This window comes from Pectobacterium carotovorum (assembly GCF_033898505.1).
GTDB classification, from domain to species: domain Bacteria; phylum Pseudomonadota; class Gammaproteobacteria; order Enterobacterales; family Enterobacteriaceae; genus Pectobacterium; species Pectobacterium carotovorum_J.
Map to the genome: position 1 here is coordinate 286640 of NZ_JAXAFK010000003.1, position 230686 is coordinate 517325.

The 230686-nt window shown below is 52.9% G+C and carries 192 protein-coding genes, 1 tRNA gene, 1 riboswitch and 1 other annotated feature (2 of these 195 cut by a window edge); of the genes, 68 read left to right on the top strand and 125 right to left on the bottom strand.

The window, feature by feature from the left end:
• Positions 1-1736, bottom strand: the 5' portion of a protein-coding gene (locus tag R9X49_RS16010; protein ID WP_319849330.1) for a TonB-dependent siderophore receptor. It extends 565 nt beyond the left edge of the window; only the first 1736 of its 2301 coding nucleotides appear in the window; it begins with the start codon at positions 1734-1736; its stop codon lies beyond the left edge, outside the window.
• A 424-nt stretch (positions 1737-2160) separates the two neighbouring features.
• Between R9X49_RS16010 and R9X49_RS16015 the strand changes: the two genes are divergently transcribed.
• Both R9X49_RS16015 and R9X49_RS16020 read left to right on the top strand, forming a co-directional pair.
• Positions 2161-3144 carry an AraC family transcriptional regulator gene (locus R9X49_RS16015; protein ID WP_319849331.1) on the top strand — a complete coding sequence of 328 codons (984 nt, stop codon included), beginning with the start codon at positions 2161-2163 and terminating at the stop codon, positions 3142-3144.
• A 109-nt stretch (positions 3145-3253) separates the two neighbouring features.
• Entirely contained in the window at positions 3254-4582 is a 1329-nt protein-coding gene (locus tag R9X49_RS16020; protein WP_319849332.1) for an MmgE/PrpD family protein, read from the top strand.
• A gap of 98 nt (positions 4583-4680) precedes the next feature.
• On the opposite strand, the gene R9X49_RS16025 is transcribed toward R9X49_RS16020, so the two are convergent.
• The 5 genes from R9X49_RS16025 to R9X49_RS16045 all read right to left on the bottom strand — a co-directional run bounded on the left by R9X49_RS16025 (position 4681) and on the right by R9X49_RS16045 (position 12668).
• Positions 4681-6393 (bottom strand): hypothetical protein, encoded by a 1713-nt coding sequence (locus tag R9X49_RS16025; RefSeq protein ID WP_319849333.1) that lies wholly within the window; start codon positions 6391-6393, stop codon positions 4681-4683.
• Between the two features lie 455 nt (positions 6394-6848).
• Positions 6849-8027 (bottom strand): dienelactone hydrolase family protein, encoded by a 1179-nt coding sequence (locus R9X49_RS16030; RefSeq protein WP_319849554.1) that lies wholly within the window; start codon positions 8025-8027, stop codon positions 6849-6851.
• A 161-nt stretch (positions 8028-8188) separates the two neighbouring features.
• Entirely contained in the window at positions 8189-10096 is a 1908-nt protein-coding gene (locus tag R9X49_RS16035; protein ID WP_319849334.1) for a rhamnogalacturonan lyase, read from the bottom strand.
• Positions 10097-10293: 197 nt separating this feature from the next.
• On the bottom strand, positions 10294-11478 hold the full coding sequence (locus R9X49_RS16040) for an MFS transporter (RefSeq protein WP_319849335.1): 1185 nt from the start codon (positions 11476-11478) through the stop codon (positions 10294-10296).
• Positions 11475-12668, bottom strand: a complete 1194-nt coding sequence (locus tag R9X49_RS16045) for a serine hydrolase domain-containing protein (RefSeq protein ID WP_319849336.1) — start codon at positions 12666-12668, stop codon at positions 11475-11477. Before R9X49_RS16045 ends, R9X49_RS16040 begins: the two co-directional genes overlap by 4 nt.
• A 116-nt stretch (positions 12669-12784) precedes the next feature.
• Here R9X49_RS16045 and R9X49_RS16050 point away from each other — a divergent pair, with 116 nt between their 5' ends.
• Positions 12785-13681, top strand: a complete 897-nt coding sequence (locus R9X49_RS16050) for a LysR family transcriptional regulator (RefSeq protein ID WP_319849337.1) — start codon at positions 12785-12787, stop codon at positions 13679-13681.
• 60 nt (positions 13682-13741) lie between these two features.
• Here R9X49_RS16050 and lpdA read toward each other — a convergent pair whose 3' ends face one another.
• From lpdA to pdhR, 4 genes are all read right to left on the bottom strand, one after another.
• Complete coding sequence (lpdA, locus tag R9X49_RS16055) at positions 13742-15166, bottom strand: dihydrolipoyl dehydrogenase (protein ID WP_039278363.1); 1425 nt, start codon at positions 15164-15166, stop codon at positions 13742-13744.
• Between the two features lie 236 nt (positions 15167-15402).
• Positions 15403-17292, bottom strand: coding sequence for a pyruvate dehydrogenase complex dihydrolipoyllysine-residue acetyltransferase (gene aceF / locus R9X49_RS16060; RefSeq protein ID WP_319849338.1), 1890 nt, complete (start codon positions 17290-17292; stop codon positions 15403-15405).
• A 14-nt stretch (positions 17293-17306) separates the two neighbouring features.
• The gene (aceE, locus tag R9X49_RS16065) at positions 17307-19970 is read right to left on the bottom strand and encodes a pyruvate dehydrogenase (acetyl-transferring), homodimeric type (protein WP_319849339.1); all 2664 of its coding nucleotides are present in this window, start codon (positions 19968-19970) and stop codon (positions 17307-17309) included.
• Positions 19971-20112: 142 nt separating this feature from the next.
• Positions 20113-20877: a pyruvate dehydrogenase complex transcriptional repressor PdhR gene (gene pdhR, locus R9X49_RS16070; RefSeq protein WP_015841704.1), complete on the bottom strand. Its 765-nt coding sequence runs from the start codon at positions 20875-20877 to the stop codon at positions 20113-20115.
• A gap of 671 nt (positions 20878-21548) precedes the next feature.
• On the opposite strand from pdhR, the gene R9X49_RS16075 reads away from it, so the two are divergent.
• From R9X49_RS16075 to R9X49_RS16085, 3 genes are all read left to right on the top strand, one after another.
• Positions 21549-22907 carry an amino acid permease gene (locus tag R9X49_RS16075; RefSeq protein WP_319849340.1) on the top strand — a complete coding sequence of 453 codons (1359 nt, stop codon included), beginning with the start codon at positions 21549-21551 and terminating at the stop codon, positions 22905-22907.
• A 186-nt stretch (positions 22908-23093) separates the two neighbouring features.
• Positions 23094-24527 (top strand): MFS transporter, encoded by a 1434-nt coding sequence (locus tag R9X49_RS16080; protein WP_319849341.1) that lies wholly within the window; start codon positions 23094-23096, stop codon positions 24525-24527.
• On the top strand, positions 24505-25461 hold the full coding sequence (locus tag R9X49_RS16085; protein ID WP_319849556.1) for a family 43 glycosylhydrolase: 957 nt from the start codon (positions 24505-24507) through the stop codon (positions 25459-25461). Before R9X49_RS16080 ends, R9X49_RS16085 begins: the two co-directional genes overlap by 23 nt.
• Before the next feature lie 24 nt (positions 25462-25485).
• Here the strand turns inward: R9X49_RS16085 and ampE are convergent, their stop codons facing one another.
• Together ampE and ampD are read right to left on the bottom strand one after the other, a co-directional pair.
• A complete protein-coding gene (ampE, locus tag R9X49_RS16090) occupies positions 25486-26340 on the bottom strand; it encodes a beta-lactamase regulator AmpE (RefSeq protein ID WP_319849342.1) in 855 nt (284 codons plus the stop codon).
• Entirely contained in the window at positions 26340-26912 is a 573-nt protein-coding gene (gene ampD, locus R9X49_RS16095; protein ID WP_319849343.1) for a 1,6-anhydro-N-acetylmuramyl-L-alanine amidase AmpD, read from the bottom strand. Before ampD ends, ampE begins: the two co-directional genes overlap by 1 nt.
• A gap of 456 nt (positions 26913-27368) precedes the next feature.
• Here ampD and R9X49_RS16100 point away from each other — a divergent pair, with 456 nt between their 5' ends.
• The 5 genes from R9X49_RS16100 (at position 27369) to hofC (ending at position 32699) form a co-directional block, all read left to right on the top strand.
• Positions 27369-28229 (top strand): nucleoside-specific channel-forming protein Tsx, encoded by an 861-nt coding sequence (locus R9X49_RS16100; protein WP_319849344.1) that lies wholly within the window; start codon positions 27369-27371, stop codon positions 28227-28229.
• 140 nt (positions 28230-28369) lie between these two features.
• The gene (nadC, locus tag R9X49_RS16105) at positions 28370-29260 is read left to right on the top strand and encodes a carboxylating nicotinate-nucleotide diphosphorylase (RefSeq protein WP_319849345.1); all 891 of its coding nucleotides are present in this window, start codon (positions 28370-28372) and stop codon (positions 29258-29260) included.
• Positions 29261-29572: 312 nt separating this feature from the next.
• On the top strand, positions 29573-30019 hold the full coding sequence (ppdD, locus tag R9X49_RS16110) for a prepilin peptidase-dependent pilin (protein ID WP_319849346.1): 447 nt from the start codon (positions 29573-29575) through the stop codon (positions 30017-30019).
• A gap of 5 nt (positions 30020-30024) precedes the next feature.
• Positions 30025-31497: a type II secretion system protein GspE gene (gene gspE / locus R9X49_RS16115; protein ID WP_319849347.1), complete on the top strand. Its 1473-nt coding sequence runs from the start codon at positions 30025-30027 to the stop codon at positions 31495-31497.
• A complete protein-coding gene (gene hofC / locus R9X49_RS16120) occupies positions 31494-32699 on the top strand; it encodes a protein transport protein HofC (protein ID WP_319849348.1) in 1206 nt (401 codons plus the stop codon). Before gspE ends, hofC begins: the two co-directional genes overlap by 4 nt.
• Before the next feature lie 85 nt (positions 32700-32784).
• On the opposite strand, the gene R9X49_RS16125 is transcribed toward hofC, so the two are convergent.
• Entirely contained in the window at positions 32785-33825 is a 1041-nt protein-coding gene (locus R9X49_RS16125; protein WP_319849349.1) for a GMP reductase, read from the bottom strand.
• 281 nt (positions 33826-34106) lie between these two features.
• Here R9X49_RS16125 and coaE point away from each other — a divergent pair, with 281 nt between their 5' ends.
• From coaE to yacG, 3 genes are all read left to right on the top strand, one after another.
• Positions 34107-34733, top strand: coding sequence for a dephospho-CoA kinase (gene coaE / locus R9X49_RS16130; RefSeq protein ID WP_319849351.1), 627 nt, complete (start codon positions 34107-34109; stop codon positions 34731-34733).
• The gene (gene zapD, locus R9X49_RS16135; RefSeq protein WP_319849352.1) at positions 34726-35478 is read left to right on the top strand and encodes a cell division protein ZapD; all 753 of its coding nucleotides are present in this window, start codon (positions 34726-34728) and stop codon (positions 35476-35478) included. Before coaE ends, zapD begins: the two co-directional genes overlap by 8 nt.
• Before the next feature lie 72 nt (positions 35479-35550).
• Entirely contained in the window at positions 35551-35745 is a 195-nt protein-coding gene (gene yacG / locus R9X49_RS16140; protein ID WP_180741545.1) for a DNA gyrase inhibitor YacG, read from the top strand.
• 64 nt (positions 35746-35809) lie between these two features.
• Here the strand turns inward: yacG and mutT are convergent, their stop codons facing one another.
• From mutT to secM, 3 genes are all read right to left on the bottom strand, one after another.
• Entirely contained in the window at positions 35810-36205 is a 396-nt protein-coding gene (gene mutT, locus R9X49_RS16145; protein WP_319849353.1) for an 8-oxo-dGTP diphosphatase MutT, read from the bottom strand.
• 95 nt (positions 36206-36300) lie between these two features.
• Positions 36301-39003 carry a preprotein translocase subunit SecA gene (gene secA / locus R9X49_RS16150; protein ID WP_319849558.1) on the bottom strand — a complete coding sequence of 901 codons (2703 nt, stop codon included), beginning with the start codon at positions 39001-39003 and terminating at the stop codon, positions 36301-36303.
• Between the two features lie 113 nt (positions 39004-39116).
• Positions 39117-39632, bottom strand: a complete 516-nt coding sequence (gene secM / locus R9X49_RS16155) for a secA translation cis-regulator SecM (RefSeq protein ID WP_319849354.1) — start codon at positions 39630-39632, stop codon at positions 39117-39119.
• A 26-nt stretch (positions 39633-39658) separates the two neighbouring features.
• Here secM and R9X49_RS16160 point away from each other — a divergent pair, with 26 nt between their 5' ends.
• Complete coding sequence (locus R9X49_RS16160; RefSeq protein WP_319849355.1) at positions 39659-40186, top strand: DUF721 domain-containing protein; 528 nt, start codon at positions 39659-39661, stop codon at positions 40184-40186.
• A 12-nt stretch (positions 40187-40198) separates the two neighbouring features.
• Here R9X49_RS16160 and lpxC read toward each other — a convergent pair whose 3' ends face one another.
• From lpxC to mraZ, 16 genes are all read right to left on the bottom strand, one after another.
• A complete protein-coding gene (gene lpxC / locus R9X49_RS16165) occupies positions 40199-41116 on the bottom strand; it encodes a UDP-3-O-acyl-N-acetylglucosamine deacetylase (protein ID WP_039278868.1) in 918 nt (305 codons plus the stop codon).
• A 104-nt stretch (positions 41117-41220) separates the two neighbouring features.
• A complete protein-coding gene (gene ftsZ, locus R9X49_RS16170; protein WP_319849356.1) occupies positions 41221-42372 on the bottom strand; it encodes a cell division protein FtsZ in 1152 nt (383 codons plus the stop codon).
• Positions 42373-42440: 68 nt separating this feature from the next.
• Positions 42441-43697, bottom strand: a complete 1257-nt coding sequence (gene ftsA, locus R9X49_RS16175) for a cell division protein FtsA (protein WP_010298002.1) — start codon at positions 43695-43697, stop codon at positions 42441-42443.
• Between the two features lie 56 nt (positions 43698-43753).
• On the bottom strand, positions 43754-44575 hold the full coding sequence (gene ftsQ / locus R9X49_RS16180) for a cell division protein FtsQ (RefSeq protein WP_319849357.1): 822 nt from the start codon (positions 44573-44575) through the stop codon (positions 43754-43756).
• A 1-nt stretch (position 44576) separates the two neighbouring features.
• Complete coding sequence (locus R9X49_RS16185; RefSeq protein WP_319849358.1) at positions 44577-45497, bottom strand: D-alanine--D-alanine ligase; 921 nt, start codon at positions 45495-45497, stop codon at positions 44577-44579.
• An 8-nt stretch (positions 45498-45505) separates the two neighbouring features.
• Positions 45506-46966, bottom strand: coding sequence for a UDP-N-acetylmuramate--L-alanine ligase (gene murC, locus R9X49_RS16190; RefSeq protein WP_180741537.1), 1461 nt, complete (start codon positions 46964-46966; stop codon positions 45506-45508).
• Positions 46967-47028: 62 nt separating this feature from the next.
• Complete coding sequence (gene murG, locus R9X49_RS16195; RefSeq protein ID WP_319849359.1) at positions 47029-48120, bottom strand: undecaprenyldiphospho-muramoylpentapeptide beta-N-acetylglucosaminyltransferase; 1092 nt, start codon at positions 48118-48120, stop codon at positions 47029-47031.
• Complete coding sequence (ftsW, locus tag R9X49_RS16200; protein ID WP_319849360.1) at positions 48117-49319, bottom strand: cell division protein FtsW; 1203 nt, start codon at positions 49317-49319, stop codon at positions 48117-48119. The genes murG and ftsW overlap by 4 nt, the downstream gene beginning before the upstream one ends.
• A complete protein-coding gene (gene murD, locus R9X49_RS16205; RefSeq protein ID WP_319849361.1) occupies positions 49319-50635 on the bottom strand; it encodes a UDP-N-acetylmuramoyl-L-alanine--D-glutamate ligase in 1317 nt (438 codons plus the stop codon). The genes ftsW and murD overlap by 1 nt, the downstream gene beginning before the upstream one ends.
• A gap of 3 nt (positions 50636-50638) precedes the next feature.
• Positions 50639-51721: a phospho-N-acetylmuramoyl-pentapeptide-transferase gene (mraY, locus tag R9X49_RS16210; RefSeq protein ID WP_010298023.1), complete on the bottom strand. Its 1083-nt coding sequence runs from the start codon at positions 51719-51721 to the stop codon at positions 50639-50641.
• A complete protein-coding gene (murF, locus tag R9X49_RS16215; protein ID WP_319849362.1) occupies positions 51715-53076 on the bottom strand; it encodes a UDP-N-acetylmuramoyl-tripeptide--D-alanyl-D-alanine ligase in 1362 nt (453 codons plus the stop codon). Before murF ends, mraY begins: the two co-directional genes overlap by 7 nt.
• Complete coding sequence (murE, locus tag R9X49_RS16220) at positions 53073-54560, bottom strand: UDP-N-acetylmuramoyl-L-alanyl-D-glutamate--2,6-diaminopimelate ligase (protein ID WP_319849363.1); 1488 nt, start codon at positions 54558-54560, stop codon at positions 53073-53075. Before murE ends, murF begins: the two co-directional genes overlap by 4 nt.
• Complete coding sequence (locus tag R9X49_RS16225; protein WP_319849364.1) at positions 54547-56310, bottom strand: peptidoglycan glycosyltransferase FtsI; 1764 nt, start codon at positions 56308-56310, stop codon at positions 54547-54549. Before R9X49_RS16225 ends, murE begins: the two co-directional genes overlap by 14 nt.
• Positions 56311-56333: 23 nt before the next feature.
• Positions 56334-56654 carry a cell division protein FtsL gene (gene ftsL / locus R9X49_RS16230; RefSeq protein WP_180741529.1) on the bottom strand — a complete coding sequence of 107 codons (321 nt, stop codon included), beginning with the start codon at positions 56652-56654 and terminating at the stop codon, positions 56334-56336.
• Positions 56651-57595, bottom strand: coding sequence for a 16S rRNA (cytosine(1402)-N(4))-methyltransferase RsmH (gene rsmH / locus R9X49_RS16235; RefSeq protein ID WP_319849365.1), 945 nt, complete (start codon positions 57593-57595; stop codon positions 56651-56653). Before rsmH ends, ftsL begins: the two co-directional genes overlap by 4 nt.
• A gap of 2 nt (positions 57596-57597) precedes the next feature.
• On the bottom strand, positions 57598-58056 hold the full coding sequence (gene mraZ / locus R9X49_RS16240) for a division/cell wall cluster transcriptional repressor MraZ (RefSeq protein ID WP_010298042.1): 459 nt from the start codon (positions 58054-58056) through the stop codon (positions 57598-57600).
• Positions 58057-58948: 892 nt separating this feature from the next.
• Between mraZ and R9X49_RS16245 the strand changes: the two genes are divergently transcribed.
• On the top strand, positions 58949-59386 hold the full coding sequence (locus tag R9X49_RS16245; protein ID WP_319849366.1) for an L-alanine exporter AlaE: 438 nt from the start codon (positions 58949-58951) through the stop codon (positions 59384-59386).
• 94 nt (positions 59387-59480) lie between these two features.
• Here R9X49_RS16245 and cra read toward each other — a convergent pair whose 3' ends face one another.
• From cra to R9X49_RS16265, 4 genes are all read right to left on the bottom strand, one after another.
• A complete protein-coding gene (gene cra / locus R9X49_RS16250) occupies positions 59481-60485 on the bottom strand; it encodes a catabolite repressor/activator (protein ID WP_180778507.1) in 1005 nt (334 codons plus the stop codon).
• A 271-nt stretch (positions 60486-60756) separates the two neighbouring features.
• Positions 60757-61248 carry an acetolactate synthase small subunit gene (gene ilvN, locus R9X49_RS16255; RefSeq protein ID WP_005975253.1) on the bottom strand — a complete coding sequence of 164 codons (492 nt, stop codon included), beginning with the start codon at positions 61246-61248 and terminating at the stop codon, positions 60757-60759.
• Positions 61249-61250: 2 nt separating this feature from the next.
• Positions 61251-62969 (bottom strand): acetolactate synthase 3 large subunit, encoded by a 1719-nt coding sequence (gene ilvI, locus R9X49_RS16260; RefSeq protein ID WP_319849367.1) that lies wholly within the window; start codon positions 62967-62969, stop codon positions 61251-61253.
• Between the two features lie 361 nt (positions 62970-63330).
• Positions 63331-65136, bottom strand: coding sequence for a long-chain fatty acid--CoA ligase (locus R9X49_RS16265; RefSeq protein WP_319849368.1), 1806 nt, complete (start codon positions 65134-65136; stop codon positions 63331-63333).
• 228 nt (positions 65137-65364) lie between these two features.
• Between R9X49_RS16265 and leuL the strand changes: the two genes are divergently transcribed.
• The 5 genes from leuL to leuD all read left to right on the top strand — a co-directional run bounded on the left by leuL (position 65365) and on the right by leuD (position 70256).
• Positions 65365-65448 carry a leu operon leader peptide gene (gene leuL / locus R9X49_RS23180; protein WP_225088222.1) on the top strand — a complete coding sequence of 28 codons (84 nt, stop codon included), beginning with the start codon at positions 65365-65367 and terminating at the stop codon, positions 65446-65448.
• Between the two features lie 99 nt (positions 65449-65547).
• Positions 65548-67146: a 2-isopropylmalate synthase gene (leuA, locus tag R9X49_RS16270; RefSeq protein ID WP_319849369.1), complete on the top strand. Its 1599-nt coding sequence runs from the start codon at positions 65548-65550 to the stop codon at positions 67144-67146.
• Positions 67146-68237, top strand: a complete 1092-nt coding sequence (gene leuB / locus R9X49_RS16275) for a 3-isopropylmalate dehydrogenase (protein ID WP_319849370.1) — start codon at positions 67146-67148, stop codon at positions 68235-68237. Before leuA ends, leuB begins: the two co-directional genes overlap by 1 nt.
• 2 nt (positions 68238-68239) lie before the next feature.
• Complete coding sequence (gene leuC / locus R9X49_RS16280; protein ID WP_319849371.1) at positions 68240-69640, top strand: 3-isopropylmalate dehydratase large subunit; 1401 nt, start codon at positions 68240-68242, stop codon at positions 69638-69640.
• A 13-nt stretch (positions 69641-69653) separates the two neighbouring features.
• The gene (leuD, locus tag R9X49_RS16285; protein WP_319849372.1) at positions 69654-70256 is read left to right on the top strand and encodes a 3-isopropylmalate dehydratase small subunit; all 603 of its coding nucleotides are present in this window, start codon (positions 69654-69656) and stop codon (positions 70254-70256) included.
• A 319-nt stretch (positions 70257-70575) separates the two neighbouring features.
• Here leuD and R9X49_RS16290 read toward each other — a convergent pair whose 3' ends face one another.
• The 5 genes from R9X49_RS16290 to R9X49_RS16310 all read right to left on the bottom strand — a co-directional run bounded on the left by R9X49_RS16290 (position 70576) and on the right by R9X49_RS16310 (position 75036).
• Complete coding sequence (locus R9X49_RS16290; protein WP_319849373.1) at positions 70576-70887, bottom strand: AzlD domain-containing protein; 312 nt, start codon at positions 70885-70887, stop codon at positions 70576-70578.
• A complete protein-coding gene (locus R9X49_RS16295; RefSeq protein WP_319849374.1) occupies positions 70884-71618 on the bottom strand; it encodes an AzlC family ABC transporter permease in 735 nt (244 codons plus the stop codon). Before R9X49_RS16295 ends, R9X49_RS16290 begins: the two co-directional genes overlap by 4 nt.
• A gap of 140 nt (positions 71619-71758) precedes the next feature.
• Entirely contained in the window at positions 71759-72595 is an 837-nt protein-coding gene (locus R9X49_RS16300) for an AraC family transcriptional regulator (RefSeq protein ID WP_319849375.1), read from the bottom strand.
• Between the two features lie 204 nt (positions 72596-72799).
• Positions 72800-74419, bottom strand: a complete 1620-nt coding sequence (locus R9X49_RS16305; RefSeq protein WP_319849376.1) for a methyl-accepting chemotaxis protein — start codon at positions 74417-74419, stop codon at positions 72800-72802.
• Between the two features lie 461 nt (positions 74420-74880).
• On the bottom strand, positions 74881-75036 hold the full coding sequence (locus R9X49_RS16310) for a hypothetical protein (protein ID WP_319849377.1): 156 nt from the start codon (positions 75034-75036) through the stop codon (positions 74881-74883).
• A 62-nt stretch (positions 75037-75098) separates the two neighbouring features.
• Between R9X49_RS16310 and R9X49_RS16315 the strand changes: the two genes are divergently transcribed.
• Both R9X49_RS16315 and R9X49_RS16320 read left to right on the top strand, forming a co-directional pair.
• On the top strand, positions 75099-75326 hold the full coding sequence (locus R9X49_RS16315; RefSeq protein WP_319849378.1) for a hypothetical protein: 228 nt from the start codon (positions 75099-75101) through the stop codon (positions 75324-75326).
• Positions 75327-75354: 28 nt separating this feature from the next.
• Positions 75355-75915, top strand: a complete 561-nt coding sequence (locus tag R9X49_RS16320; RefSeq protein WP_319849379.1) for a hypothetical protein — start codon at positions 75355-75357, stop codon at positions 75913-75915.
• A 220-nt stretch (positions 75916-76135) separates the two neighbouring features.
• On the opposite strand, the gene sgrT is transcribed toward R9X49_RS16320, so the two are convergent.
• Positions 76136-76300 carry a glucose uptake inhibitor SgrT gene (gene sgrT, locus R9X49_RS16325; protein WP_319849380.1) on the bottom strand — a complete coding sequence of 55 codons (165 nt, stop codon included), beginning with the start codon at positions 76298-76300 and terminating at the stop codon, positions 76136-76138.
• 90 nt (positions 76301-76390) lie between these two features.
• On the opposite strand from sgrT, the gene sgrR reads away from it, so the two are divergent.
• Positions 76391-78049 (top strand): HTH-type transcriptional regulator SgrR, encoded by a 1659-nt coding sequence (gene sgrR, locus R9X49_RS16330; RefSeq protein ID WP_319849381.1) that lies wholly within the window; start codon positions 76391-76393, stop codon positions 78047-78049.
• Positions 78050-78099: 50 nt separating this feature from the next.
• On the opposite strand, the gene R9X49_RS16335 is transcribed toward sgrR, so the two are convergent.
• A complete protein-coding gene (locus tag R9X49_RS16335; protein ID WP_319849383.1) occupies positions 78100-79029 on the bottom strand; it encodes an aromatic alcohol reductase in 930 nt (309 codons plus the stop codon).
• 269 nt (positions 79030-79298) lie between these two features.
• On the opposite strand from R9X49_RS16335, the gene R9X49_RS16340 reads away from it, so the two are divergent.
• From R9X49_RS16340 to thiQ, 4 genes are all read left to right on the top strand, one after another.
• Entirely contained in the window at positions 79299-80204 is a 906-nt protein-coding gene (locus tag R9X49_RS16340; protein ID WP_319849384.1) for a LysR family transcriptional regulator, read from the top strand.
• Positions 80205-80378: 174 nt separating this feature from the next.
• A riboswitch (TPP riboswitch) is annotated at positions 80379-80476 on the top strand.
• A gap of 80 nt (positions 80477-80556) precedes the next feature.
• On the top strand, positions 80557-81540 hold the full coding sequence (gene thiB, locus R9X49_RS16345) for a thiamine ABC transporter substrate binding subunit (RefSeq protein ID WP_319849561.1): 984 nt from the start codon (positions 80557-80559) through the stop codon (positions 81538-81540).
• Positions 81516-83123 carry a thiamine/thiamine pyrophosphate ABC transporter permease ThiP gene (thiP, locus tag R9X49_RS16350; RefSeq protein ID WP_319849386.1) on the top strand — a complete coding sequence of 536 codons (1608 nt, stop codon included), beginning with the start codon at positions 81516-81518 and terminating at the stop codon, positions 83121-83123. The genes thiB and thiP overlap by 25 nt, the downstream gene beginning before the upstream one ends.
• A complete protein-coding gene (gene thiQ, locus R9X49_RS16355; RefSeq protein WP_319849388.1) occupies positions 83110-83820 on the top strand; it encodes a thiamine ABC transporter ATP-binding protein ThiQ in 711 nt (236 codons plus the stop codon). Before thiP ends, thiQ begins: the two co-directional genes overlap by 14 nt.
• A gap of 4 nt (positions 83821-83824) precedes the next feature.
• Here the strand turns inward: thiQ and R9X49_RS16360 are convergent, their stop codons facing one another.
• Positions 83825-85447 carry a family 43 glycosylhydrolase gene (locus R9X49_RS16360; protein WP_319849390.1) on the bottom strand — a complete coding sequence of 541 codons (1623 nt, stop codon included), beginning with the start codon at positions 85445-85447 and terminating at the stop codon, positions 83825-83827.
• A gap of 867 nt (positions 85448-86314) precedes the next feature.
• Here R9X49_RS16360 and ilvB point away from each other — a divergent pair.
• Positions 86315-87979, top strand: coding sequence for an acetolactate synthase large subunit (gene ilvB / locus R9X49_RS16365; protein WP_319849392.1), 1665 nt, complete (start codon positions 86315-86317; stop codon positions 87977-87979).
• Positions 87980-87984: 5 nt separating this feature from the next.
• Positions 87985-88296, top strand: a complete 312-nt coding sequence (gene ilvN, locus R9X49_RS16370; protein ID WP_039517747.1) for an acetolactate synthase small subunit — start codon at positions 87985-87987, stop codon at positions 88294-88296.
• 35 nt (positions 88297-88331) lie between these two features.
• Here ilvN (R9X49_RS16370) and R9X49_RS16375 read toward each other — a convergent pair whose 3' ends face one another.
• Positions 88332-89102: a DedA family protein gene (locus tag R9X49_RS16375; RefSeq protein WP_319849395.1), complete on the bottom strand. Its 771-nt coding sequence runs from the start codon at positions 89100-89102 to the stop codon at positions 88332-88334.
• A 430-nt stretch (positions 89103-89532) separates the two neighbouring features.
• On the opposite strand from R9X49_RS16375, the gene R9X49_RS16380 reads away from it, so the two are divergent.
• The 4 genes from R9X49_RS16380 (at position 89533) to rluA (ending at position 97509) form a co-directional block, all read left to right on the top strand.
• Entirely contained in the window at positions 89533-91113 is a 1581-nt protein-coding gene (locus R9X49_RS16380; RefSeq protein ID WP_319849397.1) for a sensor domain-containing diguanylate cyclase, read from the top strand.
• A 118-nt stretch (positions 91114-91231) separates the two neighbouring features.
• Positions 91232-93598 (top strand): DNA polymerase II, encoded by a 2367-nt coding sequence (locus R9X49_RS16385; RefSeq protein ID WP_319849398.1) that lies wholly within the window; start codon positions 91232-91234, stop codon positions 93596-93598.
• Between the two features lie 185 nt (positions 93599-93783).
• Entirely contained in the window at positions 93784-96687 is a 2904-nt protein-coding gene (rapA, locus tag R9X49_RS16390) for an RNA polymerase-associated protein RapA (protein ID WP_319849399.1), read from the top strand.
• A gap of 168 nt (positions 96688-96855) precedes the next feature.
• Positions 96856-97509 carry a bifunctional tRNA pseudouridine(32) synthase/23S rRNA pseudouridine(746) synthase RluA gene (rluA, locus tag R9X49_RS16395; RefSeq protein ID WP_225085812.1) on the top strand — a complete coding sequence of 218 codons (654 nt, stop codon included), beginning with the start codon at positions 96856-96858 and terminating at the stop codon, positions 97507-97509.
• 82 nt (positions 97510-97591) lie between these two features.
• Here the strand turns inward: rluA and djlA are convergent, their stop codons facing one another.
• Positions 97592-98467, bottom strand: coding sequence for a co-chaperone DjlA (gene djlA / locus R9X49_RS16400; protein WP_319849402.1), 876 nt, complete (start codon positions 98465-98467; stop codon positions 97592-97594).
• Between the two features lie 149 nt (positions 98468-98616).
• Between djlA and lptD the strand changes: the two genes are divergently transcribed.
• The 6 genes from lptD (at position 98617) to apaH (ending at position 105473) form a co-directional block, all read left to right on the top strand.
• A complete protein-coding gene (gene lptD, locus R9X49_RS16405; RefSeq protein WP_319849404.1) occupies positions 98617-101022 on the top strand; it encodes an LPS assembly protein LptD in 2406 nt (801 codons plus the stop codon).
• An 89-nt stretch (positions 101023-101111) separates the two neighbouring features.
• Complete coding sequence (gene surA / locus R9X49_RS16410; RefSeq protein WP_319849405.1) at positions 101112-102407, top strand: peptidylprolyl isomerase SurA; 1296 nt, start codon at positions 101112-101114, stop codon at positions 102405-102407.
• A 15-nt stretch (positions 102408-102422) separates the two neighbouring features.
• On the top strand, positions 102423-103424 hold the full coding sequence (gene pdxA, locus R9X49_RS16415; protein ID WP_319849406.1) for a 4-hydroxythreonine-4-phosphate dehydrogenase PdxA: 1002 nt from the start codon (positions 102423-102425) through the stop codon (positions 103422-103424).
• On the top strand, positions 103417-104235 hold the full coding sequence (rsmA, locus tag R9X49_RS16420; protein WP_319849407.1) for a 16S rRNA (adenine(1518)-N(6)/adenine(1519)-N(6))-dimethyltransferase RsmA: 819 nt from the start codon (positions 103417-103419) through the stop codon (positions 104233-104235). The genes pdxA and rsmA overlap by 8 nt, the downstream gene beginning before the upstream one ends.
• A 12-nt stretch (positions 104236-104247) precedes the next feature.
• Complete coding sequence (apaG, locus tag R9X49_RS16425; protein ID WP_015841767.1) at positions 104248-104625, top strand: Co2+/Mg2+ efflux protein ApaG; 378 nt, start codon at positions 104248-104250, stop codon at positions 104623-104625.
• A 2-nt stretch (positions 104626-104627) separates the two neighbouring features.
• Positions 104628-105473 (top strand): bis(5'-nucleosyl)-tetraphosphatase (symmetrical) ApaH, encoded by an 846-nt coding sequence (apaH, locus tag R9X49_RS16430; RefSeq protein WP_319849408.1) that lies wholly within the window; start codon positions 104628-104630, stop codon positions 105471-105473.
• 51 nt (positions 105474-105524) lie between these two features.
• Here apaH and R9X49_RS16435 read toward each other — a convergent pair whose 3' ends face one another.
• The gene (locus R9X49_RS16435; RefSeq protein WP_319849410.1) at positions 105525-105719 is read right to left on the bottom strand and encodes a hypothetical protein; all 195 of its coding nucleotides are present in this window, start codon (positions 105717-105719) and stop codon (positions 105525-105527) included.
• Positions 105720-105850: 131 nt separating this feature from the next.
• A complete protein-coding gene (locus tag R9X49_RS16440) occupies positions 105851-106375 on the bottom strand; it encodes a DMT family transporter (RefSeq protein ID WP_319849411.1) in 525 nt (174 codons plus the stop codon).
• A 111-nt stretch (positions 106376-106486) separates the two neighbouring features.
• On the opposite strand from R9X49_RS16440, the gene R9X49_RS16445 reads away from it, so the two are divergent.
• On the top strand, positions 106487-107392 hold the full coding sequence (locus tag R9X49_RS16445) for a LysR family transcriptional regulator (RefSeq protein ID WP_319849412.1): 906 nt from the start codon (positions 106487-106489) through the stop codon (positions 107390-107392).
• 72 nt (positions 107393-107464) lie between these two features.
• On the opposite strand, the gene folA is transcribed toward R9X49_RS16445, so the two are convergent.
• The 3 genes from folA to R9X49_RS16460 all read right to left on the bottom strand — a co-directional run bounded on the left by folA (position 107465) and on the right by R9X49_RS16460 (position 109280).
• Positions 107465-107947 carry a type 3 dihydrofolate reductase gene (gene folA, locus R9X49_RS16450; RefSeq protein ID WP_010299774.1) on the bottom strand — a complete coding sequence of 161 codons (483 nt, stop codon included), beginning with the start codon at positions 107945-107947 and terminating at the stop codon, positions 107465-107467.
• A gap of 98 nt (positions 107948-108045) precedes the next feature.
• Positions 108046-108516, bottom strand: a complete 471-nt coding sequence (locus R9X49_RS16455) for a threonine/serine exporter (RefSeq protein ID WP_010681755.1) — start codon at positions 108514-108516, stop codon at positions 108046-108048.
• Entirely contained in the window at positions 108507-109280 is a 774-nt protein-coding gene (locus R9X49_RS16460; RefSeq protein WP_271878972.1) for a threonine/serine exporter family protein, read from the bottom strand. Before R9X49_RS16460 ends, R9X49_RS16455 begins: the two co-directional genes overlap by 10 nt.
• 272 nt (positions 109281-109552) lie before the next feature.
• On the opposite strand from R9X49_RS16460, the gene R9X49_RS16465 reads away from it, so the two are divergent.
• Entirely contained in the window at positions 109553-110167 is a 615-nt protein-coding gene (locus R9X49_RS16465; RefSeq protein WP_319849413.1) for a LysE family translocator, read from the top strand.
• 100 nt (positions 110168-110267) lie between these two features.
• Here R9X49_RS16465 and R9X49_RS16470 read toward each other — a convergent pair whose 3' ends face one another.
• The 10 genes from R9X49_RS16470 to ribF form a co-directional block, all read right to left on the bottom strand.
• Positions 110268-110636, bottom strand: a complete 369-nt coding sequence (locus R9X49_RS16470; protein WP_319849414.1) for a VOC family protein — start codon at positions 110634-110636, stop codon at positions 110268-110270.
• 97 nt (positions 110637-110733) lie between these two features.
• A complete protein-coding gene (locus R9X49_RS16475) occupies positions 110734-111423 on the bottom strand; it encodes a YafY family protein (RefSeq protein ID WP_319849415.1) in 690 nt (229 codons plus the stop codon).
• Between the two features lie 158 nt (positions 111424-111581).
• A complete protein-coding gene (gene carB, locus R9X49_RS16480; RefSeq protein WP_319849417.1) occupies positions 111582-114806 on the bottom strand; it encodes a carbamoyl-phosphate synthase large subunit in 3225 nt (1074 codons plus the stop codon).
• A 14-nt stretch (positions 114807-114820) separates the two neighbouring features.
• Positions 114821-115969, bottom strand: coding sequence for a glutamine-hydrolyzing carbamoyl-phosphate synthase small subunit (carA, locus tag R9X49_RS16485; RefSeq protein WP_039324200.1), 1149 nt, complete (start codon positions 115967-115969; stop codon positions 114821-114823).
• 445 nt (positions 115970-116414) lie between these two features.
• Entirely contained in the window at positions 116415-117236 is an 822-nt protein-coding gene (dapB, locus tag R9X49_RS16490) for a 4-hydroxy-tetrahydrodipicolinate reductase (protein ID WP_319849418.1), read from the bottom strand.
• Between the two features lie 597 nt (positions 117237-117833).
• Positions 117834-118784: a 4-hydroxy-3-methylbut-2-enyl diphosphate reductase gene (gene ispH, locus R9X49_RS16495; protein WP_225085828.1), complete on the bottom strand. Its 951-nt coding sequence runs from the start codon at positions 118782-118784 to the stop codon at positions 117834-117836.
• Positions 118765-119238, bottom strand: a complete 474-nt coding sequence (gene fkpB / locus R9X49_RS16500; RefSeq protein ID WP_256598989.1) for an FKBP-type peptidyl-prolyl cis-trans isomerase — start codon at positions 119236-119238, stop codon at positions 118765-118767. Before fkpB ends, ispH begins: the two co-directional genes overlap by 20 nt.
• A complete protein-coding gene (gene lspA / locus R9X49_RS16505; RefSeq protein ID WP_319849564.1) occupies positions 119238-119753 on the bottom strand; it encodes a signal peptidase II in 516 nt (171 codons plus the stop codon). Before lspA ends, fkpB begins: the two co-directional genes overlap by 1 nt.
• Positions 119750-122563, bottom strand: a complete 2814-nt coding sequence (ileS, locus tag R9X49_RS16510) for an isoleucine--tRNA ligase (RefSeq protein ID WP_319849420.1) — start codon at positions 122561-122563, stop codon at positions 119750-119752. The genes lspA and ileS overlap by 4 nt, the downstream gene beginning before the upstream one ends.
• 31 nt (positions 122564-122594) lie before the next feature.
• A complete protein-coding gene (gene ribF, locus R9X49_RS16515) occupies positions 122595-123536 on the bottom strand; it encodes a bifunctional riboflavin kinase/FAD synthetase (RefSeq protein WP_319849421.1) in 942 nt (313 codons plus the stop codon).
• Between the two features lie 425 nt (positions 123537-123961).
• On the opposite strand from ribF, the gene rpsT reads away from it, so the two are divergent.
• Positions 123962-124225: a 30S ribosomal protein S20 gene (rpsT, locus tag R9X49_RS16520; protein ID WP_010681770.1), complete on the top strand. Its 264-nt coding sequence runs from the start codon at positions 123962-123964 to the stop codon at positions 124223-124225.
• A 37-nt stretch (positions 124226-124262) separates the two neighbouring features.
• Here rpsT and nhaR read toward each other — a convergent pair whose 3' ends face one another.
• From nhaR to dnaK, 4 genes are all read right to left on the bottom strand, one after another.
• Complete coding sequence (gene nhaR, locus R9X49_RS16525) at positions 124263-125177, bottom strand: transcriptional activator NhaR (RefSeq protein WP_319849422.1); 915 nt, start codon at positions 125175-125177, stop codon at positions 124263-124265.
• Positions 125178-125209: 32 nt separating this feature from the next.
• A complete protein-coding gene (nhaA, locus tag R9X49_RS16530) occupies positions 125210-126406 on the bottom strand; it encodes a Na+/H+ antiporter NhaA (RefSeq protein ID WP_319849423.1) in 1197 nt (398 codons plus the stop codon).
• Positions 126407-126688: 282 nt separating this feature from the next.
• The gene (gene dnaJ / locus R9X49_RS16535; protein WP_319849424.1) at positions 126689-127825 is read right to left on the bottom strand and encodes a molecular chaperone DnaJ; all 1137 of its coding nucleotides are present in this window, start codon (positions 127823-127825) and stop codon (positions 126689-126691) included.
• Between the two features lie 107 nt (positions 127826-127932).
• The gene (gene dnaK / locus R9X49_RS16540; protein WP_319849425.1) at positions 127933-129840 is read right to left on the bottom strand and encodes a molecular chaperone DnaK; all 1908 of its coding nucleotides are present in this window, start codon (positions 129838-129840) and stop codon (positions 127933-127935) included.
• 483 nt (positions 129841-130323) lie between these two features.
• Between dnaK and satP the strand changes: the two genes are divergently transcribed.
• Complete coding sequence (gene satP / locus R9X49_RS16545; RefSeq protein ID WP_319849426.1) at positions 130324-130899, top strand: acetate uptake transporter; 576 nt, start codon at positions 130324-130326, stop codon at positions 130897-130899.
• A 143-nt stretch (positions 130900-131042) separates the two neighbouring features.
• Here the strand turns inward: satP and R9X49_RS16550 are convergent, their stop codons facing one another.
• Complete coding sequence (locus tag R9X49_RS16550) at positions 131043-132380, bottom strand: MFS transporter (protein WP_319849427.1); 1338 nt, start codon at positions 132378-132380, stop codon at positions 131043-131045.
• 120 nt (positions 132381-132500) lie between these two features.
• Positions 132501-133088 carry a molybdopterin adenylyltransferase gene (gene mog / locus R9X49_RS16555; RefSeq protein ID WP_319849428.1) on the bottom strand — a complete coding sequence of 196 codons (588 nt, stop codon included), beginning with the start codon at positions 133086-133088 and terminating at the stop codon, positions 132501-132503.
• 389 nt (positions 133089-133477) lie between these two features.
• Between mog and R9X49_RS16560 the strand changes: the two genes are divergently transcribed.
• Positions 133478-134566, top strand: a complete 1089-nt coding sequence (locus tag R9X49_RS16560) for a GGDEF domain-containing protein (protein WP_319849429.1) — start codon at positions 133478-133480, stop codon at positions 134564-134566.
• A 76-nt stretch (positions 134567-134642) separates the two neighbouring features.
• Here R9X49_RS16560 and tal read toward each other — a convergent pair whose 3' ends face one another.
• Positions 134643-135596 carry a transaldolase gene (tal, locus tag R9X49_RS16565; protein ID WP_319849431.1) on the bottom strand — a complete coding sequence of 318 codons (954 nt, stop codon included), beginning with the start codon at positions 135594-135596 and terminating at the stop codon, positions 134643-134645.
• 302 nt (positions 135597-135898) lie between these two features.
• On the opposite strand from tal, the gene yaaA reads away from it, so the two are divergent.
• Positions 135899-136672: a peroxide stress protein YaaA gene (yaaA, locus tag R9X49_RS16570; protein ID WP_319849432.1), complete on the top strand. Its 774-nt coding sequence runs from the start codon at positions 135899-135901 to the stop codon at positions 136670-136672.
• Between the two features lie 366 nt (positions 136673-137038).
• On the opposite strand, the gene thrC is transcribed toward yaaA, so the two are convergent.
• The 5 genes from thrC to R9X49_RS16590 form a co-directional block, all read right to left on the bottom strand.
• Positions 137039-138328, bottom strand: coding sequence for a threonine synthase (gene thrC, locus R9X49_RS16575; RefSeq protein ID WP_319849434.1), 1290 nt, complete (start codon positions 138326-138328; stop codon positions 137039-137041).
• Between the two features lie 3 nt (positions 138329-138331).
• Positions 138332-139261, bottom strand: a complete 930-nt coding sequence (thrB, locus tag R9X49_RS16580) for a homoserine kinase (protein ID WP_319849436.1) — start codon at positions 139259-139261, stop codon at positions 138332-138334.
• Positions 139262-139263: 2 nt separating this feature from the next.
• Positions 139264-141723 (bottom strand): bifunctional aspartate kinase/homoserine dehydrogenase I, encoded by a 2460-nt coding sequence (thrA, locus tag R9X49_RS16585; RefSeq protein ID WP_319849437.1) that lies wholly within the window; start codon positions 141721-141723, stop codon positions 139264-139266.
• Positions 141724-141813: 90 nt separating this feature from the next.
• Positions 141814-141929 (bottom strand) — a sequence feature (Thr leader region).
• Complete coding sequence (gene thrL, locus R9X49_RS23185; RefSeq protein ID WP_071531141.1) at positions 141868-141954, bottom strand: thr operon leader peptide; 87 nt, start codon at positions 141952-141954, stop codon at positions 141868-141870. It overlaps the preceding feature by 62 nt.
• 193 nt (positions 141955-142147) lie before the next feature.
• Entirely contained in the window at positions 142148-142834 is a 687-nt protein-coding gene (locus R9X49_RS16590) for a tRNA/rRNA methyltransferase (RefSeq protein WP_319849439.1), read from the bottom strand.
• Positions 142835-143598: 764 nt separating this feature from the next.
• On the opposite strand from R9X49_RS16590, the gene arcA reads away from it, so the two are divergent.
• Positions 143599-144315, top strand: a complete 717-nt coding sequence (gene arcA, locus R9X49_RS16595; protein ID WP_010300511.1) for a two-component system response regulator ArcA — start codon at positions 143599-143601, stop codon at positions 144313-144315.
• A 55-nt stretch (positions 144316-144370) separates the two neighbouring features.
• On the opposite strand, the gene creA is transcribed toward arcA, so the two are convergent.
• Positions 144371-144853: a protein CreA gene (creA, locus tag R9X49_RS16600; protein ID WP_225085844.1), complete on the bottom strand. Its 483-nt coding sequence runs from the start codon at positions 144851-144853 to the stop codon at positions 144371-144373.
• Between the two features lie 205 nt (positions 144854-145058).
• Here creA and robA point away from each other — a divergent pair, with 205 nt between their 5' ends.
• Positions 145059-145946, top strand: coding sequence for an MDR efflux pump AcrAB transcriptional activator RobA (gene robA, locus R9X49_RS16605; protein WP_319849442.1), 888 nt, complete (start codon positions 145059-145061; stop codon positions 145944-145946).
• Here robA and gpmB read toward each other — a convergent pair.
• Complete coding sequence (gene gpmB / locus R9X49_RS16610; protein ID WP_319849443.1) at positions 145935-146585, bottom strand: 2,3-diphosphoglycerate-dependent phosphoglycerate mutase GpmB; 651 nt, start codon at positions 146583-146585, stop codon at positions 145935-145937. The genes robA and gpmB overlap by 12 nt on opposite strands.
• A 50-nt stretch (positions 146586-146635) precedes the next feature.
• Here gpmB and yjjX point away from each other — a divergent pair, with 50 nt between their 5' ends.
• Positions 146636-147175 (top strand): inosine/xanthosine triphosphatase, encoded by a 540-nt coding sequence (gene yjjX, locus R9X49_RS16615; RefSeq protein WP_319849444.1) that lies wholly within the window; start codon positions 146636-146638, stop codon positions 147173-147175.
• A gap of 3 nt (positions 147176-147178) precedes the next feature.
• Here the strand turns inward: yjjX and trpR are convergent, their stop codons facing one another.
• Both trpR and sltY read right to left on the bottom strand, forming a co-directional pair.
• Positions 147179-147526 carry a trp operon repressor gene (gene trpR, locus R9X49_RS16620; protein WP_319849445.1) on the bottom strand — a complete coding sequence of 116 codons (348 nt, stop codon included), beginning with the start codon at positions 147524-147526 and terminating at the stop codon, positions 147179-147181.
• A 72-nt stretch (positions 147527-147598) separates the two neighbouring features.
• On the bottom strand, positions 147599-149524 hold the full coding sequence (sltY, locus tag R9X49_RS16625) for a murein transglycosylase (RefSeq protein ID WP_413775895.1): 1926 nt from the start codon (positions 149522-149524) through the stop codon (positions 147599-147601).
• A 367-nt stretch (positions 149525-149891) separates the two neighbouring features.
• Here sltY and ettA point away from each other — a divergent pair, with 367 nt between their 5' ends.
• The gene (gene ettA, locus R9X49_RS16630) at positions 149892-151559 is read left to right on the top strand and encodes an energy-dependent translational throttle protein EttA (RefSeq protein WP_015841807.1); all 1668 of its coding nucleotides are present in this window, start codon (positions 149892-149894) and stop codon (positions 151557-151559) included.
• A gap of 85 nt (positions 151560-151644) precedes the next feature.
• Here the strand turns inward: ettA and R9X49_RS16635 are convergent, their stop codons facing one another.
• Together R9X49_RS16635 and R9X49_RS16640 are read right to left on the bottom strand one after the other, a co-directional pair.
• Complete coding sequence (locus R9X49_RS16635) at positions 151645-153348, bottom strand: methyl-accepting chemotaxis protein (protein ID WP_319849447.1); 1704 nt, start codon at positions 153346-153348, stop codon at positions 151645-151647.
• A 250-nt stretch (positions 153349-153598) separates the two neighbouring features.
• Entirely contained in the window at positions 153599-154510 is a 912-nt protein-coding gene (locus tag R9X49_RS16640) for a LysR family transcriptional regulator (RefSeq protein WP_319849448.1), read from the bottom strand.
• A gap of 155 nt (positions 154511-154665) precedes the next feature.
• Here R9X49_RS16640 and R9X49_RS16645 point away from each other — a divergent pair, with 155 nt between their 5' ends.
• Positions 154666-155667 carry a zinc-binding alcohol dehydrogenase family protein gene (locus R9X49_RS16645; RefSeq protein ID WP_319849449.1) on the top strand — a complete coding sequence of 334 codons (1002 nt, stop codon included), beginning with the start codon at positions 154666-154668 and terminating at the stop codon, positions 155665-155667.
• Positions 155668-155721: 54 nt separating this feature from the next.
• On the opposite strand, the gene serA is transcribed toward R9X49_RS16645, so the two are convergent.
• Both serA and rpiA read right to left on the bottom strand, forming a co-directional pair.
• Positions 155722-156954, bottom strand: coding sequence for a phosphoglycerate dehydrogenase (gene serA, locus R9X49_RS16650; RefSeq protein ID WP_319849450.1), 1233 nt, complete (start codon positions 156952-156954; stop codon positions 155722-155724).
• Positions 156955-157248: 294 nt separating this feature from the next.
• Positions 157249-157908: a ribose-5-phosphate isomerase RpiA gene (gene rpiA, locus R9X49_RS16655; protein WP_263058102.1), complete on the bottom strand. Its 660-nt coding sequence runs from the start codon at positions 157906-157908 to the stop codon at positions 157249-157251.
• A 240-nt stretch (positions 157909-158148) separates the two neighbouring features.
• Here rpiA and R9X49_RS16660 point away from each other — a divergent pair, with 240 nt between their 5' ends.
• A complete protein-coding gene (locus R9X49_RS16660; protein ID WP_319849452.1) occupies positions 158149-159042 on the top strand; it encodes a LysR family transcriptional regulator ArgP in 894 nt (297 codons plus the stop codon).
• A gap of 105 nt (positions 159043-159147) precedes the next feature.
• On the opposite strand, the gene R9X49_RS16665 is transcribed toward R9X49_RS16660, so the two are convergent.
• The 7 genes from R9X49_RS16665 to tkt form a co-directional block, all read right to left on the bottom strand.
• Positions 159148-159873 (bottom strand): oxidative stress defense protein, encoded by a 726-nt coding sequence (locus R9X49_RS16665; protein ID WP_319849566.1) that lies wholly within the window; start codon positions 159871-159873, stop codon positions 159148-159150.
• 205 nt (positions 159874-160078) lie between these two features.
• Positions 160079-160693: an arginine exporter ArgO gene (gene argO / locus R9X49_RS16670; protein ID WP_319849453.1), complete on the bottom strand. Its 615-nt coding sequence runs from the start codon at positions 160691-160693 to the stop codon at positions 160079-160081.
• Between the two features lie 206 nt (positions 160694-160899).
• A complete protein-coding gene (mscS, locus tag R9X49_RS16675) occupies positions 160900-161775 on the bottom strand; it encodes a small-conductance mechanosensitive channel MscS (protein ID WP_319849454.1) in 876 nt (291 codons plus the stop codon).
• A gap of 125 nt (positions 161776-161900) precedes the next feature.
• Positions 161901-162977: a class II fructose-bisphosphate aldolase gene (fbaA, locus tag R9X49_RS16680; protein ID WP_319849455.1), complete on the bottom strand. Its 1077-nt coding sequence runs from the start codon at positions 162975-162977 to the stop codon at positions 161901-161903.
• A 136-nt stretch (positions 162978-163113) separates the two neighbouring features.
• Positions 163114-164277 carry a phosphoglycerate kinase gene (gene pgk / locus R9X49_RS16685; protein WP_319849456.1) on the bottom strand — a complete coding sequence of 388 codons (1164 nt, stop codon included), beginning with the start codon at positions 164275-164277 and terminating at the stop codon, positions 163114-163116.
• A gap of 72 nt (positions 164278-164349) precedes the next feature.
• Complete coding sequence (gene epd / locus R9X49_RS16690; RefSeq protein WP_319849568.1) at positions 164350-165366, bottom strand: erythrose-4-phosphate dehydrogenase; 1017 nt, start codon at positions 165364-165366, stop codon at positions 164350-164352.
• Between the two features lie 314 nt (positions 165367-165680).
• Positions 165681-167675, bottom strand: a complete 1995-nt coding sequence (tkt, locus tag R9X49_RS16695) for a transketolase (protein ID WP_319849458.1) — start codon at positions 167673-167675, stop codon at positions 165681-165683.
• Positions 167676-168084: 409 nt separating this feature from the next.
• On the opposite strand from tkt, the gene R9X49_RS16700 reads away from it, so the two are divergent.
• Entirely contained in the window at positions 168085-168837 is a 753-nt protein-coding gene (locus R9X49_RS16700) for a M48 family metallopeptidase (RefSeq protein WP_319849459.1), read from the top strand.
• 678 nt (positions 168838-169515) lie between these two features.
• Positions 169516-170061 (top strand): helix-turn-helix transcriptional regulator, encoded by a 546-nt coding sequence (locus tag R9X49_RS16705; RefSeq protein WP_319849570.1) that lies wholly within the window; start codon positions 169516-169518, stop codon positions 170059-170061.
• Between the two features lie 59 nt (positions 170062-170120).
• On the opposite strand, the gene speA is transcribed toward R9X49_RS16705, so the two are convergent.
• Complete coding sequence (gene speA, locus R9X49_RS16710) at positions 170121-172103, bottom strand: biosynthetic arginine decarboxylase (protein WP_319849461.1); 1983 nt, start codon at positions 172101-172103, stop codon at positions 170121-170123.
• Between the two features lie 709 nt (positions 172104-172812).
• Between speA and metK the strand changes: the two genes are divergently transcribed.
• From metK to ruvX, 7 genes are all read left to right on the top strand, one after another.
• A complete protein-coding gene (metK, locus tag R9X49_RS16715; protein WP_319849462.1) occupies positions 172813-173964 on the top strand; it encodes a methionine adenosyltransferase in 1152 nt (383 codons plus the stop codon).
• A 137-nt stretch (positions 173965-174101) separates the two neighbouring features.
• Positions 174102-174614, top strand: a complete 513-nt coding sequence (locus R9X49_RS16720; protein ID WP_319849463.1) for a SprT family zinc-dependent metalloprotease — start codon at positions 174102-174104, stop codon at positions 174612-174614.
• Positions 174615-174710: 96 nt separating this feature from the next.
• A complete protein-coding gene (gene endA / locus R9X49_RS16725; RefSeq protein ID WP_271874810.1) occupies positions 174711-175409 on the top strand; it encodes a deoxyribonuclease I in 699 nt (232 codons plus the stop codon).
• Between the two features lie 114 nt (positions 175410-175523).
• Positions 175524-176258 carry a 16S rRNA (uracil(1498)-N(3))-methyltransferase gene (rsmE, locus tag R9X49_RS16730; RefSeq protein WP_319849465.1) on the top strand — a complete coding sequence of 245 codons (735 nt, stop codon included), beginning with the start codon at positions 175524-175526 and terminating at the stop codon, positions 176256-176258.
• Between the two features lie 11 nt (positions 176259-176269).
• On the top strand, positions 176270-177229 hold the full coding sequence (gshB, locus tag R9X49_RS16735; protein WP_319849466.1) for a glutathione synthase: 960 nt from the start codon (positions 176270-176272) through the stop codon (positions 177227-177229).
• An 83-nt stretch (positions 177230-177312) separates the two neighbouring features.
• Positions 177313-177876 (top strand): YqgE/AlgH family protein, encoded by a 564-nt coding sequence (locus R9X49_RS16740; RefSeq protein ID WP_319849467.1) that lies wholly within the window; start codon positions 177313-177315, stop codon positions 177874-177876.
• Positions 177876-178295, top strand: coding sequence for a Holliday junction resolvase RuvX (ruvX, locus tag R9X49_RS16745; protein ID WP_319849468.1), 420 nt, complete (start codon positions 177876-177878; stop codon positions 178293-178295). Before R9X49_RS16740 ends, ruvX begins: the two co-directional genes overlap by 1 nt.
• Before the next feature lie 103 nt (positions 178296-178398).
• Here the strand turns inward: ruvX and fbp are convergent, their stop codons facing one another.
• Positions 178399-179403 carry a class 1 fructose-bisphosphatase gene (fbp, locus tag R9X49_RS16750; RefSeq protein WP_225085867.1) on the bottom strand — a complete coding sequence of 335 codons (1005 nt, stop codon included), beginning with the start codon at positions 179401-179403 and terminating at the stop codon, positions 178399-178401.
• 169 nt (positions 179404-179572) lie between these two features.
• Here fbp and mpl point away from each other — a divergent pair, with 169 nt between their 5' ends.
• The gene (gene mpl, locus R9X49_RS16755; protein ID WP_319849469.1) at positions 179573-180958 is read left to right on the top strand and encodes a UDP-N-acetylmuramate:L-alanyl-gamma-D-glutamyl-meso-diaminopimelate ligase; all 1386 of its coding nucleotides are present in this window, start codon (positions 179573-179575) and stop codon (positions 180956-180958) included.
• 107 nt (positions 180959-181065) lie between these two features.
• Here the strand turns inward: mpl and R9X49_RS16760 are convergent, their stop codons facing one another.
• The 12 genes from R9X49_RS16760 to R9X49_RS16815 all read right to left on the bottom strand — a co-directional run bounded on the left by R9X49_RS16760 (position 181066) and on the right by R9X49_RS16815 (position 194637).
• Positions 181066-182364, bottom strand: a complete 1299-nt coding sequence (locus R9X49_RS16760) for an adenylosuccinate synthase (protein WP_015841843.1) — start codon at positions 182362-182364, stop codon at positions 181066-181068.
• A gap of 99 nt (positions 182365-182463) precedes the next feature.
• Complete coding sequence (locus R9X49_RS16765; RefSeq protein ID WP_010285804.1) at positions 182464-182664, bottom strand: DUF2065 domain-containing protein; 201 nt, start codon at positions 182662-182664, stop codon at positions 182464-182466.
• 126 nt (positions 182665-182790) lie between these two features.
• Positions 182791-183783: a protease modulator HflC gene (gene hflC, locus R9X49_RS16770; RefSeq protein WP_319849470.1), complete on the bottom strand. Its 993-nt coding sequence runs from the start codon at positions 183781-183783 to the stop codon at positions 182791-182793.
• Between the two features lie 3 nt (positions 183784-183786).
• Positions 183787-185049, bottom strand: a complete 1263-nt coding sequence (hflK, locus tag R9X49_RS16775) for an FtsH protease activity modulator HflK (protein ID WP_319849472.1) — start codon at positions 185047-185049, stop codon at positions 183787-183789.
• A gap of 96 nt (positions 185050-185145) precedes the next feature.
• Positions 185146-186426, bottom strand: a complete 1281-nt coding sequence (gene hflX / locus R9X49_RS16780; RefSeq protein WP_319849473.1) for a ribosome rescue GTPase HflX — start codon at positions 186424-186426, stop codon at positions 185146-185148.
• A 94-nt stretch (positions 186427-186520) separates the two neighbouring features.
• Positions 186521-186820 (bottom strand): RNA chaperone Hfq, encoded by a 300-nt coding sequence (gene hfq / locus R9X49_RS16785; RefSeq protein WP_010285823.1) that lies wholly within the window; start codon positions 186818-186820, stop codon positions 186521-186523.
• Positions 186821-186931: 111 nt separating this feature from the next.
• Positions 186932-187873 (bottom strand): tRNA (adenosine(37)-N6)-dimethylallyltransferase MiaA, encoded by a 942-nt coding sequence (gene miaA, locus R9X49_RS16790; RefSeq protein WP_319849474.1) that lies wholly within the window; start codon positions 187871-187873, stop codon positions 186932-186934.
• On the bottom strand, positions 187866-189878 hold the full coding sequence (mutL, locus tag R9X49_RS16795) for a DNA mismatch repair endonuclease MutL (RefSeq protein ID WP_319849475.1): 2013 nt from the start codon (positions 189876-189878) through the stop codon (positions 187866-187868). The genes miaA and mutL overlap by 8 nt, the downstream gene beginning before the upstream one ends.
• A 51-nt stretch (positions 189879-189929) precedes the next feature.
• Entirely contained in the window at positions 189930-191600 is a 1671-nt protein-coding gene (gene amiB / locus R9X49_RS16800) for an N-acetylmuramoyl-L-alanine amidase AmiB (RefSeq protein WP_319849476.1), read from the bottom strand.
• Positions 191597-192079 carry a tRNA (adenosine(37)-N6)-threonylcarbamoyltransferase complex ATPase subunit type 1 TsaE gene (gene tsaE / locus R9X49_RS16805; RefSeq protein WP_319849477.1) on the bottom strand — a complete coding sequence of 161 codons (483 nt, stop codon included), beginning with the start codon at positions 192077-192079 and terminating at the stop codon, positions 191597-191599. Before tsaE ends, amiB begins: the two co-directional genes overlap by 4 nt.
• Positions 192080-192118: 39 nt before the next feature.
• Positions 192119-193660 (bottom strand): bifunctional ADP-dependent NAD(P)H-hydrate dehydratase/NAD(P)H-hydrate epimerase, encoded by a 1542-nt coding sequence (nnr, locus tag R9X49_RS16810; RefSeq protein ID WP_319849478.1) that lies wholly within the window; start codon positions 193658-193660, stop codon positions 192119-192121.
• Positions 193661-193752: 92 nt separating this feature from the next.
• Positions 193753-194637 (bottom strand): hypothetical protein, encoded by an 885-nt coding sequence (locus R9X49_RS16815; protein WP_319849479.1) that lies wholly within the window; start codon positions 194635-194637, stop codon positions 193753-193755.
• Between the two features lie 167 nt (positions 194638-194804).
• Between R9X49_RS16815 and queG the strand changes: the two genes are divergently transcribed.
• Positions 194805-195944 carry a tRNA epoxyqueuosine(34) reductase QueG gene (queG, locus tag R9X49_RS16820; RefSeq protein ID WP_319849480.1) on the top strand — a complete coding sequence of 380 codons (1140 nt, stop codon included), beginning with the start codon at positions 194805-194807 and terminating at the stop codon, positions 195942-195944.
• Between the two features lie 670 nt (positions 195945-196614).
• Here the strand turns inward: queG and ahpF are convergent.
• The 3 genes from ahpF to R9X49_RS16835 all read right to left on the bottom strand — a co-directional run bounded on the left by ahpF (position 196615) and on the right by R9X49_RS16835 (position 200661).
• Positions 196615-198177 (bottom strand): alkyl hydroperoxide reductase subunit F, encoded by a 1563-nt coding sequence (ahpF, locus tag R9X49_RS16825; RefSeq protein WP_319849482.1) that lies wholly within the window; start codon positions 198175-198177, stop codon positions 196615-196617.
• Between the two features lie 160 nt (positions 198178-198337).
• Positions 198338-198901, bottom strand: coding sequence for an alkyl hydroperoxide reductase subunit C (gene ahpC / locus R9X49_RS16830; RefSeq protein WP_010287114.1), 564 nt, complete (start codon positions 198899-198901; stop codon positions 198338-198340).
• Positions 198902-199011: 110 nt separating this feature from the next.
• Complete coding sequence (locus tag R9X49_RS16835; RefSeq protein ID WP_319849483.1) at positions 199012-200661, bottom strand: DUF4153 domain-containing protein; 1650 nt, start codon at positions 200659-200661, stop codon at positions 199012-199014.
• Positions 200662-200864: 203 nt separating this feature from the next.
• Between R9X49_RS16835 and R9X49_RS16840 the strand changes: the two genes are divergently transcribed.
• On the top strand, positions 200865-203897 hold the full coding sequence (locus tag R9X49_RS16840) for an autotransporter domain-containing protein (protein WP_319849484.1): 3033 nt from the start codon (positions 200865-200867) through the stop codon (positions 203895-203897).
• A gap of 191 nt (positions 203898-204088) precedes the next feature.
• On the opposite strand, the gene R9X49_RS16845 is transcribed toward R9X49_RS16840, so the two are convergent.
• From R9X49_RS16845 to R9X49_RS16905, 13 genes are all read right to left on the bottom strand, one after another.
• Positions 204089-205354 carry an efflux RND transporter periplasmic adaptor subunit gene (locus tag R9X49_RS16845; RefSeq protein ID WP_319849485.1) on the bottom strand — a complete coding sequence of 422 codons (1266 nt, stop codon included), beginning with the start codon at positions 205352-205354 and terminating at the stop codon, positions 204089-204091.
• On the bottom strand, positions 205347-206813 hold the full coding sequence (locus R9X49_RS16850) for a TolC family protein (protein WP_319849486.1): 1467 nt from the start codon (positions 206811-206813) through the stop codon (positions 205347-205349). The genes R9X49_RS16845 and R9X49_RS16850 overlap by 8 nt, the downstream gene beginning before the upstream one ends.
• Positions 206806-208044: an ABC transporter permease gene (locus R9X49_RS16855; protein WP_319849487.1), complete on the bottom strand. Its 1239-nt coding sequence runs from the start codon at positions 208042-208044 to the stop codon at positions 206806-206808. The genes R9X49_RS16850 and R9X49_RS16855 overlap by 8 nt, the downstream gene beginning before the upstream one ends.
• Positions 208037-208738, bottom strand: a complete 702-nt coding sequence (locus R9X49_RS16860) for an ABC transporter ATP-binding protein (protein WP_319849488.1) — start codon at positions 208736-208738, stop codon at positions 208037-208039. The genes R9X49_RS16855 and R9X49_RS16860 overlap by 8 nt, the downstream gene beginning before the upstream one ends.
• A 320-nt stretch (positions 208739-209058) precedes the next feature.
• Positions 209059-209511 carry a flagellar protein FlhE gene (locus R9X49_RS16865; protein WP_319849489.1) on the bottom strand — a complete coding sequence of 151 codons (453 nt, stop codon included), beginning with the start codon at positions 209509-209511 and terminating at the stop codon, positions 209059-209061.
• Between the two features lie 499 nt (positions 209512-210010).
• Positions 210011-210086 (bottom strand) — tRNA-Gly (locus R9X49_RS16870).
• Positions 210087-210377: 291 nt separating this feature from the next.
• Positions 210378-211856: a hypothetical protein gene (locus R9X49_RS16875; RefSeq protein WP_319849490.1), complete on the bottom strand. Its 1479-nt coding sequence runs from the start codon at positions 211854-211856 to the stop codon at positions 210378-210380.
• A 220-nt stretch (positions 211857-212076) separates the two neighbouring features.
• On the bottom strand, positions 212077-213003 hold the full coding sequence (locus tag R9X49_RS16880) for a D-2-hydroxyacid dehydrogenase (RefSeq protein ID WP_319849491.1): 927 nt from the start codon (positions 213001-213003) through the stop codon (positions 212077-212079).
• Positions 213004-213072: 69 nt separating this feature from the next.
• Positions 213073-214779 (bottom strand): DUF6138 family protein, encoded by a 1707-nt coding sequence (locus R9X49_RS16885; protein WP_319849492.1) that lies wholly within the window; start codon positions 214777-214779, stop codon positions 213073-213075.
• 65 nt (positions 214780-214844) lie between these two features.
• Positions 214845-216902 carry a DUF2207 domain-containing protein gene (locus tag R9X49_RS16890; RefSeq protein ID WP_319849493.1) on the bottom strand — a complete coding sequence of 686 codons (2058 nt, stop codon included), beginning with the start codon at positions 216900-216902 and terminating at the stop codon, positions 214845-214847.
• A 4-nt stretch (positions 216903-216906) separates the two neighbouring features.
• A complete protein-coding gene (locus R9X49_RS16895; RefSeq protein ID WP_319849494.1) occupies positions 216907-217449 on the bottom strand; it encodes a LemA family protein in 543 nt (180 codons plus the stop codon).
• Between the two features lie 214 nt (positions 217450-217663).
• Positions 217664-218713, bottom strand: a complete 1050-nt coding sequence (locus tag R9X49_RS16900; protein ID WP_039475775.1) for an NAD(P)-dependent alcohol dehydrogenase — start codon at positions 218711-218713, stop codon at positions 217664-217666.
• A 138-nt stretch (positions 218714-218851) separates the two neighbouring features.
• The gene (locus R9X49_RS16905) at positions 218852-219469 is read right to left on the bottom strand and encodes a LysE family translocator (protein WP_319849495.1); all 618 of its coding nucleotides are present in this window, start codon (positions 219467-219469) and stop codon (positions 218852-218854) included.
• A 251-nt stretch (positions 219470-219720) separates the two neighbouring features.
• On the opposite strand from R9X49_RS16905, the gene R9X49_RS16910 reads away from it, so the two are divergent.
• Together R9X49_RS16910 and R9X49_RS16915 are read left to right on the top strand one after the other, a co-directional pair.
• On the top strand, positions 219721-220605 hold the full coding sequence (locus R9X49_RS16910) for a LysR substrate-binding domain-containing protein (protein WP_319849496.1): 885 nt from the start codon (positions 219721-219723) through the stop codon (positions 220603-220605).
• Between the two features lie 19 nt (positions 220606-220624).
• The gene (locus R9X49_RS16915) at positions 220625-221791 is read left to right on the top strand and encodes an MFS transporter (protein WP_319849497.1); all 1167 of its coding nucleotides are present in this window, start codon (positions 220625-220627) and stop codon (positions 221789-221791) included.
• A 70-nt stretch (positions 221792-221861) separates the two neighbouring features.
• On the opposite strand, the gene R9X49_RS16920 is transcribed toward R9X49_RS16915, so the two are convergent.
• Genes R9X49_RS16920 through R9X49_RS16930 form a run of 3 tightly spaced genes read right to left on the bottom strand, consistent with a single transcriptional unit; the run spans position 221862 to position 224476 of the window.
• Positions 221862-222680, bottom strand: coding sequence for an ABC transporter ATP-binding protein (locus tag R9X49_RS16920; RefSeq protein WP_319849498.1), 819 nt, complete (start codon positions 222678-222680; stop codon positions 221862-221864).
• On the bottom strand, positions 222677-223441 hold the full coding sequence (locus R9X49_RS16925; RefSeq protein ID WP_319849499.1) for an ABC transporter permease: 765 nt from the start codon (positions 223439-223441) through the stop codon (positions 222677-222679). Before R9X49_RS16925 ends, R9X49_RS16920 begins: the two co-directional genes overlap by 4 nt.
• Before the next feature lie 15 nt (positions 223442-223456).
• Positions 223457-224476, bottom strand: coding sequence for an ABC transporter substrate-binding protein (locus R9X49_RS16930; RefSeq protein WP_319849500.1), 1020 nt, complete (start codon positions 224474-224476; stop codon positions 223457-223459).
• 336 nt (positions 224477-224812) lie between these two features.
• Between R9X49_RS16930 and R9X49_RS16935 the strand changes: the two genes are divergently transcribed.
• Complete coding sequence (locus tag R9X49_RS16935) at positions 224813-226471, top strand: DUF1963 domain-containing protein (protein WP_319849501.1); 1659 nt, start codon at positions 224813-224815, stop codon at positions 226469-226471.
• Positions 226472-226575: 104 nt separating this feature from the next.
• On the opposite strand, the gene R9X49_RS16940 is transcribed toward R9X49_RS16935, so the two are convergent.
• A complete protein-coding gene (locus R9X49_RS16940; protein ID WP_319849502.1) occupies positions 226576-227271 on the bottom strand; it encodes a YjjG family noncanonical pyrimidine nucleotidase in 696 nt (231 codons plus the stop codon).
• Between the two features lie 14 nt (positions 227272-227285).
• Positions 227286-228500 (bottom strand): MFS transporter, encoded by a 1215-nt coding sequence (locus R9X49_RS16945; protein WP_319849503.1) that lies wholly within the window; start codon positions 228498-228500, stop codon positions 227286-227288.
• 185 nt (positions 228501-228685) lie between these two features.
• Here R9X49_RS16945 and R9X49_RS16950 point away from each other — a divergent pair, with 185 nt between their 5' ends.
• On the top strand, positions 228686-228991 hold the full coding sequence (locus R9X49_RS16950) for a hypothetical protein (RefSeq protein ID WP_319849504.1): 306 nt from the start codon (positions 228686-228688) through the stop codon (positions 228989-228991).
• A gap of 41 nt (positions 228992-229032) precedes the next feature.
• On the opposite strand, the gene R9X49_RS16955 is transcribed toward R9X49_RS16950, so the two are convergent.
• Both R9X49_RS16955 and R9X49_RS16960 read right to left on the bottom strand, forming a co-directional pair.
• Positions 229033-229659, bottom strand: a complete 627-nt coding sequence (locus R9X49_RS16955; protein WP_319849505.1) for a superoxide dismutase — start codon at positions 229657-229659, stop codon at positions 229033-229035.
• A 234-nt stretch (positions 229660-229893) separates the two neighbouring features.
• Positions 229894-230686 carry the 3' portion of an efflux transporter outer membrane subunit gene (locus R9X49_RS16960; RefSeq protein WP_319849506.1) on the bottom strand. Its footprint extends 719 nt past the window's final position, so 793 of the gene's 1512 nt are visible here — the last part of the coding sequence; the start codon falls outside the window, past its right edge; the stop codon is at positions 229894-229896.

Below are 230686 nucleotides of genomic sequence, written 5' to 3' on the forward strand. Positions count from 1 at the left end.
ATAACATTGTTGCCTGCTTCAATTTTGTTACGGTAATCGTTATGGAAGTAGGTGATGCCCGCGATCAACCCATCGCGATGAAACTCCAAACCAATCTCTTTATTCAGGCTGGTTTCCGCTTTCAGGTCTTCATTACCGATCAGGTAGCAGGACGTACCGCCAGCACAGCCCTGTCCACGGCTATAAAGGAGGTAATTCTCGTTGGTCTGGTACAGGTTCGGCGCTTTGTAAGCGCGGGCGATACCCAGCTTCAGCGTATAGTCGTCACCTAATTCCTGCGACAGGTTGAGCGACGGGCTCCAGTTGGTGCCTGCCGTGCTGTGATGATCAACACGCAGCGCTGGCGTCAGCATGGTGCTGTCCGTCAATTGGACGTTATCTTCCACGAAGGCGGAAGCCAGACGAGCGGCGGATTTCTCACTGCGACCACTGCTGCTCAACGAACCCACACTCCCGGCTTCGGTCGTCGTCTGCGTGTTCGACACCGGATCCGTCATCTTCTGCTCGTTCCACTCAACCCCGAACGTTAACACCTGATCGACCCACAGATTCAGCGGAACATTCACTTCGTTATGCGCAGTGAAATTATCCAGCTTTATCGTGCCATATTGGTTCGGGCTCGTCGTATCAAAAATCCCTTCTAAACCGCCGGACAGCCCCTCAAGGATACGGGTGTTGTGCGTACGTTCGTATTGCAGATACGACGTAGAACTGACGCCGCTGTCCCAGTAGCCGCGATGCGTAACCGCAAAATTCTGGCGGTACATGCGGTTGGTTTCCTTGCCGTAATTGCTAACAACGAGCGGGTTGGTGTTGGTATTTTGCGAATCGCCCGCATAGATATTGCCCTGACGGCTGGAACCCGCTTCGAATTCCAGCGACTGCCGCTTGGTCATATCCCAACGCAACAGGCCGTTGATGTCTTTATTACGCACCCCTTCGCGCCCGGAAGGCAGTGAAGCTGACTGATTGCCCGCACGTGCGGACTGATGTCCCTGGTTAATATCGCGCGCATCAGCCTGGGTTTTGTTCAGATTACCAAACAGACGGAAGCTCAGACTGTCGGTCAGGCCGCCCATCAGACTGAAATCGGTACGCTTGGTTGCACCTTCCGAGCTATGCTCCGGAGCGTTCAGGTAGGTGTTCCAGGTACCGTGCCATTCCTGACTCGGCTGTTTAGTGATGATATTGACTACGCCGCCCGCTGCACCGTTACCATAGCGCGCCGCCGCCGGGCCACGCAGCACCTCAATGCGCTCCACCATATCGGCAGGCACCCAGTTGGTATCACCGCGAGTATCACGCTCACCGCGCCAGCCGTAACGCACGGCAGTACGGCTCGATACCGGCTTGCCATCCACCAGAATCAGCGTGTTTTCCGGTCCCATACCGCGGATATCGATCTGGCGATTGTTACCGCGCTGGCCGCTGGTTGAGTTACCGGACAGATTGACGCCCGGCATGGTGCGAATCAGATCCGACAGATCGTTAGCGGGCGGACGTTTGCTGATATCCTCAGCCGTAATCACCGACACGCCCGGCGCCTGGCGGGTTTGCTCTGCAGCCGTCACCACCATCGTATCGCCCGATGCCTTACTTTCAGCCTGATTCTGCACCTGAGGAGCGGGTTCTGTAGAAGGAGTGGTCGAGGTCTGCGCAGCGCTCAGAAACGATGTCATCCCGCAGCTAACGCCAATGAGCGTCGCCAGATAACGACGCGATTGTGGTAGTTTCATCAAAATTATCCTGCCCTGTAAGAAATGAATAAGTAGCCTGAAAAAGGAGCAACATCGCAGCCGGTACAGCGACACCTAACGACAATCAGCAAAAACGCTGAATAATGGCGGAGATAAAACGCGCAGACGTGGCGGTTATCGGGAGAGAGCGTCATGCCAGCGGGCATCACGGCGTGTTGTTATGGAATACTGTGTGTAATCAATCAGCCCTTTTCTCCGCATTGCCGGAAATGGAAAATGCATTTATCGTGCAATGTGACGTCCCCAACGAAAAATGCTATTGAGAAGTATTTGCATTACCATTTTGGCGCGGTCATTGTTACATTTGTCATTCAGGACGGGGTTTGCTCTAGCAGCAAAATGTTTTGCCAAAGCATCAAAATGGAAGGCGCAGGTCGAAGGGTTTAATCAGGTAGGTAATCACGTGCGCAGCTTCACTCAGTCATCAAAGCCGATCTATAAAGATCACATCGTTCAGCAATCGAGTCTGGTTGCGAATAATTACCGTTTTATCGGCCCCCGGCTGATCGATAACACGCCGGTGCTCTTTGGGTCGTTCAGTGTTGTGCAGCTCAATCCGCACCTGATTCTGCATACCGCAGATGTGATTAATCGCCACAACATGAAAACCCAAAACCTGCTGGATGACGCAATCAAGCTCGCCATTGTGGTAAGTGGCAATGCACATATCTCATTTGGCCATCAGGAACTGCATCTGGGAGAGAGCCAGCCCGCCTCGCTGATTTCGCTGACGGAACCGACGATGTTTACCCGCATCGGCAAGCGTGATGAATATGAGCGAACGATTACGCTGACGTTCGACAGAGAATGGCTGTATGGCAACATGATGGATACCGTTGGCGACTGGCAGGCCATCCACGATTTCACACAGACCCATCTGGCGACACACCTGTGGACACCATCCCGACAGGCGCTGGCCATTGCCTTACAAACGCTGGACGCTGAACCTTGCCAAACACCACTCCAGCGTCTTTATCTGGAAACGCAGTGCATGAGCCTGATTATCGAGGCGTTGACGTCATTAACGGCCAGCGTAGCGCAGGAGAAAAGCAGCGGCGTCACCCTACGCGGCTACCATCGCATTCAACAGATCAGAGATATGTTGGAAAGCGGCAGCGCCGACCATCTTTCGATGAGTGAGATCGCCAAAAGCGTCAACATGAGTGAAAGCACGCTACAGCGCCATTTTCGTCAGACGTTCAATATGAGCGTGTTTGAGTACCTGCGTAACTGCCGCTTACAGCGCGCCATGCTGGCCTTGCAAAAAGATGGCATCGGTATTGCGCAAGCAGCCAGCATCGCTGGTTACAACAGCCCCGCCAACTTTGCCACCGCCCTACGCCGCGCATTCGGTATTACACCAGGGCAGCTAAAAGACCGCTTCTGATTCCGCATCACTAATAACCAAATGGAATTTATTATTCCGTTTGGTTATTAATCGCTATTCAGCGATGCACAGTAAATTACTATTTTTCTGCCAGCACACATGACGACCCATGACCAATCAGACTGATATCACCGCAGCGCTTGCCCATCACATCATCCATAGCGAACCCAATCGGGAAGCGATAGAGGCCGCCCGTAACGGGGTGACTGACTTCATCTCCACCGCGCTCCCGATTGCACAGGGGGCCATTGCCGATAGCGGGCTCGCGCCGTTAAAGCAGGTATTCAGCGGCACGGACAGCCTGACGCGTAGTCTGATTCTGGGCTATTCCGGCCACGTACTGGACTTTGACGATTACCATCCGGCGTTTCGTGGACACCCCAGCACCGTCATCCTGCCCGCGCTCTTTGCCCTTGCCGCAGAGGATTCATCCGTAACGGAAGAGGCGTTTTTGACGGCGTATGTGATCGGTGTGGAAGCGGCAGGCAGAATCGGGCTGGCATGCGGCCCGCGTCATTACAGCCTCGGCTACCATAACACGGCCACGCTCGGCGCTATCGCCGCCGCCGCCGCCGCGGCACGTCTGGCTGGCGCATCGGTAGAACAGACGCAGACCATTATCGGTCTGGCTGCCACGCAGGCCGCAGGGCTACGGGCGCAGTTTGGTTCAGCGGTCAAACCCCTACATGCCGGGCTTTCAGCCAGATCGGGGCTAACCGCCGTCAAGCTAGGCTTGGCGGGTTTCGAGGGCAACACACAGCAGGTGATTGACGCCTTTCTTACGGCGCACGGCGATCAAAAACAACAGCCGGAACTGCTGGTTGAAAACTGGGGAGCGCCGTGGCGTATGCTTTCCCCCGGTCTGGAGTTCAAACGCTACCCAACCTGTGGCGGCACCCACAGCGCTGCCGAGGCGGCTTTTGCCCTGCGGGAACAGTGGCGTAAGCAGAATGATGCGGACGCCGATCTGGCCGATGCCATCGAACAGATCACGGTGACGTTCCCGCCAGGCGGCGATGTCGCGCCGTTTATCCGTAACGCGACAAACGGCGTAGAAGCACGATTCAGTCTGGAATATGTGATTGCGGCGGCGCTGATGGAAGGGGAACTGAAGCTGGCACATTTCTCGGAAGCCCCGGTTGAAATCACAATCTCCGCACTGGCGAATCGCGTCATACGCCGTGCCGATGAAACCGCGCCACCCGACGAGCTTGACCCGGAGGCGCGTTTTCATGAAGTTACACTGCACTTGCGTAACGGCGGCACGCTAATTCAGCGCACCACACGTCAGGAAACCTCGGCACGCCCTACTGACCTCCGTGCCAAGCTGCAACAAACGCTCGGTTCGTTGACGCACCTCGACAGCAACCAGATCGCCGACCGCTGCGCATTACGACAGGAAGGCGATTTGCGCTATTTACTCGGGCTACTGTTTTAATTTTCCACGACTAAAATCGCAATAACGGTTTTAGGTTTCTGGCGCTGTCGATAGCCTTTTTATCGGCAGCGCCGTTATCAACACACCGCTACAGCAACTCAATCTGCCTGATGGGAAAGCCATTTCCCTTTTTCATCAAAGACCGTCACACCCGGCTCACTGGAATAGCTCCCTTCCCCCAGAGGTTTATAGTGGGTCGCCAGTATATGGGGAGCACGATATTTAAAATCGAAATAGCCCTCATCAGGATTCTTGATAATCAACTTGCCTGTGCTATCGATAAGACCTTCGTTTACTTTGAAGTAGCGATCATCAAGGTTGTTTTTAAAAGACGTCGCTTCGCCATACATAAACAGGTTCTTTTTCTCTTGCGCGGAAATAGCTGGGAATCGCGTCACATCAAGCTGACGTAACACATGCAGGAACATCAGGCGTTCCAGAGGCGTTCCTGCATCTTTCGGGACTAAAAATTGTAATGTGAGTCCACTTCCCACATTCACATCGTATTCATAGCCGACAAACGCGCTGTCGCCATAAATAAAAATGTCATCAACTTCTTTACCTTCAGGGACGATCTCCTTGGTTTCAGCCATGAGTTCAGGAATCGACTGAGGAGCTACCTTAAAATAAACATCGTACTTAAACACTTCCGACGGGAATTTTATTTCAATGCGCGTTTTTGACATGCTCCGTTTAATAAAGCGTTCCGGCTTTTCCATGCGCTGTTCGAGTGCTTTCCAGATAGCCTGATGCATTTCTGCGATCTTAAATTCATCAGCGATCTTTACGCCATACTTCGCTTCCAATTCCGGCTGAGATAATGCCAGATCGTACATCGACAATGCCTGTTCGCCGCGGTAACGTTCATCCATCGTACGCAGTACGGCAAACGCTTTGGCTAACGCGATGGTGTCCTCAGCATTCGCTAACCCGATAAAGTAGCGCTGCTTAGCCTCATCATATTGAAAATAGACGGCTTCCAATTTTCCCCGTTGATTATCATAGGCCGCGCCGTTTTCCAACTGGAATAACACACCTTTTTGCCCTTCCAGCCACGATGCCAGATTAAAATCCTCTTTTGCCGCGCTAACGGTCAACAGGTCAAAATCGGTATTATTCTGCTTATCTCGATAGGTGTAGATCTGCGTGTCTTTATTTTCCCGATCGATAAGCAGACGCCCCATTCTGCGAACATAAGTCCCGTGTTCCCACAAACTCAGCTTGTCGTACATGCTAAACGGCAGCTTAATCGTAAAATACTCTTTGGGATAAAAGGGGATACCGGGGAAATCATCCATCGGCACGCGATTAAATGCCGCTTTCTCTTTAAGAAGCCATGCCTGATAGGCTTTTTTATGTTCTTCAAAACGCTGCTGGATTTTGAGTAAACCGGGTGACTGTTCTTCCGTCTTTTTCAAGACCATGGTGATTTCACAATAATAAAACGCACAGGCAGCGCTTTTATCGGATACGAACGTAACTGTGTTTCTCCCGGTGATTTTTAGCGTGTGCCACATACCGTTTACCTGTATACGGTTGTCTTTCATCTCCTCGGTATATTCGCCATCCTCGCTGTAGTAACTCACCTGCGTCGGCGTCAGATTAAAATAGAGGTCGTTTTTAATGCCCTTGAGGTTTTGTGCGATATGTTTCTGAAGGTTATCTCTGTTTTCATTGGCTTCAGGATTTTTACTGTTATCAAACACCACACGGATATCCTCAACCAGGTATTTCCCCTCGTTCAGTGTTTGTTCGCCATTACAGCCCGACAGCCATAAGGCCATCATGATAATACTCAGGTATTTCTTCATCACTTCATCCCTGTAAAATTAAAAAGCCTCTGAATGCCGCGGCACGCAGAGGCGAGTCATGCATCAGTAAGCTGATGTTATCAAAAAACTTATTACACTCGTTATACTTCAAGTTGCATGTGCGTTGGCTACGCTACTCGGCCCACTTCGTGGACCTCGCCCCGTTGGGGCCGCTGCAAGCAGCGTTCAAACCTGCCTCTGGCAGATTTGTCACTCACCCGAATCACTTACCTGAGTAAGCTCATCGGGATTAAATGAGAGACATCCTGTCTCTCACCGGAGGCCAGCCGTTGGCTGGTCAAATTCGTTCCCGACGAATTTGTCCTTCCCTTGCCGCGTTACGATGCTCATGACTGAGCATCGCCCTAAAGGGCTAACGCTTCGCGTTGTTCAAAACGTTAACGTTTTGTCATGAAACTCGAATTATTTAGAGTAGATAATTCAGGCACTGTCGGCTAGGGTTTTAGCCATTGGTCCAGAAAGCGAAACACCTCTTCCTGCTGTTCCTGATAGAACACGTGCCCCAGCTCAGGCCAGATCTTGGTTTGCAGCTTGCTGTCTGCCCGCTGGGATTGCCACACTTTGTGCATTTTAGCGTAGGCATCTTCAACGGATTGCGTCGGGAATAGTTTGTCTTTGCCACCATTAAATAACAGCATCGGTTTTGGCGCGGCGACGCTCGCCACATCCGGGAAATCAAAGCGTGTCGGTTGCCCCGGATGCAACATGTAGAATGCCGACTGTCCTCTCAGCACATTGTTACCCGGCGTCATCAGACCGTCGTACGTGCCAATCCAGGACACCGCCGCCGTCGCCGCTACCTTGTCCGACAGCGCTGCGAGCTGCCAGGCGCGATAGGCGCCCATCGAGAACCCCACAACGCCGATACGTTGCTTATCAACCTGCTCAAGCGATGCTAAAAAGTCTGTCGCACGCATGTCTTCGTAGGCCATCAGACCCGCGAGCGAGCGCCCCAGATTAAAGAAGTTGCTCGCCAGCGCCTGCTGCTGCTCATATTTAATTGGCCCGCGCGATCCCCAACCGAGTGCATCCACTGCCAGTACCACATAGCCCCGTTTCGCCAGTTCATCCCCGACAAAACGGCCGGTGAAGAACTTATCGGCCCACGCCTGTGCGGAGTCGAGCTGTGCGTCATTGCCCCACGGCTTGATCATCTTCTCTTTGCCGATATCAAACTTCGCGCCGTGATCGTGCAACAGGATGACTGCGGGATGCGGCCCCGCGCTTTTTGGCGTCAGGAGTAACGCGTCTACACGACTTTCATCGGTCAGATTGAAAGCGATCTTCTCCGCCGTATAGCTGCCGCGATCCTGTTTTTCCATCGCCTGCGGCACAAAGTCTTTGGTGGAATCCGGCGTCAAAAGCAGCGCACGCAGCGTTTTTCTCGACTGGGATTGCCACTGGCTAAAATCCGTAAAATTCCCAGATAGCCAGGAATCCGAGTAGGTCATCTGTTGTTTAAGCTGCGGATAAAATGAAGGCAGCCCTTCATCCGTCACCGCCTGATCCGTCGCGGGTTGAATCGTAGGGTTCATATCGTTCGCCATCAGTGAAGGGCTGGTCAGCAGAGCCGCCAGTAGCCAGACAGAGGAGCGTAAGGTATTAAGATTCATCATAACCTCAAAAATAAAACATCGTTTCTTTTTTGAGGTTTGATTGTAATTGACGCGGCTAAAAATAAACGGACGGAACGCGCATTCTGCGAAGCATCCCTAAAAAATACCGCGAGACATCGAAAAGAAGTCGGCACGATTGCCATCGTGCCGAGAAAACATCATTTAGGTACGGTATAAACGCTTTCCCACTTCACTGGAAACGTCATTCCTTCCCCAAGATAGAAGCTGGTATGCGGCGGCTGATTATAGCCCGCGTTCTGCGCCGCAACCTGTGTCCGATAGGCCGGATCGTGCATCAGCGTTGGCATACGATATGTGGTTTCCGACGTCGTGCTGAAAATCTGTAGCTCGCTACTATCAGACTTGGGAATAATGAACTCTTCACGCCAGTCGCCAAACAGATCGGCACTCAGGACGGGTGTCGCTTTCGTCCCGTTTATCCACGTCCCTGAATTGTAGGTATAAGCACTGAACAGCCGAGTCGAGCCCGGCTTGGCTGGCACCCACTTATCAATCACCGCACGATCCCATGTTTCACGCAGCAGGTCGCCATCCCACCAGATACCAAAATTGATATGTGATGGTTTTTTATCGGAGATCTGCTCGCCTTTAGCGTTAAACAACCCACCTTGTGAAGACCAGCATTCCACTCCCAAGTGGGCAGGATCGATATCCATACAGACACCACGCCCGTTATCACCACCCGAACCGTTACTGTATCCCCAAAGGATCTCGCCCGTGGCGGCATCGTGCATCTCCATCGCGTTATTACCATACTGGCTCGCGGACTCATGTACCATAAACACCTGTTTACCGGCACGCGAAGGATCGAGAACGCCAAAGTGCAGCGCATCGCCATGCCCCAGACCAGTGGAATTCAATAGCTTGCCGTTACTGCCGATCGTTGCCGCGCCAAAGATAATGTCGTCTTTCCCATCACCATCCGCATCACCAGTACGGAGATGATGCGCACCTTGCCCATACGCCGTATTCAGCACATCGCCAGCCGTTCCGCTGTCGTACGTCCAGCGCTTCGTCAGCTTGCCATTACGCCAGTCCCACGCAACAACCACTGCACGTCGGTAATAACCACGAGAAAACACCGCGCTAGGGCGTTCGCCATCAAGATAGGCGACACCTGCCAGAAAACGGTCAACGCGATTGCCATAGCAGTCTCCCCAGCCGCACACATCACCACGTTCGGGGAGATAATCCACTGTCGCCATCGCTTTCCCGGTTTGGCCATTAAATACCGTCAGGTATTCAGGCCCAGTGAGAATATAACCGTTGTTATTACGGTAATCCGCCTGACTATTACCGATGACCTTTCCTGTACCATCCACCGTACCATCGGCGGTTTTCATCATCACTTCCGCTTTGCCATCACCATCCAGGTCATACACGATGAAATCGTTGTAATGCGCTCCAGATCGGATGTTCCTTCCTAAATCAATGCGCCACAGCCGCGTTCCATCCTGTTTATAGGCATCAATATAAACGTTGCCGGTGTAGCCAGAGTGCGCATTATCTTTTGAGTTACTCGGTGCCCACTTGATCACATACTCGTATTCGCGATCGCCATCCAGATCGCCAACCGATCCATCATTCACACCATAAGAATAGGTCTCTCCCTTCGGCGTCACCCCATCGGCGGGTTTCTTTAAAGGAATAGACTGATAACGTTGGCCGTTCAGGACTGATTTAGCGATTTCCTCTTTCCCTTCGACTCCCTTAATGACCGGGCGTATCGCATAAGTAGAATCGGCTTTACCATCCGGATCGATAAAGTTAGTCGTTGTACTCAGAGGGGAAGTATTGATGAGTTGACCATCTCGATAGAGATTAAAAGCAATATTTTCGGGGTCGGTAGCGAAAAGCCGCCAGCTTAAAAACACATGTTTCGATGATTTAAACGCAAACAGTCCGCGATCCAGCAATTCAATCTGCTTACTTTTTCCTGCCGCATAAGCCGACGTCATCAGCCCATCCTGCCCACCGCCCATCAGTGTAGCAAGCAATGTAACAGCAATGACGCCTGCTCGCGGCGTTGATAAATAGCGTTTCATTTTCTCTCCTTGATTACGTGAAGAATGCCCTTACTCCCGTTGTACAAATTGCATACAGGCACATCCACGCCAGACTAGTACAGCAGCGTAATTATCAATCACGAAAACAAGGCAAGAAATCATGGCGTCTATGTATGATAAATAGACAGTTTATTGCGCTAGAAAACATCACAGATACAAATTCGGCCCCTGACACCCTACCGTCGCGTCACAGGGAAGCCGTGTTGTCTGGCAGACCACACCACAACGAACGTAATCAATAACAGCACCAGCAGCACCGGAGAGAAGGCGGTAACACCAAGACGCTCCAGCAGAACACCACCGATGATACCTCCCCCTGCAATAGCCATGTTCCAGGCGGTAACCAACATAGACTGCGCCACATCGGTTCCCCCTTTCGCTGTTCTGACAAGCGCCGTCTGGAATAGCGTCGCCGCACCGCCGAAAGCTAACCCCCAGACCGCCACAGCCGCATAGACCACAGCCAGTACATCACCTGCCACGCCAAGCGCCAGGACGGACAGACAGAACAATGCCGAGCAGGCGAGCGTCAGGGCTCGCAAATAGCGGTCAATCAGCACACCGACGATCCAAATGCCCAGCAGTGATGTAACGCCAAATACCAACAGCACCAAACTGGTCTGTGCAACCATACCCACCGCTGCGAGAAACGACGCAATGTAGGTGTAGAGAATGTTATGCGCCAGCACAAAGGCCAGCACGGCACATAGCACAGGTCGCACGCCAGCCATGGTGAACACCTGCCCCAGAGATAGCCTCCTGCTTGCGGATTGCCCAGCGAAATCCGGCACCTGAATACGCACCCACAACATCAGTATTAAGGCCAAACCGCTCATCATACCGAAACACATTCGCCAGCCGATCGCGTTACCAAGAAAGGTTCCAGCGGGCACACCGAGCGACAAAGCTAATGGTGTGCCGACCATCGCTATCGCAATAGCACGTCCCTTCTGGTGTTCAGGCACCATACGGGCCGCATAGCCCGCCAGTAGCGCCCACAGCAGCCCGGCTGAAACACCCGCCAGAAAACGCGCCGCCATCGTCAGCACATAGCTACCGGAAAATGCCATAACAGCATTGGCGACAGCGAAACCTGCGATGGCTACCAGCAGCAATAGGCGGCGACGCACACCTTGCGTAGCGGCGGTTAGCGGGATCGCGGCCGCCAAAGAACCCACGGCATAGATAGTGACGGTTTGCCCGACCCAGGCTTCGGACACCGCCAGACCTTGCGCCATTTGCGGCAACAGGCCTGCTGGCAGCGCTTCGGTCAGGATAGTGATGAAAGCTGCCGTGGCTAATGCCAGCAATGAGGCAACAGGCAGTCTGTCACGGTGTACATCGGTCAATGAGGCCGTCATCGTGCTGCCTCCAACTCGCCATACACGGCATCGCGCAGTTCAGTGACAAAACGCCCCGACATCCCTTCGTACATCGTGTTGGTGAAAGCCACGACGCTCAAACCTTGTGTTCGATCGACAAACCATGAATGACCGTAGGCACCTCCCCAACGCCAGGTACCTGGTGATTCCGGCGACTCGGCTAGCAGCGGATCGCGCAAGACCGAGAAACCGAGGCCAAAACCGCAGCCCGGTGCATTGGGCAGTTCCAGCCCCTGTGTTTGATCGCGCCCCATCTCCTCGATCAGCGCGTCAGGCAGCGGAACGCCGTCCCCTTTACGCAGGGCTTCCAGCAAGTGCAATAGATCCCAGGCCGTCCCTGCCATGCCTGCTCCGCCTGATGGAAAAGCTCGCGCATCACAAATGCGAGCGGGGCTGTACGCAATGCCAATTGCCCCTTCAAAGGGAGAAACCGTTTCGCCTTCGGCCAGACGATGCGGCTGCGGGGTGTCATTCACATAAGCGGTAGTCAGGCGCGATGGGTCGCGCACAACGAAGCCGGTGTCGTGCATGCCCAGCGGGTCGGTCACCAGTTGACGAACCGCCTCGTCCAATGACGTACCGTGAATGCGTTCAATCAAGGCTCCCAATACGTCTGTTGCCAGCGAATAGCCCCAGGCCTCTCCCGGTGCGTAATGCAGGGGAACGCTGGCGATGCGACGCAGGTTCTCAGTCAAGCTGATGCCGGAGGCATCCATACCGTCGGAGACACCCGCCTGTGCGTAAGGACCGTCCGCATGGGGTTCGAAAAAGCGGTAGCCCAAACCCGCGGTGTGGCTAAGCAACTGCCGCGCGGTAATTCGAGCAGGGCTGCCGTCGGCCAGCCGTAGCTGGAACGTCGGCATCCAGCGAGTGATGTCCTCATCCAGATCGAGCCGACCTTGCGCCACAAGTACCAGTGCCGCAACTGACACGATGGGCTTGCTGACAGAAGCCAGCCGGAAGATGGCGTCCAGCGCCATAGGACGGGCGCTCTCCCGGTCAGCCCATCCTGTCGCCTGCTGGTGAATCAATTCTCCATTGCGCACGACCAGCACGACAGCACCGACCAAACGCCCATCGTCCAACGCCTGTTGAACGACGGCCTGAATTCGGGCAGAGAAAGGGGCTGTTGAAGGATCGGTATCCAGAGCCAATACGGGAGTTATCACGGCGTGTTCCTTTTATCAATGAGCGTTCCCGTTACGATAGAAAATCAGCAATTAAAGAAAAAGTAGGCTACTGTTCCTTAATATAAGGAATAAATTGTCCGTAATAGAGAGGGTATATGGACAGCCTGAATGGCTTAGCGGTATTTGTGCAGGTGGCCGAAACGCGCAGTTTTATTGCCGCTGGCCGACTACTGGGCGTGTCAGCGTCTGCGGTTGGCAAAAGCGTCGCACGACTTGAAGAAAAACTGGGCGTGAGGCTATTTCACCGCAGCACACGCAGCATCACATTGACTGCCGAAGGCTCACTATTTCTGGCACGTAGCCGGCGAATTCTGGCTGAGATCGAGGCGGCAGAACTGGAGATATCGCAGACCAGCGCCGTACCGCGCGGGCGCCTGCGGGTAAGTCTGCCGTTGGTCAGTTCACTGGTGTTACCCGTACTCGGCGAATTCATGCGCGAATACCCAGAAATTGAACTGGATTTGGACTTCACCGACCGAATGGTCGATGTCATTGAGGAAGGTTTCGATGCCGTAGTACGGACAGGGGACCCCGTTGACTCACGCCTCACCGCACGGAGGCTGGGCGCTTTCCGTTCTCTGCTCGTCGCTGCGCCAGACTACCTTGCCCGACGTGGTACTCCTCAGATACCTGCCGATCTGATGCAGCACACCTGTCTGCACTACCGCTTTCCCAACAGCGGCAAACTGGAGCCGTGGGCGCTACGACTTCCCTCCGGCGAATCAGAGTTACTCTTACCCACCTCGATGGTCTGCAACAACATCGAAACGCGCCTCTGTTTCGCACTGCAAGGGCTAGGGATCGCCTACCTGCCAGATTTCTCCATCCGTGAAGCGCTGGCCGACGGCCATCTACAGCCGATCCTGACCGACTATGTGGAACGCAGCGGCGTCTTCTATGTGTTATGGCCTGCCAGCAAACACCCGTCACCAAAAGTACGGGCACTCGTGGATTTCCTCTGCGCGCGAGTATTTCCCACCTCTGATGCGTAAAAAAATCCGGCACCTGTAAAGGTGCCGGATTGAATTCACGCTAGTCGAACCTGAGCGAACTTACTTCTTCTTCGCTTTCGGGTTCGGCAGGTCAGTGATGCTGCCTTCAAAGATTTCAGCCGCCAGACCAACGGACTCATGCAGCGTTGGGTGCGCATGGATGGTCAGTGCGATATCTTCTGCATCACAGCCCATCTCGATTGCCAGACCGATTTCACCTAACAGTTCACCACCGTTAGTACCGACAATCGCACCACCGATAACACGGTGAGTTTCTTTGTCGAAAATCAGTTTGGTCATACCGTCAGCGCAGTCAGACGCGATAGCACGGCCAGACGCGGCCCATGGGAAGGTCGCGGTTTCGTAGCTGATGCCTTTCTCTTTCGCTTCTTTCTCGGTCAGACCTACCCACGCCACTTCCGGTTCGGTATAGGCGATAGAAGGAATCACTTTCGGATCGAAGTAGTGTTTCTTACCGGAGATGACTTCGGCAGCAACGTGGCCTTCATGCACGCCTTTGTGCGCCAGCATCGGTTGACCGACGATGTCGCCGATAGCGTAGATGTGTGGCACGTTGGTACGCATTTGCTTATCAACGTGGATGAAGCCGCGATCGTCCACTTCCACGCCCGCTTTGCCCGCATCCAGGTTTTTGCCGTTCGGCACACGGCCGATAGCCACCAGAACCGCATCGTAACGCTGTGGTTCGGCAGGCGCCTTTTTACCTTCCATCGTCACATAGATGCCGTCTTCTTTGGCTTCTACTGCCGTCACTTTGGTTTCCAGCATCAGGTTGAACTGCTTGCTGATACGCTTGGTGAAGACTTTGATGATGTCTTTGTCAGCAGCCGGGATAACCTGATCGAACATTTCAACAACGTCGATCTGTGAACCCAGAGCGTGGTAAACGGTACCCATTTCCAGACCGATGATACCGCCGCCCATCACCAGCAGACGTCCTGGGACGCTTTTCAGCTCCAGCGCATCGGTAGAATCCCATACGCGCGGGTCATCATGAGGAATGAAAGGCAGTTGGATTGGACGTGAACCCGCCGCGATAATCGCATTATCGAAGTTGATCGTCGTTTTGCCGTTTTCACCGTCGACTTCCAGCGTGTTAGCACCGGTGAATTTACCCAGACCGTTAACGACTTTAACTTTACGGCCTTTCGCCATGCCAGCCAGACCACCGGTCAGTTGGGTGATGACTTTTTCTTTCCACAGACGGATTTTATCAATGTCGGTTTTAGGTTCACCGAACACGATACCGTGTTCCGCCAGTGCTTTGGCTTCTTCAATGACTTTAGCAACGTGCAGCAGGGCTTTGGAAGGGATACAGCCAACATTCAGACACACCCCACCCAACGTGGAGTAGCGCTCTACCAGTACGGTTTCCAGACCCAAATCCGCCGCGCGGAATGCAGCAGAGTAACCCGCGGGGCCGGCACCAAGTACCACTACCTGAGCTTTAATTTCAGTACTCATCATGACCTCTTAATTGTTTTCCGGCGGGTCTGTGACGTCACACCCGTCATCATTCTGATTGAGGGTGCATTTTTAATAACGCCCTCTTCCACCGGGACGTGTCTTTGCCGCAGTAGTTTACAAAATCGTTAACAATTTTGAAACAACAAGCGACTAACGATTTGTCCTTAATCACTGATTGCTGTAACAAATAACAGCTTATCAGAAAAAAGCCGGCCGTCAGGCCGGCTTTTCGATTACATCACCAGACGGCGGATGTCAGACAACGTGTTGTTAATGATGGTAATGAAGCGCGCACCATCAGCACCGTCAATGACACGGTGGTCGAAGGACAGAGACATCGGCATCATCAGACGCGGAGTGAACTCTTTACCATTCCAGACCGGTTCCATCGCGGACTTGGACACACCCAGGATAGCCACTTCCGGCGCGTTGACGATCGGCGCAAAGTGCGTAGTCCCGATGCCACCCAGGCTGGAGATAGTGAAGCATCCGCCCTGCATTTCGCCTGCAGTCAGTTTGCCATCACGGGCTTTCTTGGAGATCGCCATCAGTTCACGAGACAGTTCGATGATGCCTTTCTTGTTCACGTCTTTGAACACTGGAACCACCAGACCATTCGGGGTATCAACCGCAACACCGATGTTGATGTATTTCTTCAGCGTCAGACGTTGAGCGTCTTCAGACAGTGAACTGTTGAAACGTGGCATTTGCTCAAGGGCAGCAGCAACGGCTTTCATGATGAAGACAACCGGGGTGATCTTCACATCCAGTCTGCGCTTCTCAGCTTCCACGTTCTGCTGTTTGCGGAACGCTTCCAGTTCGGTGATGTCAGTTTTGTCGAAGTGCGTAACGTGCGGAATCATCACCCAGTTACGGCTCAGGTTAGCACCAGAGATTTTCTGGATACGGCCCAGTTCCACTTCTTCCACTTCACCAAACTTGCTGAAGTCGACTTTCGGCCATGGCAGCATACCCGGCAGACCGCCGCCAGCGGCAGCAGCTGGCGCAGACTCAGCACGTTTCACCGCATCTTTCACGTAAGCCTGAACGTCTTCGCGCAGGATACGGCCTTTACGACCAGAACCCTTCACTTTCGCCAGATTCACGCCGAACTCACGTGCCAGACGACGGATAACCGGCGTCGCGTGAACGTAAGCGTCGTTCTCAGCAAATTCGCTCTTGCCTTCCGCTTTCGCAGCCGGTGCAGCAGCTGGTTTTGCCGCCGGAGCCGGTGCAGCCGCTTCTTGCTTGGCAGCCGGAGCTGGGGCCGCCGCAGGTGCAGCGCCTTCCACTTCGAAGACCATGATCAGTGAACCGGTTTTCACTTTATCACCGGTGCTGATTTTGATTTCTTTAACCGTACCCGCGAACGGCGCAGGGACTTCCATTGAAGCCTTATCGCCTTCAACAGTGATCAGTGATTGCTCAGCCGCGATTTTATCGCCAACTTTAACCATCACTTCAGTCACTTCGACTTCGTCACCGCCGATATCCGGTACGTTGACTTCTTTCGCCGCAGAGGCCGCTGGCGCAGCTGCTGCTGGAGCAGCGGCTTGTGCCGGAGCGGCAGCAGGTGCAGCACCTGCCACTTCAAATACCATGATCAGAGAACCGGTAGAGACTTTATCGCCGGTGCTGATTTTGATCTCTTTAACCGTACCTGCGAAAGGTGCTGGCACTTCCATAGAGGCTTTGTCGCCTTCTACGGTGATCAGAGACTGTTCAGCCGCAACGGTGTCGCCCACTTTCACCAGCACTTCAGTCACTTCGACTTCGTCGCCGCCGATATCTGGTACGTTGACGTCTTTCGCAGCCGATGCCGCTGGTGCAGCAGCCGGCGCCGCTTCTTTCTTCTCTTCTGCCTTAGCAGGTGCAGCGTCAGCTGCACCGTCGGCGGAATCGAAAATCATGATCAGTTTGCCAGTTTCAACTTTGTCACCAACAGAGACTTTAATCTCTTTAACGACACCAGCCTGCGGAGAAGGGACTTCCATAGAAGCCTTATCACCTTCAACCGTGATCAGCGACTGTTCAGCTTCAACTTTATCGCCAACCTTCACCAGCACTTCGGTGACTTCAACTTCATCTGCACCGATATCCGGTACGTTGATTTCGATAGCCATGTAATCTTTACCTCTTATGCCAGACGCGGGTTAACTTTATCTGCATCGATGTTGAATTTAGTGATGGCATCAGCAACCACTTTCTTATCGATTTCACCGCGTTTAGCCAGTTCACCCAGAGCCGCAACCACGACGTAAGACGCGTCCACTTCGAAGTGGTGACGCAGGTTCTCACGGCTGTCAGAACGACCGAAACCGTCAGTACCCAGTACGCGGTAATCGCTCGCTGGGATGAAGTTACGGATTTGCTCAGCAAACAGCTTCATGTAGTCAGTAGATGCTACCGCTGGCGCATCGCTCAGTACCTGAGCCACGTAAGGTACGCGTGGCGTTTCGGTCGGATGCAGCATGTTCCAACGCTCACAATCCTGGCCTTCGCGAGCCAGTTCAGTGAAGGAGGTTACGCTGAATACGTCAGAACCGATACCGTAGTCTGTCGCCAGAATCTGAGCCGCTTCACGTACGTGACGCAGGATAGAACCGGAGCCCAGAAGCTGTACTTTACCTTTGCTACCTTCAACCGTTTCCAGCTTGTAGATACCCTTGCGGATACCTTCTTCCGCACCCTGCGGCATCGCAGGCATGTGGTAGTTTTCGTTCAGCGTGGTGATGTAGTAGTAAATGTTTTCCTGCGCTTCACCGTACATGCGGTGCAGACCGTCATGCATGATGACCGCGACTTCATAGGCGAATGCTGGATCGTAGGAGATACAGTTCGGGATAGTCAGAGACTGAATGTGGCTGTGACCATCTTCGTGCTGCAGACCTTCGCCGTTCAGCGTTGTACGACCTGAAGTACCACCGATCAGGAAGCCACGCGCCTGTTGGTCACCCGCTGCCCAGCACAGGTCGCCGATACGTTGGAAACCGAACATGGAGTAGTAGATGTAGAACGGGATCATCGGCAGGTTGTTGGTGCTGTAAGACGTTGCCGCTGCCAGCCAGGATGAACCTGCGCCCAGTTCGTTAATACCTTCCTGCAGAATCTGACCTTTCTGGTCTTCTTTGTAGTAAGCAACCTGCTCACGGTCCTGCGGGGTGTACTGCTGGCCTTTCGGGCTATAAATACCGATCTGGCGGAACAGGCCTTCCATACCGAAGGTACGCGCTTCGTCAGCGATGATTGGAACCAGACGATCTTTGATAGATTGGTTCTTCAACATCACGTTCAGGGCACGAACAAATGCGATAGTGGTAGATATTTCTTTGTTCTGCTCTTCCAGCAGGGTGCTGAAATCTTCCAGCGTTGGCAGGTCCAGCTTCTCGTCAAAGTTCGGCTGACGAGACGGCAGGTAGCCACCCAGCGCCTGACGACGCTCGTGCAGGTATTTGTATTCTTCAGACTCTTTATCGAAAGTGATGTATGGCAGTTTTTCGATATCGGCATCAGACACTGGCACGTTGAAGCGGTCACGGAAGTAACGCACGCCATCCATGTTAACTTTCTTAACCTGGTGAGCGATGTTCTTACCTTCAGCCGCGTCGCCCATACCATAACCTTTAATGGTATGCGCCAGAATAACGGTTGGTTTGCCTTTGGTGTCCTGCGCTTTTTTCAGTGCAGCGTAGACTTTCTTAGGATCGTGACCACCACGGTTCAGTGACCAAATCTGATCGTCGCTCCAGTCTTTAACCAGTTCTGCCGTCTCCGGGTATTTACCGAAGAAGTGCTCACGCACATAGGCACCGTTTTTGGATTTGAAGGTCTGGTAGTCACCGTCAACGGTTTCTTCCATCAGTTGGATCAGTTTACCGCTGGTGTCTTTACGCAGCAGTTCGTCCCAACGGTCGCCCCACATGACTTTGATCACATCCCAGCCAGCGCCGCTGAAGATACCTTCCAGCTCGTTGATGATCTTACCATTACCGGTAACTGGGCCATCAAGACGTTGCAGGTTACAGTTGATGACGAACACCAGATTGTCCAGTTTTTCACGGGTCGCGATAGTGATCGCACCCTTGGATTCTGGTTCGTCCATTTCACCGTCGCCCAGGAAGGCATAAACGGTTTGCTTAGAGGTATCTTTCAGGCCACGGTTTTCCAGATACTTCAGGAATTTAGCCTGGTAGATAGCACCAATCGGGCCCAGACCCATAGAGACGGTCGGGAACTGCCAGAAGTCCGGCATCAGTTTCGGGTGCGGGTAAGAAGACAGACCGTTACCGTGAACTTCCTGACGGAAGTTGTTCATCTGGTCTTCGGTCAGACGGCCTTCAAGGAAGGCACGAGCGTAAACGCCCGGAGAAATGTGGCCCTGGAAGTAGACCAGGTCGCCGCCGTCCTGCGCAGTGCGAGCACGGAAGAAGTGGTTAAAACACACTTCATAGAAAGTGGCGGAAGACTGGAAAGAAGCCATGTGGCCACCCAGATCCAGATCTTTTTTCGAAGCACGCAGTACTGTCATGATCGCGTTCCAGCGGATTGCTGAGCGAATACGACGTTCCAGATCCAGATTACCAGGGTACTCCGGCTCGTCTTCCACTGCGATGGTGTTGATGTATTGACGTGCAGCCGTACCAGCAGCAACGCTGACACCGCCTTTACGTGCTTCACTCAGAACCTGATCAATCAGGAACTGGGCGCGTTCAACACCCTCTTCACGGATGACCGATTCGATCGCCTGCAGCCAGTCGCGGGTTTCGATCGGATCCACGTCATTATTTAAACGATCTGACATGGTTATTCCTTATCTTCTCTAATAAGTTGGTTTGTTGGAGCCTGTCTTCCTGCATTCTGGCTTAGATTTGGCCATAAGCAAAACGCATGAAGACAGGCTCATCGTCGTGATTACCGCATTCAGAGCACCAAAATATAGGTGCTCAGTCCTTGCGTTGCTGGAGCCGACGCAGCGATCTCTCGCGCCGACTATGTTCCCGGTTAAGATCCAGCAATACTTCCTCAATAAACGCCAGATGACGGTGTGATGCTTCGCGCGCCTTCTCCGGCTCACGGGCAACAATCGCCTCAAAAATGCTGGCGCGATGAATGCTCACCTGAGCCAACACTTCACGGCTCAAATAAAGCAATTCAAAATTCTGCCTCACGTTCTGTTCGAGCATCGGCCCCATACAGCGCACCAAATGCAGTAAAACCACATTATGCGTGGCTTCTGTTACAGCAACCTGATACTGCATAACGGCTTCTGACTCGGCGTTCAGATCGCCCGCTTCCCTCGCCTTCTCAATCACGGCATGGCAATCCCGGATACGCTGAAGATCCGATTCTGTGCCACGCAGTGCAGCGTAGTAGGCAGCAATGCCTTCCAGCGCATGACGCGTTTCCAGAAGATCGAACTGTGATTCGGGATGTGTGCTCAGTAATTCTGCCAGCGGATCGCTGACGCTTTGCCATAGATTGGCTTGAACGAAGGTACCACCACCCTGACGGCGCAAAAGGAGACCTTTGGCTTCCAGGCGTTGAATGGCTTCTCTCAGAGAAGGGCGGGAAACATCGAACTGTTTTGCCAGTTCGCGCTCCGGTGGGAGCTTCTCGCCGGGGCGCAAGGTTCCCTCAAGTATCAGAAACTCCAACTGCTGCTCAATCACATCTGACAGTTTGGGCTGACGGATCTTGCTGTATGCCATAGTGAATTCTTCTCTGCGAATGGCGCGGAGTCAATTGGTAATACCAATTTCAAAAACGTGACGCTAAAGTAACAAAGTATTCACCTTCTGTCCATAAGGACCTTGAGCTAAATCACCAATCCCACCAGATTTTAACAAATGCACGAGAAACATGCGGCAAAGTGATAGCCCGCCTGTGGTATTACCATTAATCCCCTCTGTCTATATTTTAACTTTTTTGAAACGTGAAGCAGGCATTGCTGAACCGTTTAAATGCGCAAATAGTGAATTTTAATTCATAAAATGAGAATTTTTACTCACCAAGAAAAAGGAGATTCCCCACCCATCCTCATCATGGTCAACACCGTTTTTACAGCAGGGATAAAGAGATAATAAAAGGGAGTAAACCCAAAGAGGTACCCCCCTCTCACATCCCTCTCCGATCTTCTCCTGCTCAGGGGCTTAATCAAGGAAAGGTAAAAATTTTGATGTAGCGATAGTTTTTAATTATCAGACTATAAGAAATCAGTGCAATCTTGAGCACTTACCACTATTCTCTGGCAAACGGTAGGTGTTTTCTTATTTTAAGAAATACCACTCCGTAAAAATAAAATTACATAAACGTACAGTCACTAATACGCGTGTTCGTTCACACCGTGTTTTTTACTTGCACTGGCAGAGGGTTAAATTTGATGGATAATCAACAAACGGACGGCACGCTAAAGCGTGGTTTGAAAAACCGTCATATTCAGTTGATTGCCTTGGGTGGCGCGGTAGGTACTGGCCTCTTTCTTGGTATTGCGCAAACAATCAAAATGGCTGGGCCATCAGTCCTGCTAGGCTATGCGATTGGCGGGCTGATCGCGTTTCTCATTATGCGCCAGTTGGGCGAGATGGTGGTTGAAGAGCCGGTAGCCGGATCGTTCAGCCACTTTGCTTATAAATACTGGGGCGATTTCGCTGGATTTGCATCAGGATGGAACTACTGGGTGCTGTATGTTCTGGTCGCGATGGCCGAGCTCAGCGCCGTGGGAATTTACGTCCAGTACTGGTGGCCAGACATTCCGACCTGGGTGTCCGCTGCCGTGTTCTTCCTGCTGATTAACGCCATCAATCTGGCAAACGTCAAAGTCTACGGTGAGATGGAGTTCTGGTTTGCCATCATCAAAGTCGCCGCGATTATTGGCATGATCGTCTTCGGCGGCTGGCTGCTGCTCAGCGGCACGGGCGGTCCGGAAGCCACCGTGACTAACCTGTGGGCGCAGGGCGGGTTCTTCCCGAACGGCGTGCTCGGCCTGGTGATGGCGATGGCCGTTATCATGTTCTCATTTGGCGGGCTGGAACTGGTGGGGATTACCGCCGCAGAAGCGGATGACCCAGAGAAAAGCATTCCACGCGCGACCAATCAGGTTATCTACCGCATCCTGATTTTCTACATCGGCTCGCTCGCTATCCTGCTGTCACTTTACCCGTGGGGCAAGGTTGTAGAAGGCGGTAGCCCGTTCGTCATGATCTTCCATGAACTGAACAGCAACGTCGTGGCGACGGTGCTGAACATCGTGGTACTGACCGCAGCGCTGTCCGTTTACAACAGCTGTGTATACTGCAACAGCCGCATGCTGTTCGGTCTGGCAAAACAGGGGAATGGGCCGAAAGTGCTGGAAACCGTCGATGGCCGTGGCGTTCCGGTTGTCGCTATCGGTATCTCCGCGCTGGCGACCGCGCTGTGCGTGCTGATCAACTACCTCATTCCAGGTAAAGCCTTCGAGCTGTTGATGGCGCTGGTCGTGTCCGCGCTTGTGATTAACTGGGCGATGATCAGTCTGGCGCACCTGAAGTTCCGTGCGCAAAAAGACAAAGAAGGTGCGGTGACCAAGTTTAAGGCGCTGTTTTACCCGCTGGGTAACTACCTCTGCCTGCTGTTCCTGGCCGGTATACTGGTCATCATGTTCCTGACGCCGGGCATTCAGATTTCCGTTCTGCTGATTCCAGTCTGGCTGGTGATTCTGGGCGTGGGCTACTTTATCAAAAAGAAAAACCAGGCGAATTAAGTCGTTACAGCGTTCACCCCGTCCTTTTCCATGGCCGACTATGTCGGCCATTTTCATATTTGCAATCTCCATCACACTTTGCCCCTCCCGACCCATTTGTCCATTTTTGCAACCGATTTCATACGCTCTTTTATCCCTATCGAGGGGAATAATCGTGTTTACACGTTAAGCACAGGAGTCGTATTCATGAAGAACAACGCACTGTCCGTTAAAGAAAAGATTGGCTACGGAATGGGAGACGCAGGATGCAACATGATCGGCGGGGCCATCATGCTATTTCTGAGCTATTTCTACACTGATATCTATGGGCTTTCGCCTGCTTTAGTCGGCACTCTGCTACTCTCCATTCGCGTCGTCGATGCCGTCACGGATCCGATTATGGGCGCGATCGCCGATCGCACTCAAAGCCGCTGGGGTCGCTTTCGGCCCTATCTGCTTTGGGTCTGCGTGCCCTATGTTTTGTTCAGCGTACTCATGTTTACCACACCGGACTGGAGCTACAACGGCAAGGTCATCTACGCTTTTGTCACCTATTTCCTGATGTCGCTGACGTACACCGCCATTAACATCCCTTACTGCTCGCTTGGCGGTGTGATCACTGCGGACCCACACGAGCGGGTGTCCTGTCAGTCATACCGCTTCATTATGGTCGGTATCGCCACGCTCATTCTCTCCTCGACACTGCTGCCGATGGCCGAATGGTTCGGCGGTGAAGACAAAGCGCGCGGCTACCAAATGTCGATGGGCGTGATGGCGATCATTGCCCTCTTCATGTTTCTGTTTTGCTTTGCCACCGTTCAGGAGCGGATTAAGCCCGCCATCCCCACCAACGATGCACTGAAAGCAGACTTGCGAGACGTTTGGAAAAACGACCAATGGCCGCGCATTCTGCTGTTAACCCTGTGCAACGTCTGTCCTGGATTTATTCGCATGGCGGCTACAATGTATTACGTCACCTGGGTGATGGGAAAGTCCGCCTCATTCGCCAGCCTGTTTATCAGCCTCGGCGTGGTCGGCATGATGTTCGGCAGTGCATTGGCTAAGCCCCTGACTGACCGTTTCTGCAAGCTGAAAGTGTTTTTCTGGGTCAACATCGCACTGGCGATCTTCTCCAGCGCCTTCTATTTCTTCAACCCTCACCTGACCAGCTTTATTCTGGTGATGTACTTCCTGCTGAATGTCATGCACCAGATTCCTTCCCCGCTCCACTGGTCGCTGATGGCCGATGTAGACGACTACGGCGAGTGGAAAACCGGCAAGCGAATCACTGGGATCAGCTTCTCAGGCAATCTGTTCTTCCTGAAAGTCGGGCTGGCAATCGCTGGGGCGATGGTCGGCTTCCTGCTGTCCTACTATGGTTATGATGCCAACGCCACGCAGCAAAATGCAGCGGCAATGAACGGCATCATTATGTTGTTCACCATCATTCCCGGCGTTGGCTATTTGATCACCGCAGGCGTTGTACGTTTGCTGAAGGTTGATCGCCAGCTCATGCAGCAAATACAAATCGATCTGGAAAAACGCCGTAATAACTATCGGGAACTGAGCAATAGCCACGACAGTCAATCACTCAACGTAAAAAGAGGAGGAAAGAATGATGAACCCACATCAATGGCCTAACCCACTGATTGAACAACGGGCAGACCCTTTCATTCTTCGTCACACGGACGGACAGCACTATTTTATTGCCTCGGTGCCCGAATACGATCGGCTCGAAATTCGCCGTGCCAGTTCGCTGGAGGCATTTCCCCACGCCACTCCAGTGACGATCTGGCACAAGCATGAACATGGCCCTTTAAGCGCGTTAATTTGGGCACCGGAACTGCATGTGATTAATGGCAAATGGTATGTCTATTTCGCCGCCGCGCCGACAGAAGCCATCAAAGACGGTTTATTCCAGCACCGCATGTTTGCGTTGGAATGTGCAGACAGCGACCCGCTAAAAGGCAGCTGGATTGAAAGAGGCCGGATTTATACGCAATTCGATACCTTCTCGCTGGATGCCACCCACTTTGAACATCGGGGGAAACGCTACTACCTGTGGGCGCAAAAGGATCCCGCGATTGCGGGCAACTCGAATTTGTATCTGGCAGAAATGGAAAATCCCTGGACGCTGAAAGGCACGCCCGTCATGTTGAGCAAGCCAGAACTGCCGTGGGAAGTGATAGGTTTTAAAGTCAACGAAGGTCCCGCGGTCATTAAGCACGGCGAGCGTCTCTTTATCACCTATTCCGCCAGCGCCACCGATGAGAATTACTGTATCGGTCTACTGTGGGCGAATGCGGACGACAATCTATTGAACCCAACAAGCTGGCATAAATCTCAGCAGCCGGTCTTTACCACCCATCGGGCAAACCGACAGTTCGGGCCGGGCCATAATAGCTTCACCCAGACAGAAACGGGCGAGGACGTTCTGGTTTACCATGCCCGCAATTACACAGAGATTGAAGGCGATCCGCTGTATGACCCTAATCGCCATACGCGGATTAAAACCTTCACTTGGGATCGTGACGGCATGCCCGTGTTCGGCGAACCGCCCGCAGACAGGCAATAAACGAGAAACAGGTGCGTTGGAAAATCACACCAACGCACCGTATATCGTCAGAATTGCGACCACAACCACCAGCACCAGCGTCACCTTTTTAGCCAGCGTCACGGCAGCTTTAGGTGTCTCTACAGGCTCAATGTGGGGTTCACGCGCGAGAGAAAATTGGGCCAACTGCGTTAACACCCAATACTGCGAACTGCGAAAATCCCCCAACGAGGCGAACCAGGCGGGCAGTGCCTTTTCGCCGTGCCCCAGTAAAGCGTAAGCGGCACCGGCCAAACGCGCCGGAATCCAGTCAAGCCAATGCAGCAAGCTATCAACACCAGATTGCGCGCGCTCCAGCGGAGTATGGTGGCGAGCAAGCCAGGTCTGTCTGGCGCGTAAAAACGCATATCCCATCAGTGCAATCGGCCCGTATGGCCCGGCTGCGATGAACCAGAATAACGGGGCTAAATAAAATCGGAAATTGATCCACAGCAGCGCGTTTTGCAGTTCTTTCAACTGCTCGCTTTCGCCTGTGCCAACGGGCAAACCGTGAATCAACGCCAGTTCTGCCGCCATTTCCCGACTGGCATCCGCCTCACCGCGCTGCGCGGCCTGCAAATAACGCCGATAGTGCTGACGAATTTCACCCGCGCCAATGCACATCAGGCTGATAACAATCCACAACAGAAGAGAAATCAGGCCGAACAGAATGCCGCTGGTGAGCCATAGCAGCCCCGCCACGATACCCATGCTGCACAACGTCAGGAACAGCGTTTGAAATAAAGACGGGGATGAAACGTGCCGGAACACGGCTTCAAGCCGATGATCGATCTGCCAGTGCTCCCCCTGTTTGAACAAGCGCTCCCAGGCCAACGTAAGCAACAGTGTAAACAGCGTCATTAATCTAGGCTCCCTTTGTTCTCTGTCCAGTTTTCTTGTAGCTGACGATGATAGCCGTCCCAGTCAAATGCCGGACCGGGATCGGTTTTGCGGCCCGGAGCGATGTCGCTGTGTCCGGTAATACGCGATAGCGTGATGGGGTAGGCCCGCATTAGTAGGTGTGTAATGGCGACCAAAGAGTGATATTGCTCCATGGTAAAAGGCAGCGTATCCGTCCCTTCCAACTCAATGCCAATAGAGAAATCGTTACAGCGTTCGCGACCTTCAAACACCGACACACCGGCATGCCAGGCGCGCTGATCGAACGACACATACTGTATGATTTGTCCGTCACGGCGAATCAGGCAGTGTGCCGCAACGCGTAAATGGGAAATATCGGCAAAATAGGGATGCGCGGTGGGATCCAACGTCGCTGTAAACAGTTGATCAATATAGGGGCCGCCAAACTCGCCGGGCGGCAAACTGATATTGTGGATCACCAGCAAGGAAGGCACCTCATTATTCGGGCGGCCATCATAATGCGGTGAAGGCGTGTGTGTAATGTCGGATAACCAGCCATTTTCCAAAAGCATCGGCGATAACCTCGCATCGTGTCGTTTGCCGGCTGAATCAGGCGTAAAAATAATTTCAGGAGTAAAAACAATGTCTGATGTAAAAATAATGTCTGATGTAAAAACAATTGTAGCCAAAAGGTCCTTGTATCCAAGATACCATGTTTCGCGCCATCCTATCTATCCAACCGGATATCAATAGGTTTTACCGTTCGTTTTGTGATATTCCCGCCGCTTTCCTGTCCGCCCCCCGCTCCCAACATCCCTTTCGTCAGGTGAAATCTCTAACACTACAATGTGATTAAAATCACATTACAAATGTAATAGCACAATAAAAGGCAATCGTTTTCGTGCATTGTGTCTATTTTTACTTAAAATGCATGACAAAATTATCTTCTGATTTTTTTAGATATTACCAAAACTTATTCCGCGGTCTTACGCACGACGTAAATGACGTCTAACACTATGGTACTTAAGATGAAAAAAACTTTCGCCGCAGGCACCCTGCTCGCACTGTCATGCTCAATGCCTGCCCTTGCCGACAGCAATAAAGCCGAATACCTCTCCGACTGGTGGCATCAGAGCATTAACGTCGTCGGCAGCGCCCACACGCGTTTTGGACCACAGCTGAACAGCACGACCTATCTGGAATACGAAGCGTTTGCACGTAAAGACTGGTTCGATTTCTACGGCTACGCCGATGCGCCGAAGTTTTTTGGTGGCGATCCCGATAGCCGCGGTATTTGGGACAAAGGCTCTCCGCTGTTTGTCGAGATCGAACCACGCTTCTCCATTGATAAACTGACGGGAGCTGACCTGAGCTTTGGTCCGTTTAAAGAGTGGTACATCGCCAATAACGTGATTTACGATATGGGTCGCAACAGCGGTTCGCGCCAGAGCACCTGGTACATGGGCTTAGGTACCGATATTGATACCGGCACCGACCTGGCTCTGTCACTGAACGGCTATGCCAAATACCAATGGCAAAACTACGGTGCCGCTAACGAAAACGAGTGGGATGGTTACCGCGTAAAAGTGAAATACTCTTACCCACTGGGTTCTCTGCTCGGCGGCAACGTCTCGTATATCAGCTTCACCAATTTCGATTTTGGTTCAGAGCTGCGTGATAAATCGAATACAAGCCGTTCCAACAACTCCATCGCCTCCAGCCATATTCTGGCGTTGGGCTACGACCACTGGCACTACTCTTTCGTCGCACGTTATTTCCACAACGGCGGCCAATGGGCTGATGGCGCAGAACTCAATTTCGGCAAAGGTCCGTTTGAAGTGAAATCTACTGGCTGGGGATACTACCTGGTCGTCGGTTACAACTTCTAAAATCACCGTCCCTTTCCGGCGACCAGCAATGTCCGCCGGAAAATAACAGTAACAGTTTGAATTGTAATAATTATTCATTCTGGATGTCCTGATATAAACAAGGTAGCATAGACCTCCGAATCCCCCTTCGGAGTTTTGTCATGTCAACGCGTCGCTACAGTCAGGAACAACGCCAACAAGCCTTGCTTGCTCGTATTGCACAAGATATCCCCGCCAGCGTGCAACTGGCATTGCGTGAAGATTTAGGTGGCATCGTCGATGCTAATCAAGACATTACCGCGCTTTTGTTACCCGACAACGAGATCGTCAGCGCACGCATTATCACGCGTGAAGCGGGTATTTTCTGCGGTGCGCGCTGGCTTGAGGAAGTCTTTTCTCAATTGGGCGATACGACAACCATTACCTGGCACGTCGCCGATGGCGACACCATCGTCCCCAACCAAACGCTGTGTGACATTACGGGGCCGGCCAAACAGCTTCTGACTGGCGAACGCACGGCGCTGAATTTCCTGCAAACGCTGTCTGGCGTCGCAACGGAAGTCAGCCGCTATGTCGCGGTATTGCAGGGAACGCGCACTCGGCTGCTGGATACACGTAAGACGCTGCCGGGACTGCGCACCGCACTGAAATACGCCGTATCATGCGGTGGCGGAGACAACCACCGGCTCGGCCTATCCGATGCTTTCCTGATCAAGGAAAACCATATCATCGCCGCTGGCTCAATCAAAAATGCGGTAGAAAAAGCGCAGTCTCTGCGCAGTGATGTTCCGGTAGAGGTTGAAGTCGAATCACTGGACGAATTACAGCAAGCGCTGGAAGCGGGCGCCGATATCATCATGCTGGATAATTTCAGTCTGGATAACATCCGGGAAGCCGTTAACACCACACAAGGCCGCGCACTGCTGGAGATATCCGGTAATGTCACCCTCGACACGCTGCGTGGCTATGCGGAAACCGGCGTGGATTATATCTCGGTAGGGGCGCTAACCAAGCACGTACAGGCGCTGGATTTATCCATGCGCTTTATCTAAGCGTTTCTCTTTTCTTCCGACGAGGTGCCCTCTCGCACCTCGTCGCCCTTCTTCATCTCATCTTTCTCCATAACACCGTCACGATCCAACCTTCCTGCCCTGCGCAAATGTTCTGTCCTGATAGAACGAAAATTGCGTCTCTGCTCGCAAAAATTTTTCAACGCTCTGCAAATCACTAAAAACACATCGGAGCGCTTTCCTATTTTGATTTTCTCCGCTCGTCAGCCTTCACGCCCTTTTCTATGCTGCCGCCATTCGTATGGATTTATGCACCGCAGTCTTTAATTTATGTGCCACAACAGGGAAATCAACATGACAACACAACAAGGATTTACGCTGATTGAGCTGATGATCGTCATTGCGATCGTCGCCATCCTCAGCGCTATTGGCGTACCGGCTTATCAAGGTTATCTGCAAAAAGCGGCGCTAACGGACATGCTTCAAACGATGGTGTCTTATAAAACACCGGTCGATCTCTGCGGTCTGGAAAATGCCGCGTTTACCGCCTGTAGCGCAGGTAATCAGGGGATTCCAGGTAGTAAATCGTCGCGCTATGTCAGCGCCGTTAGCGTCGCCCAAGGGGTGATTACGCTGACCGGCCAATCCACTCTGCAAGGGCTGCGCGTAATTCTGACGCCAACGTGGGATACCGAAACTGGCGCTTCACGCTGGACAAAAAACTGCGCCACGGATGGCAGCGCAGAGAGCCTGCAATCGGCCTGTCAGGACGTTTTCCGTTTCGATAACACGGCGGGTTAATAATCATGACAGACTCATCCTTTTCCTCCGAGCATACGCTCAGCGAGCTACAGACGCTGTGCCGGCGTTATCAGGCATTGTTGCTTAGTCTTGATGAACAAACGCTGTCGGTCGCCGTCACAGCTTCCCCTTCTGCGGAGATGATTGCCGCGCTGCGTTTCGCCAGCAATCGCCGCATTATGGTGGAGCAATGGCCACAGGCCAGAATGGAACAGCAGCTTAACCCCGTGAACGCCGTTGCCGAACCCGCAGAAACCTACCATACCGGCACTTATCACAACAGCACCGGGCAACAGGATCATGAGGACGACTCCCCCGTTGCACAGTTTATCCATCAAACGCTGCGTCTCGCCGTTCAGCGGCGCGCCTCTGATATCCACTTTGAGCCGTTACCAGACAGCTATCGCGTGCGGCTGCGCATTGATGGCGTGCTACAGGCCATATCCGCCCCGCCTCCCGAGCTGACAAACCGTATTACCGCGCGGCTGAAAATCATGGGCAAGTTGAACATCGCCGAGCGACGGTTGCCGCAAGACGGCCAGTTCAGCCTGATGCTGGATCAACAAGCCTACTCGTTGCGCATCGCTACGCTCCCTGTGCAGCAGGGAGAAAAAGTCGTGTTGCGTATTTTGCAAACGCACCAGCAGGAGTTGGTGCTAGATAAACTCGGGCTTACCGCAAAAGCATTACAGCAGATGATTAACGTGCTGAGCGCCTCACAGGGGATGCTATTAGTCACAGGCCCGACAGGAAGTGGAAAAACCGTCACGCTTTACAGCGCGATACGCTGGCTGAACGAGTGCAGCCGAAATATCTGTAGCGTAGAAGATCCCGTCGAGATCCCCCTGCCGGGCATCAACCAAACGGCAATCAATCCCAAAGCTGAACTGGGATTTGGCCGAGTCTTACGTGCCCTGCTGCGACAGGATCCAGACGTCATTATGATCGGCGAAATACGCGATGCCGAAACCGCAGAAATTGCGGTCAAAGCCGCACAAACCGGCCATCTGGTCATGTCCACATTGCACACCAACTCTGCCGTAGAAACGCTGACTCGCCTCAACCATCTGGGTATCCCCGGTTATCTGTTAGCCGCAGCACTAAAACTCATCATCGCACAACGCCTTGTGCGTCGGTTATGCCCGCACTGTAAGACGCCGGGAGAGACACTGCTTTCGCTGCCAAACGACGTATGGCAAGGGCCACTACACCATTGGCAAGCCCGCGGCTGTAGCCACTGCTTCTCTGGCTACTATGGCCGCGTCGCGCTCTATGAATTACTGCCCATCACGCCAGATTTTCAGGCAGCGCTAGCGGGCAACGCCAGCGCAGGGGAATTATCTGCGCTGTCTCGCCATTCAGGTTTCCCAACGTTGTTGGCTGCGAGTCTTGAGCTGGTCAACGACGGTCTGACCTCACTCGCTGAAGTCTATCGTGTTGTGGGCGATGAACACGCCATGAATCAGGAGGCGCAATGAGGCTAGCGCGTTTATATCACTGGCAGGCGATTACGCCCGAGGGCGAGTTTATCGACGGAGAGCTCATTAGCACACAACGCCAGCACGCCTACGCCAGCCTGATTGCTCAGGGCTACCAGCCGCTCATCGTAAAGGCAGGCCATTATCTATCACTCCGCTATTGGAAACGCGAACAGCTAGGCGAATTAATCAAACAGCTTGCTGCCCTGCTACAAGCCGGATTACCGCTGCTGGAAGCATTAAAACTGGTATCGGAACAACATGAGCGCCCCGGCTGGCGCTGCGTATTACGGGATGTCCGAACCCGCGTTGCTCAGGGAAATGCGTTCTCTGAGGCGTTACAGGAATACCCGCATATATTCCCCGTTCTGTATCGTTCCCTCATTGCCATCGGCGAGTTGACCGGGAAGTTAGACGCGTGCTGTCTACAGTTGGCACAACAGCAAGAAAAGCAGTCCAGACTGCAACAGAAAGTCATCAAAGCGCTACGCTACCCCTGCTTTGTTTTGGCAATCGCTGTGCTGGTCAGCATGATGATGTTGACGCTGGTTCTACCCGAATTTGCGACACTCTACTCCTCATTTGATACACCGTTACCGTGGTTTACTCGGCAGTTACTTTATCTGGCAGAGGTCATCACGGGCTACGGATTGATTGGGTTACTGTCTCTCAGTGGTCTAATAGCGGGATACATCCGTTTAAGGCAGAAAAGACCCTTATGGAAAACCAGAGAGCAAGAATGGCTGCTGAAGCTTCCCATCGTATCCAGCCTGTTACGCGGTAAGTCGCTGAACCAGATATTCACTATTCTGTCCATGACACAACAGGCCGGTTTGACGCTCCCAGAAGGGCTGGATGCCGCTGCGACGATCCGTCACTCGCTTTATCAGAAGGCGATTCAACAGATACAGGCACAGCTGCATCAGGGCACGTCGCTATACCATGCCACACAGCATCACGCCACGCTGTTCCCTGCGCCCTGTCCTCAGTTGATTCGGGTTGGGGAAGAAACCGGATCGCTGGATGCAATCTTTACACAGCTGGCAGAATGGCATGAAAGACGGGTACAACAGCAGGCCGACATGCTGACCCAAACGCTGGAACCGCTGCTGATGATGGTTGTTGGAGGAATGGTTGGGGCGCTGGTGGTTGGCATGTATTTGCCTATCTTCCAACTGGGGAATGTATTGGCCGGAGCCTGAGCCGACCAATACAGCACCAAAAAGCGACAAGCTACACCGTCCCCACCACCGTTAGCGGCAGAAAGACGGCGCGAAACAGCAGCAGCTACCCGTTGAAAATACGGTTTTCCTGCTCGGCCACGCGGATAAACGTTGTACGCTTCGTCAGTTCTTTCAAACGGGATGCACCAACATAGGTACAGGCCGAACGCAGGCCACCAAGAATATCGCGCACGGTATTGTCTACCGGACCGCGCAGAGGCAATTTCACGGTTTTTCCTTCTGCAGCTCGGTATTCCGCTACGCCGCCGACATGGCGTTCCATCGCGGACGCAGAGCTCATGCCGTAGAACAGCATCATTTTCTCGCCGTTTTCTTCGACGATGGTTCCTTCACATTCATCATGTCCTGCCAGCATGCCGCCCAACATAACAAAATCGGCTCCGCCACCAAATGCTTTCGCTACATCACCCGGCATGGCGCAGCCGCCGTCGCTCACGATTTGCCCACCGAGACCATGTGCCGCATCGGCGCATTCAATCACTGCGGAAAGCTGAGGGTAGCCAACGCCCGTTTTAACGCGCGTCGTGCAGACAGAACCGGGGCCAATGCCAACCTTCACGATATCCGCACCGGAGAGAATCAGTTCCTCAACCATTTCGCCGGTCACGACGTTTCCTGCACAGATCACCTTGTCTGGGCAAGCCTCACGTGCTTTTTGCAGGAAGGTCACAAAGTGTTCAGAGTAGCCGTTTGCCACATCGATACAGATAAATTTCAGCTCGGATGATAGCGCCAGAATCTGCTTTAACTTGATGAAATCAGCGTCAGACGTCCCAGTCGAGACCATGACATGGCGCAGTACCGACGCCGGTACGCGTCGCACGAACTGGGACCATTGCTCGACAGAATAGTGTTTATGGACGGCAGTCAGAACATCAAAAGAGGCCAGGACTTCCGCCATACTAAACGTACCCACGGTATCCATATTGGCTGCGATAATCGGTACGCCGGACCAGTTGCCCCCGGCATGCAGGAAGGTAAATTGACGTTCCAGTTCAACGTCGGAGCGGCTTTTCAGCGTCGAACGCTTTGGCCGGATGAGAACGTCTTTAAAGCCTAACTTTAAATCTTCTTCAATACGCATGAGGTTCGAGTTCCTGGTTAGTGACGGCGGAATACTCAGTATTGCTGCTGAGTGAAAAAATAATGCCCTTTACCAGTGACGTTATCATACGCAGTAATAATCCTGCGGCAAGACTGCGATTTTCACTTTATTTGGGATAAAATCAGAGAAATTTACCTATCACCAAGCAAAGTGATAACGTGAAGCACACTGCGGTTTATGCCTGATTGGCTTCAGGGGAACGGGAAGGTATTTGTCCCCCTTGAAAATAGTAGCAATGTTAACTTTTCAACACGGGTGCAATGACATACATCGTAGCCTTAACGGGCGGTATCGGCAGCGGCAAAAGCACCGTGGCCGATGAATTTGCCAAATTAGGGGCCACTATCGTTGACGCGGATATCATCGCACGTCAGGTAGTCGAGCCTGGAAAGCCCGCGCTGGATGCCATCAGGCTCCGGTTTGGCGACGCTATACTCAATGCCGATGGTTCATTGAACCGTACCGCACTACGCCAACGGATTTTTTCCTCGCCAGAGGAAAAACAGTGGCTGAATAATTTACTCCATCCGTTGATCCATCAGGAAACACAGGCCCAGTTTCAGGCTGCATCCGCACCGTACATTCTATGGGTCGTCCCCCTACTGGTGGAGAACGGTTTACAACAGCGAGCACAGCGTATTCTGGTCGTTGATGTAGACAGAGACACACAGCTTGAACGCACGCTGGCCCGCGATGGCATCAGTCGGCGGCAAGCAGAAAACATACTGGCAGCACAGGCTACCCGAGAACAGCGCCTGGCTTATGCCGATGATATTATTGATAACAGTCGATGCCCAAGCGAGCTGGCGTCACAGGTTGCGGGATTACACCGCCATTACCTTGAGCTAGCCGCCTCCGCAGCCGACAGGATGACTAAGAATGAGTGACGCTTCCTCAACCATTTTATTCGAATACCCGCTGAACGAAAAAACACGTACCTGGTTGCGTATCGAATCATTATTGCAGCAGCTGCATCAAAACCACTCCCTGACCGATATGGGAAGCGCGCTGACATTTTTTCGTGCTATCGCCGAGCTGCTTGATGTGCTGGAACGTGGAGATGTGCGTACCGAACTGCTGAAAGAACTGGAGCGACAACAGCAAAAACTGCTGCAATGGAGTGATGTGCCGGGCGTAGACATGGAACGCATCCATACGTTGAGACGCCAGTTGAAAGATCTGGCCAGCACGCTGATGGCGGCACCGCGGATGGGGCAGTTCTTACGGGAAGATCGCCTGATTGGCATGGTACGCCAGCGGCTCGGTATTCCCGGCGGGTGTTGCAGTTTCGACTTACCGACGCTGCATAGCTGGTTGCATCAGCCCCAGGAACTCCGTGAGAAGCTGGTTTCTGGCTGGCTTGGTTCGCTGTCTCCGCTCAAACAAGCGTTGGACATGATCCTGGAATTGATCCGCCACTCCGGTACGTTTCGCCCGCAGATCAGCCTGAATGGTTTCTTTCAGGACAATGCTTCCGATGCCGATCTGCTGCGCTTGCGTCTTGAACAGGCACACCAGCTCTACCCGCAGATATCTGGTCATAAAACACGCTATGCTATTCGTTTTCTGCCATTAGATAGCGAAAACGGCCACATTCCTCCTCGTTTAACGTTTGAACTGGCCTGTTGCTAGACCCAGTCCTGACAGAAAAATGTGTTAAGCACCAAGCACGTATTCAGTATCAAATAGAGTGAAAAGAGCCTTATGACGACAGACATTACGACGGTGAAGTGCCCAACCTGCAAGCAGGCAGTCATCTGGGATGAAACCAGCCTCTATCGCCCATTTTGCAGCAAGCGTTGTCAGCTCATCGATTTAGGTGAATGGGCTGATGAAGAAAAGCGCATTCCAAGTGATGATATGGTTTCTGATAGTGAAGACTGGAGCGAAACGCGGTAACGACCACGTTTCGCCGCTATAATTTTCAGGCAGAGTTTTTCAGACAGGCAAAAGCAAGGCTAGATTAAAGCGATTTCAGCCAGCGAATCATCTCCGCATTCGCTGGCGGAAATTCTTCCTCACGTAATTCTTCTACGCTCACCCAGCGAGATTCCTGTCCTTCCCGACCATAGGGTTCCCCCAGCCACGTTTCAACCAGAAAGAAATGAAGCGTGATGATTCTCTCCGACGTAGAAAACGTTTTGTCGTTTAGCGGCTGCGGTGTGGTAGCGTCGATGCCCGTCTCTTCATGCAGTTCACGAATCAGCGCCTGCTCTGGCGTTTCACCTTCTTCAACTTTACCGCCGGGAAACTCCCACATCCCTGCCATATGAACGCCATCAGGGCGGCGAGCAATGAAATATTGCTGTTCCGCATTGCGGATGATACCTACCGCGACGGATAACTGTTTTTGCGTCATGACACTTCCTATCAGGTTCTTATCAAGTAAAAGGCGGTCAATGACCGCCTTTCCTTTGCACTTATCACATTTTATTCGCTGATTTCAGCGGTCGATTATTTCTGTAAACGGCCGTGGCACTGCTTATATTTCTTGCCTGAACCACATGGGCAAGGGTCGTTACGCCCAATTTTACGATCCGCCTGCGCCGGTGAACCAGTGTTCAGGCTATCTTCTTCCTGATGGCTCAGCTGCTGCTGCCGTGCCAAACGTTCGGCTTCTTCACGGCGCTGCTGCTCCAGCGCTTCGATCTCTTCCGGCATTCTCACCTGGACTTTGCTCAGCGTGCTGATCACTTCATATTTCAGTGATTCCAACATCGCAGCAAACATAGAGAACGACTCACGCTTATATTCTTGCTTCGGATCTTTCTGTGCATAGCCACGCAGATGGATGCCCTGACGCAGATAATCCATTGCTGCCAGATGCTCTTTCCACAGTGAATCCAGCGTCTGCAACATCACGCCTTTTTCAAAGTTGCGCATGACTTCGCTACCGACCACTTCTTCTTTGCGCTGATAAATCTCAATAGCCTGCTCGAAAATACGCTCACGCAGCGTTTCTTCGTGCAGCTCTGGTTCTTTATCCAGCCACGCTTTGACTGGCATATCCAGATCGAAATCGTTCTTCAAACGCTGTTCCAGACCTTCTACATCCCACATTTCTTCCAGAGACTGTGGCGGAATGTAGCTGTCGATCGTCGCTTTGAACACATCTTCACGAATGCTGGTGATGGTTTCGCTGATATCAGACACGTCCAACAGCTCGTTACGCTGCGTATAGATCGCACGACGTTGGTCGTTCGCCACATCATCGTATTCCAGCAGTTGCTTACGAATATCAAAGTTACGGCTTTCCACTTTACGCTGGGCGTTAGCAATCGCCTTCGTGACCCACGGGTGCTCAATGGCTTCACCTGGCTTCATGCCCAGCTTACGCATCATATTGGAAACACGATCGGAGGCAAAAATACGCATCAGCGCATCTTCCATCGACAGATAGAAACGTGATGAACCCGCATCCCCCTGACGACCGGAACGACCACGCAGCTGGTTATCGATACGACGAGACTCATGGCGCTCCGTACCGATGATGTGCAAACCACCCGCAGCTAATACAGCATCGTGACGTATTTTCCAGGCCGCTTTGATTTCTGCAACTTGCTCGTCACTCGGGTTCTCCAGAAGTGCCACTTCCGACTGCCAGCTTCCCCCCAAGACGATATCCGTACCACGACCGGCCATGTTGGTCGCGATGGTCACCGCGCCAGCCTGACCCGCCTGAGCAACAATATCAGCTTCCATAGCGTGGAATTTCGCATTCAACACATTATGTTTGATGCCCGCTTTTTCCAGCGCATGAGAAACCACTTCTGATTTTTCGATGGAGATCGTACCGACCAGAATCGGCTGGCCTTTTGCTGAACGCTCTTTGATATCTTCAATGATGGCATCGATTTTTTCCTGCTCGGTCATGTAGACCAGATCAGGCAAGTCTTTACGAATCATCGGACGGTTGGTCGGCACAACAATCGTATCCAGCTTGTAAATAGAGCTGAACTCGAACGCTTCAGTATCTGCCGTACCGGTCATACCCGCCAGTTTTTCATACAGGCGGAAGTAGTTCTGGAAGGTAATGGAAGCCAGCGTCTGGTTTTCATTCTGAATCGTTACCTTCTCTTTTGCTTCCACCGCCTGATGCAGGCCGTCGGACCAGCGACGACCCTGCATGGTACGGCCCGTGTGTTCGTCAACGATGATCACTTCACCGTCTTTCACAATGTAATCGACATCGCGGGTAAACAGCACGTGTGCACGCAACGCGGCGGTCACATGGTGCATCAGCATAATGTTAGTCGGGGAGTAAAGTGATTCCCCCTCTTCCATAATGCCTTCTTTCACCAACAGTTCTTCGACCAGAACCAGACCACGCTCGGTGAGGTTAACCTGACGCGCTTTCTCGTCAACAGAGAAGTGGCCTTCGCCGTGGAAGGTATCCGAATCCTCTTTCTCCTGACGGATCAGGTGAGGGATAATTTTATTGACGCTGATATACAGTTCGGAGCTATCTTCAGCTGGGCCGGAAATGATCAGCGGCGTACGCGCTTCATCGATCAGGATGGAGTCAACCTCATCCACCAGCGCGTAGTACAATTTACGCTGTACGCGCTCTTCCGGACTGAACGCCATGTTGTCACGCAGGTAGTCAAAACCGTATTCGTTATTGGTACCGTAGGTGATATCTGCAGCATAGGCTTCACGCTTCGCAGGAGCAGGCATTCCCGGCAGGTTGATGCCAACGCTCAGGCCAAGGAATTCAAACAGTGGACGGTTATTTTCGGCATCACGCTGTGCCAGATAGTCGTTCACGGTCACCACGTGTACGCCACGGCCAGTCAGCGCATTCAGGTAGGCAGGCAACGTTGCCGTCAGCGTTTTACCTTCACCAGTACGCATCTCTGCGATGCAACGCTCGTTCAGCACCATACCGCCGATAAGCTGTACGTCGAAGTGACGCATGCCAAATACACGCTTACTGGATTCACGGACTACCGCGAAGGCTTCCGGCAGCAGGCTCTCCAGCGTCTCACCTTTTTCCAGACGAACACGAAACTCCAGCGTTTTCGCTTGCAGTTCCTCATTCGACAGCTTTTCCATTTCAGGTTCTAAGCGATTGATGACATCAACGTTTTTACGCATACGACGCAGCGTACGATCGTTACGGCTACCAAAAATTTTGGTTAGGATATTCATGACCATAATAGTTTTTAATCTCACAAGTGCCACGTATCCAGTGGCAACACAACATCGAAAAACTGAGAAACTCAGTGAAAAACGAGAGAAATCTCTTCAGCTAATTATCCATTACACTTTCAGCTGAGAAGGTATGGCCCTGCACGGATGCCGCGAATTTGGGCAAGCCAGATGCCGATTTGATGATGTGCCTGAGGATAAAAAGTGACTCGCCCGGCATGGGGGGGAATCACAAAGGGATACTGAGAATCCTGGGTCAGCAGCGCGTTGAGCGTATCCAGCAAAACCAGAGAATGGGGTTGCAGATCGTCAACCTGCTGAGTACTGACCGCCTGTGGCGTCGTCAACGCAAAAGAAAGGTGGCGGATTACCGTACGAATCGCATGTTGATGCCAATAATCAACGCTGTAGGACGAGCGCCGATGCGCTTCCTTCAGAGACACCAGATCGGTGAGGCTCAGCGATACGTTATTCTGGCGGCTAACGCTGGAGGTCGAATTAGGGAGTGAGGCGATATCCTGTGATTCATTCAGGCTTGTCGGCAGACCAAGACTCGCCGCGACCATCCCCAATAAGAGATGCGGCCAGAAATAACGTCTGCCAAATTGTCGCCAACGATTTAGAATACCAATCACGAGTAACATCCACCGGAGCCAGGTCTATGCGTGATAGCCGCCCACAATCACTGGAATTTCTGTTTGATAGCGCATCCACGTCGGGTAAAGGCCCGCTACGAGATGTGCAACAACGCGCTATCGCCTTATTAAAACTCAACCGTGCCGTACGCGGATTACTGCCTGCACCGTTGCACCCATGGTGCCGCGTCGCTAACTACCGGCAAGGTTTACTGATACTGGAAACCGCCAACGCCAGTTGGCTGATGCGGTTACGTTACGAACAACCTGCGCTGCTCTCTGCCTTACGCACACAAATACTACCATCATTGGCCTCAATCGACATCAGGATTAATCCAACGCTTGCCGCAAAAGGGCATGAAATCGTGAAAAATAGTGACATTTCAGCGACGGAAAATGCCGATGACAAACCGTTGCGTCAGTTGAGCGAACAAAGTGCGGAAACATTGAGGACGTTAGCAGGAAACAGCCCGGAAAAACTCAGAAAGATATTAGAACGACTGGCTTCACTGGCCGGAGAGAGTACCAGTAAAACCAGTCGTAATAAGAAGTAACGGCTTTAAGCGTTACGCCAGCACGATAGACGGTGCTTTAAACGCCAGCGGCATTTCAGCTTCGTCTTCAAAGGTCACGTATTCCCACGCTTCCTGATTGGCCAACACAGCCTGCAACAGTTTGTTGTTCAGAGCATGGCCGGATTTAAACGCAGAGAACGCACCGATGATGTTGTGACCACACATAAACAGGTCACCGATGGCATCCAGCATTTTATGGCGGACAAACTCATCTTCAAAACGCAGACCGTCTTCGTTCAATACGCGGTAATCGTCAACGACGATGGCACAATCCATACTGCCGCCCAGGCACAACCCACGAGACTGCAAGTATTCGATATCGCGCATGAAGCCGAATGTACGCGCACGGCTGATCTGGCGAACAAACGCATCAGCAGAGAAATCCAAACGATAGCGCTGGTTGCCCGCATCAATCGCCGGGTGGTTGAAGTCGATAGTGAAATCCAGACTGAAGCCGTTGAACGGTTTCATTTCGGCCCACTTGTCGCCATCTTCAACGCGAACTGGCTGTTTGATACGCACGAATTTCTTGGCGCAGTTCAGCTCCTCAATACCCGCATCTAACAGCAGGTAAACGAACGGGCTGGCGCTGCCATCCATGATTGGAATTTCCGGTGCGTCAACATCAATGACAATATTGTCAATGCCCAACCCTGCAAGCGCAGCGTTAAGATGCTCCACCGTAGAAATACGCACGTCATGCTCATTAACCAGGCAAGTACAGAGCATGGTATCACGCACGGATTTTGCATCAGCCGGAAAATCAACCGGGGGATTCAAGTCTGTGCGGCGATAGATGACCCCGGTATTTGCCGGTGCAGGACGCATGGTCAGCGTGACTTTCTTGCCGGTATGTAACCCGACACCAGTCGCCTGAACAATACGTTTTAGTGTACGTTGTTTGATCATCATTTTATCTCGCATGTTACTGAACCTACCGACCTAGTATACACCAGGCTCGGTGGCACAGTTTAGCACAAAGAGCGGAGATTCCAACGTTATCTGGCAGCAAATTAGTCTGCTTGCTTACGCAGAAACGCCGGGATATCCAGATAGTCTGGCTCTTTATTCGTCTGCGGATTCTGGTCGTTAACCACTTTGGCAGTTGGTTTTTCTTGCGCCAGTGGCGTCATACCGTGCTGCTGATAGCGATGATCCATCACAGGCTGGCTGGCCTGCTTGTTCGTCACCAACGTAATCTCAGGACGTTTGTCCATACCGATACCCGTTGCAACGACCGTTACACGCAGTTCGTCATTCATTTCTGGGTCAAGCGACGTACCGATTACCACTGTCGCATTGTCGGACGCGAATGCACGGATGGTATTACCGACCGTCTCGAACTCATCCAGACGCAGGTCAAAGCCCGCCGTGATGTTGACCAACACGCCGCGCGCGCCGGACAGATCGATATCTTCCAGCAGTGGGCTGGAGATCGCCATTTCAGCAGCTTCTTCTGCACGGTCTTCACCACGCGCAACGCCAGAACCCATCATGGCATAACCCATTTCGGACATCACGGTACGCACGTCAGCAAAGTCGACGTTCATCAGACCCGGACGTGTGATCAGCTCGGCGATACCTTGCACCGCGCCTTTCAGCACATCGTTTGCCGCGCCAAATGCGTCCAGCAGGGAAATACCGCGTCCCAGCACTTTCAGCAGTTTGTCGTTTGGAATGGTGATCAGCGAGTCGACGTGCTTAGACAGCTCGGCGATACCCTGCTCCGCAAACGCCATACGCTTTTTGCCTTCAAAGTTGAAAGGCTTGGTCACCACAGCGACAGTCAGAATGCCCAGGTCTTTTGCGACTTCAGCCACAACCGGCGCAGCACCTGTACCCGTACCACCGCCCATACCTGCGGCGATAAACACCATGTCCGCACCTTCCAGTGCTGAACGCAGCGCTTCGCGATCTTCTTCAGCCGAGTTACGGCCGACTTCCGGGTTAGCGCCTGCGCCCAGACCTTTTGTGATGCCACTACCGATCTGAATCGTCTGGCCGACAGCCGTTTTACGCAATGCCTGCGCATCCGTGTTAACCGCGAAGAATTCGACGCCTTCGATGCGCTCACGCACCATGTGTTCAACGGCATTACCGCCGCCGCCACCGACGCCGATGACTTTAATCACCGCGTCGTTGGTTAATTCCATTGGTTCAAACATAATTTCTCTCCGTTTGTGCCTGTAACTGCGAGATCATAAAACTGTGCCAGGTGATCTCTTTGATAAAATTAAAATTCTTTCCTCAACCAGCTGTTGATTCGTTTGAACCAGTTGCTCACTGAGGCTCGTTTTTCGACTTCATGCTCACCACCCAGATGAGATTCTTTTCCGTAATGCAGCAACCCAACCGCCGTTGAGTAATAAGGCTCTTGGGCATAATCCGTCAGCCCTGTTATATTCATTGGTTGTCCAATACGCACCTGTGTATGGAACACTCGCTGCGCACAGGCCGCCAGACCGTCTATTTGCGCGGCACCGCCCGTCAGCACAATCCCTGCTGCCAGATGGTGTTTCACGCCTTGTTGACGTAACTGCTCCTGCAACTGTAAAAGTTCATCGTTCACCAAGTTCAACAGCTCGGTGTAACGTGGTTCAATCACTTCCGCCAGAGTCTGTCTTTGCAGACTGCGGGGTGGACGTCCTCCAACACTCGGGACTTCCACATTCTCATCCTTGCCGACGATCGCGCCTAATGCACAACCGTGACGTACCTTGATCGCTTCGGCATCCGTCGGCGGCGTACCAAATGCGTAGGCAATATCGCTGGTAACCACATTGCCCGCATACGGAATCACTTTAGTGTGTCGCAATGCGCCGCCAGTGTAGACCGCGATATCCATTGTACCGCCACCGATATCCACTACGCACACGCCCAGCTCACGTTCGTCTTCTGTCAGAACCGCATAACTGGAAGCCAGTCCCGCAAAAATCAGCTGGTCGACTTTTAAACCGCAACGCTCAACGGCTTTAACAATATTCTTCGCCATATCGTTATGGCAGGTTATCAGGTGGACTTTCGCCTGCATGCGCACGCCGGATAAGCCAACCGGGTTTTTAATCCCTTCCTGATAATCGATCGCGTACTCCTGTGGGATCACATGGAGAACGCGGTGTTCATCGCGCACGCGAACGGATTTAGCGGTATGCACCACGCTTTCCACGTCATCCTGCGTGACCTCTTCTTCTGAAATAGGCACCATCCCTATTTCATTCTGGCAGCTGATGTGTTTTCCCGAGAGCGCCAGATACACGGAAGAGATCTGGCAGTCTGCCATCAACTCGGCCTGATCAATAGCGCGCTGAACACATTTAACGACCGATTCCAGATCGTTTACGCCGCCTTTATCCATACCGCGTGACGGGCAACTGCCTACGCCAATAATATTGACCATGCCATCGGGCAGAACTTCCCCTACCAGCGCAGCCACTTTTGCTGTACCGATTTCCAGCCCAACTACCAGTTTTCTGTCCGTCGACTTGATCATTGTTGTTTAGCCTGTGCCTGTTTCTGGTTACTGTTTTGTTGCTGATCAATGTCTTGTTACTGACCAACTCGTTGCCGATCGCCGTTTTGTTGATCAAGCAAGGCTGGAGCCCAACCTATCGCGGCCCCGCTGTCGTACCGCAAGTCCACATGGCTGATACGTTTGTTTTCGCTCTGAGCCTGCCGCTGTAACAGCGGATACAACTCGATGAAGCGTTGCAGACGTTTGGCCCTATCATCCCGCCCCAATTCAAGGCGAGTATCATCGTCTAATCCCAGTTGCCACGAATGCCGCGCACTCATCGCAACCGTCTTTAACGTAAACTTCCCGGCGGCTAGCGTCTGACTCATTGTGCGATAGCCTTCCAGCACTTCTGTCTCGCTACCTTCCGGGCCATACAGCAACGGCATCTTGCGATTGCCAATACGTTCGGCAGGTACACTGAACGAATTTCCTTCCGCATCAACCATTAGCTGATCATTCCAACGTGCTACCGGAACATATTCAACCAGATGAATCTTTAATTCGTCCGGCCACTGCTTACGCACGCTGGCCTGTTTTATCCACGACAAACGTTCAATCTGCTGCTGGAGCACATTCACATCCTGTGTCATGAACGTGCCCGGCGACCCCAACGACAAAATGGCCTGACGGATATCGTCGTTGGTGGTGTACTGTCTTTCCCCTGTTACAGCCATGCGGGAAAGCGGTAAACGGCTGGCATCTTTCATCCACCCCACTACCATCCAGCTTCCCCAGACGATAGTCCCTACCACCATCAGCAGGAAAATCATCCCTGCCAGTTGGCCACCATTACTGCGACGTGTTCCTTTCGTTTCAGGCTCTCGTCCGCGTGTATTCAGCGCTGCCTGCGACATATCAGCCAGCGAGCGCCAAAATTTTCACGACCAGTTGCGAGAACGTCAGGCCACGCTGACGCGCCGCCATAGGAACCAGACTGTGGCTCGTCATCCCCGGAGACGTATTCACTTCAAGCAGATAGAAGGCGCCGTCGCTATCCAGCATAAAATCGACGCGTCCCCACCCACGACAACCCACCGCGCGATAGGCCGCCATCGCCAATCCAGCTAACGCCTGTTCTTGCTCGTCCGGCAGACCACTCGGGCAGAAATACTGCGTATCATCCGATAAATACTTCGCTTCATAATCGTAAAACGTACCCGCAGGCTGAATACGAATAGAAGGCAATACCTCATCACCCAGGATAGCAACCGTATACTCTGGACCACTCAGCCATTTCTCGACCAGAACATCGTCATCGTGACGGAATGCTTCTTCCAGTGCCGCGGGTAGTTCGCTCAGCGTATTCACTTTGCTCATACCGACGCTGGAGCCTTCGCGGCTTGGCTTGACGATCAGCGGCAACCCGAGATGTGTGAACTTCGCCAACAATGCGTTTGCCGCCATCTCTGAATACTGGCGGCGATCCAGCGCCACGTAAGGCGACACCGGCAATCCCACCGCTTGCCACACCTGTTTGGTGCGGAGTTTATCCATCGTCAGCGCAGATGCCATGACGCCGCTACCGGTATACGGCAATCCCAGAAATTCCAGAACGCCTTGCAATGTACCGTCTTCGCCACCGCGACCATGTAAGGCGATGAAAATTTTGGTGAAACCTTCTTCTTTTAACGTCGTCACAGAGACGTCACGGGTATCAACCGCATGTGCGTTGATGCCCGCTTCTTTCAGACCAGCCAAAACCGCCTGACCGGAAAGTAACGACACTTCACGTTCGGCAGAGGTTCCACCAAGCAATACAGCAACTTTCTCAGTCATGATGTTCCTCATTCACTCATCTGTGGCTGTAATCTGGAATCAGCCAGTTTACGCGCCAGTTTACCGATGTTGCCGGCGCCCTGAACCAAAATCAGGTCTTCACCTCGCAGCGCCTGTGACAACAGTTCCGGTAAAGTATCCACATCCGTCACCAGAATCGGATCAATCTTACCTCTTCCGCGAATTGTGCGGCACAGCGAACGGCTGTCCGCGCCCGGAATCGGCGACTCTCCAGCGGAATACACATCCAGCATCAGCAGCACGTCAACCTGTGATAACACATGTGCAAAATCGTCATACAAATCGCGGGTTCGCGTATAGCGATGCGGCTGAAAAATCATGACCAACCGCTTATCCGGCCACCCTGCGCGGGCAGCTTTAATCGTGGCATCGACTTCCGTCGGATGGTGGCCGTAATCATCCACCAACATCGCCGTACCGCTTTGCCCATTCACCAGCTCAAGCGGATATTCACCGAGAAAATCAAAGCGGCGCCCCGTTCCCTGGAAACGCTCAAGCGCGCGCAGAATCGCCTCATCATCAATGCCTTCATCGGTCGCCACGGCAACCGCCGCCGCCGCGTTAAGTGCATTGTGACGTCCCGGTGCATTCAGCGTGACGGTTAGCAGCGGTTTATCTTTCCGCTCCAGCGTAAAGTGCCCTTGCGCGCCAACCTGGCGATATCCTGAAACTCGCACATCGGCATCGTCACTAAAACCATACGTGGTAATATGACGACCCACGCGCGGCAGCAGCTCACGGATTACCGCATCATCAATACACATCACCGCTTGCCCATAAAATGGCAGGTTGTGCAGGAAATTGATGAACGTCTGCTTCAGGTTTTCAAAATCCCCCTGATAGGTGTCCATATGGTCGGCTTCAATGTTGGTCACAATCGCCACCATCGGCTGCAAATGCAGGAAAGACGCATCGCTTTCATCTGCTTCTGCAATCAGATAACGGCTTGAGCCCAAACGCGCATGCGTTCCCGCCGCCTTCACCAATCCACCGTTCACAAACGTTGGATCCAGTCCCGCTTCCGCGTAAATACTGGTGACCATCGCCGTCGTCGTCGTCTTGCCGTGCGTCCCCGCAATCGCAATGCCGTGACGAAAACGCATCAGTTCCGCCAACATCTCGGCACGACGGATCACCGGAATACGTGCATCATGTGCAGCGACGATCTCAGGGTTATCCGCAGTAATCGCACTCGATACCACCACCACGCTGGCGTTCAGAACGTTCTCCGCACGGTGGTGGAAATAAATTTGCGCGCCAAGTTCGGTCAACTGTTGCGTCACCGCATTCGGTGCCAGATCGGAGCCGCTAATTTCATAGCCTTCGTTGGCCAACACTTCGGCGATACCCCCCATGCCAGCACCGCCGATGCCGACAAAGTGTATGTGCCGGACGCGATGCATCTCGGGCACGATTGAACGTAGTTTCGCCAGTTGTTGAGTATTCACGTTATTCTATCGCTACCTTGTTGCGTCGTCGCACAGCCTTCTGCCCGACCACGCTGTATTAATTAACCGTGAGCCACGTGTGTGGCCCGACTGCCTGCCGCTGCACTGACTTCCGCAGCAACCCGATCGGTTGCATCTGGAATCGCCACTGCACGGGCTTTCTGCGCCATTGTCAGCAAGGTTGCACGATCCCAACCGGACAGCACCTCGCTGACAGCCGCCACATTAAACTGTGGCTGCTCAATAATTTTTGCTGCACCCGCTTTTTCCAACGGCAGCGCATTCCAATACTGCTGCCGATCTTTATGCTGGAACGGCACAAACAGCGCTGGTAACCCAGCCGCCGCAATTTCACTGACGGTCAATGCGCCGGAACGGCACACTACAACATCCGCCCAAGCGTAAGCTTCCGCCATATCATCAATGAACTCGGTAACCTTGTGCTGCGTCTGTCCAACATCCTGATAAGCCTGTTGAACGGTTGATAACGCGCCTTTACCGACCTGATGCCAAATCGTCACCCGTTCGCCCAACTGTGCTGCCACGCCAGGTAGCGTTTGGTTCAGCACTCTTGCGCCCTGACTACCGCCAACAACCAGCACCCTCACAGGGCCTGAGCGATCGGCTAATCGTGTTTCCGGTGCGGGCAACGCCAGCACATCGGTTCTGACGGGGTTACCCACCACATCCGCTTTGGGAAACGCGCCCGGAAACGCCTGCAATACTTTTTTTGCGATGTGGGATAACCAGCGGTTGGTCAACCCTGCGATCCCGTTCTGTTCATGCAGTACGACCGGAATTCCGCACAGCCAGGCGGCCAAACCACCGGGGCCGGAAACGTAACCGCCCATCCCCAGCACCACATCAGGCTGGTAGCGGCACATAATCGCCCGCGCCTGACGTACCGCCTGAAAAATACGAATCGGTGCGCTTAACTGCGCCCAAATGCCTTTACCACGCAAGCCAGAAATGCGGATAAAATCAATTTCGATACCATGCTTAGGCACCAAATCAGCTTCCATGCGATCCGCCGTACCTAACCAGCGAACCTGCCAGCCCTGCGCCATCAGGTGGTGCGCAACCGCTAGCCCGGGGAAAACATGCCCGCCCGTACCGCCAGCCATCACCATCAAACGCTTGCCTTCGCCACTCATCGGGCACCTCTCGTAAACGCCTGCGCTTTCGTCAGACGCGTTTCAAAATCAATGCGTAACAGCAAAACAATCGCCGTCGACATAATCAGCAAACTGGAACCGCCGTAACTGATCAGCGGCAACGTCAGCCCTTTCGTCGGTAGCATCCCCGCCGCCGCGCCTACGTTTACCAGCGTCTGAAAACTGAACCAGATACCGATAGAGCACGCCAGAAAGCCCGAAAAACGCTGATCGATCTCCAGCGCCCGCTTCCCGATAGACATCGCGCGAAAAGCGACGAAGAATATCATTAACAACGCCAAAACCACACCGATATAGCCGAGTTCCTCACCTAAAATAGAGAAAATGAAATCGGTATGCGCTTCCGGCAAATATTCCAGCTTCTGTACTGAATTCCCCAGCCCTTGCCCCCAGAATTCGCCGCGCCCAAATGCCATCAGGGATTGCGTCAACTGGTAACCGCTGCCGAACGGATCGTCCCACGGATTCCAGAAAGACGTCACACGTCGCATACGGTAAGGCTCAGCGACAATCAACAGGCCAACGGCAAACACGCCACAGCCGATAATCGCCAAAAACTGCCACATCTTGGCACCGGCCAGAAACAGCATCGCCAGCGTCGTAATAAAGAGCACAACCACGGTACCGAGGTCAGGCTGCGCCAGCAGCAGCACCGCCAACACCACCATCACCCCCATAGGTTTGCAAAAACCCCAGAAGTTATTTCTCACTTCTTCAACTTTGCGCACCATGTAGCTGGACAGGTAGCAAAACAGCGCCAGCTTGGATAATTCCGCAGGCTGAATACGCAGCGGCCCCAGCGAAATCCAGCGGGATGCACCGTTGACCGAACTCCCCACCGCCAGCACCACCAACAGCATCACCATCGCGAGCAATAGCAGCACCGGGCTGTAGCGCTGCCATATCTCCATCGGGACACGCAGCGTGACTAACGACAAACCAAATGCTAACCCAAGATAAATCGCATCGCGTTTCGCAAACAGGAACGGGTCGCTGGCAAGGCGTTGTCCGACAGGCATGGAAGCTGACGTCACCATCACAAAACCAATCACAGCCAGACCAAGCGTCAACCACACCAGCGTCCTGTCGTAGAGAACCACGCTCAGCGTATCGCTTTCACGCGTTCCCATAACCCAGTTCTTGATGCGTTCGATAAACGCCATCCCGGAGAACCGCATCAGCCTAACTCCTCCGCCAGACGAGCGAATTCATCGCCTCGCTGTTCAAAACTGCGGAACTGATCCAGACTTGCACAGGCTGGCGACAGCAACACCATATCGCCCGGCTTAACGCGTTCGGCGATGGCACGCATCGCCTGTTCCATCGTTTCTGTTTGTTCAGCAATTTCTGGACGTAACGCAGCCAGTTGCTGTCCATCACGACCAAAACAATACAAACGAATGTGTTCACCTTGTAAATACGGCACCAGTGGTGAGAAGTCGGCAGATTTTCCATCACCACCTAACAGCAGGTGCAACGTGCCTTCGACGGTCAAACCACTCAATGCAGCTTCAGTGCTCCCCACATTCGTGGCTTTAGAATCATTGATCCACCGTACGCCGTTGCGTTCGAAGGCCATTTGAAAACGGTGCGGCAGCCCGGTAAACGTCGTCAGCGCCGTCAGCGCAGAAGCACGCGGAATCTTCACGGCATCAGCCAGCGCCAGTGCTGCCAATGCATTCGTATAGTTGTGCTGGCCAACAAGCTTGATTTCACGGGTGTTAAGCACGCGCTCACCGTCTACCCGCAGCCAGGTTTCTCCCTGCTGACGATTAAGATGATAATCACCAACATCGACGCCAAAACTGCGGCAGCGCGCATCCGCACCGCGAACCGGCATGGTCAGCGCATCGTCAGCGTTCACAACACACAAGTCTGCGTGTTCATAAATACGCAATTTCGCGGCCCGATACTGCTGTAGACCAAACGGATAACGGTTGGTGTGATCTTCCGTCACGTTCAGAATGGTTGCCGCAGCGGCGTGCAGGCTGCTCGTCGTTTCGAGTTGGAAACTCGACAGCTCCAACACATAAAGCTGAGCGGGCTGCTCAAGCAGTTGCAGCGCGGGGAGTCCGATATTACCGCCAACGCCCACCTGCCAGCCTGCAGCACGCGCCATTTCACCGACCAGCGTCGTCACCGTACTTTTACCGTTAGAACCGGTAATCGCCACAATCGGAGCCTGTGCTTCACGGCAGAACAGTTCAATATCGCCAACGATTTCAATGCCAGCGTCGGCAGCATCGCACAGAATCGGTGTCGCCAACGCAACGCCGGGGCTGGCGACGATCAAATCCGCGTTCATCAGCCAGTCTTCATTCAGACTGCCGAGGTGTCGCTCTACCTGCTCAGGCAGCTTATCCAAACCCGGCGGACTGATACGGGTATCCACCACGCGCGGCACCACACCACGTGCGAGAAAGAAATCAACACAGGAGAGCCCAGTCAGGCCCAACCCGATAATGACGACTTTTTTACCCTGATAGTCCACCATATCTTATCGTACCTTCAGCGTTGCCAGGCCAATCAGCACCAGCATCAACGAAATAATCCAGAAACGCACAATCACGCGCGGTTCCGGCCAGCCCTTAAGTTCATAATGATGATGAATCGGCGCCATGCGGAAAATCCGCTGCCCGCGCAACTTAAAGGACCCGACCTGCAGAATCACCGACAGCGTTTCGACTACGAAGACGCCGCCCATAATCACCAACAAAAACTCCTGACGCAGGAGAACCGCGATAGTGCCCAACGCGCCGCCCAGCGCCAGAGACCCGACATCCCCCATGAAGACCTGCGCCGGATAGGTGTTAAACCACAGGAACCCAAGCCCTGCGCCCACAATCGCGGTGCAGACGATCACCAGTTCACTGGCATGACGGATATACGGGATATGCAGGTAACCGGCAAAATTCATGTTCCCTGTTGCCCATGCAACCAGCGCAAAGCCAGCAGCGACAAACACGGTCGGCATGATTGCCAGTCCGTCCAGACCATCAGTCAGGTTTACCGCATTGCTGGTACCGACAATCACAAAATAGGCCAGCGCAACATAGAGCAGGCCCAGTTGCGGCATCACATCTTTGAAGAACGGCACAACAAGCTGTGTAGCTGGCGTATCTTTGCCGATGGAATACATGGTGAAAGCCACCACGAGCGCAATCACGGACTGCCAGAAATATTTCCAGCGAGCAATCAACCCTTTGGTATCCTTACGGACCACTTTGCGATAATCATCGACAAAACCGACCGCGCCGTAGCCCGCTAACACCAGCAGTACGCACCAGACATACGGGTTAGACAGATTCGCCCACATCAAAACGGAAACGATAATCGCCACCAGGATCATCACGCCCCCCATCGTCGGGGTTCCGCGCTTACTGAAATGTGATTCTGGCCCTTCGTTACGCACCACCTGACCAATCTGCAAACGCTGCAGCCAGGCGATCATGTGCGGCCCCATCCATAAGGAAATAACCAATGCGGTCAGCAGGCTGACAATGGCGCGGAACGTCAAATAAGAAAAGACGTTAAAGCCGGTATAAAGTTTGGCCAAATGTTCGGCCAGCCATACTAACATTGAGCATTCTCCTGTAATGCATGTACAACCTGCTCCATCGCAGCACTGCGTGAGCCTTTGACCAATACGCTGATGACGTTATGTTCTGACATCAGCACCTTCAAACGTGAAACCAGCGCGGCTTTATCCTGAAAATGCTCACCATTGCCGCTGGCAGTGCCGATCAATTCACTCAATGTTCCCACACTCAATACGCGATCGATGCCCGCAACCCGCGCCGCTTCGCCCACCTGACGATGGCACTCAGGGGCTTCATCACCCAGTTCGCCCATATCACCAACGACCATCACGCGGTAACCCGGCATCTCCGCCAATACCTGTGCCGCCGCCGTCATGGAACCCACGTTGGCATTATAACTGTCATCCAGCAGCAGCTTGCCTTCAGACAAGGCAATCGGGAACAGCCGCCCCGGTACTGCCTGCAGCTGAGATAACCCGGTTTTAACGGCTTCCAGCGTCGCTCCGACGGACATCGCTAATGAAGCCGCAGCCAGTGCGTTCGAAATGTTATGTCGACCCGGTAAAGGCAGCAGAACCTGCGTTTCACCAAATGGCGTGTGCAGAGTGAAGCGCGTACCCTGCGCCAAAACGTCTACATCGCTAGCAAAAAAATCGATATCGCAAGCGGCCTGCGGCGAGAAACGCCAAACAGTTTTATGATTCAGCATGACCTGCCAGTGCGGGAAATCATTGCTGTCCGCATTCACAATCGCCACGCCGTCTGCTGGTAAACCGGCAAAAATCTCACCTTTCGCCTGCGCTACACCAGCCAGTGAACCAAAACCTTCCAGATGCGCAGCGGCCAGATTATTGACCAGCGCGCTTTCCGGCCGCACCAGATCGGTGGTATAGGCAATCTCACCAATGTGATTTGCCCCCAGTTCAATCACCGCAAACTGATGCTCAGCCGTCAGACGTAGCAGCGTGAGCGGCACACCGATATCGTTGTTGAAGTTACCGGCGGTATACAGCACGGAACCGCACTGGCGCAGAATCGCCGCTGTCATCTCTTTAACGGAGGTTTTGCCGGAAGAGCCAGTCAGCGCGACAACACGCGCCGTTGACTGCTGACGAACCCAGGCGCCCAATTGCCCCAAAGACAAACGCGTATCGCTTACTAACAGCTGCGGCACATCGAGAGGTAAGTGCTTACTGACTAAAAGAGCCGCCGCGCCGCCTTTTACCGCATCAGCAGCGTAATCATGCGCGTCGAATTTCTCGCCTTTCAGCGCGACAAACAGGCAGCCAGACGCCAGCTTACGCGTATCGGTTGAAACATCTTCAATATCAATGCTTTCACCAATCAGCTGCGCATTCAACACCGTGGCAAGCTGTTGCAAGGAGACGCGAATCATGCAATCACCCCCAGCAGACGAGCAACGGTGATACGATCGGAATAATCAAGACGCTGATTGCCGACCAGTTGGTAATCTTCGTGCCCTTTACCCGCAACCAGCACGACGTCATTTTCCTGCGCCTGCATGATCGCACTGGTAACCGCTTCGGCACGCCCGTGAATCACCTGAACCCGTCCGGCATCCAGCAGCCCGGAGAGAATATCGGCAACAATGGCCTGAGGTTCTTCACTGCGCGGGTTATCGTCAGTAACCACAACGCGATCGGCCAGTTGTTCTGCGATACCGCCCATAAGTGGGCGCTTACCTTTATCACGATCGCCGCCGCAGCCAAACACACACCAAAGTTTCCCCTGGCAGTGCAAACGCGCCGCTTCGAGCGCTTTTTCCAGCGCGTCCGGCGTGTGGGCGTAATCCACAACGACCGTTGGTTTTCCTTCAGCATGGAAGACTTCCATGCGGCCACATACGGGTTGCAGTTGAGAGCCCGTAATGACCAACTTGTCGAGCGGATAGCCAAGAGACAGCAGCGTTGCTAGCGCCAGCAGCATATTGCTGACGTTAAACGCGCCCATCAGGCGACTTTCGATTTCGCCGTGCCCCCAGCTTGAATCAAACGCAATCGTGGCTCCGTTGTCGTGATAATCAATCTGTGTCGCCTTCAGCCAGCGCCCACGGCAGCCGGGGACCAGATTGTTCTCCATCGTGACAGCAACCGCATCCGGCAGCTTCGCCAACCAGCGCAGCCCAACCTCATCATCAGCATTGATAATCATCTGGCCAACGCGATGCTCACCGAACAGCGCCCATTTGGCCGCTTCGTAGCTTTCCATATCGCCATGGTAATCAAGATGATCGCGGCTCAGGTTAGTGAACACCGCTGCCGCGAACGGCAACGCAGCCACACGATGCTGCACCAGACCGTGGGAGGACACTTCCATTGCGGCGAACGTCGCACCTTGCTCGACCAGTTGGCTCAGCACCTGCTGAACATCGACAGCCGACCCAGTCGTATTTTCTGCCGGAATCGCCCGACCTAATAGGCCGTTGCCTACGGTGCCCATTACGGCACTCGTTTCGCCGAGCGCCTGGCTCCACTGTGCCAGAAGCTGAGTCGTCGTCGTTTTTCCGTTGGTTCCCGTTACGCCGATCAGCTGTAACTTTTCCGCAGGTTGCTGATAAAAACGGCCTGCCAGCGCGGAAAGCCGCTGGTTCAGATTACTGAGATAGACCACTGGCACGCCGTGCATTTCGCGAACGGTGCCATCGGCAGCTTCACCTTCTGCTTCAGCAACGATCGCTGCTACGCCTTGCGCAATTGCCTGCGGAATATAGCGCCGTCCATCTGTTTTGTGCCCGACAATCGCGACAAACAGATCCCCGGCAGCCGCAACGCGGCTGTCTAATGTCATTTCCCGCAGCGCGCGCGCCGGGGTGTCTTGCACCCACGGCGCAAGTAAATCGCGCAAATTACGATCTGCCACCTGATCCCTCTTCTCTATTAATTACAAACTCGTTTTTGTCGCCTGCTGGCAACGCATCCGGTTCGATATTCATCGTACGCAGAACGCCACCCATGATGGCGCCAAAGATTGGCGCAGAAACTGCACCGCCGTAGTACTTCCCTGCCTGCGGATCGTTGATCACGACAACCAGAGCAAAACGTGGGTTACTGGCTGGCGCCACACCCGCCGTGTAGGCAATATATTTGTTGATGTATTTGCCATCCGGGCCGACTTTTTTGGCCGTACCAGTTTTAATCGCGATACGGTAGCCTTTGATGGCCGCTTTGGTACCGCCGCCGCCTGGCAGCGCAACGCTTTCCATCATGTGCACCACGGAACGCACCAACGCTTCAGGGAAGACGCGTTCGCCGGGGACAGGTGGATCAACTTTAGTAATCGACAGCGGACGATAAATGCCGAAACTGCCGATCGTGGCATAGACTCGCGCTAACTGTAACGGTGTTACCATCAGCCCGTAGCCGAAAGAAAAGGTGGCCCTCTCTATGTCAGACCACCGTTGTTTTTGAGGGTATAAGCCACTGCTTTCTCCGACCAACCCCAAATTGGTCGCTTTTCCTAATCCAAAGCGCGAGTAAGTATCTACCAGCGCAGAGGAAGGCATCGCTAACGCCAGTCTGGAAACACCGACGTTACTCGATTTCTGCAACACGCCCGTCAGCGTCAACTCGCTGTAGCGCGCCACGTCTTTGATTTCATGACCATTGACGTAGTAAGGCAGCGTGTTGAGCACGCTATTTTCTTTGACGACACCGCGCTGCAACGCCGTCATCACCACCATCGGTTTCACCGTAGAACCCGGTTCGAAGATATCGGTGATGGCGCGGTTACGCATAATCTCTTTCGGCGTATCCGCCAAATTGTTCGGGTTATAAGACGGGCTATTCGCCATCGCCAGCACTTCGCCAGTATTCACATCAACCAGCACGGCCGTGCCTGACTCGGCTTTGTTAAAGGCAACCGCGTTGTTGAGCTCGCGGTAAACCAGCGCCTGCAAACGCTCATCAATACTCAGCGCCAGATTATGTGCAGCCTGACTATCGACAGAAGAGATATCTTCAATTACGCGGCCAAACCGGTCTTTACGCACGGTTCGTTCACCGGGTTGTCCGGTCAGCCAACGATCAAAGCTTTTCTCTACCCCTTCAATGCCCTGTCCATCGATATTAGTGAAGCCGATAAGGTGAGAGGTCACTTGCCCGGAAGGATAATACCGACGAGATTCCTGCCGCAGATTAATGCCCGGCAGTTTTAGTTTATGGACGTATTCGCCAATGGCAGGATTCACCTGACGCGCGAGGTAAACAAAGCGCCCTTTCGGGTTAGCATTGATCTTCGTGGCCAACTGATCCAACGGGATATCGAGCGCGTCAGACAGCGCTTTCCAGCGCGTATCCAACGTAATACCGCCACGATCGTTCACTTCTTTCGGATCTGCCCAAACGGCATTCACCGGTACGCTGACGGCCAAAGGACGACCTGCGCGATCGCTAATCATACCGCGTGCCGTTGGCACTTCCTGTACGCGCAGGGAACGCATATCCCCTTCACGCACCAGTTTGTCTGGGTTGATCACCTGAAGGTAAGCCGCACGAGCCATCAAGCCAAACATCGCAAGCAGGATACAGCCGCAAAGCAACGCAAAACGCCAGCTAACAAAGCTGGCTTGATCTTCCTGGCGCTTTAACTTTCCTGTACGGGCTGCTTTCATGCTTAACTGGTTGCCTATTTAGTTCATTGCTTAACCACAATATTTTCCTGTGACGGATCGACATGCCCCATTTGCAGCTTTTCCGTCGCGATCCGCTCAACGCGGCTATGATCTCCGAGAGAGTTCTCCTCCAGGATCAGATTTCGCCATTCGATATCCAACGCATCACGCTCCAGCAGAAGCTGCTCGCGTTCTGCTGTCAGCAAGCGCGTCTTGTGCGCCGTTGTCACCACAAAAACGGCAGAAACCAGTACGGCAATCATCAGCAGCATGGGGAGCTTGGCATTACGCAGCAGATCCTCACCGATGACGCCAACCAGAGTGTGCCGTTCGTTACCGATCATGCCGGCAGTCTCTCAGCGAACCGCAGCACGGAGCTACGCGCGCGCGGGTTTTCTGCAATTTCTGCTTCCGAAGGCATCAGTTTCTTTCCGACGGCTTTTAACGTCTGGCCGCCCTGACTGCGCAACTGTTCTTCCGTTAACGGCAGGCCAGCAGGCACCTGTGGCCCACGGCTCTGATGGCGAATAAACCGTTTCACGATTCGATCTTCTAACGAGTGGAAGCTGATAACCGACAGACGTCCCTGCGGAGCCAGTACGCTTAACGCACCTTCTAACGCCCGCTCAATCTCTTCCAGCTCACTGTTGATGTAAATGCGGATCGCCTGAAAACTGCGCGTCGCCGGGTGCTTATGTTTTTCTCTAATCGGGCTGGCGGCAGCGATCAATTCAGCGAGTTCTTTTGTCCGTGTCATCGGGTCGAGACGATTACGCTCGACAATCGCGCGGGCAATGCGTTTGGCAAAACGCTCTTCGCCGAACGTTTTCAAGACCCAGACAATGTCGTCAGCTTCCGCTTTCATCAGCCATTCGGCAGCAGACAAGCCGCGCGTCGGATCCATACGCATATCCAGCGGGCCATCGCGCATAAATGAGAACCCACGTTCAGGGTCATCAAGCTGTGGGGAAGAAACACCAAGATCGAGCAGAACACCGTCGATCTGCCCGGTCAGACCGAGTTCCGCCACATACTCCGCCATGGAGGAAAACGGCCCGTGAATAATAGAGAAACGAGGATCGTCAATCGCCTTGGCCGCTTCAATAGCCTGAGGATCGCGATCGATAGCTAACAGACGTCCTTCCGGCCCCAGTTGGGAAAGAATCAGACGAGAGTGACCACCACGGCCAAATGTGCCGTCGATGTATATGCCGCCGCTGCGAATGTTCAGGCCATTTACTGCCTCATCCAACAGGACGGTGGTATGTTTATAATTTTCCAGCATGACTATAGCGATAGGTCCTGCAACCGCTCAGACAAGGGTTCCTGAGTCGATTGTTCAGCGTCAATATCATCCCTGACCTGTTGATACCAAGTCTGTTCATCCCACAGCTCAAACTTGTTGAACTGCCCGACTAGCATCACTTCTTTTTTAAGGTCCGCATGCTGCCTTAACGTATTCGCAATCAACAAACGCCCTGCACTATCCATTTGGCACTCGCTGGCATGCCCCAATAACAACCGCTGAACGCGGCGTTCAGCTGGGTTCATGCTCGATAAGCGAGACAGCTTTTGTTCAATGATTTCCCATTCAGGTAAGGGATAAAGCAGCAGGCATGGCTGATGCAGGTCAATGGTGCAAACCATTTGACCTTGCGATTCCCCGTTCAGCATTTCCCGGTATCGGGTAGGCACAGCAAGGCGCCCTTTACTGTCGAGGTTAACCAGCGTAGCCCCACGAAACATACCTGAGTTACCCCTTCATAACCTTTTTCACCACTTTATCCCACAAAATCCCACCTTTAAGAGTGTACGGAGGGTATGAAAACCTTGTCAAGCCAGAGCTGGCGCGCTTTGGGATTATTCCTGAATGAATTGGGGCCGGCATAGAGGTAAAAGGAATAAGGAGTCAAAATTAACGAAGATTAACGTCATGATAATTTGAGAAAAATTCATAACAGAACGGGAACATTACAAACATATCGCTATCCACGCCAACATCTCGATTATTTTTCTTGTCACAAGCTGATACCAAAGACAACGGTTTTCAGAATTGTCTTACTAACCCCGAACACCTTGAATACCAAGGCCTGCGTGAGTCTGCAGAATCATACCGCGACGGGTAACAGTTGCTCAATGTCACATTTTTAACATCAACGTCATCGATTCTTGATTAATCAGCCGATTTCCCTTACTTAAGACTCCCCTCACCAACGAATACGGTTTCCTGAACAGGAATACAGGCTCAGAAAACGGGTCGAATTACGTGTGCAACGTATCCCCCCAAGAGAAGCATGAAAAGCGGCGTCACAAACAGCCCTTTTTTATCGGTCATTTACTCACTTCCTTTAACGCTTTAATGCAATTACCTCCCCGCGGAAACGCCTTGCTCTGAAAAAACCATAACGATTTGTTTTTAAATAATTTTAAATCTCTTGTCGCGATAAAAAAACGGGAAATTTATCGGATAGACATAAAGTAGCGGGAAAGTATAAAAAACGCTCACAAATAAATATTTTTACCTAGTACAAAGCCAATCATTCAGTGATGTAAACTACACAAACGAAATAAGGCATGACAAAAAACCACACAAAACCATTACACCAGTTTATCCGCCCTAAGAATGGAGCAGCCCGGTATGTTTTCCCCGACGTCACGATTGCGAAGTGCCACTGCAGATACCTTTGCGCTCGTTGTCTATTGTTTCATCACCGGCATGGCAATAGAAATCATGCTTTCCGGGATGAGCTTCGAGCAATCGCTGTCTTCACGTTTACTGTCTATCCCCGTTAATATTGCCATTGCCTGGCCGTACGGTCAGTATCGCGATCGCGTGTTGAATATAGCCAGACGTCACGGTGGTGAGCATTTTCTGGTGCGCAGCGTTGCCGATCTGTTTGCCTATGTCAGTTTCCAATCCCCGGTTTACGCCATCATTCTCTGGTCTATCGGAGCGAGTCCCGCACAAATCCTGACGGCCGTTACCAGTAATCTAGTGATATCGATGGTGACAGGCGTGATATACGGTTATTTCCTGGAATATTGCCGTCGGCTATTCCGCGTGGCATTGCCATAAAAGCAAAGTAGGCGTGGGTCGTGAGTTGAGATTGAGCAGTAGCGAGTAGTCAAGGAAAAGCGCCATAGTTATCTATGGCGCAGAAAGAGAGAGATTACACGCGGCTCAGTGAGCCGCGACGGTACAAGTTACGCCGGATACGATTCAAACCAGGCTTCGGCCTTTTCGGTTCATCCAGACTGGCCAACACCAGCTCCAGTACGCGTTCCGCGACTTCACGATGGCGCTGAGCGACAGACAATACCGGGCATTCCAGATAATCCAACAGTTCATTATCCCCAAAGGTCGCGATAGCCAGATTATTCGGCAAGCGCCCGTTAATCTTCAGGTTAACGTCCATCACCCCCTGCAATAGCGGAAATGACGTCGTGAACAGCGCTTCAGGCATAGGATTATTTTTCAGATAATCCATAAATGCGGCGGCGGCGGCTACGCGTTCATAACTATTGGAGTAAAGATAATTCACCTCACGCGGATCGCCCGCCCACGCCTGACGGAACCCTTGCTCACGCAGGAAGCTGACGGAAAGCTCAGGCAAGGCGCCAAGATACAGTACCGATTTCGCAGGCACTTTCCGTAATTCCTGCGCCAGCATTTCAGCATCTTCAAGATCGGCCCCGACCACGCTGGTAAAGTGCTCACGATCTAACGCCCTGTCCAACGCAATAATCGGCAGGTTGCCGTTTATCCAGCGCTGATAAAATGGGTGCTCGGGAGGTAATGCGGTAGAAACGATAATAGCGTCAACCTGGCGCTGTAACAGATGCTCAATACAGCGCATCTCGTTGTCCGGCTGATCTTCTGAACACGCAATTAATAACTGATATCCGCGCTGTCTGGCCTGACGCTCCAGATAATTGGCGATGCGTGTATAGCTGGTATTTTCCAAATCGGGAATAACCAAACCAATTGAACGTGTGCGTCCGGCACGTAATCCAGCCGCGACGGCGTTGGGATGATAATTGTGCTCCCTGACGACAGCCATGACTTTCTCAACGGTCTTATCGCTCACGCGATATTGTTTTGCTTTCCCGTTAATAACATAGCTGGCTGTCGTGCGTGAAACACCCGCAAGACGCGCGATTTCATCCAGTTTCACGGTAACCCCTTAGTAGGCCGGAAAATAAATAGGCCGGATAAATAATAAATAGTGTGATGACCATAAAATCATCATGGATATGGCGTAGATCTAACAGCAGAAGCTTTTGTACGGCAACTGCTTTTATCACGTTACCCACATATTTCAAGCTGTCATATCAATAATGGACGTCTTTTAACCTGAAATATATTGCGCTTATATAAGATAAGGAAAATAAAAAGGCCCGATACTATTATCAGGCCTCTTAAAGGAAAAAGCAGCGAAAAGTCGATTAACGCATGATCTTATCGCCGCGTGATACGCCGACAATCCCGGAGCGTGCCACTTCAACAATTTCGGCCACTTCACGCACGGCGCTGAGGAAGGCGTCCAGTTTATCGCTGGTGCCAGCAAGCTGTACGGTGTAAAGCGAGGCGGTAACATCCACAATCTGCCCGCGGAAAATATCGGCGCAGCGCTTCACTTCTTCGCGGCCATATCCTGTGGCTTGCAGCTTCACCAGCATGATTTCACGCTCAACGTGCGCGCCCTGCCCCAGTTCACTAACGCGCAGAACATCCACCAGCTTGTGCAACTGCTTTTCGATCTGCTCCAGCACTTTCTCATCGCCTACCGTCTGAATCGTCATACGGGATAGCGTAGGGTCTTCGGTTGGGGCTACCGTCAGGCTTTCGATGTTGTAGCCGCGCTGTGAAAACAGGCCGACGACACGTGACAAGGCGCCCGATTCATTCTCAAGTAATACTGATAAAATCCGCCGCATGATCAGGTCCTCTCCGTTTTGCTCAACCACATTTCATCCATCGCCCCGCCGCGAATCTGCATGGGGTAAACATGCTCGCTGCTGTCGATGTTGATATCAACAAACACCAGACGATCTTTCTGCGCCAGCGCTTGTGACAGCTTACTTTCCAGTTCGTCCGGCGTATCGATAGAAATCCCGACGTGACCGTACGCTTCAGCCAGCTTGACGAAATCCGGTAACGATTCCATGTAAGAACTGGAATGGCGGCCAGAATAAATCATGTCCTGCCACTGCTTCACCATACCGAGGAAGCGGTTGTTCAGGTTGATTACCACAACGGGCAAATCATATTGCAGCGCCGTAGAAAGCTCCTGAATATTCATCTGAATACTGCCGTCGCCCGTTACGCAAATCACGGTCTCTTCCGGCAGCGCGAGCTTAATACCCAGTGCAGCAGGCAGGCCAAAGCCCATGGTGCCTAATCCGCCGGAGTTCACCCAGCGACGCGGTAAATCGAACGGATAATACAGCGCGGCGAACATCTGGTGCTGACCGACGTCCGATGCCACATAGGCTTTACCTTCGGTCAGACGATGCAGCGTTTCAATCACCGCCTGCGGTTTAATCTTGTCGCTGTCGGTGCTGTATTTCAGACAGTGACGCCCACGCCACTGTTCGATAACCTGCCACCAGTCGCGCAGCGCATCAAACTGCTGCTGTGCGCCATCTTGCGCCAGCAACTCCAGCATCAGGCTTAATACCTGTTTGGCATCGCCAACGATAGGAACATCGGCATTGACCGTTTTGGAAATTGACGCGGGATCGATATCAATATGCAATACCGTCGCATTCGGACAGTACTTCGCCAGATTGTTCGTCGTACGGTCGTCGAAGCGCACCCCTACGGCGAAAATTACATCGGCGTTATGCATAGCCATGTTGGCTTCATACGTCCCGTGCATCCCCAGCATACCGAGGCATTGACGGTGCGTGCCAGGAAAACCGCCCAACCCCATCAACGATGTGGTCACTGGCAGGTTAAGCTTTTCTGCCAGCGTCAGCAGTTCTTCGTGACACTCCGCGTTAATCACGCCGCCACCGCCGTAGATAATCGGCTTTTCTGCCGCCAGTAGCGTTTGCAGCGCCCGACGAATCTGCCCTTTGTGCCCTTGAACCGTTGGGTTATAGGAACGCATGCTGATGCTTTCGGGATAAACGTACGGCAGCTTATTCGCCGGATTCATGACGTCTTTCGGCAGATCGACCACCACGGGCCCCGGACGTCCGGTTGATGCCAGATAAAACGCTTTTTTCAGGATCGTCGGGACATCTTCCGCTTTCTTGACCAGAAAACTGTGCTTCACAATCGGGCGAGAGATCCCCACCATGTCGCATTCCTGGAAGGAATCGTAGCCAATCAACGAAGTCGCAACCTGACCGGACAACACCACCATAGGAATGGAGTCCATATAGGCAGTAGCGATACCGGTAATGGCATTGGTCGCACCGGGACCGGACGTGACCAGCACAACACCGACCTCACCCGTCGCGCGCGTATAGCCATCCGCCATATGTACCGCACCTTGCTCATGCCGCACCAAAATATGATCGATACCGCCAACCGTATGCAGGGCGTCGTAAATATCCAACACCGCACCGCCCGGATAACCGAACACATGTTTTACGCCCTGATCGATCAACGATCGGACCACCATTTCGGCGCCTGACAACATCTCCATGGATCTGCCTCTTTTGTTCAGAAAGCGGAATTCGCTTCTGTATTGATCGGGAGAAATCCCCGAGCTCACATTGTATTAATACTGTTAACTTTTAGTACAAGAATACGAAATATTATAGGGATTACTGATAACCCATTAACATAACGCCAGATTATGACGCAGACAAACGGCAAAAAACCACCGCCCTTAATCGTGCCTAGGGGAAATCGAACGTGAGGGAAAAAGGAACTGAGATAAAATACTAACTGGGAACCTTCCGACCTGAGGGATCGTCCATGAAGGCCATAAATTACAGAGTGAAATATTGAGGCCGAAAACCACATTTCTTTTCAGGAAACGCGCTTCTCGGCCTACGACACCATCAAGATTCTGCGTACATCGCATCAATTTCCAGCTGGTAACGCTGGTTGATGATTTTCCTGCGTAGCTTGAGCGTTGGCGTCAGTTCCCCTTCTGCCATCGAAAACGGCACAGGCAGCAACGTGAATTTCTTCACCTGCTCCACGCGGGAAAGCTCCTTCTGCATCTCCCGCAAGCGCTGTTCGAACAGCTCAATAATATGGCTGTGACGCAGCAATTCCAGCCGATCGTGGTACTTCAGATTGATGGAGTGAGCGTATTCTTCCAGCGCCTCGAAACAGGGAACAATCAACGCAGACACGTATTTACGCGTATCCGCGATAATCGCCACCTGTTCGATGAAGCGATCCTGTCCCAGCGTCCCTTCCAGATGCTGCGGAGCAATATATTTACCGCCCGACGTTTTCATCAGATCTTTCAAGCGCTCGGTAATAAACAGGTTACCGTTGGCATCCAGCTCTCCCGCATCGCCGGTTCTCAGCCAGCCGTCTTCGGTAAAGGTTTCTGCGGTTTCCTGCGGACGATGGAAATAACCCCGCATGATGGTTGCGCCGCGCACCTGAATCTCTTTTTCCTCACCAATACGAACTTCAATACCTGGCAGCGGCGTACCAATAGAGCCTAAGCGGAAATGATTCTCTTCCCAGCAGGAAACCGTCGCGCAGGTTTCGGTCATGCCATAGCCATAGATGATGCGAATCCCGATCGCGCGGAAAAACAGAATGATGTTGTCATCCAGCCGCGCACCTGCGGCTGGCATGAAGCGAATCTCGCCCCCCAGCAGCTGGCGCAGTTTCCCTAACACCAGCCGGTCGGCATAGCGATGCATAACGCGGCGGAAGAGCCCTGCTTTTTTCGCTGTCTGGCTCGCCAGAAACATGTGTTTCCCCTGCGTAACAGCCCAGTTGAAAAGTCGCTGGCGGTACCACGGTGCCTGCGCCACTTTTTCATGGATTGCGCTGTAAACTTTCTCATAAAAACGCGGTACGGCGCACATCACGGTAGGTTTGACCGCCTGCATCGCATCACGAACCAGATTCGTGTTGTTGAGATACACGTTCTGGGCGCCACGATGCATAATGACAAAGCTCCACGCGCGTTCAAATACGTGAGAAAGCGGTAAGAAACAGAGCGATACGTCATTTTCCGACATATCCAGACGATCGTCATGCAGCTTAAGCTGCATCGCCATGTTGGTGTAATCCAGCATGACGCCTTTTGGCTCGCCGGTGGTGCCAGAGGTATAAATCAACGTAAACAGATCGTTGAGATCGCGACTGTCGATGCGCGTTTGCCATTCATCACGCCAGAAATCGTCTACGGCCTGCGCTTCAAATTCATGCAGGGATTGCGCGATGTCGCTATCGCGCAGGTTAACGCCCTCATCCATCACGATAATATTTCGCAGTTGCGGGCAGGTCTCCCGTAACGACAGCAGCGCATCCAACTGCTCCTGACCACCAACGAATATCGTACGGATATCGGCATCATTGATGATGAACGCCGCCTGTGCCGCCGTATTCGTGGCATAGATTGGCACGCTGATCGCACGCAGGTGCAGTAGCGCCAGATCAGCCAGCGACCAATTCATCGAGTTATGAGAGAAAATCGCTACCCGTTCTTGAACGTCGACTCTCAGCGCCAGTAGCGCGCTGGCAATCCGCCGAATGCGCTGTCCGGCCTGTGTCCAGGTGAGCTGTTGTTCGCCCGCAGGCGTCCACTCGCGCAGCGCAATACGACCCGCGCAGTGATTGATCCGATCTTGAACCCGGTGCACCACATGATATGGCTGTAAATGATTATTCATCTGTAAAAGAATTTATAAGGGAAGTGAATTCGACAGCATTTCAGCGTACAGCTGTACATTATTTGGCGTGCAGTCTACCGTCATTGTTCAAAACCGCAACGATCTTTCGTTCATTCCCCGCAGGCTATCGCTGGTTTACTTGACGCACATCACACCAATCAAAAGTTGACATATCCCTGATAATCGCGTACCAATAAAGCAACACCGAATTTTAGATGACGAGACACCATGTTCAACTTTACTGTCCTACTAAGCCTACTACTAAACGCATCCTTCTTGCGCGGTAGGTTTGTGGGCAGAATTCAGAACTAAGTTTCTCGCCACACGATACAAAAAACCCGCGCTGATGCGCGGGTTTTTTTTTACTCGCCGAGCGCCAAGTACAAGTAGACACGACAAGGAACTAAACCGATGAGCGAGCAAGTCATTATTTTTGATACCACATTACGCGATGGTGAGCAGGCTTTACAGGCGAGTCTGAGTGTAAAAGAAAAGCTGCAAATTGCTTTCGCCCTGGAACGTATGGGCGTTGATGTCATGGAGGTGGGCTTTCCAGTTTCCTCTCCCGGCGACTTTGAATCCGTTCAGACCATCGCCCGCAACATCAAAAACAGTCGTGTGTGCGGCCTGACCCGCTGTGTCGAAAAGGACATCGATGTCGCCGCAGAAGCGCTGCGTGTCGCAGAAGCCTTCCGTATTCACACTTTTATTGCAACCTCACCGATGCACATCGCCACTAAGCTGCGCAGCACGCTGGACGAAGTCATCGAACGCGCTATCTACATGATTAAGCGCGCACGCAACTACACAGACGATGTCGAGTTCTCCTGTGAAGATGCGGGTCGTACGCCAATCCCAGACCTGTGTCGCGTGGTTGAGGCCGCCATCAACGCTGGCGCCCGCACCATCAATATCCCAGATACCGTCGGCTACACCATGCCGCATGAGTTCGGCAACATCATCTCCTCTTTGTACCAACGCGTTCCTAATATCGATAAAGCCATTATTTCTGTTCACACCCACGACGATCTGGGTTTGGCCGTTGGCAACGCCATGGCGGCAGTGCACGCAGGCGCTCGTCAGGTAGAAGGCACATTGAACGGTATCGGCGAACGTGCGGGTAACTGTTCACTGGAAGAAGTCATCATGGCGATCAAAACCCGCCATAACATCCTGAATGTACACACCAACATCAATCATCAGGAAATCTACCGCACCAGCCAGTTGGTCAGCCAGATTTGCAATATGCCTATCCCCGCTAACAAAGCGGTTGTGGGTGCCAACGCCTTCGCTCACTCTTCCGGTATTCACCAGGATGGCGTGCTGAAGAACCGTGAAAACTACGAAATCATGACGCCGGAATCTATCGGCCTGAAAGAAGTGCAGTTGAACCTGACTTCCCGTTCCGGTCGTGCCGCGGTGAAACACCGCATGGAAGAGATGGGCTATCAGGACAGCGATTACAATCTGGACGATCTGTACTCCGCCTTCCTGAAACTGGCGGATAAGAAAGGTCAGGTCTTTGATTACGATCTGGAGGCGCTGGCCTTTATCAACCGTCAGCAGGAAGAACCTGAGTTCTACCATCTGGATTATTTCAGCGTTCAGTCCGGTTCCAGCGTGATGGCAACCGCTTCTGTCAAACTGATCTGCGGCGAAGAAACCCAGTCAGAAGCCGCGACGGGAAATGGCCCGGTCGATGCCGTTTATCAGGCAATCAACCGCATTACCGGTTATCAGGTTTCACTGGTTAAATACCAACTGACCGCCAAAGGTCAGGGTCGTGATGCGCTGGGTCAGGTTGATATCGTTGCAGATTATCAGGGCCGCCGTTTCCACGGTGTCGGTCTGGCGACGGATATCGTTGAATCTTCCGCACAGGCAATGGTAAATGTATTAAACAACATCAAACGTGCTCAACAGGTAGAAAAAGAAATTCAACGCCTGCAACAGCACAATAACCAACAACAAAACGATAGCAAACAACAAAACAGTCAGGAAACAGTGTGATGACAAAGAGCTACCATATCGCCGTTTTACCCGGAGACGGCATTGGCCCAGAAGTAATGGCGCAGGCCCATAAAGTACTGGATGCGGTACGTCAGCGTTTTGGCATCCGCATTACCACCAGCGAATATGACGTCGGCGGTATCGCCATTGACCGTCAGGGCACGCCACTGCCGCAGGCGACCGTCGCGGGTTGTGAGCAGGCAGATGCGATTCTGTTCGGTTCCGTTGGTGGCCCGAAATGGGAACATCTGCCACCGGCAGAGCAGCCGGAGCGCGGTGCGTTGTTGCCTCTGCGTAAGCACTTCAAACTGTTCAGCAACCTGCGCCCTGCTCGCCTGTATCAGGGGCTGGAAGCGTTTTGCCCACTGCGTAGCGACATCGCTGCGAAGGGCTTTGATATTCTGTGCGTCCGCGAACTGACGGGGGGCATCTACTTCGGCCAGCCAAAAGGACGTGAAGGTAGCGGCCAGTATGAGCGTGCTTTCGATACCGAGGTGTACCACCGTTTCGAGATTGAGCGTATCGCGCACATCGCGTTTGAATCCGCGCGTAAACGTCGCAGCATCGTGACCTCTATCGATAAGGCCAACGTGCTGCAAAGCTCGATTATGTGGCGCGAGATCGTTAATGAAGTCGCCAAAGCCTATCCAGATGTGAAGCTGTCCCACCTGTATATCGATAACGCGACGATGCAGTTAATTAAAGATCCGTCTCAGTTTGACGTGATGCTGTGTTCTAACCTGTTCGGTGACATTCTGTCCGACGAGTGCGCCATGATTACCGGTTCAATGGGCATGCTGCCTTCTGCAAGCCTGAACGAGCAAGGCTTTGGCCTGTACGAGCCTGCTGGCGGTTCCGCGCCGGATATCGCCGGTAAAGACATTGCCAACCCGATTGCGCAGATTCTGTCGCTGTCGCTGCTGCTGCGCTACAGCCTGGGTGCAGATGATGCCGCAGACGCAATCGAAAAAGCGGTCAATACCGCACTGGCTGAAGGCTACCGCACCGCAGACCTGGCAAGCACCAGCAACGCGATTGGTACCAATGAAATGGGCGACGTGATTGCGCGTTTTGTGGCGCAAGGGGCATAACCATGGGTAAGACGTTATATCAAAAATTGTTCGAAGCGCACGTGGTTCATGAAGCGCCAAACGAAACGCCGCTGCTGTATATCGACAGACATCTGGTACACGAAGTGACTTCCCCGCAAGCTTTCGACGGCCTGCGCGCGATGGGCCGTAAGGTTCGTCAGCCGGGGAAAACCTTCGCGACCATGGACCACAACGTGTCCACGCAAACCAAAGACATCAACGCCAGTGGCGAGATGGCCCGCATTCAGATGCAGGAGTTAATCAAAAACTGTGCGGAATTCGGCGTTCAGCTGTATGACCTGAACCACCCGTATCAGGGTATCGTTCACGTTATCGGGCCTGAGCAAGGAATGACGCTGCCGGGCATGACCATCGTGTGTGGTGACTCGCACACGGCAACGCACGGCGCATTTGGTTCACTGGCTTTCGGTATCGGTACGTCGGAAGTGGAACATGTACTGGCGACGCAAACCCTGAAGCAGGGTCGCGCCAAAACCATGAAGATTGAAGTCACTGGCGATGCACCACACGGCATTACCGCAAAAGACATCGTGCTGGCGATCATCGGTAAAACCGGTAGCGCAGGCGGCACCGGCCATGTAGTTGAATTCTGTGGCACAGCCATTCGTGCACTTAGCATGGAAGGCCGTATGACGCTGTGCAACATGGCGATTGAAATGGGTGCGAAAGCTGGGCTGGTTGCGCCGGACGAGACCACCTTCAACTACCTGAAAGGCCGTCAGTTTGCGCCGAAAGACGCCAACTGGGATGCCGCCGTTGCGTACTGGAACACGCTGAAATCGGATGATGATGCGCAGTTCGATACGGTTGTCACGCTGGACGCCGCTCAAATCGCACCGCAGGTCACCTGGGGTACCAACCCCGGCCAGGTTATCGCCGTCAATCAGGAAATCCCTAACCCGGACTCTTTCAGCGATCCGGTAGAACGCGCCTCTGCCGCCAAAGCGCTGGCGTATATGGATCTGCAACCCGGTATCAAACTGACCGACGTGAAGATCGATAAAGTTTTCATTGGCTCCTGCACCAACTCGCGCATTGAAGATTTGCGCGCTGCGGCAGAAATCGCCAAAGGGCGCAAAGTCGCCGCTGGCGTTCAGGCTATCGTTGTACCCGGCTCCGGCCCGGTAAAAACCATGGCAGAGCTGGAAGGGCTGGATAAAGTGTTCATCGAAGCGGGCTTTGAGTGGCGCTTACCGGGCTGCTCTATGTGTCTGGCGATGAACAATGACCGTCTGAACCCCGGCGAACGCTGCGCCTCAACCAGCAACCGTAACTTTGAAGGACGTCAGGGGCGCGCAGGTCGTACCCATCTGGTCAGCCCGGCAATGGCTGCCGCTGCCGCGGTAACGGGTCGCTTTGCCGACGTCCGCGAGTTGAATTAAGAGAGAAACCGACATGGCTAAATTTACTCAACACACTGGTCTGGTGGTTCCTCTGGATGCCGCTAACGTCGATACTGACGCCATCATTCCCAAGCAGTTTCTGCAAAAGGTGACGCGTACCGGTTTCGGCCAACATTTGTTCCACGACTGGCGTTTTCTGGACGATGCGGGTCAACAGCCTAACCCTGAGTTCGTGCTGAACCAGCCGCATTACAAAGGGGCCAGCATCCTGCTGGCGCGGGAAAACTTCGGCTGCGGTTCTTCCCGTGAGCACGCACCGTGGGCGCTGACCGATTACGGCTTCAAAGTCGTTATCGCCCCAAGCTTCGCCGATATCTTCTACGGCAACTCGTTTAACAACCAACTGTTGCCGGTGAAACTGAGCGACGCGGAAATAGACGAGCTGTTCAAGCTGGTTGATGGGCAGGAAGGCATTAACTTCACGGTCGATCTGGAAAATCAGGTCGTTCAGGCGGGCAGCAAAAGCTATCCGTTTGAAATCGACAGCTTCCGTCGTCACTGCATGATCAACGGATTAGACAGCATCGGCCTGACGCTGCAACACGAAGCGTCTATCACCGAGTATGAAAAGAATCAGCCGGCCTTTTTGAACTGATTCAAGATTACAAATAGCCCTGAAGCCCTCTTCAGGGCTGACAAAGTCCATAGAGCGGTAGTAACGGATAGATCGTAAAGACGCTGTAAACACATCCCTGTGCGCTCGGATTGCGCAGATATGAATCTCATCCCTGAGATTCACCCTTGCAGGGTCGTCGCAAGCGACGTTCAAAAACGTTCCTGACGTTTTTGTCCATGGCGCAAACGCTTTACTCTTCTATTCCGTTACTACCGTTTTCGTTCGGCAAATAGGTTTATCAACAGCCTGAGCCTGCATGACTTCCTGCGGGCTTTTTCTTTTGGAAAAATGACGGGTATTACAGTAAAGCGGCAATCAGATAAAAAGCCAGCATACTCAAGAGCACCGCGACCACAATATTCCTGATAAAAAAGGAAATCACGACACTCACAATAGCACCGAGAAAATACGGATTATCAGGAAATGCGCGAATCACGCCGTGTTCCATCAAGATAATTGGCCCACAAATCGCAGTGAGTAAGCATGGCGCGGAATACTTTAATGCACGATGGAGTAAAACGGGAATTTTTACCGGCACCGCAGGTTCAAGAAAAATATAGCGATTAAAAAACACGATCCCTGCCAGAACGAATATCAATAACCAGCTCATTTTTCTTCCTTAAGTACAGATGCGATGAACACAGAGAAAAACATGCCGCCGACACCGGCAATAGCAATAGCACCGTCTACCTTGAAATAGCTCAATAGCATCGACAACAGCAGAGAAAACAGGACGCCAGAGAAGGTACTGATCTTCTTTATCATCGGTACAACGATGGTGATAAACGTGGCAACGATAGAATAATCAAGGTGATACTTATCCAAATCGGGTACAGATGAGGCCATGACCACGCCAAGAATACTGAAGATATTCCAGAAAATATAAAAGGTGAAACCCGCACCGATTAAATAGCTGGTGCTAACGTTGTTCTTCCTGTCTTTCTTTTCACTGAGAGCAAAAAGCTCATCCGATAATAAAAACCCGATCGGAAGCCGTTTTCTTAATGTCAACGTTGAAACGTATTCACGCAGCGTCAAGCCATATATCAGGTGCTGTGCGGTAATAAAAAAAACGGAGATTAATAGCGTCGCGACATTCGCCCCGGACATCAGTAAACCTAACGAGACGAGCTGCGCAGCTCCCGCGAAAATAATCGCGGACATCCCGATACTTTGCCCGACGGATAATCCCGATTGAATTGCCATGGAACCAGCCAGAATGCCCCAGGGTACTACAGATAAACAAAGCGGAAGCATTTCAACCACGCCAGTCATAAAATGCTTCCACGGACTAACGGTGTCTTTTGATTCAGACGATGAACGGGCTACGGTGTTTTCCATATAACATTGCACTACCATAAAAAATATCGATAGCGGAAAACTAACAAAACGTTTTTTAAGAGTATTGGATGAATTTGCTGCGCCCCAGAATAGAGGACGAGTCACGCAGCCAACGCACAGGCAACTTGAAGTATGACGGGTTATTGGTTGCCTTTAGCAAACTCGCCCGGCGTCAGCCCCAAAGAATTTTTGAAATGACGATGGAAGTGGCTTTGATCGGTAAAACCGCACCGTACGGAAACATCGAGGATCGCATCACCTTTACGCAACAATGCCTTCGCTTTGCGCAGACGAGCCTGGATCAAATAGGCATGAGGCGTAATCCCCACCACCGCTTTAAACTGTCGCAAGAAGTGCCACACACTGAGTTCGGCCAACGCTGCCAATTCAACGAGAGCCAGCTCTCTCTCGGGATAGCTGTCTATGAAGGCTTTAACATTCAGTATATTTTGGGTCGCAACAGGCAGCATCTGTGGCGTCAGACGCGTCTTGCTATAGCGCATCGTCAGCCAGGTTAATGACGACAACAGCAGCGTTTCTTTCAATAACATATTGCCCGGCTGAGCAAGCATATTGAACGTCATGAGCAACTGATCCGACAGTCCTGGGTCGTGAACAACGGCGTCGGGGAACCACGGAATGGAATCCTTTGAGCGTTGCAGTTCCTGATTAATCGAGCGAAAAAGATCGGGATGCGGATAAATGGCGCGATAGGCCCAGCCGGTTTCGACCTCCGAACTCCCCGTGTGCACATCGTCCGCATTCACCAGAATGATGTCGCCTTTGGGTGCAACGTGCTCTGCACCAGAGCGATAAAAACGCTGAGCGCCCTGCTCAATCACGCTGATGCAATACGTATCATGCACATGACGAGGAAAGCGCTGCTGATAGTACTGTGCCTGCAACATATCCAGCCCGCCGAGCGCCTCCAGATGTCTGAAGTGTGTCTGCTCTTGCACTATCGGCTTTTTATGCACGCGTTAACCCTCTTATCGTTTGTACAAAATTGCTCTGGCAGAGAAGCGACATAGGCATACTTCTTTATAGCCATAAACAGCGTACCTGTTCACTGATTCTATCAGAAGCGGATTCATATCCCATGCTGGAAAAAACAGCGAAAAAAAGCCAGCGACAAAGCCGCTGGCCACGAGATGGTGATGCTTATCTTTTTATCAATCGGGTTACATCAGATGAAACCGGGACACCCCAAGATTCAACCGCTCGGCCTGCTGCTCCAACGAAGCGGCAGACGAAGAAGCCTCCAGCACCAGCGTTGCGTTCTGTTGCGTGACACGATCCATTTCTGATATCGCTAATGACACCTGATTAATACCGCTGCTTTGTTCATCAGACGCCAGCGCGATCTCATTAATAATGCGGGTAACGTTATTAATTTCAGAGACAATCTCGGCCATCGCTTTACCCGCTTCGGATGCCAGCGTCGTTCCTTCCGTCACTCTGGTTTCGGATTCTTTAATCAGCGCGGCAATTTCCGTTGCGGCGTTAGCCGAGCGCTGTGCCAGATTACGCACTTCTCCTGCGACTACTGCGAAGCCTTTGCCCTGCTCGCCCGCTCTGGCTGCTTCAACCGCCGCATTCAGCGCCAGAATATTGGTCTGGAATGCAATCCCGTTAATGAGCGCGATAATCTCAGAAATTTTGTCTGAACTTCTGGCAATGTCCGCCATCGATCCCACAACCTGTTCCACAATGTTGCCACCGTTCACCGCTTTGGCTGAGGTATCCGTCGCCACCTCGCTGGCATGGTGTGCATTATCGGTATTCTGCTTCACCGCAGCCGTAAGCTGCTCCATACTGGCCGCCGTTTCCGCCAGCGCGGCAGCCTGCTGTTCCGTCCGTGCAGACAAATCCGTATTGCCGACGGCGATTTTCGTCGAACTGCTGTGAATCGACTCTGCACTGTCGCGTACCGAACCAACCGTTTCCGAGAGTGAATCCTGCATTTGCTGGATATTGTTCCCCAGAATGCCGATTTCATTTCTTCCCACATCCACACTCGCGCGCGTTAAGTCCCCGTGCGCAATCGCCTGTATGCGTGACACCCAATACTGCACTGGGTTAATAATAACCCGACGAATTAATAAGAACGTCATGCCCGTCAATATGATGGCTAAAATAAAAGCACCCGTCATGAGCGTATATCCCAGGGTGGAATTCCTTTCTGCCGTCACATTAATATTTTTTGCCATCTCAACCCGATAAAGATAAGACGCTTTCAACGGCACATCATAGTCATCATCCAATTTAGACATTACCGTCGACTCAAACGCATTGAGCTCTTCGACATTCCCTTTTTTCGCTATGTCAAACATGGGTTTGATCCCGCGCTCAACATAATCTCTATAACGCGCTTTTAATTCATTATCGCGAGCGAGTTCGACATCGGAACGAACCGATCTATTTTGATACCCATTAAACATTTGCTGAGACAGCGACAGGCGTTCTTCTGCGGCTTTCATACTGGCGTTATAGTTATCAGTAAGGCCATTGCGTAAATGATTCACAGCATGGAGCAAATTCATACGCGCTGCACGCATGTGATTCGCACTATCCACTAACTCCATTCGCACATTCAATTCCAGCGTAGAGTCATTTAACGACAGTTCAGCCTGCTTAAGAAAATACGATGATGTGGAGATCGCCAAGGCAAAAAGCAGTAAAACACCAGAAAAAACAACGATAAAAAGTGGAGTCAGTTTGATGTTATGCAATCCGGAAGCGGAATGCCGTGATTCTGGTTTTTCGTAAATCGCTATTGACTGGTAAGGGGCATCGCTCATTTTTACATCCATCGGGTTATTCAAAAAATTGCTGTGAAGTAAATTGCAGGCAAGCAGGGGAAAATAACACTCCGCCGCATGTTACATAATATTTAAAGATTGTGACAATCTGCGTTAAATACAAGAGGAAAAATAGTGGCCTCTAAAAAATAATTTTATCTATAAGATCGTCATCACGAAAAAACGTCATTTCAACGATAATCATTTCAACTAAAAACCATTCAAAAAATAAACTATCACACAATGTTAGTGAATTATCCTAGTCACTATTATTACAGTAATATTAATTATAGAAGTAAAAAGCGATAAGTGAATTCATTCTATTTTCCTGAAACCAAACACCCTCTGACATTCAACGTTACTGACTAGTTTATTATTCATACACTCTGAATATAAAAACACCACGCTCGGGGCTAACGTTCACCTATGAGCCCCCCGTACTACGTCACTTTGTTGCCCGCCTAAAACCGATGGAATAACCCGCTATCAGCATGCCCGACGCCTTTCTCTGCGGGCATGCTCCCTCTCCTGTCTTGCTCTGCCATTTTCTTTTGCGAAGCCGCACGCAGGCCCGTCACGCCATTCAATGCCCAGCGAAATAAGCGGGTATATTTCATTCTCGATCAACGCCATTGTTGACATCTGTCAACATTAAAACATACCATGATCCTATATCGCGATGAAAAAACACCCAAACAAGCATATTCAGGCAGCCATTGAATACGCATTAGCGCAGGGCTGGCATTTTTATCCCAGCAACGGGCATGCATTTGGCAGGCTTATCTGCGGCACGCCGGACCACAGTACCCATATGATGAGTATTTGGTCCACGCCATCAGTCCCGGAAAATCACGCAAAGCAAATCCGCCGCAACGTCGATAACTGCCTGACAATATTGAAACAATAGAAGATATATACGGCTTACCGAGGAATTTATGACAACATATCACTTTTCTCTCACGCTAGCGGGCGTTTCCGCAGATACGGCTGGGCTGGAAGATGCGCTTTTTGCCAGCGGCTGCGGCGACGCTCTGATCTGCTTCTATGGCAGCGCCGTCTATCTCGAATTTGATCGAGAAAGTCCCCGTTTTTCTACCGCGGTCATCAGCGCTATTCATGATATCGAGTCCGCAGGCATTCAGGCCAGAGTCCACTCCGTCGATGCAGCCTGGGTTGGGATCAGTGATATCGCGGCCTTGTCCGCGCTGTCGCGTCAGGCGATTGCGCTTCTCAAAGATGGAAAACGCGGTACGGGTGATTTCCCCTCTCCAGTCCAACGCTTGCGCGGTACATCGCCGCTGTGGGAATGGAGCGATGTCGCCGACTGGCTGGCCAAACAAAAAAAAATCCCACAAGAGTTAGCCGACAACGCCCGGGAGCTTGCCACGATTAATCTGGCCTTACAGATACGCAATGCACGCCAGCAGGACGAATTGGCACGTTATTGTGCACTGCTCAGCGAAGGCAAGCCGTTACGTGAACAAATCATTACTTGACCAACGCTGCTGATATCCTCTTGCCATACAAACTCTTCATAAGAAACCCAAAATGCCGCAATCACCCAAAATATGGCGGCAGGTAAGCACCATAAAAAAAGCCAGCGAAAAATTCGCTGGCTGGTGAAACATCACCATTACTCAGAATACATTGTTTTACTAAGAATAAATTGTTTACCCAGAATAAATTGTTTACTCAGAATAAATTGTTTCGCACCACCTAGAGCCAATGACGGTACTCGTCCTCAGGCATGTCTTTCAGGTGCCACTGCGTCGCCTGCTGCAATAATGCAATGCGCTGTTGGGTAGACATCCACCGAAACCACTTCGCTTTACAGGTCGATAAGTAGGTTTGATAGAACTGGTACAAACGGGAAATCGCCATAAGCCACCTCCTCTCTTTCCTTGTTGGAAAGTATCGACGTAATATAGGGAAAGATAAATTGATGACTTTAGCGCAGGGAGTTCCTCTTTTATGTCTTCCCCTCGATTGCAACAACAGTTCATCCGCCTGTGGCAACACTTTCAGGGGCAAACCACCGACACTACGCTGCAAGAGCTAACTGGGGTGTTGAATTGTTCCCGCCGCCATATCCGTTCACTGCTGAACGCGATGCAGCAGGAAGGCTGGCTCGTCTGGCAGGCCGAAGCCGGAAGGGGAAAACGCTCTCAGCTATCGTTTGTGTATACCGGATTAGCGCTACAGCAGCAGCGCGCCGAGGATCTGCTGGAACAGGATCGCATTGAGCAACTGGTGCAGTTGGTCGGTGATAAAGAAGCGGTACGCCAGATGTTACTTGCCCATCTTGGACGGAGTTTCCGGCAGGGAAAACATATTCTGCGTATTCTCTATTACCGCCCATTACGCAACCTGCAACCCGGTTCGGCGCTGCGCCGTTCAGAAATGCATATCGCGCGGCAAATTTTTAGCGGGCTGACCAATATAAATGAGGAAAATGGGGAACTGAAACCCGATCTTGCTCATCATTGGCAAATGCTGGCACCGCTGCACTGGCGCTTTTATCTGCGTCCGGCTATCCGCTTTCATCACGGTCGTGAACTGACGATGGACGACGTCATTGCCTCCCTCACGCGTCTCACCGCATGGCCGCAGTTTTCGCATCTTGAATCTGTCACGTCACCAATGCCGTTTGTGATTGATATCAGGCTGAGCAGCCCGGATAAGTGGCTGCCGTGGCTATTGGGCAGCGTGCACGCCATGATTTTGCCGCAGGAATGGCAAACGCTGCCGGATTTTTCCCAACACCCGATTGGTACTGGCCCTTACGCCGTGGTGCGTAATAACAGCAATCAACTGAAGATTCGCGCCTTCGATGATTATTTTGGCTACCGGGCGCTGATTGATGAGGTCAACATCTGGGTCCTCCCGGACGAACCGGAAGAAATGCCGGTCTCCGTCCAGTTTCAGTCCGACGATTCTCGCCATGAACAGCTGGAAAGCCGGATGGAAGAAGGCTGCTATTTCCTGCTGTTCGATAAGCGTTCACCGCTGGCCAAACGCCCGGAGATCCGCCGTTGGCTCTGGCAGGTCTTTAACCCGATTTCGCTACTCAGCCACGCTGATGACAGCCACCAGCGTGACTGGTCCCCCGCTTACAGTCTGCTGCCACGCTGGCATCATCACCATCCAGACGAACGCCAGCCTATTCCCGCAGGGCTGGCGCAGGTTACGCTGACTTTTTATCATGAACACCCTGAATACCGGATATTAAGCGAGATCATGCGCACGCTGCTGGCACAGCACGGCGTCACACTGCGTGTCCAGACGGTCAGCTACGAAGACTGGTATCAGGGTAACGCCGAGAGCGATATCTGGTTTAGCAGCGTGAACTGCTATTTGCCGCTCGAATTCTCTCTGTTCGCGATGCTCTACGAACTCCCACTGGTGCAGCACTGTCTGGATGACGATCTGCACGCGGATGCACAGCAGTGGCGTAATCATTCGCTGCCGATGGCGGAATGGTGTGAAAAGTTGATTGCCAGCGGTCAACTGCACCCTCTGCTGCACCACTGGCTGCAACTTCAGGGGCAGCGCAGTATGCGCGGCGTCAGGATGAATATGCTGGGCTGGTTTGATTTTAAATCCGCCTGGTTTGCACCGCCGGAACGCTGACTGTCTCTGAAAAAGTGCGGGGCCAAGTGAATCGCGCCGCACTCTTCTGTCTATTTTTGCACATGCATCCGTAAAAAATGCTCGACATCAACCGTCTCGTAACCGGTACGTTCATTGAACGTACCGGATTTGTCCCACCACATTCCCTCTCCCAAAGCAAACGCTGCCCGATAGCGCGCCATTACGTCATCTGGAGCAACCTTCAAATCCGTACGCAGTTTGTCCAGAGTCCACACGTCCTTCTTAAACACTTTCCCCGTCACACGTTCAACGACATCGGCAAGTTGCCCGTATGAGATCGTGTCACCTGCCACGTAGACAACCTCATTAGCCAATCGGGGTTCAGCCAGCAAAATTTCCGTAGTGAGCCAGCCAATGTCCTCGGGGATCGTCACTGTCACTTTGGTATCCCAACTTCCCAAGGCGTGAAGGGTTTCACGTTCCAGATCCACCACGTCAAAAGCAGGCTCAAACAGGAAGCTCGTGAACATGCCGGTCGAAACGATCACCCATTCGGTACTCAGTTGGCTGCGTAGCAGCTGCCTTACGTCGTACTGTTCATCGAAAACCGGATGGCCACTGTTCCGACCAACGACATCGTAGTCAACACCGAACTGCCAAGGGAAATAGCGCGCAACGTTAGCAGCCAACACCGCTCTGGTTATTTTCAACTGAGTGCCCGGCCCTGCCACAAATCCCGAACAATTCAATACCGTCTTATAATTCCTGAAAAGCTCTGTCAGGGCGTGTTCATCAGAAACCAGGTCGAATCCCACAACGTCAATCCCTAGCGCACGGAGTTCGGTCAGTCTTGCCCTATCATGCACCGATGGATCGTTAATTGTGTCTGGCGAGACGAGTGCCGTAACCGACAACTGCGAGGCTCGGGCACGCGGTGCGAGAGCACGCAATACCGCCATACCAAGCTGTCCTGCGCCAAGCACAAGAATATCTTTCAACTCTGTTCCGCTGTCATTCATCTCTTAATTCCTTAAAAATTTCAAATTATCTCTATCAAAGGGAGTGGTAAGCATCCCCGCGCATGTCGTGTTTCAACCTGTCTCTGTTTTTTCCACACAGTTTGAAACGTGGGAAAATCCGAATAACGGGTGTTATGTTATACAAAAATGCGCGCATGATAAGATTCAGCCACATCACTTAATAATTTGATTTTTTCAAACAATTAAGTGATATGGTCGCCTTATCAACGAGCACAACGTTTCATCGCAAAATAGGAAGACATCATCGAATGGATCGATTTCAAGCTATGGAAATATTCATCCGTGTAGTCGATGCGGGTAGTTTCAAAAAAGCGGCAGAAACAATGCATGTTCTGCCATCCACCGTCACGCGCAGTATCAAGGAACTTGAATCACACCTTGGGGCGCGGCTGCTCAACCGCACGACGCGAGCACTCAGTATTACGGATGTTGGCCTGCGCTATTACGACAGTTGCAAAGCGATCTTGCGTGACGTGTACGAAGTGGAAAACATGACGGCACAGCAAAAGGAAGAAGTGCATGGGACGATCAGAATCGGGGCGACGCCTTCTCTGGTCAAAAACTTCCTTATTCCAGCACTGTCCGGCTTCTGTGAGCGCTATCCGGGAATAAAGTTGGACTTCCAGTTGGGTGATGCCACGGTGGATATCGTTCAGAATGGTATCGATTGCGTCATTAGAACCGGAGAACCACCGTTATCGCGCTTGGTCGCACGCCACCTCGGTACGTTCCATTGGTATATTTGCGCGTCTCCACGCTATCTTGAACAGCATGGACACCCAACAACGTTAGCGTCGCTCAACAAGCACGCCGCAGTAGGATATATCCACAGCCGGACAGGTCGTTCAACTCGCTGGGATTTTCACGATGGAACGCGCACCGTAGCGATTCCAATAGCAGCACAGATCAGCGTAAATGACACCGATGCCTATGTTACCGCGGGTGTAGCCGGTCTGGGGCTAATACGCATTGCCAGCTATATGGTGCGCCAGCAACTTGCTGATGGACATCTTGTCAGGCTACTTCCTGATATCGATGCCCCGCTTGAACCTATTTTCATTCTCTACCCACAAAGCCGCCACCTCTCGCCCGCGATCCGCGCCTTTATCGACTGGTGTACAGCGCTAATCGAACAAGAGTCAGCAAAATGGTGAATGACCACAAATAGGACACAAAAGCCGTCACGTTAAGCGAAATTGTGAGCGTATTGCTGTCACACCGCAGTATCTGAACGAGCATATAGGGCTAGTTTGATTTTAAATCCGCCTGGTTTGCACCGCCGGAACGCCGAGAGCCTTTCGCTGCGCGGCTTAACCCTTTACAATGTGCCGTTCTCAACGGGGTGCGGAAGATTTTTTCGCTGAGAAGATACCCGTCGAACCTGATCCGGTTAATACCGGCGAAGGGATTTGAGAGTGCTGCTCATTGCTGCCTCAAAGTCCTTTGCCACCCTATGATTCTCAGGAGTGCAAAGTGTTAAATCAATTACTACCGCGTTCAGCCACCGTGCTGAAAACCAGCCTGTCTTGCCTGCTACTGCTCTCAGCTTCGGCTTTCGCCAAACCTGCGTTGACCGTTTATACCTATGACTCATTCGCTTCCGAGTGGGGTCCGGGCCCTGTCATCAAGACCGCGTTTGAAAAAGAGTGCGAGTGCGAGCTGAACTTCGTCGCGCTGGAAGATGGTGCCTCGCTGCTGAACCGTCTGCGTATGGAAGGCAAGAACAGCAAAGCGGATATCATTCTGGGGCTGGACAACAACCTGTTGCAGGCGGCGGAACAAACCGGCCTGTTTGCACCGCACAATCAGGACACTCGTGCCGTCACAGTGCCGGGCGGCTGGAGCAATAAGACGTTCGTTCCTTATGACTACGGCTATTTCGCTTTTGTGTATAACAAAAACACGCTGAAGAACCCGCCGAAAAGCCTGCATGAGCTGGTGGACAGCAACGAACCGTGGAAAGTGATCTATCAGGATCCGCGCACCAGCACCCCGGGACTGGGTCTGCTGCTGTGGATGCAGAAAGTGTACGGCGATGATGCGCCGCAAGCCTGGCAGAAGCTGGCGAAGAAAACCGTTACCGTCACCAAAGGCTGGAGCGAAGCCTACGGTCTGTTCCTGAAAGGGGAAGCGGATCTGGTGCTGAGCTACACCACGTCGCCGGCCTACCACATCATTGAAGAGAAGAAAGACAACTACGCGGCAGCGACCTTCAGCGAAGGGCACTACCTGCAAATTGAAGTCGCCGGGCAGTTAGCTTCCAGCAAAAATCCCGAGCTGGCAAAACGTTTTATGCAGTTCATCCTGAGCCCAACCTTCCAGCAGGCGATCCCTACCACGAACTGGATGTACCCGGCGGTTAAAACTGACCTGCCTGCGGGCTTCGCAACGCTCGCGGTGCCGGAAAAAGCCATGCAGTTCAGCGCGCAGGAAGTCGCTGACCAAAGGACGCAGTGGATTCAGGCATGGCAACGCGCCGTCAGCCACTGATCGGCGGACGTCTGTGGCCGGGGCTACTGGCCACAACGCTGTTAATCTCCGTTGCCGCACTGGCTTTCGGTGCCTTGTGGCTACAGGCCCCCGAAAGCCAGTGGCGCACGCTATGGCATGACAGCTACCTCTGGCATGTCATTCGGTTTACCTTCTGGCAGGCCTTTCTCTCTGCGCTGTTTTCTACCATTCCGGCCATTTTTCTCGCCAGAGCGCTGTATCGACGACGCTTTCCCGGCTACCGCTGGCTGCTGCGCCTCTGCGCGATGACGCTGGTGCTGCCTGTACTGGTAGCCGTTTTTGGCCTGCTCAGCGTTTACGGTCGCCAGGGCTGGCTAGCCTCCGCGCTGGGCTGGTTTGGCCTGAAATACACGTTTTCACCCTATGGATTGCAGGGCATCCTGCTGGCGCATGTCTTCTTCAATCTGCCGCTGGCAACCCGATTGCTGTTGCAGTCGCTGGAGGGGATTGCTACCGAGCAACGCCAACTGGCTGCAAATCTGGGCATGAACAGCTGGCAACATTTCCGCCTGCTGGAATGGCCCGCCCTGCGCCGACAAATTTTACCCACTGGCGCGCTGATTTTTATGCTCTGCTTTGCCAGCTTCGCCACAGTGCTTTCGCTGGGCGGCGGCCCGCAGGCGACGACGATTGAGTTGGCTATCTATCAGGCATTAAGCTTTGATTACGATCCGGCGCGCGCAGCGCTGCTGGCGTTAATTCAGATGGTTTGCTGCCTTGGTTTGGTGCTGCTGAGCCAGCGGCTGGGGCGCATTCTGCCCGTCGGCAGCACACAGCAACTGGCCTGGCGCAACCCGCAGGATAGCGTATTAAGCCGCCTCACCGATGGTCTGTTGATTAGCGCGCTGTTGCTACTGGTCGTCCCTCCTTTACTGGCCGTGGTGGTGGATGGCGTGAACCGCTCTCTGGTTACCGTGCTACAACAGCCTGTGCTCTGGCAAACGCTGTTTACCTCGCTGCGCATTGCCTTAGGTGCTGGGCTTCTGTGTCTGGTGCTGACCATGATGCTGCTCTGGAGCAGCCGCGAGCTCAAGCTACGTCAGAAGCCGCTCTATGGGCAGTTGATGAACCTGAGCGGTATGCTCATCCTTGCCATGCCCGGCATTGTGCTGGCAACCGGCTTTTTCCTGCTGCTGAATAACAGCATCGGGCTACCGCAATCCCCCTATGCGCTGGTGGTGTTCACCAATGCACTGATGGCGATTCCATACGCGATCAAAGTGCTGGAAAACCCAATGCTGGACGTTGCCGAGCGTTACAACCGACTCTGCACCTCGCTGGACATTCGCGGCTGGCAGCGGCTGAGGCTGATCGAGCTTGCCGCGCTGAAGCAGCCGTTAGCGCAGGCGCTGGCCTTTGCCTGCGTGCTGTCGATCGGTGATTTTGGCGTTATCGCGCTGTTCGGCAATGAGCAGTTCCGCACGCTGCCGTTCTACCTGTACCAGCAAATTGGTTCCTATCGCAGCGCCGACGGTGCGGTCACAGCACTGCTGTTGATGCTGCTGTGTTTTATGTTATTTACCCTGATTGAGAAACTGGCAGGCCGTCATGATCGCGCTTGAGAAATTGACCTACTTTTATCAGCACTTGCCCATGCGTTTTGATTTTCACGTCAAACCGGGCGAACGCATCGCCATCCTCGGCCCCAGCGGCGCAGGGAAAAGTACGCTGCTGAATCTGATTGCCGGTTTCCTGATGGCTGACAGCGGCGAATTACGGCTTAACGGTGAGCCTCACCGCGAGACGCCTCCCGCCAAGCGGCCGGTCTCGATTCTGTTTCAGGAAAATAACCTGTTTCCTCACCTGACCATTGGGCAGAACATCGCACTGGGGCTCCATCCCGGCCTGCGTCTCAGTGCTACACAGCGTGAAACGCTACGGCAGATCGCCGATCAGGTCGGTCTGGCGGATCTTCTGGATCGTCTGCCGTCGCAGGTTTCCGGCGGGCAGCGCCAGCGCGCAGCATTGGCACGCTGTCTGGTACGTCACCAGCCCATACTGCTGCTGGATGAACCCTTCTCAGCCCTTGATCCGGCGCTGCGTCAGGAAATGCTCGATCTGGTTGAAAGCGTGTGTCAGGAGCGTGAGTTCACGCTGCTGATGGTGTCCCACAATCTGGATGATGCCATGCGGATCGCAAAACGTACGGTGCTGATCGTGGACGGACAGATTTATTATGACGGGCCGACTCAGGCGCTACAGGATGGCAGCGCAGAGGCAGCCGCCATCCTGGGAATTTCACGCCCGTCCTCGGATTGAAGCGTTAAGGCAAAGCCTGATAGCGCAGGTTGCTGAACGTCACGTCTCCCTCGCCCGACGCATACAAGGCAGGCCGCAAACTGAGGAAGTCATACGCAACGTTGTGATGGTAACCGGAGACTTCCATCTGCACCGGGTATTTCTTCCACGGTTCTTGATCCGACGTTCGGGTGTAAAACGTCACGATATGACGATCGTTTTTCATCCGAATCTGCACCTCATTGCCAGTGATGTGCGGCAGTTTCTTCTCCGCTCTTTCCAGCCCATAGCGGTGCATGACTGTGCCATCCTGATTAAACGACAGCCCGACGTACAGCTTCGCGTTATAGAACAGCAGCAAACCAGCCTGTGCGCCGGGGGCGAAATTCGCCGTGACCTCAATTTGGTAAGCCTGATCGCCGGGGATCATCGTCAGCGGCGCGCTGTCCTTCGGCGACGTTCCTTTGGCCTTCAGGTGCAGCTTGCCGTCGCTGAGCGTAACCCGTTTTAGCTCTTCCGCATTGGCGCGGTAAAAATGCCAGCGAGCCGGAAATTTCTCGTCGGTAAAGCTATCAGACCAGCCGATACCGTGCGGCACCGCTTCGCCCCCTGCCGGTTTGCGAATCGGTTTACCGGTATCAAATCCAGCAGATGTGAACCAACCATCATTACCCCAGACAATCGGCTCCAGCATCGCCTGCCGCCCCAACGTCATAAAGCCGTTTTCATAACCGTGATACACCATATACCAGTTTTTATCCGGCCCTTCGATCAGCGTCGCATGGCCGCGTGACCACCACTTTTCTGAACGATCCTGCGTACGGATAATCGGGTTATGCGGGGAGTTTTCCCACGGCCCATTGATTGATTTGGAGCGCGCGGCAATCACCATGTGCCCGGTCGGCGGCCCGGCCGTTCCGCCTTCCGCCAGCACCATGTAGAAGTAATCGCCGTGGCGCAGCATCTTCGGCCCTTCCTGCGAGAAGCTTTCCACATCCCATTCTTCCGGATACTGCCATCCCTGATAGACCACCTCCATGTCACCGACCGTCGACAGCCCATCGTCCGTTAATTGCACGCGATTGCCACCAGACATAAAGATGTAACGTTTGCCATCCTCTCCCACAACGTGGCCGGGATCGCTGGCCGGATTTTTCAATCCGGTATCCTTCGGCGGCGTCCACGGGCCGTGGATATCATCGGCGGTAATCACATACAGCGTTTTCTTTTTCGTTCCTTTGGCGTCGATAATCCGGTTTGTGGTGAAGTAGATATAATATTTGCCGTCGTGTTTCACCAAATCCGGCGCCCAGATCGCGTCAACGGGTGTCGTGATCGCCGGACCAAGCGGCTGCCAGTTCACTAAATCGCGCGAGTGCCAAATCAGCAGTCCGGGGATATCGTCAAATGACGAGAACGTCATGTAGTAGTCATCACCATCCTTGATAATCGTAGGATCAGGATGATCGCCCGCAATAATCGGGTTGAGATAACAGCCATTGCCCAAATCCGCCTGGCGCTGCTGTTCAATACCCCGTTTCCATTCGTTGGCAGGGCCAGCCTGACAGGCCATCGTCGTGCCGATACCCATTGCCATCAGTAAGATACCGCTCAATACCCCTTTCCCTACCGCCCGGGACACACCCATTTATCACCACCCACTATCCCAATGATTATTTTATAATTTATAACATTGAAACCCTGTTCCAATTGTGAAAACAGTCACGCTTCTCTGGTTCTGCGGCGAAAAATCAAGCGGTAATCGTGCGGTAAAATACCAATATATACCCTAAATAATTCGAGTTTCAGGACAAAACGTAGCGTTTTGAACAGCGCTTGCGCTGACCCCGAAGGGGTGAGGCCATAGGCCGAATAACGCGGCAAGTGAGGGACAAATTCGTCGGGAACGAATTTGACCAGCCAACGGCTGGCCTTCGGTGAGAGACGGGATGTCTCTCATTTCATCCCGATGAGCTTACTCAAGTAAGTGATTCGGGTGACAAATCTGCTGGGAGCAGATTTGAACGCTGCTTGCAGCGGCCCTTCAGGGCGAGGCCCACGACGGGCCGAGTATTTGAGCGCAGCCAACGCACATGCAACTCGAAGTATGACGGGTATACTGTGACCAATTCGACATATTCAGTTTTTATACCTTGTAGGTATTGTGTCTTTTTGTGCTGCTGTGCTTATATGAATTGGCGATAGGCTGATGACACATTCAAATACAACGCCCAGCCATCACTAACGCAAATAAACTCAACATAAATAACTCAACATAAATAAATAGGATTCCCGTGACGCACTACTCTTCTTCCACTTCAGCACTACTAAGCACCGCGCATGTTGACGCGGTCGTCGTCGTGCGCGTGGCAGTCGTGGTCGTGGTCGTCGGCAGCGCGCCGTAACGGGTTCCGAATCGAAGATTCTCAAACCCCGCCGGCGCCAGCCGAGCGGGGTTTCTTGTTTTTACCCTCCCCGCTCCGACACCGCACCGGCCCTGATGAAGGATGTAAGCATGCGTTATACAGGCGCTCAGTTAATTGTTCGGCTGCTCGAACAGCAGGGCATCACCACCGTAGCGGGCATTCCCGGCGGCGCGGCTCTGCCGTTATATGATGCACTGGGTCAAAGTAAGACTATCCGTCACGTTCTGGCTCGTCACGAGCAAGGTGCCGGGTTTATGGCGCAAGGCATGGCGCGCGCCAGCGGTCGCGCCGCCGTTTGTATGGCTTCCAGCGGCCCGGGGGCGACCAACCTGCTCACCGCCATTGCCGATGCCAAACTGGATTCGATCCCATTGGTGTGTATCACCGGCCAGGTGCCTTCTGGCATGATCGGCACCGATGCGTTTCAGGAAGTCGATACCTACGGCATCTCTATTCCCGTCACCAAACATAACTATCTGGTTCGCGATATCAACGAACTGCCGCGCGTGATCCCGGAAGCGTTTCGCATCGCGCAGTCGGGTCGTCCCGGCCCGGTGTGGATCGATATTCCAAAAGACATCCAGAACGCGACCATTGAGCTGAGCGAACTGCCGGGCGTCTTTCCTCTCGATACGCCACCCGCCATCCCTCAACAGGAGATCGAGCGAGCAGCAGCCATGATTAACGCAGCTCAGCGTCCGGTTCTCTATCTGGGTGGTGGGATCATTAGCAGCGCCGCGCACGAACAGGCGGTTCAACTGGCGGAACGCTCCAGCCTGCCAACCACCATGACGCTGATGGCGCTGGGTGCCATGCCCGTCGATCATCCCCTGTCGCTCGGCATGCTGGGTATGCACGCCGCACGATCAACCAATCTGATCTTGCAGCAGGCAGATTTGTTAATTGTGCTGGGTGCGCGTTTTGACGATCGTGCGATTGGTAAAGCAGAACAGTTTTGCCCGCAGGCCAGCATCATTCACATCGATATCGATCCCGCCGAGTTGGGCAAGATCCGTCAACCACATGTGGCGATCAACGCGGATGTCGCGCAGGCGCTGGACCAGCTGCTGCCGCATATTACGCCGCAGCAGCGTGACGTCTGGCGTACCACCGTCCGTGGGCTGCAACAGGAATTCCCGTTCAACATGCCGAATGCTGACGATCCCTTAAGCCATTATGGTCTGGTGCAGGCCACGGCGCGGGCGCTGACGGATGATGCGATCATCACCACCGATGTCGGCCAGCATCAGATGTGGGTGGCCCAATCTTATCCGCTGCGTCGTCCGCGCCAGTGGCTGACATCCGGCGGATTTGGCACGATGGGCTTTGGCCTGCCTGCGGCGATTGGCGCTGCGCTGGCCGAGCCGGAACGCACCGTGGTGTGCTTCTCGGGTGATGGCAGCCTGATGATGAACATTCAGGAAATGGCAACTGCGGCAGAAGAAGGGCTCAACGTAAAAATCGTCCTGATGAACAACCAGTCACTCGGTCTGGTTCACCAGCAGCAGGATATGTTTTTCCAGCAGCGCATCTTCGCTGCCGATTACCGTTACAGTACCAATTTCCTCGCGATTGCCGCAGGTTTCGGCTTTGCAACCTGCGATCTGAATGCAGCAGCCGATCCGCAAGCCGCCCTGCAAGAAGCGCTCAATCAGCCGGGTCCTGCGCTGATCCACGTACTGATTGACGCCAATGAAAAAGTGTTACCCATCGTGCCACCGGGCGCAGCGAACATCGATATGATCGGAGATTAATGACTATGTCAACTCAACTAACTTCGTCAACACAACCAACTTCAAATCAGGTCACGCTAGAACTCTCTGTGCGCAACCACCCCGGCGTCATGTCACACGTTTGCGGCCTGTTTGCCCGCCGGGCATTTAACGTGGAAGGCATTCTGTGTATGCCGCTGGCCAATGGTGAAGAAAGCCGCATCTGGCTACTTGTCAAAGATGACCAGCGGCTACCGCAGATGATCAGTCAGGTGGAAAAGCTGGAAGACGTCCTTCAGGTACGTCGTCACGGTGAAGAAATGCGTATTTTCGAGCAGGTCGCCGAGTTTTACTGCTAGCTGGCTTGGCCGGGTTTTTCCCGGCCTGCCCACCCTTACCCGTTTAACACCTGCCACAGCAGATGACGGTAAACCGGCATCAGCGGGTGCTGAATCAGCATGAACAGCGCTGCAACCGCCGCTACGGACACCGCGGGTGCGACCCAGCGCAGACGTCTGAGCGGCATCTTTTTGCTAAACCAGTCACGATGTTTACGCTTATCGTTGCGCCACCAGCGCCAGTTTAGCCAGCCAGCACCCCATACCACAACGGCGGTTATCAGCAGTAGCCACTTGAATCCAGCACTGTTCGTCCCCGCGGGAATATCAATCGCAACGCCGGCCAGAATGCCGGGTAAGAAATAGGCCGGCGGCCACAGCAGGCAGCCAATGATATTCGGCACGGCAAATTTATAAGGCGGTAACCCCAGCATCCCCGCCACCATCGGAATAAGCGGGCGCGTTGGACCAACAAAACGCCCGATCAATATCGTCGGCATCGGGTGTTGATACAGGGCATATTCGGTTTTACTCAACAACGCCTGGTACTTTTTCAGGAAGGACCAGTTATGCAGCGGTGCCTTAAAACGCATGCCAATAAAATAGGAAATCCAGTCTCCTAGCAGGCAACCGATAATCCCGGCCGCCCATGCCGGGTAAAGCCCCATTTGTCCGCTGCCAATCAGCGCTCCCAGCGTTGCCATCATCACCGTTCCCGGCAACAACAACCCCACCAGAGCCAGAGATTCCAGAAAGGCAACCAGCATGACGGCGATCAGTGAATACGCTAGCGATTGGGTAACCAGATGATCCAGCCACGCTTCCATAAAACCTACCCGTATTTTATAAAAACAAGGATTGTCTGGATCATAGCAGAAGCCGTCAACTCCTGATTTTACTCCACCACCCGATTCGGGTTCATGTAAAAATCCAGTACACCGAGTTGCCGTCTGATTCCGTCTCTCAGGCGGCAGTGAGCCCGGCCTGTTAGTACAAAACCTGGCAATATCCTGCTGAAAATATGTAGTGCTATTTATCTATCAGGCATTGAAGCGATCGCCGCCTGCGGGTGCACAAGGCGTGTACGTTTTGATAAATATCAACTATTCCCCTTATCAGAGTACACGCAATATCATTTTCCAATTCAAGCCGTTAGCACCACTTCAGTAACACAGTTTTCTGGTCAATTCTTTTGCACCGACGGGCCTCAACACTTATGATAGCGGTCATTTTTTGCCACGGTGCCACACTGCCACTATGTTTTTTAAACTACTCAACCATTTCGGATTACGACGTCTTATCCTACTCTTGGCAGTGGCGAGCGCATTGGTAACACTGGCAAACAGTTTTTATGCCAGCTATCGCGTTCAGCGAGAGCTCCTGATTGATAATACGCTTGAAGCCAACCGCGTTTACGCCACCAAACTCGCGGCGATGACCCATTCCTTCTTTAAAGAAGCCCAGCAGCAGTTAGCCTACAGCGCCAATATCGTCGCCACCCAGATGGATGATAAGGTCAGCCTGCTTAAAGAAGCCGACCGCCTGCGGCTACAGACCAGCAATTTCAACTCTGTTGTGATTGCAGATGAAAAAGGCATCGTCAGAGCCACGTCACCCGATACGTTCCAATTAATCGGGAGAAGCCTGACCACAGACGGCGCACTCGAAGCCTTAAGAGAAAAACAGCCGCTTATCAGCCAACCCTATGTGTCTGCCGCCAATAACTTCATTGTGCTGATATCTGCGCCGATCTTCACGCGAGATGGCCGTTACAAAGGGTTTATCGGTGGATCGATCTATCTTAAGCAGCCCAGCGTTCTCAATACATTATTGGACAAACATTATTACCGCGACGGTTCTTATATTTATGTCACCGATAAGAACAAAAGAATGCTGTATCACCGCGATATCGAGCGGATTGGCAAAACAGAGACCAACAATCTGGATATCGACGCGCAGCATGAGAATAACGGTAGCCAGCACATGCTGAACTATCTGGGTGAGAAGATGTTAGCGGGCTACGCCGTTGAATCTACTTCACAGTGGCAGATTGTGGCGCTCCGTCCAACCGACATTACGCTGAAACCGCTGGATGGTCTGATGCTAAATGTGCTGCGCCACACGCTCCCTCTGGCGCTTTTGACTATCTTCTGCGTTTGGCTGCTTGCGCGGCTCATCGCTCAGCCGCTGTGGCTGCTGGCACGCAGCGCCAATAAGATGGATGCGACGGATGTCTCCGACGACATCAGAAATATTCACTCCTGGTATTTCGAGGCCTCGCAGCTTAAACAGGCCATGCTGCTGGGTATCGATTTACTTCAGCGCAAAATTGGTAAGTTACGTTCTGAGGCACACTCAGACCCGATGACCGACCTGCTCAATCGCCGTGGGTTGGATAGCGTTCTCCGCTACTGGCAGATGGGACAGAAAAGTTTTGCGGTCATCGCGCTGGATATCGATCGCTTCAAACGCATCAATGACACCTACGGTCACGATGTCGGCGATAACGTTATTCGCTATCTCTCACAGCTGATTCGCACCAGTTCACGCGATTCCGACATCCTGTGCCGCAGCGGCGGTGAAGAGTTTTTGATCTTGCTGCCGGAAACGCATCTCGACGTCGCGATCAGCATTGCTGAACGGCTACGGCAGCGCATGGAAGAATCAACCATTCCTGTCGTGGGCAATATCACCATCTCACTAGGCGTTGCTCTGTGGGAACCGGGCGTCAGCGATATGTCGATCGAACGCACCTTCAAGCTGGCGGATGAGGCCCTGTATCAGGCCAAGCAGGAAGGCCGCAACCGCGTGGTTTCTGCCTCCGGCAACGAGCAGTAATCCAAATCCCTCTTCTCTATCATAGGTGATGTCGCTAGATACTAGACATCACCTGTATAAATAACCATACTTACTCTTACTATCCTTTCTTATCCCGCTCGCTATAAAAGGCCGCTTAGTGACTCAGGTTCGTCAGGGGTTTCTACTGACCCGCCACTGGAATGACACGCCAGCTGGCACGCAGGTTGAATTCTGGCTGGCCACCGATGAAGGCCCGCTGCTGGTACGTCTGCCGCTACAGCAGGCCGTAGCCTTTATTCCCGCTCAGCAGGAAGCCCGCGCAAGAACGCTCTTACAGCAGGAAAAACGCTGGCAGTTAAAACCGCTCGCCATGCAGGATTTCCATCATCAACCGCTGCTGGGGCTGTATTGCCCACAATACCGGCAGTTGATGCGACTGGAGAAACTGCTGCGTGAAGGCGGCGTTCAGGTTTACGAAGCGGATATTCGCCCGACGGAACGCTTTCTGATGGAGCGTTTTATCACGGCACCGGTGTGGTTTAGCGGTACTCCCACGTCGGATAGCCTGCTGACAGATGCCCGCATGAAGCCCAATCCCGACTACCGCCCGACGCTCAGGCTGGTGTCGCTGGATATCGAAACCAACCGCCACGGCGAGCTTTACTGCATCGGGCTGGAAGGCTGCGGGCAGCGTCAGGTTTACATGCTCGGCCCGCCGAACGGCACGCCTGCCGAACACGAGGATTTTACGCTGGAGTACGTCGCCAGCCGCCCACTGCTGCTGGAAAAGCTGAACATCTGGATGCAGCAGCACGATCCCGATGCCATCATTGGCTGGAATCTGGTGCAGTTTGACCTGCGCGTCTTACAGAAGCATGCCGAGCGCTACAACATTCCGCTCAAGCTGGGGCGCAACGGGCAGGCGTTGGAGTGGCGGGAACACGGTTTTAAGCAGGGGCACTTCTTTGCCAGCGCCACTGGCCGTTTGATTATCGATGGCATTGAAGCGCTCAAGTCAGCAACATGGAATTTTGCCTCGTTTAGTCTGGAGTTTGTCGCGCAGTCGCTGCTGGGGGAAGGCAAAGCTATCGACACGCCTTATCAGCGCATGGACGAAATCGACCGCCGCTTTGCCGAAGATAAACCCGCACTCGCGCGCTATAACTTGCAGGACTGCGAGCTGGTCACGCGTATTTTCGACAAAACCGAACTGCTGCCGTTCTTGCTGGAGCGCGCCAGCGTCACTGGTCTGGCGGCTGACCGAAGCGGCGGTTCCGTCGCAGCATTTTCCCACCTTTATTTACCGCGCATGCATCGCATGGGCTACGTCGCTCCGAATCTGGGCGACGTCGCGCTTGAAGCCAGCCCCGGTGGATTTGTGATGGATTCGCGGCCCGGCCTGTATGATTCGGTGCTCGTGCTGGATTACAAGAGCCTCTACCCTTCCATCATCCGCACGTTTCTGATCGACCCGGTCGGGCTGGCGGTGGGAACACAAAATCCAGACGCGCAGCACGCCGTCCCCGGCTTTCGCGGCGCATGGTTCTCCCGCGAACAGCACTGCCTTCCCGCGATTGTTGAGCAAATCTGGCAAGGGCGTGAAGCGGCGAAGCGCACCAGCAACAAACCGCTGTCGCAGGCGTTGAAGATCATCATGAATGCCTTTTACGGCGTGCTGGGTGCCACAGGCTGCCGCTTCTTCGATCCGCGTCTCGCCTCCTCCATCACCCTACGCGGCCATGAGATCATGCGCAAAACGCGCGAGCTGATCGAGGAACAAGGCTATCAGGTCATTTATGGCGATACCGACTCCACGTTCGTCTGGCTGAAACACGCGCATAGTGAAGAAGAAGCGACAACGATTGGCAACGCGCTGGTGCAGCACGTTAATCAATGGTGGACACAGCACCTGCAAGACACTTTGCAGTTGACCAGCGCGCTGGAATTGGAGTTTGAAACGCACTTCCGCCGCTTTCTGATGCCCACCATTCGCGGTGCCGAGCAAGGCAGCAAAAAGCGCTACGCCGGGCTAATCGACACGCCACAAGGCGAAAAGATGGTATTCAAAGGGCTGGAAACCGTGCGGACCGACTGGACACCGCTGGCGCAACAGTTTCAACAGCAGCTCTATCTGCTGATTTTTCAGCAACAGCCGTATCAGGAGTGGCTACGGGATTATGTCGATCGCACCCTAAACGGGGAATTCGACGATCTGCTGATCTATCGCAAACGGCTACGCCGCCGACTTGATGACTACCAGCGCAACGTGCCCCCCCACGCCAGAGCCGCAAAAATTGCCGATGACTATAACCGCCAGCAAGGGCGACCGCTGCAATATCAAAACGGCGGCTGGATCAGTTATGTAATGACCGTCAACGGCCCCGAACCGCTGGAAACCCGGCATTCACCGCTGGATTATCAGCATTATGTCGAACGCCAGCTCCAGCCGGTCGCCGACGCCATTCTTCCTTTCCTGCATGATGATTTTTCTACACTGGTTACAGGCCAGATGGGTCTGTTTTAAATGACGCGTATTCATGTTTTTTAACGAAAGCGGTTAATTCGCGGTACAGCAAGTTTGAGGGGTGACGAACGCACCGTCATCCATTACCATAACGCCCTTTCTGAATTTGCATCAGCAGCATTATCGGCGCCCGATAATGTAATCAGACATTCCCCCGACACAGACGAAAATCGAGCTAAGAATTTATGCCTTTTACACTTGGTCAGCGCTGGATCAGCGATACGGAAAGCGAACTTGGACTGGGAACGGTTGTTGCCGTCGATACGCGTATGATAACGCTGCTTTTCCCTGCCAGCGGTGAAAACCGACTTTATTCCCGCAGCGACGCCCCCATCACCCGCGTGATGTTCAACCCCGGCGACACCGTCACCAGCCATGAAGGCTGGCAGCTCAAAGTCGATGACGTGCGAGAAGAAAAAGGGTTACTGGTGTATTGCGGCCAACGTCTGGATGATGAAACGCCGGCGGAACTGCGTGAAGTCTTTCTGGACAGCAAACTGACGTTCAATAAACCGCAAGATCGTCTGTTCGCCGGACAGATCGATCGTATGGATCGCTTTGCCCTGCGCTACCGCGCCCGCAAGCACCAGAACGAGCAGGCGCTACAGCAACAGGTCGGTTTACGCGGCATGCGTGCCAGCCTCATCCCGCATCAGCTTCATATCGCTTACGAAGTCGGTCAACGTCATGCGCCACGCGTTTTGCTGGCGGACGAAGTCGGTCTGGGGAAAACCATTGAAGCCGGTATGATCATCCACCAGCAGTTGCTGGCGGGCCGCGCCAGTCGCGTGCTGATTATCGTACCGGAAACCCTGCAACATCAGTGGCTGGTCGAAATGCTGCGCCGCTTTAACCTGCTGTTCTCGCTGTTTGACGACGAGCGCTATGCCGAAGCCAAGCTGGACAGCAGCAACCCGTTTGAAACTGAACAGCTCGTTATCTGCTCACTGGGATTTGTGCAGCGCAGCGCCCAGCGCTTTGCGCAGCTCGTCAACGCCGATTGGGATCTGCTGGTGGTGGATGAAGCCCACCATCTGGTCTGGAACGAAGAAAGTCCGAGCCCGGAATATCAGGCCATTGAAACACTGGCACGCGCCACGCCGGCCGTTCTGTTGTTAACCGCGACGCCGGAACAGCTTGGTCAGCAGAGCCACTTTGCACGTTTACGCCTGCTCGATCCCAACCGCTTCCACGACTATCAGGAGTTCGTCGCCGAACAGCAGCAATACCGCCCGGTCGCCGATGCCGTCACGTTGCTGTTAGCGGGCGAAAAAGCCCAGACGGCTGAACTGAATGCACTGAGCGATCTGCTGGGCGAACAGGACATCGAGCCGCTGCTGAAAGCCATCAACAGCGACAGCGATGACAATCAAAAGGCGCGTCAGGAACTGATCGCCATGCTGATGGATCGTCACGGCACCAGCCGCGTGTTGTTCCGTAACACGCGTCAGGGAGTTAAAGGTTTCCCACAGCGTATCCTGCATCAAATCCGCCTGCCGCTGCCGTCGCAGTATCAAACGGCGATTAAAGTGTCCGGGATTATGAACGCGAATAAGACGCTGGAAGTACGCGCCCGCGACATGCTGTACCCGGAACAAATTTATCAACAGCTCGAAGGGGACGATGCCACCTGGTGGAACTTCGACCCGCGCGTGGAATGGTTACTGAACTACCTGACCGCGCACCGCGATGAGAAAGTGCTGGTGATCTGTGCGCAGGCCGCCACGGCGCTACAGCTGGAGCAAGTGCTGCGCACGCGTGAAGCGATCCGCGCCGCCGTCTTCCATGAAGGGCTGTCAATTCTGGAACGTGACCGCGCCGCCGCCTATTTTGCTTCCGAAGAAGAAGGCGCACAGGTGCTGATCTGTTCAGAGATCGGCTCCGAAGGCCGTAACTTCCAGTTCGCCAGCCACTTAGTGATGTTCGATCTGCCGTTCAACCCCGATCTGCTGGAACAGCGCATCGGCCGTCTGGACCGTATCGGGCAGGCAAAAGAAATTCAGATTCTGGTGCCGTATCTGGAAAATACTGCCCAAGCTATGCTGGTACGTTGGTATCACGAAGGGTTGGATGCGTTTGAGCACACCTGCCCGACAGGCCGCACCATCTATGATGCGCACCATGCGCAGCTGATCGAGCGACTGACAACCGTCGGTGAACAACAGGGATTGGATGAGTTTATTCATACCTGCCGCCAACAGCACGACAGCCTGAAACAGCAGCTTGAACAAGGCCGCGATCGTCTTCTGGAAATGCATTCTAACGGTGGCGAGCAGGCGCAGCAGTTGGCGCAGGCCATTGCCGAACAGGATAATGACGTCAATCTGGTGACATTCGCGCTGAACCTGTTTGATATTGTTGGCATCAATCAGGAAGATCGCAGTGATAATCTGATCATCCTGACGCCATCCGATCATATGCTGGTGCCGGATTTCCCAGGCCTGCCGCAGGACGGCTGCACGATCACTTTCGATCGCGATCAGGCACTTTCCCGCGAGGATGCGCAGTTTATCAGTTGGGAGCACCCGCTCATCCGTAACGGGCTCGATCTGGTGCTGTCCGGCGATACCGGAAGCTGTGCGGTGTCGCTGCTGAAAAATAAAGCCCTGCCGGTCGGCACGCTGCTGGCGGAGCTGGTTTACGTTGTCGAAGCACAAGCGCCTAAGCACCTGCAACTGACTCGTTTCCTGCCACCAACACCGGTTCGCCTGCTCATGGATCGTAAAGGGACCAATCTGGCGGCACAGGTTGAGTTTGAGAGCTTCAACCGCCAGCTCAACGCGGTAAACCGTCATACGTCCAGCAAGCTGGTGAATGCGGTACAGGCCGATGTTCACGCCATGCTGCAACAGGCGGAAGCATTAGTCGAAACGCAGGCACGCCAGCTCATTACCGAAGCTCAGGAGCAGGCTGACCTGCAATTGCGCCGCGAGCTGGAACGTCTGGAAGCGCTGAAAGCCGTCAACCCTAACATTCGTGAAGATGAGCTGACTGCACTGGAAAACCAGCGTGAGCAGGTGCTGAGCAATCTCCATGAGGCCAACTGGCGTCTGGATGCTATTCGTCTGGTTGTGGTGACACACCAGTAAACGTTTCTGACAGCGGTATAGGCATAAACCTCATACCGCTGTTATAAAGACACGCTGTTTGCAAAATCGAGATACACGGGCATACCACAGGGCGAGGTCTCCCTACGGGAACCTCATCCCCGTGTTCTCCCTAATATCACACATTATATGTTGTCTGAAGGTGCTCCGATGGAACCCTATAATCCGCCTACCGATCCCTGGTTGCATATTCTTTATCAGGATCAGCACATCATGGTGGTGAATAAACCCAGCGGTCTGCTGTCGGTTCCCGGCCGTGCGCCAGAACACAAAGACAGCGTCATGAGCCGCATTCAGGCTGACTACCCAACGGCAGAATCCGTTCATCGTCTGGATATGGCGACCAGCGGCGTCATTGCCGTCGCACTCACAAAAGCCGCCGAGCGTGAATTAAAGCGCCAGTTTCGCGAGCGCGAACCGAAGAAATCCTACCTTGCCCGCGTCTGGGGGCATATGGCGCAGGATGAAGGCGTCATCGATCTTCCGCTTATCTGCGATTGGCCGAACCGCCCAAAACAGAAAGTCTGTTTTGAAACAGGTAAAGCAGCACAGACGGAATATCAGGTACTCTCACGTGACGATGACGGTACGACGCGCGTCAAGCTGATGCCGATTACCGGCCGATCCCACCAACTGCGCGTCCATCTGCTCGCGCTGGGCCACCCTATCCTCGGCGATGGCTTTTATGCACATCCTGATGCTAAAGCGATGGCGCCCCGCCTGTTACTGCACGCACAAGAACTGGCTATCACGCACCCGGCTTTTAATACCCCGATGCACTTTCGTTGCGAAGCGGATTTCTGAGGCAAACGCGCCGACGGTATTTGCAAATCGAATTTGGTAGAGCGGTAAAACGGGGAAGTAAAAAGAAGGGGGAAGGTGCGGATTATTTTGTCTGATTCGCGCTTTTCAACAGTTCATAGGCTGCCTGAATATCCTGCGCTTTACGCTTGGCCATCTCCATCATCCTCGGCGAAAGTTTCTTGGCGACCAACTTATCAGGATGATGCTCGCTCATAAGTTTACGGTAGGCGCGCTTAATCGTTGCGGCATCATCGCTGCTACGCACACCCAGCGTACGACAGGCGCTTTCGACCGTTGGCCCACGCGGCGGTGATGCCGGACGCTGACCGCCATAAGAGTGGCCGTTGGAATAGCCATTATTACGACGCTGATGCGATTTACCGTTCTGTCGTGACTGATTCTGCCGGGACTGTTGCCCCGAGGTACCTTCCATATTTCGCAGGAAGAACTCAAACTGCTCGCGCGTCACGCCCAGTTCATCAGCAATCACGTACAACACGCGTCGCTCATTCGGGTGCAAAACACCATCAACAAACGCGACCTGAAGCTGGATTTCCAGAAACATCTTAATTAAATCAAAGCGTCCCAGACAGGCATCACGCAGCTTGCGTAATTTTATGCGCAGAGGGAAATGACCGGCCTTTCCTTCGCGGAAAGCCCGCTGAGCCGCGGTTCTGGCTTCGCCAAATAGCTCAAGGCGATCCATCATTTTGGTCGCAATCTTGATATCGGCTTCCGTCACCCGACCTTTGGATTTGGTCAGGTGTCCCATGGCTTGAAAGGTCGTGAGAAAGAACAATGACTGGCGGGTAGACTGAGCCGAAAAATAATCACGGCGACGCGATGCCCGGGCTTTGTCAATCCAATGCCCCATCAGTAAGCCCATGATCATTCCCCAGATGCCAGCGCTTGAGACGATTCCCAACGCTAACCCCAGCAACTTTCCCCAATACCGCATATACTCCTCAAATCCTCATGCCGTCAGCCAAAAATTGCTTTATCATACCTGTCATTTATCTTTGCACCTAACGGCGGTGCGTATAGGCGGTGGGGATTTAACACTGGCGCAACGCTAACGAGTGATATAGTCTCTGACCGTTTGCCGGCATGATGCCCCTGATGACGGAACACCTGATACTGCGTATGAAAAAAAGTTTCCCAACTCTGCTGGCCACTCTGGTTTGGTCGGCGCTTTACAGCCAGCACGCGCTGGCCGATCTCGCTGAACAGTGCATGCTGGGTGTACCTACGTACAACAGACCACTGGTAACTGGCGATCCCAATCAGCTGCCGGTCAATATTCAGGCCGATAAAACCGAAGCCAACTACCCAGACAGCGCCAAATTCACCGGTAATGTTAACATCCAGCAGGGCAACAGCGTCATGACTGCCGAGCAGGTGGAGCTGAACCAGTTGGATCCGGCAACGCAGGGCAGTACGCCCACGCGAACCATTACCGCGACGGGAAATGTCCACTACGATGACAATCAGGTTATCCTGAAAGGCCCTAAAGCCTGGGCCAACCTGAACACCAAAGATACCGACGTCTATGAAGGCGACTATCAGATGGTGGGCCGTCAAGGGCGTGGTTCCGCCGACAAAATGAAAATGCGTGACAGCAATCGCTACACCATTCTGGAAAACGGCTCCTTCACTTCCTGTCTGCCGGGAGATAATAGCTGGAGTGTCGTCGGTTCGGAAGTGATTCAAGACAGAGAAGAGCAGGTTGCTGAAATCTGGAACGCGCGTTTCAAGATTGCTGGCGTACCTGTGTTCTATAGCCCGTATTTGCAGCTTCCTATCGGTGATAAACGACGCTCTGGCTTCCTGATCCCTAATGCGAAATATGGCAGCAGCAATGGTTTTGAACTGCTGACGCCCTATTACTGGAACATCGCGCCTAATTTTGACGCCACGATCACCCCGCACCTGCAAACTAAACGTGGTATGCAGTGGCAGAACGAATTCCGCTACCTGACCACGCCGGGCCTTGGTGTCATTCAGTTCGACTGGCTGCCCAGCGACAATGAATATGCTAAAGTCGCCCCGCTGGATAATAACGACACCCGCTGGTTGTTCCACTGGGGTCACAGCGGCGTGATGGATCAGGTATGGCGTTTTAACGCAGACTACACAAAAGTCAGCGATGACCGCTACTTCACCGATCTGGACTCGAATTACGGGTCAACTACCGATGGCTACGTCACCCAAAAATTCAGTGCGGGTTACGCGAACCAAAACTGGAACGCCACGGTGTCCACGAAACAGTTCCAGGTCTTTTCCAATGCGACCAGCCGCGATGTCTATCGTGCTGAGCCGCAGTTCGATATCAATTACTACCAAAATGATATCGGCCCGGTTGATATGCACCTTTATGGTCAGGCGGTAAAATTTACCAACGTCAACGACAACCGGCCAGAAGCGACTCGCCTGCACGTTGAGCCAACGTTGAATCTGCCGTTGGCAAACCGTTGGGCCAGCCTGAATACCGAAGCCAAGCTATTGGCGACGCACTATCAACAGGACAATCTGGATCGCTATCGTACAGCCTCGACGCCAAACATTTCTCAGGGTACAAAAGATGCACTGAAAGACTCGGTGAATCGGGTGATGCCGCAATATAAAGTCGATGGCAAGATGGTCTTTGAGCGCGAAATGGACTGGTCGCAGGCTTATACCCAGACGCTGGAACCTCGCGCGCAGTACCTGTATGTCCCTTATCGCGATCAGAGCAGCATTCATACCTATGACTCCACGCTGATGCAGACCGACTATTCAGGCCTGTTCCGCGATCGCAGTTACAGCGGTCTGGACCGCATCGCGTCCGCGAATCAGCTTGTGACCGGTGTCACCACGCGTATTTATGATGATGCGTTGGTTGAACGTTTTAACGCTTCTATTGGTCAAATCTATTACTTTGATCGCCCACGCACGGGTGACCGCAACACGTCGCTCGATAAAAGCGATAACAACGGTAGCCAGGTATGGGCCGGTGACTCCTTCCTGAAAATCGATGACAGATGGGGTGTTCGTGGCGGTCTGCAGTATGACAATCGCCTGAACGAAGTCGCGCTGGGTGATGCCGTGTTAGAATACCGCCGTGATGCGGAACGTCTGGTGCAGCTGAATTATCGTTACGCGAGCCCAGAATATATTCGAGACATGATCCCTAATGTCACGAACCCTGGCTTCCAGCAAGGTATTTCGCAGGTCGGTATCACCGCGAGCTGGCCGATTGTCGAGCGCTGGGCCGTGGTTGGCGCTTATTATTACGACACTAAGGCCAATCAGCCGGCGAACCAGCTTATTGGCTTACAGTACAATACCTGCTGTTGGGCCGTGAGCGTCGGTTATGAACGTAAAATTACCGACTGGAACAGCGTCAGCCGCAGCAGCGAATACGACAACAGAGTGTCGTTTAATATCGAATTACGTGGTTTAAGCAGTAATTACAGTCTGGGTTCTGAAAAAATGCTGCGCTCAGGTATTCTGCCTTACCAGCGCGCATTCTGATGTCACCCAGAGTGTTAGTAGCAAGCAGGCTGTCTCACTGAAACGTTGGAACTTTTAACCCGCCTTGCGGATGAAATAATGGGAAAGGTATGAAGAACTGGAGAACGCTTATTCTCGGATTGGCACTGAGTGCCTCTACCGCGTTCGCAGCACCACAGGTGGTTGATAAAGTCGCAGCAGTGGTCGACAACAGCGTCGTGTTGGAAAGTGATGTAAACAGTCTTTTGCAGTCGGTAAAACTGAACGCCCAGCAGGCCGGACAGCAGTTGCCTGATGATGCCACGTTGCGCCATCAGATTACCGACCGTTTAATTATGGATAACATCATCCTGCAAATGGCGCAGAAGATGGGTATCCAGGTGACGGATGAGCAACTGAATCAGGCGATTACCAATATTGCCGCTCAGAACCGGATGTCTCTGGACCAGCTAAAAAGCCAGTTGGCTTATGAAGGTCTGAACTACAACACCTACCGTAACCAGATTCGCAAAGAGATGCTGATCTCGGAAGTGCGTAACAACGAAGTCCGTCGTCGCGTTACCGTACTGCCGCAGGAAGTCGATACGCTGGCTAAGCAGATCGCCAACCAGACCGGTGAAAACGATGAGCTGAACCTGAGCCACATTCTGATTCCCTTGCCGGAAAACCCCACTCAGCAGCAGGTTGATGAAGCGGAAAATCTGGCAACGTCGCTGGTGAAACAAATCAGTGAAGGCGCAGATTTTGGTAAGTTGGCCATCACCTATTCGGCTGACTCTCAGGCGCTGAAAGGCGGCCAGATGGGCTGGGGTAAACTGCAAGAGATCCCAACGCTGTTTGCCGAGCGCTTAACTCAGGCGCAGAAAGGTCAGGTCGTTGGCCCGATCCGTTCCGGCGTAGGTTTCCACATTCTGAAAGTGAACGATATTCGCGGCGGTAACAAAAGCGTATCGGTAACCGAAACCCATGCTCGCCATATTCTGATCAAGCCTTCCGTCGTCATGACGGACAGTCAGGCGCAAGCCAAACTGGCCGAAGTGGCACAGCAGATCAAAAACGGCAGCACCGATTTCGCCTCGCAAGCCAAACTGCTCTCTCAGGATCCGGGTTCAGCGAATCAGGGCGGCGACCTTGGCTGGGCTTCTCCAGATATGTACGATCCGGCCTTCCGCGATGCGTTATTGAAACTGAAGAAAGGCGAAATCAGTCAGCCTGTTCATTCCTCTTTTGGCTGGCACCTGATTCAGTTGCTGGATACCCGTCAGGTGGATAAAACCGACGCGGCGCAAAAAGAGCAGGCTTACCGTATGATCTTTAACCGTAAATTCGCCGAAGAAGCACAAACCTGGATGCAGGAACAGCGTGCATCGGCGTATGTCAAAGTGATTAATGGCGCCACTAACTAATGCTGATTGAAACTCATGCAGACTGAGAGCAATACGCCACGCGTTGTGATCACCCCCGGCGAACCCGCCGGGATTGGCCCCGATCTGGTGATTGCTCTGGCTCAGCAGGCCTGGCCTGTGGAGCTGGTCATCTGTGCGGATCCCGAGCTGCTACTCAGTCGCGCGCTGCAGCTCTCTATGCCGCTGACGCTGCGTGACTATCAACCCGGTCACCCCGCACAGCCACAGCAGGCAGGTAGCCTCACCATCCTGCCGATCGCCGCACCGGCAACCATCATTCCAGGCCAGTTGAATGTCGCTAACAGCGCTTATGTCGTTGAGACGTTGGCGCGTGCTTGCGATGGCTGCCTGAACGGTGAATTTGCCGCGCTGATTACCGGCCCAGTGCATAAGGGCATTATCAACGATGCAGGCGTCCCATTCAGCGGACACACTGAATTTTTCGCCGATCGCAGCGGCTGTGACCGTGTTGTTATGATGCTGGCGACGGAAGAACTGCGTGTTGCCTTAGCGACCACGCATCTGCCGCTTGCCGCCGTCTCTGCGGCTATTACCCGTCAGAGCCTGCATGAAGTCATCACGATTTTGCACCATGATTTGCAGACAAAATTCGGCCTTGCTCAACCGCAGATCTACGTCTGTGGACTGAATCCTCATGCCGGAGAAGGCGGCCATATGGGCCGTGAAGAGCTGGATGTGATTAACCCGGCGCTGGACGAACTACGTCAGCAGGGCATCACGCTGGTTGGGCCGCTGCCTGCCGACACCCTTTTCCAGCCCAAATATCTGCAACACGCTGACGCCGTTTTGGCGATGTACCACGATCAAGGGCTCCCGGTTCTGAAATATCAGGGCTTCGGGCGCGCCGTTAATATCACGCTGGGGTTACCTTTTATTCGCACATCCGTTGACCACGGTACAGCACTTGAGCTGGCCGCAACGGGCAGTGCCGACCCCGGCAGCTTCATCACGGCATTAAATCTTGCCATTAAAATGATAAAACACAGTAATGAATAATCGCGTACACCAAGGTCACTTCGCCCGTAAACGTTTTGGGCAAAACTTTTTAAACGATCACTTCGTGATCGATAGCATCGTTTCGGCTATTCACCCTCAGCCAGGACAGGCAGTCGTAGAGATCGGCCCCGGCCTCGGCGCACTGACCGCCCCCGTAGGCGAACGAATGGATCGTTTCACCGTTATTGAGCTGGACAGGGATCTGGCCGCGCGGTTGGAAACACATCCGACGCTGAAAGATAAGCTGACAATTATTCAGCAAGATGCCATGACGATCGATTTCGCCGCGCTCGCCGAGCAAGCCGGCCAACCGCTGCGCGTTTTTGGCAACCTGCCGTATAATATTTCCACACCGCTGATGTTCCACCTGTTCAGCTATACTCAATCTATCCGCGACATGCACTTTATGTTGCAGAAAGAAGTGGTTAACCGTTTGGTTGCAGGGCCGAACAGCAAAGCGTTCGGACGCCTGAGCGTCATGGCACAGTATTATTGTCAGGTGATTCCGGTGCTTGAAGTGCCGCCGGAGGCCTTCAAGCCCGCGCCTAAAGTTGATTCCGCCGTAGTGCGACTCGTCCCTCATGCCGAGATCCCCTACCCGGTCAGCGACATTCGCGTACTGAGCCGCATCACCACTGAAGCGTTTAACCAGCGTCGTAAGACACTGCGTAACAGTCTGGGCAATCTGTTCACCCCAGATGTGCTCAGCGAGCTGGGGATTGATGCCACCAGCCGCGCAGAGAATGTGACCGTTGAGCAGTATTGCCGATTGGCAAACTGGTTAAGCGAGCATCCTGCAAAACAGGAATAACTGGAGTTCATCATGATTAATGCGCCCCGTGTTTGTGTACAGGTTCAGAGCTTCTACGTGGAATCACAATCGGAGCCTGATGAAGAACGTTTCGTGTTTGCTTACACGATTACGGTTCGCAATCTGGGGCGTCATGAAGTCCAGCTTTTGGGGCGTTATTGGCTGATCACCAACGGTAACGGTCGCCAGACTGAAGTTCAGGGTGAAGGTGTGGTCGGCGAACAGCCGATTATCCACCCTGGCAGCGAATTCCAATATACCAGCGGTGCCGTCATCGAAACGCCTCTCGGCACGATGGAAGGCCACTACCATATGACTGACCATCAGGGTAAAGCGTTTCAGGTTTCCATCCCCGTTTTCCGTCTGGCTATCCCTTCACTGATACATTAATTATGTCTACCTATTTAGTTGGCGATGTTCACGGCTGTTTAGTTGAACTCAAAGCGCTATTGGCGCAAGTTTCCTTTAATCCTGAGCAAGATACGCTGTGGTTAACCGGCGATTTAGTCGCACGCGGGCCGGATTCGCTTCAGGTTCTGCGCTTCGTTCGCTCTCTCGGTTCTTCTGTCCGCATGGTGCTCGGCAACCACGACCTGCACCTGTTGGCCGTTTATGCTGGCATCAGCCGTAACAAACCGAAAGATCGTATCAGCGATCTCCTCACAGCACCGGACGCAGACGAACTCATCAACTGGCTACGTCGCCAGCCGATCCTACAGGTTGATGACGATCTGAAGCTGATTATGGCGCACGCAGGCATCACGCCACAGTGGGATCTGCCGACAGCACTCATGTGCGCACGCGAAGTCGAAGCGATCCTGAGCAGCGACAGCTACCCGCTTTTCCTTGATGCCATGTATGGCGATATGCCGAACCACTGGAGCCCGGAGCTGAGCGGTCTGGCTCGCCTACGCTTTAGCACCAACGTCTTTACCCGTATGCGCTACTGCTTCTCCGGTGGGCAACTGGATATGCTCTGTAAAGAGCCGCCGAGTCAGGCACCTTCTCTGCTAAAACCGTGGTTTGATCTGCCAAGTCAGGTTACCGGAGAATATGCTATTGCCTTCGGTCACTGGGCATCGCTGGAAGGGAAAGGCACACCGGAAAATATTTACGCGCTGGATACCGGGTGCTGTTGGGGGGGAGAACTGACTATGCTGCGTTGGGACGATAAGCGCTATTTCACGCAACCGTCGCTTTCATCAAATACCGAACTCTCTGGCGATAACGCGTCCTGATCGGATGAGTCAATGCGCAAACGCATTCACCCTATCGCAACCGCGCCACTGTCACAGAAAGGGGAAAGCCGTCCCAGACTGAACCTTTTTGGATGAAGGAACGACTAGCTCCTCGGCGGGAATCGACCAGATACCGCCGCCAAGAAATCCGGCCAGACCAACGGCTTCTACGTTGCCTGACGGTAATTCACGGCGGCTTGGATCGCTCAGTCGGTCAGTATTCAGATTGCTGTTTCTATTCGTCATGCTTACTGTCTCCTATCTACCAAACACAGCGGCTTAACGACATCTCAATTTAACGACGAAAGCCGCTACTCGTTTTCATACTAGCGATGATAGATGACGGAAATGTGATCAATTCCCGCTAAGTCTCTCTCTCATTGTGGTTGCTTATGGGTTGCAACAGCAGGTTTTATCAGCGGTTGAGAAGCCGCAGAGTATTGCACCACCAGCATCCCCATCACGATTAATGCGACTCCCGCTATCCGCCCTAGCGTTGCAGGCTTCACCGCCAGCCCCATCAAGCCAAAATGATCGATAATCAGCGATGCCACAACCTGACCAGCAATCACACAGACAATAAAGCCTGAAGCGCCGAGCTTTGGCGTCAGCAATAACGCGGCGGTGATATAAGCAACGCCCGCCACGCCACCCAGCCAAATCCACCACGGCCCCTGTAAAGCAGGGCCAACCGCAGGCGTCGGTATTCGGGCAGCAAACAGGATCGGCAACAGCACACAAATACTGACCAGCAGTGAGACCAGCGTTGCCCAAAGTGGATGGCCTAACGCGCGCCCCAGCGCTGCATTGCTGGCAGCCTGAAAAGGCACAATGCTCCCGGCAAGCACAGCGATACCCAGCGGCAGCAGCAATGAGAGAGAAAAAGAAGAGAATAACGACATGGAACCCCCTGGCTCACACTATAAAGTTCACAACGTAATTGGGATGTTCCAATACTCAACCATCCACTAAACTGATGGAAATTCGTAATTCATACAGAAGGCATTCGTATAATGGATGATTTGCGTCGTATCGATATGAATCTGCTGCTAACGCTGCACGCGCTGTTGACGGAAAAACACGTCACGCGGGCAGCGCTGCGCCTGCACCGCAGTCAGCCTGCCGTTAGCCATTCACTATCACAGCTTCGCCAGATTTTTAACGATCCGCTGTTAGTCCGGCGTGAAGTTGGCCTGACGCTGACGACCCGCGCTCAGGCGCTACTCGCCCCGCTGGAACAGGCGCTGGATCAGTTGAACGGGCTTATCCAGACACCGCAGTTCGATCCGCGCCATACCACGCGGCATTTCCGTTTAGCACTCTCCGATTACGGTACGAATGCCGTCTTGCCAACGCTCATGCAGCATCTGCGCACACAGGCACCCGGCATTTCACTGGCTATCAGTCATGCCGGTCGTGAAATGATGCTGGCACAGTTGATCGATGGAGAAATCGACTTAGGCCTCGGCGTTTTTCCCGAACGCCCACCCGAGGTGCACGCCGAGCTTCTTTTTGAAGAGCAGTTTGCCTGTCTGGCCGACCGTGCCACGCTGCCGGAAAACGGTACGCTATCGTTTGAAGCGTGGCTGGAGCGGCCACATGTTCTGGTCACCATGCACCCTGACTCTGCCAATGAAGTGGACAACACGCTGGCTGCAAGCAATCTGTCGCGTAATGTCGTGTTAACGCTGCCCCACTGGCATGCAGCCATCAATCTTATTGCCGGTACTGACCTGATTTTGACCGCCGCGCGGCGTAGCATGGCACGGGTTAATACGCCCGATTTACACATTTTCCCGCCTCCGTTCACGATACCCGACTTTGCCTTCCAGCAAGTATGGCACACGCGACGCGAGAGCGATCCTGCGCATCGCTGGCTGAGACAAGTCATTTGGGAAAGCTGTCAGACGGCAAATTAAAACATCGGGTGAGAAAACGAAAAAACCCGCAACAAGGCGGGTTTAACGATTTATCGACAGCATGTTAGGCGCTTAGCGGCGTTCCAGAATTTCGAAGCAGTAACTGTGTGAGTTGCGCTCGTCAGCATCATGGAATTCGCTGAAAACAGACTGCCATTCATCCGGCTCGTAGTCAGGGAAATGCGTGTCGCCTTCCACTTCAGCATCAATGTGCGTCAGGTAGAGACGATTGGCCTGCGCCAGCATTTGCTGATAAATACTGCCGCCGCCAATCACCATCACTTCCTCAACGTCGCCCGCCGCCGCCAGCGCAGCGTCCAGCGAAGAGACCCAGGTCACACGATCGTCATCACCGGGATGATTGCTGACGACAATGTTCAGTCGGCCGGGCAGCGGCTGACCGATAGAACGGAAAGTATTACGCCCCATAATAATCGGCTTATTCAGCGTATTACGCTTAAACCACGCCAGATCGGCTGGCAAATGCCACGGCATCGCGTTTTCCATGCCAATCACGCGATCCACTGCCAGTGCAGCAATCAAACTAATAACCATGGTGAAAAAACCCTGTAGGTCAGAAAATTGCTGACACTATACGGAAAGCCCCTCCGCTCGTCGATATACAGATCTGGCGGAAATGTAATATAAGAGTTTTATACTCCCGGCCGTTTGCGGTAGAGCCAGATTCCCGGTAAAGACAGGCCGATAGAGAGCGCACCAACGATAAAACTCGCTTTCAGGAAATTGGTAATCATGACGCTCATCAGCGCTTCACTGTAGCCAAGATGCGAAATCTCCACCACCGAAATCATCGCCGTGTAGGCAGAAATACCGGGAAACATCGGGATTACGGCCGCGACGGTGAAGACTTTCGGATGCGCCAGCAGCCAGCGTGACCAGCGAATACCGATGATGCCAATCAGGATTGCTGCCAGAAACGACGCCCACTCAATATTCATACCGAAATGTATCGCCAGAAACCGTACGCCGTGCCCGACGCCACCCAGCAGCGCACAGTAGGGCAGCACTTTCAGCGGTACGTTGAAGACCATCGCAAAGCCCAGCGCAGGGACCGCCGCCAGCACCATATCCTGCAAGAGCGCCCACAGTAAACTTAAGCCCATCCGCGTAACCCCCACAGCGACATCGCCATCACAACGCCAATACAGGTTGCCAGCGTCAGTAAACTCGCGACCGTCCAGCGTGCCAGGCCGGTATTCACATGGCCTTTAAACATATCCGCTACGGCGTTAATCAGCGGGAAACCGGGAACTAACAGCAGCACGCTCGCCGCCATCGCCACCGTCGAGGTTTGAGAAAAAGTGGGTAAGCGCATCAACAGTCCAGATGCCGACGTCGCGACAAATGCCGTAATGCAGAAGTTGATCAGCGGATTCAGGTGTCGCGCCGTAAAAACCTGCCGAACGTACATTGCCAGGCCGCTGGCAATCAGCGTGACGATAAATGCGTCCCACCCGCCGCCGTTCAAACGGCTGAAGCAGCCGCAGGAGAGCGCCACAACGGAAACCATCAGCCAGCGCGGGTAGCGCAAGGGTTTGATATTCCCCAGACGCTTTTCCACACCCGCCACATCCAGCAGTTTATGCTCGGCCATGATGACCGCATGCTGAACTTCAATGACGACGTGCATATTAATGCCGCGGTCCACATTCTTCCGCGTCGACGTCAGGCAATGCCCTTGCATGATAGTGGTCAGGACAATCGAGTTTGCCGAGATTGAGCTCTCAACGCTATCAGCGCCCAGAGCCATCCCCAGCCGCGACGATAGCTGTTCCACGACCATACTCTCTGCGCCATGCTGTAACAGCAGCAGCGCACACTGGATGCACAATCGGGTTATTTCCCGCTGCTGTGGCGCTTCACCCATCCGTTTTGCGTCCCCTGTTTTTTCATTACTGACCTGTTTTTCATTACCGGCTTGTTTCCCATCACTGACCTGTTTTGCACCACGTAATGGTGCACGGCTCTCACATTCACTGACCATGTTGTTATCTCAACCCGCCCCTGAAATTAACCACAAAAAATGAAAGGACAATTGTTAACATATCGCCGCCGAATAACCAATAAGTGTGATGCGAATTCATTATTCTGGCGCTATCATTTCAAACGCTCTTACTCTTTTCACTCGCTGGAATGACCATGCTAGAAACATCGCTGTTTGTCGCCACCATCGCCACGCTGGGAATGCTCTCTCCCGGCCCTGACTTTTTCCTCGTCATCAAGAACGCCACGCGCTACCCACGCGTCGCCGCGCTGATGACCGCGTTTGGCGTAATCTGCGGCGTCGCAACCCATATGGCGTACTGTGTCGCCGGGCTGGCCGTCGTCATCACGACGACACCGTGGCTGTTTAATGTACTGAAATATGCTGGCGCCGCCTATCTGATCTGGATCGGTATTCAGGCGTTATTCGCGCGCGGTGGCAGCAAGATGGATGTTTCAACTCAGGGGCCGCAAAACGTCAGCCTGAAAAAAGCATTTCTGCAAGGTTACCTCTGTAACTTGCTTAACCCGAAAGCGACACTGTTCTTTCTGGCGATGTTCACACAGGTCCTGAATATCCACTCTGGTATCGGTGAAAAGCTGTGGTACGCCATGATTATCTGGCTGTTATCTGTCGTCTGGTGGCCGGTACTGGTGCTGCTTTTCCAAAGCGAACCCGTGCGGCGTGGGCTGGCTAAGGCGCAGAAACTGGTGGATAAACTGCTGGGCACGGTGCTTATCGCCTTGGGTATCAAAGTCGCGCTGGGTTAGGCTTGCGGAGTGTTTTTTAGCCTGAAGCGATTGGGTTCGTGATATGAATACCTTCCCAGTTTCCACTGGGAAGGTATGTTTGCGTTATTTCGAAGCGAGCTTAGTAGCTGGCATAATAAACCCGTATCCGATGTTGATCGGGATCTATCGCCACATATGTCAAACCGAAATCCATCTGGGTGACGTCCTGAATCAGGGTAATACCCCGTTCCTTCCAGCTTTCATACATCGCGTTCAGTGCAGCTTCACTCTCGACACGAATGGCCAATTCGCTACCACCGCCTGCCAGTTGGGCCACCGGTTTAACCTCATGTTTAGACCACACTCCCAATAACAACCCGGAGTCAAAGGCAAACATGGCAAAGTTTTCCGACTTCTCAACAGGTTTCAAATCAAACAGTTCACGATAGAAACGCTCACTGGTAACGGCATCTTCCACATATAAAATAATAAGATTTGGTGCGTTCATCAGGGATTCTCTGTAATCAGGTGAGTAATAAGCAGAAGGCTTCTGCTTGCCTGAATGCATCGTAGTACGCACCGCTGTCAATTTTTGTCAGTAGCCATTACTGCCGAGGAATGTCTTCTTTTTCATGCCACTCTTTTAATAACTGCTGGCGACGACGGGGATAACGCTGATCCAAAACCGTCATGCTACGGATACGTTCAGCCCTGAAATGACGAAACTGCTGACGAAGCTCGCACCAGGCGGCAATCACGTGCGTTTGATCGAAAAATCCTAATGCGAACGGCCAGATAATGCGCAGGGACTCATCGCCCTGAAGGTCGCAATAAGCAATCTCCGTACGGCGCTCCGCTCTGATAGCGTGACGCAAAGCGGATAAATCGATAACCACTGCGGGAGTAAATTCTGCCTTCCCCACTAATAACCCAGAAGAATCAAGCTCGTGGCGCAACTCTGGTGGTAATACCGCCGCAATTTTCATCAACGCATTACGGGCAGCGCCCCCTAAACGTTCATCAGTTCTTCTTGCTACCCAGCGCGAGCCCAATACTAATGCTTCAATTTCTTCTTCTGAAAACATCAGAGGAGGTAACATAAATCCTGGACGCAAGACGTATCCTAACCCTGCCTCCCCCTCAATATGCGCCCCCTGCGATTGTAATGTGGCAATATCACGATAGAGGGTTCTTTGGCTCACCCCTAATTTTTCCGCAAGATACGCTCCCGTTACAGGAAAACGGTGATGGCGTAAGATCTGTAAAAGATCGAGCAAACGTTGCGTTCTGGACATGATCTTACCTTGCTTAAAACGTGGGAAGTCTCTTCAATATTGGTCTGAAAGCATATTGATCGAAAAGAGGATTTCAGGCGAAGTAAAAATACAAAAAGCCAGCGCTGTTGCCAACGCTGGCTTTCATTATCTGCTTACTACCTACCGAAGTCGGTCAATCAGCCTTTAATCATCGCATGCATTTCCTGCACGGAAGTCACCTTCTCCGTCGGGTCTGCCGTCAACGACATTGCCGTGGCGAAACCACCGTTCAGCGTGGTGTCGTAATGCACCTTGTATTGCAGCGCGCTGCGGCGAATCAGCTTGGAGTCTTCAATCGCCTGACGTCCTGCGGTGGTGTTGACGATGTAGGTGTACTCACCGTTCTTGATGCGGTCCTGAATGTGCGGACGACCTTCATGAACCTTGTTCACCAGACGCGGATTAATGCCAGCTTCACCCAGTTCAATCGCCGTGCCGTGCGTCGCATCCAGTTCAAAACCGTGCTTCAGCAGCTTGGCCGCCAGATCTACCACGCGAGCCTTATCGCCTTCACGTACCGACAGCAGCGCGCGTCCGGTTTTCTTCATGTGCGAGCTACTGCCCAGCATCGCTTTGGCAAACGCTTCAGCAAACGTGCGGCCAACACCCATCACTTCACCGGTCGAACGCATTTCCGGCCCCAGAATCGGGTCGACGCCAGGGAATTTGTTGAACGGCAGCACCACTTCTTTCACCGAGTAGTACGGCGGGATAATTTCTTTCGTGACGCCCTGTTCAGCCAGCGTTTTGCCTGCCATCACACGAGCTGCGACTTTCGCCAACGGAACGCCAGTGGCTTTCGAGACAAACGGTACGGTACGTGCCGCACGCGGGTTCACTTCAATCAGATAAACTTCGTTATCCTTCACCGCGAACTGCACGTTCATCAGGCCGCGAACGCAGAGTTCAAACGCCAGTTTTTCAACCTGCTGACGCATCACGTCCTGAATCTCTTTGCTCAGCGTGTAGGCTGGCAGTGAACACGCTGAGTCACCGGAGTGAACCCCTGCCTGCTCGATGTGCTCCATGATGCCGCCAATCAGTACACGCTCACCGTCACAGATCGCATCGACATCGACTTCGATAGCATCGTCAAGGAAACGGTCTAACAGAACAGGCGCATCGTTAGACACGCTAACGGCGGTCTGGAAGTAGCGACGCAGGTCAATTTCGTCATACACGATTTCCATCGCGCGGCCGCCCAGAACATAAGAAGGACGGACAACCAGCGGGTAGCCGATGCCACGCGCTTTTTCTACCGCCTGTTCAATCGTCGCTACCGTAGCGTTAGCAGGCTGCTTCAGCCCCAGACGATTAACCGCCTGTTGGAACCGTTCACGGTCTTCTGCACGGTCAATCGCATCCGGACTGGTACCGATAACCGGCACACCTGCCGCTTCCAGCGCACGCGCCAGTTTCAGCGGCGTCTGGCCGCCGTACTGCACGATAACGCCTTTTGGCTTCTCGATACGGACAATTTCCAGCACGTCTTCAAACGTTACTGGCTCGAAATACAGACGGTCTGACGTGTCATAGTCTGTTGAAACGGTTTCCGGGTTGCAGTTGACCATGATGGTTTCATAGCCATCTTCACGCAGCGCCAGTGAAGCGTGGACGCAGCAGTAGTCAAATTCGATCCCTTGACCGATACGGTTCGGCCCGCCGCCCAGTACGATGATTTTGTCACGGTCCTGACTCGGATTAGCTTCACACTCTTCTTCATACGTGGAGTACATGTAAGCCGTGTCGGTCGCGAATTCTGCCGCACAGGTATCAACACGCTTGTACACCGGGTGCAGGTCGAACTTATCGCGCAGCTTGCGAATTTCGCTTTCCGCCACGCCAGCCAGTTTCGCCAGACGCGCATCGGCAAAGCCTTTACGCTTCAGCATACGCAGGAACTCGGCATCCAGCGCAGTTGCGCCTTTTTCTGCGACCTGCTCTTCCAGACGCACCAGCTCTTCAATCTGCACCAAGAACCAGCGGTCAACGTTAGTCAGGTTAAACACGCCATCAACAGACATCCCCGCACGGAAGGCATCGGCGATGTACCAGATACGCTCGGCACCCGCATCTTTCAGCTCGCGGCGGATTTTGGTCAGTGCTTCAGGGTCGTCTAAATCCACTTTCGGATCGAAGCCGGTTGCGCCCACTTCCAGGCCACGCAGTGCTTTCTGCAGGGATTCCTGCTGCGTGCGGCCAATCGCCATCACTTCACCCACAGATTTCATCTGCGTGGTCAGACGGTCGTTGGCACCAGCAAATTTCTCGAAGTTGAAACGTGGAATCTTAGTCACAACGTAGTCGATAGCAGGTTCGAAAGACGCTGGCGTACGGCCACCGGTGATGTCGTTCATCAGCTCATCGAGCGTGTAACCCACCGCCAGTTTGGCCGCGACTTTTGCAATCGGGAAGCCCGTCGCTTTAGACGCCAGCGCGGAAGAACGTGACACGCGCGGGTTCATTTCAATTACAATCAGACGACCTGTCTTCGGGTTCACCGAGAACTGGACGTTAGAACCGCCGGTTTCTACGCCGATTTCACGCAGTACCGCCATCGAGGCGTTACGCATGATTTGATATTCTTTATCGGTCAGCGTTTGCGCAGGTGCAACGGTGATGGAGTCTCCGGTGTGGATCCCCATCGCATCGAAGTTCTCGATGGAGCAGACGATGATGCAGTTGTCGTTCTTATCACGCACCACTTCCATCTCGTACTCTTTCCAACCGATCAGCGATTCATCGATCAACAGCTCTTTGGTTGGTGACAGATCCAGACCGCGTTCGCAGATCTCTTCAAACTCTTCACGGTTGTAAGCGATACCCCCACCGGTGCCGCCCATCGTAAAGGAAGGACGGATGATGCACGGGAAGCCGACGTCGGCCGCGACAGCCAGCGCTTCTTCCATATTGTGTGCAATGCCGGAACGCGCGGTATCCAGACCGATCTTCTTCATCGCGACGTCAAAGCGGCGGCGATCTTCTGCTTTATCAATCGCATCCGCCGTTGCACCAATCATGGTGACGCCGAATTCGGCCAGCACGCCCTGACGTTCCAGCTCCAGCGCACAGTTCAGCGCGGTCTGGCCGCCCATCGTTGGCAGCACCGCGTCTGGACGCTCTTTTTCAATGATTTTGCGCACCACTTCCCAGTGAATCGGCTCGATGTAGGTCGCATCGGCCATTTCCGGGTCGGTCATGATGGTTGCTGGATTGGAGTTCACCAGAATAACGCGGTAACCCTCTTCACGCAGCGCTTTACAGGCTTGTGCACCCGAGTAGTCAAACTCACACGCCTGGCCGATAACAATCGGGCCTGCGCCCAGAATCAGGATGCTTTTAATATCTGTACGTTTTGGCATTTTCTCGCTCCTGATTATTTAGCTGAAGAACGGTAAGTCTGAATCAAGTCAATAAAGTGGTCGAACAGTGGCGCAGCATCATGCGGGCCAGGGCTCGCTTCAGGGTGTCCCTGGAAGCTGAACGCTGGCTTATCCGTGCGGTGAATCCCCTGAACCGTGTGGTCAAACAGGGATTTATGCGTGACGCGCAGCGTGTCAGGCAGATTATCTTCATCAACCGCAAAGCCGTGGTTCTGTGCGGTGATCATCACGCAGTTGTTATCCAGATCTTTTACCGGATGGTTGCCGCCGTGGTGACCCAGCTTCATTTTGATGGTCTTCGCACCGCTCGCCAACGCCAGCAGTTGGTGACCCAAGCAGATACCGAATACCGGAATATCCGTTTCCAGGAAGGTTTTGATCGCGCGAATCGCGTAGTCACACGGCTCTGGGTCGCCCGGGCCGTTAGAAAGGAAAATACCGTCTGGATTCAACTTCAGCACATCTTCGGCAGGTGTCTGCGCCGGAACAACCGTCAGGCGGCAGCCGCGATCCACCAGCATACGCAAAATGTTGCGTTTCACACCGTAGTCATAAGCCACTACGTGGTAAGGCAGTTCGCTTTCGTTTTTCGCCGCAGGCAATTCACCTTCCAGCGTCCAGCTTCCCTGTAACCAGCTGTAGCTTTCTGCCGTCGTCACTTCTTTTGCCAGATCCATTCCCTTCAACCCAGGGAAGGCTTTCGCTTTCTCCAGCGCGACAGCGGCATCCGGCGCATCGCCCGCGATGATGCAGCCATTCTGCGCGCCTTTTTCACGCAGCAGACGGGTCAGTTTACGGGTATCGATATCAGCAATGGCGACGATGTTGTTGCGTTTGAGGTATTCAGACAGGCTTTCTTCACTACGGTAGTTGCTGGCAATCAGAGGTAAATCGCGAATAACCAGACCTTGAGCCTGTACAGAGGGGGATTCTTCATCGTTGGCATTGGCGCCGACATTACCGATATGGGGATAAGTGAGAGTGACAATCTGGCGGGAATAGGAAGGATCAGTAAGGATTTCTTGATAACCGGTCATCGACGTATTGAAGACCACTTCCCCCACTGCCGACCCTTCTGCCCCAATGGCCCGACCGTGGAATTGGGTTCCGTCTTCCAGAACCAATAGCGCTGACTTAATCAAAACACCCTCCAAGGAATAAACAATCACGTTATTTGCATATTAATTCAGATTCGAGCCACTAAATCAATGCAAAAACTACCTGTAAGGCCAATTTTTGGCAAATTGGGCGCATTTTAATGATGGTCTTCCTGATTGTCTACCCAAACCGCTTTTTTTCTCTTATTTTTATGCTTTCCGAAATAAATAGCCGCCCACTGACGTAAAAAACCACATCAACTTAGGTAAGTAAACGGTTGCGAGGCAACATCGTTAAAATAAGGATAACAAATCGCCAGCAAAGGGCATTTCAGGAGTAAAGGGGAAGTATTGCCGCTAAAAACACGAATAAAAAACAGATAAAAACAAATAATAGTAAAAAATTTAAACCAAAAGCTTAAAAATAAAGGTGATATTAAAAATAATCACCTTTATCAGTAAGATATAATTTTTTATAAAAAATTAAAAACTATAAATCATCCAGATAAAGCACATCTCTCATATCGAAAAGACCGCTTTCTTTCGAACCAATCCAGATAGCGGCTCTTACCGCACCATTGGCAAACGTCATACGGCTGGATGCCTTGTGGGTAATCTCAACGCGCTCGCCAATATCCGCAAACATCGCCGTATGTTCACCGACAATGTCACCCGCCCGCACGGTCGCAAAACCAATGCTTTTCGGATCGCGTTCACCGGTATGACCTTCACGCGCATACACGGCACAAGACTTCAGATCGCGTCCCAGCGCATCGGCAATCGCTTCGCCCATCGCCAGCGCGGTGCCAGACGGCGCATCCACTTTGTGGCGATGGTGTGCTTCGATGATTTCGATATCAGTATAGTCGCCCATGACCTTCGCCGCTTTTTCCAGCAGCTTCAGCATAACATTGACGCCAACGCTGAAGTTCGCGGCAAACACAATTCCGATATCTTGTGCAGCCTGCTTAATCGCCGCCTTCCCTGCGTCATCAAAGCCGGTTGTCCCAATAATCATGCCCTTACGGTGCTGACGACAAAATGCCAAATGCGCTAAGGTGCCTTCCGGACGGGTGAAGTCGATCAAGATATCGAAATCATTCTGTACGGCATCCAGGCTTTCATTCACGGTAATACCATTTTTACCCAGCCCGGCGAGTTCACCTGCATCGCTGCCTATCAGAGACGAACCAGAACGTTCCAGCGCCGCGCCCAATACCACGCCGTCCATTTGCTCGATGGCCTGAATCAGCTGGCGTCCCATACGGCCGCCCGCACCTACAACCGCAATACGGATGGATGAATCCTTCATAATGTCTCTCTCTTTTTGATCCTGACGACATAAAAATAACATCAGGTTAACGGGCACTGCGCACTATCGCCAGCGGATTTACCGCCAGATTAGAAAATACTGTTTGAAGCCGCAGAAAATCAGCAAAACTGTCTCATCACAGGCAGCAGAATCGCGTCTGGAAGCGATGAAAAACCGTGATGCGTTTGAAGACATGCAGGGAAGGTTAAAAATAAACCACATGACATAACGCATAAAAATTCATTTTTATGCATTAACATTTTCATGAGTGAATACAGGGGAGAGATATGCCCTAAATAATTCGAGTTTCAGGAAGGCGGCAAGAGAAGGACAAATTCGTCGGGAACGAATTTGACCAGCCAACGGCTGGCCTCCGGTGAGAGACAGGATGTCTCTCATTTCATCCCGATGAGCTTACTCAGGTAAGTGATTCGGGTGACTGACAAATCTGCCAGAGGCAGATTTGAACGCTGCTTGCAGCGGCCCCAGCGGGCGAGGTCCACGTAAGTGGACCGAGTAGCGCGGCCAACGCACATGCAACTTGAAGTATGACGGGCATAACAGCGGTAGGGCCGAAGCCCTACCACAGAAACAGCGTTAATCTACCTGTTTGACTTCAACACGCAGCTCTTTCGGCACTTCAAAGACGATGTTTTCTTCACGCCCCTGCATTTCAACGGCAACCTTGCCGCCTAATGCTTTCAGGCGCTGAATCACCTGTTGTACCAGGATATCCGGTGCGGATGCGCCTGCGGTTACCCCAACATGCGAAGCGCCCTCTACCCATGACTCCTGGATATCTTCGGCTGAATCAATCAGATAAGCCGCTTTCCCCGCTCTCTGTGCCAATTCAGCAAGACGGTTAGAGTTTGAGGAATTTTTAGAGCCCACAACAAACACGACATCCGCCTTATCCGACAAATGGCGAACCGCTTCCTGACGATTGGTCGTGGCATAGCAGATATCATCTTTACGCGGCCCGACAATCTGCGGAAAACGTTCGCGCAACGCATCAATCACCGCATAGGTATCATCAACAGAAAGCGTGGTTTGCGTCATAAAGCACAGGTTGCTTTCGTCTTTTACCTGTAGCTGCCAGACATCCTCGGGGGATTCCACCAGATACATGCCACCATCCGCATTGCTGTACTGACCCATCGTCCCTTCAACTTCAGGGTGTCCGGCATGCCCAATAAGAATCGCTTCTACACCTTTCTTACTGGCTCTGGCCACTTCCATATGCACTTTGGTTACCAGCGGGCAGGTGGCATCGAATACCGTCAGGTCACGGCTTTTTGCTTCATTGCGTACCGCTTGCGAAACGCCATGTGCCGAGAAAATCAGAATCGCACCGTCCGGCACGTCTTCAATCTGCTCAATAAAAATGGCACCACGTTCGCGCAACCCGTTAACCACATAACGGTTATGTACCACTTCATGACGGACGTAGATCGGCGTACCAAAAAGCTCCAGCGCGCGCTCCACAATGCTGATAGCACGATCGACACCGGCACAAAAGCCGCGTGGATTAGCCAGCAGGATCTGCATGGGACACCTCCTGTTGTACGGGATCGATATCCAGCACTTCGAGATCGAAGGTAATCGCCTGACCGGACAGAGGATGATTGAAATCCACGGTGACCGATTCCTCGGTCACATCGCGGATAATCCCCGGCATATCATTCCCGGCAACGCCGCTGAACAGCATAATGGTGCCAACATCCGGCACGCCGGTCTGGGCGAAATCACGACGCAAGAAGAACTGGATCAGGTTTGGATTGGTCGGCCCAAAGGCCGACTCCGGCGGCAGCGTAAACTTGCGCTTATCGCCACGTTTCAATCCCAACAGATTTTGTTCCAGCGCGTCAGACAGGCTGCTATCGCCAAGGCGGAACAGCGCTGGCTTGCCGCGCTCACGCGTAGACTCGGCCGTGGAGCCATCCTCCAGCGTGAGAATAAAATGCACCAGCAGCGCGCTGTTGTGCTGCACAGTCTCGGACATCAGTGACCCTTTTGCTTAACGGTATCAGTATCATCATGCGTACTGAAAAACCCTTCCAGTACGATGAGCGCCGCACCAATACAGATGGCGGTATCGGCCAGGTTAAACGTGGCAAAGTGCCAGTCACCGACATAGAAATCGATGAAATCGACGACAAACCCATGCCATGTCCGATCAAACAGATTGCCCAACGCACCGCCGATAATCAGCGAATACGCAATGTTATTCAGCCTGTGTTTGACGCTGCCACGGTACATCATCACCAGCAGCGCAACCACGATAGCAATCGCGATACCGGCAAAGAACCAGCGTTGCCAGCCGCCTTTATCCGCCAGGAAGCTGAATGCTGCGCCGTAGTTACGGGCGTAATGCAGATTCAGAGAAGGCATAACTGGTACCGTATCCCCCAGCGCAAAGTGGGCAAGAATCCACTGCTTGCTGCCAAGATCGATAACTAAAACCAGCACCGCCAGCCAGAGCCAGCGCAGTCCACTCGAACAGATCTTATTCATCAGACAAATTTACGCTCTTCGCCGTTACCGCCCACGTTAGTCGCACAGCGACCACACACTTCAGGATGATCGGCATTACTACCGATATCCGTCTCGTAATGCCAGCAGCGTGGACACTTGTGCCCTTCTGCCTCACTTAAGGCAATTTTCAGTCCGGTGAGTTCCGTTGCCTGCGCGCTATCCGGCGCATTTTCATAACGTTCTACCAGCGCTTTTGACGTCAACAGCGCGAAGTGCAGTTCCTGACGCAGCTGGTTCAGTTTGCCCGCCAGATTGGCATCGGCGTACAGCGTGACAGAGGCTTCCAGCGATCCGCCGATGCGCTTGTCATTACGTGCCTGCTCGATGACTTTGTTCACTTCGCTACGCACTTTCAGGACATCCGCCCAGAACGCATCGTTCATGGTTTCTGCGCTATCCAACGAGAACAGACCGTCATACCACTCTTCGGTAAAGACGTACTGTGCACGCTCGCCCGGCAGGTAGTTCCAGATCTCATCCGCGGTGAAGGACATAATCGGCGCCATCCAGCGAACCAATGCTTCAGAGATATGGTACAGCGCGGTCTGGCAGCTACGGCGCGCAACGCTATCGCCTTTGGCCGTGTACTGACGATCTTTAATGATATCCAGATAGAACGAACCCATTTCGATCGAGCAGAACTGCATCAGGCGTTGTACAACGCGGTGGAAATCATAGCTTTCATACGCTTCGAGGATCTCTTCCTGCGCCGCTTTCGCACAGCCGACCGCCCAGCGATCCAGCACGACCATATCTTCTGGTTTCACCATATGTTGCTGTGGATCGAACCCATTCAGGTTCGCCAGCAGGAAACGCGCGGTGTTACGGATACGACGATAGGCATCGGCAGAACGCTTCAGGATCTCATCAGATACGGCGATTTCACCGGAGTAATCTGTTGAACCGATCCACAGACGCAGAATGTCAGCACCCAGCTTATTCATCACGTCCTGCGGACTCACGGTATTCCCGATCGACTTGGACATTTTGCGGCCCTGACCATCAACGGTGAAACCGTGAGTCAGTACCTGACGATAAGGCGCTTTGCCTTTGATCGCCGTTGAGATCATCAGGGAAGACATGAACCAGCCACGATGCTGGTCAGACCCTTCCAGATACATATCCGCCGCGTGACCGCCGAATTCAGGGCGAACGTCCACGACAGACGCGTGCGTCGATCCAGAATCGAACCATACGTCCAGCGTGTCCGGCACTTTGACGTAGTTGTCAGCGTCTGCGCCCAAGATATCGGCCGGATCGAGATCCCACCATGCCTGAATGCCGTCGGCTTCAACACGTTTCGCCACCGCTTCAATCAGTTCAGCGGTACGCGGATGCAGCTCTTCTGTCTCTTTGTGGACGAACAGCGACATTGGCACGCCCCAGGTACGCTGACGGGAGATACACCAGTCAGGACGGTTCGCAACCATCGCTTCGATACGCGCCTGACCCCAATCCGGGATCCACTGCACGCCTTTTATTTCAGACAGCGACTGCTTACGCAGGCCTTTCTGATCCATGCTGACAAACCATTGTGGCGTGGCACGGAAAATGATCGGCGACTTATGACGCCAGCAGCACGGGTAGCTGTGCTGTAATTTCTCTACGTGCAGCAACATGCCTTTTTCACGCAGGATTTCAACGATCAGATCGTTGGCTTTGAAAACGAATTTGCCGTCCAGTTCAGGATAGGTGCCGCTCAGGTAGCAGCCATTCGGCCCAACCGGGTTAGCGATTTCCAGATTGTATTTCTGGCTGATCACATAGTCGTCAGGACCGTGACCACCGGCGGTATGCACCGCACCTGTACCCGCATCCAGCGTCACGTGCTCGCCCAGAATGGCCGGTACGTCGAAGTTCAGGAACGGGTGTTTGAAACGCAGCAACTCAAGATCCGCGCCTTTGCAATCGCACAGAACCTGCCACTGGCTGATGCCAGCGCGCTTCATCACGCTTTCAACCAGATCGGCCGCCAGAATCAGCGCCTGACCGTCAATTTGCACCAGCTGATAGGCAAATTCCGCATTCAGCGAGATCGCACGGTTTGCTGGCAGCGTCCACGGCGTCGTCGTCCAGATCACCAGTGAAACGGGGCCGTCTACGCTCTTCACGCCAAATTTGGCTAATACCGCCGCCACGTCGCTGGCGTTAAATGCCACATCAATGGATGGAGAGGTTTTGTCGTAATATTCGACTTCTGCTTCCGCCAGCGCGGAACCGCAGTCCGCACACCAGTGAACCGGCTTCGCCCCCTTATGCAGGTGACCGTTTTCAATGATGCGGCCCAGCGCACGAATGATGTTCGCTTCAGTTTTGAAATCCATCGTCAGGTAAGGACGATCCCAATCACCCAGCACGCCGAGACGAATAAAATCGGCTTTCTGTCCGGCAACCTGCTCTGCCGCATATTTACGGCACTCCGCGCGGAATTCCGCAGCGCTGACTTTCTCGCCCGGCTTACCGACCAACTGCTCTACTTTCAGCTCAATCGGCAGACCGTGGCAGTCCCAGCCCGGCACGTAGGGAGAATCGTAGCCAGACAGGCCTTTCGATTTAACGATAATATCTTTCAGAATCTTGTTAACTGAGTGACCAATGTGAATGCTGCCGTTCGCGTACGGAGGGCCATCGTGCAAAATGAAGGTTTTCTTTCCCTTCTTCGCATTGCGAATAATCCCGTACAGATCCTGTTCATACCAACGTTTCAGCATGTCAGGTTCGCGCTTGGCCAGATCGCCACGCATCGGGAACCCTGTTTCCGGCAAGTTCAGGGTAGTCTTATAGTCACTCATTAGATTCTCGATTTCGTTTCGGCTAGAAAAATTAAACCGGTGTCTTTAACCCGAAGAACGTCCGGGCTGTCACCACATCATCGGCGATTTGCTGTTTTAACGCATCGAGCGAAGCAAAACGCTGTTCATTACGGATCTTTTTACGCAGTACAACTTCAATATGGCGACCATAGAGGTTCATCGCCACGTCCAGCAAATGCACTTCAAGCTGCTGGCGTTTGTCACCGTTTACGGTCGGACGCGTGCCAATATTGGCAACGCCCGGCAGTGGTTCTTGCCCCAGCCCATAAACGCTGACGGCATACACGCCGCTAACAGGGGAAACCTGACGTTTCAGCGGCAGATTGGCAGTAGGGAACCCGATGGTTCGCCCCAATTCTTTGCCATGTTCCACGCGCCCGGAAATGCTGTAAGGATGGCCCAGCAGGCTTTCCGCCAGCTCGAGTTCATCGCGACTGAGCGCTTCCCGCACGGCAGTGCTGCTAACCCGTTTACCGCCATTACAGAACGAATCGGTGCTGATGACATCAAATCCCGACTCACGTCCAGCCTTCTGTAATAACAGGAAATCTCCCTGACGACCAGCCCCGAAGCGGAAGTCATCCCCCACAACCAGAAACTTCACGCCCAATTTTTTCACCAGCAGAGAAGAAACGAACGTCTCGGCATCATTGGCGGCAAAACGCGCATCGAATCTGACGCACAGCAGATAGTCCACGCCGGCCTGCGCCAGATATTTCACCTTGTCACGCAGACGCGTCAAACGGGCTGGCGCTTTTTCCGCAGCGAAGAGTTCCAGCGGCTGTGGTTCAAAAATCATCACCATCACCGGCAGCCCACGAGCGCGTCCTTCCTGCTTCAGTCGTTCAAGCAGCATTTGGTGTCCGAGGTGCACGCCGTCAAAATTACCAATAGTGAGCACACAGCCGTAATGGTGTGCCCGAAGATTGTGTATACCGCGAATTAGCTGCATGGCTGGCCCAGAACAAAGGGTTAATATTATGGAAATCGGCGGATTATACCTTGTACAGCGAGTAAGGTTAACCCGCGATTCGCGCCTTTTGCAGCCACCCTGTAAATCGTGCCGGTATTTGCACGTTTTTTAGCGGAATCCTCGATGGATGACGCCCAGACGCAGAATATCCAGATAGTGGATGCCCTGCACAATCCGACTTTACCGATGGCAGACAGGGTTTTATCAAATTCAGGATGAATTTATGATGCGAAAGGCTGTATTCCACCGCGTGAAGCTGCTAAAATCCTGCGCCATCACAACGTAACAAGTGTCGACGTACAAACGACGCTTATTTGCACAAATCCATTGACAAACGAAGGCTAAACGAGCATATTCCACGGCCTTTGAATTGTCCTCGATTGAATATATTTGGGAGTTGGACCTTGGCTAATATCAAATCAGCTAAGAAACGCGCCGTACAATCTGAGAAGCGCCGTAAGCATAACGCAAGCCGTCGCTCTATGATGCGTACTTTCATCAAGAAAGTATACGCGGCGATCGCGACTGGCGATAAAGAAGCGGCACAGAAAGCGTTTAATGACATGCAACCGATCGTGGATCGCCAGGCTGGTAAAGGCCTGATCCACAAGAACAAAGCTGCACGTCATAAATCCAATCTGGTTGCGCGCATCAACGCCATGCAATAATCACGCACCTGCGTGTTGTTGCTAAGAAAAAACCGGCTCAGGCCGGTTTTTTTGCATCTGAAGTATCACTGAAGAGCGCCGAAAAATCCGCGTTACACACACGCTGCACCGCCGGATGCTGGATCATTCTGGCCGCAAAGATCGCGTAATACTCGTCCTGAATGTTCTCGATCCTGCCGATCTCAACGATGTCACCCTGCTGGTAGATTTCATTGGCATACAGTGATGGCGCAACGAAAACGGCGTCATTGTTAATGCCGAACGCGGTCATCAGCGCCGCATCATCAAATTCACCCAAAATGTTTACCTGAATATTCTGCGCAGTAAACCAATTCAGCAACTTGCGTCCCAACATGGTTCGCCGTCCTGGAATCAGTAACTTACGTTGTTCAAGGCAGGCAGGAAAAGCGTATTCGGGCTGAGGACGTTTACAGTAAAAGCTTACGCCACACTCGCCCAGCTTGATTGAAAATAGCCCTTCCTGCTGCGTCGAATCCACCGGACAGTCCGACAAAATCATATCCAGCTTATGCTGGCTCAACTGCTCCAGCAGCATTTCGTGCGTCGACTCAAAACAGCGCAAATGGATATGCTCCTGTTCCGTCACGACCGTTTCCAGCACCCTGCTAACCAGCCGTTTGGATAATGCATCTGCCACGCCGACATCGAATAACAGGTTCGATTCTTTGCGGTAGTTCACAATATCCAACATTTCCTGGCTAAGCTGAAACATGCTATCCGCATAGCGAAAAACAAGCTGCCCCAGTTCCGTCGGTTCCAGCCCCCGTCCCTTGCGCTTGAAAAGCTTGCCCTGCAGACGCTCTTCCAGGCATTTGATCTGCCCGGTAATGGTCTGCGGCGTTAAGAACAGCGTCTCTGCCGCACCGGCAACGGAGCCCGACTTATAAACCTGCCAGAAATAATAGAGATGATTAAAATTCAAATGAGACACACCTTCCCCCTCTTCGCGCCTCCGGCATGGCCTCAACCCTTACACGGCTGCACCGCCTTGTCCAGCGTAGGCAACACCCCACGCAGTGCCAGATAGCCGAGCAGCGCCGCCAATCCCGATGCCAGCAAGATTCCCAGCTTGGCATAGGTAATCAATTCCGCATCACCGCCAGAAAAGGCCAGCAGCGTAATGAATATCGACATGGTAAAACCGATGCCACACAGCACGGACACCGCCACAATCTGGCTAAAGCCAACGCCAGCCGGCAAACGCGCGTAGCCCAGCCGAATGGTTAGCCAACTGAACAAGGTAATACCCAGCGGTTTACCGATCAGTAGCCCGGCGGCGATACCCAGACTCAGAGGGGAAAACAGTTTTTCCAGCACAATTCCCTGTAACACAATGCCAGCGTTAGCGAAGGCAAACAGCGGAATAATCAGAAACGCGACCCACGTTTGTAAACCGTGTTCCAGCGTGGTTGCCGGAGACGTTTCCCCGTCGGACGTGCGCAAAGGGATAAAGAATCCGACGATCACCCCAGCCAACGTCGCATGAACGCCACATTTCAGGATGCAGACCCACAGGACCATCCCCACCAGCAAATAGGCGGATGTTTTCCTGACCTGTTGCCTGTTCAAATAGGCCAGCGCTGCAACCGCCAATACCGCGCCGCCCAGCGCAGGCCAGAAGATCTGCTGCGTATAAAACAGGGCAATGATCAGGATCGCTCCCAGATCGTCAATGATCGCCAGCGCCAGCAGGAAGACTTTTAATCCTGCGGGCACGCGCTTGCCCAATAGCGTCAGCACACCAATGGCGAACGCAATATCCGTCGCAGCGGGAATAGCCCAGCCAGCGCGCGTTACCTCATCCTTTGCGTTGAAAAGCAGAAAGAGCAAGGCGGGAAAAACCATTCCGCCTACCGCCGCCGCCAGTGGCAACATCGCCTGCTGACGACTGGCTAAGGTGCCTTCAACCAGCTCGCGTTTCACTTCCAGACCAATCAGCAGGAAGAAAATCGCCATCAGGCCATCGTTAATCCACAGCAGCAGATTCTTATTAATTTCCAGTGCGCCAAAGCGCATTTCCACTGGCATCATAAGGAACTGTTGATAGCCAGCGGCGGTAACAGACCAATTGGCAAACACGAGCGCGAAAACCGTTGCCATCATCAACATCATGCCAGCCGCCGCATCCAATCCGATAAAACGGCGAATCATTGTTATCATTGACTTACTCTCCCATCAGGCACGAACACCAATACCGTACGTCCGCTTTCTTGCCAGCAAGATTACGCAATCTAACTACTCGTTAAAAGCAGATTAAAACTGGCATAAAACTCGTAAAAACCGATCTGTTAAGTGGGGAGTTTTAGAGCGAGGTATAAAAACGTCGGAAACATTTTTCAACGCTGTGCAGCAACGGTGCGGAGTACGGACAAGGATGTCTGTCATAAAAAAACCGGCGGGTTTACCCCACCGGTCTTTTGATTACGCGTTAACGATAAGCCACTAACGGGTCAAATCGTCGAAGAATTTCTTCACGCCATCGAAAAAGCTTTTCGAACGCGGGCTGTTTCTTTCACCAGACGGGCCACCGAAACTCTCATCAAGCTCTTGCAGCAGCTGTCTCTGACGCTCGTTCAGGTTAACTGGCGTTTCCACAACCACACGACACAGCAGATCGCCCTGTGCACCGCCACGTACCGATTTCACGCCTTTGCCACGCATACGGAACAGTTTGCCGGTTTGCGTTTCCGCAGGCACTTTCAGCTTCACACGGCCATCCAGCGTCGGGACTTCAATCTCGCCACCTAATGCTGCCATCGCAAAATTGATCGGCACTTCGCAGTACAGGTTATTTTCTTCACGCTGGAAGATCGGGTGCGCTTTAACCTGCACCTGAACGTACAAATCCCCTGACGGCGCGCCGTGCTCGCCCGCTTCGCCTTCACCGGACAAACGAATACGGTCGCCCGTATCCACACCCGCCGGAATTTTCACCGACAGCGTTTTGCTCTTCTCTACGCGGCCATGACCGTGGCATTTGACGCACGGATCTTTAATGATCTTACCGCGACCATGGCAGTGTGGACACGCCTGCTGTACGGTAAAGAAGCCCTGACGCATCTGAACCTGACCATTACCATGACAGGTTGGACAGGTGATCGGAGAGCTACCCGGCTTCGCACCGCTGCCGTGGCACACGTCACACTCTTCCAGTGCGGGAATACGGATCTCTTTGGTGACGCCACGTACCGCTTCTTCCAGCGTCAACTCCATGTTGTAGCGTAAATCGGATCCACGGCTCGCGCGCTGACGGCGGCCACCGCCAAAAATATCCCCGAACACGTCGCCAAAAATATCACCAAAATCGGCACCGCCGCCGCCAAAGCCACCGCCGCCTCCACCCATACCACCTTGCTCAAACGCCGCGTGACCGTACTGATCGTAGGCAGCGCGTTTTTGCGAGTCGGTAAGGATCTCGTAGGCTTCTTTGATCTCTTTGAACTTGGCTTCTGCCTCGCTATCACCCGGATTACGATCGGGGTGGTACTTCATCGCCAGACGCTTGTAGGCTTTCTTTATTTCGCGCTCATCCGCGCTTTTAGCAACGCCCAGGCTTTCGTAATAATCTTGCTTCGCCATTTCTTTTCCTGCCCTCAACATGCGTGCACGGGCGCAGAGTTTCCTCGACGCCCGTGCTGATTGCCAGCAATAGCCTTGTGGCTGCTACTGCGCCCGCTCAAGGGCGATTACTTTTTATCTTTTACTTCTTCAAACTCAGCATCAACGACATCGTCGTCGCGACGAGCAGAGGCATCATCAGCGGCACCTTCAGGGCCTTGCTGTGGTTGAGACGCTTCCAGCAGCTTGCCGGAAACCTGAACCAGCGCCTGCATTTTCGCTTCGATTTCTGCTTTGTCTTCGCCTTTCAGCGCGCTTTCCAGCGCTTTCAGTGCGTCGTCAATGGCAGCTTTATCGTCAGCGGCCAGCTTGTCGCCTGCTTCTTCCAGCTGCTTACGCGTGCTGTGCAGCAGGTGATCGCCCTGGTTGCGTACCTGAACCAGCTCTTCAAACTTACGGTCAGCTTCAGCGTTTGCTTCCGCGTCACGTACCATTTTCTGGATTTCTTCTTCGTTCAGACCAGAAGAGGCCTTGATGGTAATTTTCTGCTCGCGACCGCTGTTTTTGTCTTTCGCAGAAACATGCAGGATACCGTCGGCGTCGATGTCGAAAGTGACTTCGATCTGCGGCATACCGCGCGGTGCAGCCTGAATACCATCCAGGTTAAACTGACCCAGAGATTTGTTATCGTGCGCACGCTTACGCTCACCCTGCAGAACATGAATCGTTACCGCAGACTGGTTGTCTTCCGCCGTTGAGAACACCTGACTGTGTTTAGTCGGGATCGTGGTGTTCTTGGCAATCAGCGCCGTCATCACGCCGCCCATGGTTTCGATACCCAGAGACAGCGGGGTAACGTCCAGCAGCAGAACGTCTTTCACGTCACCAGACAGAACGCCGCCCTGAACCGCAGCACCGATAGCAACCGCTTCATCCGGGTTCACGTCCTTACGCGGCTCTTTACCGAAGAAGTCAGCGACTTTCTTCTGTACCAGAGGCATACGCGTCTGACCACCAACCAGAATCACGTCCTGAATTTCAGAAACGGACAGGCCAGCATCCTGCAATGCCACTTTCAGCGGCTCCAGAGAACGGTTCACCAGCTCTTCTACCAGTGATTCCAGTTTCGCACGGGTCACTTTAATGTTCAGGTGCTTAGGACCGGTCGCATCCGCCGTGATGTACGGCAGGTTAACGTCAGTCTGCTGAGCAGAAGACAGCTCGATCTTGGCTTTTTCTGCGGCTTCTTTCAGACGCTGCATGGCCAGCGGGTCATTGCGCAGGTCGAAACCTTGCTCTTTCTTAAATTCGTCAACCAGATAGTTGATCATGCGGCTATCGAAGTCTTCACCACCCAGGTGAGTGTCACCGTTGGTTGCCAGCACTTCGAAGGTTTTCTCGCCATCAACTTCGTCGATTTCGATAATGGAAATATCGAACGTACCGCCGCCCAGGTCGTAAACCGCGATAGTACGGTTGCCGACTTCTTTATCCAGACCGTAAGCCAGCGCTGCCGCTGTCGGTTCGTTGATGATACGTTTTACTTCCAGACCCGCGATACGGCCGGCATCTTTAGTCGCCTGACGCTGCGCATCGTTGAAGTAAGCAGGTACGGTAATAACCGCTTCGGTGATCGTCTCACCCAGGTAGTCTTCCGCCGTTTTCTTCATTTTTTTCAGCACTTCAGCTGAAATCTGCGGCGGAGCCATTTTCTGATCTTTCACTTCCAGCCATGCATCGCCATTATCTGCCGCGATAATTTTGTACGGCATGATGTTGGCATCGCGCTGAACTTCTTCGTCTTTGAAACGACGGCCAATCAGGCGCTTGATAGCAAACAGTGTATTTTTCGGGTTGGTCACTGCCTGACGTTTAGCCGGTTGGCCAACCAGAGTTTCACCATCTTGCGTATAAGCAATGATTGAAGGCGTGGTGCGATCGCCTTCGCTATTTTCCAGTACTTTTACCTGAGTACCGTCAATAATCGCGACACAAGAGTTGGTTGTACCCAGGTCGATACCAATAATCTTACCCATCTAAACATCTCCACTAAAAAGTCATATTCGGTGTGGTGGTTAAACCTACTGTGCGGGCGAAATGTCGTTTTTCAACAAGATTTCTCGTTTTCCAACGACACACCCTCGTTTTTCATCAGCAGCACACGTTTCATTTTCATGCTAACCACCGATGTAACGGCCCGACACACGCCTTCGCGGCAGGTCAAACTGTTTCGGTTGGAAATAAGATGGGGCCAACATTTCTATCATCAAGGGGGGAAGATGAAAAAAAATGACCTTTATCCCTCGTACGATCAAACTATTCTGCCTTCCCCATGTTGTGTCCGTTCCCAACGCCCGATATGATGCCGCGCTCGCTGCAAAAATGGGGACATTTCCCTACATAATGGCGGGCAATAACACCTAAACGACACCTATCCCAACGTGATTGGCGCATTCGCTAACCTTAATGCCGCGCCCGACGCGAAGGGACTATTAATAATCTGTTATTGCAGAGGATTTATGAGCACGAACACGTTGGCAAATCCTGGTCCATTAGGACTGATGGGCTTCGGGATGACCACTATTCTGTTGAACCTGCACAACGCAGGCTTTTTCCCACTTTCTTCCATCATTCTCAGCATGGGTATTTTCTACGGCGGCATCGCCCAGATTCTGGCCGGTCTGCTGGAATATAAAAAAGGCAATACATTTGGCGTGACCGCATTCACGTCTTATGGCGCATTCTGGCTGACGCTGGTTGCCATTCTCGTGCTGCCGAAAATGGGTCTGGCGGAAGCCAGCGATGCTCAATTCCTTGGCGTGTTCCTTGGCCTGTGGGGCATCTTCACACTGTTTATGTTCTTCGGTACATTTGGCACCAACCGCGCACTGCAATTTGTCTTCGGTAGCCTGACCGTACTGTTTGCTCTGCTGGCCGTAGGTAACTTTACCGGCAACCACGCCCTGCTGACCTTCGCGGGTTACGAAGGTATCATCTGTGGCGCGAGTGCAATTTATCTGGCAATGGCTGAAGTGCTGAACGAGAAGTTTGGCCGCACCGTCCTGCCAATCGGTTCATGTGGCGCGTCCCACTAAGTTCTGATGCAATATAATTTCTGACGCGGTAAGCTCTCGCCGCGTTAAATGCCAACGGGCCCTGTCTATCTGACAAGGGCCCGTTTGTTTTTGATGATGACGCGTTTTTAATGACGGTACGTTTTAAGAACGAGACAACACGCTTAAACCTCAACAGGAGAACGATCGCGCGCGTCGCTATCAGCCACAGCATGCGAATCGGCATCCAGATCGCGCTGCAAATATATCCCCAGCAGCAGACCTACCGCGGCTAGCGTCAGCACATAAAATGCCGGTGCCAGCGGCGTTGCCTTCATAATCAGCGTGACAAAGACAGGCGTAAGGCCACCGAAAATGGCATAGGAAACGTTGTAGGAAAAAGAAATCCCCGAGAACCGCACCGCAGCCGGAAACGCCCGCACCATAACATACGGCACACCGCCCACCACACCCACGCTGAGCCCTACAATCGCATAGCTGACAAAGAGCAGCGTCGTACTGCTTGCTGCCGAACTGTAAAAGAACCAGCTACAGGCGGCCAACGACAGGCTACCCACCATAAACAGCTTGCTGGCACCAAAGCGGTCGACCAGCAACCCCGAACCGACGCAGCCCACCATCAATGCAATCGTTGCCAAACAGTTCGCCTGCAACGCCAGCGCGGCAGGAATCCCGTGGACTTTTTGCAGGTAGGTCGGAGCCATCAGAATAACGACGACGATGCACGCAGACAGCAGCCAGGTCAGCAGCATGGAAACCACAACCGCACGTTTATGGTTTAAGACGACAGATTTCAGCGGCAACTCTTCCGCCAGCTTTTTCTGCGCCTGCATTTCCATAAAAATAGGCGTTTCCTGCAACCAGCGGCGCAGATACATGGCAACAAGGCCGAAGACCCCACCGATGAAGAACGGCAAGCGCCAGCCGCCGTCCGACATCTGCTCCGGTGTAAGCACCGTATTCAGCAACGTCGCGATCAGTGAACCCAGCAGAATACCCATCGTCAGCCCGGCAGTCAGCGTACCGCAGGCAAAACCGATGCGGGCACGAGGCACATGTTCCGCAACGAAGACCCACGCACCGGGGACTTCCCCGCCGATTGCAGCCCCTTGCAGCACGCGCATCAACAGCAGCAGAAGCGGCGCAGCAATACCAATAGCTTCATAAGTCGGCAGCAGGCCCATTGCCAGCGTCGGTAGCGCCATCAGCAATATACTGAGGCTGAACATTCTCTTACGTCCGCTCTTGTCACCGAAGTGGGCCATGATGATGCCCCCAAGCGGACGGGCCAGATAGCCTGCGGCGAAAATACCGAACGTCTGTACCTGCCGCAGCCATTCAGGAATATCCGGCGGGAAGAAGAGATCGCCAATCACGGCAGCAAAGAAGACGAAAATAATAAAATCATAAAACTCTAACGCGCCACCCAGCGCAGCCAGAGACAGCGTTTTATAGTCCTGCCGGTTCAACCGGCGAGGATCGGCGTGTTGATCCTGAGTCATAAGATACCGTGCATTGCCAGAGTGAAAAAATCCACCGCAGTGTGTAAAGTAGAAATTACTATATCGGCAAAATTTTTATACACCAGCAAAGCTGAATCTTATGTTTCAAATCGCCTAACTTCAGTCTTTTATTTCGCGCACGGCATTTTTAGGGCGAAAAGCTGCTACTACATCTGGATTGGTTTCGATGTAAGGGCCTTCCAGCAGTTGGATACAATACGGTACGCTGGCAAAAATACCGGCCACAACCACCTTGCCATCAGCGCCTTTTAAACCTTCCAGCGTTTCCTTAATCGACTTAGGCTGCCCTGGCAGGTTGAGAATCAGCGCCTGTTTACGCAGCACGCCCACCTGGCGAGAGAGAATCGCGGTCGGAACGAAGCGCAGGCTGATCTGCCGCATTTGCTCGCCAAACCCCGGCATTTCTCGATCGGCAACGGCCAGCGTGGCATCCGGCGTGACATCACGACGTGCAGGCCCCGTTCCTCCGGTCGTCAACACCAGATGACAGCCGCGTTCATCAACCAGTTCACACAGCGTTTGTTCAATCATCGGCTGTTCATCAGGCACCAGCCGGGTTTCCACGACAAAAGGCGTGGTCAGGGCGCTACGGAGCCAGGATTCCAGTTCTGGGATGCCTTTATCCTGATAAACCCCGTTGGAAGCGCGGTCAGATACGGAGACCAAACCAATACGCAATACGTTCATAAGCACCTCTGTCTAAATAAAACACCAATTTTATCAGGATATTGAACGCTTTTAGCAAACAATTAGCTCTTATGAGGAAATTCACACTGCGTCCGTTATTTCACTCCGAGTGCAATACAGCATTTGATAATAGTTATTAAATAGCGTCTCAAAAAAGAGAAAGAAATGACTTAAATTAATAATACCGTTTCGCAATTAAAATTTAAGAATAGCAGGCGCATAAAAAAGATCGCTTACCCATTAAGAGCGGATGAAATAAGCCGATAGATTAAAGAGAAGAGGATGATATCTACCACGACAGAACATCACGTTAAATCAAATAATATGATAAAATTAAAGCACTTCTTTCGTATCACAATAAGTAAAAAAGCCCTATCAAGGAAGTCGCCATGAACGATCTTAAGTATAAGATACTTAAACTTTTTGCCCATCCGACGTATGCCTTTTTCCTGTTTGGGGCGATTTCCTTTATCCTCACCATCATTATTATGCATGAAGCCAACAAATCGACCTGGAAAACAGAACGGATCAATCTCGATACCGCGATCAAAACCTACGGCTCCTACACCAATAGCGGCGAAGTAGCCGAAAGCGATATGGTTCGGCAATCCGGCACTTATTTGTCTTCACGAACCAGAACCTTTGCCTTTAACACGCGGGATTCACGTAGCGAGTGCATAAACAAGCTCTCTTCTTCCGACCTCAACTTCAACGATATGGCGGTTATTCGCACCTGCCAAAATAAACTGCCTTCTATCGGAGATTATGCGGGTAAAGACACCCTGACGATTATTTTCCCTATTCTGTCGCCAACCGATGAATTACTGGGTATTTGGATAAGAACAACCTCAGAAAACCCACAACCATCCTTTATCCAGACGCTGTCTTCTTTATCTTCGCTTCTCATTGTTGCAGGTAGTGTGCTGCTCTTTGCTATTTTAGGCAGCCTGATGTCACTGCTGACGAAAAAATATTTGGTGGAATTGCCGATCATCGCACGCTATGACGACCTCACCGGTTATTTACGGCGAGATGCGTTCTTTCTGGCCGCCAATAAAGCCTTTAGTGTCGCCAATCTGACCAAGCGTCCTGTCAGCGTCATTCTGATCGACATCGACTACTTTAAGCACGTAAATGATAGCTTTGGTCACGGCGTCGGTGACGAGGCGCTGAAGTTTGTTGCCGACACGTTCAAAAAATCATTTCGCCGCGAAGATATTTTTGGCCGTATTGGCGGCGATAAATTTGCAATCGTGTTTCCGAATACCGGATTAGACGATGCATACACCATCGTGGATAAAGCGAGAGAGCGTGTTAGCGATACGCCTTGTGAAACCGCCGCAGGAAAAATCAGGCTGACGGTCAGTATTGGGCTGGTTGAATACCATATCGCTGGAGAAGACCTCAGCGAGGTGATGAAGCGTGCCGATGATAATCTTTATATCGCGAAGAAAACCCGTAACGCGACGGCGAAATAAGCTTCTCCCTTCAAAAATGCCAGCACGCAGACAAAAAAATAGCCGGGAATCCCGGCTATTTTTATCAGCAAAATGCTTACAGTAAATCTGCAATCATCTTTTCCAGTTTTTCCTGGTCGATAGCAAATTTACGGATCCCATCAGCCAGTTTATCAATCGCCATTGGGTCTTGATTGTGCTGCCAGTAGAATTCCGCTTCTGTCATTTTCGCCGGACGAACTTTCACTTCACCAGCATAAGACAGTTTGCGAACCACTTCGCCTTCGCTTTCTGACAGCTCTTTCAACAGCGCTGGTGCGATCGTCAGGCGGTCACACCCAGCCAGTTCCAGAATCTCACCAACGTTACGGAAGCTCGCGCCCATCACGACGGTTTCATAGCCGTGCTCTTTGTAGTAGTCATAGATTTCGCTAACGGACACCACGCCTGGATCTTCGTGCGGCGCGAATTCTTTCTTATCGCCATTGGCTTTGTACCAGTCAAGAATACGGCCAACGAACGGTGAAATCAGGAATACGCCAGCTTCAGCACAGGCGCGCGCCTGTGCAAAGGAGAACAGCAGCGTCAGGTTACAGTTGATGCCTTCTTTTTCCAGCTGCTCCGCCGCGCGGATGCCCTGCCAGGTTGAAGCCAGTTTAATCAGGATACGCTCGTTGCTGATGCCTGCGTCGTTGTACAGTTTGATCAGGTGTTTTGCCTTCGCCACGCTGGCTTCGGTGTCATAAGACAAACGTGCATCCACTTCTGTGGAGATGCGGCCTGGGATCAATTTTAAAATTTCGAGACCAATGTTGACCGCCAGTTTGTCCGTAGCATCGACGACCTGCTGTTTGCGATCGCTGCTCTGCTCGCGCGCCCAGACAATCGCGTCGTCGATCAGCTTGCGGTATTCAGGAATTTGCGCCGCGTTCAGAATCAGTGAAGGGTTGGTGGTCGCATCTTGCGGTTGGTACAGTTTCATTGCCGCAATATCGCCGGTATCAGCTACAACCGTGGTCAATTGGCGTAGGGAAGTCAGTTTATCCGTCATGTTGGCATGTCTCGTTGTTTATACGTGGTGCTCGTGAATGAAAATAGCTCGTATATGAATCGACTTATTATCTAATCGGGTGGCCGTCTATTTTGCGCCGAAATCTGATAATAACACGCGCACTTTCCCGCGCAAGCCAGCCTTTTCCCACGCCCCCTTGCAACGGCGATTACACGCTGGTGATTCCCCTTTCCAAACGCGCTCGGACGTAAAAGACAAGGCGTATTGTAGCTATCGCCGTTTTCTTACGGCGTTCTTGCTATAGTAGGCTCATCTCAAATCAGACCGACAGGACATGGCGCATGCTTATTACTATTTCACCCGCAAAAACGCTCGACTACACCAGTCCTTTGGCAACAACGCGTTATACCCAGCCGGAGCTTCTGGACTATTCCAGCCAACTGATTGATGTATGTAAAAAACTGACGCCGGCACAGCTCGCCTCTCTGATGAGCATCAGCGATAAACTGGCCGATCTGAACGCAGGCCGCTTTAGCGAGTGGCATCCGGATTTCACGCCGGAGAACGCGCGTCAGGCGCTGCTGGCGTTTAAGGGTGACGTCTATACTGGATTAGCCGTTGAAGATTTCAGCGAGGATGATTTCGATTTCGCCCAGCAGCATCTGCGTATGCTATCTGGTCTGTACGGTGTGTTGCGTCCGCTGGATTTGATGCGGCCGTATCGGCTGGAAATGGGTACCAAGCTGGAAAATAAAGCCGGTAAAGATCTCTACAGTTTCTGGGGCGACACCATTACAGAAAAACTGAATCAGGCGCTGCGCGATCAAGGCGACGATGTGCTGGTTAATCTGGCATCGGATGAATATTTCAAAGCCGTTAAACCGAAAAAGCTCAATGCCCACCTGATCAAACCCGTCTTTTTGGATGAGAAAAACGGTAAATTCAAGGTGATCAGTTTCTACGCCAAGAAAGCGCGCGGCCTGATGAGTCGTTTCATTATTCAAAACCGCTTAACGCAGCCGGAACAGTTAGCAGACTTTGACTCGGAAGGTTATTTCTTCGAGGAAGCGGAATCCTCCGCCAACGAGTTAGTGTTCAAGCGTCACGAGCAGTAATTTACTTTACCCACAACCTCCGCTTATCTACGAGAACAGGAAGGTATCGCGGATTTTTCCGTTATCCGGCGTAAAAAATTATGCTGAGGAGATAGCGGGCTTAGGATGAGCCGCAAGGATGCGGCGAGAGCTTGCGCCACGTCGGGAACGTGTCGCAAGCGTTCCGTTCAGCCAGATATCGACGAAGGCACCGCGCTAGCGGCATAATTAACGCCGACAGCCTGGGTTCGCAGGGCGGCGGCGATTGAGCGCCCTGCGTCGGGCGCGTGCTACTGAGTAGCATGAAAATGACAATATCATCGCGCACGAAACCATCTCTTAGCCCACAAAAATAGCGTAACTAAGAGACAGTCCTTGCAAAAAGCCTTATTCCGGCAGCGCCATCAGAAACTCACGCAGCTTCGCGAAATCATCCGGGAAGTTGTGCGACAGCAGATCCAGATCGGCACGCTCAGCCAGCGCTTCAGGCAGATCCAGTTCTTTGCCCAAAATGGCTTCTACGCTTTCCTTGAATTTCGCTGGGTGCGCCGTACCCAGGAACAGGCCAAACTCACCGGCTTGCAGCTGATCGCGCAGCAGACGGTAAGCAATCGCAGCGTGCGGCTCAGAGAGATAGCCTAACGCATCCAGCTCATGCATGGTTTCTTCCGTGGTCTCATCGCTCACCGCGCCAAAACCCAGCGTTTTCAACTGCCAGTTTTTACGACGGAACAGCTCTTCCACGCGCGGCCAGTTGTTCGGCTGACTCACGTCCATCGCGTTGGATAACGTTGCCACCGTTTTATTCGGTTCCCAACTCCCGCTGCTCAGGAAGCGCGGCACGGTGTCATTGGCGTTAGTCGCCGCGATGAAGCGCTTAATCGGCAGACCCAGCGATTTTGCCAGCAGTCCGGCGGTCAGATCGCCGAAGTTACCGCTCGGCACAGAAACCACCAGCTGATTACGCGCTTCCTGTGGCAGTTGTGCAACGGCTTCAAAGTAGTAGCAAATTTGCGCCAGCAGACGGCTGATATTGATGGAGTTTGCCGAGTTCAGGCCAATCGCCTTTTTCAGTTCCTCATCATCAAACGCCTTTTTCACCAACGCCTGACAGGCATCGAAATCGCTATCGATAGCGATGGTGTGAATGTTGCCGCCCAGCGTGCAGAACAGTTTTTCCTGCAACGGACTGATCTTGCCCTGCGGATATAAAATCACCACACGAACATTTTCCAGACCATAGAAAGCATGCGCCACGGCAGCACCGGTGTCGCCAGAGGTCGCCGTCAGAATGGTAATTTTCTCGTCGCCAGACACTTCCGTCAGCATTTGCGCCATAAAGCGGCCGCCGAAGTCTTTAAAGGCCAGCGTCGGACCGTGGAACAGTTCCAGCGCGGCGATATCTTCCGCTACCGGTGCAACCGGCGCCGGGAACGCAAAGGCCGCTTTTACGCGCTCGAACACGGTTTCAGCCGCAATTTCATCGCCGATATACGCAGACAGAATGCGGCTGCTGCGGGTAACGAAATCCAGATCCAGCAGGGCATCGATTTCGGTGCGCTCAAATTCCGGCAGTTCCAGCGGGAAGAACAGCCCTTGCTGGCTACCCAGTCCTTGCTTGATAGCCTGAGCAAAACTGACCTGCTCGTTATGATCTTTAAGGTTGTACAGTTTCATGCGTTATCCCAGTTGTCGTGCGCCAGTCGTATCAAGACGGCAAATATGAACAAAACCTTCATCGTTCTGCAAATAGTTATCCCGCAGCCAGTCGGCCAGGCGCTGTGCGCTCGCCATGTCGTTGCAAACGGAGAATAACGTCGGGCCAGAGCCGGAAATACCACAGGCCAGCGCCCCGATATCTTCAGCAGCCTGGCGAGCGGCCGCAAAGCCGGGCAGCAGTTTCGTACGATAAGGTTCCGCGATGACATCCTTCATCAGTTTCGCCGCCAGCGCAGCCTGTCCGGTATGGCAAGCGTGGATAAAACCAGCCAGATAACGGCCGTGACTGATGCAATCCTGACGACGATATTGTGCAGGCAGAATCGCGCGCGCTTCAGCAGTAGAGACCTTAATCCCCGGATACGCCATGACCCACAGCCAGTCATCAAACGACGGTACAGGCTGGCTGATGATGCCGTTTTCTTCCAGCATCAGTTGGACGCCGCCAAGGAAACACGGAGCCACGTTATCGTAGTGAACGCTGCCGGAAATGCGCCCTTCCAGCTCACCCATCAGTTTCAGCAGACGGGTATCATCCAGCGGCTTGCCGCAAAATTCGTTCATCGCCATCAGCCCGGCGACGACAGAACAGGCGCTGGAACCTAGCCCTGAACCAATCGGCATATTCTTTTCGAGCGTCATCGCCACCGGCACGGTTTTGCCAATTTCCTGACAGAAAAGCTCCCAACATTGGTACACAATGTTTTCTTTCGGGTTGTCCGGCAGCTTGCTAACAAAACGCCCTTCATTACGCAGGCTGAACAGATCGGCCGCCTCGACAGAGACGCAATCGCCCAGCAATGAACCGTCTACCGGCGAAACGGCCGCACCCAGTACATCAAACCCAACGCTGACGTTACCGATTGATGCAGGTGCATACACCTTAACCATAATTATGCTCCCAACTTCCATGACAAGGTGCGCAGCAGATCTGCGAACACACCAGCAGCGGTAACATCGTTACCCGCGCCATAACCGCGCAACACGAGCGGCAGTGGCTGATAATAACGGCTGTAGAATGCCAGCGCATTCTCACCATCTTTGACTTTAAACAGCGGATCGTTGCCGCCAACGGCGCTGATCTTGACCTTGCAGCGACCTTCTTCAATGACGCCGACATAGCGCAACACTTTACCTTCATCGCGCGCTTGTGCAACACGGCTGGCGAACTCATCGTCTACCGACGGCAGGCGCTGCATGAAGCTGGCGACATCGCCAGAGGCATCGAAGCTGGCAGGCAGAACGGATTCCACTTCAATATCGCCCAGCTCCAGCTGATAACCCGCTTCACGCGCCAGAATCAGCAGCTTACGCGCCACATCCATACCGGATAGATCGTCACGTGGATCGGGTTCGGTATAACCTTTCTCTTTCGCCTGCGTGGTCGCTGCAGACAGCGACATGCCTTCGTCGAGTTTACCGAAAATAAAGGACAGCGAGCCAGAGAGAATACCGGTAAAGCGAATCAGCTCATCACCCGCATTCAGCAGGTTTTGCAGGTTCTCAATCACCGGCAGGCCTGCACCGACGTTAGTGTCATACAGGAAACGACGGCGGGATTTCGCCGCAGCGCTGCGCAGTTGGTGATAATAGTTCATCGACCCCGTGTTGGCTTTCTTGTTTGGCGTCACCACGTGGAAGCCGTCGGCCAGGAAATCCACATACTGATCGGCCACGGCCTGATTCGACGTACAGTCAACGATAACCGGGTTAAGCAGGTGGTACTCTTTAACCAGACGAATCAGACGGCCCAGATTGAACGGCTCGCGGGCTTTCGCCAGCTCTTCGCGCCAGTTGTCCATCGAAATGCCGTTAATATTGGTCAGCATGGCTTTGGAATTCGCGATCCCACACACACGCAGGTCGATATGTTTGTCTTTCAGCCACGGCTGCTGACGGTGAATCTGCTCCAACAGTGCGCCGCCCACGCCGCCCACGCCGATAACAAATACGTCGATCACCTGATCGGTGTTAAACAGCATCTGGTGAGCCACGCGCACGCCGGTGGTCGCCACATCGTTGTTTACCACGACGGAGATAGAGCGTTCGGAGGAACCCTGCGCGATAGCCACAATATTGATATTGGCCGTCGCCAACGCGGAGAACAGACGCGCAGACAGGCCGCGCAGCGTGCGCATACCGTCACCCACGACAGAGAGGATCGCCAGACGTTCCATCACATCCAGCGGCTCCAGCACGCCTTCTTTCAGTTCCAGATAGAATTCGTCTTCCAGCGTTTTTCTGGCACGCGCCAGCTCGTTTTGTGATACGCAGAAGCTGATGCTGTACTCAGAAGACGACTGCGTGATCAGCACGACCGAAATACCCGCACGCGACATCGCAGCAAACACGCGTGCCGCCATGCCAACCATGCCTTTCATGCCAGGGCCGGATACGTTGATCATCGCCATGTTGTTCAGGTTGGTAATCCCTTTCACCGGATACTGAGTATCCGTGCTGTCCATGCCGATGAGCGTACCGGGAGCCTGAGGGTTTTCGGTGTTTTTGATGAGGCAAGGAATTTGGAACTGGGCGATAGGAGCGATGGTGCGAGGGTGAAGGACTTTGGCGCCGAAATAGGACAGCTCCATCGCCTCCTGATAAGACATCGATTTCAATAATCGAGCGTCCGGCACCTGACGCGGATCGCAGGTATAAACACCGTCTACATCGGTCCAGATCTCACAGCAGTCCGCACGTAAACACGCGGCCAGTACCGCAGCGGAATAGTCTGAACCGTTGCGGCCCAGCACCACCAGTTCGCCTTTGTCGTTACCGGCCGTAAAGCCCGCCATCAGGATGACATGATCTTTCGGGATGGCGCTTTCAGCGATGCGGCGAGTCGATTCCGTGATATCCACGGTGGATTCAAGATAGTGTCCCTGCGCCAGCAGCTTCTCGACCGGATTGATAACGGAAACTCCATAGCCGCGCGCCTGAAAGACCGCTTCCATGATGGCGATAGACAGTTTTTCCCCTCGGCAGATAATTGCGGCGTTCACACTGTCAGGACACTGGCCCAGCAACGCGATGCCATGCAGAACGTGTTTCAGCTGTGCAAATTCCTGATCCACGAATGCCTTCAGACGGGCATGTTCAAAACCGGGTTGAGACTCAGCAAGGCCTTGCAGCAGCGAAGAAAAGATTGTTTCGGCGTCATTCAAATGAGGCAGGATATCTTGTCCGGCGACGGTTTTCTCAATCATGGCAACCAGATGGTTGGTAATTTTCGCCGGAGCGGACAATACGGTAGCCACCTGTCCCTGGCGCGCGTTGTTTTCGATAATGTCGGCAACGCGCGCAAAACGCTCCGCATTTGCTACTGAAGTCCCGCCAAATTTCAACACTCGCATTTTTATCTTTTCTCCTGAATTTCTGCCAACCAAACGCCGGAAGCGTTTTTGTATGCCGCTTGCAGGCGGCGCTGAGGGATAACCTGCCGTAAAAAAAAAGCCCGCACTGTTCGGTGCGGGCTTTTTCTGGAATCTTTATATGCGTCAGCCCGCACCGTTACTGGTTGTATCGGTGATGGTAATAATCGTGGTGATCAGGCTGATAGTGCGCATGCTAAAATCGAATCTCATTAGAAGTAGAGTTATCTGCCCTATTAGTTAGGCCAATCGCCCTTTGAAGTCAACGGATTTCTTTTTTTTCTTCTCGCTGAACGAAAAATGCCTACCGCTAAACCCACTGCCGAAACGGGAATACGCCGGACGAACCATTGTCAAAATACACGTTTCAAGATGTTCGACTGCCAAAAAAGCCATCTTTGCTATCTTATTTCGGCAAATTTTTTTCAATGTCGTGTAGCAGCCGATGGAGCATAGCCGTATCGCGCTGCTCTAAACGTCCCAGCCGCTGATGCAGCCAGTCTCGCAGTTTTTCATCATCCTCAACCGCCAAATTCACCAGTAGCCGATCCAAACGATCGTGTAGCGCCGACAATTGTCCCACTGCCGCAGGCTGTGCCACTTCCGGTTTAACGTCCATCAGTTCAGCCAGTTGGTAACAGTACACCATCACCGCCTGACCAAGATTCAACGAAGGGTAATCCGCTTTCATCGGTACGCCGGTCAATACATCCGCCAGTTCGAGTTCTTCATTCGTCAGGCCAACATCCTCCCGACCAAACACCAGCGCCGCAGAAGCCATCCATTGCACCTTCTCCTGCAATACGCCAGTCAGTTCAGCTGGCGTGCAGTAATAACGATACTTAGCCCGGCTGCGCGCGGTGGTCGCAACCGTAAAGTCGACATCCGCCAGTGCTTCAGCCAGCGTGGCAAACACCTGTACGTTATCCAGAATGTCCCCCGAGCCGTGCGCTACCCAACGAGCTGCCGGTTCTTGATGTGCAGTGCTACCGACAATACGCAAGCTGCTGAATCCCATCGTTTTCATCGCACGGGCTGCCGCCCCTACATTCTCTGCCCGGGCGGGCTCAACCAAAATAATATGAAACTGCATAAACTCCTCAGTATGGATTACGTGCGTTCTGTCACTATCTCCACCAGCCGTCAAATAAAACAGCAGCGTCATCGATAGCGATTACTGATAACGATTGATTAATAAGTGCTATTCGTTGATAACCGCAGCGTGTTGATCGTTACGGTGAAAAGTTAACAATAAACCAACAAAATTTCCGGTATCAATTCAGCCTTCGGCAGGAAACATCAGAGAGTCCAAAAAACGGGCAGGAAGAGAAAACCCTAAGAAAAATAAGGTAAATTATTTTATTTCAATAAGTTATAAAACGACTGCCGACTGTGTAGCACCAATTATGATTATTGGCATTTGCTATGCTAAATCGTTCATAAAAAGTGCTAAATTGTGACGTAAACTGGCAATCCTATAAGTGTTTATCACAAAATAGTTAACGTGCTAAAATGAAATTTGATATATGTCAACAGAACCGTAGATTTATCAGCAGGCAAAATCCGTGCTTACTGTTATGTTGCTGTTAATAAGGTTAAACTGTGCGCCACTTTGAGCGCAGTTAAATTAGCGCCACGCTCATCCGCTAGCAGTACCTCTAAGCGGGTAGAGAATGAACACCAGTAACGCATTTACGTACTTGAGTCTGATGTTGAGCGAGAGCGTAGTTTACCTCGATAAGCTCCAGGGAAATACCCGGAATAACTGGCGTTGTAGCCAGCGGGACAGCAGGGTATGACAGCGACTTCTGTACTTCCGATTTCTATAATTTAAGTTGGCAATTTTAGGTAGCAAACATGCAGACGCCGCACATTCTTATTGTTGAAGACGAGCTAGTAACTCGTAATACCCTCAAAAGCATTTTTGAGGCGGAAGGATACGTTGTTCACGAAGCCACTGATGGCGCAGAAATGCACCACATTTTGTCCGAGAATGACATCAATCTGGTGATCATGGACATCAACCTGCCAGGAAAGAACGGCCTGTTGTTGGCACGTGAACTGCGCGAGCAAGCCACCGTTGCCTTGATGTTCCTCACCGGCCGCGACAATGAAGTCGATAAGATCCTCGGTCTGGAAATCGGTGCGGATGACTACATCACCAAACCGTTCAACCCACGTGAATTGACGATCCGCGCGCGTAACCTGCTGTCACGTACCATGAATCTGGGCAGCGGCACTGAAGAGCGTCGTCTGGTGGAAAGCTACCGCTTCAACGGCTGGGAATTGGACATCAATAGCCGTTCTCTGATTAGCCCGGCTGGCGAACAATACAAGCTGCCGCGCAGTGAATTCCGCGCCATGCTGCACTTCTGCGAAAACCCGGGCAAGATTCAGTCTCGCGCGGAACTGCTGAAGAAAATGACGGGCCGTGAGCTTAAGCCACACGACCGTACCGTTGACGTCACCATCCGCCGTATCCGCAAGCACTTTGAATCTACAGCCGATACGCCGGAAATCATCGCGACGATCCACGGTGAAGGCTACCGCTTCTGCGGCGACCTGGAAAATTAATCCCCCTCAGCCGGAACAGGCATCTGTTCCGGCTGTTTTCCCTTCTTACCGCACGTTATTCACTCTTTGCCCACGGCATAACCGGCACCGCGCTTAACGCATTTTTCGGCGAACCATCGACTAAGCGATCGGAGTAAGCAAGATAGATCAGCGCATTGCGCTTTTGATCGTAAAATCGAACAACCTGCAATTTCTTGAAAACCAGCGATGTTCTTTTCTGGAACACCACAGATCCGCGATCGCCGCCGTTTTTGATTTTATCGGACAGCGTAATCGGCCCAACCTGCTGGCAGGAAATAGCGGCGTCCGATGTGTCTTCCGCCAACCCTAATCCGCCCTTGATTCCGCCTGTTTTGGCTCGGCTAATGTAGCAGGTCACGTTTGAAACATCTGGGTCGTCAAACGCTTCCACCACGATCTTATGATCCGGCCCCAGCAGTTTAAAGGCGGTATCGACAGACCCGACCTCTTCCGCACTGACGACGCCAGCGGTGGACAGCAATAGCAGACCCGCTCCCATGATGCGCTTTATGTTCATATTTCAGGCCCTGTGACAATTCATGACAAACAATTAATAACCACAATTAAAAAGAGGATGTACAAAATAAACCACTATCGCAATCCTCCTTATCCAAATTACCTGCGGAATATTTTCAAAAATCTTCGGCAGTACCAAAGTGAAAATATTGCTATGATGCGGGATCTCAATACGCTCGCGCCCAATGTGTTTGATGAGGAAGATTATGGATCAAGCCGGTATCATACGTGACTTGCTTAACTGGCTGGAAAGCCATCTCGACCAACCGCTATCACTGGATAATGTGGCGGCGAAAGCGGGTTATTCCAAGTGGCATCTGCAAAGAATGTTCAAAGACGTGACAGGCCATGCCATTGGTTCATATATCCGAGCGCGGAGATTGACCAAAGCGGCGGTTGCACTTTGTCTGACCAGTCGCCCTATCCTTGATATTGCCCTGCAATACCGTTTTGATTCACAACAGACCTTTACCCGCGCGTTCAAAAAGCAGTTTTCCCAAACGCCTGCGTCTTATCGTCGTTCCGATAATTGGAATACTTTCGGCATTCGTCCGCCGATCCGGCTCGGCGCGTTTACCCTGCCACAGCCGCAGTTTATCACTCTGCCAGAAACGCAGCTGCTTGGGCTAACGCAAACCTATAACTGCCGTCTGGAGCAGATTTGTAACTTCCGTACGGAAATTCGCGTCCACTATTGGCGTCAGTTTTTGGGAGAAACGCGCTGCGTTCCCCCCGTGCTTTACGGGCTGCATCATTCACGGCCGAGCAAAGAGAAAGACGACGAGCACGAAGTCCTCTACACCACCGCGCTGGAGCCACAGTACCTGCCGGATGATGTCCACACTGGCGAACCCATTACGCTACCGGGCGGCGACTACGCGATGTTTGTTTTTGAAGGGCCAAACGACGAGCTACAAGACTTCATCATCACGCTGTATGACACCTGTCTGCCGACTTTCCAGCTCACGCGCCGCAAAGGGTTCGACGCCGAGCGTTTTCACCCCAGCCGTGATACAGACGGGGAAATACCCGCGATCATCCGCTGCGAGTATTTGATCCCCATCCAGCACCCAGAGCAGCTCTCAGCGCTGTAGCTCATCCAGTGCCGGGATATCCAGATGCGAGATATCTCCGGCCGTTTCCACCACCCATCCCGGTGCCAGCCACGGGCTTTGCTGATAATCGATGCGCGACAGAGAGCAGTTGCGCAGGCGCAGGCGCCGCTCAGCCGATGCGGGTAACCCCAGAACCGTACTCAGCAGGCAGCCCAGCGCCATCCCGTGGCTCACCAGCAGAGGACGACTTCCCGCAGGCAATGCCAGACAACGTTCCAGAACGCCGTGCATGCGCAATGCGACATCACTCATCGATTCACCTTCCGGGATGCGGCCATCGGGCGTGCCATCCACCAGCCCTTTACGCCACCCTTCTTCCTCGGCGGTCAGCGAGTCCAGATCGCGCGCTTCCAATACGCCCATGTTCAATTCACGTAACCCGGGCTCCAGGATTATCTGGCAATTACCACAAGATTTAGCGATGATTTCTGTCGTCTGACGCGTTCTTCCGAGATCGCTGGTAAAAATATGCGTAATCCCTAACGTCCTGATTCGTTCAGCAACTTGCTGTGCCTGTTGCTCACCTCTTGGCGTCAGCGCACTGTCCGATTGACCTTGAATACGTCGAGCCACATTCCATTCTGTTTCGCCGTGGCGAACAAGATATACCTGTAACATGGTTATTTTCCGTTATACTGCGTCAAATTAACTAAAGGTACGAAACTGTTATGTATCACGTTGTTGCTGCAACTACCAACCCGGCAAAGATTAAGGCTATTACACTGGCATTCACCGATGTCTTTGGTGCAGAAAGCTGCCGCATCGAAGGCGTTGACGTCGATAGCGGCGTCCCGCGTCAACCTCTTGGTTCTATCGAAACCCGTACTGGCGCCAGAAACCGCGTCATGATGGCACGCCAGGTGCGGCCGGAAGCCGATTTTTGGGTCGGTGTCGAAGCGGGCATTGAAGAAAGCATGACTTTCGCCTGGATGGTGATCGAAAACACCCACCTGCGTGGTGAATCACGCTCTGCAAGCCTGGTTCTTCCAGAAAGTATATTACATGGTATCCGTGAAGGGCGGGAATTAGGCGATGAAATGGAACGTTTGACGGGCGTTCAGAATATTAAACATAAAGGTGGTGCCATCGGCGTCTTCACCGACGGCAAACTGTCACGTACCAGCGTGTATCATCAGGCGCTGCTGCTGGCACTGGTGCCGTTTCATAATCCGATCTATCAGATTCCCGTTCAGGCCGCAAAACCGTAACGATTACACGTCGTCACCCAACGGTTTATCTGCCGACAGCAACTGCGCTTCCAGCCAGCTTTTTAACGCGGGGGGCGCGGCTTTCAGGCTATTTGAACCGCGCGTGATGGTCGCAATCCCTGCACCTAACTCGCTTTTCAGCTCACGCTGACTCATTTCACCCCGCATCAGTTCCTGCACAATTCTCACTCGCGTTCCCAACGCGGTACGCTCGTCCGGCGTCAGTAGCAGTTGGAGCAACGGCAATTGCAGATCTTCCGCAATAGACTGCTGCAATAGCGCGACAAAGCGCAACCAGTGCTCATTGTCTTGTTCAGAAAGTGCCGGGTCGATAAGCGATAACGGAGTCATAACGGGCTGCCATACTATTTAACTAGTACGGCAGCATAACACAATTTCAGGCAACGATCGCAACGCGGCGTCTCAATAACGCCGCTGCCATTCCGCATCCGTCAGCACATTGGCTGGCTGGTGAAGGAAATAACGATAGAAGACGTCATAGGCCAGCACATTTTTCACATATCCCCGTGTTTCCGAGAATGGAATACTTTCGATAAACGCAACGGGATCAATGCGCCCGGCGCTGTTTCTCAGCCAGGTATTCACCCGCGACGGCCCGGCATTATAAGCCGCGGAGGACAGAATCCGGTTACGGCCAAATGTCTGGTACACGTACTCCAGATAGCTCGTTCCCAGCAGAATATTGGTCTCAGGATCGAACAGCTGGCTGCTATTCGTATAGAACGTGATATTGCTCATTTTGGCAGTATGCTGCGCCGTCGCGGGCATCAACTGCATCAAGCCTGATGCGCCGACCGGAGAACGCGCTTTCGGGTTCCAGGCGCTTTCCTGACGAGCGATCGCCATCGCATAGCTTTGGCTAATGCCTTTCCCCTGCGTTTCACGGCGGAATTCGTCATTCCAGGCCAGCGGGAAACGCTCTTCCAGATGATCCCACAGCTTCGCGACAATTGTTGCCTGCACGCTCAAGTCAGCCCAGCGCTGTTCAAACGCATAGCGAGCCAGCGCTTCCTGCTGCGGTTTGCTGCGGTTCGCTACCAGCCCGACCCACTCGCTGCGCGCCAGATTATCCATCTGCCAGAACATCAATTCCCGCACGCGGGCGACTTCCGGTAGCTGGGACAGGGAAGGATCCGGTTTCACCGCCGTCATGATCGTAATGGGATAGCGCTCGTTGAGCTTCTGCGCTGCCGCCATAGGGTAGAACCCGCGCTCCTGCATCAGGCTGCGTAATAGCGTCTCGCCTTCCTGACGTTTGCCCTGTTCTAACAGCACCACCGCGCGCCAGTAGCGCCATTCGTCTTTCTGTAACGCCTCTGCCGGTAAGCGCGCCATCCAACTCGTTAGCCCCTGACGATCGCCTGCGCCCAGCGCCATGCGTACGCGACGTTCCAGCAAGGTCGTCGAGGTGCTCTGCCGCACTACGCCATCCCGCCACTGCGCCTGTTCTGACGTAGCATCGTTGCCCATCAATCGCCAGGCAATGGTTTCTTCCATCTCCTGACGCTCTGCGGCGCTCATTTTCTGCAAACGGACAATGACCGGCAGCATCGAACGGGCATTATCAGCATCCTGACGCGCCGTGCGCGTGAAGGCCGACAGCGTGACTTTTCGGGTGAAATCCGTTGGCCCGACGGTACGGGCGAAGCTCTCCAGCGAGTTTGGATCGTTCTGGAGTTTGAGCAGCGCATCGCCCATCGTTTTATAATCGTCAGGTAACTGCTTGATGAGGTAGCTCACCAGACTGCTGCTGCCTTCATCCATCGCCAGACGCGCGCGTTCCAGCGTCGTCAGCGGCGTCTGTTCGCCCGCTTGCTGCCAGACGGAGAAGAGTTTATCGCACACCGCAGGGAGCGAACGCCCAGTCAGCCAGATATCACGTGTAGCTTCCCACACGCCCTGACGCTGCCCGGTGGCCCACTGGGCATAATAAAAGTTACAGCGGGCGCTGACCGGTTTCGGCGGCTGCGGGCTAAATGCCAGCAGCCCGATCCAGTCCTGACGACGCGCCAGTTCATTCACAAAGCTGGTATTGAGATTACGAGCGGGCGGCAGCGTCGGATGCGTTGCCATAAACTGCCTCACCTGCGTCGCGCTGACCTGGCTCAGATCCTGCGTGAGAGAACGGTATTCAAGATAAGGATAAAGCGGGTAACTGCGCAGCGTCGGCATCAGCTGCGCTACCGTGTCCATCTGGTTGCTGTCCCATGCCTGCTTAACCTGCTGATAGCGCTGACGCTGTTCGTCCAGAGAATCCGCCAGCACGTGGCCGGAGGCCCCAGCCAAACATATCGCCGCAACGGCGTACCACCAATGACCCGCTTTCATCACCTGCATTAACCTCATCCGTTATCGAACTTGCTATCGGCATCCTTCATCGTATCGATACCCCTATCCTATCGGGCAGATCCAGTGTGGCACATCATGCCAGACAACGATACGTCGATCCGCAAACCGATTCTGAAATTCATCAGGCGGGCTGACCTCTCAGATCGGCCATGGCAAATCGCCGGATAGCTGGGATCGCGGACTGAAACCCGCTACACTTCATACTCAAAGTAATGCACTTAGAATAATCGATCCGCTGCCAGGGTATTGCCTTAGCAGCGATGTAGTATTAAGTAGCATCGTGCTACACATGGTCACCCGCTTATGGTGACAAATCATAGAGATAAGAGAGAGGCGAAGTCGCAACGTGGCTCAATATGTTTATACCATGCATCGCGTCGGTAAGGTCGTACCGCCGAAGCGTCACATTCTGAAAAACATCTCCCTCAGTTTTTTCCCCGGTGCCAAGATCGGCGTGCTGGGTCTGAACGGAGCCGGTAAATCAACGCTGTTGCGTATTATGGCTGGCATTGATACGGACATCGAGGGCGAAGCTCGCCCACAACCTGGAATCAAAATCGGCTATTTGCCGCAGGAACCACAGTTAAACACGGAGCACACCGTACGTGAATCCGTAGAAGAAGCGGTGTCTGAAGTCGTGACCGCACTGAAGCGTCTTGATGAAGTTTATGCGCTGTATGCCGACCCGGATGCAGATTTCGATAAACTGGCTGCCGAGCAAGGCAAGCTGGAAGAAATCATTCAGGCGCATGACGGTCATAACCTGAATAACCAGTTGGAGCGCGCCGCCGATGCGCTGCGCCTGCCGGAGTGGGATGCGAAAATCGCCAACCTGTCCGGGGGTGAACGTCGCCGCGTGGCCCTGTGCCGTCTGCTGCTGGAAAAGCCGGACATGCTGCTGCTCGACGAACCAACCAACCACCTGGACGCCGAATCCGTCGCCTGGCTGGAACGCTTCCTGCATGACTTCGAGGGTACCGTGGTAGCAATTACCCACGACCGTTACTTCCTCGATAACGTAGCGGGCTGGATTCTGGAGCTGGACCGCGGCGAAGGCATTCCGTGGGAAGGCAACTACTCTTCCTGGCTGGAGCAGAAAGATCAGCGTCTGGCACAGGAAGCTTCTCAGGAAGCGGCACGCCGTAAATCCATTGAGAAAGAGCTGGAGTGGGTGCGTCAAGGCGCTAAAGGCCGTCAGTCCAAAGGTAAGGCTCGCCTGGCACGCTTTGAAGAGCTGAACAACACGGAATACCAGAAACGTAACGAAACCAACGAACTGTTTATTCCGCCTGGTGCTCGCCTTGGCGATAAAGTGGTGGAAGTCACCAACCTCAGCAAATCTTACGGCGAACGCCAGCTCATCGACGGGCTTTCTTTCTCCGTACCGAAAGGTGCCATTGTCGGTATCATCGGCCCGAACGGCGCCGGTAAATCGACGCTGTTCCGTATGATGTCCGGTCAGGAGCAGCCAGATAGCGGCACGATTGAGCTGGGTGAAACAGTGAAACTGGCGTCAGTCGACCAATTCCGTGACGCGATGGACAACAGCAAAACCGTCTGGGAAGAAGTGTCCGGCGGGCAGGACATCATGCGTATCGGCAACACCGAAATGCCAAGCCGCGCTTACGTTGGCCGTTTCAACTTCAAAGGGGTTGATCAGGGCAAACGCGTTGGCGAGCTGTCCGGTGGTGAACGCGGCCGTCTACATCTGGCGAAGCTGTTGCAGGTAGGCGGCAACGTGCTGCTGCTCGATGAACCGACCAACGACCTGGATATCGAAACCCTGCGCGCGCTGGAAAACGCCCTGCTGGAATTCCCTGGCTGTGCCATGGTGATCTCGCATGACCGTTGGTTCCTCGACCGTATCGCCACACACATTCTGGATTATCAGGATGAAGGTAAAGTGGAATTCTTCGAAGGTAACTTTACCGAATACGAAGAATACAAGAAGCGTACGCTGGGCGCTGATGCGCTGGAACCACACCGCATCAAATACAAGAAGATCGCTAAATAAGCCGTCATCAAACGTGATAAACAAATGGCCCGCATTGCGGGCCATTTTTTTCCATACTCGTCATACTTACTTCATTTACCGGGAATCAGAACGTTTCCCAGTTTTGATTATCGCTGCCTTTGCTACTGGTCCCGGCAATCGCCATTGCTGGCGCTAGACGCGGTTGCGGCGTAGCCTTCGGCAAGGACGCTTTCAGTCTCTGAGCCACCCCAGCCAGCTTGAATACCGCGACAGCCTGCGTCAGACGCGCGGCCTGCTCTTCAAGTGACACGGCGGCGGCCGAAGCTTCCTGCACCAATGCCGCATTCTGCTGCGTCGCACTGTCCATTTCAGACACGGCCTGACTCACCTGCCCAATGCCACGGCTTTGTTCGTCGGAAGCGGAAGCAATTTCCCCCATGATGTCGGTCACGCTGACAACCGCGCGGACAATCTCACCCATGGTTGTGCCCGCCTGAGACACAAGCCCAGACCCCGTTTCCACCAGTCGGCTCGATTCGCCAATCAGCCCTTCAATCTCTTTCGCGGCCTGTGCGCTGCGCTGCGCCAAATTACGGACCTCACCCGCCACCACAGCAAAACCACGCCCTTGCTCACCCGCTCGCGCGGCCTCCACCGCCGCGTTCAGCGCCAGAATGTTGGTCTGGAAGGCGATGCTATTAATGACGGAAGTGATTTCAGAAATACGTCGTGAACTGGTGGAAATATCCTGCATGGTATCTACCACGTTCTTCACGATCTGCCCGCCCTTCTCCGCTTTTTCAGAAGCATTCTTCGCCAGTTGGCTGGCGTGATGGGCGTTGTCAGAGTTCTGTTTCACCGTTGCGGTCAGCTGTTCCATGCTCGCTGCGGTTTCCTCCAGCGCGGCCGCCTGCTGCTCGGTACGCGACGAGAGATCGACGTTACCCGCCGTAATTTCTGACGATCCCTGATAGATCGAATCCGCACCTTCGCGCACGATCGTCACCGTATCCGTCAGTTCCGCCTGCATGTTCTGGATATTCGTCCCCAGAATGCCGATTTCATTACGCCCCATCACCATCGGCGGCTGCGTCAGATCGCCTGCGGCAATCTTCTGGATACGCTCAACCAGTCTGTTGATTGGCGCGAGGATCACATTGCGCACCATGATGTAGGCCATGATCGCCATAATGATAGACAGGACAAATGAGCCCGCCATCATCCAGTAACCCAGCTTGGCATTCTCCGCCGCACGCAGGTTGATATCCTGCGCGGCTTTCGTGAGTTCACTCACCTTCTTGCGAACCGGAACACTGAACGCTTCATCTAGCTGACGGGCTAGCGTACTTTCCAGCGTAATCGTATCTTCAAACTCTCCGTCATTTGTCGCCTTCTGCATAGCCAGAATCGCTTTATCACGGTAGTCGGCATACGCCTTAAGAATTTCGCTATCCAGCGCGCTTTCACTCTCCAGTTTGTCTGGACGCGCGAGGTATTCATCCAGACGCTTCTGCGAGGCTCTGACTCTGCCAGCAGCCTGATCTGAAGCGGATTTAAAGACCTCGTGATCGCTAATACGGTTTGCTGCACCCGCCTGAATAAGCAGCAGTCTGGCAACGCGTAACTGATCGAGGCTGCTGCTGATACCGGCGCGGATATCAGACAACTCATTAGCCTTATCGAGTGAATCATTACTCTGCTTTAAAAAATAACTCGCTGTGCCAATAGAAAGCGCAAATAAAATCAGGATAATTGAAAAAAGAGTAATAAATAACGAAACGAGACGTATATTGTTGATGTAACTCAACTTCTCTTTTTGAATAGACATCGGTTGCATTCTCATTTTCACCATCACTGGTATACATTATCTCTGCCATTACAGGTGCGACAGAGCCCAGATATCACTGTGACAATAACGCCACGCAGGACAAACCTTTCATAAAAAAGTCAAAAGGAACCAGAAGTGTTATCGGCATTTCCAATTTAAAACGTACCTAAAATAAGTTGATAGAAATCACGTTTCAATAAAAATTAAAATATACCCATAAAAATGAAACAAAGATATTGTACGCACGGCATCACGGCTGATTTTTCAAAAACGTTGAGTAATCGTCCAACGCCCGATGTTGTAAAACAAAGTCGATAAAACACGCCAGCGCGGGCGAATTCAGTTTGCGGCTGGGATACACCAGATAAAGTTCATTAGCTTCCACCTGCCAATCCGGCAAGACCCTGACCAGCTTCCCGGAAACCGCTTCATCCAGACAGAGAAAATCCGGCAATAACGTAATGCCAGCCCCCGCCATGGCGCACTCGCGGGCGTAAAGCAGGTTATCCGTGATATGCGCCTCGGGCAGTAACCAGCGATAAAGCTCAGAACCGCGATGAAGAAGCCACTCCGTCCAGGCATGATGTGCGATACAGCGGTGCTGTTGGAGCTGCTGTGGATGGAGCAATGCCGGATGCCGCGCCAGATAGTCAGGCGACGCCAGCAAATAGCGGGGAGTCTGCCCAAGCGAACGCCCGATCAGTGAAGAGTCATGCGGTTTACCAGTACGAAAAGCGACATCAAAACCTTCTTGAACCAGATCGATCACCTCATCTGAAATCAGCACATCCAGCGATACCGCCGGAAAGCGCTGCTGAAACTCGGCCGTAAGCCGCGCCAGCAGCGTGGAACCGAATCCCGCCGGGCTGGTGATACGCAGCCGCCCGCTGGGATTATCACGCAAGCGCTGTATGGCAAGATCGGCACGCTCGCTGGCTTGCAGCATTTCCTGACAGTGAATCAGGTAGCGCTCGCCTGCAAACGTCAGATTGAGCTGGCGCGTCGTGCGATTCAACAACCGCAGGCCAATCTGCTGTTCAAGCTGGCTAATGCGCAGGCTCAGGCTGGATTTTGCCAGCCCTGCCTTTCGCGCCGCCTGCGTGAAACTGCCACACTCGGCCACCAGCGCAAACAGCGCCATATCCTGCAATTGTTTAAACATGATTGTTCACCTTAGACGAACACTGCATTATTTATTGTCCATCTTATCAGCCCTATCACCGTGTTCTACACTTGGTTTTATGCAAAAAAACATGCCTTACTCAAAAACATGTCTTATTCACAAGACTGCATTCTGAAAATACTGAGGAACAGACCATGACCGCTCATGCGATAGCCGTTGATCCACAACAGCCAGAAAACTTCATTGCCATCACTCAGGACATTCCTGAACCCGGCGAATACGATCTGTTGGTCGGCGTAAAAGCCATTTCCGTCAATCCCGTAGATACCAAAGTCCATGCTGGGTTACGTCAGAATGGATTACAGCAGCCCCGAATTCTCGGCTGGGATGCCAGCGGCATCGTGCTGAAAACCGGCAGCGCCGTGAGCGACCTTCAGGTAGGCGATGAAGTCTGGTACGCCGGCGACATCACCCGTCCCGGCAGCAACACCACTCATCAGCTGATTGATTCACGTATCGTTGCGCGTAAGCCTGTGTCTCTGGACTGGGCAGCCGCAGCCGCACTGCCGCTCACGGCACTGACCGCATGGGAAGGATTGTTCGAACACCTGAAAATACAGCAGGCCGACAGCGAGAAAACGCTGTTGATTATCGGTGGCGCGGGCGGCGTAGGATCCCTTGCGATTTCTCTGGCAGCACTGCGCAGTTCAGTGAACATCATCACTACCGCGTCGCAGCCTGACTCGGCAGAGTGGTGCCGCCAACGCGGTGCACATAAGGTCGTAGATTACCGCAATCTGGTCGAGTCTCTGGCAAAAGAAGGGATCAAACAGGTCGATTACATTTTCTGCCTGAACGATACGGACGGGCACTGGGATGCCATCAGCAAACTGATCGCACCAATGGGCCACATTTGCACCATCGTAGAAAACAAAAACCCGCTCGACCAAACGGCGTTGAAACTCAAGAGCGCAGCGCTGCACTGGGAATTAATGTTTACCCGCAGCATGTTCACCACGCCGGATATCGCCGAACAGGGGAATATTTTGCACGAAGTCGCACAGCTGGTGGATGCAGGAAAACTTCAGGGAACCGCCAGCGAAACGCTGCAAGGATTAACGGTAGACACGCTGAAGCAGGCTCACGATAAAGTGCTGGAAGGGCATATGCGCGGCAAGATCGTTATCGCGCTGTAATAACGCAATCAGCCCCTTACGGGGCTGATTAATAACTCACGGCTCAATCACACATCAGAACAGCAGACGGGCACGAATAGTACCTGGAATCGCCTTCATCAGTTGCAGCGCCGTTTGCGCGCCGTCGGTTTCGACATCAATGACCACATAACCAATTTCAGGTGTCGTTTGCAGATACTGCGCGGCAATGTTAATGCCCTGCTCAGCAAAGATCTGGTTAATTTTGGTAATAATGCCAGGACGATTTTCATGGATGTGCAGCAGGCGGCTGGCGCGTGCGCCATGAACAGGCAGCGACACTTCCGGGAAATTCACCGCAGACAGCGTAGACCCGTTGTCTGAATATTTCGCCAGTTTTCCGGCCACTTCATCACCGATGTTTTCCTGCGCTTCCTGCGTAGAACCACCGATATGCGGCGTTAGCAGCACGTTGTCAAACTCGCACAGCGGCGACAGGAATGGATCGCTGTTGGTCGCAGGTTCCTGTGGGAACACGTCAATGGCCGCACCAGACAGATGCTTGCTGCTCAGCACTTCGCACAGAGCAGGAATATCAACTACCGTACCACGAGCAGCGTTAATCAGGATGGAACCCGGCTTCATCAGCGCCAGCTCTTCTGCACCCATCATATTCTGCGTGCTGTCATTTTCCGGCACGTGCAGGCTCACGACGTCGCTCATATTCAGCAGGTCGGACAGGTGGCGCACCTGCTGAGCATTACCCAGCGGTAATTTACTTTCGATATCATAGAAGTAAACGTGCATGCCCAAGCTTTCAGCCAGAATACCCAACTGAGTACCGATATGACCGTAGCCGATGATCCCCAGCTTTTTGCCGCGCGCTTCAAACGAGCCGACAGCCAGTTTGTGCCAGATACCACGGTGCGCTTTCGCGTTCGCCGCCGGGATACCGCGCAGCATCAGCAGCATTTCGCCGATCACCATTTCTGCCACGGATCGGGTATTGGAAAACGGTGCGTTAAATACTGGGATACCGCGTTTGGTCGCGGCCGACAGATCAACCTGATTAGTCCCGATACAGAAACACCCTACTGCGATCAGTTTTTCCGCAGCAGCAAAAATCTCTTCTGTCAGATGGGTACGCGAGCGAATACCCACAAAGTGCGCATCGCGGATGGAAGCTTTCAACTCCTCAGGATCCAGCGCGCCCTTATGGAACTCAATGTTGGTGTAACCGGCTGCACGCAGGTTATCCAGCGCGCTCTGGTGCACGCCTTCCACTAACAGAAACTTAATCTTGTCTTTTTCCAGTGATACCTTTGCCATTTCCCGACCTTATTTTCAGACTTCAAATGTGACAGAGTGCTAAATAGCCTCTGCCAACATAACAAAAATTACGCAGTCAGCAATACAAACGATTGCTTCGCCCGAATCACGCCACAGAGAGGCGCGCCTGATTTATGGCAAAAAATATTGCCAAAGATGTGCATCGCCATATCGACGATAAATAAAATAAGAAAATGTGATATTAAGTACCAAAAATGAGCCGTTAACTAAATAGATTTTTTTAGCTAAAAAATTTCTGACGTGGACGTTCACCACGTCAGAACGATCTCGTACTCATTTGACGACGGTTTTTACCCCATCAGCCGTGCCGACTAATGCGACATCCGCGCCGCGGTTAGCGAACAGCCCAACGGTCACCACGCCGGGGATACCGTTGATGTGGTTTTCTACTGCGACCGCATCCATGATATTCAGGTTGTGCACATCCAGAATGACGTTGCCGTTATCCGTCACGACGCCCTGACGGTAGACCGGCTGCCCGCCCAGCTTCGCCAGTTCGCGAGCCACGTAAGACCGCGCCATCGGAATCACTTCAACTGGCAGCGGGAATTTACCCAGTACATCAACCTGCTTGGATGCATCAACAATGCAAATGAACTGGCGCGACAGTGCCGAAATGATTTTCTCGCGGGTCAGCGCCGCACCACCGCCTTTAATCATCTGCATGTGGCCGTTGATCTCATCCGCACCATCGACATAAACATCCAGCGAATCTACCTCATTGGCGTCAAAAACGGGGATACCCAGACTTTTCAGCTTTTCCGTTGAGGCATCCGAGCTGGAAACCGCGCCTTTGATTTGATGTTTTATCGAACCCAGCGCATCAATAAAGTGCGCTGCCGTCGATCCGGTTCCTACTCCCACAATGGTGTCCGGGCGGACGTAGTCGAGCGCTGCCCATCCCACTGCTTTTTTCAGTTCATCTTGCGTCATAATCTGCTTCTGGCCTGTAGAATCGATATACGAAAACGTGTGCGTATTATAGAACATGCTCGTTGTAGAAAGCGTGCAAATTCACTTCACCGCCGATGCATTATTTCATGCGCCCCATTTCACACCTACCCTGCTGAATCGTGATTGCGCACAACAGCCAAAATAAGATTTCTGCATGGCAAATCAGCAAAATGTGGCATAGTGAAAAAAAACAGACTCATTCAGAGGATTTTGACTTTCATGAAACGCCCGGACTATCGAACGCTTCAGGCTCTGGATGCCGTCATCCGCGAGCGTGGTTTTGAGCGCGCCGCCCAAAAATTGTGTATTACCCAATCTGCCGTTTCGCAGCGAATCAAACAGCTGGAAAACCTGTTCGGCCAGCCGCTATTAGTCAGAACCATTCCCCCCCGCCCGACGGAACAAGGGCAGAAGCTACTGGCGCTGCTGCATCAGGTTGAGCTGCTGGAAGAAGAGTGGCTGGGAAATGAAACCAATAGCGATATCCCGCTGCTGCTGTCGCTGGCGGTGAACGCCGACAGTCTGGCAACCTGGCTGCTGCCCGCATTACAGCCAGTGCTGGTCGATTCACCGATTCGCCTTAACTTGCAGGTAGAAGATGAAACGCGCACGCAGGAAAGGCTGCGCCGGGGTGAAGTGGTGGGTGCAGTGAGTATTCAGTCACAGCCGCTGCCGAGCTGTCTGGTGGATAAACTGGGCGCACTGGATTATCTGTTTGTGGCCTCTCCGACCTTTGCCGCCCGCTATTTTCCCAATGGCGTGACGCGTTCGGCGCTGCTGCGCGCACCTGCGGTCGCCTTCGACCATCTGGATGATATGCATCAGGCTTTTTTACAGCAAAACTTTGATTTATCGCCGGGCAGCGTTCCCTGCCACATCGTGAATTCGTCGGAAGCCTTTGTACAACTGGCTCGACAAGGCACGACCTGCTGCATGATCCCACATCTGCAAATCGAGAAAGAATTGGCCAATAACGAGTTAGTCGATCTGACGCCGGGGCTGTTTCAGCGTCGGATGCTCTACTGGCACCGCTTCGCGCCGGAAAGCCGGATGATGAGAAAAGTGACGGACGCCCTGCTCTCGCACGGTCATCAGGTACTGCGGCAGTCATAACGTACTGAGAAGATGAGACTGAAGTCATGATAAAAAACAACAGGCCTGACTAAGCAGGCCTGTTGTTCTCATCACGGTTTACACCACAATGGCTTAAGGTTTTCGCTACGGCGTACGCTGTAGCTCAAACACGACATCCACCTGATCGTCAAAGTGAATGGTTTGTTGTTCATAAGTTTGCGCCGCTTCGCTTTGCACCGCCGCGTCTGCCGTTTTAAACATCCGCGCCATTGGCATCGGCTGATAATTGGCAACGTGGTAGCGAACGCTATAAATCGGCCCCAGCTTGGCGTTAAAGCCCTGCGCCAGCGCGGCAGCCTGACTTGTCGCCTGCTCAATAGCTTTCTTGCGCGCTTCATCACGATAGGCTTCTGGATTGGCAACGCCTAATTCTACCGTGCGAATCTCATTCAGCCCCGATTTCAACGCCCCATCCAGCAGTTCATTCAGTTTGTCTAACTGGCGCAGCGTCACTTCCACCTGACGCACGGCACGATAGCCTTTCAGCACTGAACCGCCCGTTTTCAGATAGTCATATTCTGGCTGTGTGCGTAAATTGGCGGCATTAATATCTTTTTTCTCAATGCCATTTTTACCCAGAAAATCAAAATATTGTGCAACACGGGCATCAACCTGCTTTTTCGCTTCCGCCGCATCCTTCGATGACACGCTGACTTCGATCGCCAGACGTGCGATATCCGGCGTCGCATCTACGCTGGATGTCCCTGACGTCACGATATGCGGACCATCCGGCAGTTCCGCAGCCTGAGCGGCCATCGACATACCGCCCAATCCTACCGCAGCGGCCAGCGCCAGTGCATTTAGCTTCATCATACCTCGCTTCACACTCTCTCCTTACTTATGTTTCGTCACGCATGTGGTCCAGCAGATTTTTCCTGCTTCGGCACAGTACGTTCCAGAATGAAAGATACAAGAAGGGTATCTTTTACCAGATAACATAACGTATTACCGACTCCACACAATATAGGTGAATTTCTGAAACGTAGCGTAAGGTGATGTCATTTATTTCCAACCATTATTGCCAGCCGTGCCGCGCCAGCTGTAAGGCAATGCCCCACATCACCACGCCGACAAAAAAGTTGATGACCCGCTGTACCCGAGGCGTATTCAGCCACGGTGCCAGCCAGGCAGCCAAGAGCGCCAGCGCAAAGAACCAGGTGAAAGACGCGGTCATCGTCCCCAGCGCAAACCAGCTCCGGGCATCATCCGCAAACTGGCTCCCTAGACTCCCCAGCACCACAAAGGTGTCCAGATAGACGTGCGGATTCAACCAGGTCACGGCCAGCATGGTAGCAATAATGCGCCAACGGCTTTGTTTCATCACCTCGGCGCTGGCGAGCATAATATTTTTGCTGAAGGCCGTTTTCATCGCTCCCCAGCCGAACCAGAGCAGGAACGCAACACCGCCCCAGGTTACTGCTGCCAGCAATAGCGAAGACTGACTAAGCAGTGCGCTGCCGCCAAAAATACCGGCGGTAATCAACACCATATCGCTCAAAGCACATAACAGCGCCACCATCAGGTGGTACTGCCGGCGAATTCCCTGATTCATCACAAACGCATTCTGCGGCCCCAAAGGCAAAATCATCGCCGCCCCCAACAGAACGCCCTGCAAATACACCGCCCACATACTTCTCTCCTACCCCGTTTGTTGTTATCGCGGAGGAGTTTATGGAAGCCGATTAAATAAGTGAAATTGAATATTCTAACGCTACATTAGCTAAGCTAATGTGCTGAAGGCGGGTAAAAGCGAGGTTGAATGAGAAGGCGATTTCTGATGATGCACCATGCCAATGTCAGGACATGGTGCCTATTTGGGTGCTTATATCAGCGAGTTTATTCTGGCTGTTTCGCTACGGGTTGTACGTCTACAGATGGTACGTTATGCAGGTGCACGTCCATTTGCGGATAAGGAATGCCAATACGGTGCTCATCCAGCACGCGTTTAAAGCTTTCCAGCAGATCCCAATACACCGCCTGCGCGTTGCCGTTGGTTGTCCACACCCACACCACAAAATTCAGTGATGACGCTGCCATTTCATTCAGGCGGATCGTGACGCCCTTGTCGTGCTGGATACGTTCATCCGCCGCGACAATATCGCCCAGCAGCTTTTTCACCACGTCGATATCGGCATCATAAGCCACACCGACAATAATTTCGGTACGGCGATCTGGCTCACGTGAACTGTTGATGATGTTACCAGCAATGATTTTGCCATTCGGCACCACGATAATTTTGCCGTCAGAGGTACGCAGCGTCGTCGAGAAGATCTGCACCTGTGTGACCGAGCCAGACACGCCGCCTAAGTCCACCCATTCGCCGGTACGGAAAGGTCGGAAAATCACCAGCAAGACACCCGCAGCAAAGTTGGCTAACGACCCCTGCAATGCCAGACCAACAGCCAAGCCTGCCGCACCCAGCACGGCAATGACCGATGCCGTCTGCACGCCAACCCGACTCAATACTGCAATCAGCGTGAACGCGATAATGCCATAGCGCACCAGCGCAGAGAGGAAATCAGCCACGGTAGAATCGATAGACCGGCTAATCATCAATTTATTGATAGTGCCGGAAACGATCCGAGCGATCACCAGACCAACGATGAGGATCACTAATGCGGCGACAATATTCACGGCATACTGCAAAAACAAGTTCTGATGCGTCACCAACCAGTTCCCCGCCTGATCCAGACTCGTATTAAGTTCTTCCATTTGAAAGCTCCTGTTTTTTAATCACTGGGAAAGCATAACGCCCATCACTTAAAGCGCAACATTACCACCAAAAATTAAGGCTCCCGTAGGAGCCTTAGCATCAAATCATGTTTACGTCGTCTGTCTTACAGCACATCAACAGCGTTAAGCTCTTTGAAGGCTTGTTCCAGACGCGTCACCATGCTTGCCTGAGCGGCACGCAGCCACACACGCGGGTCATAGTATTTCTTGTTTGGCTGGTCTTCGCCTTTCGGGTTACCCAATTGGCCTTGCAGATAAGCTTCGTTATCTTTGTAGTACTTCAGGATACCTTCCCACGTTGCCCACTGGGTGTCGGTATCGATGTTCATTTTCACCACGCCGTAGCTAACGGAATCTTTGATTTCCTGCGCGCTTGAACCAGAACCACCGTGGAACACGAAGTCCAGGCTGTTGTGCGGCAGGTTATGTTTCTTGGAAACATATTCCTGAGAATCACGCAGGATGGTTGGAGTCAGCTTCACGTTACCTGGCTTGTAGACGCCGTGTACGTTACCGAAAGAGGCAGCGATGGTGAAACGTGGGCTGATCGCGTTCAGTTTGGTGTACGCGTAGTCAACGTCTTCTGGCTGAGTGTACAGAGCAGAAGCGTCCATGTGGCTGTTATCCACGCCGTCTTCTTCACCACCGGTACAACCCAGTTCGATTTCCAGGGTCATATCGATTTTGGCCATACGCGCCAGATACTTAGAACAGATTTCGATGTTCTCTTCCAGAGACTCTTCAGACAGATCGATCATGTGAGAAGAGAACAGAGGTTTGCCAGTAGCCGCGAAGTGTTTTTCACCCGCGTCCAGCAGGCCATCGATCCACGGCAGCAGTTTCTTGGCACAGTGGTCAGTGTGCAGAATGACCGGAACACCATAATGCTCAGCCATTTGGTGAACATGATGAGCGCCAGAAATCGCCCCCAAAATTGCCGCCTGCTGGCCTTCTGCTTTCAGACCTTTACCCGCGATGAATGCTGCACCGCCGTTAGAGAACTGAACGATGACCGGCGCGCGTACTTTGGCTGCGGCTTCCAGAACAGCATTGATTGAGTCGGTACCGACACAGTTCACTGCTGGCAAAGCGAATTGGTTTTCTTTTGCTACTGCGAAAACTTTCTGAACGTCATCACCAGTGATGACACCGGGTTTTACGAAATCAAAAATTTTAGACATGTTACGTGTCCCGTTTCGTTGGCCGTGGAGGGGTTAGAGAGATCGATGTTAAATCGACAGGCTGTCTCGACACGCTATGGCATAACGGCATGCCGAGACAACCACAGGAAAGGGAAAAAGCAGCCCTTACCTTAAATTACTGCTTGGCGCGTTCTTCCAGCATAACCACTGCTGGCAGTTTTTTCCCTTCAACGAACTCCAGGAATGCACCACCACCGGTAGAAATGTAGGAGATTTTGTCAGCAATACCAAACAGATCGATCGCAGCCAGCGTATCGCCGCCGCCTGCGATAGAGAATGCTTCGCTATCTGCGATCGCACGGGCAATGGTCTCGGTTCCTTTACGGAAGTTCGGGAATTCGAAGACGCCAACCGGGCCATTCCACAGGATGGTCTTGGCATTCTTCAGAATTTCAGCCAAACGCTCAGCGGAAACATCACCCAGATCCAGAATCTGCTCTTCGTCTTTGATTGCTGTAACAGACTTCAGCGTTGCGGCTGCAGTTTCAGAAAATTCTGACGCAACACGCACATCGCTCGGTACAGGAATATCACAGGTTTCCAACAGCTTTTTCGCTTCAGGAATCAGGTCAGCTTCGTACAGGGATTTACCCACGTTGTGGCCTTGTGCAGCAACGAAGGTGTTAGCGATACCGCCACCGACGATCAGCTGATCGGCGATTTTAGACAGGGAATCCAGCACGGTCAGCTTGGTGGAGACTTTAGAACCACCGACAATAGCGACCATCGGACGTGCTGGTTCGCTCAATGCTTTACCCAGCGCTTCCAACTCACCAGACAGCAGCGGGCCCGCACAGGCGATAGGCGCAAATTTACCCACGCCGTGAGTGGAAGCCTGCGCACGGTGTGCAGTACCGAATGCGTCCATCACGAACACATCGCACAGCGCCGCGTATTTCTTGGACAGGACTTCGTCGTCTTTCTTCTCGCCTTTGTTAAAGCGAACGTTTTCCAGTACAACCAGCTCGCCTTCGGCGACATCAACACCATCAAGATAGTCTTTCGCCAGACGTACAGGAGAAGACAGTTTCTCTTTCAGGTAGTCAACAACAGGCAGCAGAGAAAATTCTTCGTTGTATTCGCCTTCGGTCGGACGTCCCAGGTGGGAAGTGACCATAACGCGAGCGCCTTGTTTCAGAGCGATTTCGATGGTCGGCAGAGAGGCACGGATGCGCGCATCAGACGTCACTTTCCCTTCTTTTACTGGTACGTTCAGATCCGCACGAATAAGAACACGTTTACCAGCCAGATCCAGATCGGTCATCTTAATTACAGACATGGTGAATCCTCTTGTTGATTCTCTTTTAAAGTTGCTTGAGCGAGATAGCGACCCCTGATCGCCACCGTCGTACTAGAAACCGCAGGCTGCCATCGCCCGTGTTGTGTCCAACATCCGGTTGGCAAAGCCCCATTCGTTATCGCACCAGACCAATGTTTTAATCAGATGCTGACCACTGACCCGTGTCTGCGTGCCGTCAACAATGGCACTGTGCGGATCGTGGTTAAAATCAGCTGACACTAATGGCAATTCAGTATAATCAACTATACCACGAAACGACTCATGCGCTGATTTTTGCAATAGTGCATTAATTTCATTCACGTTTACGGCTTTCCTGACGCTAACACTCAGGTCAATTGCCGTGACGTTAATCGTCGGCACCCGCACCGAGATCGCCTCAAAACGATCGACAAACTGTGGAAAAATACGGGTGATCCCCGCCGACAGTTTGGTATCTACCGGAATGATCGACTGGCTGGCGGCTCGTGTACGCCGCAGATCGTGATGATAAGCATCGATCACCGGCTGATCGTTCATTGATGAGTGAATCGTCGTCACCGTACCATTTTCGATGCCGAAGGCATCATCCAGCAGTTTGATCACCGGGATAATGCAGTTGGTCGTACAGGACGCATTGGAAACAATACGATGCCCATGCTCCAACTGATGGTGATTGACGCCAAACACTACCGTGGCATCCAGATCCGTCGTTCCCGGATGAGAAAACAGCACTTTCTTTGCGCCTGCCGCCAGATGGGCTTCCCCATCTTCCCGGCTGCCGTAGACACCGCTGCAATCCAGCACGATATCGACACCGAGTTCTCGCCAGGGCAACTGCTGAATTTCTACCTGATGCAACAGGCGAATACAGTCATCGCCAATATAAAGCTGATCGCACTCCTGACGCACATCCCACGAAAAACGGCCGTGGCTGGAATCATACTTGAGCAAATGCGCCATGCCTTCCGCGCTCGCCAGCTCGTTAATCGCCACAACGGCAATCTCAGCTCGGCGGCCTGATTCATACAACGCACGTAAAACACTGCGGCCGATGCGGCCAAAACCGTTTATCGCAATACGGATCGTCATGGCGTTCTTTGTGGTTCCTTGTGTCATGGCAGGGTTACCCAGCGCATAGGATATACCCTTCTTAGACACCAGAGAACCCCTGGCTAAACGCCGTCAGCACCACAACTGAAACGCTTCAGCTAGAATAAACGAATTAACGCATAAAAGAAATATTCTCGTCTGGCACACGCCAGAAGAGTGACCTGCGTCATAAAAATGAAAAAACGGTGTCTGGGGAGCAGACAACGCGCATCAAGAGGGAAGTTAAATTCAAGATGAAAAAAAGCCGCCAGCGTTAGCTGACGGCTTCTCATATCGGGGTTAACGCGGCGTGATTACTTCAGCAATGCCTGCGCTTTTTCGACCACGTTATCGACCGTAAAGCCGAATTCTTCGAACAGCAGTTCAGCCGGAGCCGATTCGCCGAAGCTCGTCATGCCGACAATTGCGCCGTTCAGGCCAACATACTTGAACCAGTAGTCCGCGATACCCGCTTCAATCGCCACGCGCGCCGATACTGCTTTCGGCAGCACCGCTTCACGGTAGGCCGCATCCTGCTTGTCAAACGCATCCGTAGACGGCATCGACACCACGCGTACCTTGCGGCCTGCGGCAGTCAGCTTGTCATACGCCCCGACAGCCAGTTCGACTTCAGAACCGGTGGCAATCAGGATCAGCTCAGGCTGGCCGTCGCTGTCTTTCAGCACGTAGCCGCCTTTCGCCACGTTCGCCAGCTGCTCGGCGGTACGTGACTGCTGTGCCAGATTCTGACGGGACAGGATCAGCGACGTCGGGCCATCCTGACGCTCAATGGCGTATTTCCACGCCACCGCCGTTTCCACCTGGTCTGCCGGACGCCAGTTGCTCATGTTCGGCGTCACGCGCAGGCTGGCCAGCTGTTCAACCGGCTGGTGCGTCGGGCCGTCTTCGCCCAGACCGATGGAGTCGTGGGTGTAAACGTAGATGCTGCGGATTTTCATCAGCGCGGCCATACGCACGGCGTTACGCGCGTATTCCACGAACATCAGGAAGGTCGCGGTGTACGGCACAAAGCCACCGTGCAGCGCAATCCCGTTGGCAATCGCCGTCATGCCGAATTCGCGCACGCCGTAGTGGATGTAGTTGCCCGCGTGGTCTTTATCCAGCGATACCGAGCCGGACCAGATGGTCAGGTTACTCGGTGCCAGGTCGGCAGAGCCGCCCAGGAATTCTGGCAGCAGCTTGCCGTAGGCTTCCAGCGCGTTCTGTGAGGCTTTGCGGCTGGCGATTTTCGCCGGATTGGCCTGCAAATCGTCGATAAATTTCTGTGCGTCCGCCTGCCAGTTGGCCGGCAGTTCACCGCCGGTGCGGCGTTTGAACTCGGCAGCCAGTTCCGGGTACGCGCTGGCGTAGGCGGCAAACGCCTCGTCCCAGGCCGCTTCCTTACGCTGACCGGCCGGTTTGGCATCCCAGGCCGCATAAATGTCAGCCGGGATCTCAAACGGTGCATACGCCCAGCCCAGCTGTTCGCGGGAGGCCGCTACTTCTGCATCGCCCAGCGGCGCGCCGTGGGAGTCGTGCGTACCGGCCTTGTTCGGTGAACCGAAGCCAATCACGGTTTTGCACATCAGCAGCGATGGCTTGTCGGTCACCAGCTGAGCTTCGCCGATGGCGCGTTTGATGGCGTCTGCATCGTGGCCGTCCACGCCGCGCACGACGTGCCAGCCGTAGGCTTCAAAGCGGGCCGCGGTATCGTCGGTAAACCAGCCTTCAACGTGGCCGTCGATGGAGATGCCGTTGTCATCATAAAACGCGGTCAGTTTGCCGAGCTTCATGGTGCCGGCCAGCGAGCAGACTTCGTGGGAAATCCCTTCCATCATGCAGCCGTCGCCCAGGAAGGCGTAGGTGTGATGGTCGACAATCTCGTGGCCCGGACGGTTGAACTGGGCCGCCAGCGTGCGCTCGGCAATCGCCATACCGACCGCGTTGGCAATCCCCTGACCCAGCGGGCCGGTGGTGGTTTCGACGCCGGCAGTGTAGCCGTATTCCGGGTGACCCGGAGTTTTGGAGTGCAGCTGGCGGAAGTTCTTCAGTTCTTCAATCGGCAGGTCGTAGCCGGAGAGATGCAGCAGGCTGTAAATCAGCATGGACGCGTGGCCATTGGACAGCACGAAGCGGTCGCGGTTGGCCCAGTTGGGGTTGGCCGGATTATGGTTGAGGTAATCGCGCCACAGCACTTCGGCGATATCGGCCATGCCCATCGGTGCGCCCGGGTGACCGGATTTGGCTTTCTGCACCCCATCCATGCTCAGCGCGCGGATAGCATTGGCAAGTTCTTTACGAGAGGACATGCTTGACTCCAGATCGGATTGAACGACTGCCCTTCCTGTAAAACAAATAAAAATCAATAAGTTAAACAAGAATGACAAAATAAATATGATTACAAATGTACATGAAAAATGTAGCGAATGCACATGGAACCGTGAGCAAAAAACAGGGATTTATCGGCTGACGAATCAATGGCAGTTCTTTTACCAATTGTGCAGTTGATTACAGCGCTATACGCGATGTTTTCTAGTGGGTTTACCTTTATTCGACGCACCTTTTCGGAACGCCCCAGAAACAAAATACATCGCCTACGGGCTACCGTAAAAATACAAATCAGATTTTCCGATCTATTTCTCAATGTCGTTTTCGGGTAGTTTATAGCCGATTTTCTTTCGTACTAAAAACAAACACAATCGTAGGGAGATGATTTTTATGGTAATTCGTTCTTCTGTGCTGGCGCTGTGTGTCGCAACGTTGCTGACCGGTTGCCAGAACTTAAACACTAATACCTTAATGCAATCCGGTGCTCAGGCGTTTCAGGCGGCAACGCTCAGCGATGCTGATGTTAAATCACTCAGCAATCAGTCCTGTGAGCAAATGGATAAAGAGGCAAAAATTGCCCCTGCCGACAGCAAGTACACACAGCGCCTGAATAAAATTGCAGATGCACTGGGTCATGACATCAACGGTACACCAGCCAACTACAAGGTTTATCTGACAAAAGACGTTAACGCCTGGGCAATGGCTAACGGCTGTATCCGGGTGTACAGCGGCCTGATGGACATGATGAACGACAATGAAGTGGAAGGCGTTCTCGGCCACGAAATGGGCCACGTTGCGCTGGGGCACACGCGTAAAGCGATGCAGGTGGCCTATGCTGCGACTGCTGCTCGTACTGCTATCGCCTCCGCGGGTGGTGTCGCGCAGTCCTTGTCAGAATCTCAGTTAGCCGATCTGGGCGAAAAACTGGTTAATTCCCAGTTCTCTCAAACGCAGGAAACGCAGGCCGATGATTACTCCTTTGATTTGCTGAAGAAACGCGGCATCAATCGGGAAGGTCTGGCAAGCAGCTTTGAGAAACTCGCCAAACTTGATGCGGGCCATGAGAGCAGCATGTTTGATTCCCACCCTTCATCTGAAGGGCGCGCCAAACACATCCGTGAGCGCATTGCTGCCGAGAAGTAACCTCGCGTTCTGATAACTCACAAAGCAGACACACCGCGGGCAATTGAAAAAATCTCAATTGCCCGCTAGTCATCCGACCACTATCATCCCCGTCGTATTCGCTGTAAGCTGTCATGCAATTGCCATCTTTAATCTCACCATCGTCATGATGATAGGATTTAAGAATTAATCGATAATAAATAGATAGCTATTTTCAATCGCACTAATTTTTCGTTCTCTTTTTAAGAAACGATACTCAGTGGATTTCCAGACGCGGAAAAGCAGTAATCCACGAATGCGGCGACATACCGACAAACAGGCAACCACGATTAGTCCAGAGACCAACGTCTCAATCAGCAAGAATCTTGGGGTAACCCCCTGTATTTAAAGATAGAAATAAAACAGTAAATCAAGCATACTATGTTAAACCAATAAAATTTTTTCCAGTTCGATCATATAGATATATGATAAACCCTGTTGTCTCTTCCGCAGGTTTCTCTAGAGGCTCCACCTTTTAGCGATTTAACAGCATTTCAGGATCGCGATTTCTTAATAACTGGATAACATCAGCGGCAATTATTGGTTTGTGGCCACCTTCAGACAATAAACTCATATGTGTTAAAAATCATGGATGTGAGAATTTTCAGTAAATGCAATTTTACCACGGTAGGATTACGGGAAATCCTATCCAGTATCCCTATGCTCTCGATAAAGCCCGTCAACAGGTTTACGCTGCAGCAAGGCAAGAAAAAATGTATTTTCATCATTGACGGTAGCAGTGAAGGCTTTGAGGAATACTATGAGTCGATAAGAACTCACTTTTATAATATGGCGTCGTCATTCGTTATCATCAATAATTCCCCCAATCACCCTCCCGTGTGTATTGACGAAAAAACGATTCTTATTTCAAAGTCAGCTGCCATCGATTCTTTTTATAAATTACTCGATTTCGTCCACCTTCACGATCGCCGTTTATTCAGTCCCGTCAGGTTGTCAAAGTCTGAATATGCCGTATTCCAACACTGGTGTGCAGGCTACACGGCGGAAGCGATTGCCGATATCATCGGATTAAATAAGAAATCAGTACTGAACAGCAAATCACGATTACTGAATAAATATGGCGTTCAGGATAAAAACTCTTTACTGCTAATTGCTAAGATTATCTTCAAAGACAGCGTCATTGAAGAATTTGATTCCCTTCCCAAACCAGCAACCGATATCAATATAAGTAATTCGCTTATCTGATCGATAGCCGAAAAAAAGGGGATCCGCGCTCGCATCCCCTTTTACTTCGTCAGTCACACTTATTCTTCGTCTTCCAAATAAGTATAGCCGTACAGCCCAGACTCAAACTCTTCCATGAACTGCGCCTGAAGTTCAGCATCCAGATCGGTTTCTTTAACCTGATCGCGGAAACGGGTCATCAGCACTTCAGGGTCAAGCTGCACATATTCCAGCATGTCGGCAACCGTATTACCTTCGTCGGATTCTTCAATCTCAACGGTGCCGTCTTGGAAGACAAACACGTCAACGGTCGATGTATCGCCGAACAGGTTATGCATGTTCCCCAGAATTTCCTGATAGGCACCAACCATAAAGAAGCCCAGCAGCGGCGGATTTTCTGGATCGTAAGGCGGCATTGGCATCGTGGTCGCAATGCCGTCGCCATCGACATAATGATCGATCGTACCGTCGGAATCACAGGTGATGTCCAGCAGCACTGCACGGCGTTCAGGCTGCTTATCCAGCCCTTCCAGCGGCAGTACCGGGAACAGTTGATCGATACCCCATGCGTCCGGCATGGATTGGAACAGCGAGAAGTTGACATACAGCTTATCCGCCATCCGCTCCTGTAACTCATCAATCACCGGCCGGTGCGCACGGTTACTCGGATCCAACTGCTCCTGAATCAGCTTACAGATGCTCAGATAAAGCTGCTCTGCTTTCGCACGCTGTGTCAGATCCAACATGCCGTGCGTGTACTGGGTATGCACATCGTGCAAATCCATCTGGCTGTCATGCAGCCACTCACGTAGCGAACGGCGCTTTCCTGGCTGCTTGATTTCCTTCCAGGTCGACCACAGGCTCTCCAGCGCGCGCGGCGCATCTTCTTCCGGCTCGGTAGGTTCGCTGAATTCGTTGCGTTCCACCCCGATAATATTGGAAACCAGTACGGTATGGTGCGCGGTTACCGCACGACCGGATTCGGTGATCACCGTCGGATGCGGCAGCCCGTGTTCGTTACAGGCATCGCCGATGCCCCAAATCACGTTGTTGGCGTATTCATTCAGGCCATAGTTCACTGAACAATCGGACTGAGAGCGCGTGCCTTCATAGTCCACGCCCAAACCGCCACCGACGTCAAAACACTGGATATTCACGCCCAGCTTATGCAGCTCGACATAGAAACGCGCGGATTCACGTACGCCCGTCGCGATATCACGGATATTCGCCAGCTGCGATCCCAGATGGAAATGCAGCAGTTGCAGGCTATCCAACCGCCCCGCTTCACGCAGCATCTCAACCAGTTGCAGGACCTGAATCGCCGCCAGACCAAATTTGGATTTTTCGCCGCCGCTGGATTGCCACTTGCCCGAGCCCTGGGAAGCCAGACGAGCGCGGACGCCAAGACGCGGCACCACGTTCAAACGCTCGGCCTCTTCCAGCACCAGACGAATCTCGGACATCTTCTCGATGACCAGATACACCTTATGGCCCAGCTTTTCGCCGATGAGAGCCAGACGGATGTATTCACGGTCTTTATAGCCGTTACATACAATCACCGTGCGCGTCATGCCGGCGTGGCCCAGTACCGCCATCAGCTCAGCTTTTGAGCCAGCTTCCAGACCTAGCGGTTCACCGGAATTCGCCAGTGACTCAATGACGCGGCGGTGCTGGTTGACCTTAATGGGGTAAACCAGGAAATAGCCGCCTTCATAGCCAAAGGATTCGCGAGCCTGTTTAAACGCAGCGTTAATTGAACGCAGGCGATGCTGCAGGATTTGCGGAAAGCAGAACAGCGCAGGCAGGCGCTGATGGTGGTCTTTCTGCATATCTTTGACCAATCTGGCCAGATCGACGCGAGCTTCTGGTACGTCAGGATCCGGACACACGCTAATGTGGCCGAGCTCATTGACGTCATAGTAATTATTGCCCCACCAGGCAATATTGTAGGTACGAAGCATTTCGCTGGCATTACGGTCATTCATGGCAACCTCCTGCATAGAGCGCAAATTTTCATGTTTACCCGTCGCTGACGAGCCGTGATGAATCATGTCGTCAGACATAACGAACCTCTTCTTTTTCTAAACTGCTGATCACATCAGTACCTGAATAAACCGCCCACATGAGCATACCTGCAACATGCGGCGTCGACAGTGAAAAAACCGGCGTAGTGAAGTATGCCGTCACTTTATTACTCTTATTAGTGTAAAACACGTTGTCAGGCTCCGTGTTACGGGTCGATAAAACTCGTTGTGAAAATCACCGGGCGAACGTGACCAGAAAGGCGTTAAACGCTTCTGGCAGAAAGAATAACAGGCGGATTAACCAGCCCTGGAGTCCTGTGTCGAATTTAAAGACAGGCTACATCGGGAAACGGAAAAGAAGGGTTGAGTCGCGGACGCGGTAGCGTCAAAAGGGACATATTGCGAAAGCAATATACTCAGTAAACAACGGATCATTAATCCTACCACCTCCACGTGCGCCGCAGGTTATGCGGTCAGCTCTCAATAAGAAATTCAAGATATCGCGGATTGCATCACCGCTCGCCGTTTATACCTACATGCTACTGGAAAAGCAAAATGAAAATTGTCGCTAGCCATCTCTTGTAAAAGAAAAAACGGCCGATGATAAAAGGACGATGGCATGCTAATGCGAAAAACTACTGGCACTGAGACTAAAAGGTGACCTAGAATAGCCATCCAGATGTTAATCCGTCTATACCGATTAACTGATACACTGCTTAACGGCTTTGATTTGAAGGTAAAGAAACTCATGGCTAAACACCTTTTTACGTCCGAGTCAGTCTCTGAAGGACATCCTGATAAAATTGCTGACCAGATTTCTGATGCGGTTCTCGACGCCATTCTGGAGCAAGACCCAAAAGCGCGTGTCGCTTGTGAGACTTATGTAAAGACCGGAATGGTGTTAGTTGGTGGCGAAATCACCACCAGCGCCTGGGTCGATATTGAAGAAATTACCCGTCGTACCGTGCGTGATATCGGTTATGTCAATTCCGAAATGGGCTTTGATGCTAACTCTTGCGCCGTACTGAGTGCGATTGGTAAGCAGTCTCCTGACATCAATCAGGGCGTTGACCGCAGCGATCCGCTGGAGCAAGGCGCAGGCGATCAGGGGTTGATGTTCGGCTACGCGACCAATGAAACCGACGTGCTGATGCCAGCCCCCGTGACTTACGCGCACCGTCTGGTTCAACGTCAGTCAGAAGTGCGTAAGAGTGGCATTCTGCCGTGGCTGCGCCCGGATGCTAAAAGCCAGGTTACGTTCCTGTACGACGATGGCAAGATTGCCGGCATCGATGCCGTGGTACTGTCTACCCAGCATTCAGAAGACATCAGCCAGAAAGATCTGCATGAAGCGGTGATGGAAGAGATCATCAAACCGGTTCTGCCTGCCGAATGGCTGTCTGCCAATACCAAATATTTCATCAACCCAACCGGACGCTTTGTTATCGGCGGCCCAATGGGTGACTGCGGCCTGACCGGTCGTAAAATCATCGTTGATACCTACGGTGGCGCGGCGCGTCACGGCGGCGGTGCATTCTCCGGTAAGGATCCATCTAAAGTAGACCGTTCTGCAGCCTATGCCGCGCGCTATGTTGCCAAGAATATCGTCGCGGCAGGCCTGGCCGATCGCTGCGAAATTCAGGTGTCCTACGCTATCGGCGTAGCAGAACCGACCTCTATCATGATCGAAACCTTCGGCACAGAGAAAGTGTCTACCGAGCAACTGACGCTGCTGGTACGCGAATTCTTCGATCTGCGTCCTTACGGCTTAATTCAGATGCTGGACCTGCTGCACCCGATTTATCAGGAAACGGCAGCCTATGGTCACTTTGGCCGCGAACATTTCCCGTGGGAAAAAACGGACAAAGCCGCACAGCTGCGCGAGGCCGCTGGTCTGTAATCTGCACATGTAAGCCTGAGGTATGACGGGTATAAAACGGCGAATGAGAGTTCGCCGTTTTTCATTTTGATGTCCCCTGCATTTCCCTCCGCGTCACCTATTGCGTCTCCCTGCTACTCACTTTATCCTCACCGAATATGAACACACCCCGAATCCCCATTGCCAGCCATCAGGCTGTGATGCGCTGTCTGCGTGATAAATTGCAGCAGGCCAACCTCACTTTGCAAACTGACTACACTGAGCCAACGGTAAACTACCAGCAGCGTGGTGCTACGGCAGGAACGGCCTGGCTGCAACACTGGGAGATTCGGCTGAATCCCGTCTTGTTGCAGGAAAATCAGCAGGCCTTTATCGATGAGGTGGTGCCTCATGAACTGGCCCATCTGCTGGTCTACGCGCGTTTTGGCCGTGTCGCACCACATGGCAAAGAGTGGCGCTGGATGATGGAAAACGTCCTGCGTGTTCCGGCAAAACGCACGCATCGGTTTGCAGTGCAGTCCGTGCAGGGGAAAACCTTCACGTACCTGTGCGATTGCCAACGGCATGAACTGACGATCCGCCGACACAATCGGGTGCTGCGCGGCGAAACAGAATATCGCTGCCGTCGTTGCGGGAAAACCTTACGTCATGATGTAAAAAGTTCTATTTAAAAGGGAATTTCCAGTTTTAAAAACTGCTTTTGCATTTGCCTGCCGACGAGACATCCGGTAGTCTGCCAACTTTACAGCCTGTGGATTATTTGGAATATGCTACGCAAAATTCTCGCTATCTCCGCCGTTGGCGCGGCGCTGTTTTCGGCCACCGCGTTAGGTCAGAACATCAATAATTTTTCGCAGGCAAAAGCCGCCGCAGTCGAAATCAACCGGGATGCGCCGGGTTCGTTTTACTGCGGCTGCAAAATTACATGGCAAGGCAAGAAAGGCACCCCCGACCTTGAATCCTGCGGCTATCAGGTCAGAAAAAATGAACAGCGTGCCAGCCGTATCGAATGGGAACACGTTGTACCGGCCTGGCAGTTCGGCCACCAGCGCCAGTGCTGGCAGGATGGCGGAAGAAAGAACTGTAGCAGCGACCCCGTCTACCGTGAGATGGAAACCGATTTGCATAACCTGCAACCGGCTATCGGCGAGGTCAACGGCGATCGCGGCAATGCGATGTATGGGCAGTGGAACGGTGGTACATCCCAGTACGGCCAATGCGAGATGAAGATCGATTTTAAAAACAATCTGGCAGAGCCACCTGCTCGCGCTCGCGGCCAGATCGCCCGTACCTATTTCTACATGCGCGATCGCTATCAGTTACGCTTGTCCAGTCAGCAAACTCAGCTGTTCGAAGCCTGGGATAAGCAGTACCCGGTCACACAGTGGGAATGTACCCGCAATCAGCGCATCGCCGCAAAACAGGGAAACCCGAATCCCTACGTTCAACAGGCTTGCCAGCGCTAGTTCGTCTACCTACTATAGCGAATCTGTTTCCAGCAAAACCGCCGTCAGATGACGGTGGTTTTGCCTATTTCTGGCGTTCATTCGCTTCTCTTTTATTCAAAGGTCTGAATCCGCATGCGAGTACCACGCATTTTTCATCCCGAGACGCTCCCCCTACACGGCGGTGAAGCCGAACTGAGCGACGATGCCGCCAATCACGTTGGTCGCGTGTTACGCATGAATACGGGACAGGCATTGCAGTTGTTTGATGGCAGCAATCATGTCTTTGATGCGGAAATCATCGCGGCCAGCAAAAAGAGTGTGCGCGTTCGCTTCACAGCAGGTAAGTTGGAAAATAAAGAATCGCCCCTACATTTACATCTGGGACAGGTGATGTCGCGCGGCGAAAAGATGGAGTTTACTATCCAGAAATCCATCGAACTGGGCGTCAATGTGATTACCCCGCTGCTTTCTGAACGCTGTGGCGTAAAACTGGATGCCGAGCGTATGGAGAAAAAAATTAGCCAGTGGCAGAAGATTGCGGTTGCCGCCTGCGAACAGTCCGGCCGCAACTGTGTGCCGCTGGTGCGGCCAGCAATGACGCTGGGAGTCTGGTGTGCGGAACAAGACGATGCGTTGAAATTGAATCTGCACCCGCGCGCCACACAAAGCATCAATACGCTGCCGCTGCCCGTAGAACGGGTCAGGCTGCTGATCGGCCCGGAAGGCGGCCTCACCGCCGATGAAATTACCATGACCTCAGAACACGGATTCACTGATATCCTGTTGGGGCCACGCGTCTTGCGCACAGAAACCACTGCACTCACCGCCATGACCGCCTTACAGGTACGTTTCGGCGATTTGGGGTAAAGGAGAAAAGAATGATCAAACTCGGTATCGTGATGGACCCGATTGACACCATCAATATCAAGAAAGACACCAGCTTTGCCATGCTGCTGGAAGCACAGCGCCGTGGTTGGGAACTGCATTACATGGAGATGAACGATCTCTATATGCACGCGGGCGTTGCCCGTGCAACAACGCGTCGCCTGAGCGTCCAGTACGATTACGACGGCTGGTACGATTTCTCCGGCGAGCAGGACATTGCGCTGGAAGAGCTGGATGTGGTGCTGATGCGTAAAGATCCGCCGTTCGATACGGAATTCATCTACGCCACCTATATTCTGGAACGTGCGGAAGAGAAAGGCACGCTGATCGTCAACAAGCCGCAGAGCCTGCGTGATTGCAATGAGAAGCTGTTCACCGCCTGGTTCCCGCATCTGACCCCTGATACGCTCGTTACGCGTCGTGCAGACAAACTGCGCCAGTTCCATGAAAAACATGGCGACGTCATTCTCAAACCGCTCGACGGCATGGGCGGTGCGTCTATTTTCCGTTTGAAGCAGGATGACGCCAACGTCTCCGTGATCATCGAAACGCTGACCGAACACGCCACCCGCTACTGCATGGCGCAAAACTACCTGCCTGCGATTAAAGATGGCGACAAACGCGTGCTGGTCGTCGATGGCGAGCCGGTTCCCTACTGCCTGGCGCGTATCCCGAAAAGCGGTGAGACACGCGGTAACCTGGCCGCCGGTGGCCGTGGCGAAGCGCGTCCGTTAACCGAAAGCGACTGGAAAATCGCCCGTGACGTCGCTCCAACGTTAAAAGCCAAAGGCCTGATTTTCGTCGGTCTGGACATCATCGGTGACCGCCTGACAGAAATTAACGTCACCAGCCCGACCTGCGTGCGTGAAATCGAAGCGGCCTACCCGGATGTTTCCATCACCGGCATGCTGATAGACGCCATTGAAAAACGTCTGGCTGCACGTACTCGCTAATACCAGAAACACCTGACACACCATTCGGCCCGCGCAATACGGGCCGTTTCTCCAACGCTGACGGATATCGATAAAAATACACAATGAATTTACAGCATCACTTCCTCATTGCTATGCCAGCACTACAGGACTCTGTATTTAAACGTTCGGTGGTCTATATCTGCGAACATAATGAAGACGGAGCCATGGGGCTGATCATCAACAAACCGATGGATCAGTTTTCCGTGGAAAATGTGCTGAAAAAGCTAAAAATAGATCCGACACCGCGCGATCCTGCGATCCGATTAGATAAACCCGTCTTCATAGGCGGCCCGCTGGCGGACGACCGTGGTTTTATCCTGCATACGCCCTGCCCCGGCTTTGGTTCCAGCATCAGTATTTCTGAGGACACGATGATCACCACGTCAAAAGACGTGCTGGAAACGTTGGGTACGCCTAATCAGCCGAAAAATACGCTGGTCGCCTTAGGCTATTCCGCCTGGGAGAACGGTCAGTTGGAAGAAGAGCTGCTGGAGAACGCCTGGCTGACCACGCCAGCCGATAAAGACATTCTGTTCCATACGCCGATTGCCGAACGCTGGCGGGCCGCGGCCAGAAAGCTGGGCATCGATATTCATAATATCTCCACTGAAGCGGGACATGCCTGATGAGCAGCAGAACCATTCTTGCCTTTGATTTTGGGACAAAAAGCATCGGTGTCGCCATCGGTCAGGAGATTACCGGTACGGCGCGGCCGCTGACCTCATTCAAAGCGCAGGAAGGGATTCCAGACTGGCAAAAAGTGGAGAAGCTGCTGTCAGAATGGCAACCCGATCTGGTCGTCGTTGGTTTACCGCTCAATATGGATGGTACCGAACAGCCGCTGACGGCACGGGCGCGAAAGTTCGCTAACCGACTGCATGGCCGTTTTGGCGTCGCGATTGCGCTACACGATGAACGCTTGAGTACGGTGGAAGCGCGTGCCGATCTCTTCGAACGCGGTGGCTTTAGAGCGCTGGATAAAGGTAGCGTAGATGCTGCCTCTGCGGTGATTATTCTGGAAAGCTGGTTCGAGGCACAACACTAAAAAACGCGGGTTGTGGCGAGCCACAAAAATGGCGTACTGGGCAGCACGCCATAAGCCGTTATCCCGCGTTGGCAGAGAATCCACCAACACGGGACAGCGTTAATTAGGCATCGGGGAATTCACGGATGAAACGTTCAACGTCATTCACCATCGATTCCGTCCCTACGAAGAACGGTGAGCGCTGGTGCAGTTTCTCCGGCGTGATATCCAGAATACGGTTTTTACCGTCGCTGGCCTTGCCGCCCGCCTGCTCCGCCAGAAACGCCATCGGGTTGCATTCGTACAGCAAACGCAGTTTGCCTTTTGGATAGCTCGCCGTGCTTGGGTACAGGTAAATTCCGCCTTTCAGCAGATTGCGGTGGAAATCCGCCACCAGTGAGCCGATATAACGCGACGTATAAGGACGCTGCGTCTCTTCATCCTGCTCCTGACAGTATTTGATGTATTTCTTCACGCCGACAGGAAACTTGATGTAGTTCCCTTCGTTGATGGAATACATATTCCCTTTTTCCGGGAAGCAAACTTTTTCATGCGAGAGACAGAATACACCGAGCGACGGATCGTAGGTAAAGGCGTGAACGCCGTGACCCGTGGTGTACACCAGCATGGTTGAAGAACCGTAAACAATGTAGCCCGCCGCAACTTGCTGGCTACCAGGCTGTAAGAAGTCAGCTTCCGTGACTGAGGTTCCCAGCGGCGTAATACGGCGATAAATAGAGAAAATGGTACCGACAGAGACGTTCACATCGATATTCGACGAACCATCCAGCGGGTCCATCAGAACGACATACTTGGCATTTTCCGCCTTATCACCTTCAAAGATAACAATTTCATCTTCTTCTTCGGAGGCAATACCTGCCACTTCACCACGTGCTTTTAATGCCGCTTTCAGTTTCTCATTGGCATACAGATCGAGCTTCATCTGCACTTCGCCCTGAACATTAGAAATGCCGCTGGCACCCAGGATATCAACCAAACCCGCTTTATTGATATCACGGTGAATAATCTTGGCACCCAGTTTAATAGCAGACAGCAGCGCGGTAAGCTCACCTGTGGCGTGAGAGAAATCGTGCTGTTTTTCGACGATAAATTCGCCTAACGTTTTCATAACACTATTCCAGAATCTACGGATGAAAAGCGGTTTCATTTCTGCACCGCCAACGTTTGCGCATGCAGTGTAGCCCAAAGAGAAAGTGAGTACCTAGTCAAATCCATTTCTTATGGCGGATTCATAGCGTTAGAATGTGACGCAGACTCACTGTGAAGATGGAAAATGTATGCGTATTCATATTTTAGGTATCTGCGGCACCTTTATGGGTGGCCTTGCCCTGCTTGCTCGTTCACTGGGGCATGACGTCACGGGCTCAGATGCAAATGTTTATCCCCCCATGAGTACCTTACTTGAAGAGCAGGGAATCACGCTGATTCAGGGCTACGATCCGGTACAGCTTACCCCCGCCCCTGATTTGGTCATCATCGGCAATGCAATGACGCGTGGGAACCCGTGCGTCGAAGCCGTACTGGAACAGGGATTACCTTATGTTTCCGGTCCACAGTGGCTGCACGATCATGTATTACGCGATCGCTGGGTGATTGCCGTTGCGGGTACACATGGCAAAACCACCACGGCAGGGATGGTCACCTGGATTCTGGAAGATTGCGGCTATCAGCCGGGCTTTGTGATCGGTGGCGTTCCCGGCAACTTCACCGTTTCCGCCCGCTTGGGCGACAGCCCGTTTATGGTGCTCGAAGCCGATGAATATGACTGTGCATTCTTCGACAAACGTTCCAAATTCGTACATTACTGCCCCAGAACGCTGGTGCTTAACAACCTCGAATTCGATCACGCCGATATCTTTGACGATCTGAAAGCCATTCAAAAACAGTTCCACCATCTTGTGCGGCTGGTGCCGGGAAGCGGGAAAATCATCCTGCCAACCAATGACCTTAACCTCAAACAGGTGATGGGGATGGGATGCTGGAGCGAGCAGGAACTGGTTGGTGAAGAAGGCACGTGGCGGGCACAGAAAGTGTCGATTGATGCCAGCCAATATCAGGTTTACCTGAACAATGAACTCGTCGGTGAAGTCCACTGGAAGCTGGTGGGCGAACACAACATGCACAACGGGCTGATGGCCATCGCCGCCGCACACCACGTTGGCGTGCTACCCGCAGATGCCTGTCGCGCACTGGGCGGATTTATCAACGCGCGCCGCCGTCTGGAATTACGCGGTACGGAGCATGGCGTCACGGTTTATGATGATTTTGCGCATCACCCGACTGCAATTCTGGCTACACTGTCGGCGCTACGCAGCAAGGTTGGCGGCACAGCGCGTATTTTGGCCGTGCTTGAACCCCGTTCCAACACCATGAAATTGGGGATGTGCAAGAACGAGCTGGCGCCGTCATTAGGCCGCGCTGATGAAGTTTTCCTATTCCAGCCGGCACATATTCCATGGCAGGTGGTAGAAGTCGCGGAAGCCTGCGTACAGCCTGCTCACTGGAGTGCAGATATTGACACGTTGGTAGAAAACATCGTCAAGACCGCACAACCTGGCGACCACATTCTGGTGATGAGCAACGGCGGATTCAGCAACATCCACAATAAACTATTAGATGGGCTGAAGAAGAAAGAGCAGAAAGCGGAAGAAGCTAAGGAATAACAGGTAGAAACCGTCGTCGTTCACACAACGACGGTTAACTGACAGATAGCAAAAAGGACGGGAATCCCGTCCTTTTTCATATTCGTATCACCCGTTAAGGGACGAAATTAAGCGTCGAACGGATCGCGCAACACCATCGTTTCGCTACGATCTGGGCCGGTGGAAATAATATCAATCGGCACACCGGTGACTTCTTCGATACGTTTGATGTAGTTCAGCGCAGCCTGCGGCAGCTTACTGTGATCTTTCACGCCAAACGTGCTTTCAGACCAACCTGGCATCGTTTCGTAAATCGGCTCAAGACCTTCCCAGCCCTCAGCAGCCAGCGGAGTGGTATCCACTTCGGTGCCATTCGGCAAACGATAGCCTACGCAGATTTTAATCTCTTTCAGGCCGTCCAGAACATCCAGCTTGGTCAGGCAGAAGCCAGACAGCGAGTTGATCTGTACTGCACGACGCACGGCAACCGCATCCAGCCAGCCGGTACGACGGCGGCGACCTGTTGTCGCGCCAAACTCGTTACCTTTCTGAGACAAGTGCTCACCGACTTCTTCAAACAGCTCAGTCGGGAATGGACCTGCGCCCACACGGGTAGAATAAGCTTTAACAATACCCAGTACGTAATCTACATAGCGTGGACCCAGACCAGAACCGGTAGCAACGCCGCCCGCAGTGGTGTTCGAGGAGGTCACGTACGGATAAGTACCGTGGTCGATATCCAGCAGCGTACCCTGTGCGCCTTCAAACATAACGAAATCGCCACGCAGGTGCGCTTTGTACAGCAGATCGGAAACATCAACCACCATCGCGGTCAGGATGTCAGCAATCGCCAGCACATCGTCCAGCACTTTCTGGTAGTCGACAGCATCGGCTTTGTAGTAGTTAACCAACTGGAAGTTATGGTATTCGACGATCTCTTTCAGTTTGACGGCAAACGTTTCTTTATCAAACAGATCGCCAACGCGCAGGCCACGGCGAGCAACTTTATCTTCATACGCAGGGCCGATACCGCGGCCAGTCGTACCAATTGCTTTCGCACCACGCGCTTTCTCACGGGCGTTATCCAGCGCGACGTGATAAGGCAGGATTAACGGACAAGCTTCAGAAAGCAGCAGACGTTCGCGTACCGGGACGCCACGCGCTTCAAGCTCCGTCATTTCTTTCATCAGTGCGTCAGGCGCCAGCACAACACCGTTACCGATGATGCTGACAACATTTTCACGCAGAATGCCAGAAGGAATTAAATGAAGGACGGTTTTTTCACCGTTGATAACCAGCGTGTGGCCAGCGTTGTGTCCACCCTGATAGCGCACAACATATTTAGCCCGTTCAGTCAGCAGGTCAACGACCTTGCCTTTACCTTCGTCACCCCATTGGGTGCCCAGTACGACGACGTTCTTACCCATTTCAAGAATCACCAGGTTGCTTAAAAAAGGATTCTAACATCTCATTTGGATGCTTTCAGTACTTTTAGCACACGATTGCGCACATTTTTCCGCGTAATTCTAGCCACCCATCCGGCTACGCAACATGTAGTAGATCACGCACCCTGCAACAACTATTCCGCCGCCAAAACGGCGCAAAATAGTATCCGGCAGCTGCGCTATACCCAAAATCATACGCCGCCAGAGACGGGGAAACAGCAGTGGCCCCAGCCCTTCAAGCACCAAAACCAGCCCAAGCGCCAGCCAAATCGTTGAATTCATAACAACCCCTTTTCTCCGCATCAGGCTCGTGCAGGAGCAAACCTTTGAATATCTCTCTGCCAGAAAATGGCAAAAAAAAGCCCGAGAAAGAACCCGGGCTTGATGAAAGACGTCAGTTAATGACTATCAGCGGCGTGGTACCACGCTGTCCGGTGACTTCATGTAGCGGAAGAAGTCGCTATCCGGGCTGAGAACCATCACGTCCTGATTATTACTGAAGCTGTTTTCATACGCACGCAGGCTACGAACGAAAGCATAGAAGTCTGGATCTTCACTGAATGCGTTAGCAAACAGTTTCGCCGCTTCGGCATCCCCTTCACCACGGGTGATACGTCCCTGACGTTCAGCTTCAGCCAGCGTACGGGTGACTTCATAGTCTGCCGTCGCTTTCAGCTTTTCAGCTTCTTCCTGACCCTGTGAACGGTGGCGACGCGCTACTGCTTCACGCTCTGCACGCATACGTTGGTAAATCGCGTCAGAGACTTCCGTTGGCAGGTTGATTTGCTTAATTCGCACATCAATAACCTCAATCCCCAGTGCAGCCATACTGTTAGGGTTAATATGAGGCTCGTTGCCCGTCGTTTCTTTCTCAACGCGCGCAGCAGCAGAAGCAATCGCATTATCGGCTTCGGTGGTTTCTCCCGTACCGGTATTCAGCGCTTCACGCACGTCAGACATCAGTTGACCACGCGAATCGGTAACAATGCCTTTCACATCCAGACGACCAATCTCAGAACGCAGACGGTCACTGAACTTACGTTTCAGCAGCACTTCAGCCTGAGAGATGTCGCCACCGCCCGTTGCCAGGTAGTAACGGCTGAAATCACTGATACGCCATTTCAAGTAGGAATCGACAATCAGGTCTTTCTGCTCTTTAGTGATAAAGCGGTCAGCCTGGTTTTCCATCGTCTGGATACGCGCGTCCAGCATTTTCACTGAGTCGATAAACGGAATCTTGAACTGCAATCCCGGTGCATAAATCAGCGGCTTGTTCTCGTCATCACGCAATACTTTGCCAAAACGCATCACAATGCCGCGCTGGCCTTCCTGCACCACAAACAGTGACGCATAGACCACCATCAGTACCAGGATCAGGATAAATAGTAAGGGCTTACGCATCGATTATTCTCTCCCTACTCGAGTGAAGTCATCACGCTGCGCATTTGCTCTGCGCTGATCCATGATATTTCCATTATTACTGCTGCGCGTCTGGTTGCTATTCGCTGCACCGCTGCTGCCAGTAGGCAGACGCAGTGGGTTAGCGCTGCTGTTATTGCTGTTGCTTTGCGTATTTTCACCGCCTTGTCCACGCAGCATCTGATCCAACGGCAGCACCATCAGGTTGCCCCCTTTGTCATTGACCAGCACTTTACGGGTATGGCTCAGCACGCGTTCCATCGTTTCGATATACAGACGCTCGCGGGTGATTTCCGGCGCGGCTTTATATTCCGGTAAAACTCTGGCGAAACGGGCAACCTCACCCTGAGCTTCCAGAACGGTACGGGTTTTATAAGCGCGAGACTCTTCCAGAATACGCTGAGCCTGACCGTTAGCACGCGGCTGCACTTCATTCGCGTAGGCTTCCGCTTCACGAATATATTGTTGTTCGTTTTCACGAGCGGCAATCGCATCATCAAACGCGGCCTTCACTTCTTCTGGCGGACGTGCAGTCTGGAAGTTGACGTCCAGCAGCGTGATACCCATGTTGTACGGACGAACGGTTTCTTCCAGTACACGCTGAGTATCCGTACGCACAATGGTACGGCCTTCGGTCAAAATTTTGTCCATCGTGTACTTACCAATAACGCCACGCAGCGCGCTGTCAGTTGCCTGACGCAGGCTGTCATCCGCATTGGTTACGCTGAACAGATATTGTTCTGGCTGCGTGACACGATACTGCACGTTCATTTCAACGCGCACGACGTTCTCGTCTGACGTCAGCATCACGCCCGACGTCGCCAGTTCACGCACCGACTCGACGTTCACTGCGCGAACAGAGTCGATGAAGGTCGGTTTCCAGTTAAGACCTGGCCCAACCAAATGGCTAAACTTACCAAAGCGCGTTACGACACCGCGTTCCGCTTCTTTAATGGTATAAAAACCCGTAGCAGCCCAGATGACAACCGCAGCGACGGCAGCGATACCGACGATCCGGCCACCCAGTGCTGGGCCGCCAGAATTTCCGCTGTTGCTTGAGCCTGAACCTTTTCCGCCACCCAGATCGCTGAGTTTTTTGCTCAGCTTACGGAAGATGTCGTCCAGATCCGGCGGCCCCTGATCTCGGCCACCTTTATTGTTATTTCCGCCAGAGTTGCCGCCATTATTGCTGCTGCTCCCCCACGGGTCGCGGTCTTGTCCGTTATTACCGGGCTGATTCCACGCCATGTTTTAGCTCCATTCTTTATGATAGGTGTTCTTCAGGTTCAATATCCCAGAGTCCGTCAGACTATTTCACCGTTCAGACTGTTTCTGCCAGTCAAATCAGACAATATAGTCCATCAGTTCCTGCTCTTTTTTGCAGAGGCGGCGCCAGTCAGCAATCGGCATACGAATAACCAAACCAATTTGCCCATCCTCTTCAATCCATTCTTTTTCTATTGCCTGAAGCTGGTAAAAACGACTACGCAAGCGTCCTGCCTGCGGGGGAAGATGCAAGGTATATTGTGCGATTTCCCCGGAAAGCCGCTCAGTCAATGCCTGAAATAGCAACGGAATACCGTCGCCGGTCTGTGCTGAAAGCCAGACCCGTACCGGTAGATTCTCTTCGTTGCGATCGATACGCGGAACGAAATCATCCAGCATATCAATCTTGTTCATTACCAACAGCGCAGGTATTTCATCCGCCTCGATTTCCGCCAGTACGTCATTAACCGCCTCGATGTTCTCGTCGAGACGAGGATCGGCGGCATCAACAACGTGCAACAGCAGCGAGGCCTGACGTGTTTCCTGTAGTGTAGCCTTAAACGCAGCCACCAAATCATGGGGCAACTGCCGGATAAAACCTACGGTATCCGCCAGCACTGTATCACCAACATCATCCACTTGAATGCGGCGCAATGTTGGATCCAGTGTGGCAAATAACTGATCGGCGGCATAGACGCCCGCCGATGTAATCTTGTTAAACAGCGTGGATTTACCCGCGTTGGTATAGCCCACCAGCGAAACGGTAGGAACATCGGCGCGAACCCGCGACCGCCGCCCCTGTTCACGCTGTTTTTCTACCCGTTCAAGACGCGACAGTATCTGAGTGATACGGTTACGCAATAAACGACGGTCGGTTTCAAGCTGGGTTTCACCCGGGCCACGCAAACCGATACCGCCTTTCTGGCGTTCAAGGTGCGTCCAACCGCGAACCAATCGGGTCGCAAGGTGGCGCAGCTGTGCCAGTTCTACCTGTAATTTCCCCTCGTGAGTACGCGCACGCTGGGCAAAAATATCTAAAATCAGTCCGGTACGATCGATCACCCGGCACTCGCACAAACGCTCCAGATTACGTTCCTGAGCAGGCGTCAGCGCATGATCAAACAGCACGACAAACGCGCCAGTTTCTTTTACTGCCTGAGCAATTTCTTCTGCTTTGCCTTCCCCGACAAAATACTTGGGGTGAGGCGCCTTACGGCTACCAGTAACAACCTGCAAGGATTCAATACCGGCAGAAGAAACCAGAGATTCGAACTCCAGCAGATCTTCCGTATCTTTATCTTGCGAGAAGTAAATATGAACTAATATGGCCCGTTCACCTGATTCATAACGGTCAAACAAGCGAGTAACCTCTCAAACGAGCAAAAAACACCACAGCGAAGGAGCCGAGCGATGCGTCCAGCTCTCCCACGCCGTGGTGAATTGACAATACGCCTTATTCGGCGTCATCAGCTTCCTGCGACTGCTGTTGAGCAGTCGTGTTACTACCGTGATAGTTGTTGCTGCCGCCTGGATTGTTGCTATGGTGAGACACTGGGCGAGAGGGAACAACTGTAGAGATGGCGTGCTTATAAACCATCTGACTTACCGTGTTTTTCAACAAAATCACGAACTGATCGAAAGATTCGATCTGACCTTGCAGCTTAATACCGTTCACCAAATAAATCGAAACCGGAACACGTTCACGACGCAAAGCGTTCAAGAACGGATCTTGCAAAGATTGCCCCTTAGCCATTCTATATTTTCCTTATTTGTATGTTGTTTGTAACAAAGAGCCCTACGACTCTAAAATAACGGTGTAAAAACTTGCACGCTGAGACTCACCGATTGTACACAATCACCCAACCTATGCACTAACAACCTCTATTACCTTGTCCAGTGCTTCAGTCGGTTTTTCGCTATCCAGCCAGCAGACATCATCCCAACCGCGTAGCCAGGTCATTTGCCGCTTCGCTAACTGACGCGTCGCACAAATTCCCCGATAAACCATCTCATCGTAATCAATTTCACCGGATAAATATGACCACATCTGGCGATAACCAACGCAACGAATAGAGGGCATATCCGTATGAAGGTCATGCCGGGCAAACAATGTCCGGGCTTCTGTCTCAAAACCCGCCGCCAACATCTGGTGAAAACGCTGTTCAATTCGCTGATGCAACAATTCACGCGTCGCCGGGGCGATAGCAAACTGATGAACCTGATAGGGCAGCGCGTCGCCAGACGTTTTTGTCAGTTCAGTTAAAGTGTTACCTGAAACGAAAAAAACTTCCAGTGCTCGCGAGAGTCTCTGCGGATCATTTGGATGAATCCGAATTGCTGCTACCGGATCGATCTCACTGAGCTGCCGATGCATCGCTTCCCAGCCGATTTCTTTTGCCTGCTCTTCAATGCGCTGGCGCACTGCGGCATCGGCTGACGGCAGAGGAGAAAGCCCCTCCAATAGCGCCTTGAAATACAGCATCGTCCCCCCGACAAGGAGGGGAATGCGCCCGGCAGCGGTAATGTCTGCCATCTCGCGTAACGCATCGCGGCGAAAATCGGCCGCAGAATAGGATTCCGCCGGATCGAGAATGTCGATTAGCCGATGCGGCGCCTGTGCCAGCTCTTCCGCACTTGGTTTCGCTGTCCCGATATCCATGCCTTTATAGATGAGGGCGGAATCTACGCTAATCAACTCTACCGGCAAATATTCTCGTAACGTCATTGCCAATGCCGTTTTTCCTGACGCCGTTGGCCCCATGATAAAAATGGCGGGCGGCAACGGCGCTTTTTCTACATCACTCATGCTTTAAAGCCTTGATGGCATCATGGATGTCCATCATATATAAAAGTTCAGACGGCGGCGCTTTCGCCAACTGCGGACAAAGCCGCTCGACATCCGCCAGTAATTGTATGGCCTGAGAATGACTCCAGCTTTCCTGCTCGCTCTGCAATCGCGTTGCCATCCACGATGCCAACGCGCCAGGTTCCACCTGCTGTGCCTCAACCGTCTGATAGTCGGCCAGATAGCCTATCAGTTCAGAGATCAAGTTTTGTAAATTTTGTTGGCGCAATGGTAAAGGTACGGCACGCAATGTGGCACGCTGTGACTCAACGAGTACATCAATACCAAAACGCGTCAGCAAAGCGTGATGCGCAGACAACACGCTCAGCTCAGATTTACTCAACGTCAGGCGCTGCGGAATCAGCAACGGCTGCGCCCGCAGCCCTTCTTCCGATGGCGTCAACTGCACCGCTTTTAGATAGCGTTCAGCAACGGCAAGCGACAGCATCGCCAATCCCTTATGGTACTCCAACAGCGCGTAGCACGGCGGATAAACCGTCAATACTCGCCCAAAACCACTCGATTGGCTTTCCAGCGGCGACTCAGTCGGTGGGCGTTGCTGATGGCTCTTCGTCGTTGCCGTGTCCACAGCCGTTCGATTCGTCGTCGTGCCATGCAATACCGTGGATGGCACAACTACATCCGACGACATAACGATATTCGATGGTACAGAAACGCGCTCGCCAGACGGGATTGGCGCACTTGCCGCGTTATCCGCCGGTTGCAGCAGCGTCTTATACAGATCGCCCTGCTTTTTTTGGTACGGATTTTCCGGTTGATAGCCGGAATAGGCGGTTTCTCTCGCCTGACCGGCATGGCCCGCGCGCGGCGTTTTCCCGCCATACGATGGAGAGTTATCGGTACGCGACGGCTGAGCAAAATGGTTTTCGCCGGCGGCAGTGCGGTTTTCCTGCTGCCATTGCACGGGTTTCCCGGTCTCCGGCTCAGTCATGCCAAGCCCCGGTGCAGATGCCTGTTGCAGAACGGACATCACCGCCTGGTAGATGAAGTCATGCACCAGCCGGGCCTGATGGAACCGAACCTCATGCTTGGCGGGATGCACATTCACATCAACCTGATGCGGGTCGATCTCCAGATACAGCACATAGGCGGGTTGCTGATCGTCGCTGAGCTGATCCTGATAAGCCTGTCGGATGGCATGGTTGATGAGCCGATCGCGCATCATGCGCTGATTCACGTAGCAATACTGCATATCCGGCAGCTGTTTCGCGCCAACCGGATCGGCCACCCAACCATGAATGGTGAGATCGCCGTGTTGCCAGGACACCGCCAGCGCATGCTGCAGGAAGGTCGCCCCGCAGATGTTGCCCAACCGGCGTTCATACTGACTTTTATCCGGTGCCGCACGGTACTGCCGCATCAGCTTGCCGTTATGATGCAGCGTAATGGCGACATCGAAACGCGCCAGCGCAATGCGGCGCACCACTTCATCAATATGCGTGAATTCGGTTTTCTCGGTACGCATGAATTTGCGGCGGGCGGGCGTGTTATAAAACAGATCCAGCACTTCCAGCGTGGTGCCCACAGGATGGGCGGCGGGCTTGACCGTCACCGCCATGTCACGCCCTTCGGCGTAGGCCTGCCAGGCTTCGGATTGTTCAGCGGTGCGTGATGTCAGGGTTAAGCGGGAGACAGAACTGATACTCGCCAGTGCTTCGCCACGAAAGCCCATGCTGACGATCGCTTCCAGATCGTCAAGCGTCGCAATTTTGCTGGTCGCATGACGCGCCAGCGCCAGCGTTAATTCATCCTTTCCGATGCCCGAGCCGTTGTCACGAATACGGATCAGCTTCGCCCCACCACGCTCGATGTCGATATCAATCCGGGTCGCCCCTGCATCCAGACTATTTTCCACCAGCTCCTTCACGACCGAAGCCGGACGTTCAACCACTTCTCCGGCGGCGATCTGGTTAGCCAACTGCGGTGGCAACACCTGAATCGGCATGGCGTATCCCTCTTAACATCCTCAATCTATCGACATCGTCAGCATGAAGAATCAAGCGGACGGAATAATCAGCGTTTGCCCCAGTTGTACCGTGCCGGAACGCATATTATTCGCCTGTTGGATATCTTTCATGCTGACACCGTAACGGGCAGCAATCGCACTCAGGCTATCACCCTTTACGACCTTATGCTTCACCGGCGCTGCCTTTTTGGGGGCAGGCGTTGATGCCGTCTGTTTCGCCCCTGTGGTCGGAATATTCAAGCGCTGTCCAACCCAGACAATGTCCTTGTTCAGCTTATTCACATCACGCATGGCCGCGAGGCTGACGCCATAACGCCGGGCAATCGAAGAAAGTGTTTCACCGCGTGCAACGGTATGACGCGTGCTGCCCGCAGTCGCCTTTACCGCGCTGACGTTATCGCTCGACGTTGCTGTATCACTTGCCGCCGACTGTAGTGGGCGGCTTTCCTGCTTTGGGAGAGATTGCATCGGGTGAGTTTGGAAGTAACTTCTCAGCCCCTGATAAATCGCATTGGCGATTTTTTCCTGATAATCGTTACTCCCCAACAGCCGTTCTTCCGAGACATTGGTGATAAATCCGGTTTCCACCAGTAGAGAGGGAATATCCGGCGAGCGCAACACCCCTAAACTGGCGTGCTCAGGACGTCGTTTATGCAGCCCCCCGACCCGCTGGAGTTCACGCAATACCTTGGTTGCCACGTCATACCCGACCCGCTGAGAGTGACCAAATTGCAGATCCAGTACCGCCTGACTGAGGTAAGGATCGGCACTGCTGTTCGCTAACAAATCGCCTGCCCCACCCAGCAGTTCAGACTGCTTCTCATGCTGCTCCAGCCAGTTTGCCATTTCGCTGTTCGCACGACGGTTGGACAGCACCCAAACGGACGCACCTTTGGCATTGCGGTTCGGTGCCGCATCCGCATGAATCGACACTAACAGGTTCGCGCCCTGCTTACGCGCCACGTCCGAACGCCCCATGACGGAAATAAAGTAGTCGCCGTCGCGCGTCAGCACACCTTTAAAGGCTGGATCGTTATTCAGTAAGACTTGTAGCTTACGGGCGATAGAAATAGTGACATTTTTCTCCCGCAGCCCGTTCGTGCCAATCGCACCAGGATCCTGTCCGCCGTGACCGGCATCAATCGCCACAACAACGCGTTCATTCCCCTGCCGGGCCGGCACGCGGGCTGATGACGAACTGCTATTGACGACCACAGTCGGCTTGTTGGTAAACGGATTTTTGGCGGGTTCTACCGGTGCGCTATTCTGCTGCCGTGAAGCCGGAGGCGCTGAGGCTTGCACCGTTTTTGCTTTATCACCGGTAATGGTGAAAACGACAACGTAACCCGAACCTTCTTTTTGCGTCACCGCTCGCGTTTTAGCTGCCTGAGTCAAATCCAGCACCAAACGCAGGCTTTGTGCGTCCTGTGCATTGCTGGTGCGCACACGTTTAATCAGATTTTGCCCGCTGAAGTCCAGCGGCAGCCCCTGAATAATGCCAGTCTGACGAATATCGATGACGACTCTGGCAGGATTACTCAGCGGGAAAAAAGCATAAATAGGCTGACCGCTAAAGCTCAGACGCACCGTCGCCTGGCCTGAAGCGTTGTCCACCTTAATGTCCGACAGATTAGCTGCCCACGCCGACCCCGCCAGCAACAGCCATACGCCGATGAACAGCTTAACCATACGACTCATCATGATTCTGTTGTTCCTGGCTGAAGAGAAAAACGTTGCAACATCGCGTCTCCCGCCGCAGAGACAGCGGACAGTTCAGCCTGTCGGCCCTGATCCTGATAGCGCAAATGCAGTTCGATATCCGCATCGGGCAACACGCCAGCACCCTGCTGCGGCCATTCAATCAAACAAATGGCATCCTGTGTTAAATAATCACGGATCCCCATAAACTCCAACTCTTCCGGGTCGGCCAGTCGATAGAGATCAAAGTGGTAGACAGCCAGCGGCGATAACGCATAAGGCTCTACCAGCGTATAAGTGGGGCTTTTGACATTGCCCTGATGACCGCGCGCCTGTAGGAACCCACGACTAAACGTCGTTTTCCCCGCGCCAAGATCGCCATAAAGGTGGATAACACAAGCGCCGTCACAGGCTTGCGCCAGCGCCGTGCCTAACGAGATAGTGGCTGCCTCATCCGGCAGAAGTAAGACTATTTTTTTCATTCTATTGTTCTAAAAACATAAGTCCTAAAAACATCGATTCTAAAAACATCGGCTCGGATTAACATACCGGAACAGCACAGGCAGTAAGTCGGTTGCCAGCATACCCCGGGTGCCGCGTCGCGCTGCCAACCAATCGGCCGCCGCACCGTGAACGACACACCCGGCACAAGCCGCATCATACAGCGAGAGCTTTTGTGCCAGCAAACCGCCGACAATACCTGACAGCACATCACCCATGCCACCTGTCGCCATGCCGGGGTTACCCACATCAGCAATGGCAATCTCGTCTCGCTCGCTGACAATGACCGTTCCCGCCCCTTTTAACACGACAACGCCACCATAGCGTTTTGCCAACCTTGTCGCTGCAAGTAAGCGATCACTTTCAATATCAGAGACGCGACAATTCAGTAAACGCGCCGCCTCGCCGGGGTGAGGTGTCAGCACGCGATTCTGCCGCTTATGCGGATTGATTGCCAGCAGGTTAAGCGCATCCGCATCCCATAACATGGGTTTGTTACAATTTTCTGCCAGACGCAGCGCATTTTTACCCCATTCATCCTGCCCTAAACCGGGTCCAATCACGACGACATCCGCCCATTCCAGCCCCTGCCGCAGGGTATCTGTCGTCAGTTCCTGTACCATCAACTCAGGTCGGGCCGCCAGAAACGCCGATTGATACTGTTTGTGAGTAAGTACTCGCACCAAGCCTGCACCGCAGTGTAACGCCGCATCGGCAGCCATCAATACCGCGCCACCCAGACCAGCATTGCCGCCAACCACCAGCAGCCTGCCGTTATCGCCTTTATGCTGTCCGGCTGGTCGAGGAGACAGCCATTCGGCAAGCTGCGCCGCAGTCAGTCGCCGTATCGGTGCGATTTGGTCGTCCAGCCACGTCTGTAAGCCTAGCGAGTGGTAATGTAATGTCCCAACCTGCTCACGCGCACGGCCCGTCAGTAACCCCGGTTTCAGCGCGATAAACGCCACCGTCTGCGCTGCACAGATCGCGACGCCAGCACAGGCGCCGGTTTCGGCATGTAATCCAGAGGGAATATCCAGTGAAACGATGGGGGCGGAATAGGCATTCGCCTGCGTCATTAATGCAGCATAGGGTGCGCGCGGTGCGGCGGAAAGCCCAGTGCCGAGTAGACCATCAACGATGAGATCGATCCCTTCCGGCCACAGCGTATCGACATCCTGCGCATTCACCTCTTCAACATGACCGCCCTGTTCCAGCCAGCGCTGGCGGGCAAGATGAGCCTCGTCGGGCAGCGGCTTGTCGCTGGCACAGGCAACAACATCCACATCAATGCCCGCTGCCAGCGCCAAGCTGGCGACCACGTACCCATCGCCGCCGTTATTACCGTGTCCAGCCAGAACCCGCCAGCGGCGGGCCGAGGGATAGCATTGACGAGCGACCTGAAATGCGGCTTCTCCCGCACGCTGCATGAGTTCCCACAGCGAAAGCCCTGACTCGCGCGCCGCTCTGGCTTCTTCACGGCGAACCCACTCGGCGTAAAACACTGAATCAGGCAATGTGATTTCTGCCGTATCGAGCCGATAAGGCTCAGTGGCGTGGTGCATGTTGTTCTCCATCAATGGCATGGAACATGCATTTCAAGTTAGCAAGGTCTGCCCCGGTTCGCCAGAGAGAACGGGCAGACGATCAGGGCATATTAGCGAGAAATGTCAGGCAGCGAGGCAAAGAACTGTTCGATTCTCTTTACCGAGTCTTGCAGCGTTTGTTCATTAAAAGCGCTTTTCAATACATCAAGCGCGCCCGACATAAAGCCAGATGGGGTGGACAAATCAATATCGGCAAATGGGTTGCTTATTGCTGCATGCTTCAGCTCGTTAACCTGCCTGGCAGCATTGCTCTGGTACTCACGCCCCCAATCAGGATGTTTAATGGCAGCAGTTCTGACGAAGCTGATAAATTCCTCTAGCCCTTTTACAGCATCACCGGATTCGAGTGCCTCCCGATACTTCTCATATCTCTCCGGCTCTTTCTCTTTCATAATCACACTCCAGTCCACCTTATATTCGGTCGTTCCGGGGATATATGAAGGAGGATTGTCATAAGAGACATGGCCTTTTTCGTCCGTTGTCCGTGTCTGCGAAATTGCGGCGATTTGCTGCATCGTATCCAAAAAGGATTGTTTCTGGTCGTCATTGATATAGTGTTCAGCCAGATAAGCAGCCTGAGAAAGCCCCAGCGCTAACGAAGCTTGACGCAGCTCTCCGCTTACCGCGGAGCTATTCATGAAATTTTCATCGATGATACGATAAACCGCCTGAGACACCTGTTCAGGCTGTTCGGCTAACGCCTGTGACAATGCATTATCGATATCAGAGGAGAAAAAACGGCGAGCAGGCTGCGATATAATATCGTCTTGTAACTGCTTTCGTCCTTCCTGACTGATTTGTACCTGTTCAACATCAAGGGTAATCGCCGATTTATCAACGTTAACCAACTGCACAGCCTGCCGCTGATTAACATCAATGCTGAGATCCAAGCCATGAATCGTGGTGCGATAAAAGGACAATGGTGCCATTTCCATGTAGTGCCCCCAGAGTTTTATCATTGGCGCTATGGTATTGTTTAAATATCGACGGCAGTCTCAAAAACTTTATCTGTACTTTTTATCGACAGTTTTCTTCTGTTCCACGGTGATATCGGGACTTTGTGATAAAATCGGGACAATACAGTACATTTTTACGGTTCCCCATGTCATACCCCTACGATCTCAATGAATTAGCGCAACACATCAAACAATGGGGGCAGGAATTGGGGTTCCAGCAGGTCGGCATCTGCGACACCGATTTGTCCGCAGAAGAGCCTCGGCTTCAGGACTGGCTGGATAAGCAATACCACGGAGAAATGGATTGGATGGCGCGCCATGGCATGCTGCGGGCGCGTCCACATGAACTGCTGCCCGGTACACTGCGCGTCATTAGTGTTCGTATGAATTACCTGCCCGCCAAAGCCGCATTCGCCAGCACCTTAAAGAACCCGGAGCTCGGCTACGTTAGCCGCTATGCGCTGGGCCGCGATTACCACAAGCTGTTACGCCAGCGGTTGAAAAAACTCGGCGATCGGATTCAGGAATACTGCGGTGAACTGAATTTTCGCCCCTTTGTCGATTCCGCTCCTATCATGGAACGCCCGTTGGCCGCGAAAGCCGGGCTTGGTTGTGTTGGTAAACACTCACTAATTCTGAACAGAGAGGCCGGTTCCTGGTTCTTTCTCGGCGAACTGCTGATAGATTTACCCCTGCCCGTCGATCGGCCGCAGGAAGAACAGTGCGGCCGCTGTGTCGCCTGTATGACCACCTGCCCAACCGGCGCGATTGTCGCACCGTATACCGTCGATGCCCGCCGCTGTATTTCCTATCTGACTATCGAATTGGAAGGCCCGATTCCTGAAGAATTTCGTCCGCTAATGGGCAATCGCATCTACGGCTGCGATGACTGTCAGCTCATTTGCCCGTGGAATCGGTTTTCGCAGCTCACCGACGAGGCTGATTTCAGCCCGCGTGCTGCACTGCATACGCCGGAGCTGCTGGCGCTATTCGGCTGGAATGAAGAGAAATTTCTGCGGATTACGGAAGGGTCACCGATCCGGCGCATCGGCCATCTCCGCTGGCTACGCAATATTGCCGTCGCGCTGGGGAATGCCCCCTATCAGGATAGTATCGTGCTGGCCCTGCAAGCTCGTCTGGGTGAAAGCGAACTGTTGGATGAACATATCCACTGGGCGATGCGTCAGCAGTTGGAACGCCGCGCTTCACTGGAAATTGACGTCCAGTCAACACAGAAAAAACGACTTATTCGTGCAGTAGAGAAAGGATTACCGCGCGATGCGTGAGTCGCGCAAACCGTTGTCATCAGTTTGTCGTACGCGCTGTGAATAAATAAAAAAAACCGTTGCCAATCAACTGTCACAAAAAGTACAAGCGATCGTTATAACGTTTTATAAGTAAAATTTATGAATAGATATCAATAAGATACTCTACAGTATTTTATCAATAACATAGCGTGATTAATAAATAACCAACAAACAGCCTGTGGATAAGTCTGTTAAGAAGAATATGATTTTTTGTATTAACTGATAAAAAATGATGTGGACTGAGGCAACACTAACGCTCGAAATACGATGCTGTGTAGACAGCAAAAACGTGCAATAGCACAGAGCGGCCAGCATTATGAATTTCTTATCGTCCCTTGGCAAGGGCTGAGATCTACTTTTTACGATCGAAAGGGGCGTTTTATGATCAAAAGGAAAATTTTACGATCGAAAGCAAAAAGCGCGGCGACGCCTTTTTATGAGGCATCGCCGCGCAGAGCATTCAGATCGTCTTCAAAGAATTGGGACGGTGACAGCGGCATCGCCCTAATGTCGATCGTTTAAGCATCGAGATACACGGGGCTACCACAGGGGTGAGGCCTCCCAGCGGGAACCTCCCCCTGTGCTTCCCCTAATAACGGGCTTAAGTGACCAGTATTAGGCATCGCCCACCCTATCCCACGAATCGATGTTATGCGCGGGTTCTAATCAGGTAGTCAAAAGCGCTCAAGGATGCTTTTGCGCCTTCACCCGTCGCGATGATGATCTGCTTGTACGGCACCGTCGTACAGTCGCCAGCAGCAAAGACACCTTTCACACTGGTTTCGCACTTGGCATCGATCTCAATTTCACCGATGCGGTTTCTGGCTATCGTACCTTCCAGCCAGTGGGTGTTAGGCAGCAAGCCAATCTGTACAAAGATCCCTTCCAACGCTAAATCGTGCACCGTATCGGTAAGACGATCTTTGTAGCTCAGCCCCGTCACCTTCTGTCCATCGCCTTTCACTTCTGTGGTTTGCGCATTCAGAATGATGTCAACGTTCGGCAGGCTGCGCACTTTATCCTGCAATACAGAATCCGCTTTCAGTTCTGGAGCAAACTCAAGCAGCGTAACGTGTTTCACTACGCCAGCCAGATCGATAGCGGCTTCCACGCCGGAGTTCCCGCCGCCGATTACCGCAACGTGCTTGCCTTTAAACAGCGGGCCATCACAGTGCGGACAGTACGTTACGCCCCGCGTACGGTACTGATCTTCGCCGGGTACATTCATGTTTCTCCAGCGTGCGCCGGTCGCGATGATCACGCTACGCGCTTTCAGCGTTGCACCGGATACGGTAATCACCTGATGCGGTTTACCCGGTTCGCCGCCAGGAATTAAGGCTTCTGCGCTCTGCGCGTCGATCACATCGACATCATAGTCATCAACATGGCTCTTCAGCGCGGTCGCTAGTTTGGCACCTTCCGTTTTCGGAACAGAAATATAGTTTTCGATATCGACTGTATCCAGTACCTGGCCGCCAAAGCGTTCGCCGACCAAACCGGTACGGATGCCTTTACGCGCCGAATAGACAGCCGCTGCTGCGCCCGCCGGGCCGCTACCGATGATTAACACATCATAGACGTCACGTTGGTTCAGCTTCTCAACCTGTTTAGCGCCCGCGCCAGTATCGATTTTAGTCACAATCTCAGCCAGGCTCGTCCGCCCTTGGCTGAAGTGTTCGCCGTTCAGGAAAACGGTGGGAACGCCCATAACATTACGGCTTTGGATCTCATCCTGAAACACACCGCCGTCAATCGCGGTATGGGTAATATTCGGATTTAACACCGCCATTAAATTCAGTGCCTGCACCACGTCCGGGCAGTTGTGGCAGGAGAGTGAGTAATACGTTTCAAAGTGGAACGAACCGTCAAGATGGCGGATTTGATCGAGTAATTCTTTCGCTTCTTTCGACGGATGACCGCCCACCTGCAATAACGCCAGAATCAGGGAGGTAAACTCATGTCCCATTGGCGCACCGGCAAAACGCGGGCCGCTTTGGGAATCTGGATTGGTAATCAGGAATGAAGGCTTACGCACTGCCAGATCATTCTTTTCAACGAAACTTACCCGTTCGGACAGCTCAGCAATGTCAGTCAGCAAGGTTCTGACTTCAGCAGATTTAGCGGAGTCATCCAGAGTCGCAATCAACTCAACAGGTTTGGTTAATTTTTCCAGATAGGCTTTCAACTGGACTTTCATCGTATTGTCGAGCATTGGTCGTCCTTAATTAGGCAAATGGGTACAAAGACAAAGTCGTGCAGGGTGCTGGCCCCAAAAAAACCGGGCCAGAAAAATCGGGTGCAATGCACCCGATAAAAACAGCCATGTTTTCCACAGCTATGTTTTTCATAGCTATGTTTTCCGAGGTGTTAGCTTAGATTTTGCCAACCAGATCCAGAGACGGAGCCAGCGTAGCCTCGCCTTCTTTCCACTTGGCTGGGCAGACTTCGCCTGGGTGAGAAGCAACGTACTGGGCTGCTTTCACTTTACGCAGCAGGTCAGATGCATCGCGGCCAATACCTTCAGCCGTGATTTCTACCGCCTGGATGATGCCCTGTGGGTCAACGATGAACGTACCGCGATCGGCCAGACCTTCTGCTTCGCGCATGTTTTCAAAGTTACGCGTCAGTTGGCCAGTTGGGTCACCGATCATGGTGTACTTGATTTTGCCAATCGTTTCAGAGCTGCTGTGCCACGCTTTGTGCGTGAAGTGGGTGTCGGTGGAAACAGAGTAGATTTCCACGCCACGCTGTTGGAATTCGTCGTAGTAGTCAGCGACATCACCCAGTTCGGTCGGGCAGACAAACGTAAAGTCGGCCGGATAGAAGAAGAACACGCTCCATTTGCCTTCGATGTTCTTCTCAGTCACTTCGATGAATTGACCGTCTTTGAAAGCCATGTTTTTGAATGGTTTAACTTGGGTATTGATTACTGACATCACTTTATCCTCATGTGTTTTCGCATGTGGCTAAAGTACAGAAACGTGATCGCTATCACCAATCCGTTGTCTTTATCGAATCAATAAGCAATACCTAACGTAGCCTAAAATCAGGGATAGGTAATCTCCATATTCTGGTCACCGATCCTGATCGTCTTGAAACGTGGGGCAACGGCTTCAACCTTGCCGTCCTTCACCAGCGCGACCAGTTTTTCCGTCCCTATTGCGCCAAACATACTGGCCGCAATCTGCCACTGTCCATTTTCATCACGAGCGAGGATCTTCCCACCATTTCCCCAGCCCACTCGGGGAAAAACGAGCACTTCGTTATGACCATCGCCTGTCAAATCAATAGCAAAGAGCAGGCAAGCCATTTCCCTGCACTGATTACCCAGATTATCGCCCTGCAGCATGCTTTCGACTCCGTCTTCCAACGGCCCCACCCACTCAACCTGAACGGAGCGGACTTGTGCAGGACGCCCCTGCAGCCTATCGCGCAGTGCCTGTCGCCCAGTCGCGTCAAGTATCCGATCGTGCTTCAACTCTTCAGCCAGCCAGTTAAACTGCCGTTGGCCCGACGCCCCTAGCTCATCGCGCAGCGCCCACAGATCAAAATCATCGATCGGCGTTTTTCCATTAAGCAAACGCTGAACCTGATTCCTCGCGCTAAAGGCTTCTGGGCTTAACAGCGGCGTATGCAGCAATATCACCAGAACGCAGATGATAGCCGCGAGCAGCGGATTGCTTGTACGTAAATGCCCTAACCAGACGCCAGAACGGCGAACAACAGCCCACACCATCGCCAGACTGTAGAGCATTGCAATCGTCACCACGAAGATCGACTGAAAACGGAAAGGCGTCAGGCCATACTGCTCGATGCGCAGCCAGCTGGAATAGCCCGCCAATGCAACCAACACTGGCAGGCACAGCGCGCTGGCGCTAACGAACCCGCGTAACACGGCAGGATAAGCGCGGCCCTCGTTATCATCCTGAGAGGCGCAGTTAATCAAAAAGAGGTTTACGCCCATCAGGCATAGAAGAATGACGGTAGAACGGCCGGTATTCCATATCGGTTCCAGACCGCTAAAAGGCAGGGTCAAGGTGAAAACCACGGTAATCAGTGCACTAAGGGGCAGCAGGAAGCGGCAAGCCGATAGCAGAATCCCACGCAGCAGTCCGACGACCGTTTCTTTGGTCATTCCGATATACATGCCGATAGAAAACACCACCGGCAAGAGCAGCATATAAAACCGATAATGCCAAAGTACTTTACTCACCAGCCTGAACCCCAGCATGCTGAACAACATGCTGCACAGCACGAGCAAGAGTACGACCACCAGAACCACTAGCCAGGCCAGCAACACAGTAAAAATATTGTTCCAGGCGTGTTTACAGATCGCTTCATAAGATGGCCACCGCCCTTCACGGGTGGACCAACTGCAAATGAACGTACAGCAGATATAACCGAACAGGATGCCACACAGTATCCAGGAATCAGGCAGTTGGTATCGCCCACTGTCATAGAAAACCCAGCCACTAATCGCCGTCATCAGCACGGTCAATGCGCCGCCCCAAAGCCATGTCTTTTTCACAAAAAGCGTGCGTTCCAGCAATTGCAGACTCACTCCGCCCACTGCAGCCATCGTTATCAGCATTATCTGAAGCACGCTCTCTTCCATTTCAAGCGCGGCAACAAATAAAAGCCCCTGGAGCAGGCCAATGATCAGATAGAACCTTAACGATGGAGAACTGGCAGGCATGGCAAATCCTTTTAGCGATACAGATAAATGAGCCACCTACTTTAGCATCGAATTACCACGGCTCGAGTGAATATGTGTCTCTCTGACACATAGCCCCATCCCCATTCTTAATGTTCATAGCAGCGTCACCGTTTAGTCATTTGCCATCGTTAAACTGCCGCCCGAAATTTCATAACACATAGAAAATTAAAGGAATAATTCACATGACATCCCCCACGAAAGCGCTTTTGGCTACGGCGATAGCCTCATTGATACCGTTAAGCACCTCTGCGGCAGGAACAGAACCCGCCTCATCGATTGATGTCCTGTCCGGCTTTAACCAATTCTGGACAGCGGGTACGGCCTGGAACACGGGCACCCCGACTCCACTTGGAGAAATCGTACTTCGGCAGAATATTCAAACGGTGATCGACATCGCCCGTTCACGGACTCAGGCGCAAGAAATCTCGGCTTTTGAATTCGATGCACAGGACGCAAACTACGCGGTCATCGCCGGTCTGGGTCCGCTTGCCAGTCTACTGAAAGCGGAAACTGGCGCGTTCACCACGGTGAACGGTATCCCTGACAGCGCGTACAGCAGTCGGGTGAGCGACGGCGGCAACGGTTTGGGGTCAACCACCAGCGGTCTGGGTAAGGTCGTCGAACTCGTCAACGCCGTGCGCTACCCAGCCTCAACCACACCGGCCAAAAATAACTACAACTATCCGCGTCCTTTCCGCCAAACGCTGGACGGCGAGGATCTAAGCTGGGTTCTGCAAAAATCACTCGTTGCCCGCGTGCCAGCAACGGGAAACGGTGACGGCGGCTTCCCCAGCGGACACACTAACGCAGGCTACCTCGCCGCTTTCGGTCTCGCCTACGCGATTCCGCAGCAATATTCAGACCTGATCCTTCGCGCTGGCGAGATTGGCTATAGCCGCGTTGTGACGGGTATTCACTCACCGCTGGATGTCATCGGCGGCAGAATGCATGCGACCTACTACGCTATTCAGGATCTTGTCGCCAATCCGACCCTGCGCGCAGAAGCCTATGCTCAGGCGCAGGCATTCTTTGCCACGCAATGTGGAGGCACCATCACCGCGTGCTATACCAACGGCAAGAATGCCGAGGCGGCCTACGCTCAATATCAGATCGATAAAGCCCTGTACGCCAAATACACGTTTGAAGACACCTTCACGCCTATCGGTGACACCAGCGCCGCCGCCGTTGTTCCGCAAAACGCGGAAGTACTGATCGAAACACGCTACCCCTATTTGACCGCCTCTCAGCAGCGCGACATTCTGGCGACAACGTCGAATGCATCAGGCGGCGTGATGGATAACGGTATGGGTTACGATCGCCTGAACCTGTTCAAGGCGGCAAACGGTTACGGCGCGTTCAACAGCAACGTTTCTGTAACGATGAACGCAGCAGACGGCGGTCTGTCTGCCGCCGATCTGTGGCTCAACGACATTACCGGCACAGGCGCTTTTACCAAGTCAGGCAGCGGGCAACTCACGCTAGCAGGGCGTAATAGCTGGAGCGGCGGCACAACCGTATCCGGCGGAACGCTGGTTGGCACCAATGGCCGGGCGTTCGGCAGCGGAGCGATCGTCAACAACGCCACGCTGGCTTTTGACATCAGCACCGACGATACGCTCGCAAATGACATTTCAGGCAGCGGGACACTGCGTAAAGACGGAGCGGCCAAGCTGACCTATACGGGTAATGCGTCTGCCTTTACCGGTACCACGCAGGTGACAAACGGCACGCTGGCAGTTAACGGTTCACTGGGCGGTTCCATCACGGTGGCCGATGGCGCTACCGTCTCCGGTAGCGGTGCGATAGGCAGCTTGACCGTAGCCAGCGGCAGTACGCTTGCACCGGGTAATTCCATTGGCACACTCACGGTGAACGGCGATCTGACCCTGACCAATGGGGCAATTTATGAAGTTGAAGTGAATCCAGATACGACCGAGAGCGATCTGATCGCCGTGACAGGAACCGCCACGCTGGGCGATGCTTCAGTGCTGCATGTCGGCCAGAGTGGGGATTATCGTATCGCGTCAACCTATACCATTCTGACGGCGGGCAATGGCATCTCCGGCACCTTTGGTACAGTGACGAGCCAGTATGCCTTCCTTGATGCCAATCTGGGCTATACCGCGAATGCAGTGACAATGCAGCTCGCGCGCAATGACATAACCTTCGCGTCAGCGGCGACCACCGCTAACCAGTCAGCCGTTGCCAATGCGGTGGAATCATTAGGAACAGGCAATGCCGTTTATAACGCGGTAGCCATGCTCGATCGGGGCGCACCACCGTATGCCTTTGACGCTTTATCGGGAGAAGGTTATGCCTCGCTGGCCGGAGCCATGACGCGCAGCGCATTGACGGTCAGCGATACCGTCACAGACCATGCCCGTACCGCGCACGATGAGAACGTGTGGATCAACGTTTCTGGTGGCCGCCAGGATGCCAAGGGCACCAATGGCACTGCCGATACCGACTATCGCCGCCATGGTTTTCTGCTCGGTATTGATGGCGCGCTATCCGACAATATGACGCTCGGTATTTTTGCAGGAGCGGATAAAGGCAAATTCGACGTCAATAATCGCCGTTTCTCTACAGATGTCGACAATTACCAGTTAGGTGCTTATGCAAATTATACGTATAACCGACTGGGGTTCACCTTCGGTACTACGGGAAGTTGGGGCGATATAGCAGCGAAACGCGCCGTCACCGTCGGTTCTCTGAACGAGAAACTGTCGGCGGATCTGGATGCGCGTACCCTTCAGGTATTTGGTGAAGCACGGATGAAATTCGATACTAACGTGGTTTCCGTGGAGCCTTTCGCTAGATTAGCGCACGTCGCCAGTAAAATGGATAGCTTCAGCGAAACCGGCGGCGCTGCCGCCTTGGGCGGAGAGGCAATCAAAATGGATACGACCTTTTCTACCTTCGGCGTACGTCTGGAACGCAGCTTCGGCACGCAAGAGCGGGCGTGGACCGTGAATAGTAGCGTCGGCTGGCGACATGCTTTTGGTGACATCGATCCCACCGCACGTCTGCACTTTATCGGAGCGGATAGCCATAGCGTGACGGGAACGCCACTGGCGGAAAACAGCGTACGAATTGAAGCTGGTATCGGCAAGAAACTGACCGACAATGCGAACCTGTCATTATCCTACGGTGGCCAATTCGGTGGCGGTGTTACCGACAATACCGCAAACCTGAAACTGAACGTCAGCTTCTAACACACAACCACAGCGTAAGGCGGTGGCACTTCTTCTACCGCCTTTCAGTTCCGTATCGTGGCTCACCATTGGGCCACTCACGCGCTTTATGCCACTTGCAGGGCTATTCTCAATCAGGAACAGCAAGGTGCCCTGACAAAATGAAGCGTTTGAAGGTGTTATAGTGACTGACGCCATACTCAAATAAATCACTAAGGAATCTGTACCTCACCCGCCTCCAACCCGGCGATTTCTACGCCCTGCGCCACGGTTTTCCCCAGCGTCACGTTGATTTTCTTTGGCGAAGCGTCAGCGGTCGGACGATAAATCACATAGGCACGGCCATTCTCGTCAGTACGCACCGCCTGTGCGGGCACCGCGATGCCCTGCTCGTTACGATAGACAATAATAGCCAGCCGCGCGCTCATCCCCAGGCGAATATTTTGCCTTAAGTCCGCCAACGGCGTATCGAGTGATACCACCACATTATAGTACGCGCCGCTGCCTGACATATCGGCCGCATCAGCCTGCATATCAATCGACGCGACCTTGCCTGTCAGCGTTTGTCCGGCAAAGCCATCCCCGGTCACGTTAACCGCCATCCCTTCTTGCAGCTGATGCAGATCGGTCTCTTCTACCCGAGTCGCCACCTGAAAACGATCCTGAGCAATGACCCCAAACAGCGACGTCCCCTGGTTGACTGGCAAACCGGGTTGGATGACCACAGGCTTGCCGTTATCAGGCGTAGCAGGTCGCACGACAACACCGCTAAACGGCGCCTTGACGATTTGCCGTTCAACCTGCGCAGCCAGCGCCTGATAGCGCACCTGTGCATTCGTCAGTTCCATCTCTGCAATCTTGCGATCCTCGCCGTTCCCCCGCGCCAGCACCGTTCGCAGCTCTTCTTGCGCCGCAATCACGTCCTGTTCCTGTGAACGAATTTGCTGCTTTAGCGTGTCAACTTCCATACGCGCGACGATACCGCGTTCGAACAGCGCTTGTGTATCCCGAAGATTGGCTTGCGTATTGCTAAACGTTGACCGGGCTGAGCTTAATGCGCGCCGCGCGCGCGACACCTCTGTGCTTTGCTCCCACTGCCTGAGCGATTGTACCTCACGCTGTGTCTTGAGCACGTCGGCCTGCGCCTGACGCAACTGAATCTCAATTTGCCCGGGATCCAGTATCAGTAACGTTTGCCCTTCTTCGACGCGTTGTCCCTCGCGTGCCAGCACCTCACGGATAACACCTTCAAAAGGCGCTGCCAGCGTGGTCTGCGTCGCGGCCTGGATGCGTCCAACCAGCCCTAATTGATTTTCCAACAACTGGGGCTGAACAGGGAGCCATTGTCCCTGAGACGCGCTTTCCTGCTCGTTCGTACGCCCTGCCAGCAGCCAGATGAACATGCCAAATGCCACGATCGACAGCAGTGCCATAAGGTGACGCCGACGCAGGCGAGACAGAAAATGATGCCTAATCATTGAGTGCGATATCCCAGCTTTGTAATGTGGTACCCAGCGTCTCATCCAGTTCAGCCTGCGCATTGAGATAGCCGATCAGTGCATTGAGGCGGGCATTTTCAGCGTTGCGTAAATCGTTCTCGAAGCTCAGCACCTGAAAGTTACTGGAACGCCCTACCGTGAGCTTTTCTCGTTCAATATCTAGCTTGCGGCGCGACAAATCCCGCGCGCGTTGGGAAATCTCAAACTGCCGCCAGCGCGTACCAATATCACGTACCGCATTAGTGACATCGCGTTCAAGCTGCTGCCTGACTTCATCCAGCTGAATGTGCTGATTACGCACATTCACTCGCGCCTGAACCTCCGCCTGACGGGTACTCAGATCGCCGATAGGGATCTCCACCTGAACGCCAACATAATTCTCCCAGGTACGTGAGGTACTGCTCTGTGCTGCACGATCGCGCACCTGGCTGGCGCCCCCAATCAGCGAGACATCCCACAGGCGATCGTTACGTGCAACCGCCAGACCGAGCGCCGCCTGCTCGTTGGCGATGATCTGCGCCAGATAGGCCGGTCGGGAAGCTTCGGCCTGCTTCAACGCCTGTGCGGCGTTAACATCAACGCGCTGTGCCTGCATGGCATCCGTGGCCACAATCAGCGTATTTAAATCCAGTGCCAGAAGTTGCAGCAGCGCAAGGCGGGCGGTATCCAACTGGTTTCTGGCTTCTTCATGCGCCAGTTCCTGCGTGGCCACTTCAGCTTCGGTTTGCACAATTTCAAATTCAGCCATGCGCCCTGCGGCAATCATTGCACGGTTGACGTCAACCAGCTGGCGCGCTCGCGCCAGCGCATCACGCGCGATTTGCAGTTGCTCCTGCGAGCGCAACAGCTCTCGATAGGCAGCAATAATCTGCGTAATCGTCTGTGAAACCGTAGATTTCAGCGCCAGACGATTTAACTGCTCAGACAGCCGTGCAATGTGGACTGGCGCGGTCGTGACGTCTTTACCTGCGCCGCGCAGCAAAGGTTGAATCACAGTAATGTTGGCACCATCGTTACGCGACAACCCGGCGTTATCAGCCTGCGTGTGACGGTAGGTCCAGCCGAGGCTGAAGCGGGTGCCATAAGGTGTGAGCAGGGTTGATGTCGGCGTCAGATTGCCCTGCCGGTAACGATCGCTTTGGTTACGGTTGGAAAGGTAACTGCCCGTCAGCGACAGCTTGGGGGTAAAACGATCCTCTGCAACCCGAAGATCAAATTTCTGCGCGATACGATCCAGATAGGCGCTACGGATCGCGCGATTGTCGCGCAAACCAAGATAAATGGCATCGCTCAGCGTGAGATCGATCGTTTGTGCATTCAGCGACGTACTGACTGTCGCCTGCCCCTGCCGCGTCGCCTGAGAAGGATTCAACGCTGTTTCCGCATATCCTTCATGAGCAGAAAACAAAATCAGTAAACACAGGATAGATTTACGCATCGCGTAGCGCCTGTACGGGTTCAAGCCGTGCGGCGGTCATCGCCGGGTTAAGCCCAAAAAACAGGCCAATCGCCAATGAACTGCCAATGCCGAGGGGAAGTGACAATGCCGAAAGTGAAAAGACTGACCAGTCTGAAAAAAAGACAAACAGCCACGCCGCCGCGATACCACACACCGCCCCGATCAGAGCCCCGCAGGCGGATAGCACAACGGCCTCCAGTAAAAACAAACCCGCAATATCGCGCGGCCGCGCCCCCAGCGCCATACGAACACCAATTTCACGGCGTCGTTCGGACACATTCATCACCATGACATTCATCACCCCAACCCCACCTACCAGCAGGGAAATCCCCCCCAGCCCCGCCAGCAGCCATGAAAACATCCGCGACTGCTGTGCCATTCCCTCCAGTAGCTGCTGTGGGATTTGCACATCGATATCAAGTTTCGGCATCAGAGCGGCCAAATAATCCTTTAACTGTGAGCCCGTTTGCATCAGCGTATCGCTGTTGCTGTTACGTGCAATCACGCTGATGATTTGTGGGGCAGGCATGACACGGCGCATACCGGAGATCGGCATCAGGATAGAGTCATCAACCGAGACGGGAACTAGCGGATTGTGTCCCTGCGGCTGAAGGATTCCTACGATCTCAAACAGGTACCCGCCCACTTGCACGCGCTCACCCACAGCGGCGCCGCCCCCCTGCGATGCCCATTGTGTTGCCACATTCGCACCCAACACGATGTAAGTACTTTGCTCATCGAAATCACTCAGGTAGCGGCCCTGCGCGAGCGTCAGTCCTAAAACGTTCGACAATTCAGCCCGGCAGCCCACCACCATGGTACTCAGTGAACGCCCGCGCAGCCGCGCTTCGGTGGAGGTAATAATTAACGCGGTTGCCGCCTTAATATCAGGCAGATGCTGTCGCAAAACCGGGATATCCAAATCGGCAGGAACCGAACCGGTAGCATGGCTGCCCGCCCGATTCTGCACGGTGGCCACCAACAGGTCGCTGCCCATCCCTTTAAAGACGCCCATGGCTTCAGCTTCCGCGTTGTGCCCGATATTCAGCAAAGCGACAACAGATCCGCAACCCACGGCAATCCCAAGGAGGGCCAGAACGGCACGTCGCCCCAGAAGAATAAGGCTGTTCAATGGCTCAAGCAGACGCTGTTGCAACGAAGGACCATAGTGCTCTTGCCGCGCTTCCATCCGTGAACGAGGATCAGACATGGTTTACCTCATGGATTCGGCCATCCTGCACATGAATGCGCCGCGCCATACGGCAGGCCATGCCTTCGTCATGCGTCACCATCACGAGCGTCGTCCCCTGTTCGCGGTTCAATGCCAGCAATAGCGTGATGATGTCATCAGCCGTTTGGCTGTCGAGATTACCGGTCGGTTCATCCGCCAGCAGAAGCGCAGGTTCACCGACCAGCGCACGCGCAATAGCCACCCGCTGACGTTGACCGCCGGACAGGTCGGCAGGCCGATGGTGGGTTCGCTCTGCAAGCCCGACGCGCGCCAGCTGTATCTGGGCGGCTTGGCGAGCGACCTGACGCGAGACGCCGCGGTAGGTCAGGGGAAGCGCCACGTTATCCAACGCATCCAGACGCGGCAGTAAATTAAAACTCTGGAAGACAAAGCCAATGACCCGATTACGCACGATCGCACGTTCATCAGCACTTGCCTGAGACATATCCTGCCCTGCGAGCAATAAACGCCCCGAGACAGGCTGATCGAGCAAGCCGATGATGTTGAGCAAGGTGCTTTTACCAGAACCCGACGCGCCCACGATCGCGCAGCTTTGCCCGGCAGGAATAGACAGTGAAATATTGTGCAGCACCGATTGAGAGGAAGCACCGATACTATAGGTGTGTGAAATACCTTGTAAACAGATCAGATCCGTTATTCTTTCATCAGACATCCTTGCCTCTTTGCCGATCCCCGAAAGCATCACATTAATCGAATTATCCTACTGTTTGTGCTTTAGGAAAACCATTGAAAGCACGTTCTTCATTGATTCAACGCATCACCGTGTAACGTCCGTGTTAAACCATCGTGAGCCATTTACTTTTTCGACACTCGGTAAATAATAAAACCAACCAATGAATTAATTTGCAGTTAAATAATATTCATACTTAACTATTAATATGTGCAGGAATTCTATATTTATGATGTAAACCCCTGCACATGATATTAACGTCAAGTCACACCACAGGCATTAAATTGCAGTCAGATTCATTTTCACCAGCGATCAGTCCAATTTACGGTGAGCTGTGTAGGGCCAGAACCATAAATAGTACCGATTATTGATTTGCTATCCACACGATAATATAAGAAGAATGGTATGGTAGCCGACTTATACTTAAATGCAGTCGTTGAACCAGACTGCATATCGGAAATATTGATGCACGTCGATGTATTGCCCTGACATAAATAGACAGTCAGTGCTCCTTTGTTCCCGACCTGAAGCCGACCTAGCCCATAATTCCAATATATTATATTTACTTTTGTGTTAGCAGGAGGAGCAACGCCCGGAGATATGGGAAAAGTAAACTGGTTCCAAATATTTGCAGAATGAACATCCATTCTTTTCATATCCCCACTCGTATAAGAACCATCAAGTGCATGCGCTGTACCGGAAAACAAACATAGGGGAAGCAAAGCTGTAGCCGAAAGATATTTTAAAATTTCCATATAATCCCTTTTAAAAGAAAAAATAGAAATATTTTTATATCACAATAGGGATTATTTTGAAAAAGCTGGGGGATTAACATCAAGTTATTAAAAAAGAAGAGTAATAAACAAAATAAGACATAAAAGATCGCCTACAACAGATAAAAAACAAAATATTATTTTTACTTTTTCGATGAAAAAGGAATAAAAGCGACACAGTCACCACACTAATATTTCATTATAATGATAAGATGAAATCGTTATTATCCTCTATATAAAAATAAGCACTATTAACTGATATGGAATGAGGTTCAGGAGGAAACCAGTGACAGAGTGGTCATAGACTCCTTGGATTCGGAATGTTAAGCGATATATTCGATCTGGCTTTCCGCTGGATCGTCAAACAGGTGCTGAATTCCTGAAGAAGCGTAGATATTTAATGAGAGTGAAGGCGATACCAAGAGGGGTACAAACACGCTGTCGAATTAAAGAAGAGAGTAACGAGGATGATGAAGAATTTTGGAGCGGGAAACGAGACTCGAACTCGCGACCCCGACCTTGGCAAGGTCGTGCTCTACCAACTGAGCTATTCCCGCTTAGAATCGGATTTATTATCTTTTACTTCAGTAAACTACACTGAAATCAAAATTTATCAAATCCTGCCAAATCACTCGTAACTTAATGAATTTAATCACTATTTACCAACCAAGCAATTCAACGGACAGCATTATGTACCAACCAACTCAGCGTGGCAAGCCCTTTTCACGGAAAAACATTGCCACCAGTTTCAATCAGCAACATCGCTGTGGAGGCGAAGCCATGATTCCGCCTCCACAACCAGACCGCCTGACATTAAGGCGGCCTGATATTTCACTTGCTCATGCGTATCAGGATTTCACACTTTTCAGCAAGGTTTGCTTACAAATGTGCCCGAAGGTGACGTGAGTGACATTATTCCCGCCTACACCAACACCGCTCTGAGCCGGGACTTCAATACGCCATGCACCCACATCGTAAGTTGTTCTCCACGTATTAATATAACCCTGGCTGTAGTCCTGGAACTGTGTCGTGTAATCAGCATAACAGTTATCCAATTTCACAGACCCAGAGGCACGCCCATTTGAATCAGTGATTATTCCGTGGGCATTGGCAGCATTAAACTCTAACGCACCGTTGTCTTCTCGTTGGTCGAGTATAAGAATCGCAACGATATTTGGAATACCCGCGCCAGTTGAATCCGCCATCGTGACTCCCCAGGTCACATCCCGATAGGCTTGCGTGGTCATGAAACCATACGCTGTCGGCGCAGAACTAGGGATACGCAGAACGGTGCTTTCCCCCGAAACAGAATGGCTAAACTGAACAATTTTGGAGCCCAAAGTTAGCTTATATTTCTGAGAAACGGTCGGTAATTTTGATGGATTAGGCAGCACTCTCACCAAAATTTTCTCATTCGGCTGAGATGGAACGATCGTAATTTCCTGTGCGGTATTACGGGTTGTCCAGGTATTACCCCCATCAGTGGAAGACGCCAGTAACCAGTTGTTATTGGTTCCACTCGTCACGCCATTCAAGCGAAGTAAAACATGCTGGCCACGGGTTGCAGTAAAGACGTAGTAATCCGCATCAGAATCGCTATCAGAGTTAGCCTCAATTTCCCTCAAACTATCAGACATAGGGGTAGCCAGAGAGGGAATATCGTTCAGCTCATAGTCATCAACATTCGTATTAACGATAGCGCCAAAATTAAAACCGGAGCCATCGGCAGTATTGGCCTCCATAAACCAGTAATAATGCCCCGGCGGCGTTAAATCTAACGTAGCCTCATCAGCATTTCCCGCTTGATTTGAATAATTAATTGCCGTCACATTATTCTGCCCATCATCGCGCATCAAGCTGAGTGCAATATCGGTTTCAGGACTCATGCCTACGACAAAAGCGGTTGTTTTAGAACGCTGAGTGATTTCAAAGTGATAACAGGCGCTACCTCCACTTTGCAGCCCATCCAGCGTATAAATTGAATTTACGGCAAGGGTTGGACACAAAGGGGTAAATGCAGCGTTATTAGCAAGAGGTTGAGTGCTGGATAACGGTTTGTTTTGCGCGCTTTTTGCATCAGCCTGCGCAGTTGATGCATTAGGGGAAATAACCACAACCCCCTCATTTTCCGCTTTATGAAATTTATAATTACTTGCAGCATGCGCTTGTATATTGCTGGGCGCACTAAAAGCAGAAACCGTACCTTTCTTTTGCAGTTTCCCTATATCCTTCACTTCGACAGAAACGCTGGTTTCAGCAAGCGCTGAACTCATACAGAATGCCAGTCCAGCTGCCGCAAGACATAAATTCAAACGATGATATTTCATCCCAAGATTTCCTTATTTTTGAGTATTCTCAAATAGAACGCAGACTTATTATTTAAAAATTAACAAATATTGATTTTTAGCGGGAGTAGTATTACACCAGCACGCTATATAATCCCAATAAATTTTTACAAAAATATTTAAAATGAAATTTTTAAATGAGTAATTTAAAAATATTATTAATATAATTAAATCACTCGTTTATAATTATCAAACTAATTATTCAATATTCTCGATTAAAATCTACCTCGCCACGCAGCGTATTATCGGCATGAAAGCGAGCGAGATTCTCCAGAAATAATCGCCCCATCAGCCCCGGCACCATCGGCCCGGCAATGTGCGCCGTCAACGTCAGGTTTGGCGTGTTCCAGAACGGATGGCTGTACGGTAGCGGCTCTTGCCTGAATACATCCAGCACCGCTCCCGCAATCTGTCCATCACGCAGCGCCGCCTGTAAATCATCATCCACCACGGCGCTACCGCGCCCGACATTAATGAACAGCGCCGAAGGCTTCATGGCTGCAAACAGACGGGTATCATAGATATCGATGGTTGCCGAGGTATCGGGAAGGAGGTTGATGACATAATCGGCCTTCGGTACTGCGGCAGGTAGCTCCGCTAAGCTCATGATCTGTTTAAAATCAGGCCGCTGCCTTGGCGTACTGACGATGCCGTATAGCTCAACGCCAAAAGGCCGTAGAAAGCCAGCAACCTCGCAGCCGATCTCTCCCGCGCCGACAATCAGCACGTTCTTATCCGCCAGCGATCCCGGTAAACGGTGATCCCAGCGCCGCTCTTCCTGACTGGCTTGCCGTTCCCCCAGGCGCAGCTCATGCCTGAGCATATAGGCAATCACATATTCGGCTATCGGCTGCCCAAACACGCCAACGGCGCGACTCAGACGGTAATCACGCGGTAACCCATCGGCCAGCAGCGGCTTGAACCCCGCCCAGGTCGACTGTAGCCACGTCGGTTTCGCTCCCTGAGCCAGCAGTGCCGCTGCGGTATCAGGTTCGCCCAGCCAAATCGGACAGCCCGCCGCCTGCTCCGCCGTACCATTTGAGAGCACCAGCTCAAGCTCTGGCGCACTATGATTTAAGACAGAGCCGATCTCATCGGCACGCGAGTCCAGCAGCAGAATAGCGGTCATAAATACGTTCCTTAACGGGATGAAGCACCTGCGGCTTCACCCCGATGATTGTCGTTATTACATTTACGATTAGGCCGAAGCCTGAATGAGTGACGTCAACAACGCGCCGCGCTTCGCTTCTGATTTCTTCACCAGTGCGGCGAGTTTCTTGGTATTGCCCCAGATGAGATACAAGATGTGTTCTATCACGGCGGGTTCCCGCATCCGCACTTCTTCGACCAGTTGTTCGAACAGCGCGTCATCCTCTAACGCAGGCAACATATTCAACTTTAGGCTTTCTGTCGCATGGCTCAAACAGGCAACCAGCGTCGCCACGTTCTGCGCCGTCACGCTATGCTTATCGAAAAACGCCCGAATGAACGCATCTTGTACCGATTGATGCTCATCATCCACGCTTTCCATATACGCTTTTACGAGAGGGAAATACCCTGCATCGGTCAGACCCAGCCCAAATACGGCATAGCTTCCCGGCATGATGCACTTCTCACCTTCCGAATCGGCATACCATTCAAATTGCTCGATCGCTGCACGAGCATAATCCTCAAGCAGTGGATAGTTCGATGCATACTGCAACGCGTTAGCAAAAAAACGATGGGTATCCGATTTTGCCAGCCCCTTGATGGGAAGGTACTGTCGCACCGACGATTTCAGGACGATCTTGTAGCTCTTTGGGAAGCCGAGCGTCAGTAAGCGCGTAATGAAGCGCAGTGCCTGCTCATACGCTTCGGCACTTTCCTTGCGAATACGAACGGTGATGGTCGCAAACACATCATTCGCCACGCATTCTACTTCTTCATTCTTCAGGTTAATCAGCGCGTGCTCAAACGTGCCGCTTCCCTCTTCCATCATGCTTACCGCACGCGGATAACCCAACTGCTTCGCGATATCCAGATATTCCAGAGCCTGGGACTTACTATAAGAAGGTTCATAGCGCAGAATCATAACGGCCGCATAGAGCACTAATTCAAGGGGATGAAGCGTTTGTGAACCCTGTAACTCCAGTGCGATACCGGGCTTGAGAGTATACTTATCTGGTTCAAAAAAATACTCGGGTTTGGACACGTCGCAATAGCGCAACAAAAAGTGCTGATCCACCCACGCTTTTAACTCACGGGTAATGGTGCGTCGATGCTCAGACAATTCCGCACTTCCTGCGTTTCGCTGCTGAATCAGCTCAAGCAGAGTGATGACGTTGTCGATATCCATCGCAGGAAAGAGATGTGCATCGAACAGGTGACGAACCAGAAAGAAAGTTTGTAACTTCTCTGTTGGCGCGGTGCCGTGGGTAAGATAGCGATCGATATAGTCGTGAATAGCGTTAAGTAGCCGCTGTTTTTTCACCTCATTGATGAATGTAAACAGCGTAATCAGCAAGCGACCTTCCGTTGCCGGAAATACAGCCCGAAAACAAAACCGGTAGTCAATCAGCGCCGTATCTGCCAATTTCTCAACACGCTGCGCGATAGCCTGCGCCAGCACAGGAACGATACTTTCCTGTATCTGCGCCACACTCAGCGCACCTTTGCGACTGCCGGGCGACAGCCCATCGGCATCCGGCTTCGCTTCAGAGGATATCGATGTACGCCCCGGTGCATAATCCAGTATCAGATCGTCATGGATGCCGACCTGCAATGTTGTTCGCGATATAATCTCATCGAGCCCCGCCCTTTGCTCCTGCGTATCAAACCATTTGTTGATTGCCGTAAGCGATTCATCCCGCATCGGCAGGTCGTGTTGTGGTAATGCCCCGGCTTCGTTTGAATGCTTGTCCGTCATTTTTCTATTTTTCCTTATTATTTATCGCAGATGAAATACTGCCCCAAAGCACGGTATTGATGATTCTACCAACCGCCTCCACCGCCGCCACCGGAACCGCCCCCCGACGAGCCTCCGCCGGAAGAGCCCGAACCACTGGAACTGCCGCCTCCCCCGCCAGAACCGGAGTTCACCACCGTCCTTGACGAGGCGCTACACGCGCTGTTGAACTGGGAAATGCCGTCCCACTGCGTACTGGAGAACACGTCAGAGACCATTTGGTGGCTTTTCAGATACTGAGCAAACGTATTGGCCCAGGTTTCCCCCACGCCCAACGCCAGCGCATAAGGCAGCATACGTTCAAAATGAGTCACTCGTTCATCGGGCGGATACAGCGTCTCATAACGGCGCTCTTCTGCGGCGCGGAGGTACAAGGTCATCCCTTTGGCTATGGCCAAACCATTCAACCCTTTCTGGGTATGGCGCGGGACGATGCAGAAGAACCCCAGACACAATAACAGGCTGACCAATAAGGCCCCCTGATAGTCTGTCGGCAATTGAGACGATGTCAGTAAGCGAAACAGCCCGAGACCAAACGGCAGTGTGAAGAGAAACCCGGCCACCACCAGAAAAAGCGAGGCTTTACTTTTCTCACTATTCTTTAGCTGCGCGGAAAAGCGTGCGTATTTAATTAATTGCAGACACAGCATCATACTGAACAGCAGGAAAGGCATGCCGATGACCGTGCTTATTGCCGTCCAGAGATTGAAGAAAAAGCCATACAGCACCGGAACCAACAGGCTTAGCGCGAGACCCGCCCTCACAGCTCCTGCAATCGATAAAAACAGCGTCGGGTGCATTTTTTCATAATGCGCCTCTTGAGCTTTACGCGCCTTCTGCATTGGCACCGAACGCATACTGGTTTCCGTAATATCCAGTTTCTTCGTCTTGCCGGGAAACAAGGTGCTGAGGAGCTGTTTATCCTCAGGTGTCAGCGTCATGGACTCGCTTTCAGGTAAGCGAGTGAGCCACTGCTCTTCTCGCCTCTGCGTCATACCACTTCGGCTTTTTCTCGGCTTATGGATGACTTTTGTCAGCGCAATCGCACGCCTGGCAACCAGATCCAAGACATCACTGGAGAAAGCCACGTTATCGTAGGTTCGTTGACAGAGGTAACGTACATAGCCGGGATAAATGCCATTGGGAACGCTATACAACGGCATGACTGCGGGTTTCGTTAAGCCAAGGGGGGTTATATGCTTACTCCACCAAAACAGGTAGTAAGCCACGATCAGAAAGGGAGGAAACCACAGTATCCCGCTTTTCAACGCGGGCGAAAGCCAATTCCCCAGCAGAGAATCCTCTTGCGGTGCAGGGGCGGAAGCCAGAATACTCCGCGGCCAGGTGTAGGCGACCGTTACGCCTTCCCCCGAATGCAGCGGCGCGAGCGTCTCGATACTGCCATCTGCCAGAATGCGGGCGTTGTCGCCTTTCCTGCCCACCGGACCGGTATAAACATCAATCGATTGCAGGCGGGTATCTTTACCGCTGGCAGAGAGAAACGCCGCTTGCTCCGGCAGGTTCAGGCGAAAACGCACCTGATTGATGGGATAGTTCCAACCGTTGCCGGTGACGTTCCAATACAGCTCATCCCAGTTGGGAAAGCGGCTGAAATGGTTACTCACCTGATACTGAATACGGTAGCGGTAGACTCCGGGTTGCAGTTGACGATCGGCACGACCAATCAATACCTTAATCTGTTCACCCGCCTGATCGATGCTGTAGCTTTCCGGCTCGCCATCTCGCAGCACCTGCGTAATCTGGTATGCCAGCCGGAACGTACTGCCGTCCTGCCGATACCAGACTAGCGGGAGCGTGCGGAAAATCCCTCGTTTGATCTGCTCGCCGGTCGACTGAACCTGAATGGTCTCATCCACCAGCATGGTGCCATCCGTCTGAAAGCGTGCCTGCGAATCAAACAGCAAAATACGTTCGTCCGCTAGCCGGTCATCAACGTTAGCGCCCGGCGCGATGCTAACACCAGGGATAAACGTATTATCCAGCGCGTTCGCCTGAACTAAAACACTCCATGCGAGTAAAACCAGCCAGCCGCAACGGCGCAGCGCATCCACCCACCTTGCCATCACGTCACTCCATCCGTGGAACATCACCCTCTGCGGGATTCTCCAGTTCAAAGAACGCTTCGGTTTTAAACTGGAACAGGTTGGCGATTAACAGGCTGGGGAAGGATTCCACCTGAATATTCAAATCCCGCACCGTGGCATTGAAATAACGGCGCGACATCTGAAGCTGCTCTTCAATTTCAGAGAGCGATTGCTGCAAGGCGAGGAAGTTTTGGTTAGCTTTCAGGTCAGGATAAGCCTCCGCCAGCGCAAAAAAGCGCCCCAGCGTTCCTGAGTATTCCCGTTCATTCTGAGCAATTTGCCGCGTGCTGCCAGTCTGGCGGGTGCGCTGACGGGAAAGGGCTTCCAGCAGATCTTTTTCGTGCTGCGCGTAACGCTTGACCAACGTCAGAAGATTGGGAGCCAGATCGTGCCGGCGCTTTAGCTGCACCGCAATGCCGCTCCAGGCTTCATCTTTAAAACGTCGCAGAGATATCAATCGGTTGTAGGTAAAAATCGCCCAGATAACCACCAGACCAACCAGAGCTAAACCAAGATAAATTTCCATTTTAAACTGTCTTTTCGCTGTGATAGAGAAGGAAAATCAACGCGTTGGTATAAAGGTATGACGACGAATAGTACCGCATCCACGCGTCGTTGGTGACAGGAAATTACAGCGGCTTGATTTTTCTCATGATGTCGAGAAGGCGTGATAAATCACTTGATACTTGATGATAGTCCCACAGCGTCGGGAGGAAGTCAGTGCTGTGGAACTCAGCTAATTAAGCGTTCAGCGTGGCGTTATCAATGACGAAGCGGTATTTCACATCGCCTTTGAGCATCCGCTCGTAGGCCTCATTGATTTCGTCGGCGCGGATAAGCTCAATATCAGAAACAATCCCGTGCTCGGCACAGAAATCCAGCATTTCCTGCGTTTCAGGAATGCCGCCAATCATCGATCCCGCCACCGTGCGGCGTTTCATGATCAGGTTGAACACGTTAGGAGAAGGATGCGGCGATGCTGGCGCACCGACCAGCGTTAGCGCGCCATCACGCTTCAGCAGAACCAGAAACGCATCCAGATCGTGCGGCGCGGCAACGGTATTCAGGATTAAATCGAAGCTGCCCGCGTGTGCCGCCATTTCTTCCGCGTTACGAGACACCACGACCTCATTGGCGCCTAGCGCCTTAGCATCTTCACGTTTGGATTCAGACGTGGTGAACGCCACAACATAGGCCCCCATGGCATGCGCCAGTTTGATCCCCATGTGGCCAAGCCCGCCGATACCGACGACGCCGACCTTCTTACCCGGCCCGGCATTCCAGTGGCGCAGCGGCGAATAAGTCGTAATCCCCGCGCACAGCAGCGGCGCGACAGCAGCCAGCTCCGCCTCAGAGTGACGGACGCGCAGCACATAGCGTTCATGCACGACGATCTGCTGAGAGTAACCGCCGAGCGTCCAGCCGGGCTCATCCGCCGTCGGGCCGTTATAGGTGCCGACCATGCCATCACAGTAGTTTTCTAAACCATCATCGCATTCTTCACAGTGTCGACAGCTGTCCACGATGCAGCCGATACCCACCAGATCGCCCGCCTTAAAGGCGGAGACGTGGGCACCTACCGCCGATACCCGCCCGACGATTTCATGGCCGGGCACGCAGGGAAACTGTGTTCCTGCCCATTCAGCACGCACCTGATGCAGGTCCGAGTGGCAAATGCCACAATATGCAATCTCAATCTGGACATCGTGAGCTCCCGGCGCACGGCGGACGATCTGCAACGGTTCGAGAGGTTTATCGCCCGCATGGGCCCCATACGCATGTACAAGCATGGCTATTTCCTTTTCTGTTGAGAAACCGATTATGTTGAGAAATTGATCATGTTAAGAAATCGACTATTTTCCTTAATCCCTCAGCAGACAGGTATAGCATTCCGATGGTTTTCTTGCCTGATCCGATGAATTGCCCCCTCAGAGGGTCATTTTGGTCAACGCCAGCGAAGCGCCTAACGCAATCAGCGCAACGCCGATACCTTTGTCGACCAGACGTTGCCTGTCGAGCAGCCGACGACGCATAGCCGGGGCGGCAAAAAACAGCGCAACAATACTGAACCAGACCCAGTGCGCCACCGACATGAATAACCCGTAGCCAACGTTATGGCTTATTGGGCTACCAGGCTGCACAACCTGAGTATAGGTGGCGACGACAAACAGCATGGTTTTCGGGTTAAGCGCATTGGTGAGAAAACCCATGCAAAACGCGGCAAACGATGACGGTGCATGACCGGATGCCTCTTCCAATGTTATTTTTGTCTTATTGGTTAACGACTTATATCCCAGATAAATCAGATACGACGCCCCCAGAATCTTCATCACCATAAATATCATCGGGGAGCTGACAATGAATACCGCAATGCCAAAAACGGTATACATCACATGGATCTGGACGCCGCAGGCAATGCCAAACGCGCTGAGTAATCCGGCGCGCGAGCCAAAGGCATAGCTATTGCGGGTCACCATGGCAAAATCAGGCCCTGGACTGATCACCGCCAAAATGGTGATCGTCGCGACGGCAATTAACTCATTCATTAACGTTTCCCTTGTTCGGCAAACCATCTTTTTCACGATGATTTTGCACAGATAGGTGACAGACGGGCTAAAAAAGGAAGGCAAAGATGACTGACGAAATACGGCCATCAACAATGCCAACCTCACGATAATTCCTCATTATTTAAGCCATTACCTCTCTTATTGTCTGAGGGCGGTGTGATTATTCAGCGTTTGCATGTGGCAAAAAAGCGATTTATCTTGGTGTAAATCTGTCAAATTTCATCGCGTATATGAAACTTCCCTCGTTAGCCTCTTTTCGCTTCTTTGAAGCGGCCGCACAAACAGGTAGCTTTGTTAAAGCCGCCGAGTCCCTGCATGTCACGCATGGCGCCGTCAGCAGGCAGATCAGATTGCTGGAAGAGGCGCTGGGGGTTGAACTATTTGAACGACGTAACCGCGCGATCTTTTTAAACGCAGCGGGCCGTTCTTTGCATACGGTCACGCAGTCCGTTTTCGAGCAGCTCGAAGGGGTAGTTTATCGGCTACAGCAAGGTGCGCAGGATGACGTGCTGACGCTGTCATGCGAGCCCACGATTGCCATGAAATGGCTGATTCCACGGCTACCGGCGTTTAATCAGGCAAACCCCGATATCAAACTCCATCTGGTAGCGGCAGGCGGGCCGATTGATTTTGTGCGCAGCGGCGTTGACCTTGCGCTGCGGCGTGACGATTTTCACTGGGATCCGCAAACACATGGAGTAAAGGTGTGCGACGAATGGATGGGGCCGGTAAGTCGCGACAAAGCCGAGCGTAAAAACAGTCTGGAAGGGATGCGTTTGCTCTATACCGGAACGCGACCAAAAGCGTGGGCAACCTGGCAACGGCAGACGCATGTTTCCATCAAAGGCAGCGTCAGAGCGGACTACGAGCACTTCTATCTGTGTATTCAGGCGGCGGTCTCGGGGTTGGGCATGGCAATGGCGTCTTTCCTGATGGTGCAGGACGAGATTGCGAGCGGACAACTGCATGCTCCTTACGGATTTGCGCAGGATGGTTCAGCTTATTATCTGCTGTCGCCCATCCCTCTTGAGCAAAATGAGAAGCACGTACGATTTCATACCTGGCTAATGCAGGAAGTGTCCACCTGCCTTTCCGGGGTGGAGGACGCCTGTTAAACCCGCAACTGGAAAGACAATGACAGCACATTCCCGTGAAACCCATTTCACGACACTGAACATGATTATCGCCGCCTCGCTTGTGGGGCTGGTGACAGGATACACCCTGCCGCTGATCAGCCTGAAGCTGGCCGAGCACGGGCACAGCACGGCAACACTCGGCGTTCTGGCGGCCCTTCCGGCGGCAGGGATGATGCTATCTTCTTTCGTTACACCGTGGCTCAGTCGCCGTCTGCACGCCAGCTATCTGCTCTCCGGCAGCCTGATTATTCTGGCGGCATCCACCGTTGCCTCATTCCTGCTGTCACACCCTGTTTCGCTCATTTTCCCCCGTCTGTTAACCGGGCTCGCCTCGGGTGTTTTGGTGGTACTGGGAGAAACCTGGGTCACCAGTCGGGCTTCAGACAAACACAAAGCGACGCTGACAGGGCTGTATGCCGCCGTTTTCACCGGGTGTCAGCTGATAGGGCCGCTGCTTATTGCCGCTGGCGAGTCGATGCAAACCTATGCCCTGTGGGTCATTTGTGGCATCTCCGCCGCGTGTGCGTTCATGCTGAGGAACTGCGCCACGATGGTTCAGGCAGAGGAATCGTCCTCAGCGTCTTATCGGGATCTTATCCCTTTTCTCCCGGCCATCGCCTCTGGCGTGCTCTGCTTTTCCTTCTTCGATGCCAGCATACTTTCGCTCTTTCCGCTTTACGGCATGGAACAAGGTTTAGACGAAAAATCCGCGATCTTACTGGTTACGCTCATCTTTCTGGGCGATGCCGTCTTTCAGACGCCGATTGGCTGGCTGGCAGACAAATGCGGCATCATAAAAACCCACCTCAGCTGCGGCATCCTTTTCTGTGTGATGCTGGTACTGATCACCTTCTCGTTTTCCTCCCCTACACTTCTGATTCCCGTCTGTATCGTTCTGGGCGCTGCCGCAGGCGGGCTTTACACGCTGTCTTTGGTTCGGGCGGGGCAGCGGTTTGCCGGCCAGCGACTGATTGTGATGAATTCCCTTCTGGGGCTGGTGTGGTCTGCGGGCAGTATCAGCGGGCCTCTATTCTCCGGCGCAGCCATTACCTTTTACGGCTACGACGGCCTGATTGCCACCTTGCTGCTGACCGGCGTACTGTTTGTCGGCATACAGGGCGTATTAAGAAAAGAACGTTTATCGCGTCCACTGGGTGAAGAGTGAATGTAGGTATCAGGCTTACCAAACCCGCTACGGCCTGGTAAGCCTGAAAGGGATACGGCAGATGGACTGCTTATGCGGCCATTTCGCGTTTGAACACCGCCAGCGTGTGCGCCTTGACGCGAATAAACTCAGGATCGCTCATCGCCTCCGCACCGCGTGGACGCGCTAAATCAAACGGAACAATCTCCGACACTGTCGTGGGTCGACGCGTCAGCAACAGGATTTCATCCGCCAGAAACACCGCATCCTCCAAATCATGTGACACGATGACCATCGTCACGCCAGTCGCCAGTTGAACCTCTTGCAGCTTGTCGCGGATAAACAGCGTCATCTCAAAATCCAGCGCGGAGAACGGCTCATCGAGAAACATCACCTCAGGCCCCGTCGCCAGCGCCCGCATGATACAGACCGTCTGCTGCTGCCCGCCTGAAAGCTCATACGGATAACGCTGAAGATCGAAACGAATATCAAACATCGCGATCAGCTCATCCATTCGTGCCTGAACGTCTTGCTGCCGCATGCCGCTGCGCACCAGCGGATAGGCAATGTTCTTCCAGGCGCTCATCCAGGGAAAAAGCGCATCACGATAGTTTTGAAACACATAGCCAATTCTGGTTTCCGCCAGCGTTTTACCATCAAACAGGATATCGCCGCTATCAACGGGAATCAGCCCGGCAATCATGTTCATTAGCGTCGATTTACCACAGCCGTTCGGCCCGAAAATCGACACGATCTTGCCGCGCGGCAAATCCAGATTCAGATCGGTATAGAGCGGCTGACCTGCAAACGACTTATTCAAGCCACGAATGGTAACGTGAGTGTTCGGTGCCGGATAAGGCGGCAGCGCGGTATCCGGTTTTTCCACTTGCGCGGTATGAGGTGTCATCATGCTTTGCCACTCCAGTGAACAATTCGTTTTTCTGCCAATAAAAACAGGACGTTAAGCAGATATCCCAGTGCCCCCGTAATCAGAATAGAGGCGTACATATCCCGAATATTGAACACCTGCTGCGCATCGATAATGCGGTGCCCCAGTCCCGTTTCCGAGCCAATAAACATCTCTGCGACAATCACAATGACCAACGCCATCGACACACCGGTACGCAGGCCGACAAAGGTTTGCGCCAGGCTTTCCAGCAGCATGATGTCTTTAAAAATATGCCAGCGGGAGATCCCCATGACCTGTGCCGCCATCAGACGGGTTTTCTTGGCATTCATCACGCCGTAGGCGCTGTTGAACAGAATCACCAGCACGGCCGCAAAGGCCGAAATAGCAATTTTATTCGCGTCGGTTATGCCGAAAATCAGCAAAAATAGCGGGATCAGCGCTGACGACGGCGTAGAGCGGAAGAAGTCGATCAGAAACTCCAGGCTGCGGTAGATCTTTTCATTGCTGCCCAGAATAACGCCGAGCGGCACGCCAATCAGTGCGGCAAAACCAAATGCGGCGAGCGTACGGTACAGCGTCGCGCCGATATCCGTACGCATGCTGGCATCCGCGAAGGACTGGAACATATAGCTCAACGTGTCGACCGGCGACGGTAATAAAATGGGGTTCAGCCATTTCGCGCTGACCGCCAACTGCCAAAAGAGAAACAGCAGAATCGGGCCGACAGCGGGTAATAATTTAGACGTCCAGTGCTGGCGCATAATCGAGCATCTCCCTTAAGGCTGATAAATCAGGCTGCTGACATCTACTGGCTGCCGGAAGATTTTTCTTTCGGTGAACACGTCATAAAACTTCTGGAACCACGCCAGATTGTCGCCTTTTAGCTCGTCGTACATGACAAACCCCGGCAACGGCACCTCTTTACTCAGATCGGCCTCAATACTGGTGTATCCGGTGATGTGCTCACGAGCCGCTTCCGGGTTCTGCTGAATAAACTGCACCGATTTGGCATAGGCCTGCGTGAAGCTTTTTGCGTCCGCCGCACGGCTGTCGATAAAACCGCTATTTAATGCCGCCGCACCGCCAAACCACGGCGCATCGGGGTTACCAAGCACATAGCGTGAGATCACGCCGGTTTCCAGCGTACGCGACAGCCCTTTCAGTCGCCCCACCGTTCCCGTGGGTTCCAGCGTATAAACCCCGTCAATCTGACCCGCGGCCAGCGCCGCGGCATGCTGCCCGACCGGCAATTCCGTCACGCGCAGTTCATCTGCCGTAAAGCCGTTTTTCTCCAGAATAATTTTGGTCATCACCACATTCTGAATACCCGGCCCACAGGCGATACGTTTGCCCTTCAGCTCCGCGATACTTTTTACGTCGCTGTTTAACGGCACCAGAAATTCATCCAATACCATCTGATGATTCGACGGGTTCGAGCAGATGATCTTGAACAAACCGGGTGAGGTAATCTCGCCTAATCCCAATGCGCCGGTGGCTGTACCGTTGGCGCATCCGTGTATGCGCCCCGTGATCATCCCCTCGACAATCTGTTGCGGGCTAGCGAATTTCACCGCTCGCACGTTCAGCCCTGCCTCTTTGAAAAAACCCCGTTCAACACCCACGTATAAAGGCAAACCGCCCACAATAGGCCAGTAGCCAATACGGATTTCTTCACCTTCGGCAGCAAAAGCCATTCCCGGCAGCAGACTGCTTAGCGTCAGCGCGCCTGCGCTAACCGCTGACCACTTCATCAACTGCCTGCGTTTACGATCGATCTTGTCATTGTTATTTTTCATTGTGTTCCCCCTTCAATGGTGAGCTAACAACAGCTGATAACCATCAGCCTGAAAAAACCGATCAGGTCGATTGCCTGAGTCGCGCCATCTTGTACACAAGACGGTATATAAGACTAAGCACAGGCCGTGCCATGTTTATCAACACCACAAAACCCAGCAAATACGCTGCTCCCGTGGCGTTAGCGCACCAAAAAAAAGCAAAACGTTACAAAAATGCATTACGAGTGATGCAGAGTGACGCTGCCATCAGCACATCGCCTTCTTGCTGAGGCAAACAAATGTGGCATCATAAAAGCTCCATCAGAGGCGATATTCTTTTTTACGTTAGGGACTGTCATGCCAATCATGCACACGGATGTTTTATCCATCGATTTCCCCTCAAACTTCACGTCCATTGAGCAGATAGGGCAAGGGGTGCTCGGCCAGTACGCCACTGACGATGGCATCGTTGCGCTAAATATTTACCCGGTGAGTGGGGAACTGCTGCATGAAGTAGAAACGGGGCAAGCAGAGCGATATCGCACTTTCTGCGGCAAAAGCTATGGCAAACTCACCTGGCTTGAAGAAAAAACGTTAGCCCTTGAAAACGACAGCGCATTGTTAATGACGGCTGAAGGGATTTACGGCTTCGCCTACGTGTTCGCGTTTATCCGCTTAACGGACACGGTTTGCCTTTTCGCTGGGGGATACTGCCCGCAGGATCGGCGACAAGAACATTTCAAAACCCTGGAAACCGCGCTGCGCAGCCTGCGGATTGTCACCACAACCCCAGAGATGGCATTGCGTCGCCATCGGGAAGCATTAGAGGAAGAAGAGGCGGGGGCCAACGCCATTCCAGAAAACAAGGTAGAAATAAAGCAGGAAGAAACAACCGAGACGCCAACCTTTCCTCCTGCGCCCATAGATCCAGCCTTGCTCCCGCTGCTGGCGGAGCATTCTCCGCAGCGACAACACCTTGTGAATACGCTGCTCTCGGCGGATGCCATAGTCCCTATCGCCCATGCTGTAGCTGGCACCTTACGCAGCAGCGTCGATTTCTATCATGGCACAGAGGACGACCAGACAGCGCAGGGCAACCATCGGCTGGGTGGCCTGCCGGATTTACCTGTCGATATTCCCTACCCTTGCGTCAGCGTCACCGAAGACACCTTGCTCGAATACGAGGAGTGCTGGCAAGAAGGTGAAGACGAAAAAGACGTGTGCATTTTTCCCTGGGACGACGCCACACAGAGCTATCGTGTACCGCTGGAATTTATTGCACAGATAGACTGCCGCACCTTAGCCCCGTTACAGGACTATCTGCCGCGTGAGGGAACCCTATTCTTCTTTCTGGAATGTGGAAGCAGCCCTGTAACAACCCGAGGGAAAGTCATCTATGTGCAGGATGCCGCACGTCTGTGCAGCGGGATGCGCTTTGCAGACCTGGCCTTCAATGACGAGAAGACGCTCGGGCAGAAGCCTGCACTCAAACTGCACCCGAGAACCAGCGTCGCCGTCCCCAGCTTTTACGCATTGTGCCAGAACCCTCATCTTGATGCCCTATTGTGCTCACGTCTGAGTCAGGAACAGCAGGCAGCATTGCATGATGATGCGTATGACAATGCGCTGTCCCGTCTTGGCTTTGCGCAATATTACGCCTGGCAGTTGCGGCAACTGGGGGCATTCAACCTGTTACCCGATAGTAAAGCGACAGAAGAGCAACTCGCCTGGATGGTCGAAAAGGAGATGCTGCCATCGGACTTTCCACCTGATGCCCCGTTGCCTGAATATCAGGGCATTGCCCGAGTCAACGGCTGTGGCTTCAGCCAGCATGAATTGCCAGAGTTGCAGGCAGCACAGCAATTGGGCGGCGAAGCGCAGGACTGGCTGGTGCTGTTTCAGGTCTGTCTGGACGGGCAATTTCAGTGGGATGACGGCACGCTGAATTTCATCATCCATCGCACCGACCTTGCAGCCCTACGCTTTGACCGCGTATTTCTGGTCTGCGACTACTGAGGATGTGCATGTTGCCAAAGCTAAGTGGGCAATCTTGATAAGCGCGACGACAATCCACCGCGAATTAATCGTGGTGATTGTCGTCGATGCGGCATGGTACGGGCTTAAGAGCGGGTACCGATCTGCGTGAAGACAGCTTGCAGGGTTGCGGCCTCGTAGGTTGGCGCGATGTCCGAATCGTTGGCAGCCCCGCCTGCATTGAACCAGCAGCTATCGATACCATAAAGGTTCGCCCCCAGAATATCGGCATCGAGCCTGTCGCCCACGATGATCGCCTCGGCTTTTTTGAACGAACTGAACTTGCTGGCGGAGAACTCGAAGAAGCGCGCATCCGGCTTGGCAAAGCCGCAAGCCTCAGAAGTGGCAACAAACGAGAGACAACCCGCCAAACCCGAGTTCGCCACCCGCTTCGCCTGCACATACTCAATGCCGTTGGTAATAATGCCAACTTCACCGATCTCGGCAAGCGCTTCGCATAGCTGCACCGCGCCATCCACCAGCACCACGGTCTCAGGCAGGCACTCCAGATAGAAGTTGCTCGCCTTGTGCGGATCGATATCGATGCCATGAAGGGAGAAAGTGCGACGGAATCGTTCTACTTTCAGGAAATCCTTGGTGATTCCTCTCTTCTCAAACTCGCTCCATAGCCGAGAATTCTCGCGCTGATAGTCTGCAAACAGGGTCGTATTTTCAATATCGATACCAAGGTTCGTCAGCGTACGCGCAAACGAAAGACGCTCAGAGGCTTTGAAGTCCAACAGCGTGTCGTCAAGGTCAAACAGAAAATGGCGGTATTTCATAAATGGTGGTTACTCTACATCAAGGAATCGCTTCTGACGGAGACGGCCTGTGCTGACTTAGCGGCCGTCAGCGCGCGGTTAACGCCCAGAAGCACAACGAGGAATGATAGCGTCAAGAGCCCAATCATCACCCACGGAAACGCGCCCGGCCCTGCATTGCTGAGGAGCAATCCTCCAATGACGCCCCCTGCGGCCACGGCAGTGTTCCACGATGTGGTAGACATCGACTGTGCGACGTCCACGGCATCAGAGGAAAGGTGAGTCATTGCCGTTTGCGTGACGACGGAGAATCCCCCGAAAGAGATACCCCACATAAAGACTGCCAGAACCAGAATGAGCTGTACATCGGACCAAAGGCCCAGAAGGAGCGTCGCCGCGGCGAATAAGAGCACTTCGGCAGGGCCGAGACGCTTGAGGTTCCCATCAACAATAATGCCTGACAGCACAAGGCCAAACACCGCACCCGCCCCGAAAATGAACAGCACGCCGTTGAGCCAGTCCCCCATGGCGGAAGCCGCGAGGAAAGGTTCGATGTAAATATACAGAATGTTGTGCGTGACGATGTAGGTGAGGATCAGCGCAAGCGTCGCCCCGACGCCGCGCTTAGAGGCAACCTGAGGCAGCGATAACCGCTTATCCGCCGATTCACCTGGGAAATCGGGAGCAAAAAGCGCGATCCAGACAACAAGGAGCACCGCAATGGCCGACACGAGTCCAAATGCGCCCTGCCAGCCGATGACTGACCCGAGAAGGCCGCCAATCGGTACACCAAGCACCAGCGCGGCCGTAGAGCCCGCACCGACAATGGCGATGGCACGCCCGAGTAACCACCGGGGAACCATACGCGAGGCGTACCCGGCCAGCATCGACCAGACCACGCCACCGAACAAACCGGCAACAAAGCGGGCGGCCAGTGATAAAACGTAGTTGTCGGAAAAGGCGGTCACCGCATTCACGACGGCAAATCCGCTAATCGCGATGAGCAGCAGAGGTTTACGCCGCATGCCGCGCGTCAGCGCCGTCGCGGGAATCGCAGATAACAGCGCCCCCAGAGCAAACGCGGTAATGAACTGGCCGGCCAGACTTTCAGAGACAGCAAGACCCGCCGCAATCGCACTGAGAAGCCCTGCCGGCATGATCTCGGTCAGTAAGGTCAGAAACGCGGCTGTCGCAAGTGCGAGGAGCTTTAACACGGGGAGAGACGGGGTTTGGATTCGATTTGCACTCAAAATGATTATTTACCTGTAACACTGGCCTGTCGTAACAAACTGAATGTAGTAACAAACTGAATGTAGTAACAAACTGAATAGTAGTAACACACTAAATTTGGCCATCTGAACAGAGATGATACCATCACATTCTTATACAAACAGGTAACATTATGCTCAGGGGCGCAATACGTGGTGGGTAAACAATGTTGAAAATCTCTTTCTTTACCCTCTTTATCAGGTATCTAAAAGCATCGACCGTTCAGCATCCAGACATTTTTGGGCTGACGGATTTTTCGCCGACAGAGCTGGTTTCTCAAGGATACGAGTTAGTCGGCGATCCGACCGACTTTCATTTTTATGAGAAGGACTATGTCGTTAGCTACCATAATAAAAAGCTGAATATTGTTTTTAAACGCTATTTTTATCTCGATGAAAATGCCGGAAGCGGCTTCTCAATAGGACGGGGAGCGAGCCTTATTTCTCTTTTGAAATGCTATAAGGCCGTTTGAGAAGCGAACTGCCAGCAAAAATGCTTCGCTGGCAGCCTCACTCATTGGGTGGCGTCTTCGTAGCGTCGAGCCACTTCCTGCCAGTTGATGATGGAGAAGAACGCTGAGATGTAGTCAGGGCGGCGGTTCTGATAATTCAGGTAATAAGCATGCTCCCAGACATCCAGCCCCAGAATCGGGGTGCCGCCTGACAGGCCAGCGAAGTCACCCATCAGAGGGTTATCCTGATTCGCGCTGCTCTCGACGAGCAATTTGCCATCGCGCCCCACCGTCAGCCACGCCCAGCCGCTGCCAAAACGGGTCTGCGCCGCCTTCGTGAAGCTGTCTTTGAAAACCTCATACCCACCCAGATCGCTGTCGATGGCTTGAGCCAGTTTTCCCTCAGGCTTGCCTCCCTGTGCGCTTAACACAGTCCAGAACAGCGAGTGATTCGCGTGCCCACCGCCATTGTTACGCACGGCGACTCGAATGTTTTCTGGTAGCGCCGCGATATCAGCAATCAACACCTCTACTGGCACCTGCTGGTCGCCCACATCGGCCACCGCGTTATTGAGATTGGTCACATAGGTCTGGTGATGTTTGGAGTAATGGATCTCCATCGTGCGTGCGTCGAAATGGGGTTCCAGCGCATCAAACGCGTAGGGAAGCGAAGGTAAGACGTAAGACATAGGAAACTCTCCAATAGGGGGAAAAATCAGCTAACAACGACAGCTTGCCGTTGCTGCACCTGACCGTCATGACAAGTGCATCTGCGTTTATACAACCTCAACCTAACTTAAGGTCAATCCTCTTTTTCAACTATTTTTCGGAAAGGGAGCGAAGCGATGCTCCCCCTACCGGCCATGATTGCAGCGCGGCAGAAACCGCCCGGTCAATCAAGGCCGGGGCTATTCCAGTACACATCATCGGCTCGTTACGCTTGCGTAAGCCAGATTACTGCCAGACGGCTCTCGGCTCTGCGTGGGGATATCGCCTCGCCAGCTACCGCCTAAAGTACGAAAGAGCGTCGCCAACGCGATCTGTCTCTGCGTTTCAATCTGGACGAGCGTCATCTGGCTGGCAAAATCACTGCGCTGGGCGTCAAGCAGCCGCAGATGATCGTCAGCACCGCTGCGGTAGCGGTCTTCCGCAAGCTGTAGCGCCCGAGAACTCGATTGTGCAAACGCGCGCTGCGCTTGTTCTTCACGGCGCAAGGTGTCGGTTGCGGCAAGCGCATCGGAGACCTCGCGGAACGCCACCTGAATCGCCTGCTCATAGCCGGCAATCGCGATGTCCTTGCGTACAAGAGACAGATCCAGATTGGCCCGGTTGCGTCCGCCATCGAAGATCGGTAGCGTGATCTGCGGAGCGAAAGACCACGCCCGCTGACCGGATTCAAACAGGTTGGACAGTTCAGTACTGGAGCTGCCAAACAGGCCGGTCAGTGAAATACGCGGGAAGAACGCAGCACGTGCCGCACCGATGCTGGCATTACGTGACTGTAACCGATGCTCTGCGGCACGGATATCCGGCCTCTGCGCGAGCAGATCCGACGGCGTCCCCGGCGCAATCTCCTGCACTAACAGGACACCCGTCGCTGGAGACGCGGGCAGATGTGGTCGTACATCGTTAACCCCGACCAACAGCGCCAGCGCATTGTTCGCCTGGCGGAATTCACGGTCGATGCGCTCCCGATCTGCCCGCACCTGTTGGGCT

Excerpts from the sequence above, each read along its gene's own strand:
- R9X49_RS16955 (WP_319849505.1), bottom strand. The coding sequence starts at position 229,659 with ATGTCTTACGTCTTACCTTCGCTTCCCTACGCGTTTGATGCGCTGGAA.
- leuB (WP_319849370.1), top strand. The coding sequence starts at position 67,146 with ATGACAAAGAGCTACCATATCGCCGTTTTACCCGGAGACGGCATTGGC.
- yjjX (WP_319849444.1), top strand. The coding sequence starts at position 146,636 with ATGTATCACGTTGTTGCTGCAACTACCAACCCGGCAAAGATTAAGGCT.
- thrL (WP_071531141.1), bottom strand. The coding sequence starts at position 141,954 with ATGAGATTCGATTTTAGCATGCGCACTATCAGCCTGATCACCACGATT.
- creA (WP_225085844.1), bottom strand. The coding sequence starts at position 144,853 with ATGAACATAAAGCGCATCATGGGAGCGGGTCTGCTATTGCTGTCCACC.
- rsmA (WP_319849407.1), top strand. The coding sequence starts at position 103,417 with ATGAATAATCGCGTACACCAAGGTCACTTCGCCCGTAAACGTTTTGGG.
- R9X49_RS16765 (WP_010285804.1), bottom strand. The coding sequence starts at position 182,664 with ATGAATTCAACGATTTGGCTGGCGCTTGGGCTGGTTTTGGTGCTTGAA.
- nadC (WP_319849345.1), top strand. The coding sequence starts at position 28,370 with ATGTCAACGCGTCGCTACAGTCAGGAACAACGCCAACAAGCCTTGCTT.
- R9X49_RS16590 (WP_319849439.1), bottom strand. The coding sequence starts at position 142,834 with ATGCAGTTTCATATTATTTTGGTTGAGCCCGCCCGGGCAGAGAATGTA.
- apaH (WP_319849408.1), top strand. The coding sequence starts at position 104,628 with ATGTCTACCTATTTAGTTGGCGATGTTCACGGCTGTTTAGTTGAACTC.
- hfq (WP_010285823.1), bottom strand. The coding sequence starts at position 186,820 with ATGGCTAAGGGGCAATCTTTGCAAGATCCGTTCTTGAACGCTTTGCGT.
- apaG (WP_015841767.1), top strand. The coding sequence starts at position 104,248 with ATGATTAATGCGCCCCGTGTTTGTGTACAGGTTCAGAGCTTCTACGTG.
- ftsA (WP_010298002.1), bottom strand. The coding sequence starts at position 43,697 with ATGATCAAGTCGACGGACAGAAAACTGGTAGTTGGGCTGGAAATCGGT.
- R9X49_RS16845 (WP_319849485.1), bottom strand. The coding sequence starts at position 205,354 with ATGATTAGGCATCATTTTCTGTCTCGCCTGCGTCGGCGTCACCTTATG.
- ftsW (WP_319849360.1), bottom strand. The coding sequence starts at position 49,319 with ATGCGGTTCTCCGGGATGGCGTTTATCGAACGCATCAAGAACTGGGTT.
- ilvI (WP_319849367.1), bottom strand. The coding sequence starts at position 62,969 with ATGGAGATGTTGTCAGGCGCCGAAATGGTGGTCCGATCGTTGATCGAT.
- ribF (WP_319849421.1), bottom strand. The coding sequence starts at position 123,536 with ATGCAGCTAATTCGCGGTATACACAATCTTCGGGCACACCATTACGGC.
- arcA (WP_010300511.1), top strand. The coding sequence starts at position 143,599 with ATGCAGACGCCGCACATTCTTATTGTTGAAGACGAGCTAGTAACTCGT.
- argO (WP_319849453.1), bottom strand. The coding sequence starts at position 160,693 with ATGTGGGCGGTGTATTTGCAGGGCGTTCTGTTGGGGGCGGCGATGATT.
- R9X49_RS16290 (WP_319849373.1), bottom strand. The coding sequence starts at position 70,887 with ATGAGCTGGTTATTGATATTCGTTCTGGCAGGGATCGTGTTTTTTAAT.
- ppdD (WP_319849346.1), top strand. The coding sequence starts at position 29,573 with ATGACAACACAACAAGGATTTACGCTGATTGAGCTGATGATCGTCATT.
- satP (WP_319849426.1), top strand. The coding sequence starts at position 130,324 with ATGAGCACGAACACGTTGGCAAATCCTGGTCCATTAGGACTGATGGGC.
- R9X49_RS16865 (WP_319849489.1), bottom strand. The coding sequence starts at position 209,511 with ATGGAAATTTTAAAATATCTTTCGGCTACAGCTTTGCTTCCCCTATGT.
- coaE (WP_319849351.1), top strand. The coding sequence starts at position 34,107 with ATGACATACATCGTAGCCTTAACGGGCGGTATCGGCAGCGGCAAAAGC.
- pdxA (WP_319849406.1), top strand. The coding sequence starts at position 102,423 with ATGCAGACTGAGAGCAATACGCCACGCGTTGTGATCACCCCCGGCGAA.
- murF (WP_319849362.1), bottom strand. The coding sequence starts at position 53,076 with ATGATTCGCGTCTCCTTGCAACAGCTTGCCACGGTGTTGAATGCGCAG.
- R9X49_RS16935 (WP_319849501.1), top strand. The coding sequence starts at position 224,813 with ATGCCAATCATGCACACGGATGTTTTATCCATCGATTTCCCCTCAAAC.
- speA (WP_319849461.1), bottom strand. The coding sequence starts at position 172,103 with ATGTCTGACGACATGATTCATCACGGCTCGTCAGCGACGGGTAAACAT.
- R9X49_RS16320 (WP_319849379.1), top strand. The coding sequence starts at position 75,355 with ATGACAACATATCACTTTTCTCTCACGCTAGCGGGCGTTTCCGCAGAT.
- sltY (WP_413775895.1), bottom strand. The coding sequence starts at position 149,524 with ATGAAAGCGGGTCATTGGTGGTACGCCGTTGCGGCGATATGTTTGGCT.
- R9X49_RS16040 (WP_319849335.1), bottom strand. The coding sequence starts at position 11,478 with ATGACGGCCTCATTGACCGATGTACACCGTGACAGACTGCCTGTTGCC.
- ruvX (WP_319849468.1), top strand. The coding sequence starts at position 177,876 with ATGAGCAGCAGAACCATTCTTGCCTTTGATTTTGGGACAAAAAGCATC.
- ispH (WP_225085828.1), bottom strand. The coding sequence starts at position 118,784 with ATGCAGATCCTGCTGGCTAATCCACGCGGCTTTTGTGCCGGTGTCGAT.
- tsaE (WP_319849477.1), bottom strand. The coding sequence starts at position 192,079 with ATGAAAAAAATAGTCTTACTTCTGCCGGATGAGGCAGCCACTATCTCG.
- secA (WP_319849558.1), bottom strand. The coding sequence starts at position 39,003 with ATGGTCATGAATATCCTAACCAAAATTTTTGGTAGCCGTAACGATCGT.
- ampD (WP_319849343.1), bottom strand. The coding sequence starts at position 26,912 with ATGCTTTTGGAAAATGGCTGGTTATCCGACATTACACACACGCCTTCA.
- thiP (WP_319849386.1), top strand. The coding sequence starts at position 81,516 with ATGGCAACGCGCCGTCAGCCACTGATCGGCGGACGTCTGTGGCCGGGG.
- R9X49_RS16030 (WP_319849554.1), bottom strand. The coding sequence starts at position 8,027 with ATGAATCTTAATACCTTACGCTCCTCTGTCTGGCTACTGGCGGCTCTG.
- ilvN (WP_005975253.1), bottom strand. The coding sequence starts at position 61,248 with ATGCGGCGGATTTTATCAGTATTACTTGAGAATGAATCGGGCGCCTTG.
- ileS (WP_319849420.1), bottom strand. The coding sequence starts at position 122,563 with ATGAGTGACTATAAGACTACCCTGAACTTGCCGGAAACAGGGTTCCCG.
- thrA (WP_319849437.1), bottom strand. The coding sequence starts at position 141,723 with ATGCGAGTGTTGAAATTTGGCGGGACTTCAGTAGCAAATGCGGAGCGT.
- mscS (WP_319849454.1), bottom strand. The coding sequence starts at position 161,775 with ATGGAAGAACTTAATACGAGTCTGGATCAGGCGGGGAACTGGTTGGTG.
- ftsL (WP_180741529.1), bottom strand. The coding sequence starts at position 56,654 with ATGATCGGTAACGAACGGCACACTCTGGTTGGCGTCATCGGTGAGGAT.
- R9X49_RS16925 (WP_319849499.1), bottom strand. The coding sequence starts at position 223,441 with ATGCGCCAGCACTGGACGTCTAAATTATTACCCGCTGTCGGCCCGATT.
- nhaA (WP_319849423.1), bottom strand. The coding sequence starts at position 126,406 with ATGATAACAATGATTCGCCGTTTTATCGGATTGGATGCGGCGGCTGGC.
- ilvN (WP_039517747.1), top strand. The coding sequence starts at position 87,985 with ATGTCAACTCAACTAACTTCGTCAACACAACCAACTTCAAATCAGGTC.
- pdhR (WP_015841704.1), bottom strand. The coding sequence starts at position 20,877 with ATGGCATACAGCAAGATCCGTCAGCCCAAACTGTCAGATGTGATTGAG.
- epd (WP_319849568.1), bottom strand. The coding sequence starts at position 165,366 with ATGACGATCCGTATTGCGATAAACGGTTTTGGCCGCATCGGCCGCAGT.
- R9X49_RS16245 (WP_319849366.1), top strand. The coding sequence starts at position 58,949 with ATGTTTTCCCCGACGTCACGATTGCGAAGTGCCACTGCAGATACCTTT.
- R9X49_RS16885 (WP_319849492.1), bottom strand. The coding sequence starts at position 214,779 with ATGACGGACAAGCATTCAAACGAAGCCGGGGCATTACCACAACACGAC.
- aceF (WP_319849338.1), bottom strand. The coding sequence starts at position 17,292 with ATGGCTATCGAAATCAACGTACCGGATATCGGTGCAGATGAAGTTGAA.
- R9X49_RS16550 (WP_319849427.1), bottom strand. The coding sequence starts at position 132,380 with ATGACTCAGGATCAACACGCCGATCCTCGCCGGTTGAACCGGCAGGAC.
- mog (WP_319849428.1), bottom strand. The coding sequence starts at position 133,088 with ATGAACGTATTGCGTATTGGTTTGGTCTCCGTATCTGACCGCGCTTCC.
- aceE (WP_319849339.1), bottom strand. The coding sequence starts at position 19,970 with ATGTCAGATCGTTTAAATAATGACGTGGATCCGATCGAAACCCGCGAC.
- R9X49_RS16310 (WP_319849377.1), bottom strand. The coding sequence starts at position 75,036 with ATGAAATATACCCGCTTATTTCGCTGGGCATTGAATGGCGTGACGGGC.
- mpl (WP_319849469.1), top strand. The coding sequence starts at position 179,573 with ATGCGTATTCATATTTTAGGTATCTGCGGCACCTTTATGGGTGGCCTT.
- R9X49_RS16100 (WP_319849344.1), top strand. The coding sequence starts at position 27,369 with ATGAAAAAAACTTTCGCCGCAGGCACCCTGCTCGCACTGTCATGCTCA.
- lpdA (WP_039278363.1), bottom strand. The coding sequence starts at position 15,166 with ATGAGTACTGAAATTAAAGCTCAGGTAGTGGTACTTGGTGCCGGCCCC.
- robA (WP_319849442.1), top strand. The coding sequence starts at position 145,059 with ATGGATCAAGCCGGTATCATACGTGACTTGCTTAACTGGCTGGAAAGC.
- R9X49_RS16295 (WP_319849374.1), bottom strand. The coding sequence starts at position 71,618 with ATGGAAAACACCGTAGCCCGTTCATCGTCTGAATCAAAAGACACCGTT.
- hofC (WP_319849348.1), top strand. The coding sequence starts at position 31,494 with ATGAGGCTAGCGCGTTTATATCACTGGCAGGCGATTACGCCCGAGGGC.
- R9X49_RS16035 (WP_319849334.1), bottom strand. The coding sequence starts at position 10,096 with ATGAAACGCTATTTATCAACGCCGCGAGCAGGCGTCATTGCTGTTACA.
- gshB (WP_319849466.1), top strand. The coding sequence starts at position 176,270 with ATGATCAAACTCGGTATCGTGATGGACCCGATTGACACCATCAATATC.
- carB (WP_319849417.1), bottom strand. The coding sequence starts at position 114,806 with ATGCCAAAACGTACAGATATTAAAAGCATCCTGATTCTGGGCGCAGGC.
- R9X49_RS16470 (WP_319849414.1), bottom strand. The coding sequence starts at position 110,636 with ATGAACGCACCAAATCTTATTATTTTATATGTGGAAGATGCCGTTACC.
- R9X49_RS16125 (WP_319849349.1), bottom strand. The coding sequence starts at position 33,825 with ATGCGTATTGAAGAAGATTTAAAGTTAGGCTTTAAAGACGTTCTCATC.
- fbaA (WP_319849455.1), bottom strand. The coding sequence starts at position 162,977 with ATGTCTAAAATTTTTGATTTCGTAAAACCCGGTGTCATCACTGGTGAT.
- zapD (WP_319849352.1), top strand. The coding sequence starts at position 34,726 with ATGAGTGACGCTTCCTCAACCATTTTATTCGAATACCCGCTGAACGAA.
- R9X49_RS16440 (WP_319849411.1), bottom strand. The coding sequence starts at position 106,375 with ATGTCGTTATTCTCTTCTTTTTCTCTCTCATTGCTGCTGCCGCTGGGT.
- R9X49_RS16815 (WP_319849479.1), bottom strand. The coding sequence starts at position 194,637 with ATGGAAATGGCACCATTGTCCTTTTATCGCACCACGATTCATGGCTTG.
- rsmE (WP_319849465.1), top strand. The coding sequence starts at position 175,524 with ATGCGAGTACCACGCATTTTTCATCCCGAGACGCTCCCCCTACACGGC.
- hflK (WP_319849472.1), bottom strand. The coding sequence starts at position 185,049 with ATGGCGTGGAATCAGCCCGGTAATAACGGACAAGACCGCGACCCGTGG.
- R9X49_RS16855 (WP_319849487.1), bottom strand. The coding sequence starts at position 208,044 with ATGTCTGATCCTCGTTCACGGATGGAAGCGCGGCAAGAGCACTATGGT.
- R9X49_RS16305 (WP_319849376.1), bottom strand. The coding sequence starts at position 74,419 with ATGAGCGATGCCCCTTACCAGTCAATAGCGATTTACGAAAAACCAGAA.
- sgrT (WP_319849380.1), bottom strand. The coding sequence starts at position 76,300 with ATGGCGATTTCCCGTTTGTACCAGTTCTATCAAACCTACTTATCGACC.
- thrB (WP_319849436.1), bottom strand. The coding sequence starts at position 139,261 with ATGGTTAAGGTGTATGCACCTGCATCAATCGGTAACGTCAGCGTTGGG.
- leuL (WP_225088222.1), top strand. The coding sequence starts at position 65,365 with ATGTTCAACTTTACTGTCCTACTAAGCCTACTACTAAACGCATCCTTC.
- R9X49_RS16895 (WP_319849494.1), bottom strand. The coding sequence starts at position 217,449 with ATGGAAATTTATCTTGGTTTAGCTCTGGTTGGTCTGGTGGTTATCTGG.
- tkt (WP_319849458.1), bottom strand. The coding sequence starts at position 167,675 with ATGTCCTCTCGTAAAGAACTTGCCAATGCTATCCGCGCGCTGAGCATG.
- ftsZ (WP_319849356.1), bottom strand. The coding sequence starts at position 42,372 with ATGTTTGAACCAATGGAATTAACCAACGACGCGGTGATTAAAGTCATC.
- folA (WP_010299774.1), bottom strand. The coding sequence starts at position 107,947 with ATGGTTATTAGTTTGATTGCTGCACTGGCAGTGGATCGCGTGATTGGC.
- surA (WP_319849405.1), top strand. The coding sequence starts at position 101,112 with ATGAAGAACTGGAGAACGCTTATTCTCGGATTGGCACTGAGTGCCTCT.
- tal (WP_319849431.1), bottom strand. The coding sequence starts at position 135,596 with ATGACGGATAAACTGACTTCCCTACGCCAATTGACCACGGTTGTAGCT.
- R9X49_RS16185 (WP_319849358.1), bottom strand. The coding sequence starts at position 45,497 with ATGACTGAGAAAGTTGCTGTATTGCTTGGTGGAACCTCTGCCGAACGT.
- R9X49_RS16075 (WP_319849340.1), top strand. The coding sequence starts at position 21,549 with ATGGATAATCAACAAACGGACGGCACGCTAAAGCGTGGTTTGAAAAAC.
- lpxC (WP_039278868.1), bottom strand. The coding sequence starts at position 41,116 with ATGATCAAACAACGTACACTAAAACGTATTGTTCAGGCGACTGGTGTC.
- R9X49_RS16465 (WP_319849413.1), top strand. The coding sequence starts at position 109,553 with ATGCTAGAAACATCGCTGTTTGTCGCCACCATCGCCACGCTGGGAATG.
- mraY (WP_010298023.1), bottom strand. The coding sequence starts at position 51,721 with ATGTTAGTATGGCTGGCCGAACATTTGGCCAAACTTTATACCGGCTTT.
- ftsQ (WP_319849357.1), bottom strand. The coding sequence starts at position 44,575 with ATGTCGCAGGCAGCGCTGAATACACGCGGACGAGAGCCTGAAACGAAA.
- R9X49_RS16645 (WP_319849449.1), top strand. The coding sequence starts at position 154,666 with ATGACCGCTCATGCGATAGCCGTTGATCCACAACAGCCAGAAAACTTC.
- R9X49_RS16435 (WP_319849410.1), bottom strand. The coding sequence starts at position 105,719 with ATGACGAATAGAAACAGCAATCTGAATACTGACCGACTGAGCGATCCA.
- R9X49_RS16460 (WP_271878972.1), bottom strand. The coding sequence starts at position 109,280 with ATGGGTGAAGCGCCACAGCAGCGGGAAATAACCCGATTGTGCATCCAG.
- sgrR (WP_319849381.1), top strand. The coding sequence starts at position 76,391 with ATGTCTTCCCCTCGATTGCAACAACAGTTCATCCGCCTGTGGCAACAC.
- amiB (WP_319849476.1), bottom strand. The coding sequence starts at position 191,600 with ATGATGAGTCGTATGGTTAAGCTGTTCATCGGCGTATGGCTGTTGCTG.
- R9X49_RS16840 (WP_319849484.1), top strand. The coding sequence starts at position 200,865 with ATGACATCCCCCACGAAAGCGCTTTTGGCTACGGCGATAGCCTCATTG.
- R9X49_RS16890 (WP_319849493.1), bottom strand. The coding sequence starts at position 216,902 with ATGGCAAGGTGGGTGGATGCGCTGCGCCGTTGCGGCTGGCTGGTTTTA.
- nnr (WP_319849478.1), bottom strand. The coding sequence starts at position 193,660 with ATGCACCACGCCACTGAGCCTTATCGGCTCGATACGGCAGAAATCACA.
- thiQ (WP_319849388.1), top strand. The coding sequence starts at position 83,110 with ATGATCGCGCTTGAGAAATTGACCTACTTTTATCAGCACTTGCCCATG.
- mutT (WP_319849353.1), bottom strand. The coding sequence starts at position 36,205 with ATGACGCAAAAACAGTTATCCGTCGCGGTAGGTATCATCCGCAATGCG.
- R9X49_RS16950 (WP_319849504.1), top strand. The coding sequence starts at position 228,686 with ATGTTGAAAATCTCTTTCTTTACCCTCTTTATCAGGTATCTAAAAGCA.
- R9X49_RS16860 (WP_319849488.1), bottom strand. The coding sequence starts at position 208,738 with ATGTCTGATGAAAGAATAACGGATCTGATCTGTTTACAAGGTATTTCA.
- fkpB (WP_256598989.1), bottom strand. The coding sequence starts at position 119,238 with ATGTCCGAGACTGTGCAGCACAACAGCGCGCTGCTGGTGCATTTTATT.
- R9X49_RS16560 (WP_319849429.1), top strand. The coding sequence starts at position 133,478 with ATGAACGATCTTAAGTATAAGATACTTAAACTTTTTGCCCATCCGACG.
- dnaK (WP_319849425.1), bottom strand. The coding sequence starts at position 129,840 with ATGGGTAAGATTATTGGTATCGACCTGGGTACAACCAACTCTTGTGTC.
- mraZ (WP_010298042.1), bottom strand. The coding sequence starts at position 58,056 with ATGTTTCGTGGGGCTACGCTGGTTAACCTCGACAGTAAAGGGCGCCTT.
- R9X49_RS16445 (WP_319849412.1), top strand. The coding sequence starts at position 106,487 with ATGGATGATTTGCGTCGTATCGATATGAATCTGCTGCTAACGCTGCAC.
- R9X49_RS16900 (WP_039475775.1), bottom strand. The coding sequence starts at position 218,713 with ATGCTTGTACATGCGTATGGGGCCCATGCGGGCGATAAACCTCTCGAA.
- ahpF (WP_319849482.1), bottom strand. The coding sequence starts at position 198,177 with ATGCTCGACAATACGATGAAAGTCCAGTTGAAAGCCTATCTGGAAAAA.
- endA (WP_271874810.1), top strand. The coding sequence starts at position 174,711 with ATGCTACGCAAAATTCTCGCTATCTCCGCCGTTGGCGCGGCGCTGTTT.
- rsmH (WP_319849365.1), bottom strand. The coding sequence starts at position 57,595 with ATGCTGGAAAATTATAAACATACCACCGTCCTGTTGGATGAGGCAGTA.
- serA (WP_319849450.1), bottom strand. The coding sequence starts at position 156,954 with ATGGCAAAGGTATCACTGGAAAAAGACAAGATTAAGTTTCTGTTAGTG.
- metK (WP_319849462.1), top strand. The coding sequence starts at position 172,813 with ATGGCTAAACACCTTTTTACGTCCGAGTCAGTCTCTGAAGGACATCCT.
- R9X49_RS16375 (WP_319849395.1), bottom strand. The coding sequence starts at position 89,102 with ATGGAAGCGTGGCTGGATCATCTGGTTACCCAATCGCTAGCGTATTCA.
- R9X49_RS16910 (WP_319849496.1), top strand. The coding sequence starts at position 219,721 with ATGAAACTTCCCTCGTTAGCCTCTTTTCGCTTCTTTGAAGCGGCCGCA.
- leuC (WP_319849371.1), top strand. The coding sequence starts at position 68,240 with ATGGGTAAGACGTTATATCAAAAATTGTTCGAAGCGCACGTGGTTCAT.
- trpR (WP_319849445.1), bottom strand. The coding sequence starts at position 147,526 with ATGACTCCGTTATCGCTTATCGACCCGGCACTTTCTGAACAAGACAAT.
- R9X49_RS16315 (WP_319849378.1), top strand. The coding sequence starts at position 75,099 with ATGAAAAAACACCCAAACAAGCATATTCAGGCAGCCATTGAATACGCA.
- R9X49_RS16080 (WP_319849341.1), top strand. The coding sequence starts at position 23,094 with ATGAAGAACAACGCACTGTCCGTTAAAGAAAAGATTGGCTACGGAATG.
- R9X49_RS16225 (WP_319849364.1), bottom strand. The coding sequence starts at position 56,310 with ATGAAAGCAGCCCGTACAGGAAAGTTAAAGCGCCAGGAAGATCAAGCC.
- gspE (WP_319849347.1), top strand. The coding sequence starts at position 30,025 with ATGACAGACTCATCCTTTTCCTCCGAGCATACGCTCAGCGAGCTACAG.
- rluA (WP_225085812.1), top strand. The coding sequence starts at position 96,856 with ATGGAACCCTATAATCCGCCTACCGATCCCTGGTTGCATATTCTTTAT.
- R9X49_RS16025 (WP_319849333.1), bottom strand. The coding sequence starts at position 6,393 with ATGAAGAAATACCTGAGTATTATCATGATGGCCTTATGGCTGTCGGGC.
- R9X49_RS16160 (WP_319849355.1), top strand. The coding sequence starts at position 39,659 with ATGCGTGATAGCCGCCCACAATCACTGGAATTTCTGTTTGATAGCGCA.
- R9X49_RS16020 (WP_319849332.1), top strand. The coding sequence starts at position 3,254 with ATGACCAATCAGACTGATATCACCGCAGCGCTTGCCCATCACATCATC.
- yacG (WP_180741545.1), top strand. The coding sequence starts at position 35,551 with ATGACGACAGACATTACGACGGTGAAGTGCCCAACCTGCAAGCAGGCA.
- R9X49_RS16380 (WP_319849397.1), top strand. The coding sequence starts at position 89,533 with ATGTTTTTTAAACTACTCAACCATTTCGGATTACGACGTCTTATCCTA.
- R9X49_RS16930 (WP_319849500.1), bottom strand. The coding sequence starts at position 224,476 with ATGAAAAATAACAATGACAAGATCGATCGTAAACGCAGGCAGTTGATG.
- R9X49_RS16050 (WP_319849337.1), top strand. The coding sequence starts at position 12,785 with ATGGACAGCCTGAATGGCTTAGCGGTATTTGTGCAGGTGGCCGAAACG.
- leuA (WP_319849369.1), top strand. The coding sequence starts at position 65,548 with ATGAGCGAGCAAGTCATTATTTTTGATACCACATTACGCGATGGTGAG.
- hflC (WP_319849470.1), bottom strand. The coding sequence starts at position 183,783 with ATGCGTAAGCCCTTACTATTTATCCTGATCCTGGTACTGATGGTGGTC.
- leuD (WP_319849372.1), top strand. The coding sequence starts at position 69,654 with ATGGCTAAATTTACTCAACACACTGGTCTGGTGGTTCCTCTGGATGCC.
- R9X49_RS16705 (WP_319849570.1), top strand. The coding sequence starts at position 169,516 with ATGCTCTCGATAAAGCCCGTCAACAGGTTTACGCTGCAGCAAGGCAAG.
- gpmB (WP_319849443.1), bottom strand. The coding sequence starts at position 146,585 with ATGTTACAGGTATATCTTGTTCGCCACGGCGAAACAGAATGGAATGTG.
- R9X49_RS16265 (WP_319849368.1), bottom strand. The coding sequence starts at position 65,136 with ATGAATAATCATTTACAGCCATATCATGTGGTGCACCGGGTTCAAGAT.
- R9X49_RS16760 (WP_015841843.1), bottom strand. The coding sequence starts at position 182,364 with ATGGGTAAGAACGTCGTCGTACTGGGCACCCAATGGGGTGACGAAGGT.
- murG (WP_319849359.1), bottom strand. The coding sequence starts at position 48,120 with ATGAGTGGCGAAGGCAAGCGTTTGATGGTGATGGCTGGCGGTACGGGC.
- yaaA (WP_319849432.1), top strand. The coding sequence starts at position 135,899 with ATGCTTATTACTATTTCACCCGCAAAAACGCTCGACTACACCAGTCCT.
- R9X49_RS16875 (WP_319849490.1), bottom strand. The coding sequence starts at position 211,856 with ATGAAATATCATCGTTTGAATTTATGTCTTGCGGCAGCTGGACTGGCA.
- rpiA (WP_263058102.1), bottom strand. The coding sequence starts at position 157,908 with ATGACGCAAGATGAACTGAAAAAAGCAGTGGGATGGGCAGCGCTCGAC.
- R9X49_RS16455 (WP_010681755.1), bottom strand. The coding sequence starts at position 108,516 with ATGGGCTTAAGTTTACTGTGGGCGCTCTTGCAGGATATGGTGCTGGCG.
- mutL (WP_319849475.1), bottom strand. The coding sequence starts at position 189,878 with ATGCCGATTCAGGTGTTGCCACCGCAGTTGGCTAACCAGATCGCCGCC.
- R9X49_RS16905 (WP_319849495.1), bottom strand. The coding sequence starts at position 219,469 with ATGAATGAGTTAATTGCCGTCGCGACGATCACCATTTTGGCGGTGATC.
- R9X49_RS16665 (WP_319849566.1), bottom strand. The coding sequence starts at position 159,873 with ATGAAGCTAAATGCACTGGCGCTGGCCGCTGCGGTAGGATTGGGCGGT.
- R9X49_RS16360 (WP_319849390.1), bottom strand. The coding sequence starts at position 85,447 with ATGGGTGTGTCCCGGGCGGTAGGGAAAGGGGTATTGAGCGGTATCTTA.
- R9X49_RS16940 (WP_319849502.1), bottom strand. The coding sequence starts at position 227,271 with ATGAAATACCGCCATTTTCTGTTTGACCTTGACGACACGCTGTTGGAC.
- R9X49_RS16660 (WP_319849452.1), top strand. The coding sequence starts at position 158,149 with ATGAAACGCCCGGACTATCGAACGCTTCAGGCTCTGGATGCCGTCATC.
- dapB (WP_319849418.1), bottom strand. The coding sequence starts at position 117,236 with ATGAAGGATTCATCCATCCGTATTGCGGTTGTAGGTGCGGGCGGCCGT.
- R9X49_RS16635 (WP_319849447.1), bottom strand. The coding sequence starts at position 153,348 with ATGTCTATTCAAAAAGAGAAGTTGAGTTACATCAACAATATACGTCTC.
- R9X49_RS16720 (WP_319849463.1), top strand. The coding sequence starts at position 174,102 with ATGAACACACCCCGAATCCCCATTGCCAGCCATCAGGCTGTGATGCGC.
- R9X49_RS16640 (WP_319849448.1), bottom strand. The coding sequence starts at position 154,510 with ATGTTTAAACAATTGCAGGATATGGCGCTGTTTGCGCTGGTGGCCGAG.
- queG (WP_319849480.1), top strand. The coding sequence starts at position 194,805 with ATGTCATACCCCTACGATCTCAATGAATTAGCGCAACACATCAAACAA.
- thrC (WP_319849434.1), bottom strand. The coding sequence starts at position 138,328 with ATGAAACTGTACAACCTTAAAGATCATAACGAGCAGGTCAGTTTTGCT.
- ilvB (WP_319849392.1), top strand. The coding sequence starts at position 86,315 with ATGCGTTATACAGGCGCTCAGTTAATTGTTCGGCTGCTCGAACAGCAG.
- R9X49_RS16740 (WP_319849467.1), top strand. The coding sequence starts at position 177,313 with ATGAATTTACAGCATCACTTCCTCATTGCTATGCCAGCACTACAGGAC.
- R9X49_RS16700 (WP_319849459.1), top strand. The coding sequence starts at position 168,085 with ATGGTAATTCGTTCTTCTGTGCTGGCGCTGTGTGTCGCAACGTTGCTG.
- fbp (WP_225085867.1), bottom strand. The coding sequence starts at position 179,403 with ATGAAAACGTTAGGCGAATTTATCGTCGAAAAACAGCACGATTTCTCT.
- pgk (WP_319849456.1), bottom strand. The coding sequence starts at position 164,277 with ATGTCTGTAATTAAGATGACCGATCTGGATCTGGCTGGTAAACGTGTT.
- R9X49_RS16340 (WP_319849384.1), top strand. The coding sequence starts at position 79,299 with ATGGATCGATTTCAAGCTATGGAAATATTCATCCGTGTAGTCGATGCG.
- R9X49_RS16835 (WP_319849483.1), bottom strand. The coding sequence starts at position 200,661 with ATGCCTGCCAGTTCTCCATCGTTAAGGTTCTATCTGATCATTGGCCTG.
- miaA (WP_319849474.1), bottom strand. The coding sequence starts at position 187,873 with ATGAGTGATGTAGAAAAAGCGCCGTTGCCGCCCGCCATTTTTATCATG.
- R9X49_RS16085 (WP_319849556.1), top strand. The coding sequence starts at position 24,505 with ATGAACCCACATCAATGGCCTAACCCACTGATTGAACAACGGGCAGAC.
- rapA (WP_319849399.1), top strand. The coding sequence starts at position 93,784 with ATGCCTTTTACACTTGGTCAGCGCTGGATCAGCGATACGGAAAGCGAA.
- ampE (WP_319849342.1), bottom strand. The coding sequence starts at position 26,340 with ATGACGCTGTTTACACTGTTGCTTACGTTGGCCTGGGAGCGCTTGTTC.
- R9X49_RS16915 (WP_319849497.1), top strand. The coding sequence starts at position 220,625 with ATGACAGCACATTCCCGTGAAACCCATTTCACGACACTGAACATGATT.
- R9X49_RS16850 (WP_319849486.1), bottom strand. The coding sequence starts at position 206,813 with ATGCGTAAATCTATCCTGTGTTTACTGATTTTGTTTTCTGCTCATGAA.
- lptD (WP_319849404.1), top strand. The coding sequence starts at position 98,617 with ATGATGCCCCTGATGACGGAACACCTGATACTGCGTATGAAAAAAAGT.
- murD (WP_319849361.1), bottom strand. The coding sequence starts at position 50,635 with ATGGTGGACTATCAGGGTAAAAAAGTCGTCATTATCGGGTTGGGCCTG.
- dnaJ (WP_319849424.1), bottom strand. The coding sequence starts at position 127,825 with ATGGCGAAGCAAGATTATTACGAAAGCCTGGGCGTTGCTAAAAGCGCG.
- R9X49_RS16335 (WP_319849383.1), bottom strand. The coding sequence starts at position 79,029 with ATGAATGACAGCGGAACAGAGTTGAAAGATATTCTTGTGCTTGGCGCA.
- R9X49_RS16475 (WP_319849415.1), bottom strand. The coding sequence starts at position 111,423 with ATGTCCAGAACGCAACGTTTGCTCGATCTTTTACAGATCTTACGCCAT.
- djlA (WP_319849402.1), bottom strand. The coding sequence starts at position 98,467 with ATGCGGTATTGGGGAAAGTTGCTGGGGTTAGCGTTGGGAATCGTCTCA.
- R9X49_RS16920 (WP_319849498.1), bottom strand. The coding sequence starts at position 222,680 with ATGATGACACCTCATACCGCGCAAGTGGAAAAACCGGATACCGCGCTG.
- ahpC (WP_010287114.1), bottom strand. The coding sequence starts at position 198,901 with ATGTCAGTAATCAATACCCAAGTTAAACCATTCAAAAACATGGCTTTC.
- R9X49_RS16880 (WP_319849491.1), bottom strand. The coding sequence starts at position 213,003 with ATGACCGCTATTCTGCTGCTGGACTCGCGTGCCGATGAGATCGGCTCT.